Genomic DNA, 222,261 nt, shown 5'->3' on the forward strand with positions numbered 1-222,261 from the left:
CGACCACTACCAGCAGACCAAGAACCTGCTGGTGAGCTACGACATCAACCCGCTCGGTTTTTTCTAAACGCAGCACCGGGGCCGACCTTGCGTGCGTACGGCCCCGGTACAGCCACCGTGATCCTCTCCAGCGGGAGGCGGAACCTCCCCTAAAGAACACCGTGACACCGCTCAAAGCCGTTTTCGGCCTGCCTGGTGCAGCCTTCGATTGGCTTTCTGGCGCTTGGCAAAACATAACAACAGGGCAAAGCAATGGATCAGATCGGTAATTACGTTCTCTACGTCATCATGTTCTGCGCGGTCCTCGGGGCCTTCGCAGCCATACGCGACAGTGAAAAAGGCCTCGGCAAGGAATTCATGGAGGGCATACATGCCACCGGGCACATCTTCGTCCCGGCCGCCGGGATCATGGCGTCCATCCCCTACCTCACGGTATTGATCGAAAGCGTCTTCGGGCCATTCTTCAATGCATTGAATGCCGACCCGGCGCTGGCGGCGACGATGATCATCGCCTCGGACATGGGTGGCTACCACCTCGCCGCCGCCCTGGCCGCCAGCAAGGAGGCCCTGATCATGGCGCTGATCACCGGCTTCATGGGCGGCGCAACCATCGTCTTCTCGATTCCGATGGGCCTGGCCATGCTCGACAAGCGTGACCACAAGTACATGGCGCTGGGCATCATGTCCGGCATCCTCAGCATTCCGATCGGCGTGCTGATCGCCAGCGTCGTGCTGATGCTCAGCAACCCGATGGTGCGCGAAGTGGTCGCCACCAATGGCGAGGCCACCTACCAGTTGGCGATGAGCCTCGGAGGAATCTTCGCCAACCTGCTGCCGATCATCGTCTTCGTGGTGGCGCTGGCGGCCGGCCTGCGCTTCCTGCCGGACCTGATGATCAAGGGCTTCATCGGCTTCGGCCGCGGTATGGACGCGCTGATCAAGCTGGTGCTGGTGTTCTCCATCGTCGAATACTTCACTGGCGTGTTCACCATCGTGCTGGGCGGCTGGGGCTTCGACCCGATCATCGCCGATGCTGAGGACCAGACCCGCGCCCTGGAAACCGCCGGCTACATCGGCATCATGCTGGCCGGCGCCTTCCCGATGGTCTACCTGCTGCGCAAGTACCTCGGCGGCCCCCTGGAAGCCCTGGGCAGCAAGGTCGGCCTGAGCGCCGTCGGCAGCGCCGGCATGCTGGCGACCATCGCCAATATCCTCGCGATGTTCCGCCTGGTGCGCTTCATGCCACCGAAGGACAAAGTGCTCAACATCGCCTTCGGTGTGTGCGCGGCCTTCCTGCTCGGCGACCACCTGTCCTTCACCGCCAACTTCCAGCCGACCATCATCCTGCCGGTGCTGATCGGCAAGATACTCGCCGGCTTTTCCGCCGTGGGCCTCGCCTACTGGCTGTCGGTACCCAAGGCGCTGCAACTGGAACAGCAGGATCGAGCCGCCGGCATCATCGAAGACGGCGAATACCCTGGCTCCGAGCTGCACGGAGGGCCTCTGCCGATTTCGAAAGAAGTCGCCCAGGCCTGACTTCGAGCGCAACAGATGCTGCCGGGGGTGCACGGCCCCACCGGCAGCACGGCGTTCGTCCGGCACCGGCGAAAACAGCCCGTGCCCTCCCCCCGAGACAGGAAACAGATCATGGCAACCTATTCCCACAGCATCGGCGGCCAGACCTGGCGCTTCGACAGCCTGCGCGAGTTGCTGGCCAAGGCCAGCCCACTGCGCTCGGGCGACTGCCTGGCCGGCGTCGCCGCCGCCAGCGACGCCGAACGCGCCGCGGCCCAGATGACCCTGGCCGACGTGCCGCTCAAGCAGTTTCTGAGCGAGGCGGTGATTCCGTATGAAAGCGACGAAGTCACCCGGCTGATCATCGACAGCCATGATGCCGCCGCCTTCGCGCCGGTCAGCCACCTGACGGTGGGCGGCCTGCGCGACTGGCTGCTCGGCGACCAGGCCGGCGAGGCCGAACTGCGTGCCCTGGCGCCGGGCCTGACGCCGGAGATGGCCGCCGCGGTGTCGAAAATCATGCGCGTGCAGGATCTGATCCTGGTGGCGCAGAAGATCCGCGTGGTCACCCGCTTTCGCAACACCATGGGCCTGCGCGGGCACATGTCCACCCGCCTGCAACCCAACCACCCCACCGACGACCCCGCCGGCATCGCCGCCAGCACCCTCGACGGCCTGCTCTACGGCAATGGCGACGCGATGATCGGCATCAACCCGGCCACCGACAGCATGGGTTCGATCTGCACCCTGCTGGAGATGCTCGATGCCGTCATCCAGCGCTACGAGATCCCCACCCAGTCCTGCGTGCTGACCCACGTCACCAGTTCCATCGCCGCCATCGAGCGCGGCGCGCCGCTGGACCTGGTGTTCCAGTCGATCGCCGGCACCGAAGCGGCCAATTCCAGCTTCGGCATCAGCCTCAAGGTGCTTCAGGAAGGTTACGAGGCGGGCCTGAGCCTCAAGCGCGGGACGCTGGGAAACAACCTGATGTACTTCGAGACCGGCCAGGGCAGCGCTCTGTCGGCCAATGCCCATCACGACGTAGACCAGCAGACCTGCGAGGCCCGCGCCTATGCGGTGGCGCGCCATTTCAATCCCTTCCTGGTCAACACCGTGGTCGGCTTCATCGGCCCGGAGTACCTCTACAACGGCAAGCAGATCATCCGCGCCGGGCTGGAGGACCACTTCTGCGGCAAGCTGCTGGGCGTGCCCATGGGCTGTGACATCTGCTACACCAACCACGCCGAAGCCGACCAGGACGACATGGACATGCTGCTGACCCTGCTGGGCGCGGCCGGCATCAACTTCATCATGGGCATTCCCGGCTCCGACGACGTGATGCTCAACTACCAGACCACCTCCTTCCACGACGCACTCTACGCCCGCCAGGTGCTGGGCCTCAGGGTCGCGCCGGAGTTCGAGGCGTGGCTGGCGAAGATGAACATCCTGCGCCAGGACGGCAATCGCCTGCACCTGGGCGACGGACTGCCCGAGCCGTTCCGCCGGGCACTGGAGCAACTGGCGTGATGCATGCCATGAAAACGCCCCGGTTTCGCGCCGAGTGCCCGATCGGTGGAAAACGCTGCGCGGTTTTCCACCCTACGCCGACACACCCACCGCAGCCGTAGGGTGGAAAACGACCGCAGGTCTTTTCCACGCGTCTTGCCGTGATCTCAAAACGAGGTAGCCATGCCCACCCGCTCCCCGACCACGCCCAACCCCTGGCAACAGCTGCGCCAGCTGACCCCGGCGCGCATCGCCCTCGGCCGTGCCGGCACCAGCCTGCCGACCCGCGCCCAGCTGGACTTCCAGTTCGCCCACGCCCAGGCCCGCGACGCCGTGCACCTGCCGTTCGACCATGTCGGTCTGCGTGAGGAACTGCACAACCTCGGTCACCACTCGCTGCTGCTGCACAGCGCCGCCAGCGATCGCCACACCTATCTGCAACGTCCTGACCTGGGCCGGCGCCTGGACGAAGCGTCCGCCGCCCAGCTGGATGACCACGTCAAAGAACACGGCGGCGGCCATGACCTGGCTATCGTTATCGCCGACGGTTTGTCATCGCTCGCCGTCAGCCGCCACAGCCTGCCGTTTCTCGAGCGCCTGCTCGAACAGGTGACCGCCGAAGGCTGGTCGCTGGCCCCCGTGACACTGGTCGAACAGGGCCGGGTGGCGGTGGCCGACGAGGTGGGCGAGCGGCTGGGTGCGAAGATGACGGTGATATTGATCGGCGAACGGCCCGGTCTCAGCTCGCCCGACAGCCTCGGCCTGTACTTCACCTGGGCACCCCGCGTCGGCCTCAACGATGCCTATCGCAACTGCATTTCCAATGTGCGCCTGGAAGGCCTGAGCTACGGCATGGCCACCTTCCGCCTCATGTACCTGATGCGCGAAGCCTGCCGGCGGCAGCTCTCGGGGGTCGACCTCAAGGACGACGCCCAGGTGCCCACCCTGGAAAACCAGGGGCCCGGCAACTTCCTGCTACCGGAGAAGGATTGATCGCCTGAGAAGCCACCGATGCCTCCCGCGTCCCGGCAGGCGCGCCGCTTCGCCGTTACCCCGCGTTGTTCCGTTTCCACCCGCTGTCCCGGACCAGGCGGCGCCGATGTTCCTTTTTCGGCGCCCGGGCCAAACGGGTACTTCGTCGCCGACGAGTGGCATCGAGCGATGTGCGTTGAGCGGTACATCGCGGTTCGCCTGGCTCACCTCCGTGCCCCCGCCTGGTAAAGGGCGCCCGACTTCCCATGTCTCGGGCCGCTGTGGCGAGCACACCAAGCTGCTGGTCTGCAATTTGCTTGTCGAGAAGCAGAAGCAGGGCCTTCCCGACCCAGGCGCACAGGGCGCCGCTATTTCCCGCCTTACCGACAAAACGAAGAACGCCAGGGTGCGACAAATGATCCAAGAGGACATGGCACCAACAACAATAAAAGGGCGCTAGCATGTTCAGACAGAAAAAATTCAGGCAGGCGACGCTGATTCTGGTCGCCACGGCAGTCATTCTGATTCTGCCCAATCTCACCCGCCTCTTCGGCTGATCAGTCACGCAAAGGAGAATTCGATGTATCGCCTGCTCATGATCCTGCTCGCCTTCAGCGCAACGGCAATCGCGGGGGAGATAGACCAGGCCGGGGCACTGGAGGCGCTGAAGCGCCCCGACACCTTGCTGATCGACGTACGAACCGCGGAGGAATATGCCGAAGGCGCGATTCCCGGCTCGGTCCGTATCGGCTCGGAAGAGCTGCGAGCCCGCATCGCGGCCGTCGCGCCAGACAAGGATCAGCCGGTGGTGCTCTACTGCCGCTCCGGTCGCCGTTCTTCCGCCGCGCAGGACCTTCTGCAACAACTGGGCTATCGCCAGGTGATCAATGGCGGCGGCTACGAACAGCTCCGCGAAGCCATCCAGGACCAGTAGTACCGCACACCCGCAACGCTCCCCTTCCCCGCCGTTCCTTCCCCCCTCCACATGGGAACTAATGCAGTGCCTGGGCCACTGAACCATTACGTACCTATGTGGAGGAACCGAAACGATGAATTGGGATGGCCTGCTGGATGAAACGCTCTGGCTGAACATCGCCCTGGTATTGGGCGCCACTTTCGTCAGTTACCTGGTGCTGCAAACCGTCCTCAAGGTCGTCACCAATCGCCTGCGTAAACTGAGCAAGGGCTCGCCGAGCGGCTTCGCCGGCATGGTCGCGGAAATGCTCAGCCGTACCAGCCAGCTGCTGCTCATCGCGATGTCCCTGCTGATCGGCCTGAAGTTTGCGGAACTACCCGACCGCTGGGAATCGGCCATGTCCCATGGCTGGTTCATCGCGCTGGCCTTCCAGATCGCCCTCTGGCTCGATACCGCGGTCCACCTGTGGATGGAGAGCCTCACGCGCGATGGCAAGGCGCGCAATCCGGTGACCACCACCATCATCGGCATCATGCTGCGTATCGTGGTCTGGACCATGATGCTGCTGTCGATCCTCGCCAACCTCGGCGTGGACATCACCGCCATGGTGGCCAGCCTCGGCGTCGGCGGTATCGCCATCGCCCTGGCGGTACAGACATTGCTCAGCGACATCTTCGCCTCGCTCTCCATCGGCATCGACAAGCCGTTCGAGATCGGCGACTTCGTGGTCTTCGGCGATATCGCCGGCACCATCGAGCATATCGGCCTGAAGACCACCCGCATCCGCAGCCTGAGCGGCGAGCAGGTGGTGTGCTCCAACGCCGACCTGCTTTCGCAGACGATCCACAACTACAAGCGCATGAACACGCGGCGGATCGTCTTCAAGTTCGGCATCAGCTACAAGACACCGGCCAGCAAGCTGCGCGAGGTGAGCCTACTGGTTCGGCGGATCATCGAAAGCATCGAGAAGGCCAAGTTCGACCGTGCCCACTTCTTCGCCTTCGATAACAGCCAGCTGACCTACGAGGTCGTCTACATCATGCAGACTGCCGACTACAACGCCTACATGGACGTTCAGGAAGAGATCAACCTGCGTCTGCTCGAAGGCATCCACGAACTCGAGGTGGACTTCGCCTTCCCCATCCGCCAGGTGGAATTCATCGGCGGCGACCTGCCGGAAATGCTGGTTGCCCAGGCACCGCAGGAGCAGGCGGCATCGCCGGCCTCCTGATCGAACCAGGGGGCGGCGAAGACCTGTTCGCCGCCCCGCCTCGATCAGCTGCGCTGGATGGCCTTGTGCGTATCGATCAGTTGCTGCACCACGCCGGGATCGGCCAGGGTCGAAAGATCGCCCAGCGAATCGAAATCGTCCGTGGCGATCTTGCGCAGGATGCGGCGCATGATCTTGCCGGAACGTGTCTTGGGTAACCCGGTCGTCCACTGGATGGTATCCGGCACGGCGATCGGGCCGATTTCCTTGCGCACCCACTGCTGCAGTTCCTGGCGCAGCTGGTCGGTCGGCTCCTCGCCGTGGATCAGCGTGACGTAGACATAGATGCCCTGCCCCTTCACCGGATGCGGCACGCCGACCACGGCCGCCTCGGCGACCTTGCGGTGGGCGACCATGGCGCTTTCTATTTCCGCGGTCCCCATGCGGTGGCCGGAGACGTTCAGCACGTCGTCCACCCGCCCGGTGATCCAGTAGTAGCCATCTTCGTCGCGGCGCGCGCCGTCGCCGGTGAAGTACATGCCGCGGAAGGTCTTGAAGTAGGTGTCGACGAAGCGGTCATGGTCGCGGTAGATGCTGCGCATCTGCCCCGGCCAGGAATCGAGGATCACCAGATTGCCTTCGGCCGCGCCCTCAAGCAGGTTGCCGAGGTTGTCCACCAGGCCCGGCACCACGCCGAAGAAAGGCCGCGTGGCCGAGCCCGGCTTGAGTGCGGTGGCGCCCGGCAATGGGCTGATGAGGATGCCGCCGGTCTCGGTCTGCCACCAGGTGTCGACGATGGGGCAACGCGATTTGCCGACCGTCTCGTAGTACCAGTGCCACGCCTCGGGATTGATCGGCTCGCCGACCGAACCCAGCAGGCGCAGGCTCGAACCATCGGCGCCTTCGACCGCGGCGGAGCCTTCGGCCATCATCGCGCGGATGGCGGTCGGCGCGGTGTAGAGAATGTTCACCTTGTGCTTGTCGATGATCTGGGCGATACGCGTGACGTCCGGGTAGTTGGGCACCCCTTCGTACATCAGCGTGGTCGCGCCGTTGGCCAGCGGACCGTAGACGATGTAGCTGTGCCCGGTGACCCAGCCGACGTCGGCGGTACACCAGAAGACCTCGCCCGGCCGGTAGTCGAATACCCGCTCATGGGTCAGCGACACATACAGCAGGTATCCCGCGCAGGTATGCAGGACACCTTTCGGCTTGCCGGTGGAGCCCGACGTATAAAGGATGAACAAGGGCTCTTCCGCCCCCATTTCCTTCGGCGCGCAGATTTCGCCGGCGACGTGCATCAGCTCGTCGTACCAGATGTCGCGATGCTGGTTCCACTTGATATCGCCGCCAGTGCGGCGCACCACGATGATCTTCTGCACGCAGCGGGTTCGGGGGTTGGTCAGCGCCTCATCGACGTTTTCCTTGAGCGGCACCTTCTTGCCGCCACGCAGCCCTTCGTCGGCGGTGATCACCACCTTCGAGTTGCCGTCGATGATGCGCCCCGCCAGGGCTTCCGGCGAGAAACCGCCGAACACCACCGAATGCACCGCACCGATTCGTGCACAGGCCAACATGGCCACCGCCACCTCGGGAATCATCGGCATGTAGATGGTGACCACGTCGCCGCGATGCACATCCTGGCCGCGCAGGGCGTTGGCGAACTTGCTGACTTCCCGGTGCAGCTCGCGGTAGGTGATGGTCCGCTGCTCCGAAGGGTCGTCGCCTTCCCAGATGATGGCGGGCGCGTCACCGCGTTCCTCCAGGTGACGATCCAGGCAGTTGGCCGACACGTTCAGGGTGCCGTCTGCGAACCACTTGATGTCCACATGGTGATCGTCGAACGAAGTCTGCTTGACCGTGGTGAAGGCCCTGATCCAGTCGAGGCGCGCTGCCTGTTCGCGCCAGAACCCATCGGGATTGACCACCGACTGCTGATACAAGGCCTTGTAGCTGGCCTCGTCGGTCAAAGACTGGGCGGCCACCTCGGGCCGTACCGGATATAGGGACGCAGCACTCATGGCGGTTACCTCTGTCTTGTTGGTTTGCAAAACCTTGTCCAACAGGCGAACCAATCAGCAACCCAAGCGCCTGGCAGACGTTGCATTTGAGCCGATCACCCGGACTGGCGTTCCAAACCCGTGATCAGGCTACCCAGAAGCATAGACCCTGCGTTCGGCGCCGGACGCGGCGATGCCGGCGACACAAGTCCATCCCTCGCTAAGAATGATTTTGCTCGGCTTCGCTTCAGGTCATTCCCATCAGCGCGATATACGTGGTTATATTGCGCTAATCCAGAACCCTTGCGGAGAACAAGCAGATGTCATTTTCGTTGCAATCGCTAGTGGCCGGTCTCGCCCTGCTTACCGCCACCGGTATCGCCCAGGCGGGCGAGCTGACGGTATCCGCCGCCTCCAGTCTGACCAACGCCTTCAAGGAAATCGCCCAGGATTACGAAGCCCTCCACCCGGACGCCAAGGTGCAATTGAACTTCGGCGCTTCCGGAGCGCTGTTGCAGCAGATGGCCAAGGGCGCCCCGGTGGACGTGTTCGCCTCCGCCGATCAGGAAACCATGGATCAGGCCGCCCGACAGAAGCTGATCGAGCCCGGCTCACGACAGGATTTCGCCAACAACGCGCTGGTACTGATAGTGCCGAACGACAGCACGCTGAAACTCGCCCAGCTTGACGACCTCACGCAGCCAGGTGTCGAGAAGGTCGCCATCGGCAACCCGGCCAGCGTGCCGGTCGGCCGCTACAGCCAGCAGGCGCTTGAGGCCGCCGGCCTCTGGAGCGCCATGCAGGCCAAGGCGATCAGCACGCAGAACGTGCGCCAGTCCCTGGACTACGTGGCGCGCGGCGAGGTGGAGGCCGGTTTCGTCTACGCCACCGACGCCAGCGTGATGCAGGACAAGGTCAAGGTCGCCTTCGAGGTACCGCTGGAGGTGAAGATCAGCTACCCGATCGCCCAGACCGCCGACAGCGCCAATGCCGCCGAAGGTCAGCGCTTCATTGCCTACGTGCGCTCACCGGCCGGCCAGGCAGTGCTCGCCCGGTACGGCTTCAAGCAGCCCTGAGCCGCAGCAATGGACTCGGTCTGGATCGCTCTCGCCCTGTCGCTGAAGGTCGCCGGCTGGGCCACGGCCATCACTCTGGTGCTCGGCGTCGCCGTGGGCTACCTGCTGGCGCGCAAGCGCTTTCCCGGCCGCGAGCTGCTCGACACCCTGCTGACGTTGCCGATGGTCATGCCGCCGACCGTGCTCGGCTACTACCTGCTGGTGCTGATGGGCAAGCGCAGCGCTTTCGGCGCCTGGTTGCACGAAAGCTTCGGCATCAACCTGATCTTCACCTGGCAGGGCGCGGTGATCGCCGCTTCCGTCGTCGCCTTTCCGCTGGTGTTCAAGCCGGCGCGCGCGGCCTTCGAAGCGGTGGACGGCCAACTGGAACAGGCAGCGCGGGTACTGGGCATCTCCGAACTCGCAGTGTTCTTTCGCGTTACCCTGCCGCTGGCCTGGCGCGGCATCCTCGCCGGCGTGCTGTTGGCGTTCGCCCGCGCGCTGGGCGAATTCGGTGCCACGCTGATGGTCGCTGGCAGCATCCCCGGCAAGACCCAGACACTCTCCATCGCCGTATACGAAGCGGTGCAGGCCGGCCAGGACGACGTCGCCAACCTGCTGGTGCTGATCACCTCGGCGGTCTGCGTGACCGTGCTGCTGCTTGCCGGCCGCCTGGCGCCTGGGCGCATCGCCAACCGCTGACGGAACACATCCCATGCAACTCGATATCGACATAAGCAAGACCCTGAAGTCCGCCAAGCGCAGTTTCCAGTTGCAGGTGCGTTTCCAGACCGACAGCCAGCGGCTGGTGGTGCTCGGCCCCTCCGGCTCGGGCAAGAGCCTGCTGCTCAAGGCCATCGCCGGGCTGATACGCCCCGACCAAGGCCATATTCACCTCGACGGCACGCCTCTGTTCGATCACGCGGCGAAGATCGACCTGCCTCCGCAACGGCGCCAGGTGGCCTACCTGTTCCAGGACTACGCGCTGTTTCCGCACCTGAACGTGCGGCAGAACATCGGCTTCGGCCTGCGCCGCGGCCTGCTCAATCCGCGCGCCGCGCTCCAGCATGAGGCGGTCGACTACTGGCTGGACGCCTTCCAGCTGCGCCCGGTGGCCGGCCAGTTGCCCGAGGAGCTTTCCGGCGGCCAGCGCCAGCGCACCGCCCTCGCCCGGGCCCTGATCGCCCAGCCCAGGGCGCTGCTGCTCGATGAACCCTTCTCGGCCCTCGACCCGCAGTTGCGCAGCCATATGCGCCGTGAGCTGGACGAACTGCAGCGGCGCCTGCAGGTGCCCATGCTGCTGATCACCCACGACCCCGAGGACGCCGAGGTGTTCGGCGAGCAGGTGCTGCACCTGCGTGAAGGCGTCATCGAAAGTGCGGCAACCGCCCACGAAGCCCTGGCGTTAATCGACTGAAAGTTCGGGCACTTCCCGATATGCTTCGCCGATGAATCGCGAAGGGGCGACGACAGAACCATGGAATCGAACGACAAGAACGTCGAGCTGCACGGCTCGATCTGGCTGACCGTCGATGGCGAGAAGTTCGGCGGACCGGACCGCGTCACGCTGCTGGCCAAGATCGCCGAATGTGGCTCGATCACCCAGGCCGCCAAAGCCATCAAGATGAGCTACAAGGCCGCCTGGGATGCCATCGACACCATGAACAACCTGGCCGGCGAACCGCTGGTCGAGCGCCTGGCCGGGGGCAAGGGCGGCGGCGGCACGCGGCTGACCCAACGGGGCGAACAGCTGGTGGCGAACTTCCGCACCATCGAACGCGAGCACCGACGCTTCGTCGAACAGCTGGGCCGACAGGCCACGGACCTGGCCGACGACTACCTGCTTATCCGGAGAATGGGCATGAAAACCAGCGCGCGCAATCAGTTCCTCGGCACCGTAACCCGGACCAAAAGCGGCGCGGTGAACGATGAGGTCGAACTGGAAATCGCCGGCGGCCAGAAGCTGGTCGCCATCGTCACTCAGGAAAGCACCGAGAGCCTCGGCCTGAAACCCGGCGCCGAAGCCTTCGCGCTGGTCAAGTCCTCCTCGGTCATCCTGATGGACGAGGAAGACGGCACGCGAGTTTCCGCGCGCAACCGCCTGACCGGCACCATCTCGCGCATCCAGCCCGGCGCGGTGAACAGCGAGGTGGTGCTCGACCTGCCCGGCGGCGCCACCCTGGCGGCCATCGTCACCCGCGAGAGCAGCGACACGCTGGAGCTCGCCGTGGGGCGCAAGGTCACGGCGATTTTCAAGGCATCCAGCGTGATCGTCGGCGTACCGGCCTGAGGCCGCTGTCAGTTCCCCGAATTCGCCGCCTGCGCCGCTTCGATCAGGTCCTTGCCGATCTCGTCCTCGAACTTCTTCCAGGCGGGCTGCACCGCTTCACGCCACTTGGCCCGTTCCTCGTCGGTGAGCACCAGGATCTCGCTCTTGCCGGAGGCGACGATGCCCTGCCGGGCCTCCTCGTTGAGCGCTTCGGCCTGACGATTCACCTCGGCGGTGACCTCTTCGATGATCGCCTCCAGCTCGCCGCGCACCGGCGCCGGCAGGCCATTCCAGAACTTGGTGTTGGTGATCAGCAGGTAGTTGCCGATGCCGTGATTGGACTCGGTCATGTATTTCTGCACTTCGTAGTACTTCTGGCTGTAGATGTTCGACCAGGGGTTGTCCTGGGCGTTGACCACGCCGGTCTGCAGGCCTTGGTAGATCTCGGCGAAGGCCATCTTGCGCGGTACCGCGCGCAACGCGGTGTACTGGGCGGCCTGCAGATCCGAAGGCTGCACGCGGAACTTCTGCCCGCGGGCGTCGGCCGGCTCGCGCAGCGGCTTGTTGGCGGTGAACTGGCGCATGCCGTTGAGCCAGTAGGCCAGCCCGGTGATGCCCTTGTCCTCCATGGACTTGAGCATCGCGCGGCCCTTCTCCGACTGCTGGAAGCGCTGGGCGGCGGCCATGTCGTCGAACAGGAACATCAGGTCGAACAGCTGCAGCTGCTTGGTGTACTGCTCGAGCTTGGAAGGCGCCGGAGCGAGCATCTGCACCTGATTCATCAGCAGCGCTTCCATCTCCTTGCCGTCGCCGTACAACGAGGAGTTGGCGAAGACCTGCACCTCGACCTGGCCCGGCAGACGTTCATGCACAAGCTTCTGAAACATCAGGGCGCCCTGCCCCTTGGGCGTGCTGTCGGCGGTGATATGGGAGAACTTGATCAGGATTGGATCGGCCTGGGCGCCGAGAATGGTGAACAGTGCCGAAGCGGCGAGCAGACGGGTAATGCCACGGGTGAGTCGCGCCATGAGGAGCTCCGTTTTGTAGTTGTGTGAGCCATGTGTCCCGGCCGACTCTACTCCGGCAGCCGCGCCCCGCTGAATTGCTATTTGGCCAAGCTTGGCTTCGCCGTTCGCGAAGGCTGCGCCCTTCTATCGCCTTATCCCGCCGTTTCCGGGCCCCTGCCTTCGCGAGCGGTGAGGTATTCGAGCATCTGCCGCGCGGTGACCGAGAGGCTGTCCAGGTTGCGTACGCCGATCTTCAGCTCGCGGCGCGCCCAGGGATCGCTCAGCGGGACGATCGCCACGTCCAGCGCCGGCAGATAGTTGCGCACCACCTGCTCGGGCAGCACGCCGACGCCCATGCCGGTATGGATCATCCGGCAGATCGCCTCGAAGCTGCGCACCTGGATGCGCAGGCGCAGCGGCGTGCCCATCTGCTGGGCCGACTGCTGCAGCAGGGCGTGCAGCGAGGCGTCCTGCTGCAGCCCGATGAAGTCGAAGCCGATCGCATCGCCCAGGGCGATGCGATCGCGCGCCGCCAGCGGATGCTCGCGCGGGGTGACCAGCACCAGCCGGTCCTCGCGGTAATTGAAGACCTGCAGGTCCTCGGCCGGCATGTGCCCGGCGAAGATGCCGATATCCGTCAGCCCCTCGCGCAGCGCGCGCAGGGTGTCGCTGCTGACGCGTTCCTCGAGGTCGATCTTCACTTCCGGGTGCCGGCGGGCGAAGACGCTGAGGTCCTCGGGCAGGAACTCGATCACCGCCGATGTATTGGCGTGGATGCGCACATGGCCCTTCACCCCCTGGCTGAATTCGCTGAGATCGGCATCCAGCTGCTGCAGATTGTCCAGCAGGTTGCGCGCATGGTGCAGCAGCGCGTGGCCCGCCGGCGTCAGCTCGACGCCCTTGGGCTGGCGATAGAGCAGGCTGACGCCGAGCTGGCCCTCCAGATCGCTGACGCGCTTGCTCACCGCCGCCAGGGCGAGGTGCTCGCGCTCGGCGGCGCGGGTCAGGCTGCGCTCGTCGGCGATGGCGACGAACAGGCGCAGGGTGACGAAATCGATACGACGCATGAAGAGCCCTTCCGTATTCGCAGGTGGCGAAGTTTGTATCACCTCAAACCCCGTACTTCAGAGCCTGACGGACAATCCCTTCGCGAAACGCGAAGCATACCTTGGCCATCGATCAATTGTCGGCTTCGCGGGCGTCGGTCATGCTCTGCGCCATGAACCATCCCGCACAGGTGTTGCGATGAGCCAACAGACAGAGAAGAGCCTGCCGCTGCAGGGCCTCAAGGTGATCGAGATGGGCCAGCTGATCGCCGGCCCCTTCGCCAGCAAGCTGCTCGGCGAATTCGGCGCCGAGGTGATCAAGATCGAGCCGCCGAAGGTCGGCGACCCGCTGCGCAAGTGGCGCAAGCTCAAGGACGGCACCTCGCTGTGGTGGCACGTGCAGTCGCGCAACAAGCGCTCGGTGACGCTGGACCTCAAGGCCGCCGAAGGCCAGGCCATTGTCCGCCAACTGGTGGCCGAGGCCGACATCCTGATCGAGAACTTTCGCCCCGGCACGCTGGAGGAATGGGGCCTGGGCTGGAACGAGCTATCGAAGCTCAACCCACGCCTGATCATGCTGCGCATCTCCGGCTACGGCCAGACCGGCCCCTACCGCGACCTGCCGGGCTTCGGCGTGATCGGCGAGGCCATGGGCGGCCTGCGCCACCTGTCCGGCCATCCGGGCCAGCCGCCGGTGCGCGTCGGGGTCAGCATCGGCGACTCGCTGTCCTCGCTCTACGGCGTCATCGGCGTGCTGCTGGCCCTGCAGGAACGCGGTCGCAGCGGCCTGGGCCAGGAGATCGACGTGGCGCTGTACGAGTCGGTGTTCGCCATGATGGAAAGCCTGGTGCCCGAATACGACGCCTTCGGCTACGTCCGCGAGCCGGCCGGCAGCGCGCTGCCCGGCATCACGCCGTCCAACTCCTACCTGTGCCGGGACGGCGCCTACGTGCTGATCGCCGGCAATGGCGACAGCATCTACAAGCGGCTGATGACCCTGATGGGCCGCCCGGACCTGGCCGACGACCCGCGCTTCGCCCACAACGACGGCCGCGCGCAGCACGCCGAGCTGATCGACACGGCCATCGGCGAGTGGACCGCACAGCACGACCGCGACGAGGTGATCGAAGCGCTCAAGGGCGCACGCGTGCCGGCCGGCTATCCCTATACCGCCGCCGACATCGTCGAGGATCCGCACTACCTGGCGCGGCAGATGATCGAGCAGGTCGAGACCTTCGCCGGCCCGTTGAAAGTACCGGGCGTGCTGCCCAAGCTCTCGCGCACGCCGGGACGCATCGGCCATGGCGGCCCACAACTGGGCGAACACACCGACGACGTGCTGGCCGGGCTCGGCCTCACCGACGAACAACGCCAGGGCCTGCGCGAGCGCGGAATCATCTGAAAAAGCCACAAGCTTCATAGGGTGGATGACTTTTCATCCACCGTGACATTCCCGTAACGGTGGATGGGTGGAGCGTCATCCACCCTACGACGCCCAGAACCGACAGGACTCAACCATGAGCAAACGCCTGTATATCCAGGAAGTCGCCACCCGCGACGGCTTCCAGATCGAGCCGGACTTCGTGCCGACCGCGGACAAGATCGCGCTGATCGACCGCCTCTCGCAGACCGGGCTGGCGAAGATCGAGGTCACCTCCTTCACCTCGCCCAAGGCCATCCCCAACCTGCGCGACGCCGAGGAGGTGATGCGCGGCATCCGCCGCGTGCCGGGCGTCGAGTACACCGTGCTGGTGCCCAACGTGAAGGGCTGCGAACGCGCGCTGGCCTGTGCGGTGGACGAGATCAACCTGGTGATGTCGGCCAGCGACACCCACGGCCTGGCCAACCTGCGCATGACGCCCGAGCAGTCGCTGGCGCAGTTCCGCGAGATCATCGAGGTCACCCGCGGCAGCGGGGTGTTCGTCAACGCCTCGTTGTCGACCACCTTCGGCTGCCCCTTCGAGGGCGAGGTGCCGGAGCCGCGCGTGTACGAACTGGTGCAGCGCCTGCTGGAGATCGGCGTGCAGGGCATCACCCTCTGCGACACCACCGGCATGGCCGACCCGACGCAGGTCGAGCGCATCTGCCGCGAGGCGCTGAGCCGTTGGCCCGATGCCGTGTTCACCGCGCATTTCCACAACACCCGCGGCATGGGCCTGGCCAATGCGCTGGCAGCGCTGAACGCCGGCATCGACCGTTTCGACGCGTCCCTGGGCGGGCTGGGTGGGTGCCCTTATGCGCCTGGCGCCAGCGGCAATATCTGCACCGAAGACCTGGTGCACATGTTCCAGCGCATGGGGCAAGCGACCGGTGTCGATCTCGACCAGCTGCTGCAGTGCGCTGCGAGCCTTCCCGAGCTGGTGGGCCATGAAGTGCCCGGCTCGGTGCTCAAGGCCGGCAAAGCCGATCGCCGCTACCCGAAGCCGAAGTGGATGCAGGAAGCGGCGGTCTGATCGAAAGCTGGATGGCTGCCGCGCTGCGACAGCCATCCAGGGTTCTTACTGCTGGTTCGAGGCCTGCGCCGCTTCGATCAGCTCCTTGCCGATCTCGCCTTCGAACTTCTTCCACACCGGCTGCATCGCCTCGCGCCACTTGGCGCGTTGCTCGGGGGTCAGCTCGATGATTTCGCTGGTACCCGCCTTGGCGATCGCATCACGCGCTTCGCGATTCAGGTCGTCCGCCTGACGGTTCACCTCGACGGTGACCTCGTCCATGATCGTTTTCAGCTCGCCACGAACATCGTCCGGCAGGCCTTTCCAGAATTTGGTGTTGGTGATCACCATGTAGTCGATCACACCGTGTTCGGAATGGGTGAAGTACGGCTGCACTTCGTGCACCTTCTGGCTGTAGTAGTTCGACCAGGTGTTCTCGGTGCCGTTGACCACGCCGGTCTGCAGGCCCTGGTAGACCTCCGAGAAGCTCATCTTGCGCGGGTTGGCGCGGATCGCCTTGAACTGCTCGTCGAGCACGTTGGAGGCCTGCACGCGGAATTTCAGGCCGCGGGCGTCCTTGGGCTCATGCATCGCCTTGTTGGACGACAGCTGCTTCATGCCGTTGTGCCAGTAAGCCAGGCCGGTGATGCCCTTGTCTTCCATGCTGCTGAGCAACTTCTGCCCTTGAGGGCTGGCCTGGAAGCGGTCGACGGCCTCGATGTCGTCGAACAGGAAAGGCAGGTCGTATATCTGGATGCCCTTGTTGTAGTGCTCGAACTTGGCCAGCGACGGCGCCAGCATGTGCACGTCGCCGAGCAACAAGGCTTCCATTTCCTTGCCGTCGCCGTACAGCGAGGAGTTCGGATAGACCTCGACCTTCACCTTGCCCGGCAGGCGCTCCTCGGCCAGTTTCTTGAACAGCAGAGCGCCCTGCCCCTTCGGCGTGTTGTCCGCCACCACATGGGCGAACTTGATGGTGATCGGATCGGCGAAAGCGAGACCGGCGGTCAGGGACAGTGCGCACGCAAGCGCCTTGACGGTGGTTTTCAACATGGTAGTACCCCTCTTGTTCTTGTCGGTTGGTACGTGTGTGACAGCGCAGCCTCAGGGCAGCGCTTGCCCGGCACGTTGCAGCAGGCGACGGGCACGGCCGACGACAGGCGCGTCGACCATTTGCCCGTCCACCACGAAGACGCCTTCGCCGGAAGCCCCGGCCGCGAGGACGCGCTGCGCCCAGGCCAGTTCTTCCGCGTCGGGCATCAGCGTTTCATGCACCACAGCCACCTGGCTGGGGTGAATGCACAGCAGGCCGCCGAAGCCCATGTCGCGGGCGGCGGCCGTGGTCTCGGCGAGACCGTGCAGGTTCTTGATGTCGGGGAATACGCTGTCCAGCGGCGCGGCCAGCCCGGCCAGGCGCGACTGCAACAGCAATGCGTAGCGGGCCTGGTCGAGGATGCGCTCGGCGCCGGCGGTGCCGCTGGCTATACCCAGGTCCAGACCGAGATCCAGCGCGCCGAAGGACAGACGCTCGACACTCTGGGAGTGGGCGATTTCCGCCAGATGAACGAGCCCGCGCGCGCTTTCGATGATCGGCCACACCGGCTTGCCGCAGCCGGCTGCCCGCGCCACCTGTACGGCGCTTTCCACCTTCGGTAGCAGCACAGCAGATACACCGGCATGGCGTGCACACAGCGCCAGGTCGTCGGCCTGTTCCGGGTGCGTCGGCGCGTTGATACGCACCAACACCCGCGCTTGTGAGTTCTCGCTGAGGAAGGCATCGAGGTTGTCCCGCGCTTCGCGCTTCAGGTCCTCGGCCACCGCATCTTCCAGATCGACGATCACCACATCGGCTCCGGTGGCCAGCGCCTTGGGAATGCGCTCGGGGCGGGTGGCCGGGACGAACAGCGCGGTGCGGATGATGTTCGAATTCATGGTCGTTCCTTTTGTCTGTCGTTTCGGTAGGGGCCAGTTTGAGCTTGCTGGCGAAGGCGAAGCAGTGAAGTTACTGGATCGCCGGCCATCTGGCTCCTACAGGTCGCTCATACCGCTCCCTGCTGATGCAGGCGCTGGATATCGCCGGGCGCGTAGCCCAGCTCGGCGAGCAGCGCATCGGTGTGCTGGCCCAGCGCGGGGATCGGATCCATGCGCGGCGTGAAGGCGGTGTTGCGCCCTGGCGGCAGCAAGGCCGGCAAGCTGCCGGACGGGCTGTCCACCTCGCTCCAGCAACCACGCGCCTTGAGTTGCGGATGCGCCCAGACGCCAGCCATGTCGTTGACGTGGGCGTTGGCGATGGGTGCGTTGTCCAGGCGGTCAATCACCTCTTCGGCGCTCAGCCGGGAGAAGGCTTCGACGATGATGGCGCGCAGCGCGGCGCGGTTTTCCGAACGCTTGAAGTTGGCGGAGAAGCGCTCGTCCCGCGCCAGCTCCGGCTGCAACAGCACCTTCTCGCAGAACAGCAGCCATTCGCGCTCGTTCTGCAGGCCGAGCATCACGGTACCGCCGTCACCGGTGGGGAACGGCCCGTAGGGGTAGATGGTGGCGTGGGCGGCGCCGGCCCGGGGTGGCGGCGTGGCGCCCTTGTAGGCGTAGTACAGCGGGTAGCCCATCCACTCCACCAGGCTTTCCAACATGGAGACGTCCACACGGCTGCCCTTGCCGGTCTTGTCGCGCAGCATCAATGCCGAGAGCACACCGGTGTAGGCGTACATGCCGGCGGCGATGTCGGCGATGGAGCAACCGGCCTTGGCCATTTCATCTTCACCCGGACCGCCGGTGACCGAGAGGAAACCGCCTTCGGACTGGATCAGCAGGTCGTAGGCTTTCTTCTGTTCGTAGGGACCGCCTTCGCCGTAGCCGGAGATATCGCACACCACCAGCCGCGGGAAACGCTCGTGCAGTGCCTCGAAGGACAGCCCCATGCGCGCCGCAGCGCCCGGAGCAAGGTTCTGTACCAGCACGTCGGCCTTGGCCAGCAGCTGGTCGAGCACCTGGACGGCATCCTGCTGCTTGACGTCCAGGGTCAGACTTTCCTTGGAACGGTTGGTCCAGACGAAATGCGAGGCCAGGCCGTCGACGCGCTCGTCATAGCCGCGGGCGAAGTCACCGGAACCGGGCCGCTCCACCTTGATCACCCGGGCCCCGAGGTCGGCCAGCTGGCGCGTGCAGAACGGCGCGGCGATGGCGTGCTCGAGGCTGACCACGGTGATGCCGTCGAGTGGGCGGGGTTTGGCGGTTGTGTCGTTCATATCAGGTTCCTGCAAATTCGGCGTAGGGTGGAAAACGGCGAAGCCTTTTCCACGCGTTCGTTCAAGTCCTGCCGCGGTAACGTCCGCTCCGTTCCGGCTGCTGCCAGCGCTACGGAATCGTGCTCCGAACCGTCGGTGGAAAAGACCTGCGGCCGTTTTCCACCCTACGTTCCGTCAGACCAGCGCGTTCAGATCGTCGATCTCGCGCAAGCGCCAGACCTGCTCGATCAGCGCCTGGGCCTCATCCGCGCTGCGCGCACCGGAGAACTGCACAAGACGCCGGAACTTGTCCTCCAGCTCGGCACGACTGAGGGTGTTGCCCGGGTCGCCCTTGGGTTCGTCGATGGCGCCGTGCAGCGTGCGTCCGTCGTGGGTGTTCACCTCGACGCGGCCGAGCCAGCGCGCCGGATAGGCGTCGTCCACCTGGGCGTCGAGCATCATCGAGACCTTCTCGCGGAACTGGCCGACACGCGGGTCGGTAAGTGCATGGGTATGGAATTCGGTCAGTCCGGCCTTGCCGTAGAGGGCGATCAGACCCAGCACCGTGCCCATGGAGAACTTCGCCTGATGCACCGTCTGCGGCACCACCACGCGGCCCAGTACATCGATGGCGCCCTGGTGCACGCGGCTGATGACGCTGGCGATGTCGTCGGCGCCCAGCTGCTCGCGCTGCATCAGATCCAGCAGCGCATCGGCGGCCGGATGGGTATGGCGGCAGGAGGCATGGAACTTGAACGAGGTTTCCGCCAGCGCCCAGCGGCTGCCGAGGCGATCGGAAAGTGCGGCCGGATTTGCGTCCTTCGACATCCCGGCGGCCATGCCCTGCTCGCCTTCGAGGATGTTCTGCGCGCCGGTCAGGCCGTCTTTCGTCAAGTAGGCCGCAAGCAGGCCATCGGCGGCGGCCTTGGCGGTGTGCAGCTGTTTGGAGTCGGCGGCGTCGCGGAGGAACTCCCAGAGGCCGGCGGCCTGGGTGCCGGCACTGCCCAGCAGATGGGTGAACTGCTGCTGGTCAAAATCCATCAGCTTGCCCACCGCCACAGCGGCGGCCAGGGTGCCGACGGTCGCGGTGGTGTGGAAGATGCGGTAATGCGAGCGGCCGAGGAATTCGCCGATGCGAATACCCGCCTCGTAGCCGGCGACCGAAGCCACCAGCAGCTCGCGGCCGGATTTGCCCAGGTCCTGCGCGGCTGCCAGCGCCGCCGGGAACACCACCGTGGCCGGGTGCAACACCGAGCTGTTGTGCAGGTCGTCCTGCTCCACCAGGTGCGAGCTGGCGCCGTTCACCAGCGCGGCGAAATAGGCGCTGCTGCTCTTGCCGTTGACGAAGATGCGCGCCGGCCCTTCCGCCGGGCCCATCTGCTGCGCATAGCGCTCGAACAGCGGGATGGGGTGCGATTCCGCGCTGGCCAGGGCAGAGCCGAGCCAGTCAAGAAACAGGTCTTCGGTGCGGGCGAGCACCGCGTCGGGAATCTGCTCGTAAGCGAGCCCGGCGAGAAATTCAGTCAGCGCCTGGGTGTGCTGGCTCATGCGGTCGGCTCCAGTGGGTTGGATAGTTCGATCAGGTTCAGGTCCGGGTCGCGCAGGTAGACGGAGCGAATCGGTCCGATGGCGCCGGTACGCCGTACCGGGCCTTCGAGGATGGCGACGCCCTGGCGCTCGAGGTGCGCAATGACCTCTTCCAGCGGCGTGGCGACGATGAAGCAGAGATCCGCCGAGCCCGGCACCGGCCGCTCGGCCTTGGGCTCGAACTCGCGCCCGGCCTGGTGCAGGTTGATCTTTTGCCCGCCGAACGCCAGCGCCTTGCGCCCTTCGCCGAAGGTCACCGCCTGCATGCCGAGCACGCAGCTGTAGAAATCCGTCGTGACGTCGAGGTCGGCGACGGTCAGCACCAGATGGTCGAGATGACTGATCTGCATGGCGTCTCTCCTTTCGCTCCTTTGGTTGATCATTCCCACGCTCCTGCGTGGGAACGCACCGCTCGGCACTCTGCGTCGGTGGTCGGTGCCCACGCAGTCGTAGAGTGGAAAACGACCGCAGGTCTTTTCCACCAGCCGTGTCGCCTGTTCGTTACGCGTGGAAAAGGCTTCGCCGTTTTCCACCCTACGTTCGTTCGTCCTCGTTAAAACGAGCGCGGCAGCTCCAGCAGATGCTCGGCCACGTAGGAAAGAATCAGGTTGGTGGAGATTGGCGCCACCTGGTACAGCCGCGTCTCGCGGAACTTGCGCTCCACGTCGTATTCGTTGGCAAAGCCGAAGCCGCCGTGGGTCTGCAGGCAGGCGTTGGCCGCCTCCCACGAGGCTTTCGCCGCCAGGTACTTGGCCATGTTGGCGGCGGCACCGGCGTTACGCCCGGCGTCGTATTCCTCGCAGGCGCGCCAGCGCATCAGGTCGGCCGCCTCGATCTCGATGTGCGCTTCGGCGATGGGGAACTGCACGCCCTGGTTCTGCCCGATCGGACGGCCGAACACCACGCGGTCGCGGGCGTACTGCGCCGACTTCTCGATGAACCAGCGGCCATCGCCGATGCACTCGGCGGCGATCAGGGTGCGCTCGGCATTCAGGCCGTCGAGGATGTAACGGAAACCCTTGCCCTCTTCGCCGATCAGGCTGCTGGCCGGAATCTCCAGGTTGTCGAAGAACAGCTCGTTGGTCTCGTGGTTGACCATGTTGGCGATCGGCTGAACGGTCAGGCCGTTGCCGATGGCTTCACGCAGATCGACGAGGAAGATCGACATGCCATCGGCCTTGCGCTGCACTTCAGCCAGCGGGGTGGTACGGGCCAGCAGGATCATCAGGTCCGAATGCTGGATGCGCGAGATCCACACCTTCTGGCCGTTGATGATGTACTTGTCGCCCTGCTTCACCGCCGTGGTCTTGATCTTGGTGGTGTCGGTGCCGGTGGTCGGCTCGGTCACGCCCATCGATTGCAGGCGCAACTCGCCGCTGGCCAGTTTCGGCAGGTAGTAGCGCTTCTGTTCCTCGCTGCCGTTACGCAGCAGGGTGAACATGTTGTACATCTGCCCGTGCACGGTGCCGGAGTTGCCGCCGCAGCGGTTGACCTCTTCGAGGATGATCGAGGCTTCGGCCAGGCCCAGGCCCGAGCCGCCGTACTCTTCCGGGATCATCGCCGACAGCCAGCCGGCTTCGGTCAGTGCGGTGACGAAGGCTTCGGGAAAGCCCTTCTCCTCGTCGATCTTGCGCCAGTACTCGGCGGGGAACTCGGCGCAGAGGGCACGCACGCCTTCGCGGATAGCGTTGTATTCGTCGTTCAGGTACGGGTTCATATTGATTCCTCAAATTCCAGGGTAGGAGCGAGCTTGCTCGCGAAGAGTGGACTCGGTTCGCGAGCAAGCTCGCTCCTACGGATGTCCGTTTGTCCCTCACTCTGCACCTCGGAAAGAAGTCAGAGGTGAGGGGCTGGCGTCCGCCTCACTCGAACTCCACCTCGGCCTTCTGCGCGATGCCATCGGCATTGCCGGCCCAGAGTTCGGCCTTGCCCGGCGCCACGATGCGACCACCCACTTCGAACGGTTGCGGCGCGATCAGCGGGCGCAGGCCGCGGTAGGCGAAGCGGCGCAGACGCGCGTCGGGGTTGGCGCGGCAGAAAGCGCGCAGGTTCAGCGTGGCGATCAGCGGGCCGTGCACCACCAGCCCCGGGTAGCCCTCGGTCTCGGTGACGTAGGGCCAGTCGTAATGAATCCGGTGGCCGTTGAAGGTGACTGCCGAGTAACGGAACAGCAGTGTCGGCGTCGGCTCCACCGCTTCGCGCCAGTCGCCGATTGGCAAGGGCTCGCTGCCGGACAGCTTCGGCGGGCTCGGCTCGCGGTAGACGATGTCCTGCTCCTCGCGGATGGCCAGGCGGCCGTCCTGGGAATAGTCGTGGCGCAGGGTGACGAACAGCAGTGCGCCCGTGCGGCCAACCTTTTCCACGACGTCGAGAATGGTGGTGGTGCGGCTGGCTTCGCCGCCGACTTTCAGCGGCTCGTGGAACTCCAGACGTCCGCCGGCCCACATGCGGTTGCGGTCGCCGGCCGGAGGCAGAAAGCCGCCCCGCGCCGGGTGGCCATCCTGGCCGAGACCGGCCTCGGCCATCGTGTCCTGGAAGAAGCACCACTGCCACAGTGGTGGCAAGGGCTCGCCATGGCCCGGATTCGGCTCGCCGAACGTCGCGGCGATACGCTGGATCAGGTTGCGGCTCAGTTGATCGTGAACATCCTGGGTGCGCCCGATCCAGGCAGTCAAAGCAGAGTCGGTCATCGCTTGTGGTCCGCGCTGTGTTGTTTTGCCGCAGGATGCAACGAAGCCGGCGTTCCGAGAATTTGTATTTACCGACACCAGCGTTCGGCTATGCTGAACGCCGTTCCCTCAATCGGACAGCACCATGCACTTCGCCCTGGCCGACCTGCGCCTGTTCATCCATATCGCCGAATCCCCCAGCCTGACCCAGGGTGCACGGCGCGCGCATCTCTCGCCGGCCGCTGCCAGCGCGCGCATCAAGGCGCTGGAAGGCCAGCTCGACACCCGCCTGCTGTACCGCGACAGCCGCGGCGTGGAACTGACCCCGGCCGGCCACAAGCTGCTGCAACATGCCCGCCTGATCATGCGTCAGGTGGACTACCTGAAGAGCGAGTTCACCGAATACGGCACCGACCAGGCGGGGCATATCCGCATCTTCGCCAACACCACGGCGGTCACCGAGTTTCTGCCGGAGGTGCTGGCCGGCTTTCTTGCCAAGCGCCCCGGCGTCACGGTGGACCTGCAGGAGAAGCTCAGCCGCGACATCGTCCGCGGCGTGCTGGACGGTTCCACGGACATGGGCATCATCGCCGGCCCGGTGCAGGCCGAGGGCCTGCAGGTCCTGCACTTCAGCACCGACCGCCTGCTGCTGGCGCTGCCCGTAGGGCATCCGCTGGCGACGGAAAAGAAGGTAACCCTGCGCCAGACCCTGACTTACCAGCACATCGGCCTGCACGAAGGCAGCACCCTGTTGAGCTTCCTGCGCGATCAGGTCGAGCGGCTGGGTGGCAATCTGTCGTTGCGCATCCAGGTTTCCAGCTTCGAAGCCGTGTGCCGGATGATCGAGGCCGGCGTCGGCATCGGCATCATCCCTGAATCGGCGGGTCGCCGGCACAGCCGCACCATGCGCCTGGCCATGGTCGAGCTGGACGAGCCCTGGGCGGTGCGCGAACGCAGCATCCTGGTACGCGAGCTGGACGCGCTACCCGGCAGCGTGCGGGCCTTGATCGCCACGCTCAAGGGCGAAGAGACGTCTGCCTGAGGTGAACCCGGGGCAGGCTTACCGAGTCTGCTGAAAGACACCGCTTCGGTTGCCCGCGTGTCGATCACGCGACAGGCAATCCATCGATCAGGCCGATCGACGCAAATTCATCGGCTTATCCAGGCTGTTTCGAAGGCGAGCACGGCGACTGTGCCACTTGCCATTCCGGCTCACTCGTTTAAGGTTGTTTGCCATGAGGACCTTGTTAGCCCCCATCAGCTCGCTGCTCGCAGGAGTTGCGCTGCTTCTGCTCGGCCATGGCCTGCTCAATACCCTGCTGACGCTTCGCGGCGTAGCCGAGGGCTACTCCACGGGCATGGTCGGCCTGCTGATGTCAGGTTACTTCGCGGGCTTTCTCATCGGCACCTGGCTGGCCCCTTCGCTGATTCGTCGCGTCGGGCACATTCGCACCTTCGCCTTCTACGCAGGGGTGGCGACGGTGGTGGTGCTGCTGCACGTGCTGATCGTCAATCCCTGGGTCTGGCTGGCATTGCGGCTGCTCTATGGCGTCGCGCTGGTCACGCTGTACATGGTCATCGAAAGCTGGCTCAACGCCCAGGTCAGCGGCGAGAAGCGTGGCCAGGTGTTCGCCCTCTACATGGCCGTGAACCTCGGCGCGCTGGCGGCGGCGCAACAGCTGCTGAGCCTCGACAGCCCCATGGCGTTCACCCTGTTCGCCCTGTCGTCCATGCTGATCTGCGCGGCGCTGATGCCGATCACCCTCACCCGCCAGGCACAACCGGTGCAGCCGGAAATGCCGCCCACCGACCTGCTGCAGCTGGCTCGTATCGCCCCCTTGCCACTGATGGGCGCCGGCATATCTGGGTTCTCCCTCGGCGGCTTCTGGGGCCTGGCTCCGGTCTACGCCAGCCAGGTGGGCTTCGATGCGGCCGGGGTCGGCCTGCTGATGAGCGTGACGATTCTTGGCGGCGCCGTGCTGCAATGGCCCATCGGGATATTTTCCGACAAGCACGAACGGCGTGTGGTGATGCTCTGGGTGGTGGCCATCGCCGCGCTGCTCGCTCTGGTGATCGCCCCGCTGACGGCCAGCCCGCTGTTGCTGGGGCTGATGTTCATCTGGGGTGGCCTGGCCTTCTCGATCTATTCCATCGCGGTGGCGCAGATGGTCGACCAACTGCATCCCGATGAAATCCTCTCGGGATCCAGCGGTTTGCTGCTGGCCAACGGCTTCGGTGCCGCCCTCGGCCCGGTGGTGGCCGGCGGCCTGATGCATCTGGCCGGCCCCATTGCCCTGCCGCTGTTCTTCGCCGTGAGCCTGGGCGTGCTGGCGCTCTACTCGTTCTGGCGGCCACGTCGAGTCATGGATCTGGTAACGGAGCCGCCAGGGCATTTCACCCCGATGCTGCGCACCAGCCCAACAGTAATGGAACTGATGCCCGACGCTCCCGAAGGCGTCGCCCAGGAGCCGGCCAACGAAGAAGAACTGGACGACATGGCCATCCCGGAGCCGGAGCAACGCACCGGTTCCTGAGACGCCGAGCGATCAGAAATCCACCCGCCCACGCCCGGCCTTGATTGCACCCCGCTTGCTCTTGCCCTCCAGCCTGCGCTTTTTCGAGGCGAGGGTCGGGCGCGTCGGGCGCCGGGTTTTCTCGACTGTCGCTGCGCTGCGAATCAGTTCGACCAACCGCTCCAGCGCATCGGCGCGGTTCTGTTCCTGGGTTCGATACTGCTGGGCCTTGAGAATGATCACGCCATCGCCGGTGATGCGGCTGTCGCGCAATGCCAGCAGCCGCTCCTTGTAGAAGGCCGGCAGCGATGAAGCCTTGATATCGAAGCGCAGGTGCACCGCGCTGGAGACCTTGTTGACGTTCTGCCCACCGGCACCCTGAGCGCGGATCGCGTTCAGTTCGATCTCGCTGTCGGGCAGTTGCACGGCGTTGGAGATTTCCAGCATGACTTGCCTTCGTTGCAGGGATGGACAGCAGCATTGTCCTACGGCCCGGCCGCCGTCGACACGCTTTTACATGATTTCCCGCCGAAACATCATGGCGCTTCAGCTAAGGTGTTGCACCACGCGTAACCGGAACCTTTCATGGACTCGATCACCCAGGCCCTTCTGGGCGCCAGCGTACAGGCCTCCTTGCTGGGGCGCTGGCAAGGCCGCAAGTCGCTGCTCTATGGCGCCATGCTCGGCACCCTGCCCGACCTCGACGTGCTCATCGACTTCGGCGACGCGGTCGCCAATACGACCTACCACCGTGGTTTCAGCCATTCGCTGTTCGTCCTCAGCGTGCTGGCGGTAGCGCTGGCCTGGCTGATCCGGCGAATACGTCCGCACCCGGACTATTCCGGCATGCGCCTGTTCCTCACGCTCTGGCTGGTGCTGATCACCCACGTGACGCTGGACGCCTTCACCAGTTACGGCACGCAACTGCTATGGCCACTTACCTCGGCGCCCATCGCCTGGTCCAGCGTGTTCATCATCGACCCGCTGTACAGCGTGCCACTGCTACTGGCCGTACTGGCCGGTGCGATAGCCGGCTTTGGCGGCCGGGCGACCCGCTGGAAGACCGCGGCGCTGATCCTGTCCACGCTGTATCTGGGCTTTACCCTGACCGGCAAGCAGATGGCGGAACGCCGCGTCGAAGCCGTTCTGACGCGTAACGACCTGCAAGCCCAGCAGCTGTTCAGCACGCCGACGCCCTTCAACAGCCTGCTCTGGCGCGTGATCCTGGTGGACGGCGAGGATTACTACGAAACGCTGGTCGGCTGGTTCGACACGGCGCCACCCGAGCTGGTCCGCCTGCCACGCAACGAAGGGCTCGCGACGGTGCTGGCCGACTCGCCGCAGCATGAACGCCTGCAGTGGTTTACCGGCGGCGTAATGCGCTATGACGTGATCGACGACCTGCTGCTGGTCACCGATCTGCGACTGGGCATGACCGGCTTTCACCCTTTCCGTTTTGCCCTGGCCGAACGAGTGGCCGATGACTGGCGGCTGATCGACCATGTCGAACGGCTGCCCAGCGAGCGCGGCGACATGGATCGGCTCCGGCAGATCTGGCAACGCATCTGGCAGCAGCAACCAGAATTGCCGCTGGCCGAATGGGCCAGCGCTCTCGAGCATCGCTAGCCCAGGTTCCGGCGTCAGGTGCGGAACTGGCCGACCAGCCCTTGCAGTTCGGTACCCAGGCGAGCCAGTTCGGCGCTGGCGCTGGCGGTCTGTTCGCTGGCGCTAGCGCTCTGCTCGCCGATGTCGTGCACCCGCGTCACGCTCTCGGAAATGTTTTCCGCCACGGCACTCTGCTCTTCCGCCGCCGCGGCGATCTGCTGGTTCATCTGCTCGATGGTGGACACCGACTCGGTGATATGACCCAGCGCCGCGCCGGCTTCGTTGGCCAACTCGACGGTGCGCTGGGTGAGATTGCGGCTGCTCTGCATCTGCTCGACCGCCTGCTGCGCAACGCGCTGCAGATTGCCGATCAGGCCTTCGATTTCCTCGGTGGAATCATGGGTGCGCCGCGCCAGTGCCCGCACTTCATCGGCCACCACGGCGAAACCACGGCCCTGCTCGCCGGCGCGTGCCGCTTCGATGGCAGCGTTGAGCGCCAGCAGGTTGGTCTGCTCGGCGACCGCGCGGATGACTTCCAGCACGCTGCCGATGCGCCCGCTTTCGGCGTGCAGCGCCTCGATGGCATGGGCCGACTGCTCGACCTCGCCGGCGAGATTGCCGACCTGCCCCGCCGCATCCTGCACCACCAGATCACCCTGGCGCGCCTGCCGATCGGCCTCTCGCGCCGCAAGCGATGCCCGCTCGGCGTTCTGCGCCACTTCCTGCACGGTGGCTGCCATCTGGTGAATGGCGGTCACCACCTGTTCGGTTTCGACGCGCTGCTTCTGCACACCGGCACTGGTCTGCGCGGTCACCGCGGAAAGCTGCTCGGCGGCCGTGGCGATCTGCGAAACGCCGCCGCCGATACGCCCGATCAGCGTGCGCAGGCTCTGCGTCATGTCGGCCATGGCCTGTTGCAGCTGACCCAGTTCGTCCCGTCGCGTGACCGTCTGCGACTGGGTGAGATCACCACTGGCCACCCGCTGCGCCAGTTGCACGGTGTAGCGCAGCGGCACCAGGATCATCCGGGTGATGGTCGCGGCGGCCAGCAGGCCGAACAGCACCGCCAGCACCGTGATCACCACAAGCAACACGTTGGCCCGGCTGCGTTGCTCGTGCATCGCCGCGGTGGAAAGGGCCAGGGCTTCGTCGACAACCGCGATGACCACCTGCGACTGCTCGGCCATCGCCTGCTCGAGGGCAACGCGCTCGCCGCGGTTGCGGCGGAACTCGGCGAAGGTTTCCTGATAGTTCACCAGCGCACCCAGGGCGCCGTCCATGGTGGTTTTCTGGTCGTCGTTGAGCCAGATCTTCAGGCCGCCGCCGATCCGGGTGACATCCTCGTAGATTTCGTTCCAGCGCTCCACGGCCGCTTCGGAACCGTTGCTGATGAAGACATTTTCCAGGGTACGCAGGTCAAGCACGTTCTTGGTCAGCCCCGAGGTCGCCTCGGCGATGGTCAGCGGATCGCTGCCCTTGAGGCGGTCGCCCTCCAGCCGGAGCAGGCGCACGGCATCGTACATATCGAGTTCGATGAACTCGAACTCCTCGCGGCTGAGCTGCGCGGCCTGTTCCATCCGGGCGCGCATCTGGATGCCCTGGCCGATCAACTCGCGATATCGGGAAAACTGCTGCGCATAATCGGCTGCGGCCGCGCGGATCTTCTGCAGATGCGCCTGGCTTTCACCGGCCGAAGCCGCAGCCAGCTGGTCCAGTTCGCGATTGAGCTTGGCCATGGTTTCGCCCAGCGCAGTGGCCGAGGCCTCGCTGCGGGTCAGCGCATAGTCGCGCTCCAGGCCACGCGCCGCATGGATCGCCGCATCGATGCTGGCCAGCTGGTTCATCTGGCTGGCACGGGTGACGTTCGAGTCGACCACATAGAAACCGGTACCGGCCACCGCCAGGGTCAGTAGAAGCACGGTGGCGAAACCCAGCAGCAATTTCTTGCCGACGGAAAGATTGGTGAGGATAGCGAACTGCATCGTGGCGTCCTGAAAAAACGTGCTCAGTCATTGATCGGCAGCGCCGAACCAAAGTGAAGGCAAAAATCCGGCGCCATTAAAACAATCTGTACAGGCCAATGGCCAGCCTTTACTGAAAAGTCCCACCAGTGGCGCTTCAGACCTGCGTAGCGCTGCGCATTTCTCAATGCTGCAGATGTCCATACAGCCTGGCGTAGAGCCCGCCGTCTGCGATCAGCTGCTGATGCTCGCCCTGCTCGGCGATGCGCCCGCCGTCGAATACCAGGACCCTGTCGGCCTGTTTAACCGCCGACAGACGGTGGGCAATGATCAGCGTCGTGCGTCCTTGCAGAAAGCGCCCGAGCCCCTCGTGCAGGGCATATTCGGTGGCCGCGTCGAGCGCCGAGGTGGCCTCGTCGAGAATCACCACGCTCGGCTGAGCCAGGATCATGCGCGCCACCGCCAGCCGCTGGCGCTGCCCGCCGGAGAGCCGCACGCCGGCACGCCCGACGATGCTGTCCAGGCCGTTGGGCAACTGGCGGATGGTCTCGGCCAGCTGGGCGATTTCCAGCGCGTGCCAGCAATCCTCGTCACTGCGCTCGCGCCCCATGCACAGGTTCGCGCGCACGCTGTCGTTGAACAGCGCCGGATGCTGCAGCACCACGGCCACATGTTCGCGCACGGTCTCGAGGCCGATCTGCTCCAGGCTGGCGCCGCCATAACGGATCTGCCCGCCCTGGGGCTGGTACAGGCCGAGCAGCAGCTGCACCAGCGTGCTCTTGCCGCCACCGCTGGCTCCGACGATGGCGACCTTCTCGCCCGGTGCGATGCTCAGATCCAGCCCCTCGAGCACCGGTTCGTCCTGATAGGAAAACTGCAGGCCGCGCACCTCGATGCCCACCGTCCGATTGCCGGCGAACGGATTGCACCCGCCTTCGTACTGCGGCTCGTCCGCGCGCCCCAGCAGTTCGTTGATCCGCGACAGCGCGCCGCCGGCCGCGTAGAAGGCATATTGCAGGCTGAGCAACTGCTCCACCGGACCGATCATGAACCAGAGGTAGCTGAACACCGCCAGCATCTGGCCGATGGACAGGTCGGAGAACAGCACCGTGAGCATCGCCGCCGCCCGGAACACGTCGATGCCGAACTGGAACAGCAGGCCACTGGCACGGTTGGAGGCATCGGTCTTCCATTGCGAAGCCACGGCATGGTCGCGCACCTCGCGGGCGCGCAGGCCGAGACGGCCGAGAAAGTAGCCCTGACGATTGCCGGCCCTGACTTCCTGGATGGCATCCAGCGTTTCGGTGAGCGCCTGGGTGAAGCGCGAGGTGCTGTCGTTCTCCAGCTTCTTCAGGTGCTTGACGCGCTTGCCCAGCTGCACCGTAGCGTAGATCACCAGCGGGTTGAACAGCAGGATCAGCAGCGCCAGTTGCCAATGCATCCACAGCAGGATCGCCGCGGTACCGAAGATGGACAGCACGGCGACCAGCAGGCGGCTCAGGGTTTCGCCGATGAACTTGTCGATGGTCTCCAGATCGGTGACCAGGTGCGCGGCCACGGTACCGCCGCCGAGGCTTTCGTATTCGCCGAGCGCGATGCGCTTGAGACGCTCGATCAACCGCACCCGAATGCGATAGACGACATCCTTGGACAGCTGCGCGAACAGCCGCGCCTGCAACACGTTGAACAGTAGCGAACAGCCGCGCAGCAACAGCGTCAGGCAGAGCATCAGGCCGATATAGCCGAGTGCCGTCTGCCAGCCCGTCGGCAGCACGCGATCCATGATCTGCAGGGCGGTGTTGCCGTCGCCGAGCAGCACTTCGTCGACCAGCAGCGGCAACAACAGGGGAATGGGCACGCTGCACAGGGTCGCCAGCACGGCGATCAGATTGGCCAGCACCAGTGCCTTGCGGTGCTGCAGGGCAAGCCGGCGAATCTCCGCCCAGCTGAGCCGATCAGGCATGGACGTTGTGCTCCAGCCAGCGAGCCAGCAGCGGGCTCAGTGTCTCGAGAGGCTGGTAGCCGTTGGTCAGCAGCGCCAGTTGGCCGTGCCGCTTGGCGAGCAGGGTCGGAAATCCGGCGATGCCCAGGTTGCGCGCCCACTGGAAATCCGCCTCGGTGGCATCGCGAATGGCCTGTGAGTCGAAGCGATCGGCGAACTCTCCGCGCGTCAGGCCAACCGCCTCGGCCAGATCGGCCAGGCGTTGCGGCCGCGTGACGTCGCAGCGTTCGGTATAGAACGCCTGCTGGATGCGCATGGCCAGCGGCCAGGCAAGATGCTCGTCGAAACTGCGCGCCGTCACCAGCGCGCGGCACGCCGGTTCGGTGTCGTAGACCAGGCCGTCCGGCAACCCGGCTTCCAGGTCGAACGGCTGACCACTGGCCTCATGCACCGCGCGCCAGTAGCCCAGGGTGCGCTGGCGACCGGCGGCATCCATGGCCATCCGTTCGCGCCGCAGACCGCCGACCACCAGCTGCATCTCGATTCCTTTTTCCCCGGCCTGCGCCGCCAATGCGCGGGCCACCGGCGCGAAGCCCCAGCACCAGGAGCACATCGGGTCCATCACGTAGATCAGTCGAGTGGTCATCGGTGCTCCTGAACCCGGGCCGTTACGCACCCTGTTTACGGTAGTTGTAACCGATGGGATGCGGCTGGTTGCGCTTGAGTGCCAGTTCGATCTGTCTCTGCCGCTCGCGGGCGCTGGTGCGGGTCTTCTCGCTCAGTGTGTTCCAGCAATGCGGACAGCTGATGCCGGGCACGTAATGCTCCGACTGGCGGTCCTGCGCCGAAACCGGCGTGCGACAGGCATGGCACTGATCGAAGTCGCCTTCGCTGAGATCGTGCCGCACCGTCACCCGGTTGTCGAACACGAAGCAGTCGCCCTGCCAGCGACTCTCGTCCTGGGGTACCTCTTCCAGGTATTTGAGAATGCCGCCCTTGAGGTGATAGACCTCTTCGAAGCCCTCGCCCAGCATGTAGCTGGAAGCCTTTTCGCAACGGATGCCGCCGGTGCAGAACATCGCGACCTTCTTGTGTTTCGCCGGGTCGTAATGCGCCTTGATGTAGTCCGGGAACTCGCGGAAAGACTTGGTCTGCGGGTCGATCGCGCCCTCGAAGGTGCCGATGGCCACTTCGTAGTCGTTGCGGGTGTCGATCAGCAGCACCTCGGGATCGGCGATCAGCGCGTTCCAGTCCTTGGGCTCGATGTAGGTTCCGACGCGCTGGTTGGGATCGACGCCCGGCACGCCGAGGGTGACGATTTCTTTTTTCAGCTTGACCTTGGTGCGGTAGAACGGCTGTTCGTCGCAGCAGGATTCCTTGTGGTCGATATCGGCCAGGCGCGGGTCGCGGCTGAACCAGGCCAGCAGCGCATCGATACCTTCGCGGCTGCCGGACACGGTGCCATTGATGCCTTCCTCGGCCAGCAGCAGCGTGCCCTTGATGCCATTGCTTTCGAGGGTTTCGAGCAGCGGCTCACGCAACGCGACGTAGTCCGGCAGGGAGACGAACTTGTACAGCGCCGCGACGACGATCTTCTGGGTCATGCGGAAATGTCCTCCAGTGGTCGTCCTCGTAAAGGACGGACCGGGAATGCGAAAACGACAACGCCGGCGTGAGCCGGCGCGACGCGCATTCTATCAACAAACGTGCAGTTGTTTTCAGGCAACCGTCAGGTGGCTACTTGTGCCCACCTGCGCAGACCGGCGAAGCCGGCGCGACGCCCTGCTGCTGCCATTCTTCCGGCGTGTAGGTATGCAGCGCCAGGGCATGGATCTGCTGCATCAGCTCGCCCATCGCCGCATAGGCCTTCTGGTGGCGCTTCACCGAGTTCAGCCCGGCGAAGTGCGGGCTGACGATCACCGCCTTGTAGTGGGTCTCCTGCCCCCGGCTGTGCATGTGGCTCTCATCCAGCACTTGGAGGTGTTCGGGCTGCAGGGCCTGCAGGGCGTTTTCAATCGCGTTCAGCTTGGTCATGCCTGGCTAACTCCGTCAGGGCTTCTTTTGGGTATCGAGTTCGGCGGTCATGTCGGCCAGCAGCTTGTTCACCTGGGGCACTGCGCCTTCGAGCTTGGACTGCGTCAACTGGGCGGAGCGGGCGTTGAGCTCGGGCAGCTTGGCGAGCATTTTCTTGCCAAGGGCGGACTCGTAGAACTCGTTCAGCTTTTCCAGCTCGCGCTCGCTGAATTCACTGGTGTAGATCGCGACCAACTCGGGCTTGAGCTTGTCCCAGCCGATGGCCTTGTCCAGCTCGGCATCGGCCTTGGACTGGTAGCGCTCGAGCGAGGCCTTCTTGCTTTCCGGCGCCTGGGTTTCGGCAAAACGCTGGGCGAACATCTGCTGGACCTGAGCATAGACCGGCACCGTCAGGCGATCCGCCTTGGCCAGTTTCAGGAAGCGCTCGGCCTCGGCGGCATGGCTGGAGCTGTCCGCGCCGGCCTGGGCGCTGATCAGGGCAAAAAACACGGCGCTGCAAAGGCCGAACATGCGAAGCAGGGACATAAAACTTTCCTCATACGGGCAATAGATAGCCCTCAATGGACACATTCTGCGCGCGGAGTTCCCATCGCTCAAGGAACGCGGGAACCTGCTCCCGCTCATGACAGCCTAAACTCGATCGTCCATCAACGGAGCAAACGGCATGACACGTACTGAAACCGATAGCCTGGGTCCCGTCGAAGTGCCGGAGCACGCGTACTGGGGCGCACAGACGCAGCGCTCGCTGGCCAACTTCGAGATCGGCGATCAGCGCATGCCGCTTGCCGTCCTGCATGGTCTGGCGCTGATCAAGAAGGCGGCGGCGCGAGTCAATGACCGCATCGGCGACCTGCCCCCGGACATCGCCCGCCTGATCGAACAAGCCGCCGATGAGATTCTCCACGGCCAGCACGACGACCAGTTCCCGCTGGTGGTCTGGCAGACCGGGAGCGGCACCCAGAGCAACATGAACGTCAACGAAGTGATCGCCGGCCGCGCCAACGAACTGGCCGGCGGCACCCGCGGCGGCAAGAGCCCGGTGCATCCCAACGATCACGTCAATCGCGCCCAGAGCTCCAACGACTGCTTCCCCACCGCCATGCACATCGCTGCCGCCAGGGCGATCCACGATCAATTGCTGCCCGCCATCGCCGAACTGTCCGGTGGCCTGGCCGAACAGGCGGCGCGCCACGGCAAGCTGGTCAAGACCGGGCGGACCCACATGATGGACGCCACGCCGGTCACTTTCGGCCAGGAGCTGTCAGCCTTCGTCGCGCAACTGGACATTGCCGAGCGCGCCATCCGCCAGGCGCTGCCGGCGGTGCTCGAACTGGCTCAGGGCGGCACCGCAGTGGGCACGGGGCTCAATGCGCCGCAGGGGTTTGCCGATGCGGTCGCGGCGGAACTGGCGGCGCTGTCCGGCTTGCCCTTTGTCTCGGCGCCGAACAAGTTCGCCGCGCTGTCCGGGCATGAGCCGCTGGTGACCTTGTCCGGTGCGCTGAAAACCCTGGCCGTGGCTCTGATGAAGATCGCCAACGACCTGCGTCTGCTCGGCTCCGGCCCACGCGGCGGCCTTGCCGAAGTACGCCTGCCGGCCAACGAACCGGGCAGCTCGATCATGCCCGGCAAGGTCAACCCGACCCAGTGCGAAGCGCTGTCGATGCTCGCCTGCCAGGTCATGGGCAACGACGTGACCATCGGTTTCGCCGCCAGTCAGGGGCACCTGCAGCTGAACGTGTTCAAGCCGGTGATCATTCACAACCTGCTGGAATCGATCCGATTGCTGGCCGATGGCTGTCGCAACTTCAACAGCCACTGCATCGCCGGCATGGAGCCGGACACCGAGCGCATGGCTGAGCATCTGGAGCGTGGCCTGATGCTGGTGACCGCCCTGAACCCGCACATCGGCTACGACAAGGCCGCGGAAATCGCCAAGAAGGCCTATGCCGAGGGCAGCACCCTGCGCGAGGCGGCGCTGGAGCTCGGCTATCTGAGCAACGAGGAGTTCGACCAGTGGGTGCGCCCGGAAACCATGCTGGGAAACACCCACGGTTAAGCGGCGCCGAGACCTGCAGATACTCGTAGGAGCGAGCTTGCTCGCGATCCGCTGCCGCACCGAGTCAGCATGATCGCGAGCAAGCTCGCTCCTACAAGAAAGGCAAGGTGATAACTGCGGGCCCCTTACGAAAACCCGCGGCGATCAGCTGTAACTCAGCGCACTGCTTCGAACAGCCCCGACGCGCCCATGCCGCCGCCCACGCACATGGTCACCACGCCATAGCGCAGGTTGCGGCGCTGCAGTTCGCGGATGATGTGGCCCGTGGTGCGCGAGCCGGTCATGCCAAAAGGATGGCCGATGGCGATGGAGCCACCGCTGACGTTGAACTTCTCATTGTCGATTTCCAGCCGGTCGCGGCAGTACAGGCACTGCGAGGCGAAGGCTTCGTTGAGCTCCCACAGGTCGATGTCGGCCACCTGCAACCCGTTGGCCTTGAGCAGCTTCGGCACCGAGAATACCGGGCCGATGCCCATTTCATCCGGTTCGCAACCGGCCACGGTGAATCCGCGGAAGAACGCCCGTGGCTTGAGACCCAGCTCGATGGCCTTGTCCAGGCTCATCACCAGCGTCATGGAGGCGCCATCGGACAGCTGCGACGCGTTGCCGGCGGTGACCGAACCATCCTCGGCGAATACCGGCTTGAGGCCCGACAGGCTTTCAAGCGTGGTATCGGGGCGATTGCAGTCGTCGCGGTCTACCACGCCTTCGTGCTCGGTGCGCACACCGGTTTGCTTGTCCTCGGTGAAATAGCGCACGTTCATCGGCACGATCTCGTCGGCGAACAGGCCCGCCGCCTGGGCGCGGGCGGTGCGCTGCTGGCTTTGCAGGGCATAGATGTCCTGCTGCTCGCGGGTCACGTCATAGCAACGAGCGACCCGTTCGGCGGTCTGCCCCATACTGTGATAGATGCCCGGTACCTGCGCCTGGATGATGGGGTTGAACAGGTGATCGGTGTTCTTGCTGTTGAGCGTCAGGCTGATGGATTCGACCCCGCCGGCGACGATCACGTCGCTGCAGCCGGAGGCGATCTGGTTGGCGGCCATGGCGATGGCCTGCAATCCCGAGGAGCAGTAGCGGTTCAGGGTCATGCCCGGGCAGTCGATGCCCAGGCGCGACAGCACGGCCACGTTGCGGCCGATGTTGTAGCCCTGCGCGCCTTCGTTGGAAGCGGCGCCGACGATGCAGTCATCCACCAGAGCGGGGTCCAGGTCGTTGCGCGTCAGCAGCGCGTTCACGCAATGGGCCGCCATGTCGTCCGGGCGGGTCATGTTGAACTTGCCACGGAAGGACTTGGCCAGGCCGGTCCGCACGCTGTCGACGATCACTACTTCACGCATGGCATACCTCGGGAATCTTGTTGTTGACGTTGAACCGAGAATAGTTGCGACGGGCCGACCGTGGCGACGACCATTCAGCCCATATATGAACGGCCATCGCCCCTTGCCGGCTATTTGGCGATGGCCGCTTCCAGCGCCTCGTTGAGCGTCCGCAGGACCTTGACCCGGGCGAAGCGCTTGTCGTTGGCCTCCACCAGCGTCCAGGGCGCGATTTCGGTGCTGGTACGGTCCACCATGTCCGCCACGGCGTTGCCGTATTCATCCCATTTTTCGCGGTTGCGCCAGTCTTCCTCGGTGATCTTGAAGCGCTTGTGGGGCGTGTTCTCGCGCTCCTTGAAGCGCTCCAGCTGGGTCTGCTTGTCGATCGACAGCCAGAACTTGACCACCACCACGCCCGCCTCGACCAGTTGCTCCTCGAAGTCATTGATTTCGGTGTAGGCACGCAGCCACTGCTCGGGCGTGCAGAAGCCCTCGACGCGCTCGACCAGCACACGGCCGTACCAGGAGCGATCGAAAATGGCGAACTGCCCTCGTCCCGGAACGTTGCGCCAGAAACGCCAGAGCCAGGGCTGGGCCAGCTCGTCTTCGGTGGGCGCGGCAACCTGTACGGTGCGGTACAGACGCGGGTCCAGCGCAGCCGTGACGCGGCGGATGGCGCCGCCCTTGCCCGCCGCGTCATGGCCCTCGAACAATGCCAGCACGCCGCGCTTGCGCAGGCGTCGATCGCGCAGCAAGCGGGAGAGCCGCGCCTGCTCCTCCACCAGTTGCCGCTGGTATTCGGTCTTGCCCAGCCGTTGCTCAAGATCCAGGCTGCCCAGCAGGCTCAGCCGGTCGATGTTCAGTTCGGCCGGCGCCACATGGGGCTGCGCCGGTGGCTGGTCGACGCCATCCAGCGCGGCATTCAGGCCTTCGAGCAGCAGGCGGCCGGCGGTCAGGCTGCGGTAGCGCTCGTCGCTGCCTTCGATCACGTACCAGGGTGCGAAATCGCGGCTGCTGCGGCGCAGGATCAGTTCGCCGTAGCGGACGAACTTGTCGTAGGTCTTCGACTGCTGCCAGTCCAGCGGACTGATGCGCCAGCTGTGCAGCGGATCGTCCTTGAGCGAATCCAGGCGAGCGAGCATTCGGTCCTTGGACAGGTGGAACCAGAGCTTGAAGATCAGCACGCCTTCCTTGCACAGCATCTGTTCCAGGCGCTGGGCGCGGTCGATGGCCAGCGCCAGGTCGGACTTGCCGATGCGGCCATGCACGCGATCTTCCAGCATCTTGCTGTACCAGTTGCCGAAGAAGATGCCGGTGCGCCCCTTCTCCGGCAGGCGTCGCCAGTAACGCCACGCCGGCGGGTGCGCGAGTTCCTCGTCGCTGGGTACATCGAAGTGATCGACGCGGATCAGCCGCGGGTCCATCCATTCGTTGAGCAGCTTGATGGTCTCGCCCTTGCCGGCGCCCTCGATGCCATTGATCAGGATCAGCACCGACAGCCGCGCCTGTTCCTTGAGCCGGTACTGTGCCTGCAGCAGCGCCTCGCGCAGCGCGGGCAGCTCGGCGTCATAGCTGGCCTTGTCGATGGCGTGGCCGATTTCAGCGGATTCGAACATCTTCATCTCCCGTCCGGGCCAACAAATTAGCAGGCCAGCAAAAGGCTTGGCGAGCCCGACGCTGCGGCCGTCATGCTGCGACAACTGTTATGCGCCAAGACTCGGGCGCCGCTGGTAAAATCGCCGCTTTTCGCCAGGGCCCACTCGATGTCCGACCTTCCCGCTTCCGCCGGTTTCCAGCACGCCGAACTCGAATGGGACGAGAACGGCCAGCCGCAATCGCGCCAATACGGCGACGTGTATTTCTCGCGCGTCTCGGGCATCGAGGAAACCAGCCACGTGTTCCTGGCGCAGAACGACCTGGCCTCGCGCTTCGCCGCGCTCCAGCCTGGCGAGCGCCTGGTCATCGGCGAGACCGGTTTCGGCACCGGCTTGAACTTCCTCTGCGCCTGGCAGCTGTTCGAGCGGCACGCCCCGGCAGGAGCGCGCCTGCATTTCGTCAGCGTGGAGAAACATCCGCTGACCCACGACGACCTCGCCCGGGCACTGGCGCTATGGCCGCAACTGGACGAGCTGGCGCAACGGTTGCTGGCGCAGTACGTGGCGGTCAACCCCGGGTTCCAGCAGTTCCGGCTCGGCGATGGGCGCGTCTCGCTCACACTGCTGGTCGGCGACGCGCTGGAGTGCCTGGCGAAGCTGGACGCACGCATCGATGCCTGGTTTCTCGATGGCTTCGCGCCGGCGAAGAACCCGCAGATGTGGCAGCCGGAACTGTTCGCCCAGATGGCGCGGCTGTCCGCGCCAGGCACCACCTTCGGCACCTTCACCAGCGCCGGCTTCGTCCGTCGCGGGCTGGGCGCAGTCGGCTTCGAGGTGCAGCGCGTCCCCGGCTGGGGGCCGAAACGGGAGATCCTGCGCGGCCATTTCGCTGGGCAACCGACAACGACGGAGAAGCCCTGGTACGCGCGGCCCAGCCACCGCCCCGCACAGCGTCAGGCACTGGTGATCGGCGCCGGGCTGGCCGGCTGCGCCAGCGCCGCCAGCCTGGCGGCACGCGGCTGGCAGGTGACCCTGCTGGAACGTCACGCCGAGATTGCCCAGGAAGGTTCGGGCAATCCCCAGGGCGTGCTTTACCTGAAACTGTCGGCCCATGGCACGGCGCTGTCGCAGCTGGTCGCCAGCGGCTTCGGCTATACCCGCCGGCTGCTGCAGAACCTGCAACGCGGTCGTGACTGGGATGCCTGCGGCGTGTTGCAACTCGCCTACGACGACAAGGAAACCGAGCGCCAGGCCGGGCTGGCCGAGGCCTTTCCGGCAACGCTTCTGCAGCCGCTGGATCGCGCCGAGGCCGAACGGATTGCCGGCGTGGCGCTGGCAGGCGGCGGCCTGTTCTACCCCGATGCCGGCTGGGCACACCCGCCGGCACTCTGCCGCTGGATGATCGAGCGTCCCGGCATCGAACTGCGCCGCCACCAGCAACCGCTGCAGCTGCGCCGCGAGAATGAACAGTGGCTGGCCTTCGACGGCGAGCGACTGCTGGCGCAGGCGCCCGTGGTCGTCCTGGCCGGCGCGGCCGAGGCGGCGCAATTCGACCAGAGCGCCTGGTTGCCGCTCAAGCGGATCCGCGGGCAGATCACCGGCCTGCCGGCAACCGAACGAAGCACCGCGCTACAGACCGTGCTCTGTGCCAAGGGTTATGTCGCGCCACCACGCGATGGCCAGCACACCCTGGGCGCCAGCTTCAATTTCGAGCAGACGGACCCGGCACCCAGCGAAGCGGAACATCGCTCCAACCTCGAGATGCTCCAGGAGATATCGCCGGATCTGTATCAGCGGTTGCAGGCCGATACAGGCGCCACCACCGAACTGGTTGGCCGCGTCGCCATGCGCTGCACCAGCCCCGACTACCTGCCGATCATCGGCCCGCTGGCCGACGCGCCCGCATTCGCCGAGGCCTACGCGGCGCTGGCCAAGGATGCGCGTCAGGTGCCGGAAACGCCCTGCCCCTGGCTGGACGGGCTTTACGTGAATACCGCCCACGGCTCGCGCGGCATGATCACCACGCCGCTGTCCGGCGAGCTGCTGGCCGCCTGGATCGACGGCGAGCCACTGCCGCTACCCCGCGCCATCGCCGAGGCCTGTCACCCCAGCCGCTTTCTGCTGCGTAAGCTGATCCGCGGCAGCTGAGCCGCTGATCGGCACCAGCCTTGGCAGGTCGCGAAGACGTTGGCGAGGCAGGTGATTTCAACGGCGACGCAGTGGATCGTCCCAGAACGGCCTGCTCACTTCCGCCTCGACGTCGGCGCGGCTGCGACCGATGTCCTTGAGCATCTCGTCGCTGAGTGCGGCGAGCTGCTGGCGCTGGCGATGAAGCATCTGCCAGCGGACCAGGCGAGCCCAGGCAGCATGTACCACGACCGACAAGGACTGCAGGTTGAATGACGGGGTATGGACCCGTTGCACAAAAGCGCTTTGACCTTTCATCTCTAACGCCCTCCAAGTGAATGGCGCTAGTTTCCTGCTGGGCGTAGGATCAATCCAACGAATGTTTCTGATGGCACACATCTTGGAGATTGATGAATGGCCAGCTACCCCAGCATCGATGCCGAACTGCTGCGCAGCTTCGTTGCGATTGCCGATCACGGCGGCTTCACCCGCGCCGCGGAGGTGGTGAACCGCACGCAATCGGCGATCAGCATGCAGATGAAGCGCCTCGAGGAGGACGTGCTGCAGCGCGCCCTGTTCGAGCGCGACGGTCGCCAGGTGCGGCTGACGCCGGAAGGCCAGGTGCTGCTCGGCTATGCGCGGCGGATTCTCAAACTGCACGGCGAGGTGCTGACCACCCTGCGCGAGCCGCACATGGTCGGCTCGGTGCGCATCGGCACACCGGACGACTACGTGATGCGCTTTCTGCCGGGGATCCTGTCGCGTTTCGCCCAGAGCTATCCGCTGGTACAGGTCGAGGTCCATTGCGAACCCTCCTACCTGCTGCTGCAACGCCGGGACCTGGACCTGTCCATCGTCACCCGCGAACCCGGCACGGAGATCGGCCAGTTGCTGCGTCGGGAGCCTTTCGTCTGGGCCGAAGCACCGGGCTTCAATACCCACGAACAGCGTCCGATCCCCCTGGCGATGTTCAACACCGACTGTTTCTGCCGCGCCTGGGCGTGCAATGCGCTGGACGGGCTGGACATCGCCTACCGCGTCGCCTACACCAGCCCCAGCCTTTCCGCGCTGCTGGCGGTGGTCGGCGCGGGACTGGCAGTTTCCGCTCAGCTGCAAAGCGTGGTGCCGCCCGAACTGCGCCTGCTGGGCCAGGCGGAAGGCATGCCGGAACTGCCGCTGGCCAGCATCATGTTGCTGCGCAGCGAGCGCAATCGTTCGCAGGCCAGCGAAACCTTGGCCGAGCACATCATCGAAGGCTTCCGGATGTAGGCGATACGGCCACGACGAACTGCTCAGAATTTGACCTGCCGGCTCGGCTTTGTTCTTCTGTAAAAGGTCGACTGGCCTCGCATGGACCCATTCACCCCCACGGCACCACGCCGGTCTGGAAACCTGAACTTCGCATTCCGGGGGCCAGTCACACTCCCGAACGCTCGGGGTCCGTTGGCGTTTTTTTCGCGATCTGCGACGAAACGACAACGGCTCCCCAATACAAGTAAGGATTTTCATGTGTGGCATAGCTGGAGAATTTCGTTTCGATGATCGACCCGCCGACCTGGGGGCGATCGAACGCATCACTCAACACCTCACCGCACGCGGCCCCGATGCGAGCGGCTTCCATAGCGCCGGCCCGATGGCCATGGGGCACCGCCGGCTGAAGATCATGGATCTGTGCGAGGCCTCGGGCCAGCCGATGATCGATCCGACGCTGGGCCTCTCGATGGTATTCAACGGCGCCATCTACAACTACCCCGAACTGCGCGCCGAGCTCGAAGGGCTGGGCTACAGCTTCTTTTCCCAGGGCGATACCGAAGTGCTGCTCAAGGGTTACCACGCCTGGGGCGAAGCGTTGCTGCCGCGCCTGAACGGCATGTTCGCCTTCGCCATCTGGGAGCGCGACAGCCGGCAGCTGTTCATTGCCCGCGACCGCCTCGGCATCAAGCCGCTGTACCTGTCGAAGACCGCCGACCGCTTGCGCTTCGCCTCGAGCCTGCCGGCGCTGCTCAAGGGTGGCGACATCGCCGGCGTGCTGAACCCGGTGGCACTCAACCACTACATGAGTTTTCACGCCGTGGTGCCGGCGCCCGATACCCTGATCGCCGGGATCGAGAAGATGCCGCCGGGGCACTGGCTACGCGTGCAGGCCGATGGCCGGATCGAGCAGCAGCGCTGGTGGTCGTTGCCGTTCGGCGCCCGCGAGGACGAGCAGAACTACACATTCGAGGACTGGCAGGAGCGCACCCTGGCAGCACTGCGTGAATCCGTCGCGTTGCGCCAGCGAGCGGCCGTGGACGTCGGCGTACTGCTGTCCGGCGGTGTCGATTCCAGCCTGCTGGTCGGGCTGCTGCGCGAGGCCGGGGCGGCGGACAACCTGCTGACCTTTTCCATCGGCTTCGAGGATGCCGGTGGCGAGCGCGGCGATGAATTCAAGTACTCCGACCTGATCGCCAACCACTACCAGACCCGCCATCACCAACTGCGCATCCAGGAAAAGGAGATTCTCCAGCAGCTACCCGCCGCCTTCCAGGCGATGAGCGAACCGATGGTCAGCCACGATTGCATCGCCTTCTACCTGCTGTCGCGCGAGGTTTCCAAGCACTGCAAGGTGGTGCAGAGCGGCCAGGGTGCCGATGAGCTGTTCGCCGGCTATCACTGGTATCCGCAGGTCGACGGCGCCGAGGACCCGGCTGCGGCCTATCTCGCCGCCTTCCGCGACCGCAGCTACGAGGAATACGCCGAGACCATGCAAAAGCAATGGGCGCAGGGCGATTTCTCCGGCGACTTCGTGCGCCAGCACTTCGCCCAGTCCGGTGCGGACGCAGCCGTGGACAAGGCGCTGCGCATCGACAGCACGGTGATGCTGGTGGAAGACCCGGTCAAGCGCGTGGACAACATGACCATGGCCTGGGGTCTGGAAGCCCGCGTGCCCTTCCTCGATCACAACGTCGCCGAGCTTTCGGCGCGGATTCCGGCGAAATACAAGCTCCCCGGTGGCGGCAAATATGTGCTCAAGGAAGCCTCACGCAGGGTCATCCCGGCCGAAGTGATCGACCGGCCCAAGGGCTATTTCCCGGTTCCGGGCCTGAAGCACCTGGAAGGCGAAACCTTCAACTGGGTGCGCGAGCTGCTGCTCGACCCCAGCCAGGAACGCGGCCTGTACAACCCGCAGGCGCTGGACCGGCTGCTCAGCGATCCCTATGGCCAACTGACGCCGCTGCGTGGCTCCAAGCTCTGGCAACTGGCGGCCGTCAATCTCTGGCTGAGCGAACAGGGGCTGTAGACGAAGCGCCTCCGAGCGGGGGCTTCGACGATTCCGCAACCGTCACTACAACAAGGAACGCACATGCAGAAATCACAAGCCTATGGACAGCGATTGTTGCGCGGACAGACGCCGACCTATCAGCGCCTGCAGGCACGGTTCGCCGAGGACGGCCAGGAAGAGCCGGGCGCACCCGTCACCCTGCATTGCGGCTGGGGACGCATCCTGGTGGGACATACCTTTTCCGACCCCGCCGAGCTCGCCGCGGAGCTGCTCAAGGAGCAACCCGGCGAGCGCGACATCGCGCTCTACGTCGCGGCCCCGCACCAAGTCCTGGCACATGCTCCGCAGCAGTTGTTTCTCGACCCTTCGGACACCCTGCGCCTGCACTTCACCGACTATCGCGCCGCGCGGCGGCGCTTCCGCGGCTTCGCCATTCGCCGGGCGCAATCGGAGGCCGACTGGCAGGCGATCAACGGCCTGTATCAGTCGCGCGGCATGATGCCCCTCGATCACCAGCGCTGCACGCCACGGGAAAAAGGCGGCCCGGTCTATTGGATTGCCGAGGACGCGGACACCGGCCAGGTGGTCGGCAGCGTGATGGGCGTCGATCATCACAAGGCCTTCAGCGACCCGGAGAACGGCTCCAGCCTGTGGTGCCTGGCGGTATCGCCCAGTTGCACCCGCCCGGGCGTCGGCGAAGCACTGGTGCGCCACCTGATCGAACACTACATGGGCCGCGGACTGGCCTACCTCGACCTGTCCGTGCTGCACGACAATCATCAGGCCAAGGCGCTCTACGCCAAGCTCGGCTTCCGCGACCTGCCGACCTTCACCGTCAAGCGCAAGAACAGCTTCAACCAGCCGCTGTTTCTCGGCCCGGCGCCGGAGGCGGAACTCAACCCCTATGCCCGCATCATCGTCGACGAAGCGCGCCGGCGCGGCATCGAGATCGATATCGACGACGCCGAAGCCGGGCTTTTCACGCTGACCCAGGGCGGGCGCCGGGTGCGTTGCCGGGAATCGCTGTCCGACCTCACCTCGGCAGTGAGCATGACGCTCTGCCAGGACAAGCAGCTGACTCACCGCACCCTGGCGCGCGCCGGGCTGAACCTGCCGGCACAGCAGCTGGCCGGCTCGCCGCGGGAAAACGCGGCCTTCCTGAAGCGACATGGCAGCCTGGTGGTCAAGCCCGTGGACGGTGAGCAGGGTCACGGCGTTTCCGTCGACCTGCGCAATGCCGAGGACATGGAGGAAGCCATCCGCCGCGCACGCCAGTTCGATCAGCGCGTGCTGCTGGAGAGCTTCCATCAGGGGCTCGATCTGCGCGTCGTGGTGATCGGCTACGAGGTCGTCGCCGCGGCAGTGCGCCGGCCGGCCGAGGTGATCGGCGACGGTAGCCACAGCATCGGCGAGCTGATCGAAGCCCAGAGCCGGCGCCGGCAAGCGGCCACCGGCGGCGAAAGCCGTATTCCGCTGGACGAGGAGACCCAGCGTTGCCTGCGCGACGCCGGTTTCGAGCTGGACAGCGTGCTGCCCCAGGGTGAGCGCCTGGCCGTGCGGCGCACCGCCAACCTGCACACCGGTGGCACGCTGGAAGACGTGACCGATCAGTTGCATCCCGAGCTGAAAGAGGCGGCCGTGCGCGCCGCGCGGGCGCTGGACATTCCGGTGGTCGGCCTGGACCTGCTGGTGCCCGGCGCCGACCAGCCGGACCATGTGTTCATCGAAGCCAACGAGCGTGTCGGCCTGGCCAACCATCATCCCCAGCCGACCGCCGAGCGCTTCATCGACCTGCTCTTTCCCTTGAGCCAGAACGCCAGCCTGAGCAGCGCGACACACCAATCGGAACAGGAGCGAAAGTGAGCAAGAAGATTCCCGAACCCGACCTCAATTACCTGCAACGCGTGCTGCTGGAAATGCTCGCCATTCCCAGCCCCACCGGTTTCACCGACACCATAGTGCGCTATGTGGCCGAGCGTCTGAACGAACTCGGCATCCCCTTCGAACTGACGCGCCGCGGCACCATCCGTGCCACGCTCAAGGGACGGTGCGACAGCCCCGACCGCGCCATCGCCGCGCACCTGGACACCATCGGTGCCATCGTCCGCGAAATCCACGACAGCGGCCGCCTGGGCCTGTCGCCGGTAGGCTGCTGGTCCAGCCGTTTCGCCGAGGGCAGCCGGGTCAGCATCTTCACCGATACCGGCGTCATCCGCGGCAGCGTGCTGCCCCTGCTCGCGTCGGGGCACGCTTTCAATACCGCGGTGGACGAAATGCCGATCAGCTGGGACCACGTCGAGCTGCGCGTCGATGCCTATACCTACAGCCGCGCGCAAACCTGCGCGCTGGGCATCAATGTCGGCGATTTCGTGGCCTTCGACCCGATGCCCGAGTTCACCGAAAGCGGCTACATCAGCGCTCGTCACCTGGATGACAAGGCCGGCGTGGCTGCGCTGCTGACGGCACTGAAAATGGTGCTCGAAAGCGGCCAGGAACCGCCGATCGACTGCCATCCGCTGTTCACCATCACCGAGGAAACCGGTTCGGGTGCCGCTGGTGCCCTGCCCTGGGACGTCAGCGAGTTCGTCGGCATCGACATCGCACCCACCGCCAAGGGCCAGGAATCCCATGAACATGCGGTGACGGTGGCCTTGCAGGATTCCGGCGGCCCCTACGATTTCCACCTCTCGCGTCACCTGCTCAAGCTGGCCTGCAATCAGGAGATTCCGGTGCGCCGCGACCTGTTTCGCTACTACCACAGCGATGCCCAGTCGGCGATTGCCGCCGGCCATGACATTCGCACTGCGCTGTTGGCGTTCGGCTGCGACGCCACCCATGGCTACGAACGCACCCACATCGACAGCCTGGCCGCCCTGAGCCGCCTGATCAGCGCCTACCTGCTGAGCCCACCGGTGTTCGACAGCGACGCCCATGATCACAAGGGCTCGCTGGACAACTTCAGCCACCAGCTGGAACACGACACGCAAATGGAAAACGACACGCGGGTTCCAGCGGTCGATTCGCTGCTCGGGCGCCCGGCCGACGAGCAGCAGGAGTGAGCGGAAGATTAGTTCGCAAGCAGGCAGCGGAGCGAGGGGCGAGACGCGGTATGCTTGTCCGCCTCCACTCTCCTTGCGCCGGCGCCTCAGCCCGACGCACGTCCTCTTCTGACCAGATACCGCCGATGCTCATTCCCCACGACCAGCTGGAACCGGACACCCTGACCCGCCTCATCGAGGATTTCGTGACGCGCGACGGCACCGACAACGGTGACGAAACGCCCTTGCCTACCCGCGTCGAACGGGTTCGGCGGGCGCTGGACAAGGGCGAGGCGGTGATCGTCTTCGACGCCGACCACCAGCAATGCCAACTCGCCCTCAAGCGCGACGTACCCAAGGAATGGCTGCTCGACTGAACACCGGACCGCACGCTCGAGCTAGCAGGTCGTTGAAAAACGTAGGCGAGGCAGGCAAGACAAGGCAAAAATGACCGAAAAAGCGGAGTTTACAGTTGTAAATGAGCATTTTGAGGTCGTTTTTAACGCAGGATTGCCAACGCAGGTAGTTTTTCAACAACCTGTTAGCCTAGAACTCCGCTTTCGCGTTCCCAAGCACAACGCATCCGCACGTCGCGCTGGTGCGGGCTGTGGGAGCCTGTCTCGGTCTCCCAGCGAAAGGTATGAGTGCCGTTCAGCTCGGTTTCCAGATGAACCACGGCGCTGGTCCAGTACAGCTCGTCGAGCAGGGCTTCGAAGTGACGGACCCACAAGGCCCACTCGTACTCGATGGTGCGGTAACTCGCGCCGAAGTGGATCACCTGGGTCTGGTGCGGCCCTTCGTCCTCGCGCTGGCAATAGGAGAACATTTCGCGACCGATGAAGGGCCAGCCCTCCCCCTGCGGCAAAGCGTTCAGCGCCGCCAGGTTGACCCTGCGGCGCTGCCGCGACTCCTCGGGTTCTGCCGAAGGCCAGTCGCGGATACAGCCGTAAACGATGGATTCAGGCTCCAAATGAGCACTCCAGACAAAAGCCGGTTACTTCGGCGCGACCATAGGGTCTGTTGCCGTTTCGCCGCGAGCCGCGTCGCTGCGCCAAATGTCGCCAGGCAAGGCGCGGGATGCAGGCAATGGTCACTCCCTTGCCAAGTCCCGCAACGCCGCATGGCGACATTTGCCGCGCAACCCTTCGGGCCGGGCCTGTTTTTGCGCGATACGGCGTTTCTCGTCGTTTATTTGGAACCACCAAACTTCACTCCTCGTGCCTTGCCTCGCGCAAAAACAGGCGCCGTCGCGGCCGCGTACGGAACGGCAACAGACCCTATCAGCCTGCAGCGAAACGGTCATCGTTGCACGCGGCCAGAGGTGATCCAGACCACAGCTTCGCGCCGCCGGGCTCCCAGAACTCAACGCTCGGCCACGTCAGCAGGCCGCCGCGGCGCCAGTTTCAAGGCTAGCAAAGTCATGATGAACGACATGCCCGCCAGCACCAGGAACGGCCAGCGATAGTGACCTGCCAGGTCGCGCGCCAAGCCGGTGAGCACCGGCGACAAACAGGCCAGGCAGTAGCCGGTGCAGAGCATCATCGCGGTCAGGCGGCTGACCCCGAGCGGCGTGCTCGCTTCGTACATCGGCAGGATCAGCGACAGCGAGAAAGTGCCGTTCAGCGCCGTGCCCAGCAGCAGGCAGACCAGCAGCGGTTGCACCTGAGGCACATAGGCGATCAGCAGCAGGCAGCTGCTCGCCAGCAGGCCGCAGCCGGCCATCAACAGATGCCGCTTGCCGAATCGTTGCGCCAGCCAGGGCATGAGGAACGCACTCGGCAGGCCGATCAGCATGAAGCCGCTGAAGAAGGTGTTGCTCTGCAGCAGGCTGAAGCCGGCTTCGTGATAGCGCGCCACCAGCCAGGTGGCCAGGGCGTAGAACAGTCCCGCCTGCAGCGCGAAGTAGAGACTCACCAGCCAGGCGCGCGGCTCCCGCCATGGCAGGCCTTCGCGGCTCTCCACCGCGGCTTCCGGCTGGCTCGGCAGCCGCCACCAGAGCAGCAGTGCCAGCAGCGCGGGAATCGCCCAGAGCGCCAGCCCTGCGGTCCAGCGGTCATCCAGCACGGTGGTCGCCGGTGCGGTGAGCACCACGCCGATGGTTCCGCCGATCGCCATGCTCAATGAATAGAAGGCCGCCGTCTTGCCCATCCGGGACAGGAAGTAGCGCTTGATGAAGCCCGACAGCAGCGGCCCGGCGATCGCGATACCGGCACCGACCATGCCGGCGGTGAAGATCAGCAGCAGCGCGTTGTCGCCGAAGAGGCGCAGCGCCAGGGCTACGCAGATCAGGCCCATGCAGCCGGCGATGGTTCGCTCCAGACCGAAGCGAACCGCCAGGCGCGGCGCCAGCGGCGCCAACAGGCCCATCAGCAGTACTGGCAAGGCCGTGGTCAGACTGACCAGCCCTCGGCTGAGCTGCAGCTCGGCGGCAATACGTTCGATCAGCGGCGCAAATGAAGTGATGCCGGGGCGCAAGTTGATCGCCGCCAGCACCAGGGCAGCCATGAGCAGCCCGGCAGAAGGAATTTTCACCATCAAACCATAGGGTTACGAACGAGTCGGGCAGGCAACCCTACTCCCGGTCACTGCGCTGGGCAAGCCCGTTTTCGACTTGCCGGTCAGCTTGCGCCCTGTTTGTCGGCGGGGCGTCCCTCAGGCTCGGCTCTTGCTCCGTTTCTTTTCCGCCAGCGCCGCCATTTCATCGTATATGGCCTGCGGATTCTGCTGCTTGATCTTCCAGGCCATGCGCCCTTCCTCATGGGGCAGGATCATGAAGACGCCGGCGGCCACCTGTTGATAGAGGTAGTCGGCGATATCGGCCGCGGTGATCGGCGAAGCCTCCAGCAGCTTGCCGATCTGCGCCTTCATGTTGGGCGTCGGGCCGCGATAGGAGTCCATCAGGTTGGTCTGGAAGAACGAGGGGCAAAGCACGTGCACGCCCACTTCCTGGCCACGCAATTCCACCAGCAGGCTTTCGGAAAGCGCCACGACGCCCGCCTTGGCGACGTTGTAGTTGCTCATGCCCGGCGCCTGCATCAGCGCCGCCATGGAAGCGATGTTGATGATCTTGCCTTTGCTGCGCTGCACCAGCGGCAGGAAGGCCTTGCAGCCCTTGACCACGCCCATCAGGTTGATCGCGATCTGCCAGTCCCAGTCCTCCAGCGACAGTTCCTCGAAGAACCCGCCCGAGGCCACGCCGGCGTTGTTGACCACCACATCGATGCCACCGAGCTTCGTTTCGCAGGCCTGCGCCAGCGCGATCAGCTGGCTGTAGTCACGCACGTCGCAGCGCTGCACGAAGCCATCGCCACCGGCCTCGCGCACCAGCCCCAGCGTTTCGGCCAGACCGCTTTCGTTGATATCCGACAACGCCAGCTGCCAGCCTTCACGAGCCCAGCGCAGTGCGATCTCGCGACCCAGCCCGGACCCGGCACCGGTTACCATCATGCGGTTATGCATCGTCATGCTGCCTCTCGTTCGTTGAGTTGCAGCGAGTCTAGCGAAAGCGAGTGCGGGCCCAGGCCACCATCAGACTACTGAATGGCCCTCCATCCGGGGCGCGATTCGCCGCTGCCTCAGGTGCGTTGCGCACAAACAGAAAAGGCAGCCTCGCGGCTGCCTTTTGCTGTGCATCCTTCAATCACCCGTCAATGGGCAACCGCACCGGTGGCACCCAGACCGGTCTGGGAGCGTACGAACTGCGGGAAGAAGCGAGCACGCTCCGCATCAGCGGTTTTCGACTTGTCGGTAACCGAGAAGAACCAGATACCGATGAAGGCGACGATGATGGAGAACAGCGCCGGGTAGGAGTACGGGAAGATCGCCTCGGCATTGCCCAGCACCTGCACCCAGACGGTCGGGCTGAGGATGGTCAGGATCAGTGCCGTGAACAGGCCCATCGCACCACCGATCAGCGCACCGCGAGTGCTCAGGCCTTTCCAGTACATGGAGAGGAACAGCACCGGGAAGTTGCAGCTGGCCGCGACCGAGAATGCCAGGCCGACCATGAAGGCGATGTTCTGCTTCTCGAAGGCGATGCCGAGCAGGATCGCCACCACTCCCAGGGCCAGCGTGGTGATCTTGGTCACGCGCATCTCGTCCGCTTCCTTGGCCTTGCCCTTCTTGATCACGCAGGCATAGAGGTCATGGGAAACCGCCGAGGCACCGGCCAGTGTCAGGCCCGCAACCACCGCAAGGATGGTGGCGAAGGCCACGGCCGACATGAAACCGAGGAACAGGTTGCCGCCAACCGCGGTGGCCAGGTGGATGGCGACCATGTTGGTACCACCAACGATGGCGCCGGACAGATCGCGGAAGTCCGCATTGGTGCTGACCAGCAGGATCGCGCCGAAGCCGATGATGAAGGTCAGGATGTAGAAGTAGCCGATGAAACCCGTGGCGTAGAACACGCTCTTGCGCGCTTCCTTGGCGTCGGAAACGGTGAAGAAGCGCATCAGGATATGCGGCAGGCCGGCGGTGCCGAACATCAGCGCCATACCCAGGGAGATCGCCGAAACCGGATCGGTCACCAGGCCGCCCGGGCTCATGATGGCGTCGCCCTTCTCATGCAGCTTCACTGCTTCGGAGAACAGGCTGGCAAAGTCGAAGCCGACGTTCTTCATCACCATCAGCGCCATGAAGCTGGCGCCGGACAGCAGCAGAACGGCCTTGATGATCTGCACCCAGGTGGTCGCCAGCATGCCGCCGAACAGTACGTACATGACCATCAGCACGCCGACCAGCACCACCGCGACGTAGTAGTCCAGGCCGAACAGCAGCTGGATCAGCTTGCCGGCACCGACCATCTGCGCGATCAGGTAGAAGGCCACCACGGTGAGCGAACCCATTGCCGAGAGAATGCGAATCTGGGTCTGACCGAGGCGGTAGGACGCCACGTCTGAGAAGCTGAACTTGCCCAGGTTGCGCAGGCGCTCGGCCATCAGGAAGAGGATCAGCGGCCAGCCGACCAGGAAGCCGATGGAGTAGATCAGGCCGTCATAGCCGCTGGTGTAGACCAGTGCGGAAATACCCAGGAAGGACGCAGCAGACATGTAGTCGCCGGCGATCGCCAGGCCATTCTGGAAACCGGTGATGCTGCCACCGGCGGTGTAGTAATCGGAGGTCGAGGTGTTGCGCTTGGACGCCCATTTGGTGATGCCCATCGTGAAGACGATGAACACCACGAACATGATGATCGCGGTCCAGTTGGTCGGTTGCTTCTGTACTTCGCCGGTCAGCGCCTCGCCTGCCAGGAGCAGAGGCGAGGCAGCGAAAAGAGCGGCTGCCGCGAGTAGACGGGCGATCATTGCTGCACCTCGTTGAGGATTTCCTGATTCAGGCGATCGAACTCGCCGTTGGCGCGCCGCACGTAGATGCCAGTCAGTACGAAGGCCAGGACGATGATGCCCAGCCCCAAGGGAATGCCCCAGGTGATGACCGTTGCCGAGCTGAGCGGCACGCCGAGCACATGGGGATCGAAAGCGATCAGCAGGATGAAGGCCAGGTAGGCACCAAGCATGACGACCGACAGCAGCCAGGCGAAACGGCCACGCTTGGCAACCAGTTCCTGGAAGCGCGGATTGTCATAGATCTGCTGGTATAGATTTTCATTGTTCATTGAATTATCTCCACACAATCTTTCCTCTCGTGAGGAAAGGTCGGCCACTGTAAGACCCAACACGCTGAATACCACCCGACTTTCGTCTGCTGTCCAATTCCGAAAAGGCCCGTGCTAAAGCGCCTGCCGCCTTGCCAAGCGGCGAAATTACTGAGCTTGGCTCGCCTGGGCGGGGTGAAGTGGATCACAAGAAAAATCGCATTGTTTTTGGTCAAGATCGGCCGATCCGGTCCGCTGCGCATGCAAAAGGCGCGTTACCGGCTTGTGCTTTCTCTCGAAAACGGGCATGACGCGGAGCCCTTCTTTCTCTGCAACGACGCCGCTACGCTATGGTCTATTCAGCGGCAGGTTTTCCTGCTGAATCGAAATGGACTCACTTCCGGCAGCCAGCCGCGTACCCAAGGAGCACCTCGATCATTACCCCAGAATTCGGCAAACGCGCCTTGTCCGATGGACGGCGGAGCATGGCGCTCCTGCCGCAATTGCTGTGCCTGCTGGCACTGCTGGCAGTGGTCCAACCTTCGCTGCGGGCGGAAGACCTCAGCGCCGAGGACTACGGCTACCCGCTGGCCAACCCCTTCGAGGCCAGCATCGCCACCACGCCGCTGGACTTGCGCGCCGACGTGCCCGGTGACGACGACATCGACCAAGCCGACTACAGCCTGCGGCTGCGCCCCGAGCGCGAATTCACGCTGCCGGACAACTTCTGGGCAGTCAAACGCCTGACCTATCGTCTGGCGCGGCAGCCGGGACCGGCGCCGCTGATCTTCATCATCTCGGGAACGGGCGCGAACTATAGCGCCGGCAAGACCGAGTCACTCAAGCGGCTCTTCTACGGTGCCGGCTATCACGTGGTGCAGCTGTCCTCGCCGACCAGTTTCGACTTCATCGCCGCCGCCTCCCGCTTCGCGACCCCCGGCTACAGCCCCGATGATGCGGAGGACCTCTATCGCGTGATGCAGGCCGTGCGCGCGCAGCAGCACGAACTGCCCGTCACCGAGTTTCACCTCACCGGCTACAGCCTCGGCGCGCTGAACGCCGCGTTCGTCAGCAAGCTCGACGAAACCCGGCAGAGTTTCGGCTTCAAGCGCGTGCTGCTGCTCAACCCACCGGTCAACCTGTACACCTCGATCCGCAACCTGGACAGGCTGGTACAGACCCGGGTGGAGGCCATCGACGACAGCACCACCTTCTACGAACTGGTCTTCGAGAAACTGTCGCGCTACTACCAGCAACAGGGCTACATCAACCTCGACGAGGCCGTGCTGTTCGATCTTCAGCAATCGCCCCAGCGGCTGACCGACGAGCAGATGGCGATGCTGATCGGCTCCGTGTTCCGGCTTTCCGCCGCGGACATCGCCTTCACCTCGGACCTGATCAACCGCCGCGGCCTGATCGTGCCGCCGGGCTACCCCATCGACGAAGGCACCAGCCTGGAGCCCTTCTTCCGACGCGCCCTGCTGTGCGACTTCGACTGCTACATCACCGAACAGCTGATCCCCATGTGGCGGGCGCGCTACGACGGCGGCAGCCTCACGCAGCTGATCGACCAGGTGAGCCTCTACGCGCTGGAAGATTATCTGCGCCAGAGCACCAAGATCGCCGTCATGCACAACGTTGACGACATCATCCTCGGCACCGGCGACCTGGGTTTCCTGCGACGCACCTTTGGCGAGCGCCTGATCCTCTACCCGCGAGGCGGTCATTGCGGCAACCTCAACTATCGGGTCAACACGCAGGACATGCTGGAGTTCTTCCGTGGCTAGATTTTCCCTGGTGTTGCCTGCTCTGCTGCTGGTCGGCGGCCTCGCCCATGGGCAGATGCAAACCGATTCCGATGGGTTCACCAATCCACTGAGCACCCTGGAGTTCAATCCGGGACTCGATCAGCGCGAGTTCGAACGCGCCACCTTCCAGGCGCTGGATATCCATGATCCCTGGGAATCCCTGAACCGGCGCATGTACTACTTCAACTATCGCCTCGATCAATGGGTAATGCTGCCGGCCGTACGCGGCTATCGCCGTGTGACACCGAGGGTGGTCAGGACCGGGGTCAGCAATTTCTTCAGCAACCTCGGCGAGGTCTCCACGCTGTTCAACAGCCTGGCCCAGCTCAAGGGCGAGCGCGCCATGCAGACCACCGCCCGCCTGCTGTTCAATACCATCATCGGCGTCGGTGGCATCTGGGACCCGGCCACCCGCATGGGCCTGCCACGGCACTCGGAAGATTTCGGTCAGACGCTCGGCTTCTACGGCGTACCCAGCGGCCCCTACCTGATTCTGCCGGCACTAGGGCCCTCCAACCTGCGCGATACCACCGGCAAGCTCGCCGACTTCGGCGTAGAACGGCAGATCGACACGCTCGGCTATGCCGAAGCCAGCGGTGGCGAACTGGGACTGACGGCGTTGCGCCTGCTGGATATCCGCCACACCACCAACCTGCGCTACGGGCAGCTCAACTCCCCCTTCGAGTACGAGAAGGTGCGCTACGTGTACACCCGCGCGCGGGAGTTGCAGATAGAGGAATAGCGAGCGGCCGTCAGAAATACCCATAGCCCGATACGGTGATTCCCTCTCCCCGAGGGGAGAGGGCCAGGGTGGGGGCGACGCCCGGCAACAGCCCTAACGCCCCTTCCTGTAGAGGCTCGGCTCGCCCTCGGGGCGGGTCTTGAAACGTCGATGCGCCCACAGGTACTGCTCGGGGTTCAAGCTGACCACCTCTTCGACCCAGCGGTTGATCCGCAGGCAATCGGCTTCATCGCTCTCCCCGGGAAAGTCCTCCAGCGGCGGGTGGATCACCAGACGGTAACCACTGCCATCGGCCAGACGCTGCTGAGTGAAGGGCACTACCCTGGCCCTGCCCAGCCGGGCGAACTTGCTGGTGGCGGTGACCGTCGCCGCCTGGATGCCGAACAGTGGCACGAACAGGCTCTGCTTGCGTCCGTAGTCCTGGTCCGGCGCATACCAGATGGCGCGGCCGCCACGCAGCACCTTGAGCATGGCGCGCACGTCTTCGCGCTCGATCGCGGTGGCATCGCGATTGTGGCGCTCGCGACCACGGCGCTGGACGAAATCGAAGACCGGATTCTTGTGCTCACGGTACATGCCATCGATGGTGTGCCGCTGGCCCAACAGCGCCGCGCCGATTTCCAGCGTGGTGAAGTGCAATGCCATCAGAATCACACCCTGCCCTTCGGCCTGGGCCTGCCTGAGGTGCTCCAGCCCCTCGATGTGCGCCAGGCGTTGCAGGCGAGCCTGCGGCCACCACCAGCTCATGGCCATTTCGAACAGTGCGATGCCGTTGGACGCGAAGTTCTCCTTCAGCAACCGCTCACGCTCGGCATCGGACAGGTCGGGAAAGCACAATTCCAGATTGCGCCTGGCGATATGTCGACGCGACCCCGCCAGGTGATACATCGCCTTCCCCAGCATCCGCCCCAGTGCCAGCAATACCCGGTATGGCAGCTGAATCACCAGCCATAGCAAACCCAGCCCCAGCCACAACAGCCAGAAGCGTGGATGAAGGAAGCAAGCGCGAAAACGGGGACGATCCATCGGAAAGCTCGTACCGGAAAAACTGCGCATTCTAAGCCCTCACGACGAAAATTGCCGGCGTGTAGCGGCAAGCGGCGGGCTTGAGGCAGACGGTGCGGTTTGCAGGGCGGCGATGACAGGGCCGCTTTCCCCTTACCCCGGCCCTCTCCCGAGAGGAGAGGCGTATTGGGGCTTCAGCCCACCTGGACGCAAGCCTGCAACTTGCACCATCCGGTCAGCCCCGCTATAAGTCCTCGCCATTTCCCCTCGCAGGCAGACCATGAGCCAAGCCGACCTCCTCGACCAAGATCCCGTGTTCCAGCTCAAGGGCAGCATGCTCGCCATTACCGTCCTGGAGCTGACGCAGAACGACCCCGAACGTCTCGATCGGCAGCTCGCGAAAAAAGTCGAGCAGGCGCCGGACTTCTTCAACAACACACCGCTGGTGCTGGCGCTGGACAAGTTACCAGCCGATTGCGAACTCGACCTGCCGGCACTGATCGCGCTGTGCCGCAAGCATGGCCTGCGCACACTGGCGTTGCGTGCCGGCCATCCGGCAATCGTCGAGGCGGCTGGCGCCCTGGACCTGCCCGTTCTACCACCCTCGGGCGCCAAGGAGCGCAAGCTCGACCCCACCGCCCGGTCATCCGCAGCGCCCGCCAAACCAGCAGAACCGGCCTATCGCCCGAGCCGCGTCGTGACCACGCCCATCCGCGGCGGGCAACAGATCTATGCCCAGGGCGGCGACCTCATCGTGCTGGCGCCGGTCAGCCCCGGCGCGGAACTTCTCGCCGATGGAAACATCCATGTGTACGGCCCGTTACGTGGTCGCGCCCTGGCGGGCATCAAGGGCGATACCGGCGCGCGCATCTTCTGTCAGCAACTCGCCGCGGAAATGGTGTCGATCGCCGGCCAGTACAAGGTGGCCGAAGACCTCCGACGCGACCCGCTCTGGGCGGAAGCGGTACAGATCAGCCTGTCTGGCGACGTGTTGAACATAACCCGCCTTTAACGGATACTTCCGCGAATTTTCAGGACCAACGGGCAATCCGGACGCCAACTCGGCAGAAGGTCCCAGCTTCCATATTTAGGGTGAATCACCTTGGCCAAGATCCTCGTAGTCACTTCCGGCAAGGGTGGCGTCGGCAAGACCACTTCCAGCGCCGCCATCGGTACCGGCCTCGCCCTGCGCGGGCACAAGACCGCCATCGTCGACTTCGACGTCGGTCTGCGTAATCTGGACCTGATCATGGGCTGCGAGCGCCGCGTGGTGTATGACTTCGTCAACGTCATCAATGGCGACGCCACCCTGACCCAGGCGCTGATCAAGGACAAGCGCCTGGAGAACCTCTACGTGCTGGCCGCCAGCCAGACCCGCGACAAGGATGCACTGACCCTCGAAGGCGTCGGCAAGGTCATCGACGAACTGGCGCAGAACTTCGAGTACGTCATCTGCGACTCGCCGGCCGGCATCGAGAAAGGTGCGCACCTGGCCATGTATTACGCCGACGAGGCCATCGTGGTGACCAACCCGGAAGTCTCTTCGGTACGCGACTCCGACCGCATGCTCGGCCTGCTGGCCAGCAAATCGCGCCGCGCCGAAAACGGCGAGGAGCCGATCAAGGAGCACCTGCTGCTGACCCGCTACAACCCCGAGCGCGTGACCAAGGGCGAAATGCTCGGTGTCGAGGACGTCGAGGAAATCCTCTCCATCCGCCTGCTGGGTGTCATTCCCGAGTCCCAGGCCGTGCTCAAGGCCTCTAACCAGGGCGTACCGGTGATTCTCGACGACCAGAGCGATGCCGGCCAGGCCTATAGCGACGCCGTCGACCGGCTGCTCGGCAAGGAAGTGACCCACCGATTCCTCGACGCCAAGAAGCAAGGCTTCCTTGCACGCCTGTTCGGAGGTCGAGAATGAACCTGCTGGATTTCTTCCGCGAACGCAAAAAGAAGGAAACGCCTGCCGCCATCGCCAAGGAACGGTTGCAGATCATCGTCGCCCACGAGCGTGGCCAGCGCAACGAGCCGGATTACCTGCCGGCCTTGCAGAAAGAGCTGGTGGAAGTGATCCGCAAGTACGTCAACATCGACCAGGACCAGGTTCAGGTTGCGCTCGAAGACCAGGGCAGTTGCTCGATTCTGGAGCTGAACATCACTCTGCCGGATCGTTGAGCGAAGCCGGTATCCAGAAACGGCGGCCCACGGGTCGCCGTCTTCATTTGTGGAAAAGCAGATGCCCTTAAGCAATATCCAGATCGTCCACCAGGACGCCGCCCTGCTGGTGATCAACAAGCCCACCCTGCTTCTCTCCGTTCCCGGCCGTGCCGAGGATAACCGCGACTGCCTGGTGACCCGCCTGCAGGAGAACGGCTTTCCCGAAGCGCGCATCGTGCACCGACTGGACTGGGAAACCTCCGGACTGATCGTGCTTGCCCGCGATGCCGACAGCCACCGCGAACTCTCGCGGCAGTTCCACGACCGAGAGACCGAAAAGGCCTACACCGCGCTCTGCTGGGGTCAGCCGGAACAGGACAGCGGCAGTATCGATCTTCCGCTGCGCTACGATCCGCCGACCAAGCCGCGCCACGTGGTCGATCACGACCTTGGCAAGCATGCGCTGACCTTCTGGCGAGTGCTCGAGCGCTGCGGCGATTTCAGCCGTGTCGAGCTGACGCCGATCACCGGCCGCTCGCACCAGTTGCGTGTGCACATGCTTTCCATCGGTCATCCGCTGCTGGGCGATCGGCTCTACGCCCATGAGCAGGCGCTACAGGCCCATGAACGTCTGTGCCTGCACGCCAGCATGCTTGCGCTCACTCATCCGCAAAACGGCGAGCGCATGCGCTTCGAGAGCCCTGCCCCGTTCTGATGCGCAACTTCCTCGAAGCGACCCGAGGCGCCCCCGCGCAGCCTAACCTGTGCAAAGCGCTCGACCTGTGGCCAGGCAATCCCGGCCTGGCACTGGATCTGGGTTGCGGCGCCGGCCGCGACAGCCTGGCACTGCTCCGTGCCGGCTGGGTCGTTATTGCCCTCGACCGGGATCCGCATGCCCTGGATATCCTGCACGAGCAGGCGGCCGCCTACGCGCCGGATAAGCTCAGCATGGTGTGCCGAGCTTTCGAGGACAGTGCCCCTTTGCCAGCAGCGGACCTCATCAATGCCAGCTTCGCACTGCCGTTCTGCCAGCCTGGGGCTTTTCCCGACATGTGGGAACGGATAGTCCGGAGCATGCGGCGGGGTGGCCTGTTCACCGGGCATTTTTTCGGCCCCCGAGATGACTGGGCGTCCAAACGCCTCAGCATCCACACGCAGGACCAGCTGCTGCGACAGTTCGAATGCTGGACGCTCCTGGAATTCAACGAGCACGAATACGACGGCAAGACCGCAGTGGGCCACGCCAAGCACTGGCATCTGTTCGAAGTCGTGGCGCGGCGCAGCTGACCGGGCTCCCCCTGGGAAATGCAGCCACCGTAGCCGATGGGATAGACTTCAGGCCTTGTCGTCCGGAGCCTCCCATGCGCGAAGAACTCAACCAGGGTCTGATCGAATACCTCGCCGCCTCACCCTCGCCCTTCCACGCCACCGCCAGCCTGGCGCGCAGCCTGCAGGCTGCAGGCTTCAAGCCGCTGGATGAACGCGAGAGCTGGATCACCGAAGCCGGTGGTCGCTATTACGTCACCCGCAACGACTCTTCGATCATCGCCTTTCAGCTCGGCAGCAAGCCGCTGGCCGAACAGGGGCTGCGCCTGGTAGGCGCGCATACCGACAGCCCCTGCCTGCGGGTCAAGCCGCACCCGGACCTGCAACGCCAGGGCTTCTGGCAATTGGGCGTGGAAGTCTATGGCGGCGCCCTGCTGGCGCCCTGGTTCGACCGCGACCTTTCGCTGGCCGGGCGCGTCACCTACAGTCGCGACGGACGCATCGAAAGCCAGCTGATCGATTTCAAAGCCGCGATCGCGACGATCCCCAACCTGGCGATCCACCTCAACCGTGAAGCCAACCAGGGTTGGCCGATCAATGCGCAGAACGAGCTACCACCGATCATTGCGCAAATCGTCGGCCAGGATGGCCCCGATTTCCGTGCGCTGCTCGCCGACCAGCTGGGCCGCGAGCACGGCCTGGTCGCCGATGTGGTGCTGGATTTCGAACTGAGTTTCTACGATACCCAGCGGGCTGCCGTCATCGGCCTCAACGGCGAGTTCATCGCGGGTGCGCGCCTGGACAACCTGCTGTCCTGCTACGCCGGCCTGCAGGCGCTGCTCGCCACGGATGCGGACGAGAACTGCGTGCTCGTCTGCACTGACCACGAGGAGGTCGGCTCGACTTCGCTGTGCGGTGCCGACGGTCCCTTCCTCGAACAGGTGCTGCGCCGCCTGATGCCGGAAGAGGAAAACTACCAGCGCGCGATCAATCGCTCGCTGCTGATTTCCGCCGACAACGCCCACGCCGTGCATCCCAACTATGCCGACAAGCACGACGGCAACCATGGCCCCAAGCTCAACGCCGGCCCGGTGATCAAGGTCAACAGCAACCAGCGCTACGCCACCAGCAGCGAAACCGCCGGTTTCTTCCGCCACCTGTGCCTGGAGAACGAAGTGCCGGTGCAGAGCTTCGTCACCCGCAGCGACATGGGTTGCGGCTCGACCATCGGTCCGATCACGGCCGGGCAATTGGGCGTGCGCACCATCGACATCGGCGCACCGACCTTTGCCATGCATTCCATTCGCGAACTGGCCGGCAGCCAGGACCTGGCGCATCTGGTGAAGGTGCTGACAGCCTTCTATTCGAGCGCCGAACTGCCCTGAAGATTAAGGCGCTGTGCAAGCTGCACAGCGCCTTCCGTTCAGCAGGCTGTCAGACCAGGCTTTCGTCGATCACCAGCGCCAGCTTGCCGGATACGGTGTTACTGGCCAGTGCAGCGAACGCGGCCTCCACGTCACCGATTGGGAAGGTCCGCTCCAGACGCGGCGTCAACTGGCCACGGGCGAAAAGCGGCCAGACCCTTTCCTGCAGTTCCGCCATCAGCTCGGCCTTGTCATCGGCATCGCGGCTGCGCAGGGTCGAGCCGATCAGTTGGATACGCTTGGCCAGCAGCGTGCCGAAGTCCACTTCACCTTTGCGCCCTCCCATCAGGCCGATCATCACCCAGCGGGCATCCTTGCCGAGCACTTGCAGATTGAGCGCGGCGTATTTGGCGCCAACCGGATCGAGCACCAGGTCGAACGGAGCGAAATCGCGTAGCGCATCCAGCGTCTCGCCACGCAGCACGCCGCCCTGTGCGCCGAGAGATTCGCAGTACGCCAGGCGCTCCGCCGAACCGACGCTGACCCAGCAGGGATTGTCGAGCGCCTTGCACAGCTGGATCGCAGCCGATCCCACGCCGCTGGCCCCCGCGTGCAACAGAACCCGTTCGCCCGGCTGCAAGGCACCGAGCCGATACAGGTTGAGCCAGGCGGTGGCATAGACCTCGGGAATCACCGCGGCCTCCTGCAGCGAAAGCCCTTCCGGCACAGGCAAGGCGTGGCGAGCATCGACGACCACTTCTTCGGCCATGCCGCCGCCGGCGAGCAATGCACAGACCCGGTCGCCGACCTTCCAGCCGCTGCCAGCACCGACCTCGCTGATCACCCCCGCGCATTCCAGGCCAAGAATATCGGTCACACCCGGTGGGGGCGGATAATGCCCCGCGCGCTGCAACAGGTCCGCGCGATTCAGGCCCGCCGCGGCCACCCGGATACGAATCTGTCCGGGAGCACATGCCGGCGCGTCTCGTTGCGCCCACTCCAGTTGCCCCTCGATACCTTGCAATGCCTTCATGCTGCCTCCATATTGTTCAAACCTGCGACCGCCCAACCATCACTCGCTGACGTTCGCAACCGCCTGTTACCATCGGGCTATTATTTTCACCGTCGACCCCATATCGGCCGGCGCCCAACATGATGGCCTACTATGCGTTATACCCTAGCTTCACGTCGCCGACTCCCCATCAAACGCTCCCTGGCCTTCGGCATCCTCGCCATGTTCATCGGCCTCCAGGCCACGTCCGTTCTGGCCAAACCGAGCAGCCCGACGACCTGGGACTACCTGGAACCCGACCGCGACCAGGTCATCGCCAGTCTCAATGTGGTGGAACTGCTCAAGCGCCATCACTACAACAAGCCGCCGTTGAACGATGCGCGCTCGGCGAAGATCTTCGACAGCTATCTGGCCATGCTCGATCCGTCACGCAGCTATTTCACGGCGGCGGATATCGACGAATTCGGCAAGTGGCGCAACGAGTTCGACGATTTCCTCAAGAACGGCAACCTCCAGCCTGGCTTCACCATCTACAAGCGCCATCTCGAACGTTTCAAGAGCCGTCTCGAGTATGCCCTGTCGCTGCTGGACAAGGGCGTCGACAGCTTCGACTTCAGCGTCGATGAGGAACTGTTGATCGATCGCGAGAAGGCCGCCTGGCCCAAGGACGAGGCCGAACTGGACGACCTCTGGCGCAAGCGGGTCAAGGATGAAATCCTGCGTCTGAAAATCGCTGGCAAGGAGCCCAAGGCCATCGAGGAGCTGCTGACCAAGCGCTACCGGAATCAGCTCGCCCGCCTCGACCAGACCCGCGGCGAAGACGTGTTCCAGACCTACATCAACGCCTTCGCGCAATCCTACGACCCGCACACCCAGTACCTGTCGCCGGACAATGCGGAAAACTTCGACATCAACATGAGCCTGTCCCTGGAAGGCATCGGAGCGGTGCTGCAGAGCGACAACGAACACGTCAAGGTCGTGCGCCTGGTGCCGGCCGGCCCTGCGGAAAAGAGCAAGCAGATCGCGCCGGCGGACAAGATCGTCGCGGTCGGCCAGCAGGATGACGAGATGGTCGATGTGATCGGCTGGCGCCTGGACGAAGTGGTCAAGCTGATTCGCGGCCCCAAGGGTTCGGTGGTTCGCCTGGAGGTCATCCCGGCCAGCAACGCCCCCAACGACCAGACCAGCAAGGTGGTCTCCATCACCCGCGAGGCCGTGAAGCTCGAAGAACAGGCGGCCAAGAAATCCATCCTCAACCTCGAGCACGACGGCCAGGCTTACAAACTCGGCGTCATCGAGATTCCCGCGTTCTATCTGGACTTCAAGGCACTGCGCGCCGGCGACCGCGACTACAAGAGCACCACCCGGGATGTGAAGCAGCTGCTGACCGAACTCCAGAAGGAGAAGGTCGATGGCGTCGTGATCGACCTGCGCAATAACGGCGGCGGGTCGCTGCAGGAAGCCACCGAGCTGACCGGCCTGTTCATCGATCAGGGGCCGACCGTGCTGGTGCGCAACAGCGATGGCCGCATCGACGTGCTGGCCGACGAAAGTGCCGGCGCCTTCTACAAGGGCCCGCTGGCCGTACTGGTCAACCGCCTGTCGGCTTCCGCTTCGGAAATCTTCGCGGGCGCCATGCAGGACTACCACCGTGCGCTCATCCTCGGCGGCCAGACCTTCGGCAAGGGCACGGTACAGACCATCCAGCCCCTCAACCATGGCGAGCTCAAGCTCACGCTGGCCAAGTTCTACCGGGTTTCCGGACAGAGCACCCAGCATCAGGGCGTGATTCCCGACATCACCTATCCCGCCGAAGTGGATACCAAGGAGATCGGCGAGAGCGCGCTCTCCGAAGCCCTGCCCTGGGACAGCATTCGCGCGGCGATCAATCCGGAAATGAATCCCTTCATGCCCTTCCTCGCCGAACTCAAGGCCCGCCACGACACACGGACGAGCGAGCATCCCGATTTCGTCTTCACCCGCGAACGGCTGGCGCTGACCCAGGAGTTGATGCAGGAAACCTCGGTGAGCCTTAACGAAGACAAGCGCCGCAAGCAGCATGCCGACATCGAGAAGCGACAGCTGGCGCTGGAGAATGCCCTGCGCGTCGCCAAGGGCGAATCGCCGCTGGAAGCGCTGGAGAAGGAAGACGAGAGCATGCCGCACCAGGAGGACAAGAAGCTCAAACCCGAAGACGACGCCTATCTCTCGGAAAGCGGCCATATTCTGCTGGATTACCTGGGGCTCAACTCGGCCATGGCCAAACACTAGGCTCCGACGATGTCATCAAAATGACATCACCCTGCGATAGAAATACGAAGGCCGCAGCTCTGCGGCCTTCGTATTTTCAGCCTCCATCACGAGCCCACCATGACCGTCACCGAGCAGTTGAGCAATCTGGATCGCATCCTTGCTCACGGCGACATCACCACCCTGTTCCAGCCGATCGTCTCGCTCTCGCAACGACGTGCACTCGGCCACGAAGCCCTGACCCGAGGCCCGTCCAACAGCGCGTTGCACTCACCGATCAACCTGCTGGCGGCGGCACGTCACGGCGGTCGCCTGAACGACCTGGAGATGCTCTGCCGCCAGAACGCCTGTCGTCGCTACCGCCAACAGCATCTGCCGGGCAAACTGTTCCTCAACGCCTCGCCTGAAACCCTGCTGGACGCCACGCACAAGCCCGGCCGCACCCTGGAATTGCTGCAGTCGTTCGGGATTCCGGCCAGCGAGGTCGTGATCGAGCTGACCGAGCAGACGCCAACGGATGACTTCGAACTGCTGGATACGGCCCTGCATCACTACCGGACCATGGGCTTCTCGATCGCCCTGGACGACCTGGGCGCCGGTTATTCCAGCCTGCGCATGTGGTCGCAGCTACGTCCCGATTACGTGAAGATCGATCGGTACTTCATCGATGGTATCCACCTGGATCCGGTCAAGCGTGAGTTCGTCCAGTCGATCCTGAAAATCGCCGAGACGTCCCGCGCACAGGTGATCGCCGAAGGGATAGAGCTTGCCGAAGAGCTTCGCGTGCTGTCCTCGATGGGTGTGGATCTGGTCCAGGGATACCTGCTGGGGCGACCGCAGGAAGTGCCACGCCTGAACACCGAGGGCCTGTTGTCGTCATCAGGCTGGAGCCAGCCGGTACCGTTCGAGGTACCTGACGATCTCTCGACACTGCTGCTTGATCGGAACGCCGTTCTGGTCGACCGATCGGTTGCGGAGGTGCAAGAGGTGTTCAACCGGGAAGACCAGTTGAACGCAATCGCCGTTGTGCGAGCAAACGGCGAGCCGGCCGGTATCGTTCACCGCAGCCAGCTCATCGAAGCACCGCATCGCACGATCGCCAACCAACCCGTCTGTCAGCTGATGAAGCTCGATTACCTTGCGGTGGAGTTAGGCCAGCCGCTGCATCAACTCAGCCGTTTGCTGACGAGTCAGGAGCGTATCGATGAGGCATTCATCATCACCCGGAACGGCCGTTATCACGGCCTGGCACGCACCATCGACGTGTTGAAGCTGATCACCGAGATGGCGTTCCGAACGCGTCATGCCGCGTCGCCGCTACCGCCCAGCAGCCTACCGTTCCGGCATTCGCTGCAGTGATTCGCCTGCTCGGCCGTTGGCAGCGATAGCGAGAAAGATCGGCCAGCGATTCAAAGCCCCAGCCTGGCCGCAATCGCCCGGTACTGCTCCGCCTGCTGCTCGTCTGCCTTGAGCCCATGCCCTCCTCCGGCGTACAGCTGGGCCAGACGAGATGCGGCGAGCGGGTGTCCGGCAGCGGCCGCCAACGCCCACCAGCGGGCGGCTTCGTTGCCATCGGGGCCGTGCTTGGCATCCTCGCTGAGGCTCACCACGCCCATCTGGTAGGCCGCCTTGGCATCACCGGCTTCGGCCGCCAGACGCAGGAAGCGAACTCCCTCGCGCTTGGCGCCATAGCCCTGCCCCCGGAAAAGCAGGATATGCCCATAGAAGCTCTGCGCCCGGGTGTCGCCCAGCCCCGCCATTCGCGCGAACTGCCCCTCCATCCAGCGCCATAGCCGCGGTTGCCGAACGGCCCAGCGCGACTCCATCAGCTTGCGCGCAGTGAAGTAGCCCATGCGGGCACGCAGTTTCAACAGCATCAGGAGATCTCCGGATAGATGAACTCGAACACCCGCGCCACCTCACCGGCATGCCAGGAAGCCGCTGCAGGGCCGTCGGCAGGCCCCGCAAAACGCCCAAGGCGCGCGACACACTCGAAGAAACCGGTTCGGGGCAAACGGCTCGCGCTCTGGCTGATGACCAGCGCGCTACGCAACGGACGCTCGGCCTGCGCATCGAGCGCGGCCAGATGTTCGAGCGCCGCTGCCAGCGTCTGCATCGCAGGCGCTGGCAATTGCAAACGCTCCAGCAACGCCCGATAAGTCACCAGATGCCGCTGCCGCCGCGCACTCTCCAGCTCGTCGAGCAAGGCCTGCCAATGCGGCCGGCTGATGCGCATGGCGGGCGCCTGCTGGCTCAAGCGTCGTCTCCCCACCCTGAAAGCCCTAGGGCCCGTGCCAACGCACGCCGTATGGCCGCATCGGGATCACGTTCCCCAGTCTCGATCAAGCCCAGGTATGCGGGGCTGATGCCCACCGACCTGGACAGCGCTTCGAGGCTCATCCCTTGCGCTTCACGCAACACGGTCAATTCGCTGAACTTCGGTGGCGCGGCGACAGGCGTGACTGGTGGCGGAGCGGCTGCTGGGCGGCCAACTGCATTCAGCAGCGCCTGATAGTCGTCCCAAGGGAGCACCGCATATTCCGGCGCGCCATCGCGCATGATCACCTGAACATTCATCCGCTTGCCTCATTCGCCATGATTCACAGGCCGTGAATCTTAACAGGCTGGGCGCGAAGATTTAGACATAGAAGCGGATCATGAGGCGTAACGGAGGAATCAACGGTCGCCGCGAGCGTCGGTTGGCGCGGCCATCGGCTCGTCAGGTGCTGGCGCGCGTTCCAGGCTGGCCTGCACTTCTTTCGGCTGTGCTTCTTTCCAGCGGCGAAACGCCTGCAGTTCCGTCGACCATTTGCGCATCACCCAGCTGAGTACGGCCAGATCATCGATGAACCCCAGCCCGGGGATCCAATCAGGCACTGCATCCATGGGCGAAAGGAAATAGAGCAGCCCCGCTACCACAGCGACCAGAGCCGGCTTGCTGATAGCACGATACTCACCTTTCCACCAGGCCACACAGAGCGCTTGCGACAGCGAAAGATCCTCGCCCAGGCTCTTCAGCCACCCGCCGCCGGAAGACCGCTTGCGAGCCACGGCGATGAGAATGGCAGGCAGGCGCCCTCGGGAAAGAACGCGTTGCGCCAGCGGCAGATATTTCATCAGATTCCAGGGTACTTTCATGACAAATCGCTCGCTAAGGCCCGTACCCTTTGGCTTCCAGGGTTATCCACAAAAGTTGTGGATAAGTCTGTGAGCAAAGTATGGATGAGCGCCGCAAACGCCCGGCTGATGCGGGCTCCCTACAGATCGACGCCTTTTTACTCACTACAAATTAACTATTAAAAATCAATCACTTACGAAAAAAGGCAACTCACATCGCCCTGAAGGAATAAACCCGGCCTTCTCAACGTCCCGAATGTGCATAACCGAAGCATGTCAATTCCTTTTTTCGCCAGTTTGGCTATTTTCCGCCAGCCGCAAGCAGCGTTTCACTACTGTTTCAGCCAGTCATCAACCGACCGAACAGTCCGTTGAAAACCCGATGACCATGCCTAGAGGACAGCCGACGACGGCCAATCGTTCGAGCAACCATACATGCCGTCCAGTGCGCCGGAGCGAGCGACGCCTGGATACCGCTACGGATCCCAGCCTTGGAAGCGATCGGTACAGCGGCTGGTGAAACGACAAGGGCCGATCGATTGATCGGCCCTTGCATCAGAGCTGCTGGGAAGAATCAGTTGAGACTAAGCTTGCCTCGATTCTTTTCCAGGGTGGCGGCACCGATACCCTTCACTTCAAGCAGCTCGTCGACAGAAGTGAACGGGCCGTGCGCGTCACGATACTGGACGATTGCCCTGGCCTTGGTCGCACCGATACCGGTCAGTTCGCGGGTCAGGGTTTCAGCATCGGCAGTGTTGAGGTTGATCGCGCCTGTTTCGATTACGGCACCTGGGCTGGTATCGACCGGCTCGGATTGGGTGGCGGCCGCATGGCCTGAGAGGGAAACGCTGGTCAGCAGTGCGAAGGCAACTGCCGAAAGAAAGGCTTTGCTCATGAGTCATGTCCTTATGTTGAGTGTGTCTCAGCGCGGTACATCCTTGCCCCGCGCGCCGTCCAATCTAATCGGCCACACCTCCATGTCAAACCATGACGCGGCGTTTTGTGAGCCCCGCCGCGCTTTTCAGTTCATCGCATGGAATTGAACAGGTTGAGACTGCTGATCTTCACGTAGCTCTGCTGCGCCGCCTCGAGGATGATGGTCTGGAACGAGAGCCGTGACAGCGCCTCGGCGTAATCCAGCTCGCGCAAGTCGGCCTGCACCGATTTGTTCACCAGCGCCACGTCTTCGTTGTCGGTCAGGGTGGATTCGATCACGTTCAGTCGTGCGCCGATATTGCCCCGCGCGGCATCCACGCTGACCATGCCATGGTCGAGGTTGGTCAGGCTCACCGCCACCGAGTCGCGAATGTCGGCGTTGCTGGAGGACGGGTCTTCCAGGGTCTTGCGCAGGTTGGCGATGGTGCCCAGGATGCCCTGCTTCTGCGCCGACGGATCCAGGGTGACTTCTATCGACTCCCCACCGGTCGGCATGCCATCGAACTTGATCATCACGCCACGGAAAACCAGCTCGTCCGCCGTTTCCCCATCAGCGTCGACCGAGCCCGAGGCGAGCACCAGGTCGGGATCGATGGGTGGGTTGGCGAAATCCGGGGCGGCCGCCAGGTCATAGACGACGTACTCGCTCTCAGAAGTGAAATGCACACCCACCCCTGCCGCCGGAAACGCCGGGTTTCCCGCGATGGCCACCTCGTCCTGTACCAGAGGCGCGGAAACGCTCAAGGTCGAGCCAGGCGCCGCACCCGAACTGTCGACTTCGCTCCTGTAGCGCCCCGCGTTGGTGACGTTCTCGAATACCGCCTTGCCGCTGTCGCTGATGGCGATGCTCAGCGAACTGGCGATCTGCAGTTTGCGCTGGCCCTCGTCACCCTGGTAGCTGTAGCTGCCGTCGGCGGCGCGCACGAAAGGCTGCGTCTTGCCCTGGAAGCCGGAGAACAGGTACTCGCCGCGCGCATTGCGGGTATTCATCAGCGACAGCAGCTCGTCCTCGCGCTCACTCAGCTCGGCGGCGATGGACTGGCGATCCTCCGCCGAGAGAGAGCCGTTGCCGGCGCGCAAGGCCAGCTCGCGCACGCGCAGCAACACGGTATTTACCGAGTTGAGCGTCACTTCCTCCTGGGTCAGGCTGCTGTCCGCCGCCGTCAGGTTGGCGTTGTACTGGTTGAGCACGTTCTGCTGCTGTTCGAGCTGCAGCAGGCGCACCGATGCGACCGGGTCGTCGGCCGGCGTGAGGATACGGTTGCCGGTGCTGATCTGCTCCTGGGTGCGCGTAACGTTGGAGTAGTTGCGCTGCAGTCCGGTGACGCCGTTGTTGAAGGCTTGCAAGGTCGAGATGCGCATGGGCGGGCCTGTTACCTGAAGGAGCTGATCAATGTATCGAACAAGGAGCGGGCAACTTGAATGATCTGTGCCGAGGCGTTGTAGTACTGCTCGAACTTGATCAGGTTGGCCGCCTCTTCGTCGAGGTTCACCGCCGACAACGAATCTCGATTGTCGGTCGCCTGCTTGAGGATGGCGCCGGTCGCTTCGTTGTCCATCCGCGCCTGCGCCGTCAGGGTGCCGACCCGCTCGACCAGTTCGCCATAGCCGTCGGTGAAGCTGAAGCCCGAGCCGGCGACGGAACCGTCGACGCCGACGGTCTGCTTGCTCTGCAGGTCGGCCAGCTTCAGCGCATTGCGGTTATCCGATACGCCGCTCTGGTTGAAGGTGAGCGAGAAGCTGTCGCCCGTCTGCGGCCGTCCACTGACGCTGAAATCGAACTGGTAGGTCTCTCCCGAGGCCCCCGTATAGGCCAGCCGCACGGAGTTGCTGTTGCCGGACTGGAGCGTCGGAGCCGTTGTCAGCGGATTGCCGTTTTCATCCACATAAGACCAGCCGGCCGGCAAAGAGCCTGCATCGGTCAGGGTATAGCTACCGTCGGCGTTGACGGTTGCCGTCAACTCCAATCCGCTGCCGAAGGCTGCATTGAGTTCGGCAAGGTCGATGGGTGAAGGCGCGGACACCATGTCCGGCTGGCTGATCGCGCCGGTACCGGCGTTCTGCAGGTTGCTCTCGGCGCGCACCGGCGACGCGAAGGCGAGCTGGTCGGCCTGGTCGAGGATGGCGCTGATGTCGGTGGCGCCGCGACGCGTAGGTTGCAGGGTGAACTTGTCGCCGGCCGCAGGTGCCGGTGTTCCCGGGACGATTTGGAAACCCTGGTCACGACCATTCTTGTCGGTGATGCTCAGGGTGCCGTCCGCAGCGGCGGTAACCGTCATGGGCTGGTTGTCGCTCAACCGCCGGACCTTGTAGCTGGTACCGTCATACTCCATCAGGTAGTCGCTGGTGGTCAGCTGGCTGGTGTCGGTGATGTTCAGCGCCGGCTGCGCGCTGCTGCTGTTGCCGGAGAAGGCGTTGACACGGAGCTTCGCCAGCGCCGGATCGTTGTAATCTCCGAACAACGCCGAGCCCACCTGCCCCTTCAGGTCCAGACCCTGCCCCAGCTGGCTGTTGATCTGATCACTGACCGCCAGCGCCAGCCGCCCCAGCGAGTTCATGGTCGAGTCCAGCACTTCCTCGCGGTAACGGATCAGGCCACCCAGCTCGCCGCCGGTGATCTGTGAGGTGATGCCCTGCCGCGAGCCGCCACTGATGAACTGCACCTCGTGGCGATTGGGATCGCCCTGCCCTGGCACGACCTCCAGTCGCGCCACGCTGCTGCCCACCACCAGCGGCTGGCCGCTGCCGATGAAGATGTTGAAACTGCTGTCGTCCTGCGGGACCACGGTCACGCCGATGTAGGAAGAAAGCTGACGCACCGCTTCGTCGCGGGCATCGAGCAGGTCGTTCGGCTGCTTGCCGTTGGCGGCCGCGACGGCGATCGCCTCGTTCAGGCTGCCGATGCTGCCAGCCAACCGGTTGACCTGATCGGTGACCGCGGCCATCTGCTTGTTGGTGAAGCTGTTCTGCTCGGAAAGTCGGTCATACACGGTGTTGAAGCGCCGCGCCAAGCCTTCGGCCTCGGCCAGCACCAACTGGCGCGCGGGAATGTTGGCCGGGTCCTCGGCGGCGGTCTGCAGCGCGGAGAAGAAGCTCTGTAGCGAGGGCGTGATACCGGTCGTGCTGCCGGCCAGCAGCGAGTCGAGCTGGTCGATCTGGCTCTTGTAGGCCGCGACGTCGCTGTTCAAGGCGGTGCTGCTGCGCACCTGGTTGGTAAGGAATTCGCTATAGGTTCGGCGAACGTCCACCAGGGTCGTGCCGGAGCCGATATAACCGGCGCCGCTGAACTGCGGCGACGTGGTGGCCTGGCTGGCATTCTGCCGGCTGAAACCCGGCGTGTTGACGTTGGTGATGTTGTGGCCGGTAATCGACAGTTGGGTCTTGCTGGCGCTCAGGCCCGAGAGGCCGATATTCAACAGGTCAGCCATGATTAGCCTCTGGTCCGCATGGCCGGCGCCGTACTGGCGTCAGCGATGGTTTGATAGGTTTGTACCTTGCGCGCGATCTGGTTGATTTTGCGTGCATATTGCGGGTCGGTCGCATAACCGGCCCGCTGCAATTCACTGACGAAGCGCTCGGAGTCGCCGGTCGTGCTCGCCACCTGGATCGCCTTCGAATAACGGTCGTTGCTCTCCAGCAACCTCACGTAATCGTTGAAGCTCTGCTCGAACGAATCGTAGGCACGAAAGCCCGCCTTCTCGCGGGTGGCGTTGCCGTTGACGTACTCGGTCGTCATCACGGTTGCCGAGGCGCCTTTCCAGCCGGTGGCCTTGATGCCGAACAGGTTGTGGCTGTTGCTGCCATCCTGCTGACGGATCATGGATTTGCCCCAGCCGGTTTCCAGCGCGGCCTGAGCCACCAGGAAACGTGCTTCCACGCCGAGCCGCTCGGCGGCCTTTTCCGCCATGGGCAGCATGGTGGCGATGAATTCGGCCGGCGAGCTGAAATGCTTCTTGCCGGGAACGGCCGGCTCGGCGGTCGACACACCGTTGATGGTCAGCGGCTTGTCCTGCGGTGCGGCGAAGGCGGTGGCCGGCTTCCAGTCCATGTCGACCAGGGGTTGCGACTGCCCAGCCTGGCTGACCGCGGGGGCCGAAGCGGCCGCCTCGGCCATCGCCTGTACGGCAAGCTTGCCCGGCAAGGAAAGGCGACGCTGATTGAGCAAGGCAACGTCATTGCGGCTTGCCTCTGCCGGCACCGCCGCGGTATTGGGGTTGCTCGCCCATTTCGCCCCGGCGGTTTGCGCCACCTGGTCGAAGGGGTTGGGTTTGGTGCTGACCTCTTTCTGCTTGGTCAGCTGGCGAATCAGCACTTCGGCCAGGCCTACACCACCGCCCTCGCGCGACAGCGTGACCGACAGCTGCTGATCGTGCATGTCCTGGTACTGCTTGCTGGCCTGGCTGTTGAAGGGGTTGTCTTTGGACAGCACCTCGGTAGCCGAACGCATCGACTTGAGCATCTCGTTGAGAAACAGCGACTCGAACTCCTGCGCCACCTTGCGCACGTTCTCCTCGCCGTCGCGATCCTTGCCCACCTTCAGCTGGTTGAGGCGATTGAGGTCCGAGTAGCTGCCGCTGTCGAGGCTGCGCTGGCCGAGGCCCAGTCGATTTTCCATCTGCTGTCCTTAGATCACGATCAGGTCGGCTTGCAGAGCGCCGGCTTGCTTGAGCGCCTCGAGAATGGCCATCAGGTCGCCTGGCGCCGCCCCCACCTGATTGACCGCACGAACAATTTCGTCAAGCGTCGTACCGGGGCCGAACTTGAACATCGGCTTGGCTTCCTGCTCGGCACTGACCCTGGAATTGGGCACCACGACGGTCTGTCCATCCGAGAAGGGGTTGGGCTGGCTGACCTGCGGATCTTCGGAAATCGTGACGGTCAGGCTGCCGTGGGTCACCGCCGCCGGCTGTACCCGCACGTTCTGGCCGATGACGATGGTCCCGGTGCGCGAATTGATGATCACCTTGGCCACGGCCTGGCCGACCTCCACCTCCAAATTCTCCAGGATCGACAGGTAATCCACCCGCTGGCTGGGATCCAGCGGCGCGCTGATGCTCACCGAGCCACCATCGAGCGCCTGCGCCACGCCCGGCCCGAGCAGGTCGTTGATCTGGTCGACGATGTTCTTCGCCGTGGTGAAGTCCGGACGGTTGAGGTTCAGCGTCAGCGTGTTGCCTTGGTTGAAGGCGCTGGGCACCGGACGTTCGACCGTCGCACCGCCCGGGATACGGCCGGCCGAGGGGACGTTGACGGTAATGCGCGAGCCATCGGCCCCACCAGCGTCGAAGCCGCCGACCACCAGGTTGCCCTGGGCAATGGCATAGACGTTGCCGTCGATCCCTTTCAACGGCGCCATCAACAGGCTGCCGCCACGCAGGCTCTTGGCGTTGCCGATGGACGAAACCGTGATGTCGATGGTCTGGCCCGGCTTGGCGAACGGCGGCAAGTCCGCGTGAATGGAAACCGCCGCGACGTTCTTCAGCTGGACGTTGCCACCCGCCGGCACCTTGATGCCGAACTGCGCCAGCATGTTGTTGAAGGTCTGCACCGTGAACGGCGTTTGCGTGGTCTGGTCACCGCTGCCGTTGAGGCCGACCACCAGGCCGTAGCCAACCAGCTGGTTGGTCCGTACGCCGCTGATGGTGGCGATGTCCTTCAGTCGCTCGGCCTGAACCGGCGCTGCCGCCAGGGCCACGAGCATCATCACGACGAGCGCATTGAGTACTTTCATCGCCAGCACCTGCTCAGAACGGCCACAACGGGCTGATGAAGAAACGATCCAGCCAACCTGGCTGGCTTGCATCGGCGAAGGCACCCGTTCCCGAGTAGGTGATGCGAGCGTCGGCGATACGTGTGGAAGGCACCGTATTGTCGGTGGCGATGTCGTCCGAACGGACCAGGCCGGCGATGCGCACCAGCTCGTCACCGGTGTTGAGCGTCATCCATTTTTCCCCACGAACCGCCAGGATGCCGTTAGGCAGCACCTCGGAAACGGTCACCGTAATCGAACCGGAGAGGCTGTTGCTCTGCCCCGCCTGCCCCGAGCCGGAGGTATCGCGCGAGGCATCATATTCGGCACCCAGGCTCATGCTGTTGCCGGTCAGCGGATTGGCCATCGATACGGCACCGCCGAACAGCGAACCCAGGCCGATGTTGGCGCTGCTGTCCTTGGATATCTTCGAGTTCGAGTTCTTGCTCGCCTGGGTCTTCTCATTGAGCGTAATGGTGATGATGTCGCCCACCCGGTAGGCCTTGCGGTCGTCGAAGAGGTATGTCTCGAAACCCGCCTGATAGATGGCACCGTTGTTCTGCGCAGCCGGCAGTGGCGTTCGCGGCAGCACCGGCGCGTAATAGGGGTCGTCCGGCTTGGGCGCAGGCGCCACGCAGCCGCCCAGCACAGCGGCGGACATCAGCAGGAGGAAACTCGACAAGCGACGCATATTCACCTCAATCAGCAACGGCGTTCGATTACAGCTGCTGGGTCACGAAGGACAACATCTGGTCGGCGGTGGAAATGACCTTCGAGTTCATCTCGTAGGCGCGCTGCGTGGTGATCATGTTTACCAGCTCCTCGACGACGCTGACGTTGGAGTTTTCCAGGGTGTTCTGCAGCACCGTGCCCAGGCCGTTGAGGCCCGGCGTGCTGACCTGGGGCGCGCCACTGGCCGCGGTCTCCAGGAACAGGTTGTTGCCCATCGCCTGCAAACCGGCCGGGTTGACGAAGTCGGCCGTCTGCAGGTTGCCGATGATCTGCGGCGCGGGGTTGCCCAGGGTGGTGACCGAAACGGTGCCATCTTCACCGACGGTGAAGGTCTGGGTTTCCGGCGGCACGACGATGGCCGGCTCCAGCGCATAGCCGTTGGACGTGACGATCTGGCCGTCGGCATTCAGGTGGAAACTGCCGTCGCGCGAGTAGGAAAGGGTGCCGTCGGGCAACAGCACCTGGAAGAAGCCGCGCCCGTTGATAGCCATGTCCAGCGGCTGCTCGGTGGTCTGCAGGCTGCCGGCGGTGAACTGCTTCTGCGTACCGACGATACGCACCCCGGTACCCAGCTGCAGACCGGACGGCAGTTCGCTGTCCTGGGTCGACTGCCCGCCCGGCTGGCGACGAATCTGATAGAGCAGGTCCTGGAATTCGGCCCGGTCTTTCTTGAAGCCGGTGGTGGATACGTTGGCCAGGTTGTTGGAAATGGTGGTCAGGTTCATGTCCTGGGCGGACAAACCGGTCTTACTCACCCAAAGTGCTGGAAGCATGGTCTTCTCCTGGTGCGCCGCTCATCGGCGCAACGTCTTGAATTAGCTGATCTGAAGGATTCGGGCTGCCGCGGCGCCGTCTTCTTCGGCGGTGCGCATCATCTTCACGTGGAGTTCGAATTGCCGGGCCAGCGCCAGCATCGAGGTCATTTCGGCGACCGCATTGACGTTGCTCGTTTCGAGAAAGCCGGAGGTCACCCGCACTGCGGCATCCGCCTCGACCGGCTGCCCGTCCTTCATGCGAATCATGCCGTCGGTGCCCTTCTCCAATTGCTTCGGATCGGGATTGACGAGTTTGAGCCGATCGACCGTGACGACGACGTTCGGATCCTCGCCAAGGGCGCGAATGCTGATGGAGCCATCGTGGCCGACCTCGACCTTCTCTTCCGGCGGAATGGCAATCGGCCCGGCATTGCCCATCACCGGCAGACCATCGCCAGTACGCAGCATGCCGAGGGTGTCGATCTTCAGGCTCCCGGTGCGTACGTAGGCTTCGCTACCATCCGGCGCCTGCACGGCGATCCATCCTTCACCTTCGACGGCCACATCGAGATCGCGCCCGGTTTCCTGCAGGGTTCCCGAGGAAAAGTCGGTACCGGGCCGCTCGGTCATCGCGTAGACGCGCGCCGGAAAACTGTCGCCGAACACCTGCATGGAACGCGCCTGCTCGAAGTCGCGGCGAAACCCGGTGGTTGAAATATTCGCCAGGTTGTTCGCGTGCGCCTGCTGGGCGCGCGCGTTCTGGCTGGCACCGGTCATGGCCACATACAACATCTTGTCCATGAAAACCTCCGTGACTCGGGATTGACGTCGAAGCGTATTTGAGCTGAATCAAAGCAAGCGACGTGCCAGCGCCATTGATTACTAGCAACCCGTTGATCTAAAAAGAGTTCTCTGAAAAAGAAAAAGACCCGGATGGGTCTTTTTCGGCATCGACGGCGGAATACTGCCAGTAGCGGCAATCGATGATTGCCGCCGTCAGCATCAGCGCAGGTTGATGATGGTCTGGGTGATGGCGCTTTCGGTTTCGATGGTCTTGGCGTTCGCCTGGTAGTTGCGCTGAGCCACGATCAGGTTGACCAACTGATCCGACAATTCGACGTTGGAGTCTTCCAGCGCACCGGCCTGCAGCGCGCCCAGCGTGCCGGAACCCGGCGTGCCGACCACCGGCTCGCCGGATTCGAAGGATTGCACCCACTGCGTCTTACCCACCGGTGTCAGCCCCTGCACGTTGGCGAAGTTGGCGAGGATGATCTGACCCTGCACCTTGGACTGACCGTTGGTATAGCGCGCGAAGATCACGCCGGTATCGTCGATTTCCAGGCCGGCCAGCTCGCCGGTGGTGTAGCCATCCTGGGCGACGCTATTCACCGCGAAAGCACTGGCGAACTGGGACGACTTGGAGAAATCCAGAACGATGCCGTCCGGGTTGGCCAGGGCGCCATTGGGCGACCAAGTAGCCGGAGTTGCGCCATTGGAAATGGCCGGAACCCAACCACCAGAGGGTGGATTACCGGTAGCGGCATTGAGGGTCACCTTGTTTGTTCCATGATCAATGCTGAACAGCTCCGTAGCCTCGTCGCCAGTAATGCTCTGCAGTGCACCCGATGCATCGAAAGCAAGCCCCAGAACGTATGGCTGCGTCCCGGTGGGATCAGCCGGATTGCGGCCGTCGATCAGCACCTTCATATCCCAGCTGTTGGCTCCGGTCTTGACGAAATACTGCGTCATGACGTGGGCATTGCCCTGGGAGTCGTAGACGTTGAGCGATGTGGAGTTGTTGTAGGTGGTCGGATCGGTCGGGTCGAAGGTGGCGTTGGCCTCGGCGAGCGCCAGGGACGCATCGGCGGCCCAGTTATCGGCTTCCATTGCCGCGATAGCGGCTTCCCGATCTGCGGCGCCGTTGTCGATCCGTTGCTGGACTTCAGCTTCATACTGGCGATCCAACTCGGCGTCATAAGTCGTCTGCCAGGTCACCGGCGACTTCAGCGTCGAGTTCAGATTGAAGGCGGTATTGATCGTACTGGTCGCCTTCGGCTCCTGGTTGGTGGTCTGGATCTGCAGATCACCTACCACACCGTTTTGCAGGTTGCCGTTGCCGTCCACCGGAAAACCCTGCAGCTTGTAGCCGAAGTTGTCGACCAGGAAGCCTTCGCGATCGGTGCCGAAGTAACCGGCACGGGTATAGCTCACCGCACCGTTGTTGCTGACCTGGAAGAAGCCGTTGCCGTTGATCGCCAGGTCCAGCGCATTCTGCGTGTAGTTGATGTTGCCCTGGTTGAACTGCTGGGAAATGTTGGACATCAGCACGCCGCTGCCCTGCGGGTTCTTGCCGGTGCCCAGCACGGACGCCGCATAGACGTCGGAAAACTCCGCCCGCGATTGCTTGAAGCCGACCGTACCGGCGTTGGCGATGTTGTTGCCGGTTACGTTGAGATCCTTGCTGGCGGCACGCAGGCCGCTGAGACCGATATTGAACGACATGAATGCTCCTTCGCCGGAACTGCCGGCAGTTACGGACGATGGTTACTGGCCGATGACCTGTACATGGGAAAGCGGAACGCTGCCGAGCCCGGCGAGATTGAGCATCAGCTCGCTGCCTCCCAGGGTCACGCTGTCGACGTTCGCCGGCAGCAGGGTGTAGAGCGCCTTGGTCTCGCCTTCGTAGGTGGCTTGTGCCTCGAATTTATAGGTTCCAGGCGGCAAGGTATTGCCGCTGGCATCCTTGCCGTCCCACATGAAGGAGATGTTCCCCGCTTCCTGCTGGCCCATGTTGATCCGGTTGACCACCGCCCCCGTATCGTCATAGACGTTGACGTAGACGTTACTGCTGCTGACGGGCAATACCATGCTGGCCTTGAAGGTCTCGCTGGTATCCACCACCGCCTTGTCGGTCGGGACTATCACCTTGCGCCCGACCAGCGAGGACGCCTGCAGCGCCTGGGAGGACTGGTAGCCGGAAAGCAGGGTTTCCATGCTGGTGTTCAGCTTCTCGATACCCTCGACCTGGCTGAACTGCGCCAGCTGGGCAATGAATTCGCCATTCTCCTGCGGCTCCAGCGGGTTCTGGTTGTTCAGCTGGGCTACCAGCAACTCGAGGAATTCGTTCTTGCCGAGATCGTTGCCCTTGACCTCACGATCCTGCCCGAACTGATATTGATCGAGTACCGAACTGGTGCCGCCGACGCCGTTTGTAGTGCTCATGCGTGTGCTCTCGTAGGGATCACTGACCCAGGGTCAGAACTTTCTGCAGCATGGTCTTGGCCGTGTTCATCAGTTCGGCATTGGTCTGGAACGAGCGGCTGGCCGAGATCATGTCGGCCATCTCTTCCACCACGTTGACGTTCGGGTAGTACACGTAACCCTCTTCGTTCGCCGCCGGATGGTCAGGCTCGTAGCGGGCCTGCAGCTCGCTTTGATCTTCCACCACGCCGAGCACCTGAACACCCGCGCCAGCCTGGTCCTGCCCGGCGAAGAGGGATTCGCTCGGAGCACCGCTGGCCTGCTGCAGGACGGTCGCGAACACTGGATGACGGGCCCGGTAGGTCTGGTCGACGCTGGAGGAAACCGTCTCGGCGTTGGCGATGTTGCTGGAAATGGTATTCAGGCGAGTGCTCTGGGCACTCATGCCGCTACCGGCAATATTGAAGACACTGCTGAGTGACATGGGCACTGCTCCTTTTATTCGCCGCGCAGGGCGCTCATGAGCCCTTTGAACTTGCTGTTGAGCAAGGTAAAGCTCGCCTGGAAGTCGATGGCATTTTCCGCGTAGGTGGATTGCTCGATCTGCAGATCGACGGTGTTCTGATCCAGCGACGCATGATGAGGCGTGCGGAAACGCAACGAGGGATCGGCGATTTCCAGCCCTTCGGCGGCAATGTGCTTTTCGTTGGTGAGATTGACGCCGAAGCTGCCCTGCTGGCTCTTGGCAGCCTGCGCGGCCAGGACACTGCTGAACTCCAGGTCCCGCGCCTTGTAGTTGGGGGTATCGGCGTTGGCGATGTTGTTGGCCAGCACCTCGGCACGCTGGGCCCGAAAGCCCAACGCCTTCTCGTGAATCCCCAACGCCTTGTCGAAACTGATGCTCATGCTCTGGCCCCTCTGCCGGATACAGGTCTGCTTGGCAAACCTTCAGCAAGGGCCGTGCCATCCAGGCAAAGCATTGAAATACAAGGAGATTCCAGAAGCAGGAAGCTGCCAACCGTCAAAAAGCGGCAAGTTGCTTCCGATCATTTGCCGCTGTTATCGCCGCAGCCGACATTTTTCTGCCGCCCCGACGGCAACTACTTCGAGCACAGCTCGGAGGACGCCGCTACTTGGCCTTGTAGATGATTCCCGGGCTGCACTGCACCATCTGGTACAGCTCGGGTAAACCGTTGAGTGCCTCGGAGGCGCCGAGAAACAGGTATCCGCCCGGCTTCAAGGTGGCGTGAATGCGCCTGAGAATGTCCTTCTTCACGTCCGCCGAAAAGTAGATCAGCACGTTGCGGCAGAATACGATGTCGAACTTGCCCAGGACCGCGTAGCTGTCCAGCAGATTCAAGGCGCGGAATTCGACCCGGCTGCGAATGGCCGGCTTGACAGCCCATCGGCCCGGCGCCTTCACATCGAAATAACGCTGCAGGCGCTCGGTGGACAGGCCGCGCGCAATCGCCAGGCTGTCGTATTCAGCCGTCTTGCAAGCCGCGAGCATGGTGCTCGACAGCTCGGTAGCAACAATCTGCACCCCCGTCTTGCCGACGCTCGGATTGTTTCGCTCGTACTCGTCGATGGTCATCGACAACGAATAGGGCTCCTGCCCCGACGAACAGGCCGCGGACCAGATGCGCAAACGCTGGCCCGGAGCATTCTTGAGCAACTCCGGTAGGACGCGGTTCTTGAGCACCTCGAACGGATAGGCATCGCGAAACCAGAGCGTCTCGTTGGTCGTCATCGCATCGACCACCTGCTCGCGCAAGCCACTGCGCGGCTGGGCCTGGATCTTGCGCACCAGATCACCCAGGCTCTTCAGACCCTGCTGCTCCATCAGCTTGTTGAGACGGCTGGACACCAGATATTGCTTGTTGCTGCCCAACAGAATGCCGCACGACTTCTCGAGAAATACGCGGAACTGATCGAAATCCAGATCACCTGACACTAAAAATACGCCTCATCAAAGGTATTGAGAGGACAAGCCTCAGTTGCCATCCGTGCTTCGAATTCGCTCTACCACACGCTTCGCCAAATCATCGGGCTGGAATTTGGCCAGGAAATCATCCGCCCCTACCCGCCTGACCATCGTCTGGTTGAACACCCCCGAAAGCGAAGTATGCAAGAGAACGTGCATGTCCTGCATGGCCGGGTTCTGGCGGACCTCGGTGGTCAGCGTATAACCGTCCATTTCCGGCATCTCGATATCGGAGATCATCATGATGAATTCCTCCGACGGTTTCTTGCCCTCGGCCACCAGCTCTCTCAGATAAGTCAGCGCCTGACGGCCATCGTTGCGCGCGACCACTTCGATCCCCAGGTTCTGCAAGCACCGCACCACCTGCTTGCGCGCAACCGAAGAGTCATCGACCACCAGCACCTTGCAGGAAGCCGCGCGCGTTCCCGCCGCGGTGCCCAGGACCTCGATCGAGACCACCTCCGACATCGGCGCCGCCTCGGCCAGAACCTTCTCCACATCGATGATCTCGACCATCTGGTTATCGATATGGGTCACTGCGGTCAGATAATGATCCCGCCCGACGCCGCTGGGTGGCGGCAGGATATCGGCCCAGTTCATGTTGACGATCCGCTCCACGGAGCGGACCAGGAAACCCAGCACCTGAGTGTTGTATTCGGCGATGATGACGAAGCTATTGGACAGATCCTCGAGCGCCGGCTTGCCGGTGGCGAGCGAAAGATCGAGGATCGAAAGCGTGCTACCGCGAATGTTCGCGACACCGCGCACCACCGGGCTGGACTTGGGCATGTGCGTCAAGCGCGGGCATTGCAGAACTTCCTTGACCTTGAAAACGTTGATGCCATAGAGCTGCTTGTCATCCAGACGAAACAGCAGAAGTTCCAGACGGTTCTGCCCGACCAATTGCGTGCGCTGGTTAACCGAATCCAATACACCGGCCATGCCAGTTTTCCTCTTGCTTGGTGATGGGCGATACGCGTCAGACAGCGGCACGCACCTTGCTTTGAATGGAACATGAGCGAACAAACGACTTTTTTCCGACGCTTCGGCAAGCTGCTTTGCAACGCCATCTTTCTACCGGCCTTGCTCGGCCTGAGCCAGTTAGTCGATGCAGCAGCCGTAACACGGCCTCAGCAGCTTATCGACGTCACCCGCGACTTTCTTGAGCAAAGCGTCACGGACTATTTGCAGCGTAGCCAAATTCAGGGCCGTCATGAAGTCGAAGTAACCCGCCTGGATCCTCGCCTGCGCCTGGCCCAGTGTGACACGCCCCTGAGCACCAGACTGGAAAGCCCTGCCCAGCCGGTCGGCCGAACCACCGTAAGGGTCAGTTGCGAGGGCAGTTCGCCTTGGTCGATTTTCGTTCCCGCACAGGTGCATCTGTATCGGGAAGTTATCGTGGCGAGTCGACCGCTCAAACGAGACAGCGTACTCAGCGCGGCCGACGTCACCCTGGCCGAACGGGACGTGGGCCTGCTCAACCAGGGCTATCTGACGGAACTCGACCAGGCCGTGGGCAACAAGCTGACGCGCGGCAGCCAACCGCATCAGGTCATAACCCCCAATCAGATTTCTCTGGCCGAGATCGTGCGCAAGGGCGACCAGGTCGTAATCACTGCCAAAAACGCTGCGATTAATGTGAGAATGCCTGGCGAAGCAATGGACGACGGGGCACTTGGTGAGCAGATCAGGGTCAAGAATGTACGCTCCGGACGAACCGTCAAGGCCCGCGTGGTCGGTGCCGGGCATGTAGAGGTCGCCATGTAAATGGCGACTGTTGCTCATTCGCGATTAAGCCTGTCAAAAAGACTAAAGTTTTTTTCGGTACTGCCGAAAAGCAGGCAAGCGTCCTGACTTCTTCGAGGTTTCACCATGGTTATCGACTTCAATCGCCCCAATAGCGCAGCCGGCCCCACCGGCGGACGCAGCGGCAACGTACAGAACAGCGGCGGCCCCACCGCACCTCAGGCACCTTCAGCCGATAGCGCTCGAAACGTCCCGGGCAACAACGTTGCCGCTGGCGAGAACGTTCAACTGAGCCTTGAAGCACAACGCCTGCAACAGGCGGCGGAGAAGCTGAACGATCAACCATCCGTCGACCAGGAGCGTGTTGCCCGGTTGAAACAAGCCATTGCTGATGGCAGTTATCAGGTCGACAATCAACGCGTGGCGAGCAAGCTGCTGGCGTTCGAAAGCCAGCGCTGAATCGTAACGCCACACGATGGTCGGACGCCCGCCCATAGAGGCCGTAATGCAAGATACAGCGCTACTCCAACAGTTCATCGACGATATCGGCATTGCCGAGCAACTACTTGAACTGACGAATCGCGAATACCAGACGCTGAGCGAGCGCAATCTCGTCGAACTGGAAAAACTGCTCACGCAGAAACAGAGCCTGCTGGCACTTCTCGGTCAGCATGCCACCCTCCGCAGCCAGGCCCTTGCTGCACGTCAATTGAGTGCCGATCGCAGTGGTCTCGAAGCCTTCTGCGCCACATCCCCAAGCGGCACGGACATCCTCGAACAGGCAGGCAAACTGGAAAAGTTGCTGGCTGACTGCCGTACCGCCAATGAGCGCAACGGCCAACTCATTCGCACCAACCAGGCCGCCGTCGGCAGCATGCTGAACATCCTCCAGGGCAGCAATCAAGCGCCGAACCTGTATGACCGTCGTGGCGGAGCGGCGAAAACATCTCATCAGCGCCCATTAAGTCAGGCTTGATTGTCCTCGCCAGCAAATGGTGATGGCACAATGCTATGCTTTCATTGATATCAATCAAATGCCGGAGAGCATTGCAAAGTGTCTAACCCTTTTTTCGAGGAAGAAGGCCCTCAGCCGCCCAAAATACTGAGGACGCCGACCGAGGTCTTCGCCCACTTGCGGCCCCTGCAGGAATACAACACCCCGCTTCTCATTCGCTTCATCGAGCGTAATCAGCGCTACCAGAGCTTTCTCGTCGAGTTGAACCGCGAAAAAGGCTGGATCGCCCTTGACGAGCTGATTCCCAGCGACGGCGATCGCCTGATGGCGGCCGGCGAGCCCTTTCAGATCGAAGGCTTTCATGAAGGCGCCCGCATTGCCTGGAAGAGCGACGGAACGGTTCACCCGAGCGAACTGGACGGCGCACGCTGCTATTGGGTCCCGCTGCCTGCCGAAATCACCTATCACCAGCGCCGCAACGCATTTCGCGCTCAGCCCGCAGGTCAGCGTGTCGACATTTCACTGAGCGGCAGCACACTGAAGAATCCCCTTGAAGGCAACTTGCTGGACATGTCTGCCACAGGCTGCAAACTCAGCTTCAAGGGAGACGTGCAGAGCCGCCTGCACCCCGGCCAGATATACGATCAGCTCGCGATCAAGCTGCCATTCGGCACGGTGACCAGCGCAGCCGAACTGCGCCATGTTCTCTTCGATGAAAAGCAGAACCTGACCTTCTGCGGCTTGCGCTTCCATCAAATGAGCGGACTGGCGCAGCGCCAGATCGAACGGTTCGTATATCAGCTGCAACGAGAAGCCCGGCGAGATCAGACGAGCGACCGCTTCAGCTGATCGGCATTTCTCATATCACTTCGCCGGCGAGTCGCCGATGAATCAGGGCATACACCTGCTGCAAGTGATGTGCCGGTATGGCTGAGCGTCAGCCGCTCGGCGCGACAGCCATTACAGCTCCGCAGTGCAAGAGCAATCGGTGACCTTCGATACTGATGACAGCCGCGCGTCGATCAGCCCGACCATGCCATGGAGGATGTCCAAGCCCATAGGCGGGCCGGCGTGAACGCTGCTGCGGTTGAAGGAATATCAAACTGGCGTCCCAGGCGAGGTTCGAACTCACAACCTTCCCCTTAGGAGGGGGATGCTCTATCCAATTGAGCTACTGGGACGTAGGGAAATGCGGGCCAGCATGGTAGCGATCATTCACGCTTTTGTCATGCGTGATCGGAGTCCAAACCGGCTTACGGCGGCACCAGCAATGGACGAATGGAATGTCATTGCAAAATACCCGACCTCAGAACTGGCACCCTTGCAAAGCGCACGGACGTCATTTCGAGCATCTAACCTAAGACATTGATTCAAAAGGATAAATTCATACAGGACTTCTGGCATAGCGCGTGCTTAAGCATAGGAAGAACACACACGCGAAGGAGACGCTCGTGCCGCATTCGATCTATCTACTCAGCACGATGCTGCTGGCCACAGCCGCCATGGCGACCCAACTGCATCATTCAAAGCCAGGCATGGATCATCAGCCATCCACGGCGCAGCCACGCGATTTCGGAGCTTTCGCCACCAGTGGCGAAACCAGAACACCCATCTTCACCAGCGAGACCACGGTGATCATGTCAGCGCCCCAACAGAGGTGGGTCTTCTAACATCAGCTCGCCCTCAATCCAGGGCCCGCAGGAGAGATCGAGATGTCCAAATCTGCCTTGTGCTTTCTGAGTCTCACGTTGATCTGCAGCGCAGTCACATTTGCTGACGCCACGAGCATGCCATTTTGGGAAATGGCCGCCAAAGCAGGCATCGGCATTTTCGGCCTGCTGTTCGTCGCTTCGCTGTTCGTCGGAAGGCGCATCAAGTTCGATCCGGTATTGCGCTAGCACCGTCAGACCGGGCGGTAGTTCACAATGCAGGCACAATGACACTACAACGCCTTTACTATTCCTGAGGTCGACGTATCATTGGCGCCAGCAAGCCGTCTTTCAACTTTTTACACAGCCTGGGAACAGTTCCTGCTGTTTGGTTGTCAGACCGGTGACAGAACGGCAATACGCCACCATCGCTCACCTGACTAACCGGTTTAATATGCGACCTATGAAACAGGCAGTTTACTCCAGCCGAACGGCTGACAAGTTCGTGGTTCGACTTCCCGATGGCATGCGTGAACGCATCGCTGAGGTCGCACGCAACCATCATCGCAGCATGAATTCGGAGATCATCGCTCGTCTGGAGCAAAGCCTTCTGCAGGAAGGAGCACTGGGTGATGAGCTGAACATGCGCCTGGACAGCCCAGAGCTGTCACTGCATGAACGCGAACTGCTGCAGCGTTTCCGGCAGCTGGCTCATCGGCAGCAGAATGCGCTGGTAGCCCTGATCGCACAGGATGTGGAAATGGCCCGCGAGGACGATTGAAACGCGAACCGTCGCAACTGCCTGAAGCAAGACCACAAACGCCCCGATGATTCGGGGCGTTTTATTTGGTGAGAAAGAAAGCTGTGCGGCCTGCAATCCGGCGCCTCGATGGCCGAGGCCGCCAGCATCAGAGAAGGAAAACCGTCGCCAGGCCCAGGAAGATGAAAAAGCCTCCGCTGTCCGTCATCGCGGTGATCATGACACTGGAGCCCAGCGCCGGATCCCGCCCCAAGCGCGCCAATGTCATGGGAATCAACACGCCCATCAACGCAGCCAGCAACAGGTTGAGCGTCATCGCCGCAGTCATCACCAGACCGAGCGACCAGCTGTCATAGAGCCAATACACCACAAGCCCTATCACACCGCCCCAGATCAGCCCATTGAGCAAGCCGACGCCCGCCTCCTTGCGCAGCAGTCGCGTACTGTTGCCGGTGCCGATCTGGTCCAGCGCCATGGCCCGTACGATCATGGTGATCGTCTGGTTTCCGGAATTGCCACCAATACCGGCCACGATCGGCATCAGCGCGGCCAGGGCCACCAGTTTCTCGATCGAACCATCGAACAGGCCGATCACTCGCGAGGCGACGAACGCCGTGACCAGGTTGACGGCCAGCCAGGCCCAGCGGTTGCGCAGCGATTTCCAGACGGAGGCGAAGATATCCTCTTCTTCGCGCAGACCCGCCATGCTCAGGACTTCGCTCTCGCTCTCCTCACGAATCAGGTCGACCATCTCGTCGATGGTCAGACGCCCGATAAGCTTGCCGCTCTTGTCCACCACGGGGGTGGAAACCAGGTCATAACGCTCGAATGCCTGAGCCGCCTCATAGGCATCTTCATCTGGGTGGAAGGTCACCGGATCGCTGGCCATCACTTCAGCGACCTGCTTTTCAGGATCGTTGACCAGTAGGCGCTTGATCGGCAATACGCCCTTGAGCACGCCGTCGTAGTCGACGACGAACAGTTTGTCGGTATGCCCCGGTAGCTCCTTGAGCCGCCGCAGATAGCGCAACACCACTTCCAGGCTGACGTCTTCGCGGATGGTCACCATCTCGAAGTCCATCAACGCGCCGACCTGGTCCTCCTCGTAGGACAGCGCCGAGCGAACCCGCTCGCGCTGCTGCGCATCGAGGGTTTCCATAAGCTCGTGAACGACGTCGCGAGGCAGCTCTGCGGCGAGATCCGCGAGCTCGTCAGCATCCAGATCCTTGGCGGCCGCCAGGATCTCGTGATCGTCCATGTCGGCGATCAGCGTCTCGCGCACCGCATCGGAGACCTCGAGCAGGATATCGCCATCGCGCTCGGACTTGACCAGTTGCCAGACGGTCAAGCGATCGTCCAGCGGGAGCGCCTCGAGAATATGCGCGACGTCCGCCGGGTGCAGCACCTCTAGCTTGCGCTGCAGCTCGACCAGATTCTGACGATGCACCAAGTTCTCGACCCGCTCCTGGTGCTGTCCTTCCTGGCGGTGCGCCAGATCCTCGACGAGCCTGTGGCGATGCAACAGCTCGACGACCTGCGCCAGACGATCCTGGAGACTTTCTTGTGGCTTCTTTGCTTCTACTTCAGTCATGGCGCACTCCACCCCCAGCGGCGGAACACGCCAGGGGATCAATCATTGGCAAGCGAAAATATTGAGCGACTACTGGGCAAATCCATGAAGGAGGGTTCCAACGGCCCCTTTGGGCGGATAGCGCAATCATAGCATCGCCGATGCCAGGCCCGAACGCTGAAATGCAAGCAATACAATCGTTTGCGTGCAATACGAGCCTATTTTCCTCGCGCACACCGCAGCGGCTTACTGTCGACGCATTCACGCTACGACAAGGCACGGCTGCGCTACGAGAAAATTATCCGTCGGGGTCTGTTAAGGTTTCGCTACCGGTCAAGGCGACTCGACCGAGGCATCCCATCGATCGTCAAGGAGGACGACCCATGCGAACACTGCTATCCGGCGCCACCCTCTGCGCCCTGCTCCTGGCCAGCCCCACTCATGCCGCCAGCGTCTACCGCTGCGTTGACGAGACCGGGCACGTCACCTTCACTCGTCAGGGCTGCGCGCCCAGCCAGACCGCGCAGGTGCAAAACGCTTTCAACCCCACGCCGGGTTCGGGAAAAGCCACTCGAATGGCAGAGCCCTCATCGCAACAGGCCAAACGGCAACGCAAGCATGCTGATACGGGAGCCACGCTGACGGTGGTCGGCGAACAGGACGATGGCTGCGGCAACCTGTTGACACAGCAGGCTCGACGCAAGGCCATTGTCGAGCAGCAGGTCCGTGCCGGCATGACCCGCGCAGATATCGAAAGCGCTCTGGGCAGGCCCGACACCATTACCAGCAACAACGGACAGACACGGTACCGCTACAGCGCCCAGAAAGGCCGATCCAGAAGCGTGAGTTTCGATGAGAACGGATGCGTTCGTGTAAAAAACTGACTCGACCCAGAAATGAAAAAGGGCCTGCATTTCTGCAGGCCCTTTTCAATTTGGCGGACTCAGGAGGATTCGAACCTCCGACCGCTCGGTTCGTAGCCGAGTACTCTATCCAGCTGAGCTATGAGTCCATCTTGCGCTTTTAGACCAGATCACCCCTGGTTACAGCAGCCAACCGCGTTGCCGCGATTCGCTTCGTTAATGGCGCACTCAGGAGGATTCGAACCTCCGACCGCTCGGTTCGTAGCCGAGTACTCTATCCAGCTGAGCTATGAGTGCGCTGAGGGTGCGCATTATAAGTTCATGATTTTCTTGGTCAAGCACTTTGCTTTGATAGTTTCGATCAGTGCAAAGCGCCAGAAACCAAACCACTAACTCGACAATGCAATATGGCGGAGAGGGGGGGATTCGAACCCCCGACACCCTTTTGAGATGTACTCCCTTAGCAGGGGAGCGCCTTCGGCCACTCGGCCACCTCTCCGCAACACGGGGCGCATAATACCCATCTTTACCCCGCTTGCAAAGCCAAAAATCGGATAAAAATTAATGGCTTGGTTCCTGGTCCTTCTCTTTCTGGATCCGCTGGTAAATCTCCTCGCGATGCACCGCAACCTCCTTGGGAGCATTCACGCCTATACGCACTTGGTTACCCTTGACGCCCAGCACGGTGACAGTCACATCGTCACCCACCATCAGGGTCTCTCCGACCCGGCGAGTCAGAATCAGCATTCCTTTCTCCTTAAACGGATTCAGTTCAGTAAGCAGTCTGCAAAATTAAAAACGGATAATGTTCCGTGGGACATGGAGCCTTGCGCCTTCACCAACTATTGACCAGCCGGGATGAGCCTAAAGTTCCTTTGGTACCGCTCGATACGACAGAAGGCGCGTGTTAGACGCGCCTTCACCCTCTTCACTCTGCTGTGCCAGCCGGAGCGTCCAGCTCGAACGCGGTATGCAGCGCTCGCACCGCCAGCTCGAGGTACTTCTCCTCGATCACTACCGACACCTTGATTTCCGAAGTGGAAATCATCTGGATATTGATGTTCTCCTTGGCCAGCGCCTCGAACATGCGGCTGGCCACTCCCGCGTGCGAGCGCATGCCGACACCCACGATGGAAACCTTGGCGATATCGGTGTCACCGATAACTTCCCGGGCGCCGATCTCGCGCGCAGTGCTCTCCAGGATCTGGAGCCCGTTCTGGTAATCGTTGCGATGCACCGTGAAGGTGAAGTCCGTGGTGTTATCGTGCGCGACGTTCTGCACGATCATATCCACCTCGACATTGGCAGAGCTGATCGGCCCGAGAATCTTGAATGCCACGCCGGGTGTATCCGGCACACCACGGATCGTCAGCTTGGCCTCGTCACGGTTGAAGGCGATGCCGGAAATGATGGGCTGTTCCATGGAGTCCTCTTCATCAAGGGTAATGAGGGTTCCCGGACCCTCCTGAAAGCTGTGCAGCACGCGCAGGGGCACGCTGTACTTGCCGGCGAATTCGACTGCGCGGATCTGCAGCACCTTGGAGCCGAGGCTGGCCATTTCCAGCATTTCCTCGAAGGTGATGCGATCCAGGCGCTGGGCCTTGGCGACCACACGCGGATCGGTGGTGTAGACGCCATCGACGTCCGTATAGATCTGGCATTCGTCGGCCTTGAGTGCCGCCGCCAACGCCACGCCCGTGGTATCGGAACCGCCACGTCCCAGGGTGGTGATGTTGCCCTGATCGTCGACGCCCTGGAAACCGGCCACCACGACCACCCGGCCCGCTTCCAGATCGCGACGGATGTTCTGTGCGTCGATCTGCAGGATTCTCGCCTTGCCGTGGGCACTGTCGGTGTGGATACGCACCTGATTGCCCGTGTAGGAAACGGCGGGCACGTCGACCTTGATCAGGGCCATGGCCAGCAGGGCGATGGTCACCTGCTCGCCCGTTGAGACCATAACGTCCAGCTCACGCGGCACCGGCTGATCACTGATCTGCCTGGCGAGATCGATCAGGCGATTGGTCTCTCCGCTCATGGCCGAAACCACCACGACGATATCGTCACCGTTATCGCGGAATTTCTTGACCTTTGCCGCCACCTGCTCGATGCGCTCGACGGAGCCCACCGAGGTTCCTCCAAACTTCTGTACGATCAACGCCATTTCATCGCCGCCTAAGCCCTTCTAGGGCGCTCATTAAACATTCAACCCCCCGCACTGCCAAGGTCCGGTCCAGCAACGGTCGAGCCCTCATAGCCGCTCGCCCGAGCGTGCCGGTCTCTGCTCTACAGTCCCTGTTCCACGAACCCGCGGGTCAGTGCCAGCGCATCGCCGAGCTTGTGCGGCTCGCTGCCACCGCCTTGAGCCATGTCCGGACGGCCGCCACCCTTGCCACCCACCATGGCGGCGGCCTGCTTCATCAACTCACCGGCCTTGAACTTGCCGGTGAGGTCCTGGGTTACCCCGGCCACCAGCACGACCTTGTCGTCCAGTACCCCGCCCAGCAGGATCACGGCACTGCCCAGCTTGTTCTTCAACTGATCGACCAGCGCCAGCAGCGCCTTGCCATCCAGGCCATCGACCCGAGCCGCCAGCGTTCGTACGCCTCCAACCTCGATCGCGGAACCGGCCAGATCGCTGCCCGTAGCACTGGCAGCCTTGGCCTTGAGCTGTTCCAGCTCCTTCTCCAGCTGGCGGTTGCGCTCGAGCACGCCACTGAGCTTGTCCAGCAGATTCTCGCGGTTGCCCTTGATCAGCGCCGCGGCTTCTTTCAATTGCTCCTCGGCGCCGTTCAGGTAGTTCAGTGCCTGCTCGCCGGTGACCGCCTCGATACGACGCACGCCAGCCGCCACACCGCCTTCGCTGGTGATCTTGAACAAGCCGATGTCACCGGTGCGGTTGACGTGGGTCCCGCCGCACAGCTCGACGGAGAAACCACCACCCATGGTCAGCACGCGCACCTGATCGCCGTATTTCTCGCCGAACAGCGCCATGGCGCCCTTGCCCTTGGCCGTCTCGATATCGGTTTCCTCGATTTCAACGGCAGTGTTGCCGCGAATCTCGGCGTTGACCTTGTCTTCCAGCGCCTTGAGCTGCTCGGGCTTGATCGCCTCGAAATGGCTGAAGTCGAAGCGTAGACGCTGACTATCCACCAGCGAGCCTTTCTGCGTGACATGCTCGCCGAGGATCTGGCGCAACGCGGCATGCAGCAAGTGCGTGGCCGAGTGGTTGAGCGCGGTGGCCTGGCGCACCGAAGCATCGACCGTCGCCTCGACGCCGGCACCTACCCGCAGGCTGCCGCTGTCGACAATGCCATGGTGCAGGAAAGCGCCGCCGGCCTTGCTGGTGTCGCGCACATCGAAACGCAGGCCTTCGCTGGTCAGGTAGCCGCAGTCGCCGACCTGGCCGCCGGACTCGGCGTAGAACGGCGTCTGATCGAGCACCACCACACCCTCTTCACCCGCATTCAGTTGCTCGACGCTCATGCCTTCGCGGAACAGCGCAACGACTTTGCCACTGCCGGAAGTGCCGGCGTAGCCGGTGAAACGTGTCTCACCCTCGACCTTGACCAGGCTGTTGTAGTCCATGCCGAAGGCGCTGGCCGAACGCGCTCGCTCGCGCTGAGCCTGCATTTCGCGCTCGAAGCCCTCCTCGTCCAGCGTCAGCTCGCGCTCGCGGGCGATGTCGCCGGTGAGATCCACCGGGAAACCGTAGGTGTCGTACAGCTTGAAGATCACCTCGCCAGGAATGACGCTGCCCGAGAGCTCGGCCAGGTCCTGTTCGAGAATCTTCAGGCCCTGCTCCAGGGTCTTGGCGAACTGCTCTTCCTCGGTCTTCAGCACACGTTCGATATGCGCCTGCTGCTGCTTGAGCTCAGGGAAGGCGTCGCCCATCTCGGCGACCAGCGCCGCAACGATCCTGTAGAAGAAGCTGCCCTTCGCGCCCAGCTTGTTGCCATGACGGCACGCGCGACGAACGATGCGACGCAGCACGTAGCCGCGTCCTTCGTTGGAGGGCGTCACGCCGTCGGCGATGAGGAAGCCGCAGGAGCGGATATGGTCGGCGACCACCTTGAGCGAGGCCTGACCTTCGTTGGTGCAGCCGATGGCTTGCGCCGCCGCGTTCAGCAGGCTCTGGAACAGGTCGATCTCGTAGTTGGAATTGACGTGCTGCAGCACCGCGCTGATGCGCTCCAGGCCCATGCCGGTATCGACGCTCGGCGCCGGCAGCGGATGCATGACGCCGTCGGCGGTGCGGTTGAACTGCATGAAGACGTTGTTCCAGATCTCGATGTAGCGGTCGCCGTCTTCTTCCGGCGAACCGGGCGGGCCGCCCCAGATGTGCTCGCCATGGTCGAAGAATATCTCGGTGCAGGGACCGCACGGACCGGTGTCGCCCATCGCCCAGAAGTTGTCGGAGGCGTAGGGTGCGCCCTTGTTGTCACCGATGCGCACCATGCGCTCGGCCGGCACGCCGACTTCCTGGGTCCAGATGTCGTAGGCCTCGTCATCGCTGGCGTAGACGGTGACCCAGAGCTTCTCCTTGGGCAGGTTCAGCCACTTCTCCGAGGTCAGGAATTCCCAGGCGTAGGTGATGGCATCGCGCTTGAAATAGTCGCCGAAACTGAAGTTGCCCAGCATTTCGAAGAAGGTGTGATGGCGCGCGGTGTAACCGACATTTTCCAGGTCGTTGTGCTTGCCACCGGCGCGCACGCATTTCTGGCTGGTGGTGGCGCGGGTATAGGCGCGCTTTTCCAGGCCCAGGAAGCAATCCTTGAACTGATTCATCCCCGCGTTGGTGAACAGCAGGGTTGGATCGTTGGCGGGGATCAGCGAACTGGATGGCACACGGGTGTGGCCCTTTTCTTCGAAGAAGCGGAGGAAGGCTTCACGGATTTCTGCGCTTTTCATAGTTTTCTTCCAGAGGACTGCGGCCGAACGGCTGCAAAACGACACGGCGAGGCGGAGCCGGTTCGCAACTACCCAGGCGGATAGCCGGCAAAGAGCCGCATTATATCGGCCCTGCGCGCTGGGTATAGGGGATAAAGGCGATTGAATCCAGCTATTCGACGGTGATCGCGCACTGTGCATGGGCGGCAGGGGAAAACGCTGCCGCAACGAGACCTCAACGCAGCAATTTTGTATCGAGCACCTTGGAACCGGTACCCAGCAGCGTTTCGGTAATGTCGATGAAGTCCTGCGTGGTGGCCTTGTCCAGCCGCATCAGGCCACGCGCGACGTCGTCCAGCGAATGCCGGCCCTTGCTGCCCTGGCGGATTTCCTTGTCCAGCTCCTGCAACAGCAGCACCGCCCTCGCGGTAACCGGCCCGGTGGAGCTCTCCGTGCGCAGGCTGCTGACCTTGCGGCTCCACTTCGTCAGGCGCTCGCGCACCGCCTGATAGCGGTCCTCGCTCATCCCACCGGCGCGCCGGACCAGTTCGATGGCGTAGTACTCGGCCAGACCTTCGCTGATCCAGTCGCTGCGATCGGCATCGGTAATGCGGCTGAAAACGTGGACGAGCTCATGCACCAGCGAGCTGGTGCCGTTCTCGCTGACCAGGGGGCGGTCGGCATGCATGAACAGCGAATTGGGGCCGGACAGGCCGCCGCGCCACATGGGATCGCCGGCACCGACAATGAGCAATTTCTTCGGGTCACGGGGGAAGACGTGCTGCACCTCCGGCCAGACGAAGGTCAGCAGGGTAAGGATATCCATCCGCCGCATGCCCTCGCCCACCGGGGCGACAACGGCGACATCGGTCTCACCCAGCCTGGCGCGGCGACTGCCCAGCTTGCCGGCGAGCATCCAGCCGGTGGGGCGGTCGAATTGGCGTTCGGGGTTGTCCACCCGGAAGCGATTCTTGCCGATCCGCGGCCAACCGGTTTCGATGCTTTTCCAGCCTTTGGGCAGGTCGAAGCCGATGCGTGCGACCAGCACGATGCCATCGCGCTCGTCGAGCTTGGCCGCCGGCACCAGGTCGTCGCCTCGAAACAACGCCCAGTCTTCGGTCATGCGCGCATCGAAGGCGCCGTTATCGCGCTGATGGGTGATACGGACCCGGTAGCTCAGGCTGGACTTGCCCTTGCCCGGCCGCCAGATACCTCGTTCAGGCACTTCCTGCAGCCATTCACCATCGGCGCTGAAATCGCTGTAGGCGCCCTCATCGCCCAGGTTGAAGTCCAGGCTGCGCACCGCTTCGCCCTCCTCCAGCGTCAGGCGAACCTCGGCCTGATCCTGCTCCGGCAGAAAGCGCACCTGATAATCCAGGTCGATCCGCTTGGCGGCCTGGGCGTGGATACTGCTCAGAAGCAGGACAGCAAACAGCGATAACAGGCGGACAAACATGCAGGCAGCTCCGGAATCAGGGATTTTGCTAAGACGACGCCACGCGGGGTTGATTCAACCGGCGCGAAAGATCAGGTGGTCTTCCCAATCCTCATCGGCAACGCTGCCCTCGGCGATCATCCGACCGGCCTGGGAAATGCGCTCGGCGTGTACCGCATCGGGATCGCCGCAGACCAGGTGGTGCCAGAGTGGCAAGTCCTTGCCCTCGGCCACCAGGCGATAGCTGCAGGTAGGCGGCAGCCATTTGAATTGCGCGGCATCCGCGGCGGTGAGCTGGATGCAATCCGGTACGCTCGCGCGCCGATTCGGATAATCCGTGCAGCGGCAGCTTTCAAGGTCGAGCAATTTGCAGGCGATGCGCGTGTAGTAGACGCTGCCGTCCTCTTCGTCCTCGAGCTTCTGCAGGCAGCACAGGCCGCAGCCGTCACACAGCGACTCCCATTCGCTCGCATCCAGCTCGGTAAGGGGCTTGCGCCGCCAGAAGGGTTCGACTTTCGCTGCCATGGGACCGTCATCACGAATGGAAAGGCGCGAGTCTAGCCATTGCGCTGCAAGGGGCCAAGCATGCCCCGTGGATACGGCCCTCGAGCCGACATTCGGCCTGTCACGCGTCGTTCAAAGTGGATCGTTACGTCGCAGCAATTCTTCTGGAAGATGCTCGATGTATTCGTCCTCCGCAGGCGGCATCTGCAGGTGATAGCCCTGCTTTTCGAGATTCGCCAGGACTGTTGCGATGTCCTCCCGGGCCAGTTTGCGCTCGGGCGTCAGGACGAGATCGAAGGCATGCTGCGGCGGGCCGAACGCCGCCAACAGCGCTTCCGGCACACGCGTCAGCGCTTCGCTGCGCTCGACGTAGAGGTACATCTCGTTCCGACGTGGGCTTTTGTAGATTGAGCAGAGGCGTTTCATGATTTGTTTTCCAGAACATCGAGCAGGGCCTGCCCCATACGCGCCCGCCGCCAGCCGCGCAGCGAGTCGGGCAAGTGATAGGGGCCGTCGGGATAGCCGGTCTTCAGCAGGGCTTCGAGCACCTTCTTGCGCAGCATCAGCTCCGGCGCGATGCCCAGGGCGGCGCCTTCGCGCTGACCGACCGCCCGCAGTTTCTTGAGCCGCGAGGATGCCTCCAGCGGCAGCGGCTCGGGCAGCGGCTCCGGCCAGTCCTGCGCGGGCGTGGCTGCGGCTTCGCGGATCAGCGCCAGCAGGGTTTCGCCATCCTGGCGCACGGTGCGCGGATGCATGTCTTCGATACGGGCCAGCATCAGCAGATCGCCAGGCTGGGTGCGTGCCAACGGCCACAGGCTGTGTTCGCGCAGCACCCTGTTGCGTGGTTGATTGCGCGCCCGGGCCTGGCGCTCGCGCCAGGCGGCGAGCACCTTGAGCACGGCGAGCTGCTGCGGCTTCAGGCGCCAGGCCTGCTTGACGTCACGATAGGCTTCGTCCGGATCGAGCTCGCAGCGAAAGCCGGCAACCAGTTCGGCGCCATCTTCGAGAATCCAGCTGCGCTTGTTCTCATCCAGCCGCGGCAGCAAGGCTTCGTACAGCTCGGCCAGATGCTGAGCGTCCTCGGCGGCATAGCGCACCTGCATCTCGCTCAAGGGACGCTGGAGCCAGTCGGAGCGGGTCTCGCCCTTGGGCAGTTCGAGGCCCAGCACGCTCTGCACCAGGCGCGAATAACCCATGGAAAAACCGATGTTCAGATAACCGGCCGCCAACTGGGTATCGAACAGCGGCACCGGCAGGCTGCCGGTGAGGCGCAGGAACACTTCCAGGTCCTCGCTGCAGGCGTGCAAGACCTTCACTACATCCTGATCTTCCAGCAGGGCTGCGAAAGCGCTCCAGTCGGTGATGGTCAGCGGATCGATCAGATAGGCACAGCGCCCATCGCCCACCTGCAGCAGCGCGGCGATTGGGTAGAAGGTGTCGACCCGCATGAATTCGGTATCCATAGCGACATAAGGCAGCTGGCGCCACTCGGCACACAGGCGGGCCAGATGCGCATCATCGCGGACCCATTGAGTTTCGATGGCCAAAAGGCCCTCCTTGTTGTTCGCTCCGCCAGCGGACGTGTGGTCGAAGACAGCGAAGTATATATCGCGACCACGCCTCCACCGCGCAAAACATCGATGGCACGTCGTTGACGCAGCGGATCGTGTTTGCGATTTTGCCGTTTCAGAACGGAGCCTCGCCATGCCTCTCGCCCAATTGATCACCCCGCAACGCCTGTCATCACGCTTGCAGCAGCCGAACCTGCGTATTCTCGATTGTCGCTTTTCCCTGGAAGATCCCGATTACGGTCGGCGCAGCCATGCGCAAGGGCATATTCCCGGCGCCCAGTTCGCCGACCTCGAACGCGATCTGTCGGACAGGGTCGTTCCCGGCATCACTGGTCGCCACCCACTGCCACAACCGCAAGCCCTGCTGGCCCGGTTTCGCGAATGGGGCCTGAACGACGGTGATGAAGTGGTGCTCTACGACGACGGCCCCGGTGCCTTCGCGGCCCGCGCCTGGTGGCTACTGGCCTGGCTGGGCAAGCGCGACGGCGTCTATCTGCTCGACGGAGGCCTTCAGGCTTGGCGCGAAGCGGGCCTGCCGCTGGACGACGTCACACCCAGCTGCACACCCGGCAATTTTACCGGCGAGGCCGACGACACCCTGATCATCCAGGCGGCGCCACTGGCGGATCGACTCGGCAGCGACCGCCTGATCCTGCTCGACGCCCGCGCGCTGCCGCGCTTTCTAGGTGAGGTGGAGCCCATCGATCCTGTCGCGGGACACATTCCCGGTGCGCACTGCATGCCCTTCACCGAAAACCTCGATCAGAGCGGTCGCTTCCTGCACCCCGAGCAACTCCGCGCACGTTTCAGCCGATTGCTCGACGGGCAACCGAGCGAAACGCTGGTGGCCTATTGCGGCTCCGGCGTCACGGCCTGTCATAACCTCTTCGCGCTATGCCTCGCGGGCTACCCTCTGGCATCGCTGTATCCCGGCTCCTGGAGCGAATGGATCACCGACCCGGCACGCCCGGTCGCCCGAAAGGAACACCTGTAGCGCTCCGCGATCAGAATATGGCCGAACAGTCACGATCTGCCCATACGGTTTTCAACGACAATCGACCATCTTTCCGTGCGAATCGTCGTCAAGTTACGAAAAAACGCACTCTTTCGTTTGCGACGAATCAGAGAAAGTTGCTAGGGTCCGACCCGCTTTATTTCTCCGGAGTACCACAATGAAAACAACATGGTTGAAGACAGCGATCGCAATCGCAGCAGGCGCACTTTCCACTCAGGCCCTGGCTGCAGGTTTCGCCCTCAACGAACAGAGCATCAGCGGCATGGGCACCTCCTTCGCCGGCCGCTCCTCATCCGCCGATGACGCCACCACCCTGTTCGGCAACCCTGCCGGTATGTCGCGCCTCAAGCGCGAAGAAGTCAGTTTTGGCGTGGCAGCGATTCATGCCAACACCGATATCAAGAATGCCAGTGGCGCACCCGGCAGCAATGACGGCGACATGGTGCCGTTCACTGCCGTACCGATGGGCTATTACGTCAAGCCCATCGATGACAAGTGGGCAGTCGGTGTTGGCGTTTACGTCCCGTTCGGCCTGATCACCGACTATGAGGGCGGCTTCTCCGGCCGCTACCACGGTGATTACAGCGAAGTTCGCGTGATTACCGTACAGCCCACTGTCAGCTATCGTTTCAACGAAAAGCTGTCGATTGGTTTTGGCCCAACGATCAACCGAATCGATGGACAGCTGGAAAGTGCTGTGCCAACAGGACCTTTCCCGGATAGCCGGGTAAAGATCAAAGGTGACGACACCGCCCTCGGCTTCAACGTAGGCATGCTGTACGAAATAACGCCCCAGACTCGAGCCGGCCTAACTTACCACTCGAAAGTGGATTATAAGCTTGAAGGCGATACGAGCTTTTCCGGCGCTGCGTTCGGCCCGTTGGCAGGGAAGTACGATGCGTCACTCGATCTGGAAACACCGGAATCGGTCGATGTCTCCATTACTCACGAGCTGAACGATCAGTGGACGCTGTATGGCGGCGCCATGCTGACCCGCTGGAGCCGCTTGGAAGCCATCGTTGTTGAAAACGAAGGGGGAGCTCCAGTACCAGTCATTTCTGAAGAACAAGACTGGCACGACACTTGGTCCTACGCCGTCGGCGCCGCCTACAAGCTGAACAAGCAGTGGACCCTCCGTACCGGTCTGGCCTTTGATCAAAGCCCGACCAACAACACCCACCGTTCGCCGCGGATTCCTACCGGTGATCGGACGGCAGTGAGCTTCGGCCTGGCCTGGAACCCGACTGACGATGTCACCGTGGATCTGGCCTATTCGTATCTGTGGGAAGAAGACACCAAGATCCGTCAGGACTCCTACAACGCCACCTACGAAAACAGCGCCCACGGTTTCGGCGCTGCGCTCAGCTACCGCTTCTGATGCAAGAAAGCCCCGGTTCTACCGGGGCCTTTCATTTCACTGCTGCAAGGCCTTTTCCACCGCCGCGATCAGCCTCGGATCGTCCGGTTTGACCTTGCTGGAAAAGTAATCGACCACCTGCCCGTTTCGGTCGACCACGTACTTGTAGAAATTCCACAACGGCGCCCGCCCGGCCTGCTCGGCCAGTTCGCGGAACAACGGCGTCGCATCATGCCCACGCACGGGTTGCGTCTGGGTCATGGTGAAGGTCACGCCGTAGTTCACGTAGCACACCTCGGCCGTCTCGGCCTCGTCGTCGGATTCCTGGAAGAAATCATCGGACGGCACGCCCAGCACCTCCAACCCTTCATCCTTGTAACGTTGATACAGCGCCTCGAGCCCCTTGAACTGAGGGGTGAAGCCGCAATGGCTGGCGGTGTTGACCACCACCAGCGCCTTGCCCTGAAAGGCTTCGCAGAGATCGACGCGTTCGGTCGAGCGCAGTTTGGGCAATTCATGATCGAGCAACGCCGGGCATTCGGCAGCCACGGCGGGTATGACAGCAAGCGCCAGCCAGAGCGTCATGGCGCACGCAGAAGCTTTCATGGCGAATCTCCGAAGCAGAAAGGCCTCACGCTACGCCGCCGCTGCCGCATCGGCAATCCTCAGCGTCGCGGAGAGCCACCATTCCGATATGAATCAGCGCGGATTTCACTGGAACGACGGACATCAAGCGACTTCGAATGCAACAATGCAGCCATTCGCCACGAGGACAGCCGCACCCATGACGACGATCGTGCAGATCTCCGACACCCATTTCGGTACCGAACAACCTGCCGTGGTGCAGGCCATGGAAGATCATGTGCAGGAGCATGGGGCCGATCTGCTGGTGCTCTCGGGCGACATCACCCAGCGCGCACGCCATAACCAGTTCGCCGCTGCACTGGCATTCGTCAAGCGGCTACGCGGTCACGGCATCCCCGAAACCCTGGTGATTCCGGGCAACCACGATATCCCGCTGTACAACCTGTTCGCCCGCTTCCTGTCGCCCTACGGCAACTATCGTGAGCATTTCGGCGATGACCTCGAGCCCACCTTCGAGAACGATGAAGTGCTGGTGATCGGCCTCAACACCACTCATCCCAGACGCCACAAGGATGGCCTGGTCACGCCGAAGCAGGTCCGGGCCGTGGCAGAGCGGCTACGCCGCGGCGACCCTGCCAAGCTGCGCATCGTCGTCGCACACCAACCCTTCGGTGCCATGGTGCAGAGCGACCTGAGCAATCTGCAGCATGGCGCCCAGGCCGCCTTGGAGTGCTGGTCTGAGCATGGGCTGGACCTCGTGATGGGCGGGCACATCCATCTGCCCTATGTCCTGCCGCTGTCCAGGCAATATGCGGGGCTTTCACGGGAAATCTGGATGGTACAGGCCGGCACCACCTTGTCGTCCCGGGTGCGCGGCACTTCGCCGAATTCATTCAATCGCCTGCGGTTGCAGCGCAGCGAATCGAAGCAGCTGTGCGTGGAACGCTGGGACCTGCTCGACGATCGCTTCGTGCTCGGCTCGCAGTTCCACCTGCACTGGTAAGCAGCCCGATCAGGGATTGCTGGCCAGATGCTCCTGTTCGAGAACACGCTTGGCACTGAGATAGGATTGCTGCCAATAGCGATCGGAAAGCCGGTCCAGCCGGACGGTGCCGCCACTGGATGGCGCATGCACGAAACGCCCCTCACCTACGTAGATCGCCGCATGGCTCACCTTGCGACCTCCACTGGTCGCGAAGAACAGCAGATCGCCCGGCTGAAGCGCGTTGCGCGAAACACCGACGCCGAGCGTGCTCATGGCGCTCGTGGTACGTGGCAACGTCATGCCGGCCGCGCCGCGATAGACATAGCCGATCAGTCCGCTGCAATCGAAACCGCTGTCAGGCGTATTGCCGCCGTAACGGTACGGAGTGCCCACCAGCCCCAGCGCCGCGAACAGCACCTCTTCCGCGGCGGCGGATGGCTGATGGGAAGTAGGAGAGGTAATGACAGGAGCGGAAGGCCGACCGGTGCAGGCCGCCAGCAACACGCTCAGCAGAATGATCGAAAAACGAGCCGGAAAGGGCATGACAGAGCTATCCTGGCGATCGAGCTGTCACTTTGCCGCCAGGCGAGACGTGGCGCAACCCCAGGGCCCCGAATTCAGCGGCGAACGACCGTCTCGGACTCGGTCAAGGTTGCCATGGCCAGCACCCGCTTGGCCTGCATGTAGCTGGCACGCCAGTATTTGTCGTCCAGGCTGTCCACGCGGACTCCGCCGCTACGGCTGCTGGAGGAGTGAATGAACTGATCGTCGCCGATGTAGATGCCGGCATGGCTGACCCGGCCACGACCACGGTTGTTGAAGAAGACGAGGTCACCCGGCTCCAGCTCGCCGCGCTTAACCACAGGCGCATCGAGTTCGATCATTTCACGGGTGGAACGTGGTAGTTCGATGCCGGCTTCCTTGCGGAACAGGAAGCCGACGAAGCCACTGCAGTCGAAGCCGGTTCTGGTGGAAGCGCCACCATAACGGTAGGGCGTACCGACCAGCGTGAAACCGCGCTCCAGAATGCTGTCGACCAGCGCAGGGGGCTCGTTGCGCAGGTCGCCGAGCTGCTGCGCGTCAGGCACGGCCGCGTCACTTGTTCCGTCGGGTGCGCTTTCGGGAGTGGCATCCTCGAAAGAAAAAGCCAGCTCCAGACGCTGCGGTTCGGGCTGGGTGGGTTGACTGGCACAAGCCGCCAACAGGGCAATCAGTGCGAAGGGCACGAGGGGTGCGAAGCGTTGGCGCATGGGCACGGCCGTGTCGAATTCGAAAAGTGCCGCGCACTATGCCCGCTGGCGCCTCGATGTTCAAATTCAATCGAGGAAAATGTGACGAACGTGCCGCGACAAATCGTCTGACGCGCCGCTTTCGGCAGCGAGCGCAGTCCGCTCAGTGATTGACGGTAAAGGCCAGCATCGCCGACAACTGGCACAGTGGCCGGCCGCTTTCGCTGTGCCAGCGGTTGAACACTGCCTGCACCGCAGCCTGGTCACGCTGGCTGCTCGGCACCCTGTCGACGATACCCTGCGCCTGTAATGCCGCGACCACATCATTGCTGGGAATGAAGGTGTCCTTGCCGGCCATGCGCAGAAAGCGCGGAGCGGAAAGCCCGCCCAGCTGGCTGCCGTGCCGGGCGATATAGCGCCACAGGCCGACGATGTCTTCTGCAGGCCAGTCGGCGAGCAGATGACCGAAACCGCCCCGCTCCTTTGCCACGTCCAGCACGAACTGCGCGTTGCGTGGCACGCTCTTGAGCTTGCCGAGATGGCGGATCAGCTGTGCGTTCTGCATCAACCGTTCGATATGCTCGCCGCCCATCAGCACGACCTTCTCGGGGTCGAAGCCGAAGAAGGCCTGCTCGAAGGCCGGCCACTTGGCATCGACCAGGCTGTGCTTGAGGCCGGCGCGAAAGATCCGCAGGCTGACCAACGAGAGATAGCGGTCGTCGGCAACCGCTCGCAGCTGATCGGCGCTGGCCGGTTGCGGCAACAGCGCCTCCAGGGCCGCCGCCGAGCCGAAGCGGTTCAGGCAGTATTCGTACAGCCATTTGTAGTCACGCATGCTTAATCTATCCGATCCGAAAAACAGCAGCGGCACAGGGTGCCGGCGAGCGGGCCGCCTCGCAAGCCCGCCGATCAAGATTCAGCCCCGCAAACGCTGCGCCGCATCGCTCAGCAGTTGGGCGGTCGCGCTCCAGCCCAGGCAACCATCGGTGATCGACACGCCATAGCGCAGCTCGCCGGTCAGTGGTTGGCAGCCATCGAACAGATGGCTTTCCAGCATCACGCCGCGCAGGCTGGCATCTCCGGCCAGGCGTTGCTCGAGAACGCTATCGAACACGGCCGGCTGGCGCAGCGGGTTCTTGCCGCTGTTGGCGTGGCTGCAGTCGACCATTATCCGTGCGGCGATGCCCTGCTTCTGCAACGCCGTTCGAGCCGTCCGGACGCTTTCGGCATCGTAGTTCGGCGCACCATGGCCGCCGCGCAGCACCAGGTGCGTGTCGGCGTTGCCAGCGGTTTCCAGCAAGGCGGGATGGCCCAGCTCGTCGATGCCGAAGTGCTGGTGCGGATGCGCCGCCGATCGCATGGCGTCGCAGGCGACGCCCAGGCTGCCGTCGGTACCATTCTTGAAGCCCACCGGCAGCTCCAGCCCACTGACCATTTCCCGATGAATCTGCGATTCACTGGTGCGCGCACCGATGGCGGCCCAGCCCAGCAGATCGTCGAAGTAGCCGGCCGTCAGCGGCTGCAGCAGTTCGCTGGCGATCGGCAGGCCGGTTCCCAGAATGTCCAGCATCAGCTTGCGCGACAGGCGCAGCCCTTCGGCCATGTCGCCGCTGCCATCGAGGTGCGGATCGTAGAGCAGGCCTTTCCAGCCGACGGTAGTGCGCGGCTTCTCGACATAAGTGCGCATCACCAGCAACAGCTGATCGCTGACCTGTGGCGCGAGCGCAGCCAGGCGCTCGGCGTATTCCAGCGCGGCAACAGGGTCATGCAGGGAGCAGGGTCCGACCACGACCAGTAGGCGTGGATCGCGACCATCGAGCACGGCGCGAATGGCGTTGCGATCGTTGTGGATGCTTTCGGCGAGTGCGGTGCTCAGCGGCAGGCGCTGGCGCAACAGGGCGGGGCTTGGCAGCGGCTTGGCGCGGCGGCGAATGGGAGCAGCGATGGAAGACGGAACAGGCTCGGCGATGGCGAGCTGGATGGCGATGTTCTGAGCGTTGGCGGAAGCATTCATGATCTGGCGGTTCCTTCGGCCGGCGCGGGCGATCCCGCGACGGCGCTAATCGAGTGTTCGTTCGGGTGGTGTCAGGGCAGCGGTGAAGCGGCTAAATCGCCAGTCGTAACGGTAATCACGGTAGGTGCGGTAAGTGCTCATGGTGTATTCCTTGTGCTGTGGCCTTTCTTCCGGCCAGAAAACAAAAACCCCGGTCGGGTAGCCGACCGGGGTTGTGAAAACTGCTCTGGTGGCGACCCTGCTTGCTCGGGCGCCTGCGGGGTATCAGGCGCGCCAGTGGCTAAACCAATACCCGAAGTAATAGCCCGAAGCCGCCAGCTGCCCACGCGACTGCGCAGCGCGCTGGGCACTGGTATTTGCGATCGGCTGGATGGTGTGGCTGTGGAACATGCTTGAACTCCTCATTGGCGACCACCTTAATGTTTCGAGTCGCAAGCTGCAAGCCGCCGGATAACGCCTGCGACCAATCCAGCCCACAAAGCCCGATGGCCCGATGGTTCCTATGCTTCAGCGTGGGAACCGGGTTGCGAGCGCTCTCTGCACGCCTGGGACGCGAAGCGCCCGCATTGCGTTCCACGCAGAAGCGCGGGAACGATCAACGTAGGGCCGAACTCATTCGGCCAGCGAGTTCGTGCAAGCAGTCGAGCAAATGGCCGAACAAGTTCGGCCCTACAGACTCATCACATCGACGAAACGTGGCGTGGCGTCATTGTCGATGCGCAGGTTGTGGAAATCGAACAGCTTGCGGTCCGCCAGCTGCGAAGGCACCACGTTCTGCAACGCGCGGAACATGATCTCGGTACGCCCCGGCGATTTGCGCTCCCACTCCTGCAGCATCTCCTTGACCACCTGGCGCTGCAGGTTCTCCTGCGAGCCGCAGAGGTTGCACGGGATGATGGGGAATTCCTTCATCTGCGAATAGGCTTCGATATCGGCCTCGTTGCAATAGGCCAGCGGGCGGATCACCACGTTGCGGCCGTCGTCGGAGAGCAGCTTGGGCGGCATGGCCTTGAGCGTGCCGCCGTAGAACATGTTGAGGAAGAAGGTTTCCAGGATGTCGTCGCGGTGATGACCGAGCGCCATCTTGGTCGCGCCGATCTCGTCGGCGAAGGTATAGAGCGTGCCGCGGCGCAGGCGCGAGCACAGCGAGCAGGTGGTCTTGCCTTCCGGGATCTTCTCCTTGACCACCGAGTAGGTGTCCTTCTCGACGATGTGATACTCGACGCCGATGGACTGCAGGTAGTCTGGCAGCACGTGCTCGGGAAAGCCGGGCTGCTTCTGGTCCATGTTCACCGCGACGATTTCGAAGCGGATCGGCGCAACCTTCTGCAGGTAGAGCAGCACGTCGAGCATGGTGTAGCTGTCCTTGCCGCCAGACAGGCAGACCATGACCTTGTCGCCATCCTCGATCATGTTGAAATCGGTGACTGCCTCGCCGGCCAGGCGGCGCAGACGCTTCTGCAGTTTGTTCTGGTTGACCGAAAGGTTGCCCATGTCAGGAATCCGGGTGAGATGCGAAAGGCGCGCATTTTACGCGCAAAGTACGCCGCGCCCTACCCCATCCATCCAGCTCATCGTGCGTATGGCGCTGTGCTAGGCTTGAGCCGATGAACGATGAACTCGAACCCGAGATGGACCTGGCCGAGCAGATTCTCGTGCTGTTGCGCGAGCAGCCCGAAGGTTGCAGCGAATACCAGCTGATCCAGCAGCTCAAGGCTCGCCACAGCACGCACGTTCCCCATTTGCCGTTGATCGACAAGCTGGTGCTGTTTCGCACCCACTTCCTGGTTTTCAACGCGTTGTACGAATTGCGCGATCGCCTCTGGCAGGCGGCCAGCCACAGCCTGCATATCTCACCGCTGTGCATCCAGCTTCGCCCCTACGTCGCGGCAACCAGCGGGGTCGTGCAGCCGGACCCGCTGCGCGCCTACTACCTGGACATGGCCAACCTGCGCGATACCGACGAAGAAGAAGTGGAGCGCCTGCTGGCGAGCTTCTGGACCCGCATGCGCGGTGGCTATGCCGAGGGCACGAGTGAAGCCTGGGACCCCGAAAAGAAGCGCGCGGCGCTCGAACTGTTCGAGCTGGACCAGACCGGATCCTCACTGGATCTGCCGATGATCAAACGCCGCTACCGTCAGTTGGTCAGCATTCATCACCCGGATCGTGGCGGTAGCACCACGCGAATCCAGTCGATCAACCTGGCGATGGAAATATTGCAGCGCTATTACCAATAGCCGCCTAGCTTCCATTCGCTCTAATCGCACGCTTTCCAGTCCCTATACTGCGACATAAGGTCGCACGCCCGTCACGCTCTGACGGCAGCCAGGCGAAGCGACCCTCCATAACAGAGGAGACGCTGGCATGATCAATCACCTATGGGGATTGTTTGCCCACCCCGGGCAGGAATGGCAGGAGATCCGCGGCGAAGAGAAGGAAGTAGGCCATCTGCGTATTGGCGAGGTGCTGATACTCGCGGCCATCCCGGCAATCTCGGCCTATATCGGCACCACCCAGCTCGGCTGGAGCATCGGCGCCGGCGACCCGGTGAAACTCACTGAAGCAAGTGCACTGCAGCTGACGCTGCTTTCCTACCTGGCGATGCTCGCCGGCGTTGCGGTCATGGGCGGTTTCATCCACTGGATGTCGCGCACTTACGATGCCAGCCCCTCACTTACCCAGTGCATCGTGTTCGCCGCCTACACGGCAACGCCTCTGTTCATCGGCGGCCTGGCGGCGCTCTATCCGCATCTGTGGCTGGGCATGCTGGTCGGCACCGCAGCGGTCTGCTACACGGCTTATCTGCTCTATGTCGGCGTGCCGACCTTCATGAACATTCCCGCCGATGAGGGGTTCCTGTTCTCCAGTTCCATTCTCGCCGTAGGGCTGGTGGTGCTGGTGGCGATCATCGCGCTGTCCGTGATCATGTGGGGCATGGGCCTCGGCCCTGTCTATATCCGCTAGAGCCTCAAGCCTCAAGCCTCAAGCCTCAAGCCTCAAGCCTCAAGCCTCAAGCCTCGAAATCTGGGGCTTGAGGCTTGTTCGTGGGCGATTTATTCATAACGGTCCGGGTTCAAGCCTGAATCCCTGCGCCGCTGCGACGTCTATACGACAACAGCAGCATCAACGTCGGCATCAGGAGGCTTCCATGACCCCAGACTTCATCAGCCTGCTCACCCGCCCCGACCGCGCCTGGACGAGCATCCGCCAGAAGGAGGATGCCAACAGCCTGCGCTACCTGATGCATCTTCTGTTGCTGGCGCTGATCCCCAGCGTCTGTCTGTTCATCGGTATCACCTACGTCGGCTGGAGCCTGGTGGATGAGGAGCGCGTACGCCTGGCGGCCGACAGCGCATTCCAGCTGTGTCTGTTCCTCTACATCACCATGGTGCTCGGCACCGTGATCATGGGCCTGTTCGTCCACTGGATGGCACGCAGCTTCGATGTACGGCCCAGCCTCAACCTGTGCATCGGCTTCATCGCCTACACCATCACGCCCTTCTTCGTCGCGGGCATTGCCGGCCTTTACCCGAACCGCTGGTTCGCGGCCATCGTGATCCTGCTGGCGGGCCTCTACTCCACCTACCTGCTGTTCACCGGCCTGCCCGCCTTCATGCGCCAGCGCAGCTCGCAGAGCTTCCTGTATGCCAGCTCGATCTGGGGTGTGGCGCTGCTGGTAATAGTGACGGTGCTGGTTTCGATGATCCTGTTCTGGTCATTCTTCATGGAGCCGACCTACACCCGTACCGTGCAGGAGAACCAGAGTTACGGCACCCAGCAGGAGCGCCCCCAGGAGGAGCCCGGCGGTCTCTGAATGGCACTACGCTGGATTCATTGCGGCATAATGCGTGGCTTCTTCGGAGGCCACGAATGCCCGAACAGCTCCACGCCCGTGTCGAGGCCTGCTATCAGCAGGCCGAAGCCTTTTTCAAGCAGAGATTCGAGCGCCCCCAGGTCAGCTTCAAGCTGCGCGGGCAGAAAGCCGGCGTGGCGCACCTGCACGAGAATCTGTTGCGCTTCAATCCACAGCTTTACCGGGAAAACCGCGAGCATTTTCTCAAGCAGACCGTTGCCCATGAAGTGGCGCACCTGATCGCCCACCGCCTGTTCGGCAATCGAATACGCGCCCATGGCGAGGAATGGCAGCTGATCATGCGTGGCGTCTATGAACTGCCGGCCGATCGCTGCCATAACTATGAAATCGCCCGGCGCCAGGTCAGCCGCTACATCTACCGTTGCGAATGCCCCGAGCGCGATTTTCCATTCACCGCGCAACGGCATGCGCTCGTGCGCAAGGGCCGCCGCTATTTCTGTCGGAGCTGCCGTGCCACGCTGGTATTCAGCGGTCAGCAGCGGCTGGAATGAACGGCGATCAAAGACGACCCGTCCGCCAGGCCGCCACGATGAACAGCGCCGCAAGCACGGCCATGAGCGGCAACCAGCCGGCATGCTCCCAGATGTAGCCGGCGCCATAACCCACCACACTCGATCCCAGGTAATAGGCGCACAGATAAAGCGCCGAAGCCTGGGCTTTTGCAGCTTTGGCGTGCTGTCCGACCTGACCGCTGGCTACCGCATGTGCAGCGAAGAAGCCCAGCGTGAACAGCGCCAGACCGGCGATGATGCAGCCTAGCCAAGGCGTGGTGCAGAGCCCAACGCCAATCAGCATCAGCCCGATGCCGTACTGCAACACGCGCCGCGCACCGAAACGCGGAACCAGCCGGCCCGCCCAGCCAGCGCTGAAGATGCCCACCAGATAGACGGTGAACAACAGGCCGATCACCGTCGATGACAGGCCGAAAGGCGCACCCGCCAGGCGAAACCCGATGTAGTTGAACAGCGCCACGAAGCCGCCCATCAGCAGGAACGCCTGTAGGAACAACAGCCGCAGCATCGGATTGCGCAGATGCAGGCCGAAGTTGGCGAGCAATCCACTCAGCGAGAGCGGCTGCGCCTTGAAGTGGCGCGACGCGGGCAGCAACCAGACGAACAGGCTCAGCGCCAGCGCGCCAAGACCCGCGATTCCGCCCAGCGCCAATTGCCAGCCGCCGATATCGCTGAGCAGACCGGACAGCAGGCGCCCCAGCAAACCACCCAGTGCCGTACCGCCGATGTACAGCCCCATCGCTGCCGGCAGGGACTGCGGATCGAACTCTTCGCCGACATAGGCCATCGCCAGCGCGGGCAGACCGCTCAACGCAAGCCCCAGCAGCGCGCGCAGCACCAGCAACAGGTTCCAGGACTCGACCAGCGCACAGGCCAGCCCCAGCAGGCTGGCCAGGCTCAGCGCGACCACCATTACTGGTTTGCGCCCCCAGCTCTCGGCCAGCGCTCCGGCGATCAGCAAACAGAGCGCCAGGGAAAGCGTCGTCAGCGACAAGGCCAGACTGCTGCTCGCTGCCGATACGGCGAAACGCGACGCCAACAACGGTAACAATGGCTGCACACAATAGAGCAGCGCAAAGGTGGCGAAACCCGCGCAGAACAACGCCAGCGTCGCGTTGCGATAGCCTGGCGTACCCCGTTTGAGGTGAGACGAGGTGCTGCTATCGACTGTCATGGCATGGCTCCTACATGAACCGCGGAAAAAAAAGCCGCAAAGCCTAGCACAATGGTTCCAGGCCGACCGGCTCGGCGTGAGCCATTCTTGTTCCAAAACATAAACCTGTCATTTTGTATGGCTTTTGGTGACAGCTCATCGGACAATGCCGATGCAGACGATTCGGGGCTCAGCCTTGACCATGGACATGGCGGTCAGCCTGGTCTGGTGATACCCGAACGCGGCCTGGAAGCATCGTCGCCGCGAAAGGCGACGCTTTGAAACGCCAGAGCCAGGGGCAATTCACCGCATACGGAACGCGAACGCAATTGCCCAAAGCCGGTCAATGACTAGACTCCTGTGAAGGCCAGTCGGAGTAGAACAAATGAATCATAATGACGATGCCCCAGCGCACATCTCCAGCAAGAGCGAGGAAACTCGGCTCTTCGTCTTCCTGATCGTTTTCCTGTTCCCGATTCTCAGCGTCGCGCTGGTTGCCACCTATGGCTTCATCGTCTGGATATCCCAGATGACGATCTTCGGCCCACCGGGGCCCGCCGGCTAAACGACACGCTTCGCGCATAAAGCCAATCACATCGGATAACCGATGCGTCAGATGGAATTCGTCGATGGAACAGATCCACATCACCAGTTTGCTGGTGCACTGCCGTCCTGAGCAAATGACCGCCGTGAAGGCCAACCTGGCCCTGTTGCCAGGGCTCGAACTGCATCAGGAAAGCGCCGCAGGAAAGGTGGTGGTGGTGCTCGAAGCAGAGCACGAAAGCCAGATCCTGAAGACACTCGAGCAGATCCAGAACCTGCCCGGCGTTCTCAATGCCGCCATGATTTACCACGAACTCCTCAGCACCGAAGGAGAAGCCTGATGAGCCTCACCCGTCGCCAGTTCGCCAAGGCCAATGCCGCGGCCATCGCCGCCAGCGCTGCTGGCATCCCCATTGCCAGCAGCGCCGCCAACCTGATCACCGAAGCGGATGCGACCAACCTGCGCTGGAACAAGGCGCCCTGCCGTTTCTGCGGCACCGGTTGCGGCGTCATGGTGGGCACCCGCAACAACCAGGTCGTTGCCACCCATGGCGACGTCAAGGCGGAGGTCAATCGGGGCATCAACTGCGTCAAAGGCTACTTCCTGTCGAAGATCATGTACGGCAGCGACCGCCTGACCCAACCGCTGCTGCGCATGAAGAACGGCCAGTACGACAAGCAGGGCGAATTCCAGCCGGTCAGCTGGGAACAGGCCTTCGATGTCATGGAAGAAAAATACAAGGCGGCGCTCAAGGAAAGCGGCCCGAGCTCGATCGGCATGTTCGGCTCCGGCCAGTGGACCATCTGGGAAGGCTATGCAGCCAACAAGCTGATGAAGGCGGGCTTTCGCTCCAACAACATCGACCCCAACGCCCGCCACTGCATGGCCTCGGCGGCCGTGGGCTTCATGCGCACCTTCGGCATGGACGAACCCATGGGCTGCTACGACGACATCGAGGCCGCCGACGCCTTCGTGCTCTGGGGCTCGAACATGGCCGAGATGCACCCGGTGCTCTGGACCCGCGTCACCGATCGCCGGCTCAGCGCGCCACACGTCAAGGTCGCGGTGATGTCCACCTTCGAGCACCGCAGCTTCGACCTGGCCGACATTCCCATGGTGTTCAACCCCCAGACCGACCTGGTGATCCTCAACTACATCGCCAACCACATCATCCAGAGCGGTGCCGTCAATCAGGACTTCATCGAGAAACACACCCGGTTCGCCAAGGGCGCGACCAATATCGGCTATGGCCTGCGGCCGACCGACCCGCGCGAACTCAAGGCCGAGAACGCAGGCGTCGCTGGCAGCTGGACCGACATTAGCTTCGAGGACTACGCCGAGTTCCTCAAACCCTACACCCTCGAGCACGCCGCCCATGAATCGGGCGTGCCCGCCGAACGCCTGAAGGCGCTGGCCGAGCTCTATGCCGATCCCAAGACCAAGGTGATGTCGTTCTGGACCATGGGCTTCAACCAGCACACCCGCGGTGTCTGGGCGAACAACATGATCTACAACATCCACCTGCTCACCGGGAAGATCAGCGAACCGGGCAACAGCCCCTTCTCGCTTACCGGCCAACCCTCGGCCTGTGGCACCGCGCGCGAGGTGGGCACCTTCTCCCATCGCCTGCCCGCGGACCTGGTCGTCACCAACCCGAAACACCGCGCCGTCAGTGAAAAGATCTGGAAGCTGCCCGAAGGCACCATCCAGGAGAAGATCGGCTACCACGCGGTGGAGCAGAGCCGTCAGTTGAAGGACGGCGGCCTGAAGGTCTACTGGACTCAGGTCTCCAACAACATGCAGGCCGGCCCCAACCTGATGCAGGAAACCCTGCCCGGCTGGCGCAACCCGGAAACCTTCATCATCGTTTCCGACGTCTACCCCACCGTTTCGGCTCAGGCGGCCGACCTGATCCTGCCCGCCGCCATGTGGGTGGAGAAGGAAGGTGCCTACGGCAACGCCGAGCGCCGCACGCATTTCTGGCATCAACTGGTCGACGCACCCGGCGAGGCGCGCTCCGATCTGTGGCAGCTCATGGAATTCTCCAAGCGCTTCACCACCAATGAAGTGTGGCCCGAAGAGCTGCTGAGCAAGGCCCCGGAACTCAAGGGCAAGACGCTGTTCGACGTGCTGTTCCGCAACGGCAAGGTCGACCGCTTCCCCACCTCGGACATCGAGGAAGGCTATCGTAACCGCGAGTCCGAAGAGTACGGCTTCTACGTACAGAAGGGCCTGTTCGAGGAGTACGCCGAGTTCGGCCGTGGCCACGGACACGACCTGGCCGACTTCGACCGCTATCACCAGGAGCGCGGTCTGCGCTGGCCGGTAGTCGACGGTGAGGAAACCCGCTGGCGCTACCGCGAAGGCTACGACTCCTACGTGGAAAAGGGCACCGGCGTGCAGTTCTACGGCTACCCGGACAAGAAGGCGATCATCTTCGCCCTGCCCTACGAGGTTCCCGCCGAGATACCGGACGAGGAATACCCATTCTGGCTCAGCACCGGTCGCGTTCTGGAGCACTGGCACACCGGCAGCATGACCCAGCGTGTCGACGAGTTGCATCGGGCCGTGCCGGACGCACTCGTCTACATGCACCCCGAGGATGCGCGCAAGCTCAATGCGCGGCGCGGCAGCGTGGTCAAGGTGGTCAGCCGGCGCGGCGAAATGCAGGCACGGGTGGAAACCCGTGGTCGTAACAAGCCGCCGATGGGCCTGGTCTTCGTGCCTTTCTTCGACGCCAACAAGCTGATCAACAAGGTCACTCTCGACGCCACCGACCCGATCTCCAAGCAGACCGATTACAAGAAATGCGCCGTGAAGATCGAAGTGGTCAGCATCGCCTGAGGAGAGACACCATGAAATTCCAGCTTCTGCCCTTGACGCTCCTCGCGGTGTTCGGCCTGGCCATTGCCGCAGAATCCGACTACCCGCTCGACGCGCCGGCCCCAGACGGTCGGCGCCCCGGCGGCACCATCACTCAGGAGTTCACCCCGCCGCCCCTGCACGACGAGGAGAACAAGGATCTGCGCCGCGAGCGCAACTACCCCGAACAACCACCGACCATTCCGCACAGCATTCGCGGCTACCAGATCGATCGCAACAGCAACAAGTGCCTGAGCTGCCACAGCCGTGCCAACAGCGCGCGCACCCAGTCGCCCATGATCAGCTTCACCCACTACACCGACCGGGACAGCCAGACCCTGGGCGCCGTGGCGCCGCGGCGCTATTTCTGCACCCAGTGCCATGTGCCGCAGCAGGATGTGAAGCCGCTGGTGGAGAACCAGTTCGAGACGATCGACGAACTGCTCTACCGTGAAACATCGCCTGAGAGCGAGGGCAGACGATGAAAGCGATACTGTCCTTTCTCAAACGCTACTGGGGTGTACTGCGCCGCCCCAGCGTGCATTACAGCCTGGGCGTTCTGGTCCTGGGCGGTTTCCTTGCCGGCATCGTCTTCTGGGGCGGTTTCAACACCGCGCTGGAAGCCACCAACACCGAGGCCTTCTGCATTTCATGCCATGAAATGGAAGACAACGTGTACATGGAGATCAAGGAAACCATCCACTACAGCAACCGCTCCGGCGTGCGTGCCACCTGCCCCGACTGTCACGTCCCCCATGAATGGACCGACAAGATCGCCCGCAAGATGCAGGCCTCGAAGGAGGTCTGGGGCAAGATCTTCGGCACCATCAACACACGTGAGAAGTTCCTCGGCATGCGTCGTGAGCTGGCCGAACACGAGTGGGCGCGACTGAAAGCCAACGACTCGCTGGAATGCCGTAACTGCCACGACTACGATTCCATGGACTTCACCCGCCAGAGTCCGCGGGCGGCACGTTTCCACTCCTCCGCGCTGGGAAGCGGCGATGCGACCTGCATCGATTGTCACAAGGGCATCGCCCACCGCCTGCCCGACATGCGCGACGTACCCGGCTGGTAAGGGATTGGCCGAACAGTTCGGCCCTACGCAATCAGTAGGGCCGAATTTATTCGGCCTTTGCGTACCAATCCGGATAGCTACCATCCTCTATGGTTTGTCGTTGCTGTCATCAAAACAATAAAGGAGACCCCGATGCGTTACAGCCTGCTCGGCCTGCTCATGGCCACCAGCTTCATCGCCCATGCCGAAATTCAGACTCGGGAAATTCCCTACACCGCTGCCGATGGCACCCGGATGGTCGGCTACTACGCCTATGACGACGCCATCGAGGGCCAACGCCCCGGTGTGGTGGTGGTGCATGAATGGTGGGGCCTCAACGATTACGCCAAGCGTCGCGCACGTGATCTCGCGGAGTTGGGTTACAGCGCCCTGGCCATCGACATGTATGGCGAAGGCAAACACACCGAGCATCCCAAGGATGCGATGAGCTTCATGCAGGCTGCGCTGGCCGATGCGGACGCGGCGAAAGCCCGCTTCACCGCCGGCCTCGACCTGCTCAAGGAACAGGCGCAGACCGATACCGCCAGACTCGGCGCGGTGGGCTACTGCTTCGGCGGCAAGGTGGTACTGGACATGGCGCGCCAGGGCGTACCGCTGGAAGGCGTGGTCAGCTTCCATGGTGCGCTGGCCACCGAAACCCGCGCCGTGCCCGGCAGCGTCAAGGCGCGGGTGCTGGTCGAACACGGCAGCGAGGACAGCATGGTCAGCCCCAGCGACGTGGCGGAGCTGAACGCGGAAATGGTCAAGGCCGGCGCCGACTACCAGTTCGTCAGCCTGCCCGGCGCCAAGCACGGTTTCACCAACCCTGGCGCCGACGAGCATCAGAAACAGGGGCTCGATCTGGCTTACAGCAAAACCGCCGATGAGCGTTCCTGGGCCGACATGCAGCGCTTCCTCAAGGAAACCTTCGACAAGGCCGAGCGCTGAGTCGATCCGCTACGGGACACGTCGCCGCGACGAACACGGCGGTTCCATTCAACTGGCAGGGCGCAGCGCGGCGATCAGCGAATCGAGGGAATAACCCAGGCGCGGCGCCAGGCACGCCGCCCGCTGACGCAGGCCTTCCTCGTCCAGCGTCTGTTCGAGCTCAGCCGGAACCAGCAACACGACGTTGCCCTCCTTCACCGGGCACTCCCAGTAGTGGCGATGAAACAACCCGCGCAGCAGCGCTGCACCCAGCGGTTTGTCGTCATCGGTGCCCCACTGGTTGATGATGAGCCAGCCGTCGGGATTGAGCTTTTCCTGGCAGCGTTTGAGGAAGTTCCAGGCCAGGTGCGCCGCTGCCGGGCCGACGTCGGTATACAGATCGACGAAGATCAGGTCCGCCGTTTCCGCCGACTCCAGCAATTCCACCGCATCGCCGATCCGAACGTAGAGCCGTGAATCGTTCTGCAGGCCCAGGTAGCGCATCGCCAACTCCGGCACCGCGGGACGCAGCTCGATGGCTTCCACATCCTCCAGCGGCAGGAATTCCAGGCAGGCCTGCGTCAGGGTGCCGGCACCCAGGCCGAGGAACAGCGCGGTTTCCGGCGCAGGATGACAGAGCGCGCCCATCAGCATCGCCCGCGTGTAGTCGTACTCCAGCCAGCTGGGGTCGCGCATGAACACGCAGCTCTGCTCCACCGCCGCGCCAAATTCGAGGAAGCGATAATCACCGACCTGCAGGACGCGCACCAGGCCGAACTCATCGCGCACTTCGGCCAGTAATTCTTCCTGCTTGTCCATGAACGCTCTCCGATTCGGCGCGCCATCTTAGGCCTGTCACTGCTTCAAGGCGAGTCGTGCATGAAATGCAACGGACCTAGGGTCTGTTGACGTTTCGCTCGCGGCCGCGCCGGAGCCTGTTTTTTCGCGGAGCAAGGCATGAGGAGAGAAGTTTGGTCATTCCAAATGAACGACGAATAACGCAGCGCCGCGAAAAAACAGGCCCGGCCCTCCGGGTTGCGCGGCAAATATCGCCAGGCGGCGTTGCGGGACTTGGCAAGGGAATGACGCGGCCGGCCGCGGCCATTGCCTGCGTCCCGCGCCTTGCCTGGCGATATTTGGCGCAGCAACACGGCTCGCGCCGAAACGTCAACAGACCCTAACGCCCCCATCATCAGGAACTATCAGCGACAGCTCCGGTGCATCAGGTAAAATCGCCGCATTCATTTTCGAACGACGGACACTTTCGATGAACCAGACCTGGAGCCCCACGAGCTGGCGAGACAAACCCATTCAGCAGCAACCTGAATACCCCGACGCCGCACATCTGGGCCGGGTCGAAAGCACCCTCGCCAGTCTTCCACCCCTGGTGTTCGCGGGCGAAGCGCGCGAGCTGCGCAGGCAGTTCGCGGAAGTCACCCAGGGCCGTGCCTTCCTGCTGCAAGGTGGCGATTGCGCGGAAAGTTTCCTCGAATTCTCCGCCACCAAGATCCGGGACACCTTCAAGGTGTTATTGCAGATGGCGGTGGTCATGACCTTCGCCGCCGGCTGCCCTGTGGTGAAGGTCGGCCGCATGGCCGGCCAGTTTGCCAAGCCGCGCTCGGCGGGCGATGAAACCATCGATGGCGTGACGCTGCCTTCCTATCGCGGCGACATCGTCAATGGCATCGGCTTCGATCCGAAAAGCCGCACGCCCGATCCGGAGCGTCTGCTGCAGGCCTATCACCAGTCCACAGCCAGCCTCAACCTGCTGCGCGCCTTTGCCCAGGGCGGTTTCGCCGACCTGCATCAGGTCCACCAGTGGAACCTGGACTTCATCGCCAACTCGCAGATGGCGGAGAAATATCACCAGCTGGGAGCGCGAATCGACCAGGCGCTGAAGTTCATGCGTGCCTGTGGCATGGATAACATGCCGCAGTTGCGCGAAACCAGTTTCTTCACCGCACACGAAGCCCTGTTGCTGAACTACGAGCAGGCCTTCCTGCGCGAGGACAGCCTCAACGGTGGCTGGTACGACTGCTCGGCACACATGCTGTGGATCGGCGACCGCACCCGCCAGCTGGATGGTGCCCATGTGGAGTTCCTGCGTGGCGTCGGCAATCCTATCGGCGTGAAGGTCGGTCCCACCATGGACAGCGAGGAGTTGATCCGCCTGATCGACATTCTCAACCCCGAGAACGACCCGGGCCGCCTCAACCTGATCGTGCGCATGGGCGCGGACAAGGTGGAAGCCGGGCTGCCCCGGTTGATCCGTGCCGTCCAGGCCGAAGGCCGGCAGGTGTTGTGGAGCTCCGACCCGATGCACGGCAACACCATGAAGGCCTCCAGCGGCTACAAGACCCGGGCTTTCGAACGCGTGTTGGCGGAAGTGCGCCAGTTCTTCGACGTGCACCGAGCCGAAGGCAGCTATCCGGGCGGCATTCACATCGAGATGACCGGCCAGAACGTCACCGAGTGCATTGGTGGTTCGCGGCCCATCACCGAAGATGGCCTCGGCGATCGCTATCACACTCATTGCGACCCCCGCCTGAACGCCGACCAATCCCTGGAACTGGCGTTCATGATTGCCGAAACCCTAAAACAGCTGCGCCCCTCCGCATAACTTTCTGTAGGGCCGAACTCGTTCGGCCTGCATGATTTCCTGTCGAACGAGCTCGGCCCTACGAGCCCCAGACGGAAGGCCGGCACCTGCCCTGCCGGCTTCCGGTCCAATTCCGGCTTGCACGGATAAAAGCGAATAGCGCGCTAATAATTAGCAAAACTATTAATTCGCCAGCTAATCATGCACTGGTAGACTCGCGCGGCTTTTTTACGCCGACCCTTTACACGCCCTCTCGCAGCCGGGTCACTGAATAGAGGAACCATCCCCCACATGACCGACACACAGAACAAAGGCGCTGCCCAGGCAGCTTTCATCGGCCTGCTGCTCGGCCCCCTGGTCTTGCTGCTCTGCCTCGTCACCAGTCCTCCCGCCGGGCTTTCCGAAACGGCCTGGCTGACCGTCGGCCTGGCCGGTTTGATGGCTGTCTGGTGGGCTACCGAAGCGATACCGATCCCGGCGACTTCACTGCTGCCCATCCTGCTGATTCCGCTATTGGGCATCGACACGCTGAACAAGGCGACCGCGCCCTATGCCAACCCGACGATCTTTCTGTTCTTCGGTGGCTTCCTGCTCGGTCTGGCCATGCAGCGCTGGAACCTGCACAAACGTATCGCCCTGGCCACGCTACTGGCAGTCGGCAACGCACCTAGCCGGCAAATCGCGGGCTTCATGATCGCCACGGCGTTCATCAGCATGTGGGTGAGCAACACCGCCACCAGCATCATGATGTTGCCGATCGGCATTTCCGTGATCGCCCTGCTCACAGAAGGCAGCGAGGAAGAGGAAGGCACACGTTTTGCGAGTGCATTGCTGCTGGGTATCGCCTATGCCGCGAGCGTCGGCGGCATCGCCACATTGATCGGCACACCGCCCAACGCGCTGCTTGCGGCCTTCCTGCGCGACACCTATGACGTGCACATTGGCTTCGGCCAGTGGATGCTGCTGGGCGTACCCGTCAGCGTCGGCATGCTGCTGTTCACCTGGTGGTGGTTGACGCGAGGCGGCTTCAAGCTGACCGGCGGCGACAGTCGCACCATGCTGGAAAAGGAGATGGCCGAGCTCGGTCCCATGTCCAAGGCCGAGAAAATGGTCGCGGTGGTATTTGGCCTCGCAGCGGCCGCCTGGATCTTCCAACCGTTCCTGGCTCAGTACATCGATGGGGTCAACGACACCAGCATCGCCATCGCCGCCGCGCTGATCCTGTTCCTGATCCCGGTAGACCTGGACAAGCGCGTGTTCCTGATGGACTGGGAAACCGCCAACAAGGTCCCATGGGGCGTGTTGCTGCTGTTCGGCGGCGGCTTGTCGCTGGCCGGTGTGATAGGCGCTTCAGGGCTCGCCCAGTGGATCGCCGAGAGCCTGCAGGGCTTCGGAACGCTGCCCCTGATCCTGATGATCGGCCTGGTCGCTCTGGTGATTACCTTCCTTACCGAGATCACCTCCAACACGGCTACTGCCGCCGCGTTCCTGCCGCTGCTCGGCGCGCTGGCCGTCGCCCAGGGCCTGCCACCGGAAATGCTCGCCATTCCCGCTGCGATCGCCGCCAGTTGCGCCTTCATGATGCCGGTGGCAACCCCGCCGAACGCCATCGTGTTCGGCACCGGGCTGATGCGCATCCAGTCGATGATCAAGGCCGGGTTCGCCTTGAACATATTCGGAGTCTTCCTGGTGACAGGCCTGTGCTACCTCATGATCGGCTGGCTCTGGGCCAACTGATTGCGAAACGCCGTGCCGGCACTGCGGGTGCGGTACCGTGAAACACAGACATGAAAAAGCCCGGCGCATGGCCGGGCTTTTTCATGTCCTTCGAACGACGGGTCCGTCAGACCTTGGCGCGGGACTTGTACTCGCCGGTGCGGGTGTCGATCTCGATGTGCTCACCGATGTTGATGAACTCCGCGACCTTCAGCTCGTAGCCGTTGTTCAGCTTGGCGGTCTTCATGACCTTGCCGCTGGTGTCGCCGCGAACGGCCGGCTCGGTGTAGGAAACCTGGCGCACGATGGTGGTCGGCAGCTCGATGGAGATCACGCGGTCGTTGTAGAACACGGCTTCGCAGACATCCTGCATGCCGTCTTCGATGAAGTTCAGCGCGTCGCCCAGGTCTTCCTTCTCGACTTCGTACTGGTTGTATTCGGTGTCCATGAACACGTACATCGGATCGGCGAAGTAGGAGTAGGTCACTTCCTTGCGCTCAAGGATGACCGGCTCGAACTTGTCGTCGGCCTTGTAGACGCTTTCGGTCGCCTGGCCGTTGAGCAGGTTCTTCAACTTCATCTTGACCACGGCAGCGTTGCGGCCGGACTTGTTGAATTCGGCTTTCTGGATGACCCAGGGCTCGCCGTTGATCATGGCCACTTGGCCGGCACGGAACTCTTGTGCGGTTTTCATACGAATATCCGATGATTAAAAGAGACAAAAAACAGGCCGCGTATCATAGGGTCTGTTCCCGTTTCGTCGCAAGCCGCGTTGCTGCGCCAAGTGGCGCCAGGCAAGGCGCGGGACGCAGGCAATGGTGAACCCTTGCCNGTTGCTGCGCCAAGTGGCGCCCGGCAAGGCGCGGGACGCAGGCGATGGTGAACCCTTGCCAAGTCTCGCCACGCCGTCTGGCGCCACTTGCCGCGCACCCCTTCGGGCCGGGCCTGTTTTTGCGCGGTGCAGCGTTTCTCGTCGCTTATTTGGAACGACCAAACTGCACTCCTCGTGCCTTGCCTCGCGCAAAAACAGGCTACGGCGCGGCTGCGGACGAAACGGGAACAGACCCTAACCAATCTGTATAAAAAAAGACCAGCTTTCCCGCCAGATCGCCGTTGGCAACCTGCTTGTGCGTCCAGCGTTCCGCATGGAGCTGGAGCATCATCTGGTGTTGTTGCATCGCGCACCAGGCTTCACCGCTGCCAACGCCATCGTTCCAGGCGCGCCAGAACGCACGCAAGGCATCGGTTGCGGCGGGTGCGAGATCACCACTGTAGAGCTCGAAGAAGGCATCCAGCTTGTCCCAGTGGGCATCCTCTTCCTGCGGATAGATGTGCCATACCAGCGGCCGTCCAGCCCACTGCGCGCGAATGAACGACTCTTCGCCGCGTACGGCGTTGAAGTCGCAGCACCACAGCAACTGGTCGTACTGGTTCTGCGTCATGAAAGGCAGCACGGCGATGTGCAGGCTGCCACGCTGGTGCTGCGCACCGGCACCCAGTTCGCCCACGCCCAGCCAGCGTGCCACGTCGCCCAGTACCCGCCCCTCCGGTATCAGTAGTTGCGTGGTCTTGGGGCCTGCCGCCAGCACATCGAGCCAGCCGGGGATCGCGGCATTCTCGTAGGCGAACAGGGAGATGAGCTGCGCGCCGGGCTGCAGTTCGATGCCGAAGCTGCCGAGCAAAGCTTCGCGGTGCTGCGGATCATTCCGGAATGCGTCACGTCGATCCAGCAGATCACCTTCGCGCAACAGCCCACCGGTGCCCTGCTCGAAGCCCGGGAAGAAGAAATATTTATGCAACCCATCGGGCTGCATGGAAGGCAGCGCGTGGCAGCCGACTACCCAATCCTCGGCACTGAGGTATTCCAGGTTCAGCCAGAGAATGCGCCTGCCGCTGTCGGCCATCGCCGCTATGTAGGCGGGTGGCAGTTCGCAGGCGAACGCCTCGATCACCACATCCGCGGGTTCGGCCGCCTGCCAGTCCTTCGTCCAGTGACGAATCTCCACCTGCTCATGCCACTGCTGTGCGGCACTGGCGCTGGCCGTCGGACACAGCCGCACGAAGGTCTCCAGATCATCGACCCAGAGGCGGACGCGCTGATCGTGCTCTGCAACCAGCTGCCGAGCCAGGCGCCAGGTCACCCCGATATCGCCGAAGTTATCCACTACGGCGCAGAAAATATCCCAACTCGCTTTGACAGACAAAATCCCTGCTCCTGACCGGCACCGGCGATGTTCGCGACTGCGCGAAAAGTTTGCAGGATACAGTTTGCGGGTGGGGCGATGACAGGCTTTCGCAGATGACTGGGCAGACAAACCCAGCAGGCTCGTCGAGGAAATATGCAACAGAGAGTCGTCATGGAGGTGAACCCTACCAGCCACACCCCGGCACACAATGTCACCGCTGCGGCTGCTCCCTTCCGGGCCTGACCGGGTTCACGGCTGATCGTTGCGAGGGGACCGGCAGGGCCCACCATGACAAGCCCGCCTGGCGGCGAGCGGCGCCATTGTACCGGCTTATCGCCAACTTACAACCACCGACCGAGACCGGCACAGCGTCCCGACTACCTACCGCCGGTCAGCAATATCCGCAATGAGACAGCCGTTCGCCGCATTGCAACGAATCCCCCTAGTCAAAGACGTGAACCTGTTCGAGGATGAAAAGAGACCTCAGGCATCGAATGCTTGTCATAAACCTATGCTGCGCGTCGCGAAATGGACAGCGCAGTGGATGGCACCAGCACACGAGGTAATCATGAGCAACGCCCCCATCGCCATCATCGGTACCGGTATCGCCGGGCTCTCAGCGGCCCGGACCCTGCACGACGCGGGGCAGGCAGTACAGCTGTTCGACAAGAGCCGCCGCAGTGGCGGCCGCATGGCGAGTAAAACAATCGGGTCGGGAACACTCGACCTGGGCACCCAGTACTTCACCGCTCGCGACCGCCGCTTTACCGAGATTGTCCATCAGTGGCAGGCCGACGGCTGGGCGGATCAATGGTCACCCAGCCTGTTCCAGTCCCGTGACGGCCAACTGTCCCCCTCGACGGATGAACAGCTGCGCTGGGTCGGCACGCCGACCATGAGCGCGATTACGCAAGGTCTGCTCGATGACCTGCCCGTCACGTTCAGCTGCCGCATCACCGATGTATTCCGCGGCGAGGAGTTCTGGACGCTGGTGGATGCCACGGGAGCCAGCCACGGCCCCTTCAGCCAGGTCATCATCGCTGTACCGGCGCCACAAGCCGCCGCGTTGCTGGCCGCGGCGCCGAAACTGGCTGCCGTCGCCGCCAGCGTTGCCATGGAGCCGACCTGGGCGGTTGCCCTCGGTTTCGCCACGCCGCTGGAGACCAGCGTCGAGGGGTGCTTCGTGCGCGACGATGCGCTCGACTGGATCGCCCGCGATCACAGCAAGCCCGGGCGTGACGGCAGCCTCGACACCTGGGTACTGCATGCCAGCAGCCAGTGGAGCCGGCAGCACATAGACCTGTCCCGCGAAGCGGTGATCGAGCTGCTGCACGGGGCCTTTGCCGAACTGATCGATTGCGTGGTCCCGGCACCGGCATTCACCTTGGCGCATCGCTGGCTGTATGCCCGCCCCACTCAACCCCATGAATGGAGCGCACTGGCCGATCCGGGGCTGGGCCTTTATGCCTGCGGCGACTGGTGCCTGTCGGGCCGGGTCGAAGGCGCCTGGCTAAGCGGCCAGGAGGTGGCACGCAAGCTCCTGGAGAACCTCTGAGTACCGCGACGCTCGCATTGGTCTGAGGCACACCCTCAGCCCAACGCGGTATCCAGAAACATCATCACCGCGAAGCCACCCATCAGCCCCAGGGTAGCCGGCGTCTGATGGCCGTTGCGGTGGGTTTCCGGAATCACCTCGTGAGACACCACGAAGATCATCGCGCCCGCGGCGAGTCCAAGGCTGACCGGATAAGCGATGGCGAAGCCGCTGGACATGCCGATACCCACCAGCGCGCCAAGCGGCTCCATCAAGCCGGATGCCGCAGCGACCAGTGCCGAAGTCAACGCCGATAGCCCGGTGGTGCGCAGCGCCAGCGCAACCGCCAGCCCTTCCGGAATGTCCTGAATGGAAATCGCGGTGGTCAATGGCAAACCGACGTTGAGATCGCCATTGGCGAAGCTCACGCCGATGGCCATGCCTTCCGGAATGTTATGCAGGGCGATGGCCAGCACGAACAGCCACACCCGGTTGAGCCTTTCACATTCAGGGCCGCACGGGCCGGTGCTCTCGTGCTCGTGCGGAGTGAAGTAATCCAGGCCGAGCATCAGCAACACACCCAGGCCGAGCCCGACCACGACGGTCAGTGCGGCAGCCGGACCGCTGCCAAAAAGTTCACGTCCCGCTTCCAGTCCGGGCAGGATCAATGAAAACGCGCTGGCCGCCAGCATCATCCCAGCCGCGAAACCGAGCATGCTGTCCTGGGTGCGAGTGGAGATATCGCGCAAACCGATGGCCAGAAAGGCCCCGACGGCAGTGGCGACGAACCCGGCGCTGCCACCAAGCATTGCGTAACGAAGGTTGCTCGCCTCGTTGCCCTGGAAGGCATTGATGCCGCCCGCGATCAACAGGAGCACGACCGCCAGGGCCGCTCCAGCCAATCCGAGGGTAACCCATGGGCTGGCCTGCGCCTGAGCGAGCCAGGCGGAACGCAAGGTGGCTGCATGATTTGAGGTAGTGGTTGTCATGGACGCCGAATCCTGAAAGCGGACCGCCATTGTACGCCCACAAAACCTGCTCCCGACCCGCTCGGACCTGCACCTGAACCTATGGCCTTAATAGGCTCGCGCCATGAGACGCGCCACGCACGAACAGCCGACGGGCAAACGAGAAAAACGGGCACAACGAAAAACGCCGCTTCCTGAAAGGAAGCGGCGTTTCAAGTATTTGGAGCGGGAAACGAGACTCGAACTCGCGACCCCGACCTTGGCAAGGTCGTGCTCTACCAACTGAGCTATTCCCGCGCTACATCTACAGCAAAATGGCGTCCCCTAGGGGACTCGAACCCCTGTTACCGCCGTGAAAGGGCGGTGTCCTAGGCCACTAGACGAAGGGGACGCAGCCCGGAAGCTTACAGCTTTCATTCCGGCTTTCAGCGTTTGCGATGTGCTTCACGCTGCAAGTGGCGCGCATTCTATGGAGAGCCCCGAGAGCCGTCAAGCGTCATGTGAAATTTTTTTTTGTTGAATGATCTCGACGCCCTTTCGCGCTATCAGAGCGCCACCCAAGGCTCTACACTCGAACGAAAATGATCGCGAGGTATGCCATCTTGTCACCGGCTCTGATTGCAGGATTGGTCGTCGCAGGCCTGTTCGTACTGATAGTCATCGGCTATCTCAGCCAGCTCGTCGAAAAGAACAAGCTGGAAAAGGCCCGTATGCGCGCGGACCTTTCCGACCGAATCCGCCGTTGCGCCACGCTGTCGCGCAGCTTCCCGGGGCAACTGATGACGCCGCCGCTGAAACTGTTGCTGACACGCCTGGAACTGTACCTGTGCGAGCGCCTGCAACCTCTGGATCGAACGAATCCCTCTCTGCCCGCGCGTATCGATGAGCTTCGCAACGCGGCGGTGCAAGGAGAGGAGATTCGCATCGAGAATCCACCCAAACAGATTCTCAGCGAAGCGAGTGCCAAGGAGGCGCGCCTGCAGCTCGAAGACCTGCATGCGCTGATCGTCTGGGCTGCCAAGCAAGGACAGCTGGAAACCGAGGCTGCCAAACGCTGGCTGAGCAATGTCCAGCATATGCTGGTGATGCTGCATGTCGATTACTTCAACAACCAGGCCAGAGCCGCCCTGCAACAGAGCAATCCGCACAAGGCCCGGCTCGCCTACGAACGGGGTATCCAGTATCTGCGCAAGCAGAAGGAACAGGACAAGTACCAGCCACACCTCAAGCAGCTCGAAGCCGGTTACAAGCACGCCAATCAGCTTGAACAGACACAACGGCAACCCACGCTCGAGCAACCCAACGAGTTGGCCGAAGGCCTGAAGAATTTCGAAGACGATGATGATTGGAAGATCAACAACATCTACTAGTCGAACCCAGCTACTGGCGGGCTCCGTCGCCGCCACTGTGACGTGACCCGACCTTCGCAGCGATGCGATCAATCCCGAGGAGAAACTCGATGTCCTTGACCGTCTTTGGAGCCCCCCTGTCGCCGTTCGTCCGCAAGGTACGCCTGTGTCTGCTGGAAAAAGGCATGGAGTACCAGCTGGAAATGGTCATGCCCTTCACCCCGCCGGACTGGTACCTGCAGCTCAATCCGCTGGGCCGCATTCCGGCATTCAAGGATGCGGACGTCACCCTCGCCGACTCCAGCGTGATCTGCCAGTACCTCGACGAAGCCTATCCGGACCGACTGCCACTCTATGGCGACAACGCACCCCAGCGAGGTCAGGTGCGCTGGCTGGAGAAATATGCGGACTACGAGCTGGCCCCACTGACCACCTTCGGCATCTTCCGGAACCGGATCCTGAAGCCGAGCGCGGGCCATCCCTGCAACGAAGAAAGCGTCCAGGCTGCACTCAACGAGAAATTGCCCCCGCACCTGGACTATCTCGAACGACAGCTGGGCCAGCAGGATTACTTCGTCGGCGACCGGCTAACCATGGCGGATATCGCGATCGCCAGCCAGTTGCTCAACATGGAGCACGGCGGCGAACGTCTGGACCCTGCCCGCTGGCCGGCACTGGCCGCCCATTACGAACGCATGAAGGCGCGCGAATCCTTCGCCAGTATCCTGCCGGGCGAACAGCGAATGAATGCGAAGCTGGTCGAAATGGGCAAGGCCGCCAGCCATTGAGGTCTCACGGCTGCGCCAGTAGCCGTGTGCCCACCCACTGCCGGGCGTATTGATAGGCGCAGCGTCCGTTGCGGTTACCCCGTGCGGTGGCCCAGCGGATCGCATCCTTTTCCAGCGCCTCGCTCCACTCCCAATCCAGGCCGGCCTGCGCGGCAAGCGAGCCGATCCAGTGGCGCACCACGTTCAGATAGTGCTCCTGACTGAAGGGATAGAAAGACAACCAGAGACCGAAGCGATCGGACAGCGCGATCTTGTCTTCTACCGCCTCGTTGGGGTGCAGTTCGCCATCCACCATCTGCCAGTTGTCGTTGTCGCTTTGCCGCTCGGGCACCAGGTGTCGGCGATTCGAGGTGGCGTACAGCAACACGTTTTCCGGCGCACGCTCCAGCGAGCCATCCAGCACGCTCTTGAGCACCCGGTAGTCGCCCTCGCCCGCCTCGAACGACAGATCGTCGCAGAACACCACGAAGCATTGCGGCTGTTCAGCCAGTAGCTCGACGACACGAGGCAGGTCCGCCAGATGGTCACGCTCGATCTCGATCAGACGCAGCCCCGCCACCGCATGCTCGGCCAGCAGCGCACGGATCAGCGAGGATTTGCCCGTGCCACGCGAACCCCAGAGCAATACATGATTGGCCGGCAGGCCCGACACGAACTGACGGGTATTGGCTGACAGGAGATCACGCTGGCGATCGATACCGATCAGATCATCCAGGCGCAGATCCAGCTCGACCTTCAGCGGCAGCAGGTATCCCGTCCGCCCATCGCGCACCCAGCGTGCGGCGAGGCTCTGCGTCCAGTCGAGCACCGGACGTTGCGCCGGCAGCAATGGCTCGACACGCGACAGCAACGCCTCGGCACGCTGCAAGAAGGCTTTCAGTTCGGCATCCATCTGACGACTCCGAAGAAGATTTCACGCCCGCCAGGGCGCAGATATCCAGAACGACCCAGGCGATATCGCGTGGGCCTTGGTGAAAGGAAGAGTTACAGCAGCGCTTCGATACGCTCGACCAGCGCCTGCGGCGGCGTGTTGGAGGCGAAACGCTCCACCGAAGCCCCCTGCTCGGCGATCAGGAACTTGGTGAAGTTCCATTTGATCGCCTTGCTGCCGAGCAGCCCCGGGGCACGCTTCTTGAGCTCGACGAACAGCGGGTGCGCGTCGGCACCGTTGACGTCCACCTTGGAGAACAATGGAAAGCTCACCCCGAAGTTGCGCTCACAGAAGGACGCGATCTGCGCCTCGTCACCCGGCTCCTGCCTGCCGAACTGGTTGCAGGGGAAACCGAGCACGACCAGGCCCTGATCCCGATAGCGCTGCCAGAGCGCCTCCAGCCCCTTGTACTGGGGTGTGAAACCACATTCGCTGGCGGTATTGACCACCAGCCACACCTTGCCGTCGAAGTCGGCCAGGGTCTTCTCCTGACCATCCATGGTGCGGCAGGGAATCTCGAGCAAGGAATCGCGCATTGCGATGGGTCCCTTGTGTGCGTCGTCAGGCGTCGCGTGGCTGAAGGTCGAGGGAGGCGGAGTTGATGCAATAGCGTAGCCCGGTCGGAGCGGGACCGTCGGGGAATACGTGCCCCAAGTGCGAATCGCAGCGCGCGCACTTGACTTCGATACGGTGCATGCCATGGCTGAAGTCATCGACGCTGGCGATGGCGTGGTCGCTCACCGGCTGAAAATAGCTCGGCCAGCCGCAGCCGGATGAAAACTTGGCGTCCGAATCAAAAAGCGGTTCGTTGCAACAGGCGCAGTGATAGATGCCAGGCACCTTGGTGTCGTTGTACTTGCCGGTGAAGGGACGCTCGGTAGCCCCCAGCCGACAGACCTGGAACTGCTCGTCCGAGAGCTGCTCCCGCCAGGCTTCGAGCGGTTTTTCCAGCTTTTCCATCGGTACACCTCCTCTACTCAAAAAAGGCCGATCTGTACCTTTTCCGGCCGTCGGGCCGCACGTATGATGCGTTGCTCTTAGACGCCTAGTCTGGCAGCAGGTCTTCACGCTGCCAAGGCGCCCGGGTTCACGCCAAGCGCGGCCAGCCATTCCGGAGCTGGCGCCTTTTCACTTCGGGACATTCAGGATCATGCAGGTCAGTAAATCGAACAAGCTCGCCAATGTCTGCTACGACATCCGCGGGCCGGTGCTCAAGCACGCCAAGCGTCTGGAGGAGGAAGGCCACCGCATCCTCAAGCTGAATATCGGCAACCCGGCGCCGTTCGGTTTCGAAGCACCGGAAGAAATCCTTCAGGACGTGATCCGCAATCTGCCGACCGCCCAGGGCTACTGCGACTCCAAAGGCCTGTTCAGCGCGCGCAAGGCCATCATGCAGTACTACCAGCAGAAACAGGTCGAAGGCGTGACCATCGAGGACATCTACCTCGGCAATGGCGTCTCCGAGCTGATCGTGATGTCCATGCAGGCGCTGCTCAACAACGGTGACGAGGTGCTGATCCCGGCGCCCGACTACCCCTTGTGGACCGCCGCAGTCAGCCTGGCCGGCGGCAAGCCGGTGCATTACCTGTGCGACGAGCAGGCCAACTGGTGGCCTGACCTGGCCGACATCAAGGCCAAGATCACCCCCAACACCAAGGCGCTGGTGCTGATCAACCCGAACAATCCCACCGGCGCGGTTTACCCCAGAGAAGTGCTCGAGGGGATGGTCGAACTGGCGCGCCAGCATAATCTGGTGCTGTTCTCCGACGAGATCTACGACAAGATCCTCTACGACGGCGCCGTTCACGTCTGCACCGCCTCCCTCGCACCGGACGTGCTCTGCCTGACCTTCAACGGCCTGTCCAAGTCCTACCGGGTGGCGGGTTTCCGCTCCGGCTGGGTAGTGATCACCGGCCCGAAACACAAAGCGCAGAGCTATATCGAAGGCCTGGATATCCTCGCCAACATGCGTCTGTGCGCCAACGTGCCCGCGCAACACGCCATCCAGACCGCACTGGGCGGCTACCAGAGCATCAACGACCTGGTATTGCCACCGGGACGCCTGCTGGAGCAGCGCAATCGTACCTGGGAGCTGCTCAACGACATTCCCGGTGTCAGTTGCGTGAAGCCCATGGGTGCGCTGTACGCATTCCCGCGGATCGATCCGAAGGTCTGCCCGATCCATAACGACGAGAAATTCGTACTGGATCTGCTGTTGTCCGAAAAGCTGCTGATCGTCCAAGGCACCGCGTTCAACTGGCCGTGGCCTGATCACTTCCGGGTGGTGACCCTGCCACGGGTGGATGACCTCGAGCAGGCCATCGGCCGCATCGGCAGCTTCCTCAAGACCTACCGCCAATAGTCACAATGGATCTGCAGATCGAGGACTTCTACAAGGATGTCGCGGGTGGCCTGTTGATGCTCTACCAGGCCTTCCCGCGCAAGACCGCACTGTACGTCGAAGACCTGATCGGCCACGAGGAACCGGATGAGTTCGGCCTGCCCAGCAAGCGTCATCAGGGCTGCCTCGGCGCGCTGCTGTGGCTCGCCGAAGAGGGTTATGTCCGTTTCGAAAGCACCATCCAGTTCCAGGCGATCGACCAGGCGGTGCTGACCGAAAAAGCTTTCCTGCGTCTGACCGGCAGCGTCGCCGGTACAGAGATCGGCGCCGACGACCTTCCCCCGAGCGTCCTGCGCGTGCAGGCAAGCCTCGCCCAGCAGCTCCGAGAAGCCCTGCGCAATGGTCATGGCGAGCAGCTGGCACGCCTCGTCCGCGTGCTGTTCGAGAGTCAGCTGTCGACCGCTCCCGAACAAACGACATAGCTTGAAATAGTCGCTCGGTTGAATAGCGCAGAGCCGAGCCTTATATAGCCTATCGTTCCTTATTCTTTACCCCGGAGTCTGCTGCAACATGCGCATTTTCTTGTTCCTGGCGACCAACCTTGCCGTATTGGTCATCGCCAGCATTACCCTGAAGCTACTCGGGGTGGATCGCTATACGGGCCAGAACTATGGCAGCCTGCTGATTTTCTGCGCGGTGTTCGGTTTCGCCGGCTCGCTGATCTCGCTGTTCATTTCCAAGTGGATGGCGAAGATGAGCACCCGCACGGAGATCATCAGCCAGCCGCGCACCCGCCACGAGCAGTGGTTGCTGCAGACCGTCGAGCAGCTGTCGCGCGAGGCCGGCATCAAGATGCCAGAGGTAGGCATCTTCCCCGCCTACGAGGCCAACGCCTTCGCCACCGGCTGGAACAGAAACGACGCACTGGTCGCCGTCAGCCAGGGCCTGCTCGAGCGCTTCTCACCCGACGAAGTGAAAGCCGTTCTCGCCCATGAGATCGGCCACGTGGCCAATGGCGACATGGTCACCCTCGCCCTGATCCAGGGCGTGGTGAACACCTTCGTCATGTTCTTCGCGCGGATCTTCGGCAACTTCGTCGACAAGGCCATCCTCAAGAATGAGGACGGCCATGGCATCGGCTACTTCGTCGCAACCATCTTCGCCGAGCTGGTGCTGGGCATCCTCGCCAGCATCATCGTCATGTGGTTCTCGCGCAAACGCGAGTACCGCGCGGACGAGGCCGGCGCGCAACTGGCGGGCACCGGCGCCATGATCGGCGCGCTGCAGCGCCTGCAGGCCGAACAGGGCGTTCCCGTCGACATGCCCGACAGCCTCAAGGCCTTCGGCATCAACGGCGCACTGAAGAACGGCCTGGCGGGCCTGCTGATGACCCATCCCTCGCTGGACGACCGCATCGCAGCGCTGCGCCAGCGTGCTTGAGACGGATCGAAGCACCCAAGGGCGACGCAAGTCGCCCTTTTCATTTGTCTATCCTGTTCGAACATCTCCAAGCAAGGAATCACAATGCGCCGGCTCATAATCGTCTGCTGCGCCCTGCTGACCCTGGTCGGTTGCCAGAGCGCCTATTACTCGGCAATGGAAAAGGCCGGCATCCACAAGCGTGACATTCTGGTCGATCGGGTCGAAGACGCCCGCGATTCCCAACAGCATGCGAAGGAGCAGTTCAAGGACGCCCTGGAGCGCTATCGCAGCGTCGTCGAGGTAAAGGGTGGCGATCTGCAGAAACGTTACGATGCGCTCAACAGCGAGTACGAAGCCAGCGTGGTGAGCGCCCGTGACGTGCGAAGCCGCATCGAGGCCGTGGAAGACGTCGCCGATGCCTTGTTCAAGGAGTGGGAAGGCGAGCTCAAGCAGTACAGCAATGCCAGCCTGAAAAGCGCCAGCGCCAAGGAGCTCAGCCGCACCCGCGCCGAGTACCGCACCCTGATTCAACGCATGAAGGCCGCCGAGCAGCGCATCGAACCGGTGCTCAGCGTACTGCGCGACCAGGTTCTTTTTCTCAAGCACAACCTCAATGCCCGCGCCATCAGCGCGCTACACGGCGAATACCGCTCACTGCAGGGCAACGTCGACCAGTTGCTGGCCGACATGCAACGCGCCATCGACGAAGCAGACACCTTTATCCGCCGCCTTCAGACCGAAGGCTGATCGGGACAGATGAGGCGCAGGCCAGGCTGAAACCCCATCAGGACGCGGTTGGCGAGACGATCAGGCGTGTCGCTGCAACCGGTGAAAGTGCTCCTCCAGCCGCTGCAAGCCGCGCTCGCGCATCCGTGGGTTGGTGGCCAGCACCTCCTTGGCCTCGAGCCGTTCCACCTGCCACTCGGCGGCATACAGCGCCATCACCTCGGCGTCACTGACGGCAAAGGGAGGCCCGTCCATTTGCGCCTGTTCGTAATCCAGGGTGACCAGAAGTTGTTGGCAGCCGGCGGGCAGAATGGCCGACAGGTGCGCCGCGTAGCGCTGACGCATCGGCGGCGGCAAGGCGATCAGGGCGGCGCGATCGTATACGCCCTGGCAGGCGCTGACATCATCGGCACCGAGCGCGAAAATATCGCCGCAGCGAATCTCCAGCGTGCCCGAACGATAGACCTTGAAAGGCCCGACCTGAGATATCTCGGCCTCGAGCTGCTGCTCGGCGAAAAACGTCTCGACCGCCTTCTGGCTCAACTCCACGCCCAGCACGCTGAAGCCCTCACCGGCGAGCCAGGCCAGGTCCAGACTCTTGCCGCACAGTGGCACCAGCACCGTCGCACCCTCCTGGAGCTTCAGCCGCGGCCAGTGGCGGCGCAGCCCGGGGTGGACCTGGTCGAGATGAAAACCGATGTCGTTGCGGGCCCAACGGCCCTGCCAGAAGTCTGCGTGCATGCGGGATGCTCCATTGCCGTGATGACCGCAGCTTAACAGAGCGGAGAAATCACCCGACGGGTCCAAGCGACACCGAACGTCCGACGCAATGTCGCTCAGGGCTGCCCCCCCCCAGCCGTCCCGTCAGCTCGAAAAAAGCGCTGCCTCTACATCCATTCCGGCATCGCGCATCTGCGCCAGCTTGTAACGCAAGGTTCGTGCACTGATGCCCAGGCGGTCGGCGGTCTCCTTGCGACGGCCGCGTTCAGCCCGCAGGGTATCGAGGATCAGCTGGAATTCGCGCCGACGCAGGTCCTCGCCCAGCGCTCCGGCCGGCTCGACGGGAGCAGTGCCTTCCGCGCCCCGCGGCACGCAAGAAGCCGCTTCGACTTGCCCGCTCGCCGCGACCGAAGCGAAGCCGCTCGCCGCATCCAGGCAGAGATCCTCGGGCCGAATCACGCCGCCCTGCTGCAGGATCAACGCGCGCTGGATGGCGTTGTCCAGTTCGCGAACGTTACCCGGCCAGGCATGGCTGGCCAGGCAATGACGAGCCTCGGGCGAAAGCCTGGCCGCAGGCTGGCGCATCTTCTCCGCATGCTTGTCGAGCAGGCGCTCGGCCAGCGGCAGGATGTCCGCCACGCGCTCGCGCAGCGGCGCCCAGGCGAGCGGAAACACCGACAACCGGTAGAACAGATCCTCGCGGAAGCGCCCGCTTCTGACCTCATCGGCCAACTCACGGTTGGTCGTGCCGATGATACGAATATCTAATGCGATCGGCTTGCGCGCACCGACGCGCTCGACTTCCCGCTCCTGCAGCACCCGCAACAGCTTGGCCTGCAGCCCCAGCGGCATCTCGGATATCTCGTCCAGCAGCAGCGTGCCGCCTTCGGCCAGCTCGAATTTGCCCGGCTGCGCCGCTATGGCCCCGGTAAAGGCGCCCTTCTCGTGGCCGAACAGCGTCGCCTCGAGCATGTTGTCCGGAATGGCCGCACAGTTGATGGCAATGAACGGCTTGTAGGCCCTTGGTGATTGCTGATGGATGTAGCGCGCCAGCACCTCCTTGCCGGTGCCCGACTCGCCGGAAATCAGCACCGTGGAATCGCTTTGCGCGACCCGTGCCGCCAGCGCCAGCAACTGCCGACTGGCCGGCTCGACGGCAATCGGGCCCCCATCCGTCTGATCGCTCAGGCGGCCACCGGCGTGCCGTGCCACCAATTCCAGCAGCTTCTTCGGCTCGAACGGCTTGACCAGATAATCCACCGCCCCTTGACGCATGGCCTCGACGGCCCGCTCGACCGCCGCGAACGCGGTCATCAGCAATACGGGCAACTGTGGATGACGCTGACGGATCAGGCCCTGCAGCGCGTGGCCATCCATACCCGGCATGTTCACGTCGCTTATCACCAGCTCGAAGGGCTCCTCCTGCAGTGCAAGCAGCGCCGATTCGGCGCTTTCCACCGCACGGTAGGCATAACCGCCAAGCTCCAGGGTGTCGCCCAGGGCCTCGCGAAGGGCCGGGTCGTCTTCGACCAGCAGAATCCTGACCTTCATGCCTGCGCCCCGGATGCACCTGCCGCCAGCAGCGGCAACACCAGCCGCGCGCAAGTGCCGCGCCCAGGCCTGGATCTCAAGCGCAGCTCTCCGGAATGGGCTCGCGCAACGGAGTTGACCACCGCCAGGCCCAGTCCGGTTCCGGTGGCCTTGGTGGTGAAGAAAGGCTCACCGAGCCGGCTCAGAGTGACGGCGTCCATTCCCGAACCGTTGTCGCTGATGCAGATATGCAAGGCCACCCCGCGCGAATAGAAATGGATCTTCAAACGTACCGCTCCCGCAGCGGCCTGTACGGCATTTTCGACGAGATTGAGCAGCGCGCCGACCAGCGTGTCTCGGTTGCAGAGCAGCTCCGCGGAACGCACATCGCACTGCCAGCGCACCGCCATGCCCTGCAGGCGAGGCTCGGCAGCAGCACGCAGCGCCGCACACAGCTCGGCGGGCGACAGGCGATCCTGCAGCGGGAGATCGCCACGGGCGAACACCAGCATGTCCCGTACCTGGTGCTCCAGCTCGTGCAGGCGATCCTTCAGGCGGCCGGCGAAACGCTGCTGCTGTTCGCTGGTCAGGCCACCCTCCTGCAGATGACTGGCATAGAGCAAGGCGGTCGACAGAGGCGTGCGGATCTGATGCGCCAACGAGGCGACCATCCGACCCAGGGAAGACAGCCTCTCATGGCGGGCGAGCTGCGCTTGCAAGCGGCGGGTTTCGGTCAGATCGGTGAGCAGCACCAGCTGCCCCGGCTCGCCGCTCAATGAACGCGTGGCAATGGAGACGCGCCGGCCATCGCGCAGGGAGATTTCATGACCGTCGTCCTTGCGAGGCGCAAAGCTGCGCGCAATGACGTCGCGCCAGAGCTGCCCGATCAGCGGCACGCCGAACAGCTCGACCGCCACCGGATTGGCTTCGCGCACCACGCCATGCCCGTCGATGACGATCACGCCGCCGGGCAACAGATCCACGAGGCTTTGCAGGCGCTTGGCCAGGCGCTCCTTCTCGTCCAGCTCCTGCAGGCGCTGCAGGCCGGCCTCGGCCAGTTGCCCCGTCAACTCGACGACTCGACGTTCCAGCACATCGCCCGAATCGCCGGATCGCCCTTCCTGAGGCTTGAATCGCCGGAGCTCGCGCTCGAATCCGAGCACGACTTCAGGTTCGCCGAGGCCGGCGGTCTTCACGGATAGACTGGCAGGTGAATTCACTGTTCTCACTCGCGTTCGTCAAAAAATGAACGATCACGGGTGAGTCAGCAAGGATCATGCCCGGGGCGGGGAAGGAAATACCGAGACGCTGAAGCTGAACCTGAGCCCTTCCGTCTCCTCGATACTAGAACCGTGAAATCACTCTTCGCCGTCGTCGCGACGATTCATGCCGTACTTGCGCATCTTCTCGACCAGGGTGGTGCGCCGAATGCGCAGCCGCTCCGCCGCGCGCGCCACAACCCCGCCGGCATCCTCGAGCGCCTGGTGGATGAGCCCCTGCTCGAGGTTGCCCAGGTACTCCTTCAGGTCCAGTCCTTCGGCAGGCAGCATGGCATGCGCATCGGGTGCGACGATGGGCGCGTTGATGGCGGCGCGCTCTTCCATCTCGTCATGCAGTTCGATGGCGTACTGCTCGTCGTCATCGTCCACGTGGCGAAACTTCTTCGGCAGTTCCATCACGCCGATCACACCGTAGGGATGCATGATCGCCATGCGCTCTACAAGGTTGGCCAGCTCACGCACGTTGCCCGGCCAGTCATGCCGACAGAGCGACATGATCGCCGCCGAGTTGAACCGGATGGAGCCACGCTTCTCATGCTCCATGCGCGATATCAGCTCATTCATCAGCAGCGGAATGTCCTCGACCCGCTCGCGCAGCGGCGCCATTTCGATCGGGAAGACATTGAGCCGGTAATACAGGTCCTCGCGGAAGCTGCCATCCTCGATCATCTTCTCGAGATTCTTGTGGGTCGCGGCGATGATTCGCACGTCGGCGCTCTGGGTGCGATTACTGCCAACGCGCTCGAAGGTGCGTTCCTGCAACACACGCAGCAACTTGACCTGCATCGGCAGCGGCATATCACCGATCTCGTCGAGAAACAGCGTACCGCCCTCCGCCAGTTCGAAGCGGCCGGCACGCGAAGTGATGGCGCCGGTGAAGGCCCCCTTCTCGTGGCCGAACAATTCGCTTTCCAGCAACTCACCGGGGATCGCGCCGCAGTTGACCGGAACGAACGGACCACTACGGCGCTTGGAGTGATAGTGCAGATTGCGTGCAACGACTTCCTTGCCGGTGCCCGACTCACCAAGGATCAGGACGCTGGCCTCGGTGTCGGCCACCTGCTGCATCATCTGTCGAACGTGCTGCACCGCGCGACTGGTGCCCACGAGGCTGCGAAACAGGTTGGGCTCGCGCTGTCGCCCGCGAGCCCTGGCCTGGTCGTACACCTCTCGATAAACCTGGGCGCGATGCAAGGAATCGAGCAGTTTGTTGTAGCTTGGCGGCATCTCCAGACTGGTCAGGACCCGCCGACGAATATCTTCGGGCCAGTCGGCCGGCGCGGATTCACCGATCAGCATCAGCGGCAGGTTCTCGTCCCAATTGCTCAACTGTCTGAGCAACTCGACCGCCCCGCCCGCGCAACCTATCTCACCGAGCATGACGCCGAGAACGGTACGACTGGATTCGAACGAAGCCACCACATCACGCCATTCGCTGCTGGTGCACGCCAGATGATCTTCACTGAGAAAATTGAGGATGACTGTCAGATCACGGCGACGGTCAAAGTTATCGTCTATCAACAAAATCTTGGTTTCACGCCACATCTTGTTTATAGGCTCTAGAGACTGAAAAGGAAGCCTGCGTCGCATCCACGAAGAGAAGACGATCACATCACCGGCAGATAGCCACTAGTTAATTAAAAAAAAGGCGCCCAGTCAAATTTATGACGTGATTCAACGACCAAAGGATGAGCAGCGCATTCGGCCCTCAAGTCGGGATAAGTTGTCAACCGGATATCGGTAAAAAGACGGACTTTCGAGGCAAGCCGAAGAACGGCGACAGGCTTGTTCAGCTAAAGCATTTTCGGAGTTTATCGACGCTCTTAGCTGCAAAAGATGTTGTTTCGCTGGAACGTCCCGGGAGGACTATCGGCATTTGCCTGAAACGGCACAGGCCGAAGAATGTTGGATGCGGTGAACGAACGAGACCTGACTCACCTGATAGAAATCAGCCAAACAGCTGGTAGATCTTGGCGGTCCGTTGCGATTGATTGATCTGAATCAACTCACCCGAGACTCGCTGTTGCTCAGCCTGGCAGGTATCGAGCAATTCGCGATACAGACCAAGCAGCTCCTGCATCCGCTGGCGCATCACCGCTTCGTCGCGCCTGGGCTCGCTCATTGCCGCCTCGACCACCTGACGACATTCCAGATCGAGCACGCTGATAGCGGTCCAATCCTGCTGCACCATGGCTTCGCGCAGAGCACTGCCGGTTTCTTCTAGACGCTTGGCTGAGGCATTCATGATCGGACTCCGAGACTATCCAGGCCGGCCGCTGCGGCATCGGTGCCCTACCAGGCTGAAAGAAGCGTTTCGCATCGTTTCAGTCCGCAGGCGCCCTGCACTGCCAACCGGCTACTCTCTGGATATCGGCCAACTGCCTGCTGCCTTTAACGCTCCGATGCAAAAAGACCGCGCTCAACCCAAGCCTCAATGAAGGCCGCGCAGCCCCGTCGGAACGCTTGGTGCAGCCACCGGCTCCCAGGGGCCGTCGGGTCGTCCGGCGCAGTACCAGCCACCGTCCCAGCGGTAGTAAAGGCGCTCGCGATAGTAGAGGTCGCGCCCTTCGACCACGTAGACGCTCAGCCGATTATCCCAGTGAGCGGCAGCATGCGGCGGCGGCGCATAGCGCGGATGGCTGCGCTGAGTGGCCGGACGCTGGGGCGCCGGTGGCGTGCTGACCGGAGGCGGAACGACCGCGGGCTCGCGAGCATCCGGCAGCCGGGGGCTGGGCTGTGGAACTGGAGGCTGCGCCTCATAAGGATTTCCCGCACAGGCGCCGATCAGCAGCGCGGCGACCAGCAGGCCGGTGCGCCCGAAAACGCGACCCGTGCGCTGAAGCGATTCCGGTTCCATGACCCTCATGCGCGACCTCTCGCTACTGGTGGATGATCAGGGCTGGTCGGTTTGATCGATGACCAACTCAGTAGTTTCGCCGCCCTCGGTCAACTGTAGCGCCTGACTCGCGCCGACCCACTCACCTTTGGTCGCATCACCGCTGCGCGATACGCGCGCGAACAGCCTGACCTGCTCGAAATTGGACAAGCGCAGTTGCGGCGTCATCGCATCCGCATCGCCAAGACTGACGGTGGCCGGCAGGTCGGCGATGCTCAACCGCTTGACCGCCAACGGCATCGGCGGACCGGACACGGCGCGCGCGAAGACGAAGACCGCATCGGTCGGTTGCACCTTATCGGCGAGCGTGGCGTCCAGTCGAACGGCGACTTCCAGGGCGACATCCGTCTGCGCCGTTTCCGGTGCCGCTGCCGGGGCGGCTGGAGCACCCGCCTCGCCAAGCTGTTCCCGGGCACGCTGGATGCCCCCCTGGATCGGTTCACGCGAGGGATCATCCGCTGGCAGGGTTGCCACCAGCCGCCCCCAGAAGCCGATCGCATCCTGGTAGCGCTCATCCTCATAGGCGGCGATCCCCAGAAGTCCGAGGCTGGTCACTTCATGGGGATCACCCTGCAGCGCTTCGTCGGTGAGCTTCTGCAGCTGCTCGTTCCACTGCCGATCCCCTGCAAAATACAGCGCCTGAGCCCACTGCCCCAGCAACTCCGGCTCCCGGCCCGCCAGGTCGATCAGGCGCGCATAGGCGGTTGCCGCATCGGCCGGACGCTCCAGGCTCATGTAGGTTCGGGCCAGGAAATACCACGCCTCGGCGGAATCGGGCTGTGCCTGCACCGCCTTTTCCAGGCGCGCGGTCATTTCCTCCATGGTGCGCGGCTGCTCGCCGAACTCACGAGCAAGATGCAGCCGATCGCTCGCGCCCCAGTGCATGTACAAACCGAAGCCGATCAGCGGCACCAGCACCGCCGCCAGTATCGGCAGGCTCCTGCCCAGCCTGGCACTGCGCGGCGCATCGCCGTCTTCGGTATCGTCGAGCAGTTCGCGTGCCGCGTCCGCACGACCGGCCTCCAGTTGCTCGTCGGTCAAGGTGCCAGCGTCCCGCTGAGCGGTCAGCTCAGCCAGGCGCTCCTGGTAAAGCGCCACATTGAGCGCGGTTCGGTCTTCTTCAGCCTGTGCGCGACGACCGCGCAACAGAGGAAACAGGAGGAAAGCCAGGGCCACCAGCGACAACAGGCCGGCGCCGATCCATAAATCGATCATGAGTCTTCTTTATCCAGCAGCGTGGCGAGGCGTGCACGCTCGGCCTCGGAAAGGGTGTGAGTGTCTTTGCCAGGGCCATTGGCGCGTCGACGCCGTACCAGAATCGAGGCGAGCACGCCAAAACCCAGTACTAGCAGCGCAACAGGGCCATACCAGAGCACCAGTGTCTTGGCGTTGACGGGCGGGTTGTAACGTACAAAGTCGCCGTAACGATCCACCAGGAAGTCGACGATCTGATCGTTGTTCTGTCCCTCTTCCAGCATCCGGAAGATTTCCCGCCGCAGGTCCATGGCAATGGGTGCATTGGAATCGGCGATATTCTGGTTCTGGCACTTGGGGCAACGCAGCTCCTCGGTCAGGGTGCGGTAGCGTTCGCGCTCGGCCTCGTCGCGAAACTCATAGGTATCGATCGCGGCAAGAACGCTGGAGCTGATCACAAGGCCCAGCAGGGCCGCAGCCAGGAAACGCATCATTGCTCGTCCACCAGTGATTGATAGAGCGGAGCGAGGCGCTCCCGCCAGATACGCTCATCGATGGCGCCAACGAACTTGTCGCGAACGATGCCCTTCCGGTCGATGACGAAGGTCTCCGGCGCGCCGTAGACGCCCAGGTTGATGCCCAGGCTGCCTTCCGGATCCTCTACGCTGAACCGGTAGGGGTTGCCCAGCTGGGCCAGCCATTGGCGGGCCGCGTCGCTGTCGTCCTTGTAATTGACGCCGTAGACCACCACGCCCTGCGCCGCCAGCTTGTTGAGCATCGCATGCTCGGCCTTGCAGGTAGGGCACCAGGTCGCCCACACGTTGAGCAGCGCCGGCAGTTCCTGAAAATCAGCCACGGTCACCTTGCGCTCAGGCGTCTCCAGCGAAGCCAGGGAGAACTCGGGCAACGGCTTGCCGATCATCGTCGAACCTATGTCGCTGGGATTGAGAAACAGCCCCTTGTAGAGGAACACCGCGATAAGCAGGAATATCGCCAGGGGCACCAGCATCAGCATTCTTTTCATGTCAGGCTCCTTGTGGCGCCAGGCCCAGGGCTTCGCGCACGCGGGTTTTGACTTTCACTCGGTAGCGCCGGTCGCTCGCCGCCAGCACGCCACCCAGAGCCATCAGCAGAGAGCCCAGCCATATCCAGCGCACGAACGGCTTGATATGCACGCGCACGGCCCATGCGCCGTTTTCCAGCGGCTCACCCAGCGCCACATAAAGGTCGCGGGTAAAGCCCGGGTCGATGCCCGCCTCGGTCATCGGCATCTGCTGCACGGTATACAGGCGCTTCTCCGGATGCAGGGTGGCGATCCGCTTGTCGCCATCGAAGACCCGGATGGTGCCCTTGTCCGAGGTGTAGTTGGGCCCTTCGAAATGCTGGGCGCCTTCGAATACGAAGCGATAGCCGCCGAGTTCGAGCGACTCGCCCGGTGCCAGACGCAGGTCGCGCTCATCGCTCTGCTGACTCACCAGCACCACGCCCATCGCACAGACCACCAGGCCGAAATGCGCCAGGTGCATGCCCCAGTAGCTCGGCGTCAAACTGCGCGCGCCCTTCAGCAGGCCCTTGTGACGCGTCTTGTCGAGCACGTCGCGCACGCCGGCGATGACGACCCAGGCCGACAGCAGGCAGACCGCCAGCACCGCCCAGTGGAAATCACCGAAGACCATCGAACCCAGACCACCGAGGATCGCACCGACGATCAGCACCGGCGTCAGCATGCCCAGCAGCCACTGCAGCGGCGTATCCTTCCAGCGCACCAGAACGCCGACGCCCAGGGTCAGCATCAATACCCCGATCAGCGGCAGGAACATCGCGTTGAAGTACGGCGGGCCGACGGAGAGCTTGGCGCCGGACAAGGCATCGAGCAGCAATGGATAGAGCGTTCCCAGCAGTATCATCGCGGTAGCAACGACCAGCAGCAGGTTGTTGACCAGCAGCAGGGTTTCCCGCGACCACAAGCCGAAGCCCACCTGACTCTTGACCACCGGCGCGCGCAACGCGAACAGCGTCAGCGAACCGCCGACCACCAGCAACAGGAACACCAGGATGAACACGCCCCGGGCCGGATCGGTCGCGAAGGCATGTACCGAAGTGAGCACACCCGAACGTACCAGGAAGGTACCCAGCAGGCTCAAGGAGAACGCGGCGATGGCCAGCAGGACCGTCCAGCTCTTGAAGACGCCGCGCTTTTCCGTCACGGCCAGCGAATGAATCAGCGCGGTGCCGACCAGCCAGGGCATGAACGAGGCGTTCTCCACCGGATCCCAGAACCACCAGCCACCCCAGCCCAGCTCGTAATAGGCCCACCAGGAGCCCAGTGCGATACCGGTGCCGAGGAATGCCCAGGCGATCAGCGTCCAGGGCCGCGACCAGCGCGCCCAGGCCGCATCCAGGCGGCCGCCGAGCAGGGCCGCGATGGCGAACGCGAAGGCCACCGAGAAGCCTACGTAGCCCATGTACAGCATCGGCGGGTGCACCACCAGGCCGAAGTCCTGCAGCAGCGGGTTGAGGTCGCGCCCGTCCATCGGCGATTGCGGCAGCAAGCGCTCGAAGGGGTTCGAGGTGACGATCAGGAACAGCAGGAAGCCGATGCTGATCAGCCCCATCACACCCAGCACCCGGGCCAGCATGTCTTCCGGCAGCTGACGGGAGAAGATCGCCACCGCGAAGGTCCAGCCGGCCAGGATGAACGCCCAGAGCAACAGGGAGCCCTCGTGCGCGCCCCAGACAGCGCTGAACTTGTAGTACCAGGGCAAGGCGCTGTTGGAGTTCTGCGCGACATAGGCCACCGAGAAATCATCGGTCATGAAGGCGTAGGTCAGGCAAAAGAAGGAGAACGCGAGGAAACTGAACTGCCCCCAGGCGGCCGGTTGCGCCAGCCCCATCCAGACCCGGTCGCCGCGCCAGGCGCCGACCAGCGGCAAGGTGCCCTGCACCACCGCCAGACACAACGCCAGAATCATCGCCAGATGGCCAAGCTCGGGGATCATTGGACACCCTCCTCTTTGCCGCCTTCGTAATGCTTCATCATGCCGCCCTTCTCCAGCGCCTGAGCCACCTCCGGCGGCATGTAGTTCTCGTCGTGCTTGGCCAGCACTTCATCGGCTACCAGCACGCCATCGGAATTGACCCGACCCAGCGCAACGATGCCCTGGCCTTCACGGAACAGGTCCGGAAGGATGCCCTGGAAGCTGATGGTGACCGTTTCGACACCATCGGTGACGCGGAAGCTGACGCCGAGTGAGTCGCTGCTGCGCTGCACCGACCCCTCCTCGACCAACCCACCGGCACGAATGCGCGTCCCTTCGGGTGCTTCGCCGGCGGCGATCTGCGAGGGCGTGTAGAACAGGTTGATGTTCTGCTGCAGGGCTGACAATGCCAGCGCCACGGCGATACCGACACCGGCGAGGATCGCCAGGATGATGAACAGACGCTTCTTGCGCACAGGATTCACTTCATTTCCTCCCGGCGCAAACGACGCGCCTCATCTTGCAGATATCGCCGGCGCGCCAGCATCGGCAGCACCACGTTCAGGACCAGAACCGCCAGGCTGATGCCGTAGGACGTCCAGACATAGAGGCCATGGTTGCCCATGGCGATGAATTCGGAGAACGATGAGAAATTCATGATGCCTTGCCCACCAGAGCCTTGATTTCGGCCTTCACCCAGCTGCTGCGGGATTCGCGGCGCAGCACTTCCAGCCGCATGCGCATCAACAGCACCAGCGTGAAGAAACAATAGAAGCCGAGCACCATGATCAGCAGCGGCAGCCACATTTCCACCGGCATCGCCGGTTTCTCGGTCACGGTGAAGGTCGCCGGCTGATGGAGGGTGTTCCACCACTCCACCGAGTACTTGATGATCGGGATGTTCACCACGCCGACCACCGCGAGCACCGCACAGGCCTTGGCGGAGCTGTCGCGATTGGTGATCGCCTGGCCCAGCGCGATGATGCCGAAGTACAGGAACAGCAGGATCAGCATCGAGGTCAGGCGCGCGTCCCAGACCCACCAGGCACCCCAGGTTGGTTTGCCCCATACCGCGCCGGTCAGCAGCGCGATGAAAGTCATCCAGGCGCCGATGGGAGCCGCCTGCTGCAACGCGACATCGGCCAGCTTCATCTTCCAGACCAGGCCGACGACACCGGCGACGGCGAGCATCACGTAGATCGACTGCGCCAGGAACGCGGCGGGCACATGGATATAGATGATCCGGAAGCTGTTGCCCTGCTGGTAATCCTGCGGGGCGAACGCCAGTCCCCAGACCACGCCCACGCCGATCAGCAATACCGCGGCCCAGGCCAACCAGGGCATCCAGCGGGTGCTGATCTCGTAGAACCATTTGGGCGAACCCAGCTTGTGGAACCATGTCCAGTTCATAGAACCTGCCTCAACGCCACCGCGCATGTCGATACTGCCTCCGAATCCGGCATGCACCACTTGTTCGCGATCAGAAATTCTTCCATCGGTTGCGCAGCTCGTCGCACGGCAACGAGGCGCTCCATGCTTTTCGATCCATTCATCATGCAATTCATCACTCGCCGACGCTGATCTTCAGGCCGGCCGCTATGGCAAAGGGAGCCAGAGTGATGGCCAGGGCCGTCAGGCTGGACAGCCAAAGCAGGTGCCCCATCGCAGGCAAGCCCTGCAAGGCGGCCTGCAATGCACCGCTGCCCAGGATCAGAACGGGGATGTACAGCGGCAGGATCAGCAGAGCCAGCAACAGACCGCCCCGCTTGAGTCCCACCGTGAGCGCCGCGCCCACGGCACCCAGCAGGCTCAGTACCGGCGTGCCCAGCAGCAGCGAAATCAGTAGCACCGGCAGCGCGCTGAACGGCATGCCGAGCATCAGCCCCAGCAGTGGCGCCAGCAGCACCAGCGCCAACCCCGAGAAAGCCCAGTGTGCCAGCACCTTGGCCAGCACCAGAAGCGCCAACGGGTGCGGCGAAACGACCCACTGCTCGAGCGAACCATCCTCGAAATCACTGCGGAAAAGCCCGTCCAGCGAGAGCAGCACGGACAACAGGGCTGCCACCCAGAGCAGCCCAGGGGAAATCGTTTGCAACAGTTGCGTCTCCGGACCGACGGCCAGCGGAAACAGCGCGATGACGATGGCGAAGAATACCAGCGGGTTGGCCAGCTCGGCGGGCCGGCGAAACAGCAGGCGGGCTTCGCGCGCCAGTAACAGCGTAAAGACGGTACTCATGCGGCGCGCTGCCCCAGATCGAGTTCCCGGTAACCCAGCGGCTTTTCGGTCATGGAATGATGGGTGGTCAGCACCACCATGCCGCCCCGCTCGCAATGCAGTGCCAGATGATGCTCCAGCTGCGCGACACCGTGCTTGTCGAGGGCGGTGAATGGCTCATCGAGAATCCACAGCGGCGGCGGATTCAGGTACAGACGCGCCAGTGCCACGCGCCGCTGCTGGCCAGCCGACAGGGTGTGGCAGGGTACGTCCTCGAAGCCAAGCAGACCGACTTCGGCCAACGCCTGCCAGATGGCTTCGCGGCCTGCCGGTTGATGCAGCGCGCAGAGCCAGGTGAGATTTTCCTCGGCGCTCAGCAAGCCCTTGATACCCGCCGCATGGCCGATCCAGAGCAGGTTGCGCGCCAGTTCGTTACGCTGGGTTTCCAACGGCCGCCCCTTCAGCCTCACCTCGCCGGCAGTCGGTTGCATCAGGCCCGACAGCAATCGCAGCAAGCTGGTCTTGCCGCTGCCGTTGGGGCCGGATATCTGCAACATCTCGCCGCCAGCGATGCGCAGGTCTAACCTGTCGAACAACAGACGCCAATCCCGCTCGCATGAGAGCGCCACCGCTTCGAGAAAGGGACTGGACACGCTAGAGACACCTCAAGATGGATACGACTGGGCCGTTACAGTGGTGCGGCCAGCCAGGCGGGCGGAATTATACATGGCAACCCCAGGCTCCGAAGGCTCGCCAGCTTAAAGGTTGTAAGCGTATTTGAGTAAAAGATGACAGAGATCAAGAGCACCCACCCCCTTCCCGCAGCCGCTCCGCCCCGATCGGCGACGGCAGCCGCGGACCTTGCGCTGAAGCTGCTGCAGCCGATGCAGGGGCTGCTCGCCGCCGGGGAAAGCGCCGAGGCCGAAGTCATCAGCATCAAGGAAGCCCTGCAAAGCTTTCAGCTCACCCTGCGTCTGACCCTCAATAACGGTCGCCAGGCGACACTGGAAACGAGCAGCCCCCGATCCGCCACTGCCGGTGCCGCCCTGCTCGTCACCGCCACCTCCGACTCGCGATTGCTGGCGACCCTGCAACCGGCCGGCCGGCAGCCGCTCAGTCAGATCGACCTTGGCCAGCTTCCGGTCGGCACCCTGATCCAGGGCAAGGTGACCGCCAGCCAGCAGAGCCAGCAGGACGGCCAGACCAGCTTCCGGGTGGTGATCAGCTTGCTGAACTCTCCTCTGGCCGGACAAAAGCTGAGCATCGACTCGGCACTGGCGCTGACCCCGGGCAGCCTGGTCACCGCGACGGTGCAAGGCAGTCAGTCGCTGGCCCTCGTTCCCCTCAGCGGTCGCCTCGATCAGCTGATGCTGGGTCAGCAACTGGCTGCTCAGCAGAATCGCCAGGGTTCGCTTGAGGGACTTATTGGTGCCCTGCAGACAACCGGCGCGGCGCTACCGGAAGGACTGCGCGGCGCGGCCGAGCGGTTGCTGGGGCTGATCCCGCAGCTGCAGCAGATGACCGATGCCAAGGCCCTGGCAGCCGCCCTGAGCGGCAGCGGAGCCTTTCTCGAAGCACGCCTGCTGGGCGGCCAGGTCGATACGCTAGCTGGCGATCTCAAGGCCGCGCTGCTGCGCCTGGTAGCCCAGCTCCCCGGGCTGCCTGGCAGCACACCGCTGGCCACCGCCCAGGCCGGAGCCAACTTCGGCCAGGCCCTGCCCGCCTTCGCCCGCAATGCGCTCGGCGCACTCGGACAGACCAACGCAGGCCAGCAGGCGCAGGCCTTTCCCTTGCCGAGCCGGCTGCTGCAGAACATGGATGGCGAAGCAGACCTGGAAACCATCCTGAAACTGGCCGCCGCCGCGATCTCGCGCCTGCAAACCCACCAGCTGTCCAGCCTCGCACAGACGCAAACCAGCCCCGACGGCACCCAGCTCACCACCTGGCAACTCGAACTGCCGATGCGCGAGCAGCGCGATATCGTGCCGCTGCAGATCAAACTGCAACGCGAACAGGACGCCAAGCGCGAGCAGACGGAAAAACCGGAAACGCTATGGCGGGTCGAACTGGCTTTCGACATGGCACCTCTCGGCCCGCTGCAGGTGCAGGCCCAGCTGCTGCAAGGCTCGCTGTCCAGCCAGATATGGGCCGAGCGCGACGGAACCGCGCAGCTGATTCGCGCCGAGCTCGATCACCTGCGCCAGCGTCTGACAGCCGCCGGCCTCACCGTCGCCGAGTTGACCTGCCGCCAGGGCACGCCGCCGCAAGGACCACGTACCACCATCGACCAACGCTTCGTGGACGAAACCGCATGAGTAATTCCTCACCGCGCCAGGCCATCGCCCTGAGCTACGACGGCAGCAACGCGCCGAGCCTGACCGCCAAGGGCGACGACGAGCTGGCCGAAGCCATTCTGGCGATCGCCCGCGAACATGAAGTACCCATCTATGAGAATGCCGAGCTGGTCAGGTTGCTCGCGCGCCTGGAATTGGGCGATGCGATTCCCGAAGCGCTGTATCGGACCATCGCGGAGATCATCGCCTTCGCCTGGTACCTGAAGGGGAAGTACCCGCCCGGCTTCGGCGAGACGGCGCCATCCCCGCCCCTGCCGCTGCTCAGTGCGCCTGAGCGTTGAGCGTAGCGAAACCGCGAACCTCACCCTTGCTCAGCGGCAGGTCTGCGAGCATCCAGGCGAAGTAGCCCTGGCGGAAATAGAACACCTGCTGATAACCCCAGCTGACGGCCCGACGCACGGCCTCGGCCCCACTGGGGCAGACTTCGCTGTCGCAATAGACCACCAGGGGCACGGTACGCGGCCATTCGTCGAGCGCCAGCCCCGTGAAGCCGCGCTCCAGGTCCAGGTGCAGCGCACCTTCGATATGGCCCCAGGCCCATTCACGGCTGGGCCTGACGTCGACGAAGACCGCACCGAGATCGTACAGGCGCTTGGCCTGGTAGGTATTGATCGTCATCGCTCCGGGCACTTCCAGAGGCGCCTCTTCAGCCCAGGCCCCCAGCGGCCCGATCAGCAGGCAGGACAGAGCAAGCATGCGCAACATCACATCCTCCTCGGCAGGTGCCGGAGAACAAGCCGGCACCGGAGGCGGTGCAGGCCTTGTCTTCGATTGGAGGAAGCGCGGCGCCCATCGTTCCCTGATCGAGCACCGCGAAAGAAGGGGTCAGCGCGGAGGATCGCGCCGCGCCTGATGCAGCTTGCTCATCAGCTCGGCTTCGGATTGCGAAAGACCGCACGACTGCGTCAGGTCATCGACACTGGCGCCCATGCCGACCAGCTTGGCCGCCTGGGAGAAGGAGAAGTTGTTGGGATCCCGCTGTTCCAGCTGGGTGATGCGATCCGGCAACGGCGTGACCAGCCGGGACAGTTCGTGCAACTGATCGCCCATGCGCACGCTGCCGTCGAGAAAGGTGTCCAGCCGACTGTCGATTTCCTTGATGCGCCGGTCGCGAATCGCATCGCGCTTGGCCTGCTGTTCGGCCTGCTGCCGCTGCCGTCTGAGCAGCCAGAGGCAAAGCCCCAGCAGCACGAGACAGCAGAGCGCCAGCGCGACGACCGAAGCGACCAGCGAGGTAATCATGCGTCAGATGCTCTCAAGTTCCGCCCATTCCTCTTCGCTCATCATCTTCTCGAGTTCAACCAGGATCAGCAATTCGCCGTTCTTGTTGCACACGCCCTGGATGAACTTGGCCGACTCGTCGTTACCGACGTTGGGCGCGGTTTCGATCTCGGACTGACGAAGATAGACCACCTCGGCGACGCTATCGACCAGAATACCGACGACCTGGCGATCGGCCTCGATGATCACGATGCGGGTATTGTCCGAAACCGGCGCCGTGGCCAGGCCGAAACGCTGACGGGTATCGATCACCGTCACCACGTTACCGCGCAGGTTGATGATGCCCAGCACATAGCTCGGCGCACCCGGTACCGGAGCGATCTCGGTATAGCGCAGCACTTCCTGCACCTGCATCACGTTGATGCCATAGGTCTCGTTATCCAGACGAAAGGTTACCCATTGCAGGACCGGATCGTCGGACCCTTGCGCGGATGTCATTTTCATAGTCCCACACCTCTCAAAAAACCGCCGTGGCGGTCGATTCTATCGATATCGAGGCGCTCGGTGCGCCGCGTTTTTTCTTTCGCTCAGGAAGGGACACCCTTCAAATGTCGGGTGCCACCGTTGGCAATCAGTTCGGCCAGCGCACTCACATCCAGCAGCGCGCACATGTGATCGATCACCGTACCGGCCAACCACGGGCGCTGGCTGCGCTGGGAACGCCACTTGACCTCGCGCGGATCGAGGCGGATCGAGCGACTCACCTGGTGCACCGCCAAGCCCCATTCATAACCCTGCACCGAAATCACGTACTGCAATCCCTCGCGGAAGTCGTCGCGATAACGATCTCCCATGACCCAGCGTGCCGTATCCAGCACCTTCAGATTGCCGGCCTGGCAGGGCAATATGCCGAGAAACCAGTCCGGCTGACCGAACAACGGCGTCAGCTCTTCGCCGGCCAGCGAATAGATCGATCCCAGGCTCACCAGGGGAACGGCCAGCGTCAGCCCGGCAACGTCGAACAGCAGGCATTCGAAGGGTGCCTCGCCCCACTCCGGTTGCCCCTGTTCGAGCGGCGCGCGGGGCCCCGCCGGCTCGGGCGCCACTTCCAGTTCGACCACCGGCTCGGCCCGCACGGGCACGGGCATAGGCATGGGCACGACGGTCGCCGACTCGACAACGGCCGGCTGCACAGGCTCGGCCTGCGGTATCACCGCCGCCCGGGTGTCACGCAGCTGTTCTTCGAGAACGGCCGCCTGGAATTCGTCCTGGCTGACCGAGTCCACCGCCAGCTCGATAGCCGCATCCTGCAACAGGGCGTCGAGATAGGACTGCAACGCCTGCTGGGATCGGGTTTCGGTAAGAACGGTACGACTCATGCCAGCCACTCGTGATCAACGACTGACAAGGCTATCGGCCGCGAGCGGCGCGAACTTGAGCTGCATAGGCGTGCTTCGCACATCTCAGGCCACCTGCGCTGAAGCCTGCATCTGCAGGAGATGCTTGAGCAACGACCGATAGGCCAGCACCGCACGGCTCGTCGCATCATGCTGCGAAGGCGTGACGCCGGCCAGGCTCGCGTCGCGCAGGCGCGTATCGATGGGAATGAAGGCCTGCCAGAGATTGTCCTGGTAGCCGTTGCGCAGCACCTTGAGGGTATTCATCGAGGCTTGGGTACGGCGGTCGAACAGCGTCGGCACTATGACGTAGGGCAGCGCCTGCCGACGCGAACGGTTGATCATGCCCAGCGTGCCGACCATCCGCTCCAGCCCTTTCAGAGCGAGAAATTCGGTCTGCACCGGAATGATCAGTTGCTGGCTCGCCGCCAGCGCGTTGACCATCAGCACACCCAGCAGCGGCGGGCTGTCGATGATGGCGTAATCGAAATCCTGCCACAGCTGCGAAAGGCTCTTGGCGATGACCAGACCCAGGCCGTTCTGGCCGGGCGACTGGCGCTCGAGTGTGGCCAGCACGGTGCTCGAAGGCAGCAGCGAGATGCGCTCGTGGCTGGTCGGCAGCAGCAGTTGCCAGGGCAGCCCCTCGGGCACACTGCCCTGGTGCTGGAACAGATCGAATACGCTGTGCTCGAGATTGTCCGGGTCATGCCCGAAATAACTCGTCATCGACCCGTGCGGATCGAGATCCAGCACCACGACCCGCTTGCCGGAATCGGCCAGCAAGCCCGCCAGGGCGATCGACGTCGTGGTCTTGCCCACTCCGCCTTTTTGATTGGCTACAGCCCAGACTCTCATACGCGTTCCATCCGGCTTCGAACCAGACCATGAATGCCGCGCCGATTGGCGACGACAGGGATTTGACGACGCCGCATGCACGGCCTGTTGAGTGCAACCATCTGCACTTTACATGCCACGCTAACGGGGCATGCCGGCGACATCCGCCTTGCGGTCACGCACGTCCACATCGCTGCGACGGACGTCCAGATGGCGTGATATCACCAGTACCACACGACGGTTGCGCGCCCGCCCCGCTTCGGTGGCGTTGTCGGCGATCGGCTGGAATTCTCCGTACCCCACCGCCGCCAACCGTCGCGGGTCGACTCCATCGGCGGCGAGCATGCGCACCACGCTGCCCGCGCGGGCGGCGGACAACTCCCAGTTGGTGGGGTACCTGTCGGTGCTGATGGGCAGGTTGTCGGTGAAACCCTCTACCCGAATCGGGTTATCGAAGGGTGCCAGAATTCCGGCAACCTTCTCCAGCAAATCGAAGGCATTGTCGTTCGGCAGCGCGTCGCCGCTGGGGAAAAGCAGGCTCGAATTCAACTCGATTTCCACCCAGAGTTCGTTACCGCGCACGGTGAGCTGGTTGGAGCCGATCAGATCGGAAAAGGCTTCACGCATGCTCTGCATGATGCTTTCCAGCGGATCGTCAGGTTGCGGCGATGACTTGTCCCCGGGTTCGTCGACCTGCGACACCGTCGGCAGCGTGGTGCGTGGCCGCTCCTCCCCGATGGGAATCGGCTTGACGGCTCGATCGGGCTGATTGAAGACCCCCACCAGGGACTCGGACAGAATCTTGTACTTGCCCTCGTTGAGCGAGGAGATCGAATACATGACGACGAAGAAGGCGAACAGCAGCGTGATGAAGTCGGCGTAGGAAACCAGCCAACGCTCGTTGTTCTCCGGCTCTTCCGGACGCCTGCGACGACGAGACACAAGCTACTCCACGAATCCTTGCAGCTTCATTTCGATCGAGCGCGGGTTTTCGCCTTCGGCGATCGACAGCACGCCCTCGAGCAGCATTTCCCGGTAGGTCGTCTGCGTATGCACGATGTTCTTCAGCTTGTTGCCGATGGGCAACACCAGCAAGTTGGCGAAGCCGACCCCGTAGATGGTCGCGACGAACGCCACGGCGATACCGCCGCCCAGCTGGCTGGGATCGGCGAGATTACCCATCACGTGGATCAGGCCCATGACCGCGCCGATGATGCCGATCGTCGGGGAATAGCCGCCCATGCTCTCGAACACCTTGGCCGCCCGCAGATCGCGGCTCTCCTGGGTGTACAGGTCCACCTCGAGAATGCTGCGAATCACCTCTGGCTCGGCGCCATCCACGAGCAGCTGCAGACCCTTGCGGGCATAAGGATCGCGCTCGGTCTCGGCGACGGGCTCGAGGCCCAGCAAGCCTTCCTTGCGCGCCGTGCTGCTCCAGGAACTGACCTGGCTGATGCCTTGCGCCAGGTCGATACGCGGCGGGAAAAGAATCCAGCTGACGATGGACATGGCACGCATGAACACCGCGATCGGGGTCTGCAGCAGCACGGCACCAAGCGTGCCGCCCAGCACGATGAGAGCAGCAGGCCCGTTGAGCAAGGCGGAAACATGCCCACCCTCGAGAAAATTGCCACCGACGATCGCCACGAACGCCAGGACCAGCCCGATCAGGCTGAGCACATCCATCAGAGGCACGCCTCGCTCAGATGGCGGCCGATGTCATCGAGGGGGTACACGGCATCCGCGAGGTTGGCCTTGACCACCGCCATGGGCATTCCGTAGATCACGCAGCTGGCTTCGTCCTGCGCCCAGATCTGGCTACCGCTCTGCTTGAGCATGCGCGCGCCTTCCCGGCCGTCGGCGCCCATGCCGGTGAGCACCACCGCCAGCACCTTGTCCTGGAAAGCCTTGGCCGCCGAGCCGAAGGTCACGTCGACGCAAGGGCGGTAGTTCAGGCGTTCGTCGCCCGGCAGGATACGCACCTGCCCGCGTCCGTCGACCATCATCTGCTTGCCGCCGGGGGCCAGCAATGCGAGGCCCGGACGCAGCACGTCACCATCCTCGGCTTCCTTGACGCGAATCTGGCAGAGCTTGTCCAGCCGCTCGGCGAACGCCTTGGTGAACGCAGCCGGCATGTGCTGAATCAACAGGATCGGCGCCGGAAAACCGGCCGGCAGTTGCATCAGCACCCGCTGCAGCGCAACCGGCCCGCCGGTCGAGGTGCCGATGGCGACCAGTCGGTAGGCCTTGCGCTTGGGCGCGGCGCTGGGTGCCGCGACCGGCGTAGCGGCGCCGCGCGGACTCGGCGCTGGCGCGATCCGCCCACGCCCGAGGGGCGCGGTAGAACCGGTGGTTGCCGGCGCAGACGAAGTGCCGACGTGGCTGCCATACCGGCGGTTGCTGCGCGATACGGTGTGTACCTTCTCGCACAGCAGCTGCTTGACCTTGTCCGGATTGCGCGAAATATCCTCGAAGTTCTTCGGCAGATAGTCGACCGCCCCGGCATCCAGCGCATCGAGCGTGACGCGAGCGCCTTCGTGCGTCAGCGAAGAGAACATCAAGACCCGCGTCGGGCAGCGCTGCATGATCTGCCGCACGGCGGTGATGCCGTCCATCATCGGCATCTCGTAATCCATGGTGATCACGTCCGGCTTGAGCGCCAGCGCCTGATCGATCGCCTCGCGACCGTTAGTGGCGGTGCCGACCACCTGGATATTGGGGTCCGAAGACAGGATTTCCGAAACGCGGCGGCGAAAGAAGCCGGAATCGTCCACCACCAAGACCTTGACTGCCATAAACACTCCTAGCGACAGCGCTCCTCAGGGAGCGCCGTCAACTGATCAGAACCGGCGTGCGTAACGCTTGAGCATGCTGGGAACGTCCAGAATCAGGGCGATGCGACCATCGCCGGTGATGGTGGCGCCGGAGATGCCAGGAGTGCCTTGCAGTCCCTTGCCCAGGGGCTTGATGACCACTTCTTCCTGGCCAACCAGCTGGTCGACGACAAAGCCGATGCTCTGGTTGCCGACGCTGAGGATGACCACATGCCCCTCACGCTGCTCTTCCCGGGACGCGCCCTGGACCAGCCAGCGCTTGAGGTAGAACAGGGGAAGCGCCTTGTCGCGCACGATCACCACCTCCTGGCCGTCGACCACGTTGGTGCGTGACAGGTCGAGGTGGAAAATCTCGTTGACGTTGACCAGTGGGAAGGCGAACGCCTGGTTGCCGAGCATGACCATCAGGGTCGGCATGATCGCCAGCGTCAGCGGCACCTTGATCACTACGCGAGAGCCCTGGCCCTTGCTGGAGAACACGTTGACCGTGCCGTTGAGCTGGGAAATCTTGGTTTTCACCACGTCCATGCCCACCCCGCGCCCCGACACGTCGGAGATCTCGGTCTTGGTGGAGAAGCCCGGGGCGAAGATCAGGTTGTAGCACTCCAGATCGGTCAGCCGTTCGGCGGCGTCCTTTTCCAGCATGCCCTTCTCGACCGCCTTGGCACGCAACACATTGGCGTCCATCCCCTTGCCGTCGTCGCTGATCATCAGAAGGATATGATCCCCCTCCTGCTCGGCGGACAGCACCACCTTGCCGGTACGCGACTTGCCGGCCGCCTCGCGATCGGACGGCATCTCGATGCCGTGGTCGACCGCGTTGCGCACCAGGTGCACCAGCGGGTCGGCCAGCGCCTCGACAAGGTTCTTGTCCAGGTCGGTGTCTTCGCCGACCAGCTCGAGGTTGATTTCCTTCTTCAGGCTGCGCGCCAGATCGCGGACCAGCCGCGGAAAGCGACCGAATACCTTCTTGATCGGCTGCATGCGCGTCTTCATCACCGCGCTTTGCAGATCGGCCGTCACCACATCGAGGTTGGACACGGCCTTGGCCATGGCCTCGTCGCCGCTGCTGGAGCCCAGGCGAACCAGACGGTTACGCACCAGCACCAGCTCGCCGACCATATTCATGATTTCATCGAGTCGCGCCGTATCGACGCGTACCGTCGTCTCGGCTTCGCTGGCAACCTTTTCAGGTGCCGGCGCCGCAGCCTTGACGGGTGCGGCCGGCTTCGCCGGAGTGGCCTTGGCGGGCGCAGGTTTCGGCGCGACAGCCGCTACCGGTGTCGGCGCAGGCGTTTCCGGCAGCTTGGCTGCCTCGGGTTCGAACTTGCCCTTGCCATGCAACTGATCGAGCAGTGCTTCGAATTCGTCGTCGGTGATCTCGTCGCCACCGGCCGCGCTCGGCACGGCTTCGGCAGCGACCGGTTCGGGCTCAGGAGTCACCGCAGGCTCGGCGAACTGACCCTTGCCGTGCAGCTGATCGAGCAGCGCCTCGAATTCTTCGTCGGTGATCTCGTCGCTGGCAGGCGCAGCGGCGGGCTGGGCAACGGCAGCAGCGGGTGCAATCGGCTCCGCTGCGAACTGGCCCTTGCCATGCAACTGATCGAGCAGCGCTTCGAATTCGTCATCGGTGATTTCGTCGGCACCCGCATCGCCTTGCGCCACCGGCTCTTCCACCGGCTCGAACGCTTGCTCGACGACGGCAGGCGCCACGGGCTCAGCTATCGCAACCGGCTCGGGCGCCGCTTCGCCTGCAGGCTCGGCCAGACGTGCCAGTGCGGCCAGCAGCTCGGGTGACGCGGGCGTGACTTCGCTACGCTCGCGCACCTGACAGAACATGGCGTTGACGGCATCGAGTGCCTGCAGCACGACATCCATCAGCTCCGAGTCGACGCGGCGCTCACCCTTGCGCAGGATGTCGAAGACGTTCTCGGCGATGTGGCAGCATTCGACCAGCTCATGCAGCTGAAGAAAGCCAGCCCCCCCCTTTACCGTGTGAAACCCACGAAAAATCGCGTTGAGCAAGGCGGCGTCATCGGGGCTGCTTTCCAGCTCCACCAACTGCTCTGACAACAGTTCGAGAATCTCGCCGGCCTCCACCAGGAAGTCCTGGAGGATTTCCTCATCGGCGTCGAAGCTCATATGCACATCCCCTAAAAGCCCAGGCTTGAAAGCAGATCGTCGACATCGTCCTGACCGGACACGACGTCCTCACGCATATCGGCATGCATCTGCGGACCTTCACCGTTGGAAGATCCTTTTTGTTGTTTTTGCTTTTCCTGTTCGGCCCGAAGCTCGTCGCGGTCGTGCTGAATGCCGGCCACGCGATCGACCTGACCCGCCATCAGCACCAGGTTGAGCAAGTCGCCTTCCAGCTCGGTGATCAGCCGCGTGACGCGCTTGATGACCTGCCCCGTCAGGTCCTGGAAATCCTGCGCCAGCATGATTTCGCTGAGGTGCTCCGACAGCTGGGTGCCATCGTTCATGGCGCGCTGGAGAAACGCGTCGATACGCCGCACCAGCTCGCGGAACTGATCGGCATTCATCTCGCGCCGCATGAAGCGCTGCCAGTCGGCCGTCAGGCTCTGCGCCTCGTAACTGACGTAGTTGACCAGCGGTGCGGACTCTTCCACCAGGTCCATGGTGCGGTTGGCCGCCTTCTCGGTCATTTCCACGACGAAGGAAAGACGGTCGGTGGCGTCGGTGATCGGCGATGGCTCACCACCGGCATGGCAGGTGTCCATCTCCAGCTTGACGATTGCGCTGTGCAGCTCACGTGTGAGCTTGCCGACTTCCCGGTACAGGCCGCGGTCGCGGTCCTGGGTGAACTGAGTGATCAATTGCGCGGCGTCGGCGAAACGCCCCTGCTGGAGGCTTTCGATCAGTTGCGGCGCATGGTCCCGCAGAGTCGCTTCGAACTCCGAGGTAGCCTGCTCTGGTTGCGTCATAGTGCCCTCTCGGCGTCTACATCAGCCGTTGACACGCTCGAAGATCTTTTCAATCTTGTCTTTGAGCACCTGAGCCGTGAATGGCTTGACCACGTAGCCGTTCACGCCCGCCTGGGCCGCTTCGATGATCTGGTCGCGCTTGGCCTCGGCGGTGACCATCAGCACGGGCAGGTGCTTGAGGCGGTCATCGGCGCGCACATGGCGCAGCAGATCGATGCCGCTCATGCCGGGCATGTTCCAGTCGGTGACGAGAAAATCGAAACCGCCGCTTTTCAGCATCGGCAGGGCCGTGGTGCCATCGTCCGCCTCGGCGGTGTTGGTGAAGCCCAGATCGCGCAAGAGGTTCTTGATGATCCGTCTCATGGTCGAGAAGTCATCGACGATGAGGATTTTCATATTCTTGTCCAAGTACACCTCCGTAAATCTCAAAAATCCCCAGAGCCTGCTCACGGTCCATTGCGGGCTTCTTGCGTGAAGCGCGTGAAAATCGGCTTCGGATGAGCGCTGCTAATCGGTCTATCGAGCGCGCCATTCACCCAGGCGGGCACGCAGGCGCGCCGCACACTGGCTATGCAACTGGCTGACCCGCGACTCGCTGACCCCCAGTACCTGACCGATTTCCTTCAGGTTCAATTCTTCGTCGTAGTACAGCGACAACACCAGCTTCTCGCGTTCAGGCAGATTGCCGATCGCCTCGGCCAGCGCCTGCTGGAAACGTTCGTCTTCGAGATCACGGAACGGTTCGGGATGGGCACTGGCGGCGTCCTCCTGAAAATCACCGTGCTCGCCTTCCTGCAACAGGTCGTCGAAGCTGAACAGGCGGCTGCCCAGGGTGTCGCCCAGAATGCCGTAGTACTCATCGAGACTCAATTTAAGTTCGGCCGCAACCTCTTGATCTTTAGCGTCACGCCCGGTTTTCGCCTCGATGGCGCGAATCGCCTCGCTGACCATGCGCGAGTTGCGATGCACCGAGCGCGGTGCCCAGTCGCCCTTGCGCACTTCATCGAGCATGGCGCCACGGATGCGAATTCCTGCGTAGGTTTCGAAACTCGCGCCCTTGCCGGCGTCGTATTTCTTCGACGCTTCCAGCAGGCCGATCATGCCCGCCTGCATCAGGTCGTCGACCTGCACGCTGCTGGGCAAGCGCGCCAGCAGGTGATAGGCGATTCGCTTGACCAGCGGCGCATACTGATCGATGAGTTGGTACTGGGCGTCCTTAGCCTGAGCTTTGCTGTAATACATGCCTGCTCCAGCCACTGTCATTCGTGGGTGTCTGCGGCCGGCCTGACGAGGCGTTCCACAAAGAATTCAAGGTGCCCGCGCGGCGTGGCCGGCAGCGGCCAGGTGTCGATCTTCTGCGCGATGGCCTTGAAGGCCAGCGCGCATTTGGAACGCGGGTAGGCTTCGTAAACGGCCCGCTGCTTCTGCACCGCCTTGCGCACCGTTTCATCGTACGGCACGGCACCGACATACTGCAGCGCCACGTCGAGAAAACGCTCGGTCACGTTGGTGAGCTTGGCGAACAGGTTACGACCTTCCTGCGGTGCATGGGCCATGTTGGCCAGCACGCGAAACCTGTTGATACCGTAGTCGCGGTTGAGCAACTTGATCAAGGCATAGGCATCGGTGATCGAAGTGGGCTCGTCGGTCACCACCAGCAGGACTTCCTGGGCGGCCCGCACGAAGCTGATGACGCCGTCGCCGATGCCCGCGGCAGTGTCGATGACCAGCACATCGAGGTCGTCGCCGATATCGCTGAATGCCTGGATCAGCCCCGAGTGCTGCAGCGAGGACAGCTGCACCATGCTCTGTGCGCCGGAAGCGGCCGGCACGATGCGTATGCCGCCGGGCCCCTGGATGAGCACGTCGCGCAGATCGCACTCCCCGGCGATCACGTCGGCCAGGGTGCGCTTGGTATTCAGGCCCAGCAGCACGTCGACGTTGGCCAGCCCGAGGTCGGCGTCGAGCAGAACCACCCGGCGCCCCAGATCGGCCAGCGCCAAGGCCAGATTGACCGACACGTTGGTCTTGCCAACGCCACCCTTGCCGCCAGTCACCGCTATTACCTGTACGGGATGAGTACCCATTTTTAACGCCTATTCATGCTGGGGCCGCTGGCCCGTCGATGCGTTCGACCCGAACGCCTCTGTTTTGTCTGTGTCGTCGTCAACGCCGCTACCCGGCCTGCCGCGAAGCATTGCTGTACAGCCCGGCGAACATATCGGCCATGGCTTCCTCGCTCGGGGCCTCCCCGGCCTGCAGGCTCACCGCTCGGCTGACCAACTGGTGACTGCGCGGCAGATGCAGGTCATCCGGAATACGCGGACCGTCACCGAGATAGGCTATCGGCAGATGCTGGCCAATCGTTAGCCCCAGAACATCACCCAGGCTCCCGGCTTCATCCAGTTTAGTCAGAATGCAGCCCGCCAGGCCGCAACGCCGGTAGTTGTGCCACGAAGCCTTGAGCACCTGGCTCTGGCTGGTCGCCGCCAGCACCAGATAATTCTTCGACTGGATTCCCTTGTCGGACAGCGCCTCGAGCTGCATGCGCAGCATCGGATCGCTGGCCGGCAGACCGGCGGTATCGATCAACACCACGCGCTTGCGCGCAAGCGGCGCTAGCGACTTGCTCAGCGGCTGGCTCGGGTCGATCTGGACCACCGGGATATCGAGGATGCGGCCGAGGGTCTTCAGTTGTTCCTGAGCACCGATGCGGTAATTGTCCATGCTGGCCACCGCAATGTTCTGCGAGCCGTACTTGAGGACATAGCGCGCCGCCAGCTTCGCCAGCGTGGTGGTCTTGCCGACACCGGCCATGCCCACCAGCGCGATGACGCCGCCCTGCTCCAGCGGCTCAACCTTGCTGACCTTGATCGACTGCGCCAGGTGCGCCAGCAGCATCCGCCAGGCCTGGCGCGGGTCGTCGATGGTCGAGACCTTTTCCAGCAGACTGCGCGACTGCTCGGCCGGCAACCCGATACGCTGCAGTTTGCGCCAGAGGCCGGCCTGCTGCGGGCGACGGCTCTGCTCCTGACCCCAAGCAATCGAGCCCAGCTGCACTTCGATCAGCTCGCGCAAACCGTGCAGCTCGCTGTACATGGCTTCCAGGGCACGCGGGTCCAGCGCGGCAGGTGCAGGCTTCTGCTCCGGCAACGCGGTGCCGGTTGCAGGTTTCTCATCCTGCACCTGGCGATTCTTTGCCGCCTGGGCGACAACCGGCTGGCTCAGTTCGGCATGGGCACTGGCAATGCGCGCCTGAGTCTTGCGCAACTCGGCCTCCAGCGCCGGGTTGGCACGGTGAGGCGTGGCGGGTTCCATCGGATAATCGAGCACGGCGGTCAGCTCGACGCCGCCGGCAACCCGGCGATTGCCGACTATGGCGGCATCCGCGCCCAACTCGTCACGCACCATTTTCATGGCGATCCGCATGTCGGCAGCGAAGAAACGTTTGACCTGCATGGCCTGCACCCTCGATTAATTCTGACCCACCGTCGCAACGATGGTGACCTGCTTGTTATCCGGTATTTCCTGATAAGCCAGGACATGGATGTTCGGTACCGCCAGCCGCGCGAACCGCGACAGCATCGCCCGGACCGGCCCCGCCACCAGCAAGATGGCCGGCTTGCCCAGCATTTCCTGTCGCTGAGCCGCATCTACCAGAGAACGTTGCAACTTCTCGGCCATGCCAGGCTCCAGCAGGATGCCATCCTCGGAGCCTTGACCAGCCTTCTGCAGACTATTGAGCAATATCTGTTCCAATCTTGGTTCCAGAGTGATCACAGGCAGCTGCGGCTCTAGTCCCACAACGTTTTGCACGATTGCGCGCGACAGCGCCACCCGCACCGCCGCAACCATAGCGGCGGGATCTTGACTCTTGCCGGCGACGTTCGCGATGGCTTCGGCAATGGTACGGATGTCCCGCACCGGCACCTGCTCCTGCAACAACGCCTGCAATACCTTGAGCAAGGTGGACAGGGAAATCATTCCCGGCACCAGCTCCTCGGCCAGCTTCGGCGAGCTCTTGGCCAGCAACTGCATCAATTGCTGGACCTCTTCGTGGCCGAGTAATTCATGGGCGTGCTTGTGCAGCACCTGGTTCAGATGCGTGGCGATCACGGTGCTGGCATCGACCACGGTGTAGCCGAGCGACTGCGCCTGTTCGCGCTGGCTGACTTCGATCCAGACCGCCTCCAAGCCGAACGCCGGGTCCTTGGCGGCGATCCCATTCAGTGGACCGAACACCTGGCCAGGGTTGATCGCCAGCTCACGATCCGGATAGACCTCGGCTTCGGCCAGGCTCACGCCCATCAACGTCAGGCGATAGGCATTGGGCAACAGGTCGAGGTTGTCGCGAATGTGCACCGAGGGCATCAGGAAGCCCAGGTCCTGGGACAGCTTCTTGCGTACGCCCTTGATCCGCGCCAGCAATTGTCCTCCCTGGTTGCGGTCCACCAGCGGAATCAGGCGATAGCCCACTTCCAGGCCGACCATGTCCACCGGCGTCACGTCATCCCAGCCGAGCTCCTTGGTTTCCGCGGCACGCTGGGCCGGCAGCAGCTCCTGCTGCTTCTGCACTTCCTGCTCGGCCTGCTGCTTGACCTGCTTCTGCCGATGCCAGATCCAGAACGCACCCGCCGCCGCAGCCGCACCCAGGCCGAGGAACGACATGTGCGGCATGCCGGGCACCAGACCCATGGCGATCATGATGGCCGCCGACACGGCCAGCGCCTTCGGCGAGGCGAACATCTGCCGGTTGACCTGTTGCCCCATGTCTTCGGCACTGGTGACGCGGGTCACCATGATCGCCGCGGCAGTGGACAGCAGCAGCGAGGGAATCTGCGCGACCAGGCCGTCGCCGATGGTCAGCAGCGCATAGACCTTGCCCGCGTCGGCGAAGCTCAGGCCATGCTGGACCATGCCGATGCCCATGCCGCCCAGCAGGTTGATGAACAGGATCAGCAGGCCGGCGATGGCATCGCCACGCACGAATTTGCTGGCACCGTCCATCGAACCGTAGAAATCCGCTTCGGAAGCGACCTCGACGCGACGCTGCTTGGCTTCGGCCTGGTCGATCAGTCCCGAGTTGAGATCGGCGTCGATGGCCATCTGCTTGCCCGGCATGGCATCGAGGGTGAAGCGGGCGCTGACTTCGGAAATACGCCCGGCACCCTTGGTGACCACCACGAAGTTGATGATCATCAGGATCGCGAACACCACGATACCGACCACGTAGTTGCCGCCGATCACCACGTTGCCGAAGGCCTCGATCACATGCCCGGCTGCCGAGCCCCCCTCGTGCCCATGGATCAGTACCACGCGGGTGGACGCGACGTTCAGCGCCAGCCGCATCAACGTCGCGACCAGCAGGATGGTCGGGAATACCGCGAAATCCAGCGGGCGCAACGCGTAAACGCTGACCAGCAGCACGACGATGGACAACGCGATGTTGAAGGTGAACAGCACGTCCAGCAGGAACGGCGGCACCGGCAGCATCATCATGCCCAGCATCACCAACAACAACAGCGGCACACCCAGGTTGCCGCGGCCGACGCCGGTCAAGCTGTTGCGCATATTGAGAAGTTGCGTGCGATCCAACGGGGCCCCCGGCGATACAGAACGGATTCTTGACGCGAAATGCGTCCTTGCCGGGGTATAGCAAGAAGGGGTCCAACTTTTTTCAGCGCCGAAACCTGACGCCCTGGCTTGGCAGGCGAGCCAGAGCGGCTCAGCCGAACGCAGTGGCAACCCAGCAGTCAGATTAGAACCCGGCGACGCACCGCCGCCGATTTCTGCACAGGAGCTTCGATATGAAACAGTGGATCATCGCCGCGCTGGCCGGCTGCAGCGCCCTCGCCGTCCAGGCGGAAACGCTGAGTGTGGAGGTGAATGCCGTCACCGCCCAGGGCATCGGTGAATCGGTCGGCAACGTGAAGATCGAGACCAGCGACTACGGCCTGGTGTTTCGCCCCGAGCTGTCGGGCCTGCAGCCCGGCGCCCATGGTTTTCACCTCCACTCCAAGGGCAGCTGCGAGCCGGCGGAAGTCGACGGCAAGCCTACCGCTGCCGGCGCTGCGACCGGCCACTGGGACCCGAAGAACAGCGGCAAGCACGGCGAGCCCTGGGGCGACGGGCACATGGGCGACCTGCCGGCGCTGTTCGTCGATAGCGAGGGCAAGGCCAGCCAGCCGGTACTGGCTCCGCGCCTGAAGAGCCTCGGCGACATCAAGGGCCTGGCGCTGATGGTTCACCAGGGCGGCGACAACCACGCCGACCATCCGCAACCACTGGGCGGCGGCGGCGCCCGGGTGGCTTGCGGCGTGATCGAATAAAAAGCGCTCGAGGACGATCCGCGCCCCTCGGGCGAATCAGGCGTCCCTGCGCAAATCCGGCGGGATCGGCAAGTTGCCCAGCGGGTCCGGACGCTTGCCTCTGCCGGCCTGGTACTGGCGCAACTGATAGACGTAGGCCAGCACCTGCGCCACGGCCAGATAGAGACCCGCCGGAATTTCCTGCTCCAGCTCGGTCGAGTAGTACACCGCCCGGGCCAGCGCCGGCGACTCGAGTACCGTCACGCTGTGCTCCTGGGCGATCTCGCGGATCTTCAGCGCGAGGAAATCGCCGCCCTTGGCCACCAGCATCGGCGCACCGCCCTTGTCGGCGTCGTATTTCAGCGCCACGGCAAAGTGCGTCGGGTTGGTGATCACCACGTCGGCATCCGGCACCGCCTGCATCATCCGTCGCTCGGCCATCTCGCGCTGCAGCTGGCGAATCTTGGACTTGACCTCGGGCTTGCCTTCGCTGTCCTTGTACTCGTCCTTGACCTCCTGCTTGGTCATCATCAGCTTCTGCTTGTTGTCCCAGAGCTGGAACGGCACATCCACCGCCGCGATCAGGATCAGGCCGCAAGCCATCCACAGCGCGCACCAGCCGACGATCTCGACGCTATGGGCGATGGCCAGCTCCAACGGCTGCTTGGCGATCGACAGCAGGTCGTCCTGGTAGGCCGAGAGCACCAGCAATCCAACCGCCAGCACTACCAGGAACTTGCCCAGCGCCTTGAGCAGCTCGACCAGCGCCTTGGCCGAGAACATCCGCTTGAGGCCAGCGCCAGGATTCATCCGGCTGAACTTGGGCGCCATCGCCTTGCCCGAGAACAGCCAGCCGCCGAGCGAAATGGGGCCGATGATGGACACGATCAGCAGCACGACGAGTAGCGGGATGATCGCTTCCAGCGCGATCATCCCGCTGTGGGCCAACAGCGAGATCATGCTGCTCTCGCTCAGTGCGGTCTGACGGTCGAGTTCGAAGGCGCCGCGCATCATCGCCATCAGGCTCTGCGCCAGCCCCGCTCCGGAAGCCAGCAACCCGCCGATGCCGCCGAGGGTCACCGCCACCGTATTCAGCTCCCGCGAGCGCGCCAGCTGGCCTTTCTCGCGTGATTCGCGGCGGCGTTTCTCCGTGGGTTCTTCGCTTTTATCGGCGCCACTTTCGCTCTCAGCCATGGGCGACCTCCGGCAGGATGCTCATCAACGTACCCCGATCAGTTCGCGCAGCATCCCCAGCGCCTCGCTGACGAACACCTGGTACTGAGCCAGGATATCCGCCATGCCGACCCACACCACCACCAGACCCAGCACCAGCGTCAGCGGAAACCCGATGGAGAAGATGTTCAGCTGCGGCGCCGCGCGGGTCATCAGGCCGAAGCCCAGGTTCACCACCAGCAACGCGGTGATCGCCGGCAGCACCAGCAGCAGACCGGCGCCGAGCACCCAGCCCAGCTTGCCGGCGACTTCCCAGTAGTGATTGGTGCTCAAACCCCCGCCCACCGGCAGGGTGATGAAGCTTTCCGTGAGGATTTCCAGCACCACCAGGTGGCCGTTCATGGCCAGGAACAGCAGGATCACCAGCAGGTTGAAGAACTGCCCGAGCACCGGCACCGACACGCCGTTGGCCGGGTCGACCATCGAGGCGAAACCCAGGCCCATCTGCATCGCCAGCATCTGACCGGAGACGATGAACAGCTGGAAGAACAGTTGCAGCACGAAGCCCAGCATCACACCGATGAGGATCTGCTCGACGATCAGCAACAGCGCCTGCAGGCTCAAGGCCTCGACCACTGGCACCGGTGGCAGCGCCGGCACCAGCACCACAGAGATGGCCACCGCCAGGTACAGGCGCACACGCATCGGCACCAGCTGCGTTCCGATGATCGGCATGCTCATCAGCAGCGCGGCGACGCGGAACAGGGGCAGCAGGAACTGCGCGACCCAGCCGCCGATCTGCGCGTTGGTGAGCTCGAGCATCAGCCGATGATCAGGGGTATGTTCTGGATCAGGTTCTGGCTGTACTCCATCAGCTCGCGCACCAGCCAGGGCCCCGCCCAGATCAGCGTCAGCAGCATCACCAGCAGGCGCGGCAGAAAGCTCAGCGTCTGCTCGTTGATCTGCGTCGCCGCCTGGAACATCGCCACCACCAGGCCGACCAACAGGCTCGGCACCACCAGCACGCCGACGATGGTGGCTGTCAGCCACAGGCCACCGCGAAACAGATCGACCGCGACTTCCGGAGTCATGGCAAACCTCCTAGAGAGTGCCGAAGCTGCTGGCGAGGGTACCGATGATCAGCCCCCAGCCATCGATCAGCACGAACAGCATGATCTTGAACGGCAGCGAAATGATCAGTGGCGAGAGCATCATCATGCCCATCGCCATCAGCACGCTGGCCACCACCATGTCGATGATCAGGAAGGGAATGAAGATCATGAAGCCGATCTGGAACGCCGTCTTCAGCTCGGAGGTCACGAATGCCGGAACCAGGATGGTCAGCGGCACGGCCTCCGGCGTCTGCAGGTCGGTACGCTTGGACAGCCGCACGAACAGCTCCAGATCGCTTTCGCGCGTCTGCGCCAGCATGAAATTCTTCAGCGGCACCTCGGCGCGGGCGATCGCCTGCTGCGCCGGCAACTGCTGATTGAGATAGGGCTGCAGGGCATCGCGGTTAATCTGGTCGAAGACCGGCGCCATGATGAACAGCGTGAGGAAGATGGTCAGGCCGATGAGAATCTGGTTCGACGGCGTCTGCTGCAGCCCCAGTGCCTGGCGCAGGATAGAGAAGACGATGATGATCCGCGTGAAACTGGTCATCAGCATGACGAACGCCGGGATGAAACTCAGCGCCGTCATGATCAGCAGGATCTGCAGGCTGACCGAATATTCCTGCTGGCCCTCGGCGTCGGTGCTCAGGGTGATGGCCGGGATCGACAGCGGGTTGTCGCCCTGGCCGATCAGCGCGCCGGCATCCTGCCCGAGGGCGAGCGGCGCGACCAGCGCCAGCGCAACGGCCAGCAACAGTCGAAACATCAGTGCTTGTCCTTCTGGTCCTTGCCCAACAGCTCCATCAGGCGCTGGGCAAACTCCGGCGTGGCCGGTTCCGCGTCCGGCAGATGCACCGGTTCCTCGAGCACGTGCAGTGGCGTGATGCGACCGGCGCTCAGGCCGAGCAGGATCTGTTCGCCGCCTACCTGCACCAGCACCAGCCGCTCGCGCGGCCCCAGCGCCTGGGTGGAAACGATCTTGATGACCTGCGCGCCCCGCGGATGGAGCTGCTGGACGCGACGCAACAGCCAGGCCAGCAGGAAGATCAGCCCGATGACCAGCAGCAGGCCCAGCAGCAGCTTGCTCAGCTGCGCACCCATGCCGGCACTGCTCATGCTGGCCGTCGTTTCGGCAGCCATGACCGGCAGCATGGGCAACATGGCAAGGGCGGCAAGAATACGCATGTCAGCGCAGCTTCTTGATGCGTTCGCTCGGACTGATCACATCGGTCAGCCGAATGCCGAACTTCTCGTTGACCACCACCACTTCGCCGTGGGCGATCAGGGTGCCGTTGACCAGCACGTCCAGCGGCTCACCCGCCAGGCGATCGAGCTCCACCACCGAGCCCTGGTTGAGCTGCAGCAGGTTGCGGATGCTGATTTCGGTGCTGCCCACTTCCATGGAAATCGATACCGGGATATCCAGGATCACGTCCAGATTGGGACCGTCGAGCCCCACGGGCGCCGCGCTGGCCTTCGGCGCGCTGCCGAACTCCTCCAGCGGTGCCTTCGGCGCGGCCGGAGCAGCGGGCGGAACCCCCTGGCTCAACAGGGCATCGATATCGTCCTGGCTGGCATCGCCGGCTTCGGCCAGGGCCGCGGCCCATTCGTCGGCGAGCGCCTGCTCTTCCGGGGAATTGTTTTCGTGTTCGTCTGCCATCGCTAATCCTCGACGGGCTGGTAATTGGAATAGGTCTGAATCACCGTGACCGCACCACGGGTTCCATCACCTGCAAGGCCAGATTGCCCTTGTGCGCGCCGAGCTTGACCTTGAAGGCCGGCATGCCGTTAGCGCGCATGATCATGTCCTCGGGCATTTCCACCGGAATGATGTCCCCCGGCTGCATGTTGAGAATGTCGCGCAACTTCAACTGACGCCGCACCACCGTGGCACCCAGCGGCACGTTGACGTCGAGGATGTCCTCGCGCAGCGCCTTGACCCAGCGCTCGTCCTGGTCGCTGACGTCGGACTGGAAACCGGCATCGAGCATCTCGCGAATCGGCTCGATCATCGAGTAAGGCATGGCGATATGGAGATCGCCGCCGCCACTGTCCAGCTCGATGTGGAAGGTCGAGACCACCACCACCTCGCTGGGGCTGACGATATTGGCCAGCGCCGGGTTGACCTCCGAATGCACGTACTCGAAGTTGACTTCCAGGATCGCCTGCCAGGCTTCCTTGAGATCGTTGAACGCCTGGTCGAGCACCATGCGCACTACGCGCAACTCGGTGGGCGTGAATTCGCGGCCTTCGATCTTGGCATGGCGGCCGTCGCCGCCGAAGAAGTTGTCCACCAGCTTGAACACCAGCTTGGCGTCGAGAATGAACAGCGAAGTGCCGCGCAACGGCTTGATCTTCACCAGGTTCAGGCTGGTGGGCACGTACAGCGAGTGGATGTATTCGCCGAACTTCATCACCTGCACGCCGCCGACCGAGACGTCCGCAGAGCGCCGCAGCAGGTTGAACATGCTGATGCGGGTATAGCGGGCGAAACGCTCGTTGACCATCTCCAGCGTGGGCATGCGCCCGCGCACGATCCGGTCCTGACTGGTCAGGTCGTAGCTCTTGATGCTGCCCGGCTCGGAATCGCTTTCGGTATCGACCAGGCCGTCGTCGACCCCATGCAGGAGCGCGTCGATCTCGTCTTGCGAGAGCAGATCTTGAACAGCCATCCTCGGCGACCTCTATTGCAGTACGAAGTTGGTGAACAGCACTTGCTCGACGGCAAGTTTGCCGATCTCTTTATTGGCCAGCTCCTGGACGCTGGCGGTAGCCTGCTGCCGCAGCATTTCCTGGCCGACCGGTGTCGCGATGGTGGCGAAGTCCTGACTGGAAAACAGCATGACCAGTTGATTGCGCAACAAGGGCATGTGTTCCTTGAGCGCGTCGAGTGCGACCTGATCACGCGACATCAGCGCGACGCTGACCTGCATGTAACGCTGGCGCCCACCGTTATTGCTGAAATTGACCACGAAGGCCGGTGCCAGGACCTCATAGATCGCCGCGGGCTTGCCGGATGCGGTCGGCGCGGGCGCTTGCGCCTGCTCCTCACCCTTGCCGGCATCGTCCCGGTTCATGAAATACAGGGTGCTGGCGACCGACAATCCCACGGCCAGCAACAGGCCCAGCACGATGGCGACGATGAGTTTGATCTTGCCCTTGCCTGAAGTCTCGGCGCCAGGAGCTGGCACGTCCGGGGGACCCTGTTTCTTAGCCATGCCAAATATCCGTCATCACGCGTGATTTCACTCTGCTTCAAGGAGTTAGGAGCAACTGCTGTGCCAAAGTATCAATCAGCGAGCGCCAGCAGTAAATGACTGCCGGTAAGACTGGCGCGCTTTGCAGAGGCGTTACGAGGGCCAGTATGGCTGGAACGGGCTCGGCAGCCGGCGCCGAGCCCGCCGCCATCAGGCGTAGAAATCCACGAGCCCGCGGTCACCCGTGCTCCGGTTGCTGGCCACTTCCAGCACCCCGCCGCTCTCGGCCTCCGCAACGGCACTGTCGGCGCTGCCGCCCTCGCCGCGCGACTCGCCGCCACCGTCACCTTGCCAGCCGCGCGCCAGGGATTGGTCCGAAACGTTGACGTCCATGGTCATGCCTTGCTGGGCGAACATTTCGCGCAGGCGCTGCATCTGCCCTTCCAGCGCATCGCGTACGCCGGCGTGCGGACTGAGGAAGGTCACCTGGGCCTGGTCCTTGTTCATGTCGATGCGTACTTCCATGCGTCCCAACTCCGCCGGATCGAGCTGGATCTCGGCAGATTTGAGGTTCTGGCTGGAGAGCCACATCACCCGGTCCACCACCGCTTCGCTCCAGCCGGACTGCTGCATCTGCACCGGCTGCCCCGGCACCAGCGGGGTTCGCTGCAACTGCTGGGTCTGCTGGGCAATGGCCTGCGTCAGCGGATTGAGACGATTGGCCGCAAGCTCGGCATTGGACTGGCGGGTTTCGACTGGTGCATCGATCTCCTCCAGTTCGCCGGCGGCCAGCGTCAGCTCCAACTCATCACCGGTTTCCGTCGAATCGCCGGCGACCTGCAACAGGTTGGCGAAGCGTTCGTCACCCTTGGCCGCCGGCTGGATCGCATCGCGCCCCGCGGTCTGCGCCTGAGGCGAAGCCTTCTGCGCCGCCAACGCCTCTTCTTCCGGCACGGCCTCGGTTTCGGCGGCCGTCTGCTGGATCTGCAGGCTGGCCAGGAATTCGCTCCCCACGGGCTGGATTTCGCCGGATGGCACTTCGGCGACTTCGGCCTGCGCGCCCATGCCGAACATCAGCAGCGGGTCCAACTCGGCGCCGGCCACCTCTTGCGACTCGCTCGCCTCATCGACCGCCTGCGACGACTCCGGAGGCAACTCGTTGCCGCCTTCGGCAATCGTCGGCTTCTCGGCCGTCTCGGCTCCGGCGGTTTCCTGACTGTCCTTTTCGTTCACCGGCTTGTCGCGCGCCGGTTTGTTAGGCGCGTCCGAACGCTCCACCGGCTTGCCCTGACGCTCCTTGGCGTACATCTCGGCGAACCGGGAAGCCTCTTGCCGACTGGCTTGCGAGGCAGAATCGGCTTTCGCGCCCGCGGCCTTGCCACGAGGCTCGGGCGTCTTGATGTTGAGCAACAGGTCGGGGGAAACAGCCATGGTTCTTCCACTCGAAAGGGTGAGGTAGCCATGAATGAGCAAGTTTCGCGCCAGGATTCGATCAGACGGGACCGGCGTGACGTTGACGCTCCGCCCGATAGAGGATGCGGGCAATGGCAAATTCCCGTTCGATGCGTTCGATCAACGCCGGAGCACCTTCGAGCCGCTCACCGCCAGCCAGTTCTTCGAGCTGGCGACAGAGGTCCGCCAGCACCACGGCGCCCATGTTGCTGCAGCTGCCCTTGAAACTGTGCGCCGCCTGGCGCAACGGCTCGGCCTCGCCAGCAGCGCAGGTCTCCTGCAGCATGCGCAGGCGCTCCTCGGAGTCGTTCAGGAAGGCGTCCAGCAACATCGGATAGTCGCCCTCCATCACCTCCTGCAAGGTGGCCAGCATGGCGCTGTCGAGACGAGGATCGGACACCCCGGCACTCCTCCGGTCGAAAGGCAGCGGATTATGCATCAGCCGTCCAGTGGAACTCCACGCTCAGCCCACGCCCATCCGGCTGCCAGCAGAAACGATCGGCGAGCTGCTCGATCAGCCGCAGCCCGCGCCCGGCCAGGCCCGCATCGCGAGGCTGCGCGGCCAGCGCCTGCTCGACGTCGAAGCCCGCGCCGCTGTCCTGGATGTCGATACGCAGCGAGCCGCCATCGCCTTCGCTGCGTATCTGCACATCGATCAGCACGCAGCCCTCGGCCAGCGCCGCCAGTCGCTGCTCGCGGGCGCGATAGTAACCGGCGAAGCCATCGGCATCGCTCTTGAGCCGCGAATCCAGCCCCAGCACGCCATGCTCCAGCGCATTGCTGTAGAGCTCGGTCAGCACGGTGTAGATGAGGCCCGCACGCTGGCGCAACGCCGGAACCTGCAGGAACAGCGGCAACATCAGCGGCAGCGGGTCGGCACTGCGCAGGCTGTCCGGGCGCAACTCGAAGCGGGCCGACCAGTCCATCGGACGCAACGGCCGGGCGCCGAGCGGAAACCCGCCCGGCAGCCGCGCCGGCAACGCTTCTTCGGTCACCTTCACCTCGACCAGGCTCAGGTCGTCGGCCGCACTACCATGAAATGCCCGCAAGGCCTGCTCGATCTCATCGAACAGACGCGCGGGGTCGGCATTGGACTGCAAGATCGCTTGCAAGCGCGTTTCGCCAAAGGGTTCGCCGGCCTGATCGCGACGTTCCAGCACGCCATCGGACATCAGCAGCAGGCGATCGCCCTGCGCCAGCGGCAGGATCTGGAAGCGATCATCGAACCGCTTGGCTTCCAGCACGCCCAGCGGCAGGTGTTTCGAGGTCAGCGCCACGCGCTCACCGCCCAGACGCAGCTGATAGCCGTCCGGCAGGCCGCCGTTCCATACCCGCAGAACGCCTTCCCTGACGTGAATGTCCAGGAAGGTGGCGCAACAGAATATTTCCGTCGGCAGGATGAGCTTCAGCTTGGCGTTGATCTCGCGAAGGATGTGATGGCTGGCGTAACCCTTGGCCGTCATCCCGTAGAAGGTCTCGGCCAGCGGCATGGCACCGATGGCGGCCGGCAGGCCATGTCCGGTGAAGTCGCCCAGCAAGACGAACAACTGGCCGGCCGGCGCCTGGGCCGCCAGCAGCACATCGCCGTTGAACAGCGCATGCGGCGACTGTCGGTAACGGATGTTGCCGGCATCCAGGCAACCGGCGTGGGCCACCTTGTCGAAGATCGCCTTAGCGGCGCGCTGCTCGTCGAGCAGTTGCCGATTATGATCGGCGATGAGGTCGCGCTGTCCCAGGACCGTCGCCTGCAGCTGCCGCAGGCGATGCATGGCCTGGATTTTCGCCTGCAGGATGACCGGATCGTAGGGCTTGGCGATGAAGTCGTCGCCGCCGGCGTCCAGACAGCGCACCAGCTCGCGCGGCTCCGACAGCGAGGTGAGGAAGATGATGGGGACCAGCTCATCGCCTGCCCGCTGCTTGATCAGGCGCGCCGCCTCGAAGCCATCCATCACCGGCATCAGGGCATCCATCAGCACCAGCTGCGGGCGCTCCTGCTCGAACAGCGCCAGTGCTTCCAGGCCATTAGCGGCGGTGAGCACCCGGTGCCCCTGGCGGGCGACGATGGTCGCCAGCAGCATGCGATCGGCCGCGCCGTCCTCGACGATGAGAATCGACAGCGACGGAAGCATTCAGTCGATCACGAACAGTTGCTGGAAATTGGAAATCGATAAGACCTTGCGCACATCGGCGTTGCAGTTGATCAGGCGGATCTGCGCGTTGTCGCCACCGGCATGGTCGCGCAGCAAGAGCAGCATCCCGAGCGCGGAGCTGTCGAGGTAGGTCGCACCGCCCAGGTCCACCACGTAGCGACGCGCCAAACCGTTCACGCGCTGATAGGCATCGCGAAAAGCCTGGTGTGAATTGAAATCGAAGCGGCCGCGGATGTGCAGCGTCAGTTCCTGCCCATCTGCCGATAGCGTAGAAGTGATGGTCACGAAGCTCTCCCTATCCGCAAGGTCATGGCACGCTGCCAGGCGAAGAAACCTATGAAGATGTAGCAGCCAACCCCAAGGGCGGCAAGCGTCAGTCCGGTTTCGGCCGGCCGGCCAGGCGCTGCGAGAACTCGTCGAGCAGCTTCTGCTCGCGCTTGTCGGCCGCCACCCGTGCCTCCTGCAGGTAGCGCTCGACCAGCTTGGACAGCCCTTCCAGACGTGCACGACGCTGCTGCCATTGCTGACGCAGCTTGTGCAGGTTGTTGCGGTGCCAGTCGACGCTGCGCTGCTGCTGGCCGATGGCCGATTCGAGCTGGGAGAGAAAGCGCTGGTAATTCATCAGCCATTGACCACTGACGCCCTGACTGCCCTGGGTCAGCCATTGCTGCTGGTAGTCGCTGAAATACTGCTGCAGCTCACCGAGCTTGAGCTCGGCCTGATCCAGTTGTTGCTGGCCCTGCCCCAGCAGGCGCGCGGCATCGCGTTCGGCGCGCTCAGCCATTTCGATCACCGGGGTCAGGCGGGCGGCGCGGCTGGCAGGCAAGGATTAACCCCCGGGCCGGGGATTGAAGACGCTGGCCAGCAGCGCGGCGCTGTGCGCCAGGTCCTCGCTTTCATTCAGGCCCTGGCGCAGGTAGCCGACCATCTCCGCCTGACGCGCGATGGCCAGATCCGTCTCGGCGTCGCCGCCCGGCACGTAGGCGCCCACGCTGATCAGGTCGCGACTCTGCTGATAGCGCGACCAGAGCTGCTTGAAGCGTTGCGAATTGCGCACATGCTCGGCGCTGACCACCTGCGGCATGACCCGGCTGATGGACGCCTCGATGTCGATCGCCGGGTAGTGGCCTTCCTCGGCCAGGCGCCGCGACAGCACGATATGGCCATCGAGCACGCCGCGCGCCGCGTCGGCGATCGGGTCCTGCTGATCGTCGCCCTCGGACAGCACCGTGTAGAACGCCGTGATCGAACCGCCGCCCGCCTCGGCATTCCCCGCGCGCTCCACCAGGCTCGGCAGCTTGGCGAACACAGATGGCGGATAGCCCTTGGTCGCCGGCGGCTCGCCGATGGCCAGGGCGATCTCGCGCTGGGCCTGGGCGAAGCGCGTCAGCGAATCCATCAGCAGCAACACGTTCTTGCCCTTGTCGCGAAAATACTCGGCGATGCGGGTGCAATACATGGCGGCGCGCAGACGCATCAGCGGCGCATCGTCGGCGGGCGAAGCCACCACCACCGAGCGCTTAATGCTCTCCTCGCCGAGGATGTTCTCGATGAACTCCTTGACCTCGCGACCGCGCTCGCCGATCAGGCCGACGACGATGATGTCCGCCTCGGTGAAACGGGTCATCATGCCCAGCAGCACCGACTTGCCCACACCGGTGCCGGCGAACAGACCCAGACGCTGGCCGCGCCCGACGGTGAGCAGGCCGTTGATGCTGCGGATGCCGACATCCAGCGGTTCGCTGATGGGGTGCCGCTTGAGCGGGTTGATCACCGGCCCGTCCATCGGCACCCAGTCCTCGGCCTTCATGCCGCCCTTGCCGTCCAGCGCGCGACCGGCACCATCGATTACCCGGCCGAGCATCGAGGTGCCCATCGGCAGCCGACCGGTATCGGCCAGCGGCACCACGCGGGCGCCAGGCGCGATGCCGGCCAGGCTGCCGACCGGCATGAGAAAAAGCTTGCCGCCGGAAAAACCCATCACTTCGGCTTCGACCTGGGACGGGTGGTAGCGGTCGTTGTTGATCACCAGGCAGCGGCTGCCTACCGCGGCCTGCAGCCCTTCGGCTTCCAGCGTCAGACCGACCATGCGCAGCAGGCGACCTTCGAGGATCGGCTGATCGGGCAGCTTTATCGCCTCGCCGTAGGCCTCCAGGCGCTTGACGAAGCTGATGCGTTCAAGGCGCATCGCCGGTGTCCAGCTCGAGATGCAGATCGGCGGCGGGCGGATTGGTGGCGTTCTCCCGCTGCTGCTCGAACAACTGCTTGATGGCCTGACCGAGCCGCGTTTCGACGCTGGCATCGATGCGGCTGTGTTCGGTCTCGATCCGGCAGCCACCGGGCAGCAGGTCGGCATCCTCGACGATCCGCCAGGATTCCTCGTGGCGCTCGCGCAACGCCTTGACCAGTTCGAAATCCTGCGGGTTGATGTGAATCCGAACGTTGTCGGCGCCCATCGGCAGCAGCTTCAGGGCCTCGCGCAGCACCTGGCGAATCTGGCTGGAATCGATCAGCAGATCGCGCTGGATCACCTCCCGGGCAAGCTGGCCGACCAGGGTGACCATGGCGTGCTCGAGGTTGCGATCCTGTTCGGCGATGGGTTCGAGCAACTGGCTCATCAGGCGCTCGAGGCTGTCGAGCTTCGGCGCCAGGGCAGCATCGGCCTCCTGCCGGGCCTTGAGCTGGCCGGCATGGAAACCGTCCTTCTCGCCGGTGCTGAAGCCCTCGTTGTAGGCCTCCTGGCGAATCGCCTCCAGTTCGTCGAGCGTCAGCGGTTTGACGTCCTCCACCGGGACGTCTTCGCTGTGCGAGAGCGCCGGCTCTTCAACCGGCTCGTCGTCGGCCTGCGACTCTTCCGGCTCGGCGCCTTCCGGATCGAAACTCGGCAACGCCCAGCGATCGAAGGCATTGACGTCCTTCGCGCGGATCACATCGCTGGGGTTTTCCTTCGCCATCGCTCAAACCTTGCTAGATCATTTCTTCGCCGCCCTTGGCACCCAGGACGATTTCCCCGGCTTCGGCCATGCGGCGAGCAATGGTAAGGATTTCCTTCTGCGCGGTCTCGACATCGCTGACGCGCACCGGGCCCTTGGCTTCCAGATCGTCGCGCAGCAATTCGCCGGCGCGCTTGGACATGTTCTTGAAGACCTTTTCCTTGACCGTTTCGTCGGCACCCTTGAGCGCCATGACCAGCACGTCGGAAGAGACTTCGCGCAGCAGCACCTGGATGCCCCGGTCGTCGACATCGGCCAGGTTGTCGAAGACGAACATCAGGTCCTCGATCTGCGCCGACAGGTCTTCGTCCACATCGCGAATGGCGTCCATCAGCTGGCCTTCCATCGAACTGTCGAGGAAGTTCATGATGTCGGCCGCGCGCTTCACGCCACCCAGCGTGGCCCGGCTGGTGTTGGAGTTGCCGGAGAACTGCTTCTCCAGAATCTGGTTGAGCTCCTTCAGCGCCGCCGGCTGCACGGTATTGAGCGACGAGACGCGCAGGACGATGTCCAGGCGCACCTTGTGGTCGAAGTGCGACAGCACCTCGCCCGCCTGGTCCGGGTCCAGATAGGCCACGACGATCGCCTGGATCTGCGGGTGTTCGTAGCGGATCACGTCGGCGACCGCGCGCGGCTCCATCCACTTGAGGCTGTCCAGGCCGCTGGTGTTGCCGCCCAGCAGGATCCGGTCGATCAGGCCACCGGCCTTTTCTTCGCCCAGGGCCTGGGTCAGCATCTTGCGGATGTAGCCGTCGGCACCCACGCCCAGGCTGGTCTGGTCACCGACGATCTCGACGAACTCGCTCATCACCCGCTCGACCTGTTCGCGCTGCACATTGCGCATCTGCGCCATCGCGGTACCGACGCGCTGTACTTCCTTCGGGCCGAGGTGACGCAGCACCTGCGCGGCATCGGCCTCACCCAGGGACAGCAGCAGGATCGCCGCCTTGTCGACTTTGGCCAGCTTGACCTGAATTCGATTGTCACTCATCGGCATTGATCCACTCTTTGACTACCTGGGCCACACGGCCCGGATCTTCGGCCACCAGGCTCTTGATCGCGTTCAGTTGGGCGTCGTAACCCTCGCTGGGGCTCGGCAGCATGATGCTCTGCGGTCCGCTCAGGCTGACCCGGTCGTTGGACAACGCATCGTCCAGTCCGTCCATGTCACCCAGCTCGCCATCGCCGCCAGCCGCTTGCAGTTCCTTGCTCTTGCCGGCATTGGCCAGGTTGTTCAGTACCGGCCGCAGCACGCCGAAGACCAGTACCAGAATGAACAGCACGCCCAGCACCTGCTTGACCACGTCCCAGAACCAGGGTTGCGAGTAGAACGGGATGTCGATGAAGCCTTCGTCGGACGTATCGGCGGCAAACGGCGCGTTGATAACGCTGACGCTATCGCCACGGCTGGCATCGAAGCCGACGGCATCCTGAACCAGGCGGGTGAAGCGCGCCAATTCTTCGGCGCTTCGCGGTACCCGGGTGGCCTGGCCATCCTCGGCGACCACGACCTGGTCGTCGAGCACCACCGCCACCGACAGCCGACGCAGGCGGCCATGCTGCTGCTTGGTGTAGCTGATGGAACGGTCCAGCTCGTAGTTGCGGGTCGACTGCTCGCGCTTGTCCGACGGATAAGGCGCCAGCATCGGCTGACCGGTCGCCGGGTCCATGATCTGCTGACCGTTGGCATCCAGCAAAGGTTGCCCGGGCGCGACGGCACCGGCGGCGGCAGCCTGGCCGGCCAGCGCATTCTCCGGCGCGGTGGCCGGGCCGGGCGGCTGGTTGCTCAGCGCGCCGGGCACGCCCTGTGGCGGCAGACTGCTCTGGCGCTGCTCGTTGACGCTCTGCTCGCTGCGCAGCGCCGGCTGATCGGGGTTGAAGGTTTCCGAAGTGGACTCCACCGCACTGAAATCCACATCGGCGGAAACCTCGGCCTTGTAGCGACCGTTGCCCAGCACCGGCTGCAGAATGTTGTGCACGCGTTGGGTGTAGAGGCTTTCCAAGCGGCGGGTATGGTCGAACTGCTTGCCGGCCATACTCAGCTCGGACAGCTCCTGCTGGTCGGACAGCAGGTTGCCCTTCTGGTCGACGACGGTGATCTGCGACTTGTTCAACTCCGGCACGCTGGTGGCGACCAGGTTGATGATCGCCATCACCTGGCTGGGCTCCAGGCTACGACCGGGGTACAGCTCCACCAGCACCGAAGCGCTGGGCTTGCGCTCGTCACGCACGAATACCGAGCTCTTCGGAATCGCCAGGTGAACGCGAGCGGCCTTGACGTTGTTCAGGCTGGAAACGGTGCGCGCCAGCTCGCCTTCGAGGCCGCGACGATAGCGCGTGGCTTCCATGAACTGGCTCGTGCCGAGCCCCTGCTCCTTGTCGAGGATCTCGAAACCGATGTTGCTGTCGGTCGGCGCGATCCCCGCGCTGGCTAGCCGCAGGCGCGCACGCGCCAGGTCGTCGGCCTTGACCAGCAAGGCGCCAGAGTTGGGTTCGACGGTGTAGGAAATGTCCGCCGCCGCGAGGGTATCCATCACCTGGCTGGCGTCCATTCCGGCGAGGCTGCCGAGCAACGGCCGGTAGTCCGGCTGCTGCGACCAGAGCACCACACCGAAACCGATTGCGACACTGGCAGCCAGGCCGACCAACAGGCCGACCTGCCGTAGCATCGGCATTTCCGAAAGGTTTTCCAGGAAAGACAGGCCAAACAGTGGCTTTTTCGGATCGCCCGAATCGATTGTCACTGGAACCTTGCTCGCTGCTTCAGCCATGACTCAACCCTGCCTCAAACCGGCATCTGCATGATGTCTTGATACGCCTGAACCAGCTTGTTACGCACCTGGGTCAAGGCCTGAAAGGAAACGCTGGCTTTCTGGGAGGCGATCATCACCTCGGTCAGGTCGATACCGCCCTGACCCATTTCGAAGGCAGTCGCCATCTGGCTGGAGACCTGCTGGGTTTCATGCACCTTGTTCACCGCCTGCCCGAGCATCTCGGAAAAGCTCGGGGCGCCCGGCTCGGGCAAAGCCTGCACAGGCTTCGCACGCGCCATGGCATCGGTCTGCATGGCACGCATTTCCAGCATCAAGCGATTGAATTCAACACCCTGGCTCATCATTCCTCCGACAGCTGCGGTTTTATTGACGCATCGCAGCGAGCACAGTGCTCAATAGCAACATCGGTGCCAGGAAAAAAAGAAGCTGGAATATCGGTAAGCGAAACAGGCCGCTGCTCGCCGTGCGTCGGCCTCGGTCCGGCGCTCGCCCGACTGTAATGTCGATCGGGACGCCGGCTGTATCGTGACGCACAGAGCCGGGCCGCTTAGGCTAAGACCCCTCGCACGTGCTCTGACTCCATACACCGGGGCCAGGGCCAGCCAAGAACAACAAGGACAACCATGACCATCCGCACGCTATCGCGCCCCCTTGCCGAGAGCTCGCCGTCGACGATTGTCGCCGGCTTCATTGCCATGCTGACCGGCTATACCAGCTCGTTGGTGCTGATGTTCCAGGCCGGCCAGGCAGCCGGCTTGAGCGGCGCGCAGATTTCATCCTGGATCTGGGCGCTGTCCATCGGCATGGCGATCTGCAGCATCGGGCTTTCCCTGCGCTACCGCACGCCGGTGGTGATCGCCTGGTCGACACCGGGGGCGGCCCTGCTGATCACCAGCCTGCCGGGCGTTCCCTACGGCGAAGCCATCGGCGCCTTCATCTTCGCTTCGGCGCTGATCGCCCTGTGCGGCCTGACCGGCAGCTTCGAGCGCCTGATGCGCCGCGTGCCGGCCTCGTTGGCCGCCGCCCTGCTGGCCGGCGTGCTGTTCAATATCGGTATCGAGATCTTCCGCGCGGTGGAAGTGCAGCCGGTGCTGGTGCTGGGCATGTTCTTCAGCTACCTGCTGGCCAAACGGCTGCTGCCTCGCTACGCAGTGCTCTGCGCGCTGCTGGTCGGCTGCCTGATCGCCGGCCTGTCGGGTCTGCTGGATTTCCAGCGTTTCAGCCTGCAGGTGGCGGCGCCGGTATGGACCACGCCGTCATTGTCCCTTGCCGCGATCTTCAGCATCGGCATTCCGCTGTTCGTCATCGCCATGGCCTCGCAGAACATGCCGGGGCTGGCCGTGCTGCGCGCCGAAGGCTACGACGCGCCCGCTTCACCGCTGATCTCGGTGACCGGCATCGCCTCGGTGCTGCTGGCGCCCTTCGGCTCCCACGGTATCCACCTGGCGGCCATCACCATGGCCATCTGCGCCGGCCCCGAGGCTCACCCGGACCGCTCCAAACGTTACACCGCTGCTGTCTGGTGCGGGGTGTTCTACGGCATCGCCGGGATCTTCGGCGCGACCCTGGCGGCGCTGTTCGCCGCCTTTCCAGCGGCGCTGGTGCTGTCCATCGCAGCGCTGGCATTGCTCGGCTCGATCGGCTCGGGGCTGACACAGGCCATGCAGACGCCCCATGAGCGCGAGGCGGCGCTGATCACATTCATGGTGACGGCGTCGGGGTTGACGCTGTTTGGGATTGGGGCGGCGTTGTGGGGGTTGATTGCGGGGGTGGTGACGTTGGTGATCTTGGGGAGACGGGATTGAGAATTTCTCTAGCTGGAGCTGGGGTGTCGTTCTGAATCGCTGTGCCGGGATGATTTCCGAGTAGGTTGATAGTTCTGGTTTCGGCCACCCGGCCGACCTACTTTTTCCAGTCGCGGAAAAAGTAGGCAAAAACGCTTGCCCCTACATACGGCCCTGCGCTTCGCGCAGGGTTCGTTCACTCCATCACTGCTCCAGGGGTCGGCTTACAAGGGCCTTCCATGGCCCTTTAAGCGGGGACGCCTAGTCCTTTCGCGGCATCCTTGCCGCTCAACCCCTTACACAGCGACTCCGTTCACCCTCCTGAAAAGGGCGTTTGCTGTCGTCTGTTAGTTCGCGCAAGAAAAAAGCAAAGCCAACCAAGCAAACACTAGCGACCTTTCAGGCGACTCGGACTCCGTTCCCCGTCAGTAGGCTGAGTGGAGGTGTTGCGCAGGGGGCCGCGAGGCATGGACGCCGGACGAGGAACGAAGGGCGGGGCCGCCTAGGCAGGGACGCCCCTTCGTGACGGCCCCCGGAGCGGCACCGGAAGGAGGGAAGTCTGGCCGCAGGCCAGACCCGGATGTCGGGGTGGCCTTCTCTTTGGTTACTTTCTCTTGGCCAAACAAGAGCAACGAAGCGAAGCGGAGTAACAGCCGCAGGCTGGCCCGAAGGGCGAGCGTAGCGAGTCATGTGACTCGGCCGGGGGGCCGAAAAAAGAAGCGTCAGAAAACGCGGTAATCGCCTTAACCACCGGCACTTAAAAACCAAAACCTAAATCGCTGTAGCCCCACCATCCACCGTCAACGCATGCCCAGTGGTGAAAGCCGCCCCGTCACAGCACAAATACATCACCGCAGCCGCCACCTCCTCGACCTTCCCCACCCGCCCCACTGGGTGCATGGCGGCCGCAAACTCCGCCTTGCGCGGGTCCGCCTCGTAGGCGCGACGAAACATATCGGTATCGATCACCGCCGGACACACCGCATTCACACGAATGCCCTTCTTGGCATACTCGATCGCCGCCGACTTGGTCAGCCCGATCACCGCATGCTTGGAGGCCGCATAGATACTCATCTTCGGCGCCGCGCCCAGTCCCGCCACCGACGCCGTATTGACGATCGCCCCGCCACCCTGGGCGAGCATCACCGGCAACTGGTACTTCATGCACAACCAGACGCCCTTGACGTTGACGCTCATGATGGCGTCGAACTCCGCCTCGCTGCCTTCGGCCAACCGCCCCTGCTCGATTTCGATGCCGGCATTGTTGAAGGCGTAATCGAGCCGCCCGTAACAGCTCAGCACCCGCTCGATCATGCCGCGAACCTGCTCGTCACGTGTCACGTCGCAGCCGATGAACAGCGCCTCGCCACCGGCGGCGCGAATCTCCGCCACGCAGGCTTCGCCGCCGAGCTCATCGAGATCGGCAACCGCCACTTTCAACCCCTGGGCCGCAAACGCCAGCGCCGTGGCACGGCCGATGCCCGCCGCCGCGCCCGTTACCAGGGCCACTTGCCCAGAAAAAGACATGCTCATGCTGGAAATCCTGCTCGAATCGAAAAGACGCGGCACAAACGTGACCGCGAACGCAATACCGGTCATGGTTATACCGTCATCGCCCGCCTCGATTAAGCGCCATCCCGCGATATCACCCAGGCGGATGCCCCTGTATTTCGAACTTCCTTCCTTGCTTGCAGCAATGCCGTTGGCGGGCTAAACCAGACTTTTGCCCAATCGGAGGCGTCCATGAACATCAAGAACCGGCAATTCCTGCTGGCCCAGCGCCCGGTCGGCGCGCCAACACGTGAGACCTTCGACTTCACCGAGATCGAACTGGGTGAGCCCGGACCCAAGCAGATACTGGTGAAGAACGAGTACCTCTCCATCGACCCCGCCATGCGCGGCTGGATGAACGATGCCAAGTCCTACATTCCGCCGGTCGGGATAGGCGAAGTGATGCGCGCGCTGGGCGTCGGCCGGGTCGTCGCCTCGCAGCATCCGGATTTCAAGGAAGGCGATTACGTCAACGGTGCCCTGGGTGTTCAGGATTACTTCCTCGGCGAGCCGAGAGGCTTCTACAAGGTCGACCCCGACCAGGCGCCGCTGCCGCGCTACCTTTCGGCGCTGGGCATGACCGGCATGACGGCCTACTTCGCCCTGCTGGCCGTGGGCGAACCCAAGGCGGGCGAGACGGTGGTGATTTCCGGCGCAGCCGGGGCCGTCGGCAGCGTGGCCGGGCAGATCGCGAAGATAAAGGGCTGCCGCGTAGTGGGCATCGCCGGCGGTGCCGACAAATGCCGCTTTCTCACCGAAAAACTCGGCTTCGACGCCGCCATCGACTACAAGAACGAAGAGCTGGCAGCAGCCCTCAAGCGGGACTGTCCGAAAGGCGTCGACGTCTATTTCGACAACGTCGGCGGCGACATCCTCGATGCGGTGCTGAGCCGTATCAGCGTCGGTGCCCGAGTGGTGATCTGCGGCGCGATCAGCCAGTACAACAACAAGGACGCCATCAAGGGGCCGGCCAACTACCTGTCGCTGCTGGTCAACCGCGCACGCATGCAGGGCATGGTCGTCACCGACTACGTCGCCCGCTACCCCGAAGCCATGCAGGAAATGGCCGGATGGCTCCAGAGCGGTCAGCTGAAGAGCAAGGAGGACATCGTCGAGGGGCTGGAAACCTTCCCCGAGACGCTGATGAAGCTGTTCACCGGCGGAAACTTCGGCAAGCTGGTGTTGAAGGTCTGACCCGTTCCCCAGCTATTCTCGCGTTTCAGCCATAGCCTGTAGGGCTGAATTTATTCAGCCACGAAATGCGCAAAGCCGAATAAATTCGACTCTACAGTTCCTGCGGCATGAACGTTATGACCGGGAAACAGGCTCAAGCTCAGCCACCACGGCAGCCAGCGCCTGCGCCGGATCAGCCGCCTGGGCGATGGGGCGGCCGATGACCAGATAGTCGGAGCCTGCTGTCATCGCCTCGGCTGGCGTCAGGATGCGGCGCTGATCATCCGCCGTGCTACCAGCAGGCCGAATCCCCGGCGTGACCAGCGCGAGCTGCGGGTACGCCGACTTCAGCGCCGGGGCCTCCTGTGCCGAACAGACCAGACCATCGAGGCCGGCGGTCGCCGCCAGGCCGGCCAGGCGCAGTACCTGTTCCTGCGGCTGGACGTCCAGCCCGATGCCGGCCAGGTCGGCCTGCTCCATGCTGGTCAGTACCGTCACGCCGATCAGCAGCGGTTGCGGCCCGCTGCTCTTGTCGAGAATCTCCCGGCAGGCCGCCATCATCCGTGCACCACCGGAACAATGCACGTTGACCATCCAGACGCCCAGCTCCGCCGCGGCCTTGATCGCCATCGCCGTGGTATTGGGAATGTCGTGGAACTTGAGGTCGAGGAATACTTCGAAACCCTTGGCGCGCAAATCCTCGACCACCGCGGGGCCGCATCGGGTGAACAGTTCCTTGCCGACCTTGACCCGGCACAGCGCTGGATCGAGCTGCCCGGCCAGCACCAGCGCGGCATCACGGGAAGGAAAATCAAGCGCAACGATGATCGGGGTCTGGCAGGTCATGGCGGGGTCCTCGGCGAAATTCGGCGCGCATTGTCGCAGAAAATCCCCCGCTCCGACGACGGCTCAGCCACGCGGACAGCGCTGAAACCTCAGCAGCCCCTGGCCCCTCGATCACAGCTATGATTCAACCTACGGCCACGCCGCAGGCCGGCCATCACAAACCCTCAGGAGAATCCGCATGCCCTGGTACATCTGGCTGTTGCTGTTCGTGGTGCTTGGTTCGATCGTCGGCGGCCTGCTGCTGTTGCGTTCGTCGGCACGCAAGATTCCGCTGACCGAGGAGCAGAAACAGAGGATCGCCCAGCGCAATGCCGAAGCCGACGCGGAAGACGCACGAAATCGCTAGGCCGGCTTTGCGCACACACGTGTCTCCCAATACAGCGTGTCCAGCCATTCGTCTCGCAAAAAGCTGACCGACCAGTCAGTAGTGGCATTATGATGTCTCACCGGTGATCATTCTTCGATCCCGAAGGACGAATGAATGACCGCACCCTCCTCCAACCCTGGCGTGACGCGGAGCAAGGCCCAGGCCGTGTTCGCGCGTCGCATACTGCCGGCCATGATCGGCTTGCTGGCGTTCGCATTGCTGGCCGCCGCCACAGCGCTGGTGCAGATAGCGACCAGGCTCGACCGCGACGCCCTCGATCAGAGCCGCTTCCTTGCCGGCATGGCCCTGGATGCTCAGCAACGCTGGATACAGCGCGCCAACGTGGACAATGCCTTCTGGGGCGACGCCTACGCGAACCTGCACCGCCAGACGAACCTGGACTGGGCCTATCACCAGGAGAATCTCGGCCCCACGCTCTACCGTGACTTCGGCTATGAGGCCGTGCTGGTGATCGATGGCCAGGGTGAAACTCGCTATTCGGTGATTCGCGGTGAACTGCAGACGCTCGATGCCAAGCAATGGCTGGATGGCGGGCTGCAACAACTGCTCGAGCGGGCTCGTGAAGCGGTACGCAACGGCGAAGCAGCGGCCGGCCTGTTGCGAGCCGGAGGCACGCCTGCGATGGTGTCCGCCTCGGTGATGACCACCGCAGGCAGCGACGTGGAAGAAGTGCCCGGTCCGGCCTCGATCCTGCTGTTCGTCGATCTGCTCGACGCCAAGCGCTTGCTGGAGCTCGGCGCCGCTCACGCGGTCCCAGGACTACGGATCGCTTCGGACACCGAACCCGCGGCCGAGGCGCTGATCGAGCGGGCGCTGGCGGACGCCAGTCCGATACGCTTCACCTGGTCACCGGCCCACCCGGGCCGTCATCTGCTGTGGACCACACTGCCGATCCTCGCTGCCGTTGCCCTGGGTCTCGGACTGCTGGCCTGGCTGCTACTGCAGCAGGGATTGAAAACCGTGAAGATTCTGGACGCCAGCTATGCACGACTGTCATCCAGCCGCGCCGCGCTGGCCGCCAGCGAAAAGCGCTTTCGGGACGTAGCCGAGTCGGCCTCCGACTGGCTCTGGGAAATCGACCGGAACACCTGCCTGACGTACCTTTCCAGCCGCTTCGAAGAAATCACCGGGCACTCCCGGAGCAACTGGCTGGGCAGACCGATGGCCGAACTGCTGAATGCCGACGAAACGACATTGCGAGACTGGCTGGCCGCGCCGGATGCCCCCCTGCGCTGCAGCTACCACGCCGCTGATGGCGGCCAGCGGCATTATCGCCTGTCGGCGCGTGCGATCCTGCTCGACGGCGCGAACCTCGGTTTCCGGGGCACCGCCGCCGACATCACCGAAGAGACCCGCGCGCAGGCTCACATCCACTATCTTTCCCAACATGACCCATTGACCGGCCTGCCGAACCGCAGCCGCCTGCAGGAACACCTGACGGCCAAGCTGCACGCGCTGAACGGCGCCAATGCGAAGCTCACGCTGCTGTACATCGATCTCGATCGCTTCAAGCCCGTGAACGATACGATGGGCCACGCCGCTGGCGACGAGGTACTGGTGCGCGTGGCCGAACGACTCCGGCAATGCATTCGCGCCGACGATCTGGTTGCGCGCATCGGCGGCGACGAGTTCGTCATGGTGATCAGCCGCCTGCGCGATCAGGACGACATCAGACAGCTGTGTACCCGGCTGCTCGAGAGTCTCGCGAAACCCTTCGGTTATGGGCAGCAACAGGTGTTCATCGGAGCGAGCATCGGGGTCGCCATCGCCCCCCAGGATTCATCCCAGGCATCCGAGTTGCTGCGCTGCGCGGACGTCGCCCTCTATCAGGCGAAGAACAGCGGGCGCGGCAACTGGTGCCTGTATGACCGCGAGATGGGTGAACACCTGCACCAGCGAAGCAGCCCCGAAACCGAACCGCAGGATGCAAACGAAACCGGGCAGTTCGTGCTGCATTACCAGCCGCGCCAACGCAACGGCGATTCACCCGTCAGTGCCGAGGCCCTGTTGCCCTGGCAGCATCGGCCCATGTCCGCCGAGGCGATGCGCACCCTGCTTGGCGAACAGGATCGATAGCCAGACGCACCTTCAGTGCTCCGTGAGTGATCCTCGACAGAGCTCATCGGCCAGTTCGCCTAGCGTCTTCAACGCCTGCTCCGTCTCGCGCGTCCAGGGCAACCCGCAGTTGAACCGGATGCAGTGATTGAACTGTTCGGTGTTGCTGAATATCAGCCCGGGCGCGATGCTGATGCCTCGTTTCAGCGCCAGCAGATGCAGCTCCTTGGTGTTGATCCGCACCGGCAGACTGATCCAGAGGATGAAGCCGCCATTCGGCCGGGTCATCTGCGTGCCTTCGGGGAAATAGCGCTGCACCGCCAGCTGGAAGGCGCTGAGGTTCTTCCGGTATTCATGGCGGATGTAGCGCAAATGGCGATCGTAGCCGCCGTTCTCCAGATAGGCCGCGACCGCCATCTGCGTCACGCTGCAGGCCGAATGGGTGCTGAAGGTCTGCAGCCGCTGAACTTCCTCGCGGTAACGTCCCGGCAGGATCCAGCCGATGCGCACACCGGGCGAAAGCGTCTTGGAGAAGCTGGAACAGTAGATGACCCTTCCCTGCAGATCGTTGGATTTGAGCGCCTTGATCGAGCCCACGTCGAACATCAGTTCGCCGTAGATATCGTCCTCGACGATATGGATGTCGAAATCCGTGGCCAGCTTCAGCAGTTGCTTCTGACGTGCGTCCGGCATGCTGCCGCCCAGCGGATTGCTCAGCCGCGCGGTCAGCACCAGCGCCTTGATCGGCCACTGGCTCGCGGCCAGTTGCAAGGCCTCGATGCTCAGGCCGGTATCGGGATCGCAGGGTATTTCGATGACCTTCAGCCCCAGCAGATCGGCCAGTTGCAGCAGGCCGTAGTAGCTGGGCGATTCGGCGGCGATCAGATCGCCCGGACGGGTCAGGATACGCAGGGACATCTGCAACGCATCGACGCAACCATGGGTGATGATGATCTCGTCGGGGCTGACCACCACGCCGGCATCACGCATGCGAATCGCTACCTGGCGGCGCAGCGGTTCGAAGCCGGGGCTGAACATGTAACTGAAGGCCCGCGGGCTCTGGAAGCGGGTGACCTTCGCCAGCTGCTGATGCAGCGCGCGTGCCGGCAGGTAATCCACGTGGGGCACCGCCGCGCCGAAAGGCACCAGCCCCTCGCGCCGGGATTCGCTGAGTACCTGGTTGATGATGCTGCTGCGGGTAACCTGCTTGGGACGTTCGACCTGGGCGATGTCCGGGGTGGTGGCCGTGAGCGCGGGAGTATGGTGAACGTAGAAGCCCGATTGCGGGCGCGCACGAATCATCCCCTGGTCTTCGAGATTGGCGTAGGCCTGCAGCACCGTCGCATGGCTGACGCCGAGCTGCACGCTCATCTTGCGCACCGAAGGCACGCGCTCGCCCGGCCGATAGACACCGCGCCGGATGTCGTCAGCCAGCTGCTGAGCGATACGCTGGTAAAGCAACAGATTGGTCATTTTGCCGATTCCCGCCAACTGAACCGAAACAGTAGTACAACACTACCGCCCCGGACCAATACAGTTGCGGATTATCTGGGCAAAACAGTCGGCTATGTGTTTTTCAGCGAATCGGCCCCAGCTCGCCCTGCTCATCGGACAGAACGATCTCCACCCGGCGATTCAATGCGCGGCCGCGCACGGACGCGTTCTCGGCCACCGGGAAGCGCTCGCCGTAACCCACCACCTCGATGCGCGCGGTGTCGATACCGAGGTCGGTCAGCGTGCGCGAAACGGAGCGAGCTCGCGCTCGGGAGAGCAGGAGATTCTCCGTAGCATCACCACTGTTGTCGCTGTAGCCCTCGACACGCACCTTGCGCTGCGGATTCAACTGCAGGAATGCCACCAGCTTGAGCAGCGTGCGGTTGGCGGAGGCCTCCAGCTCGGCACTTTCGGTCTTGAACAGCACGTCGCCCAGGGTCACCACCAAGCCCCGATCGGTCTCGGCCGCCGCCAGGCTGAGCATCTGGTCGTCCAGCCAGCGTCCCTGTTGCGCATCGAGCAACCGGGCTTCCTGCAACAGCTGCCGCAGCCGCTCACGCTCCAGACCCAACCGGCTGGCGCGCTCCTGGTTCAGTAACTGCTCGCTGTGATGACGGGCGATCTGGCTGTAGCGCTGGCTGAGGTAGGCATAGTGGATCGCATCCTCGGCGCCGCCCAGATAGTCCGCGAAGCGTTGCGCCCGCTCCAGCGCCTCCCCGGCGCGCACCACGTCCTTGGGCGCACTGCGCTGTACCTGGGGATCGTTCACGATGCCCTGATACTCCGCATGCGCCTGGTCCAGCGCCTGTTGCGGATCTTGCGCGGCACAACCCGCCAGCGCCACGCAGATTCCCAGCGAAACGATCGAGCCGAGCATGGATTTCATCGCAGCTCTCCCAGTTGCTGCCGCAGACGCTCGATCTGCCGATTGACCTCGGCGACCTCGGTCCGGCTCTTCTCGTCGAGCGTTCGTGCTTCGGCCAGACGCGCATCCAGCTCGGCCTGCTCGGCGAGCATGCGCGCCTGGCGATAGCGCTTGTGCTTCATCGCGACATGGGCGCCAGCCAGCTTCTGCTCGGCCAGAGCCAGCTCGCCAACCTGCTCTGTCACGCCGACAGCCCGTGCCTGAACCATCATCTGCTCGGTCAGCTTCAGTTGCTCGGTGGGCACAGGATCGTGAACACAGCCGCCAAGTGCGAATAGCACGCAGAGGCCGAAAAGGCTTCTTTTCACAGAAATCTACCGTTACGGGGTTTTGGCCGGCTTCGATTGCTGATCGCGCCAGCGGAGCAGGTTTTCACTGAGCAATTGCCGGGGAACGCCGGCCGCACGCAATTCTGTCATCTTTATCGCCAGTTGTCCGCGCAGCCATGGGTCGTTGCAGGCCGAGTCGTGCGCGACCGCCAGGTGCATCTCCCGGCTGGTCACCGGCGGTTCGAGGCGCTGCACCTCGTCGAGCAGCCCCTGCCCGCCCAGCCGGGCGACCGCACTGTAGCGCTCATGCAGTACGTAATCGGCCTCCTGCTTCAGCAGGCTGCGCGTCGCCTGGGCCAGATCCGGCGCCGAACGCAGTTGCAACCCCGCATCCGTGAACGAATCGCCTTTGACGACGAGGCCGCGCAGACCGGCCAGATCGTCTCGACCGGCATACAGGAATCCCGGTTCATGACGCACCCAGGCCACCGTCTGCAACGGCGCGACCGGTGGATGGACAAAATCCAGCACCGCAAGCTTTTCCACGTCCAGGGTCGCATCGAGCAACAGGTCGACTCGCCCGCTGCGAACTTCGTCGAGCGCCTTGCTCGGGCCGCCGGTGTAGAGCACCTCCAGCTTCAGCCCAAGCGAATCGGTAATGACTTTCAGCAGGTCGGCACTGGCTCCTATCAATCGCTTGGGGTTCTCGGGGTCGCGCCAGAGAAAGGGCGGATTGTCGGCTGCGCCGGTGGCGATCACCCGATCGCACTTGCCAACCGCGAACGCAGTCAGAGGCGCGGTCAGCAACAGCGCCAGGCAAGCGAACTTCAGCGGGTGAACGCGGCGCATGGGATGTCCCTTTGGTCTGTGAAGGTGCAGATACTAACAGGCCGTTGAAAAACTACCGCGCTGGCAAGACAAAAACTGCGCCCATGAAAATCTATGGTCACCCCCGTTTCTGCAACACCGATCAGCGATGAGTGGTTGGCTTGCCTAAATCTATCCGGCGTCCATATGGGGCATGCCCCGCGCCACGATGAGAGTCGCGCCTGGCGATCCTGAAAAACCCGGCGGCTTCTGAAGCCGATTTTATGGACAGGTTCTTCGCCAGGCCGGTGGGCCGTTCACGTCATCGGATGTTCAGCATCGCAAAACCTGAAAGGGTGTTTCGTGGTACAGCGGTAGACGCGGGGTCAGGCGGCGAGCGCGCTTGGCCCTGCTTCAAATTCTGAGTGATTAGCCGCGATGGCCCAGGCGATCCGGGCGAACTTGTTGGCCAAAGCGCACACGACTACATTCGAGTGGCGCCGCTCACGCAGCGAGCGAACCCAGTCGGCCAGAGCCCCTTGCTGGAACGCCAGGCGCTGCAGGTAAACCCTGGCGCACTGCACCAGCAACCGGCGCAGGTTCTTGTCGCCGCGTTTGCTGATCCCCAGCAGATTGGCCCGGCCGCCCGTGCTGTACTGGCGTGGCACCAGCCCCACCGATGCCGCGAAATCACGACTGCCGCCATATTGTTTGCCATCGCCCATCTCGGCACACAACAGGCTGGCCGTGATCGGCCCCACGCAGGGGATGCTCAGCAGGCGGCTACCCAGATCGTCAGCGGCAAGCTGGTTGTCCATTTCCTTGTCCAGGGCCCTGATCTGCTCGTCCAGATAGCAGAAGTGCTCGTGCAAGCGCTTCAGCAGTGTGGCCAGGCGAGGTGGCAGCTCGTGCTCGCCCAGCGTGCATGGCAGCCGCCTGACCAGCGACAGCCCCTTGGGAAGGCTGATGCCAAACTCCAGCAGGAAACCATGGGCCTGATTGGCCGTCTTCGTCCGGTCACGCACCAGGGACTCGCGCATCCGGTGCAATACCGACAACGTCTGCTGGGCTTCGGTCTTCGGTGTCACGAAGCGCATGGTGGGCCGGGAAGCGGCTTCACAGATCGCCTCGGCATCGATGAAGTCGTTCTTGTTGCCCTTGACGAAGGGCCGCACGAACTGAAGCGAGATCAGCTTCACCTCATGCCCGAACGCCATCAGTTGCCGGGCCAGGAAGTGCGATCCCGCACAAGCCTCCATCACTACCGTGCAACTCGGCAGGTTGCCTAGCAATCGCATCATCTGCTGGCGTGTCGTCTTCTTGCGAAAGACTTCTCGTCCGGCCTTGTCCTGCCCATGCAGGTGGAAACTGTGCTTGCCGAGGTCGATGCCGACCAGCGTTGCAGTGCTCATGATGATGGCCTCCGAAAATAAAACACCCTGTCAAAGCCTAGCCCTGACAGGGTGTGGGGGTGACCATCTCATTAACCCGCTACGCGAGCGGGTTTTTCGTCGAGCGAGTCGATCAGACGAGCTTTTCGAGCTCCGGCACGATCTCGAACAGATCGCCTACCAGGCCGTAGTCGGCCACCTGGAAGATCGGCGCTTCTTCGTCCTTGTTGATCGCAACGATCACCTTGGAGTCCTTCATGCCCGCCAGGTGCTGGATGGCACCGGAGATGCCGACCGCGATGTACAGCTGCGGTGCGACGATCTTGCCGGTCTGGCCGACCTGCATGTCGTTGGGCACGAAGCCGGCATCGACGGCTGCGCGCGAAGCGCCCACCGCGGCGCCGAGCTTGTCGGCCAGCGAGTACAGATGCTTGAAGTTGTCACCGTTGCCCATGCCGCGACCGCCGGAAACGACGATCTTGGCAGCGGTCAGCTCGGGACGGTCGGACTTGGCCAGCTCTTCGCTCACGAACGAGGAAATACCCGCATCACCGGTGCCGGAAACCTGCTCGATGGCAGCGGAGCCGCCTTCGGCGTTGACCGGATCGAAACCGGTGGCACGCACGGTAATGACCTTGATGGCAGCCGAGGACTGTACGGTGGCAATGGCGTTGCCGGCGTAGATCGGGCGCTTGAAGGTATCGGGGCTCTCGACCGCGATGATCTCGGAGATCTGGTCGACGTCCAGTTGTGCGGCCACGCGAGGCAGGAAGTTCTTGCCGTTGGTGGTGGCGGCAGCCAGGACGTGGCTGTAATTGGATGCCAGACCAGCGATCAGCGGTGCTACGTTTTCCGGCAGCTGGTTGGCGTAGGCCGCATCGTCGGCGACCAGCACCTTGGATACGCCCTCGATCTTGGCAGCCGCTTCGCCGATGGCGCCGCAGCCACTGCCGGCTACCAGTACATGGATGTCGCCACCGATGGCTTTGGCCGCGGCGACGGTATTCAGGGTCGCTGCCGCGAGGACGGCGTTGTTGTGTTCAGCGATAACCAGGATAGTCATTTAGATTACCTTCGCCTCGTTCTTCAGTTTCTCGACCAGTTCAGCCACGGACTTGACCTTGATACCGGCACCGCGCGCAGCCGGCGCCTCGACCTTCAGGGTCTTCACGGTGGAAGCGGTGGCGACGCCCAGTGCGTCCGGGGTCAGGGTTTCCAGCGGCTTCTTCTTGGCCTTCATGATGTTCGGCAGCGAGGCGTAACGCGGCTCGTTCAGGCGCAGGTCGGTGGTGACGATCGCCGGCAGGTTCAGCGCGACGGTCTGCAGGCCGCCGTCGATTTCACGGGTGACGTTGACCTTGTCGCCGGCGACTTCCACCTGGGAGGCGAAGGTGCCCTGGGCGAAGCCGGTCAGCGCGCCGAGCATCTGCCCGGTCTGGTTGTTGTCGCTGTCAATGGCCTGCTTGCCGAGGATGACCAGTTGCGGCTGCTCCTTGTCGACCACGGCCTTGAGCAGCTTGGCCACGGCCAGGGAATTCAGCTCTTCGGTGGACTCGACCAGGATGGCACGATCTGCACCCAGCGCCAGCGCGGTGCGCAATTGCTCCTGGGCGGCGGTCGGGCCGATGGTGACCACGACGATCTCGCTCGCAACGCCCTTTTCCTTCAGGCGTACGGCTTCTTCAACGGCGATTTCGCAGAAGGGGTTCATCGACATCTTGACGTTGGCGAGGTCGACGCCGGAGTTGTCCGCCTTGACGCGGACCTTGACGTTGTAATCGACCACTCGTTTGACAGCTACGAGAATCTTCATGGATTCCTCTTACTCTCCGGTGATGGGATTTCGCCGAGGCGAACCGAGCTCGATTCGTAACCCTGGCTGCACATATCAGCCGCCGGGCCTGTTCGGCGAGCGCAAAACTGCCCGTATCTTGAACGCAGGGCATCCGGTGGGTCAACAACACATATGGCCCGCCATAAGCCACGGCTGGCCGATTCTAGCAGGCTCGGAGAAATTCAAACAAACGTTTGTATTGGACCCGTTCAGAGGGCTATATATAATGCCTGCCCGGCTGGGTCAGGGAATCGATCGCAGCCCTCCACGTCCACAGAATAATCAAGCCTGAGTAGGAGAAAGCCAATGGAACGCGAATACATGGAATTCGACGTAGTAATCGTCGGTGCCGGCCCCGCGGGCCTGTCCGCTGCCTGCCGGCTGAAACAGAAGGCCGCCGACGCCGGCCAGGAAATCAGCGTCTGCGTCGTCGAGAAAGGCTCCGAAGTCGGCGCACACATTCTATCCGGCGCGGTGTTCGAGCCGCGCGCGCTCAATGAACTGTTCCCCAACTGGAAGGAACTCGAAGCGCCGCTGAACACGGCGGTCAAGCGCGACGACATCTACCTGCTCAAGAACGCCGAATCGGCCAGCAAGCTGCCCAATGCATTCGTTCCCAAGACCATGCACAACGAGGGCAACTACATCATTTCCCTGGGCAACCTGTGTCGCTGGCTGGCGCAGCAGGCAGAGAACCTGGGCGTGGAAATCTACCCGGGCTTCGCCGCCCAGGAAGCACTCATCGATGAAGAAGGCGTGGTCAAGGGCATCCTGACCGGCGATCTCGGCGTCGATCGCGAAGGCAATCCCAAGGAAGGCATGTACACGCCGGGCATGGAATTGCGCGCCAAGTACACCCTGTTCGCCGAAGGTTGCCGCGGGCACATCGGCAAGCAGCTGATCAGCCGCTTCCAGCTCAATGCCAACGTCGACCCGCAACACTACGGCATCGGGATCAAGGAACTCTGGGACATCGATCCGGCCAAGCACGAGCAGGGCCTGGTGGTACACACCGCCGGCTGGCCGCTGGACGACGAGAACACCGGTGGTTCCTTCCTCTATCACCTGGAGAACAACCAGGTCGTGGTCGGGCTGATCGTCGACCTGTCCTACAGCAACCCGCACCTGTCGCCGTTCGACGAATTCCAGCGCTACAAGCACCATCCGGTGATCAAGCAGTACCTCGAAGGCGGCAAGCGTGTCTCCTACGGTGCCCGCGCCATCGCCAAGGGCGGCCTGAATTCGCTGCCGAAGATGGTATTCAAGGGCGGCGCACTGATCGGCTGCGATGCCGGCACCCTGAACTTCGCCAAGATCAAGGGCAGCCATACGGCCATGAAGTCCGGCATGCTGGCGGCCGAAGCCGTGGCCGATGCGCTGCTGGCCGGCCGTGAGGGCGGCGACGAGCTGACCGCCTACGAAGAAGGCTTCAAGAACAGCTGGCTGTACGACGAGCTGTACAAGAGCCGCAACTTCGGCGCGGCGATCCACAAGTGGGGCGCGGTCAAGGGCGGTGCGTTCAACTTCATCGACCAGAACATCTTCGGCGGCAAGATCCCCTTCACGCTGCACGACACCAAGCCGGATCATGCCTGCCTGAAGCTGGCCGACGAGGCGAAGAAGATCGACTATCCCAAGCCCGACGGCAAGCTCAGCTTCGACAAGCTGAGCTCGGTGTTCCTCTCCAATACCAACCATGAAGAAGAACAACCGGTTCACCTCAAGCTGACCGATCCGAGCATCCCGATCGAGAAGAACCTGCCGATGTACGACGAACCGGCCCAGCGCTACTGCCCTGCGGGCGTCTACGAAGTGGTGGCCAACGACGACGGCAGCAAGCGCTTCCAGATCAACGCGCAGAACTGCGTGCACTGCAAGACCTGCGATATCAAGGACCCGGCCCAGAACATCACCTGGGTGGCGCCGGAAGGTGCTGGTGGCCCGAACTATCCCAACATGTAAAACAGAAAAGGCTCCCTCGGGAGCCTTTCTCGTATCTGCAAGCCAGAAGCCGCTTCACGGACCACTACTGACGGCCGATCGGAAAACACTTCCCGCCACTCCAGACGCCGAGCCATTCCTGCCCGTCGACGTCGCAAGGCACCGCCAGGTCCACCAGTTGATAGAACACATTGCGATGGATCAGCGCCTCGAGGTTGGCGCGCACGTGGACGTAGGGTGCGGGTTCCTGGGTCCGCGGGTCGATCTCGAAACGCAGCGGATGCTCCGGCCCGGCTTCCACTTCATCTTCGACATGGGTAAAAAAGCGCAGCACCTGGGCCTCGCCTTCACCCTCGATTTCAAGCCGCGTCGCCACGAAAGGTACGTCCTCGACCTGGATGCCGACCTTCTCCACCGGCGTCACCAGGAAATAATCATCGCCATCGCGGCGTATCACGCTGGAAAACAGGCGCACCATGGCCGGCCGGCCGATGGGCGTGCCCATGTAGTACCAGCGCCCATCACGGGCGATGCGCATGTCCAGGTCACCACAGAACGGCGGGTTCCACAGGTGCACCGGCGGCGGGCCTTTCTTCCTGTCCTGCGGTATCTGCCCCAGCAGATTCGCAGCCTTGTCTGGATCGGTCATCGGCATACCTCAACGAGCGGTACCAAGCAGGCGCCTGGCATAGTCACGCAGCGGCGGCCCCAGCAGCTCTTCGGGTTGATTGTCGTACAGGCCGAGCACCCCACCGCGGCTGCGGATGCGGGCCGTATCCACCAGATAGCGAGTGCCCGTCTCGATCAGCATCAGCTGGATCACGCTCGAATCCACACCGAGGCGATCCAGCGCGCGCTGGTCGTTCAGCTCATCGAAGCTGCCGATGCGGTCGTCCGCCGAAGCAAAACGGGTGTACAGCAAGTAATGGGCACCGGCAGACGCCGCTTGGTTCATTGCCTCTTCCAACCCCAGGGGTTCGGGTGCCCGGCGCACCAGAGGGAAATATTCGACGAAGCCCTTGAAGGCCTCCTCGGCGACCACGTTCGGCCGCGGGTAGGCGCCGCCCGGCGGCACGAAATGGCCCTGGCCGATATAGATGAAGGAATCGGGCTGCAACCGCCAGGAGGCCGAGCGCCGGGTCTCGCTGTGGTCCAGAATCCCCGCGTCGCGCAGGTGATGGCGCGTGCCTTCGGCCATGTCGCTGACCTTCATGCAGCCACCCAGCGCCAGCATGACCAGTACAACGCTCAACAATCGCATGTCGCAGCTCCTCGAGCGACGTCGGAATTCCGACGAGAGACTTGGGCAATGCAGCAACCGAGCCATTTCCAGCTGGCCGCCGCCAGGGCCTGCTAGTCACGCTTGCGCTTGTTGCCCATGCGCACGCCGATATCCATCAGGAACTGGAAGAAGCCTTCCTGATCCTCCAGCACGTTGCTCCAGAACGGCGAGTGATACAGCGCCACGGCCCCATGCACCAGTGCCCAGGCGGCACAGTAGTGAAAGTACGGTGGTACGTCCTCCAGCTTGCCTTCGGCGATCCGCCCCTTGATCAGCTGGGTCAGGTGCTCGAAGTTCGAGGCGCGAATGCGGTGCAACTCCTCGATCATCTCCGGCTCCTGGTTACCTTTGACCACCTTCTCCTCGAGGCGGTCGAACAGACGGTAGCGCTGCGGATCGCCCATGCGGAACTCGAAATAGGCCCGCGACAGCGCCTCCTTATCCTGATCGAGATTCGGTGAATGCAGCAACTCGTTGAGGTCGCGCTCGTAATCGAGCATCAGCCGCAGGTAGATCTCGGCCTTGGACTTGAAGTGCTTGTAAATGGTGCCTTTGCCGATGCCCACCTTGTCGGCGATCATCTCGACCGTGACGCTGTCCTCGCCTTCCTCCAGGAAGAGCTGCAGAGCGATATCGAGGATTTCCTGTTCGCGACGACGAAACTCGCGGACCTTTCGGGATTCATTTTGCATAAAGGTAGTCTGCCGAGGCACTGAAAAAGCGAAGCGATATTATGCCTATCCGGTCACCAAATGCACGGAGCATCATCATGAGTACATTGAATGACGAATTTCCCCAATTCGACACCCTTCGTTACCTGAACCATGCCGCCGTCGCACCCTGGCCGCGGCGCGCGGCGCAGGCCGTGAGTGCATTCGCCGAACAGAACATGACCATCGGCGCACGTGACTATCCACAATGGCTGAAGGTGGAGCAGCGCCTGCGCGAGCGTCTGGCGCGCCTGCTGAATGCCCCGGGCAGCGCCGACGTCGCGTTGCTCAAGAACACCTCCGAGGCCCTGTCGTTCGTCGCCTTCGGCCTCGACTGGAAGCCCGGCGACCGGATCGTCATCAGCGATGAAGAGTTTCCGTCCAACCGTGTGGTATGGGAGGCGCTGCGGCCGCAGGGCGTCGAGGTAGTTCAGGTCAGCCTCGGGGGTAGCGATCCGGAAGCCGACCTGCTTGCCGCCTGCAGCCCAGGAGTACGCCTGATGTCGATCAGCGCGGTTCAGTACGCCAGCGGCCTGCGCCTCGATTTGCAGCGTCTCGGCGAAGGTTGCGAGCAACGAGGCGTGCTGTTCTGCGTCGATGCCATCCAGCAGATCGGCGCCCTGCCCTTCGACGTTCAGCAGAACCGCTGTGCCTTCGCCATGGCCGACGGCCACAAATGGATGCTCGGCCCGGAAGGGCTCGCTGTCTTCTACTGCCGCAAGGATCTGCGCGAACGGCTGAAGCTGCACGAATATGGCTGGCACATGCTCGAACATGCCGGCGACTACGAGCGCCTAACCTGGGAGCCGGCCCGTACCGCCAGGCGCTTCGAATGCGGCAGCCCGAACATGCTCGGCGCCGTCGCGCTCGAGGCCAGCCTGTCGCTGCTCGAAGACGTCGGCATGCCTGAGGTCGCCAGGGCACTGGGCGAGCGCATCGACCACCTGGATCACGAGTTGCGCGCGATGCCGGGCGTCGAGTTGCTGAGCCCGACTGAGGCATCACGGCGCGCCGGCATCCTCACCTTCCGCCTGGATGGCTGGGAGAATCAGGAACTGTTCGAACGCCTCAAGGCGGAGCAGATCGTCTGCGCCCTGCGCGGCGGCGGCATTCGTTTCTCGCCCCACTTCTACACACGCGCCGAAGTGCTGGACGAAACCCTGGCGGTGATTCGCAAGCTGGTCCCTTGAGACGGATACGGCAGCGTCTTACGGTTGTTTACCCAAGCGCGATCAATGCCGGAACCGAGTATTCCAAATCTGTTTAAAAAACAGCCGGATCCTTCGGCAGGATCCGCCATCAGGGCCAATACTTCAGACACTGACCGCGCACCTCCCCAATGCCGGTCAGCTGAGGAAACGAGGATCGTCTCCTCATTTACTCCTAATGGTCTTGGCCCGGAATCCTTTGGAAACCGGGTTTTTTTTGTCTGCCGGACGCCGTTCAGGAAAGCCGGGCCTGAGCCCTGGCGCGGCGTATGCGGTAGCAGAACCAGATGAAGAGGATCCAGAAGGGCATGGCGAATACCGACACGCGCAGCCCCGGCATGCTCAGCAGAATCACCAGGATGAGCACCACGAAGGCCAGACACAGATAATTGCTGAATGGGTACCAGAACGCCTTGAAGCCTGGCACCACGCCTTGCAGCTGCATGGCCTTGCGAAACTTGAGATGCGCCAGGCTGATCATCGCCCAGTTGATCAGCAGCGAGGCCACCACCAGCGACATCAGCAGTTCCAGCGCATTCTTCGGCGCCAGGTAGTTGACCAGCACGCAGAGCAACGTCACCAGGGCCGACACGGCGATGGCCAGCACCGGTACGCCGCGGCGATTCACCTTCATCAGCACTTTGGGTGCGTCACCCTGTTCGGCCAGGCCGTAGAGCATGCGGCTGTTGCAGTACACGCCGCTGTTGTAGACCGACAGGGCGGCACTGAGCACCACGAAGTTGAGAATATGCGCAGCGGTGTCGCTGCCGATCAGCGAGAAGATTTGCACGAAGGGGCTGCTGCTGTAGGGATCGCCTGCGGCACCGAGCGTCTGCAGCAGGCTGTCCCAGGGATAGAGCGACAACAGGACGGTCAGCGCACCGATGTAGAAGATCAGGATGCGGTAGACGACCTGGTTGATCGCCTTGGGGATCACGGCCCGGGGATTGGCGGCCTCGGCGGCGGTGATGCCCACCAGTTCCAGCCCGCCGAAGGAAAACATGATGATGGCCAGCGCCATGATCATCCCGCTGAAGCCGTTGGGGAAAAAGCCGCCGTGGCTCCACAGGTTGCTGACGCTCGCCTGCTCGCCGCCTTCGCCGCTCAACAGCAGGTACAGACCGAGCAGGATCATGCCGATGATGGCGCCGACCTTGATGATGGCGAACCAGAATTCGGTCTCGCCGAAGGTCTTCACGTTGGTCAGATTGATCAGGTTGATCAGCACGAAAAACGCCGCCGCCGTCGCCCAGGTCGGAATCTCCGGCCACCAGAACTGCACGTACTTGCCCACTGCGGTGAGCTCGGCCATACCCACCAGCACATAGAGCACCCAGTAGTTCCAGCCGGACAGGAAACCGGCGAAGCCACCCCAGTACTTGTGAGCGAAGTGGCTGAAGGAACCGGCGACCGGCTCCTCGACGATCATTTCGCCCAGCTGGCGCATGATCAGAAACGCGATGAAGCCGCCGATCGCGTAGCCGAGGATCATCGAAGGGCCAGCCGTACGGAGCACGCCGGCCGAACCGAGGAACAGCCCGGTGCCGATCGCACCACCCAGAGCGATCAGCTGGATATGCCGGTTTTTCAGGCCCCGCTGAAGCGGGCCCGCATGCAGCTTGTCGCTGGACATTGGGTCATCTGCCTTTGTCTGTGACGGAAAGAACTACCCGCATCAGAACCGATACTCGAACCAGATCGACGACGCGCAATCACCATGACATGGCAACCGGATAGCAAAACGGCGCGAATTGTACACCGTGCCGACGCATGGAAATTGACCAGCGTCGTCGCAGGCAACTGATCTGCTCAGCCTGCCACGCGCGCCAGGGGAAAGAGCCGTTTGAAGTTCGCGGTGGTCTGCTCGGCCAGCTCGTCGAAGCCGACACCGCGCAGCTCGGCCAGAAACTCCGCCACCTCGCGCACGTATTGTGGCAGGTTCGGCTTGCCACGATGGGGCATCGGCGCCAGGTAGGGCGAATCGGTTTCCACCAGCAGCCGGTCCGCCGGCACCCGCCGGGCCACTTCTCGCAAGGCATCGGCATTGCGGAAGGTCACGATGCCCGAAAGCGAGATATAGAAGCCCATGTCGAGCGCCGCTTTCGCCATGTCCCAGTCTTCGGTGAAGCAATGCAGCACACCGGCCTGCGGCAGGGCCGCCTCGCGCAGCAGCGCCAGGGTGTCGGCGCGGGCGGCGCGGGTATGCACGATGACCGGCTTGCCGCAGGTTTTCGCCGCATCCAGATGCAGACGGAAGGAGCGCAGTTGCAGCTCGGCCGCTTCCGGCTCGTAGTGATAGTCCAGCCCGGTTTCGCCGATCGCCACCACGCCGGGGTGTTCGAGTTCCTTCAGCAGCCAGTCGAGCGCAGGCTCGGCGCCGGGTTCGAGGTCCAGTGGATGCACGCCGACCGAGCAATCGACATCCGCGTAGCGCTCGGCCAGCGCCTTTACCGCAGCGGCATTGTCGGCACTGACGCCAATGCAGAGAAAATGCCCGATGCCGCGCTGGCGCGCAGCCTCCAGCGCGGCATCGAGGGAGCCTTGATGAGCGGAAAGATCGAGCCGATCGAGATGACAGTGAGAATCTACCAGCATTGAAAAGCAGCCACCCGGCACGCCATGACAGGGCGTGCATTGTAGGAAAAAGGAAACCGGGGGCCGGCAAGCCCCCGCACAATCTAGCCTGCCCGCTTGAGCAGCCAGGCGCCCGCCAGCGCACAAAGGCCCGCCGGCACCACCACCGCCAGCAACGGCGAGAAGCCGAATACCTGGCTGGCCGGGCCGAGCAGATCCTGCAGGATGCGGAAGACGAACCCGACGATGACCCCGGTAAAGATCCGTTGTCCCAGGGTGACCGAGCGCAGCGGGCCGAAAATGAAGGAGATGGCCAGCAGCACCAGCGCCACCGTCACCACCGGCTGCAGCACCTTGGTCCAGAACGCCAGCCAGTAACGGCCATTGTTCAACCCCTGCTCCCCAAGGTAATGGATGTAGCGCCACAGGCCGGTGATGGACAGGGCGTCGGGCTCCAGCACGACGGTACTCAGCAGTTGCGGTGTCAGCTGAACATCCCAACGCTCCTGCGGGGTCTTCAGAACTTCGGTGTGGTCGCCGCGGAAATGGGTCGTGGAAACATCGTTGAGCTGCCAGGAATCGTTCTGATAGCTGGCATGGCGGGCGAAGCTGGCGGAAAGCAGCTGGCGATTCTCACCGAACTGGTAACGCGTCACGCCGAGCAGCTTTCCGCCCGGCTGCACCGCGTTGATATGCACGAATTCCTCGCCCTGACGGTGCCACAGGCCACGCTTGCTGCTCTGCGCCTCGCCGGCGCCCTGCGCGGAGGCACGGCCGGCCTGGGCGATATCCTCGCTCCAGGGTGCCACGTATTCGCCAATCAGCACGCCGGCCAGCATCAGCACCAGCATGGGCTTCATCACTGCCATGACGATGCGTGCCAGGGATACGCCGGCAGCCCGCATGACAGTCAGCTCGCTGTTGCTGGCCAGCGTACCGAGCCCGATCAGGCAGCCGATCAACGCCGCCATGGGCAGCATTTCGTGAATCCGCGACGGCGTGGTGAACAGCACGTAACGGGCGGCATCCACCAGGCCATAGCTGCCCTTGACGTCGCCCAGCTCGTCGATGAAGGCGAACAGCAGCGCCAGACCGACGATGATGCCCAGCACCGACAGGATCGCCAGCAGTACATGGATGCCGATGTAGCGATCGAGCTTATGCATGGGCCACCTCCGCGCGCGCGCGACGCTTGCGTCGCTGGAGCTGCAAGGGCTCCCAGAACAGCATCAGCAAGCCGATCGCGAGGAACAGCCCATGCACGGCCCACAGCCCCACGGCCACGGGAATGCGGCCCTTGTCCATGGCGCCGCGAGCGGCAATCAGCAGCGCGAGATAGGTCATATAAAGAAGGATCGCAGGCAGCAGCTTGAGGAAGCGCCCCTGCCGCGGATTGACCTTCGACAACGGCACGGCGAGCAAAGTGACGACGAACACCAGCAGCGGCAACGACAGTCGCCACTGCAGCTCCGTTTGCAGACGAATGTCATCGCTGCCGAACAGTTCGCTGGTCGGCAGCGCCTCCCGCTCGCTCAGCTCTATGCTGACTTCGGGCTTGGGCAGCAACACGCCGTAGGTGTCGTACTGGATGGCGCGATAGTTGGCCTGGCCGGGGTTGCCGTCGTAGCGATAGCCGTTCGACAGAATCAGGTAGCGGCTGCCATCGGGCTGCACTTCCTGTCGACCGCTCTCAGCGACCAGCACCGACAGGCCACGTTCTTCTCCAGTCGCGCTCGACAGATTGGTTTCGGAAATGAACACCCCGGCCAGTTCCGTGCGGTCCTCCGATAGCTCACGGGTATAGGTCACCCGGGTGCCATTGCGCAGGCTCTGGAAGCGCCCCGGAACCAGGGTGTCGAACTCGGTCAGCGAATCCTGCTGGTTGAGCAGCCGATCCACTTCGGCGATGCCCTGCGGTGCCAGCCCGAGGCTCAGCCAGCCCACCAGCGCAGCCACCAGGGCAGCCGGCGCCAGGCTGTAGACCAGCAGCCGACGCTGACTCATGCCGGTCGCCGAGAGCACCGTCATCTCGCTATCGAGATACAGACGCCCATAGGCCAGCAGGATGCCGAGGAACAGGCCCAGCGGCAGAATCAGCTGCAGGAAGCCCGGCAGGCGAAAGCCCATGATCAGGAACAGCACGCTGGGGTCCAGCAGCCCTTGCGCCGCCTGCGCCAGGTACTTGATGAAACGACCACTCATGATGATCACCAGCAGCACCGCACTGACGGCGCTCAGGGTGACCAGCAATTCACGGGACAGGTAACGAAAGACGATCAAACCGGACACTCCAGGGTTGTCAGGCTCCGGGGGCTACGCTCAAACTAGCCGCCACGCAGCCGGCCCGCCCGTGGCAGCCGCTGGAAAAAGCCTGGTGCAGGGTTTTTCAGACGGACTGCAGACGAACCACCGGAAAACAAGCCCGGCATTATCCTGCAAACCCGACTCTTTGTCTTGGGGACTCAACGCCATGGAATTTGTTGTAAAGAATACGAAAGCGCCTGCCATCAAAGCGGCCACCCTGGTTCTGCCCGTCGGCGAAGACCTTGTCCTGGGAACCACCGCGCAGAGCGTCGATGCAGCCAGCGCGGGCGCGATTGCAACGGTACTCAAGCGCGGCGACCTGCAAGGCAAGCCGGGCCAGACTTTGCTGCTCCAGCAATTGTCCGGCATCAAGGCCGAACGCGTGCTGCTGGTCGGCACCGGCAAGGCGGACGAACTGGACAACCGCCAATGGCGCAAGGTGGTCACGGCGGTGACGGGCGCCCTGAAGAACCTCGGTGGCAGCGATGCGGCCCTCGCCCTGCAGGATGTGCAGATCAAGGGACGCGACGCCTATGCCCGCACCCGCATCCTGGTGGAAGTCCTCGCCGGTGGTCAGTACGTATTCGATCGATTCAAGAGCAAGAAGGCCGACGCCCGCCCGCTGAGCCGGATCACCCTGCTCAGCGACAAGACCGAACAGGCGCAGGTCGAGCAGGCCGCCAACCATGCGCAGGCCATCACCACCGGCATGAATTTCGCCCGTGACCTGGGCAACCTGCCGCCCAACGTCTGTCATCCGAGCTACATCGCCGAGCAGGCCAGGCAGCTGGGCAAGGACTTCAAGGGCCTGAAGGTCGAAGTGCTGGACGAGAAGAAACTGCGCGAACTGGGCGCCGGCTCTTTCCTCGCCGTGTCCCAGGGCAGCGACCAGCCGGGCTGCATCGTCGTGATGCAATACAACGGCGGCAAGAAAGGCGAGCAGCCCTACGCGCTGGTGGGCAAGGGCATCACCTTCGATACCGGCGGCATCAGCCTCAAGCCCGGCCTCGGCATGGATGAAATGAAGTACGACATGTGCGGCGCCGCCAGCGTGCTCGGCACCTTCCGCGCCGCGCTGGAACTGCAGCTGCCGATCAACCTGGTGGGCGTGCTGGCCTGCGCCGAGAACATGCCCAGCGGCGGCGCCACCCGCCCGGGCGACATCGTCACTACCCTGAGCGGCCAGACCGTTGAAATCCTCAATACCGACGCCGAAGGCCGCCTGGTGCTCTGCGACGCGCTGACCTATGTCGAACGCTTCAAGCCACGCGCGGTGATCGACGTCGCCACCCTGACCGGCGCCTGCATCGTCGCCCTGGGCAGCCAGACCTCCGGCCTGATGAGCAACGACGAGGAGCTGGCCCGGCAGCTGCTGGGGGCCGGTCAGAATGCCGACGACCGCGCCTGGCAACTGCCGCTGTTCGACGAGTACCAGGAGCAACTGGACAGCCCCTTCGCCGACATCGCCAACATCGGCGGGCCCAAGGCCGGCACCATCACCGCCGCCTGCTTCCTCTCGCGCTTCACCAAGGCCTATGCCTGGGCGCACCTGGACATCGCCGGCACCGCCTGGATCAGCGGTGGCAAGGAAAAAGGCGCGACGGGCCGCCCGGTACCGCTGCTCACCCAGTACCTGCTGGATCGGGTCGAGTGACGTGAGCGGAACGGCTGCATGACCCGCATCGAGTTCTACGTATTGCCGGACAGCACCACGGCAGGCCGCACCCGTGCAGCCTGCCAGCTGGCTGCCAAGGGCTGGCAGCACGGCCTGCCGGTGTTCATCCGTTGTCAGGATGAAAGCCAATGCGCGGAGATGGACGATTTGCTCTGGGGCTTTCGCGCCGAGCGCTTCATTCCCCATGAGCTGTTCGACGAAGACCCGCAGGCCCCGGTCGTGATCGGACTGGAGCAGGCGCCGGCCATCGGCCAGGGCCTGCTGATCAACCTGGCACCGACGCTGTCGCCGCACACCGACGGCTTCAGCCGGGTCATTGAGATCGTCAATCAGCAGCCGGAACTGCTGACCGTCTGCCGCGAAAACTTTCGCCTGTATCGCCAGCGCGGCTATGATCCGAAACGCGTCGAACTCTGAGGCCTGCCGACATTCCCATCCATGAGAAGGGCCCAGACGATACATCGACTCGAGCCCAGCCGAAGGAGCGCCCATCGATCGCCAGGATGCGCCACCGCCCGGAACCACTGTAATGACGCAAACACCACCGCGAAAACCCGCGCAACTGCTCGACGACCTGGAGTCGATCCGCGCCCTGCTCGGTGACGAGCAGGACTCGCTGAACGAAACACTGGACCCCGACAGCATCCCGCTGCTCTCGGAAGTCGTCGAATCCGCCCCGGACGAACCCCTCGAAGAGCCGCGCGAACCGGCCGTGCGCACGGCCTTCCGCACCCTTGCCGAACGCCACCTCGATCACGAGCTGCGAACCGCGGCGCAGCTGATCCTGCAGGAAGTGATCGACGATTTCGTGCCGCAGATCGAGGCCGAACTCAGGCGCCGCCTGGAAGACCGTGCCGAACGCCTGATCCGCGCGCCCCGCCGCTAGCCGCATTCCCCCCGAGGTTCGCCGCGGGCGAGCCCCGCCAGCAAGCCGGCTCCAGCTGCGAGCCGCGTTGCAGGAACCACTCTGCGACGCATCGGACAAACCAATAAGCGATGGCGATGCCGCCGCTCCGGTACTTTGCCTTTATACTCTGCGGTTTTTCCGACCAGCCGTTCTAAGGGTCCCGCCGAATGGACAAGACCTACCAGCCCCACGCCATCGAGACTTCCTGGTACCAGACCTGGGAATCGAACAACTATTTCGCGCCCCAGGGTTCGGGCGAGCCCTACACCATCATGATCCCGCCGCCGAACGTCACCGGCAGCCTGCACATGGGCCATGGCTTCAACAACGCCATCATGGACGCGCTGATCCGCTTCCGCCGCATGCAGGGCCGCAACACGCTGTGGCAGCCGGGCACCGACCATGCGGGCATCGCCACGCAGATGGTGGTCGAGCGCCAGCTGGGCGCGCAGGGCGTCAGCCGCCACGACCTGGGCCGCGCGAAGTTTCTCGAAAAGGTCTGGGAATGGAAGCATGAATCCGGCGGCAACATCACCCGCCAGATTCGCCGCCTGGGGTCCTCCGTGGACTGGTCGCGCGAGCGCTTCACCATGGACGAAGGCCTGTCCGAAGCGGTCAAGGAAGCCTTTGTGCGCCTGCACGAGGATGGCCTGATTTACCGCGGCAAGCGCCTGGTCAACTGGGACACCAAGCTGCATACCGCCATTTCCGATCTGGAAGTGGAAAACCACGACGAGAAGGGCCACCTCTGGCATCTGCGCTACCCGCTGGCTGACGGCGCGCGCACCGCCGATGGCAAGGATTACCTGGTGGTCGCCACCACGCGCCCGGAAACCGTGCTCGGCGATGCCGCCGTCGCGGTCCATCCCGAGGACGAACGCTACAAGAGCCTGATCGGCCGCCACATCATGCTGCCGCTGGTCAACCGCCTGATCCCCATCGTCGCCGACGACTACGTCGACCTGGAATTCGGCACCGGCTGCGTGAAGATCACCCCGGCCCACGACTTCAACGACTATGAAGTCGGCAAGCGCCACAAGCTGCCGCTGATCAACATCTTCGACCAGAACGCCGCGATCCTGGCTCGCGCCCAGGTGTTCAATCTCGACGGCACGCCGAATGACAAGGTCGATGCTTCCCTGCCCGACGGCTACGCGCACATGGATCGCTTCGCTGCGCGCAAGGCCATCGTCGCCGAGTTCGAAGCCATGAGCCTGCTGGAGAAGATCGACGACCACGCGCTGAAAGTCCCGCGCGGCGACCGCTCCGGCACCGTGATCGAACCCTGGTTGACCGACCAGTGGTACGTCTCCACCAAGCCGCTGGCGGAAAAAGCCATCGCTGCCGTCGAAAGCGGCGAGATCCAGTTCGTGCCCAAGCAGTACGAGAACATGTACTTCAGCTGGATGCGCGACATCCAGGACTGGTGCATCAGCCGCCAGCTGTGGTGGGGCCACCGCATCCCGGCCTGGTACGACGAAGCCGGCCACGTCTACGTCGGTCGCGACGAAATGGAAGTCCGCCGCAAGTACAACCTCGGCAATGAAGTGGAACTGCGCCAGGACGAGGACGTGCTGGACACCTGGTTCAGCTCCGGCCTGTGGACCTTCTCCACCCTCGGCTGGCCCGAGCAGACCGATTTCCTCGAGACCTTCCACCCCACCGACGTACTGGTCACCGGCTTCGACATCATCTTCTTCTGGGTCGCCCGGATGATCATGCTGTCGACCCACCTGACCGGGCAGATTCCGTTCAAGACCGTCTACGTGCACGGCCTGGTGCGCGACGGCCAGGGCCAGAAGATGTCCAAGTCCAAGGGCAACGTGCTCGACCCGCTGGACATCGTCGACGGCATCACGCTGGACCAACTGCTGGAGAAACGCACCAGCGGCATGATGCAGCCCAAGCTGGCCGAGAAGATCGCCAAGCAGACCCGCGCCGAATTCCCCGAGGGCATCGCCAGCTACGGCACCGACGCGTTGCGCTTCACCTTCTGCTCCCTCGCGTCGACGGGCCGCGATATCAAGTTCGACATGGGCCGCGTCGAGGGCTACCGCAACTTCTGCAACAAGCTGTGGAACGCCGCCAACTTCGTCTTCGAGAACACCGAGGGCAAGGACACGGGAATCAATGATGAGCCGGTCGAATTGTCCTCCGTGGACCGCTGGATCATCTCCGCGCTGCAACGCACCGAAGCCGAAGTGACCCGCCAGCTGGAAAACTTCCGCTTCGACCTGGCCGCACAAGCGCTGTACGAGTTCGTCTGGGACGAGTACTGCGCCTGGTACCTGGAACTGGTCAAGCCGCTGCTGTGGGACGAAAGCGCCTCTGCCGAACGCCAGCGCGGCACCCGCCGCACCCTGGTGCGCGTACTGGAGACCGCGCTGCGTCTGGCTCACCCGTTCATGCCCTTCATCACCGAAGAGATCTGGCAGCGCGTCGCGCCGCTGGCGGGCAAGTCCGGTCCGACCTTGATGCTGCAACCCTGGCCGGAGTACAACCCCGAGCGCCTCGATGAGGCCGCCGAAGGCGATATCGAGTGGGTCAAGGCGTTCATGCTGGGGGTTCGCCAGATCCGTGGCGAGATGAACATCTCCATGGCCAAGCGCATCGACGTGCTGCTCGGCAATGCCACGGCATCCGACCAGCGCCGCCTCGCCGAGAACGAGCCGCTACTGCGCAAGCTCGCCAAGTTGGAAAGCGTGCGTGTTCTGGCAGCCGGCGAAGAGGCCCCGCTGTGCGCCACGGCGCTGGTGGGTGACCTGCAGGTGCTGGTGCCCATGGCCGGGCTGATCGACAAGGACGCCGAACTGGCGCGCCTGGACAAGGAGATCGGCCGTCTCGACGGCGAGGTCAAGCGCGTTGGCGGCAAGCTGGCCAACGCCGGCTTCGTCGACAAGGCGCCCGCCGAGGTGATCGACAAGGAGCGCGCGAAACTGGCCGAGGCCGAGCAGGCGAAAGCCAACCTGCTGGCGCAGCGCGAGCGTATCGCCAGTCTCTGAGCGAACGCAGGCCGGCGCACCACGCCGGCCTTCGCCCAACCTCTTGATTCATGACAAGTTCATGCGGCTCATGCCGATTCAATATGCCGCACATGGAAGATCAGCACATCGACAAGGCAGACCACAGAATACCCACGTGATCGGCTCGACATCCTGAAACAAGCACGGCAGCGGAACAGGTCCGCGGGGCCTGCGCATGCGCAAACGCCCCACGGCATCTTCGCGTCGACTTGCTCCGCATTGCCCGATCTTCGCCTGCATTCAGCTGACCGCCCAGCACTGAGATCACCGGACAGATTCCGCTGACTCGACCCGGTTCAACAAGAAATGGAGCATTCCGATGTATGTCCTCATGGCTGTCGTATTTGTCATAGGCTATCTGTGCATAGCCTTCGAACACCCGTTGAAGATCGACAAGGCGGCCGCCGCGATCCTCACCGCAGTGCTCACCTGGACCGTACTGGTGTTGGGCGCCGATACCATCCTGCCGCTGTTGCAGCCGGGCAGCCATGATCCAGGCGACTCCTCGGCGGTGGTGATCGAGTCGCTGCGCCATCACCTGGGTGAAATCGCCGAAATCCTGTTCTTCCTCCTCGGCGCCATGACCATCGTCGAGCTGATCGACTCCCACGAGGGCTTCAAGGTCATCACCGATCGCATCCAGACACGCAAGCGCGTGCACCTGTTGTGGATCATCGGCCTGCTGACTTTCTTCCTGTCCGCGGCGCTGGACAACCTGACCACCACCATCGTCATGGTGTCCTTGCTGCGCAAGCTGATCCGTGGCCGCCCCGAGCGCTGGCTCTACGTCGGCATCGTGGTGATCGCCGCCAACGCCGGTGGCGCCTGGTCGCCGATTGGCGACGTGACCACCACCATGCTCTGGATCGGCGGCCAGATCACCGCCTCCGGCATCATTACCGGCCTGTTCCTGCCGAGCCTGGTGTGCCTGCTGGTACCGCTGATCATCCTCAGCTTCCGCCTGCATGGCGAGGCACCGCGGCCACGCGCCCGTGCCCACCTGGCCGAGAAGATTCCTCCTACCACCACACTATTCGAACGTAACCTGGTGCTGACACTTGGTCTCGGCGCCTTGCTGTTCGTCCCGATCTTCAAGACCGTGACGCACCTGCCACCCTACATGGGCATCCTGTTCGGCCTGGGCGTGCTCTGGGTCACCACCGAGTTCATCCACCGCAACAAACACGCCGATCACAAGCACCCGCTCTCGGTAGTCGGCGTACTGCGCAAGGTCGACACGCCCAGCGTACTGTTCTTCCTCGGCATCCTGCTGGCGGTCGCGGCACTGGCTACCGCCGGCCACCTGACCCAGGTCGCCACCGCGCTGCGTGAGTCCTTCGGCCATATCTATGCGATCAATTACGCAATCGGCCTGCTCTCGGCGATCGTCGACAACGTACCGCTGGTGGCCGGCGCGATGAAGATGTATCCGCTGGTCAGCGACAAGATGCTCGCCGCAGCCGCCGTGGACGAAACCGGCTGGCTGTCGCAGTTCGTGATCGACGGCAACTTCTGGGAAATGCTGGCCTACTGCGCCGGCACCGGCGGCAGCACGCTGATCATCGGCTCCGCTGCCGGCGTAGCCGCCATGGGCATGGAGAAAATCAGCTTCACCTGGTACGTCAGACGCGTCAGCCTGCTGGCCTTCCTCGGTTACACTGGCGGCGTAGTGACCTACATCGGCATGCTCGCCCTGCGTTGAAACGGCTCCGGGGCCGGGGCAGGCGCACCTGACCCGGCTCGAGGACCGGAACAATGACCATCAGCAAGACCAAAAGCAGTTTCTATCGGCGGCTCTACGTCGCCTGGCTGATCGATAGCGGCACGGCCAGCAGCGTCCCCGCGCTGATGGCCACGACCGGCATGCCGCGCCGCACCGCGCAGGACACCCTGGCTGCACTCGGCGACCTGGACATCGATTGCCGCTTCGTCCAGGACGACGGCGAGCGCCACAACGCCGGCCACTATCGCATCCACGACTGGGGCGCCATCGATCCCCGCTGGATCGAACGCAACCTGCCCCGACTCAAGTCCGTTCTCGACTATCCCTGACGTCACATCCCTCCATGAATGTCGATCTGCTGCTGGTTCTTTTCCTGCTCGCGAGTTGCGTTGGCCTGTTCGTGATCAACAAGCCACGCATGGACGTGGTCGCACTGCTGGCCATGGTCGCCCTGCCGCTCAGTGGCGTCATCGGCGTCAACGAAGCGCTGGCCGGTTTCAGCGACCCCAGCGTGGTGCTGATCGCCGCACTGTTCGTGATCGGCAACGGCCTGGTGCGCACCGGCATCGCCTATCGGCTGGGGGACTGGCTGATGCGCTCGGCAGGCAGCAGCGAAACTCGCCTGCTGGTCCTGCTGATGCTGGCCGTGGCGGGCCTGGGCTCGGTGATGAGCTCCACTGGCGTGGTGGCGATCTTCATTCCCGTGGTGCTGAGCATCGCCGCGCGCATGAAGGTTTCGCCGCGGCGGCTGATGATGCCGCTGGCGTTCGCCGGACTGATCAGCGGCATGCTCACCCTGGTCGCCACCCCACCGAACATGGTCGTGCACAGCGAACTGCGGCGCGCCGGCCTGGACGGCTTCGCCTTTTTCAGCTTCGCCCCGATCGGCCTGGCGATCCTCGTGCTGGGCATCGGCTACATGCTGCTGGCCCGCCGTTGGCTGGGCGGCGATACCGTGCAGGAAGTGGCCGTCGAGCAACGCGACACGCTGGACATCCTTGCCCAGCGCTATCGCCTGCCCGAACGCGAACGTCGCCTGCGGGTACTGCCCGGTTCGGTACTGGCCAACCAGGCGCTGGACGAGCTGAAGCTGCGCAGCCAGTACGGCATCAACGTGATCGCCATCGAGCGCCAGTACAAGTTCCGCAAGCAGCTGCTGATCGCCACCGGCAATACCGAGCTGTTCGTCGGTGACGTGCTGCTGGTGGACCTGGCCAGCCCGGCGATCGGCCTGCTGGGCGCCTATGAGGAGCTGGGCGTCGAGTCGCTGCAGCTGAGCGACTCCTACTACGGCGACTATTCGCGCGAGCTGGGCCTGGCCGAAGTGGCGTTGCCGCCGGACTCGCGCCTGCCTGGCAAGACCATCCAGGAGCTGGGCTTTCGCAGCACTTACAAGCTCAACGTGGTGGGTGTGCGCCGCAACCATCAGGCGCTGCAGGGGCTGCTGGTGGACGAGAAGCTGAAGCCTGCCGACACCTTGCTGGTGGCCGGCAGCTGGAAGCATATTCACCGGCTGCAGGGGTTGAGTCGCGATTTCCTGGTGCTCAGCCTGCCCGCCGAGATCGATGACGTCGCGCCGGCGGCCAACCAGGCACCTTTTGCGCTGCTGGGCCTGGCGGTGATGGTTGGCCTGATGGTCAGTGGGCTGGTGCCGAACGTACTGGCCGCGCTGATCGGCTGTCTGGTGATGGGCCTGTTCCGCTGCGTCGACATGGACAGTGCCTACAAGGCCATCCACTGGCAAAGCCTGGTATTGATCGTCGGCATGCTGCCCTTCGCTCTCGCGCTGGAGAAAACCGGCGGCATCGCGCTGGCGGTCTCCGGGCTGATCGGCCTGTTCGGCGACGCCGGGCCGCATGCGCTGCTGGCATGCCTGTTCCTGCTCACCGCGGTGATCGGCCTGTTCATCTCCAATACCGCCACCGCGGTGCTGATGGCACCGGTGGCGATATCCACCGCCACCCAGCTGGGCGCCTCGCCGTACCCCTTCGCGATGATCGTCGCACTGGCGGCATCGGCGGCGTTCATGACACCCATTTCATCACCGGTGAACACCCTGGTGCTGGGGCCGGGACAATACCGTTTCGCGGATTTCGTCCGCGTCGGCGTCCCTTTCACACTGCTGGTGATGCTGGTTTCGGTCCTTCTGGTGCCGTGGCTGTTCCCGTTGTAGCGTGCCCGGAACGCCCGTCATTCATTAGTGGCATATCGCTTCACCGCAGCCGGCGCTAAGATCGCCGCTTTTCCAGGCAAGCACCTACCATGCCCCAACGCCCCGCCCTGTTCCCGACGCTGCTGGCTGGCGCCAGCCTGCTGCTGGTCGTTCACGGTCTGGGCCGTTTCATCTATACGCCGCTGCTGCCCTGGCTGGTGCAGGATGGCCTGCTCGATATCCAGCAAGGCGCCACAGCCGCCACCTGGAACTACCTGGGCTATCTGATCGGCGCGCTGCTCGCGGTGCGCTGGCATCGCGTCGCACAGATCCGCCGCAGCCTGCCCTGGGCGCTGGCCGTGAATGTGCTCAGCACCCTCGCCCAGACCCAGGCGGAGTCGGCGGATGCGCTCTACGCCCTGCGCCTGCTCAACGGCATCAGCAATGGCCTGGTGTTCGTCCAGGCGCCCTCGCTGATTCTCGAGTGGCTGGCTCGTCATCGCCGGATCTCGTCCAGCGGGCTGGTCTACCTGGGGGTCTGCGTAGGGCTGATCCTCTCCAGCCTGCTGGTCAGCCTCAGCGATGGCCTGCTGCAGGGCGCCGATCGCTGGTGGCCGGCGGCGCTGCTGTCCATTCCCCTCGCCTGGTGGGGCTGGCGCCAGCTGGCCAGGCTGGATATGCCCGAAGACGAGCCGGCGGCGGTATCGGCCGTCGAGCCCAGCGGCCGGCTGCTGGATCGCGCCAGCACGCCGCTGTTCCTTTCTTATGCGGGCGCCGGGCTGGGCTACATCCTGCCGATGACCTTCCTGCCGATGGTGGCGCATCTGCAGATCGCGCCGGGCAGCTTCCTGATCGGCAACAGCTGGCTGGTGGTCGCCCTCGCCACGCTGCCCTCGCCGTGGCTGTGGAACCGCCTGGGCGTGCTGCTGGGCGATGCGCCTGCACTGCGCCTGAGCTACGTCACGCAACTGGTCGGCGTGCTGGCCATCCTGCTGCTGCCTGGCGCCAGTGGCATCCTGATCTGTGGGGTGTTGGTCGGCGGAACCTTCCTCGGCACCGTGCTGCTCACCCAGCGCCTGGCGCGCACGCTGCATCCCCACCAGGGCCCTCGGCTGTCGGCGGCGCTGATCGCCCTCTACAGCCTGACCCAACTGGCCGGCCCCTGGTTGACCGGCGTCTGGCTGGACATGGGCGGCACCCTGCACAGCGCCTTCTGGCTGGGCGCGGGTGCGCTGCTCTGGGGTTTGCTGTGGATGCTGCTGGTGCCGCGCCAGCGCTGAAACCATGGGAGAATAGGCGCTGATTTTCTTTCAGCGCCCATCATGCCCACTCCGAAGACTTCTCCTCGCAAACCCTCGGCCGACAACAGTGGCAAGCCGTTACTGCATCCGCGCAACCGACACAGTGGACGCTACGACTTTCCCGCGCTGGTCGCCGCGTGCCCGGAACTCGCCGCCTTCGTCATTCGCAACCCCTACGGCAAGCAGAGCATCGACTTCGCCAACCCCGATGCGGTGAGGGTGTTCAACCGCGCCCTGCTCAAGCAGTTCTACGGCATCGCCCACTGGGACATCCCGCCCGGTTATCTGTGCCCGCCGATTCCCGGGCGCGCGGATTACCTGCACGGCCTGGCCGACCTGCTGGCCTCGCAGAACGACGGAGTGATACCGCGTGGCGCGTCGATCCAGGCGCTGGACGTCGGCACCGGCGCCAACTGCATCTACCCGCTGATCGGCCAGCGCGAGTACGGCTGGCACTTCACCGGCACGGATATCGATGCCGTCGCACTGGCCTCGGCACGCACCATCGTCTCGGCCAACAAGCTGAACAAGGCGATCGGCCTGCGTCAGCAGAGCGACCCGCAGCGGATCTTCGCCGGCGTGCTTGCGCCCGATGAACGCTTCGATGTCACCCTGTGCAACCCGCCCTTCCATGCCTCCCAGGCGGAGGCCAGCAGTGGCAGCCAGCGCAAATGGCGCAACCTCGGCAAGCTCGATCCCAAGCGCAAGCTACCGGTGCTGAATTTCGGCGGTCAGGCCCGCGAGCTCTGGTGCGAAGGCGGCGAGCTGGCCTTCATTCGGCGTCTGGCAACGGAAAGCGCCGAGGTGGCGCAGCAGGTCTGCTGGTTCAGTACCCTGGTATCCAAGGGCGGCAACGTGGCGCCCTTGCAGGCGCTTCTGAACAGGCTGGGCGCCAGCCAGGTACAGCTGCAGGAAATGGCTCAGGGCCAGAAACGCAGCCGCTTCGTGGCCTGGAGCTTTCTCGACGAGGGGGAACGTGAGGCCTGGCGGTTGGCGCGCTGGGGCGAGGCCAGGCGCAGGAATGCTGCCGAATCATGAGCCAGCATCGGTCGACACTGGCTCGGGGCGGATGCTTCGCTCAGACGACCATGTCCCAGCGCTGCTTGTCCTGTAGCGACAGGGTCTGGATGTAGCGCGGTTCGCCGTTGATTTCTTCCAGCTCGGTCATGCCGGCCAACTCGCCGACCACACGGTAACGCTTGCCGGCGCACTTATCCTTGAGCGGATAAAGCTTGGCGATGTGCTGAGCGAGTTCGGTGAGGGTGGACATCTTCTTCATTGCTCCAGTAACTGCGTGCAGGCAGCTATTTACCAAGTATTGATGACGGTTGTGCGACACCAGAACGGAGGCAATACAACCGCTGCGCTTTGGAGCATCAAAACCCGGTTTGATTCCCTTCACCTTGTCGCGCCGGACGAATGGCCGCAGAACGTGCGGCGCACCCGCGGCTGCGCATCAGCAGATCCCCACACCCAGCTGCAGCAATGCCAGCCCACCCTGCTGCCAGCCCCACCAGGCCAGCAGCGCCAGGCCAACCAGTGCCGCAATCATCAGCCAGCGCAGGCCCTTCATGTCAGGCCACCGCCGAAGTGCCCGCCGGCACGCTCAGACGTTCCACCGGCTGCTCGCGAATCGGCCAGTTCAACGCCGCGGCCATCAGGCTGAGCGCGATGGAAATCTGCCAGACCAGGTCATAGCTGCCGGTTCGGTCGTAAACCCAACCGCCCAGCCAGCCGCCGCAGAACGACCCCAGCTGGTGGAACAGGAAGACGATGCCACCGAGCATCGACAGGTTGCGCACACCGAACAGCGTCGCCACGGTGCCGTTGGTCAGGGGCACCGTGGACAGCCACAAAAGCCCCATGGCGATACCGAATGCGTAGGCGCTCCAGAGCGTCAGCGGTGCGAAGAAGAAAGCGCCGATGACCACCGCGCGCATCAGGTAGAGCGACGTCAGCAACTTCGGCTTCGAATAGCAGCCGCCCAACCAGCCCGCCGTGTAGGTACCGACCACGTTGAACAGCCCGACCAGCGCCAGCACCGTCGTGCCGCTCACGGCCGGCAGGCCCTGATCCACCAGGTAGGCCGGCAGATGCACGCCGATGAACACCACCTGAAAACCACAGACGAAAAAGCCCAGCGCCAGCAGGCGGAAACCGGAGTGGCCAAAGGCCTCACGCAGCGCCTCGCCCAGCGACTGCTGGACACCGCTGGTTTCGGCGGGACGGGCGTCGCCGCGCAGCATCGCTGCCAACGGCACGATCAGCGCCACCAGCAGTCCCAGCGCCAGCAACGCCGACGACCAGCCCAGCCAGCCGATCAGGCCGAGGGTGCCCGGCAGCATGGCGAACTGTCCGAAGGAGCCGGCGGCACTGGCGATACCCATCGCCATGCTGCGCTTCTCCACCGGTGCCGCGCGCCCCACCGCACCGAGAATCACCGAGAACGAGGTGCCTGACAGACCGATGCCGATCAACAGCCCGGCACTCAGCGAAAGCGAGCCCGGCGTGTCGGCCATCGCCATCAGCACCAGCCCGACGGCATAGAGAACCCCGCCGATGACCACCGCCCGCGTCACGCCGAAACGATCGGCCAGCGCCCCGGTGAACGGCTGCGCCAGGCCCCAGATCAGGTTCTGCAAGGCAATGGCGAAGGCGAACACCTCCCGGCCCCAGCCAAACTCGGTGCTCATCGGCGACAGGAACAGGCCGAAACCATGCCGCACGCCCAGCGATATGGCGAGAATCAGCGAGGCACCCAGGAGAATCCAGGCGCTGTTTCGCCAAAGTGAGGTCATCATCGTGTCTCCGTCATTGTTGGATACATCCCAGGGGCTGCTGCCGTTTCGTCGCGAGCCGCATTGCAGCGAGAAATGGCAACAGACGCGACGCACAATCCCGTCGTCAGGAATGCCACGAATTGTCTTGCTGCAGCAACTCGTCTACAACTGATTTAATGCGCTCGATGGAATAGTTTTTCTACAGCATGAATGATTACCCACCTTTTAAATCTTTGATTTCGCTAGATGCAGCGATACGTCACAGCAGTTTTTCTCTTGCCGCGGAGGAATTGTGCGTAACGCCGGGTGCCGTTGGGCAGCAGATTCAGAAGCTGGAAGAATGGCTGGGCACCGCCTTGTTCATACGCCAGACCCGCCAGGTGCTGCCAACGGCCGAGGGCCTGGCCTACTGGCGGCACATCCAGCCGGCACTTTCGCAGATCGCCGATGCCAGCCGGGAACTGAAGAGCCGGCGCAGCAAGAGCGTCTCGCTGTCCATGCCGCCGGGCTTTGCCGCAAAATGGCTTCCTCGACGGCTGGCCGACTTCGTCACCAGGCACCCCGATGTGGAACTTCATCTCAGCGCCACGACGTCCCTCGTCAATTTCGAACGCGACGCCATCGATCTCACCATTCGCTACTTCCGGGACGACGACCCCAACCTGGACGCCACAATGCTCTATCGGTACGAAGGACGAGTGTACTGCCGTCCCGACTATGCCGCTGCGCTCGCGCTGAAGCAGGCGGACGACCTGCAACGCACCACCCTGCTCGACACCACCACGCAGCCCTACTGGCCACGATGGCTCCAAGAGTTCAGCCAGCTCGACGACAGCCAGATCGCGGCCATACCCTGCATCCACTTCGACCAGGGCCTCATCGCCATCGAAGCCGCCAAACAAGGCCAGGGCGTGGTCATGGCCAGCCCCTTCCTGGTAGAGGAAGAACTGGCAACAGGCGTGCTGATAGAGCCGTTCGAGCACTGCCTGCTGCTGCCCACCGGGTACTACATCGTCCATCACCGAAAGCTGGCAATCCGACCGGCTGCCCTGGCACTGAAAGACTGGTTGATCGAGCAGGCGCGCGCAGCACCTCGCTGAGCCATGAACTTCGCCCCAGAGGCGCTACAGAACCATCAGCCCCAGCGCCATCAGCAACGGCGTCGCCACGCTGACGGCAGCGTTCAATCCCAGCGCAGGCAATAAGCCTCGTGCCCGCAACGGTTCACGGCGCAGCAGCCAGGTGGCGCGCAGGGCCAGCGGCAAGGTCAGCAGGCCCAGGGCAGCACCACCAAGCTCGCCGTTGAAAAGCCCCCAAAGCAGCACGCCGTAAGCCAGCAGCCATTGCGCCAGCACCACCCACAGCGCTTTCTCGCAGCCCAGATGCATGGGCAAGGTACGCCGCCCGGCAGCGCGATCGGCGTCGATATCGGGGAACTGGCTGAGCAGCAGCAGATTGTTGCTCAGCAGCAAAGGCACCAGGACCAACAGCAGGTCGCGCCCCTGCAGCGGACCACCGAGCACGATGCGCGTCCCCAGCACCATCAGCGCAAAACCCAGACCGGGTACGAACAGGCACAGCCAGGGGTGCCTCGTCAGCCAGGGCGTATACAGCAGCACCAGCGCCAATCCCGTCAGCCCGAGCGGCGCCAGGCTGAGCAGCAACTGCGGTTTGCGCAGCAGGAAAAACAACCCGATCAGCGCACAGGCCAGCAGGCTGCCGAGGCCAAGCATCAGGGTGCGCCCGAGCAGCTGCGGACGCGCCACCAGGGTGCCGCTGCCCCCGCTGAAGGCGGTACGTCGAGTGCGCAGATCCAGACCGCTACGGTAGTCGCTCCACTCGTTGAGCGCATTCACTGCCACATGTGCGGCAAGGGCGCCAAACAACACCAGCAGCGCGTCACCAACTTCCATCACCCCGACCTGCGACCGCGAAGCAAGCGCCACCCCGAGCGCTACACAGCTCAGCGTCAGCAGCAGAAACCGCCCCCGCACCACGCCGAGCAAGGCCCAGATTTGGCTCACATGTCACTCCTCGCAATGAAGGGCCGTATGGCTCAGCCGGGGCAAAGCCATCGACTGCGGCACAGGATCAGGCACTTGATACTCTGCTGCACTTCGAGGTTGAACTCACGCCGTGGCCTCGAAAGATGCATGATAAGCAACCTCGCCAGCAGGGAATGTGCCGTTGAATACGATGGCTTGGAAGTACTCGGCCGGAACATCCGGCAGCACGAGCCTGGGTTCCCCCTTGAAACCAAAACGTGAGTAATAACCGGGCTCACCAAGCACGACGCAGCCGACTGCCCCCGCTGCACGTAGCTCAGCCAAGGCCTGGGTGATCAGCATCGTGCCGATACCCTTTCCTTGCCGACCTGGAACAACCGAAACCGGACCGAGCCCGTACCAGCCGGGCGAGCCGGTGCTAATTGTCACAGGGGACACAGCGACATGCCCTAGTATTCGGCCGTTCTCTTCTGCTACGAGCGACACCGCTAGCTGCCCGGAGTCGCGGAGCGCCCGCACAATGAATTGTTCAGTGCCGCTTGAATGTTCCGCGGAGCCAAATGCCTCAATGGTCACGGCCTCGATGGCGGCAAGGTCTGCGGGAAGTTCATCTCGAATGCTGATCATCTCGATTCCATGGCTGGAGTTGGGCTTTTTTCTTTCTCTACGCCTACTGACAGATTCGCCAGCTGTGGCTGAGCAATTGACAGCAGCCACTCAGAACCTGGCGCTCATTATCTCAGGTGTTCTCTGCCCAGGTGCTGCAACAACCCTTGGGCCAAGCCGGTGATGTGGTGTGCCAAAGGCTCATCAAGGAATGACCCACTACAGAACCACAGCGCAACAACCGGTAGACTAAGCCGTCTTCCCCATTACCACCGTGAAAATCTGTCATGCCCATCCGCCACTGCATCGTCCATCTGATCGAGAAGAAGCCCGACGGCACGCCTGCCGTGCTGCATGCCCGCGATAGCGAGCTGGGTGAGTCCCAGGCCATGGAGAATCTGCTGGCCGATCTCAACGAGAGCTACAACGCCAAGCAGGGCAAGGCCTGGGGCTTTTTTCACGAGGAATCGGGTGCCTATCCGTTCAGCGGCTGGCTTAGCCAGTACATGGAAGGCAATCAGGATTTCACCACCTTCAGCCGCCAGGCCGTCGAGCACCTACAGAAGCTGATGGAAGAATCCAACCTGTCCACCGGCGGCCATGTGCTGTTCGCCCATTACCAGCAAGGCATGACCGATTACCTGGCCATCGCCCTGTTGCATCACAGCGAGGGCGTCACCGTTACCGAGTCGCTGGACGTAGCGGCCGCGCGGCACCTGGATCTCGGCCAGTTGCACCTGGCCACGCGGATCAATATCTCCGAGTGGCAGAACAACAAGCAGTCCAAACAGTACATCTCGTTCATCAAGGGCAAGAACGGCAAGAAGGTCTCGGAGTATTTCCGCGACTTCATCGGCTGCCAGGAAGGAGTCGACGGACCGGGCGAGACCCGTACGCTGCTCAAGGCTTTCAGCGATTTCGTCGAGAACGAAGACCTGCCCGAGGAACAGGCCAGGGAGAAAACCAGCGCGCTGGTGGGCTATGCCAGCAGCCAGGCGAAAATCGGCGAGCCGGTCTCGCTGGAAGAGCTTTCGGGGCTGATCGACGAAGAACGGCCCAAAGCCTTCTACGATCACATCCGCAACAAGGATTACGGCATGGCCCCGGAATTTCCGGCCGACAAGCGCACGCTCAACCAGTTTCGTCGCTTCACTGGCCGCGCCGAGGGGCTGTCGATCAGTTTCGAGTCGCACCTGCTGGGTTCGAAGATCGAATATGACGAAGCCCGCGACATGCTGATCATCCGTCAGTTGCCAACCCAGCTGGTCGACCAGTTGAAGCGCCGCAAGGACTGACCGCCACGGCGGAGCCGCGAGGAACTCCGCCGCCAGCCGGGCTCAGCGCGCCTCGATGCGATACCCGAGGCGGGGAAAATGCACGTGCACCACTCCGGCGCGCTCATCCTCACGACGCAGGATCAGCTCTTCGGCCCCCGCGAACACCAATTCGCCAATCACCGGATCGGCGCCGTAATCCGCTGCGCAGATCGCCACCTGTTGTCCCGCCTCGAATCCGTTCGGGTCCGTGAAGACTTCGCCGGGCAACTGCGCAGGCTCCGAATCACGGGCCAGCGCCACGGCATCTACGGCATCGAGCGCCTTGTGCGAGCCATGGCCAACGCCGAGCACCTTGCCGAGCCAGGCTGCCACTTCCGGATAGTCATCGACCAGCGGCGCCGTCACCGGCGTGCCCTTGAGAAACCACAGGCAGTGGGCCACCGAGAAATCGGCGATACAGGGCGCCGCACCGAACAGGAATTCCCCTTCGTCACGCGACAGTTGCTGCCGCAGACGCGCCATCAGTACCGGCCAATGGCTCTTCGCCTGTTCCAGCGGAACCCGCGAGATCGAACCGTTGGCGAACAGCTGCGCGCGATCCTTGCTGAAGATCTCGACGAACTCCTTCGGCACCTGGGCGAAGCGCACCGCCATGGATTCGGGCTGGAATACCAGGCTCACCGCATGCAGGAACAGCACCGAGTCGGCCCACTGGGCGAGTGCCGCCGCGTTGAATTCTTGCCCCTCGGGAAACAGTGCCGGCGTGGCCTTCTCGGCCTCCAGGCGGCGCGCGATCAGTGCCGTGTCGCAATAGATGTCCGCGCCGACCTGCAACACCGGCGTGCGCCGATAGCCCCCGGTCAGGGCGGTCAGGTCCGGCTTGGGCATGACCGGCGGAATCGTCACCGAGCGCCAGGAGAGTTGCTTGAACCCCAGCAGCAGACGTGCCTTTTCGGCAAATGGCGAGGTGGGGTAATGGTGCAGGATCAGCTCATGCATGGCAGGCTCCGCCAGTTCTTGTTAGAAGAATCGGCAGCTTACTCGGCGCTGCGAGGTCAGCCTAGGCCCCGATTGTCGAGACATTCAGCGGATCGTGGTCGCTCACCAGGCGCTCCTTGGCCGGCTTCTTCAGCTGCTTGATCGCACGCTCGCGGCGCAGGGCGTCGCCCTTGCTCGGGCAACTTTCGACGTACACCAGCGCCACCGCCGGGCTGGAATGGAAGAAGCGAGCGCCACGCCCGCTCCGATGGGCGACGAAGCGACGCTGGGCATCGTCGCTGATGCCGCAATACAGGGCACCGTTGGCGGCGCGAACCAAGTAGACGAACCAGGGTTTGGGCGAATCGGCATTCATGCTGCTACTACTGCTGCTGGTGGATCCGAGGCGCCCATTCTCGCCGTCGGCGCCTCGTTCGCAAAGGGCTATGGCAGCTCCGCCACTGCATGCTCGGCGGCGCCTGTACGGCCTGCCTGCCGCCGTTGCGCTAGCAAAGTCGATCGTACTTGTCCAGATATGGTGGCGGTTCGCCTTTGCGTATACTGCGCCGATGTTTGCTCAAACCCTGTTCCGCAAGCGCTGCACCTCCTGGTTGCTGGCGACCGGAATCTTCCTGATGCTCAGCAGCTGTGCCGAACCGCCCAGCGAACTCGAGCGCATTCAGGAGGAAGGCGTACTGCGCGTGATCACCCGCAACAGCCCCTCGACCTATTTCCAGGATCGCAACGGCAAGACCGGCTTCGAGTACGAACTGGTCAAGCGCTTCGCGGGGCATCTCGGTGTCGAGCTGCAGATCGAGACCGCCGACAGCATCGAGGATATTTTCAGCCGCCTGAATCGTCCCGGCGGCCCGGCCCTGGCCGCCGCCGGCCTGGTGGCCAGCGAGAGCCGCAATCAGCTGGCGCGTTTCACCCGTCCCTATCTGGAAACCACCACCCAGGTCGTCTATCGCCTGGGGCAGCGCCGCCCGACGCGCATCGAAGACCTGGTCGGCAAGCGCATTCTGGTGCTCAGGGGCAGCAGCCAGGCGGAGAAGCTGCAGGCGTTGCAGGCCGAATATCCCGAACTGCGCTATGAAGAGTCCGACGCCGTGGAAGCCGTCGACCTGCTGCGCATGGTCGACGAAGGCCAGATCGACCTGACCCTGGTCGAGTCCAACGAGCTGGCGATGAACCAGGTCTACTTCACCAATGCGCGGGCCGCGTTCGATCTGGAGGACGAGAACAGCCTGTCCTGGATCCTGCCCAAGGGCGAAGACGAGAGCCTGCTCAACGCCGCCAACGAATTTCTCGACGAGGCCCGCCGCAACGGCACCCTGCAGCGGCTGCACGAGCGTTATTACGGGCACGTGGACGTGCTGGGCTACGTCGGCGCCTATTCCTTCGCCAAACATCTGCAGCAACGCCTGCCCCGCTATGAAAAAGCCTTTCGGGAAACCGCCAAGGCCCATGGCATCGACTGGCGCCTGCTGGCGGCGATCGGTTATCAGGAATCGCACTGGCTGCCCGATGCGACCTCGAAAACCGGCGTTCGCGGCCTGATGATGCTGACCCTGCGCACCGCCAAGGCCATGGGTGTTTCCAATCGGCTCGACCCGGTACAAAGCATCCAGGGCGGTGGCAAGTACTTGGTCAAGGTGCATGCCAGCCTGCCGGACAGCGTGCTCGAACCGGACCGCACCTGGTTCGCGCTGGCGGCCTATAACGTGGGCGGCGGCCACCTGGAAGACGCCCGCAAGCTGGCCGAAGCGGAAGGCCTTGACCCGAACAAGTGGCTGGACGTGAAGCAGATGCTGCCGCGCCTGGCACAGAAGCAGTGGTACAGCAAAACCCGCTACGGTTATGCCCGCGGTGGCGAGCCGGTGCATTTCGTCGCGAACATTCGCCGCTACTACGACATTCTCACCTGGGTGACCCAGCCGCAGATGGAAGGCCAGCAACTGGTGCAAAGCGACATCCATATTCCCGGCATCCAGGCCGAGGACCTCAGCGAGAACCTGCCGCCGCTATAACTTCACGCACGCCCGATGGCCGCGAAACGGGCACCGGTCTGCTCGGCCAATACCTGCGCCGCCAGCTCGACTTCCAGTCCGCGCCGACCGGCACTGACATGAATGGTCGGATACGCCTGCGCCGACTGATCGATGAAGGTGCGCAAGCGCTTCTTCTGCCCCAGCGGGCTGATCCCGCCGACCAGATAGCCGGTGGTCCGTTGCGCGACCATGGGATCGGCCATGTCCACCTTCTTCACCTGGGCGGCCTGGGCCAGCGCCTTAAGGTCGAGGCTGCCACCCACCGGAACCACCGCCACCAGCAGTTCATTCCTTTCACTGCAGGCGAGCAGCGTCTTGAACACCCGCGCCGGGTCGAGACCGAGCTTCTCCGCCGCCTCCAGACCGTAGGAAGCGGATTTGGGATCGTGCTCATAGCTGTGGATACGGTGTTCGGCCTTGGCCTTCTTCAACAGATCGATGGCGGGAGTCATGCAGGTTCAGGTGCGCTGGCTGGAGGACAAGCGGCTACTGTAGCCGAAAACCGGGGCAATCGACGCCAGACCTGCGTCGATTGCCC

Annotated in this window: 221 protein-coding genes, 6 tRNA genes, 1 other RNA gene and 1 pseudogene; 83 read left to right on the top strand and 146 right to left on the bottom strand. The window is 63.3% G+C overall.

The window, feature by feature from the left end; genetic code table 11:
• From EA795_RS21620 to EA795_RS07305, 6 genes are all read left to right on the top strand, one after another.
• Window positions 1-67, top strand: a 67-nt coding sequence (locus EA795_RS21620) for a hypothetical protein (RefSeq protein ID WP_009877847.1), incomplete at its 5' end; no start/stop codon positions are given.
• A 185-nt stretch (window positions 68-252) separates the two neighbouring features.
• Window positions 253-1,536, top strand: a complete 1,284-nt coding sequence (gene eutH, locus EA795_RS07280) for an ethanolamine utilization protein EutH (protein WP_065984354.1) — start codon at window positions 253-255, stop codon at window positions 1,534-1,536.
• 111 nt (window positions 1,537-1,647) lie between these two features.
• Entirely contained in the window at window positions 1,648-3,042 is a 1,395-nt protein-coding gene (locus EA795_RS07285; protein ID WP_122076366.1) for an ethanolamine ammonia-lyase subunit EutB, read from the top strand.
• Between the two features lie 162 nt (window positions 3,043-3,204).
• Entirely contained in the window at window positions 3,205-4,014 is an 810-nt protein-coding gene (gene eutC / locus EA795_RS07290; protein WP_122076368.1) for an ethanolamine ammonia-lyase subunit EutC, read from the top strand.
• 559 nt (window positions 4,015-4,573) lie between these two features.
• On the top strand, window positions 4,574-4,927 hold the full coding sequence (locus EA795_RS07300) for a rhodanese-like domain-containing protein (protein ID WP_014852221.1): 354 nt from the start codon (window positions 4,574-4,576) through the stop codon (window positions 4,925-4,927).
• Window positions 4,928-5,042: 115 nt separating this feature from the next.
• Entirely contained in the window at window positions 5,043-6,140 is a 1,098-nt protein-coding gene (locus tag EA795_RS07305) for a mechanosensitive ion channel family protein (RefSeq protein WP_122076372.1), read from the top strand.
• Between the two features lie 44 nt (window positions 6,141-6,184).
• Here EA795_RS07305 and acs read toward each other — a convergent pair whose 3' ends face one another.
• Window positions 6,185-8,140 (bottom strand): acetate--CoA ligase, encoded by a 1,956-nt coding sequence (acs, locus tag EA795_RS07310; protein WP_058073685.1) that lies wholly within the window; start codon window positions 8,138-8,140, stop codon window positions 6,185-6,187.
• Window positions 8,141-8,439: 299 nt separating this feature from the next.
• Here acs and modA point away from each other — a divergent pair, with 299 nt between their 5' ends.
• The 4 genes from modA to EA795_RS07330 are packed head-to-tail and all read left to right on the top strand — an operon-like array spanning window position 8,440 to window position 11,464.
• A complete protein-coding gene (modA, locus tag EA795_RS07315; protein WP_122076374.1) occupies window positions 8,440-9,195 on the top strand; it encodes a molybdate ABC transporter substrate-binding protein in 756 nt (251 codons plus the stop codon).
• A gap of 9 nt (window positions 9,196-9,204) precedes the next feature.
• Entirely contained in the window at window positions 9,205-9,876 is a 672-nt protein-coding gene (gene modB, locus EA795_RS07320; protein ID WP_014852217.1) for a molybdate ABC transporter permease subunit, read from the top strand.
• A gap of 13 nt (window positions 9,877-9,889) precedes the next feature.
• The gene (locus EA795_RS07325; protein WP_122076376.1) at window positions 9,890-10,591 is read left to right on the top strand and encodes an ABC transporter ATP-binding protein; all 702 of its coding nucleotides are present in this window, start codon (window positions 9,890-9,892) and stop codon (window positions 10,589-10,591) included.
• Window positions 10,592-10,651: 60 nt separating this feature from the next.
• On the top strand, window positions 10,652-11,464 hold the full coding sequence (locus tag EA795_RS07330; RefSeq protein WP_014852215.1) for a TOBE domain-containing protein: 813 nt from the start codon (window positions 10,652-10,654) through the stop codon (window positions 11,462-11,464).
• 8 nt (window positions 11,465-11,472) lie between these two features.
• Here EA795_RS07330 and EA795_RS07335 read toward each other — a convergent pair whose 3' ends face one another.
• Both EA795_RS07335 and EA795_RS07340 read right to left on the bottom strand, forming a co-directional pair.
• Window positions 11,473-12,471 (bottom strand): DctP family TRAP transporter solute-binding subunit, encoded by a 999-nt coding sequence (locus EA795_RS07335; RefSeq protein ID WP_014852214.1) that lies wholly within the window; start codon window positions 12,469-12,471, stop codon window positions 11,473-11,475.
• A gap of 131 nt (window positions 12,472-12,602) precedes the next feature.
• Complete coding sequence (locus EA795_RS07340; protein WP_014852213.1) at window positions 12,603-13,517, bottom strand: LysR family transcriptional regulator; 915 nt, start codon at window positions 13,515-13,517, stop codon at window positions 12,603-12,605.
• Window positions 13,518-13,695: 178 nt separating this feature from the next.
• Between EA795_RS07340 and EA795_RS07345 the strand changes: the two genes are divergently transcribed.
• Complete coding sequence (locus EA795_RS07345; RefSeq protein ID WP_122076378.1) at window positions 13,696-14,898, top strand: CaiB/BaiF CoA transferase family protein; 1,203 nt, start codon at window positions 13,696-13,698, stop codon at window positions 14,896-14,898.
• 115 nt (window positions 14,899-15,013) lie between these two features.
• On the top strand, window positions 15,014-15,949 hold the full coding sequence (locus tag EA795_RS07350) for a hydroxymethylglutaryl-CoA lyase (protein ID WP_122076380.1): 936 nt from the start codon (window positions 15,014-15,016) through the stop codon (window positions 15,947-15,949).
• A 45-nt stretch (window positions 15,950-15,994) separates the two neighbouring features.
• Here the strand turns inward: EA795_RS07350 and EA795_RS07355 are convergent, their stop codons facing one another.
• The 7 genes from EA795_RS07355 to EA795_RS07385 all read right to left on the bottom strand — a co-directional run bounded on the left by EA795_RS07355 (window position 15,995) and on the right by EA795_RS07385 (window position 23,429).
• Complete coding sequence (locus EA795_RS07355) at window positions 15,995-16,981, bottom strand: TRAP transporter substrate-binding protein (RefSeq protein WP_122076382.1); 987 nt, start codon at window positions 16,979-16,981, stop codon at window positions 15,995-15,997.
• 51 nt (window positions 16,982-17,032) lie between these two features.
• A complete protein-coding gene (locus EA795_RS07360; protein WP_122076385.1) occupies window positions 17,033-17,860 on the bottom strand; it encodes an HpcH/HpaI aldolase/citrate lyase family protein in 828 nt (275 codons plus the stop codon).
• A gap of 107 nt (window positions 17,861-17,967) precedes the next feature.
• Window positions 17,968-19,173: a CaiB/BaiF CoA transferase family protein gene (locus tag EA795_RS07365; protein WP_122076387.1), complete on the bottom strand. Its 1,206-nt coding sequence runs from the start codon at window positions 19,171-19,173 to the stop codon at window positions 17,968-17,970.
• Window positions 19,174-19,347: 174 nt separating this feature from the next.
• On the bottom strand, window positions 19,348-20,700 hold the full coding sequence (locus EA795_RS07370; RefSeq protein WP_122076389.1) for an MmgE/PrpD family protein: 1,353 nt from the start codon (window positions 20,698-20,700) through the stop codon (window positions 19,348-19,350).
• Complete coding sequence (locus tag EA795_RS07375; RefSeq protein WP_122076391.1) at window positions 20,697-21,089, bottom strand: VOC family protein; 393 nt, start codon at window positions 21,087-21,089, stop codon at window positions 20,697-20,699. The genes EA795_RS07370 and EA795_RS07375 overlap by 4 nt, the downstream gene beginning before the upstream one ends.
• Before the next feature lie 203 nt (window positions 21,090-21,292).
• Complete coding sequence (locus EA795_RS07380; RefSeq protein WP_014852205.1) at window positions 21,293-22,456, bottom strand: acyl-CoA dehydrogenase family protein; 1,164 nt, start codon at window positions 22,454-22,456, stop codon at window positions 21,293-21,295.
• Between the two features lie 145 nt (window positions 22,457-22,601).
• On the bottom strand, window positions 22,602-23,429 hold the full coding sequence (locus EA795_RS07385) for an HTD2 family dehydratase (protein ID WP_122076393.1): 828 nt from the start codon (window positions 23,427-23,429) through the stop codon (window positions 22,602-22,604).
• Between the two features lie 124 nt (window positions 23,430-23,553).
• Here EA795_RS07385 and EA795_RS07390 point away from each other — a divergent pair, with 124 nt between their 5' ends.
• Together EA795_RS07390 and EA795_RS07395 are read left to right on the top strand one after the other, a co-directional pair.
• Window positions 23,554-24,450, top strand: coding sequence for a LysR family transcriptional regulator (locus EA795_RS07390; RefSeq protein WP_122076396.1), 897 nt, complete (start codon window positions 23,554-23,556; stop codon window positions 24,448-24,450).
• Window positions 24,451-24,643: 193 nt separating this feature from the next.
• Window positions 24,644-25,942, top strand: coding sequence for an MFS transporter (locus EA795_RS07395; RefSeq protein ID WP_122076399.1), 1,299 nt, complete (start codon window positions 24,644-24,646; stop codon window positions 25,940-25,942).
• A gap of 12 nt (window positions 25,943-25,954) precedes the next feature.
• Here the strand turns inward: EA795_RS07395 and arfB are convergent, their stop codons facing one another.
• Entirely contained in the window at window positions 25,955-26,368 is a 414-nt protein-coding gene (gene arfB, locus EA795_RS07400) for an alternative ribosome rescue aminoacyl-tRNA hydrolase ArfB (RefSeq protein WP_058076580.1), read from the bottom strand.
• A gap of 138 nt (window positions 26,369-26,506) precedes the next feature.
• Here arfB and EA795_RS07405 point away from each other — a divergent pair, with 138 nt between their 5' ends.
• Window positions 26,507-27,547 carry a metal-dependent hydrolase gene (locus EA795_RS07405; RefSeq protein WP_122076401.1) on the top strand — a complete coding sequence of 347 codons (1,041 nt, stop codon included), beginning with the start codon at window positions 26,507-26,509 and terminating at the stop codon, window positions 27,545-27,547.
• 14 nt (window positions 27,548-27,561) lie between these two features.
• Here EA795_RS07405 and EA795_RS07410 read toward each other — a convergent pair whose 3' ends face one another.
• The 6 genes from EA795_RS07410 to EA795_RS07435 all read right to left on the bottom strand — a co-directional run bounded on the left by EA795_RS07410 (window position 27,562) and on the right by EA795_RS07435 (window position 33,988).
• Window positions 27,562-29,508: a HAMP domain-containing methyl-accepting chemotaxis protein gene (locus EA795_RS07410; protein WP_122076403.1), complete on the bottom strand. Its 1,947-nt coding sequence runs from the start codon at window positions 29,506-29,508 to the stop codon at window positions 27,562-27,564.
• A 163-nt stretch (window positions 29,509-29,671) separates the two neighbouring features.
• Entirely contained in the window at window positions 29,672-31,450 is a 1,779-nt protein-coding gene (locus EA795_RS07415) for an ABC transporter ATP-binding protein (protein WP_014852198.1), read from the bottom strand.
• The gene (locus tag EA795_RS07420) at window positions 31,443-32,075 is read right to left on the bottom strand and encodes a DsbA family protein (protein ID WP_014852197.1); all 633 of its coding nucleotides are present in this window, start codon (window positions 32,073-32,075) and stop codon (window positions 31,443-31,445) included. Before EA795_RS07420 ends, EA795_RS07415 begins: the two co-directional genes overlap by 8 nt.
• 22 nt (window positions 32,076-32,097) lie before the next feature.
• Window positions 32,098-33,033, bottom strand: a complete 936-nt coding sequence (gene trhO, locus EA795_RS07425) for an oxygen-dependent tRNA uridine(34) hydroxylase TrhO (protein ID WP_122076405.1) — start codon at window positions 33,031-33,033, stop codon at window positions 32,098-32,100.
• A 133-nt stretch (window positions 33,034-33,166) separates the two neighbouring features.
• Complete coding sequence (locus EA795_RS07430) at window positions 33,167-33,463, bottom strand: BolA family protein (protein WP_014852195.1); 297 nt, start codon at window positions 33,461-33,463, stop codon at window positions 33,167-33,169.
• 15 nt (window positions 33,464-33,478) lie between these two features.
• Window positions 33,479-33,988 (bottom strand): DUF2059 domain-containing protein, encoded by a 510-nt coding sequence (locus EA795_RS07435; RefSeq protein ID WP_122076406.1) that lies wholly within the window; start codon window positions 33,986-33,988, stop codon window positions 33,479-33,481.
• Between the two features lie 139 nt (window positions 33,989-34,127).
• Between EA795_RS07435 and EA795_RS07440 the strand changes: the two genes are divergently transcribed.
• Window positions 34,128-35,519, top strand: a complete 1,392-nt coding sequence (locus tag EA795_RS07440; RefSeq protein ID WP_014852193.1) for a class II fumarate hydratase — start codon at window positions 34,128-34,130, stop codon at window positions 35,517-35,519.
• 155 nt (window positions 35,520-35,674) lie between these two features.
• Here EA795_RS07440 and EA795_RS07445 read toward each other — a convergent pair whose 3' ends face one another.
• Window positions 35,675-36,859 carry a thiolase family protein gene (locus tag EA795_RS07445; protein WP_122076408.1) on the bottom strand — a complete coding sequence of 395 codons (1,185 nt, stop codon included), beginning with the start codon at window positions 36,857-36,859 and terminating at the stop codon, window positions 35,675-35,677.
• A 110-nt stretch (window positions 36,860-36,969) separates the two neighbouring features.
• Window positions 36,970-38,454 carry a polyphosphate:AMP phosphotransferase gene (gene pap, locus EA795_RS07450; RefSeq protein ID WP_122076410.1) on the bottom strand — a complete coding sequence of 495 codons (1,485 nt, stop codon included), beginning with the start codon at window positions 38,452-38,454 and terminating at the stop codon, window positions 36,970-36,972.
• A gap of 147 nt (window positions 38,455-38,601) precedes the next feature.
• Here pap and mnmC point away from each other — a divergent pair, with 147 nt between their 5' ends.
• Entirely contained in the window at window positions 38,602-40,581 is a 1,980-nt protein-coding gene (mnmC, locus tag EA795_RS07455) for a bifunctional tRNA (5-methylaminomethyl-2-thiouridine)(34)-methyltransferase MnmC2/FAD-dependent 5-carboxymethylaminomethyl-2-thiouridine(34) oxidoreductase MnmC1 (RefSeq protein WP_122076680.1), read from the top strand.
• 57 nt (window positions 40,582-40,638) lie between these two features.
• Here mnmC and EA795_RS07460 read toward each other — a convergent pair whose 3' ends face one another.
• Window positions 40,639-40,878 carry a DUF1127 domain-containing protein gene (locus EA795_RS07460; protein WP_122076412.1) on the bottom strand — a complete coding sequence of 80 codons (240 nt, stop codon included), beginning with the start codon at window positions 40,876-40,878 and terminating at the stop codon, window positions 40,639-40,641.
• Window positions 40,879-40,974: 96 nt separating this feature from the next.
• Between EA795_RS07460 and EA795_RS07465 the strand changes: the two genes are divergently transcribed.
• From EA795_RS07465 to EA795_RS07485, 5 genes are all read left to right on the top strand, one after another.
• Window positions 40,975-41,829: a LysR substrate-binding domain-containing protein gene (locus EA795_RS07465; protein WP_014852188.1), complete on the top strand. Its 855-nt coding sequence runs from the start codon at window positions 40,975-40,977 to the stop codon at window positions 41,827-41,829.
• Between the two features lie 238 nt (window positions 41,830-42,067).
• Entirely contained in the window at window positions 42,068-43,840 is a 1,773-nt protein-coding gene (locus EA795_RS07470; RefSeq protein WP_122076414.1) for an N-acetylglutaminylglutamine amidotransferase, read from the top strand.
• Between the two features lie 63 nt (window positions 43,841-43,903).
• Entirely contained in the window at window positions 43,904-45,685 is a 1,782-nt protein-coding gene (gene ngg / locus EA795_RS07475; protein WP_122076416.1) for an N-acetylglutaminylglutamine synthetase, read from the top strand.
• A complete protein-coding gene (locus EA795_RS07480; RefSeq protein ID WP_122076418.1) occupies window positions 45,682-46,881 on the top strand; it encodes an osmoprotectant NAGGN system M42 family peptidase in 1,200 nt (399 codons plus the stop codon). Before ngg ends, EA795_RS07480 begins: the two co-directional genes overlap by 4 nt.
• A 125-nt stretch (window positions 46,882-47,006) precedes the next feature.
• A complete protein-coding gene (locus EA795_RS07485) occupies window positions 47,007-47,237 on the top strand; it encodes a YheU family protein (RefSeq protein WP_014852184.1) in 231 nt (76 codons plus the stop codon).
• A 164-nt stretch (window positions 47,238-47,401) separates the two neighbouring features.
• Here the strand turns inward: EA795_RS07485 and EA795_RS07490 are convergent, their stop codons facing one another.
• The 5 genes from EA795_RS07490 to EA795_RS07515 form a co-directional block, all read right to left on the bottom strand.
• A complete protein-coding gene (locus EA795_RS07490) occupies window positions 47,402-47,830 on the bottom strand; it encodes a hypothetical protein (RefSeq protein WP_014852183.1) in 429 nt (142 codons plus the stop codon).
• Window positions 47,831-48,222: 392 nt separating this feature from the next.
• Window positions 48,223-49,365, bottom strand: coding sequence for an MFS transporter (locus EA795_RS07500; RefSeq protein WP_122076683.1), 1,143 nt, complete (start codon window positions 49,363-49,365; stop codon window positions 48,223-48,225).
• A 147-nt stretch (window positions 49,366-49,512) separates the two neighbouring features.
• Entirely contained in the window at window positions 49,513-50,319 is an 807-nt protein-coding gene (locus tag EA795_RS07505; RefSeq protein ID WP_115028530.1) for an SDR family oxidoreductase, read from the bottom strand.
• 188 nt (window positions 50,320-50,507) lie between these two features.
• Window positions 50,508-52,166 carry a cation acetate symporter gene (locus tag EA795_RS07510; protein WP_014852180.1) on the bottom strand — a complete coding sequence of 553 codons (1,659 nt, stop codon included), beginning with the start codon at window positions 52,164-52,166 and terminating at the stop codon, window positions 50,508-50,510.
• Window positions 52,163-52,477, bottom strand: a complete 315-nt coding sequence (locus EA795_RS07515) for a DUF485 domain-containing protein (protein ID WP_014852179.1) — start codon at window positions 52,475-52,477, stop codon at window positions 52,163-52,165. Before EA795_RS07515 ends, EA795_RS07510 begins: the two co-directional genes overlap by 4 nt.
• Window positions 52,478-52,950: 473 nt before the next feature.
• On the opposite strand from EA795_RS07515, the gene EA795_RS07520 reads away from it, so the two are divergent.
• Together EA795_RS07520 and EA795_RS07525 are read left to right on the top strand one after the other, a co-directional pair.
• Window positions 52,951-54,243 carry an alpha/beta fold hydrolase family protein gene (locus EA795_RS07520; RefSeq protein WP_170910136.1) on the top strand — a complete coding sequence of 431 codons (1,293 nt, stop codon included), beginning with the start codon at window positions 52,951-52,953 and terminating at the stop codon, window positions 54,241-54,243.
• A 7-nt stretch (window positions 54,244-54,250) separates the two neighbouring features.
• Window positions 54,251-55,006 carry an MlaA family lipoprotein gene (locus EA795_RS07525; RefSeq protein ID WP_122076686.1) on the top strand — a complete coding sequence of 252 codons (756 nt, stop codon included), beginning with the start codon at window positions 54,251-54,253 and terminating at the stop codon, window positions 55,004-55,006.
• 93 nt (window positions 55,007-55,099) lie between these two features.
• Here the strand turns inward: EA795_RS07525 and EA795_RS07530 are convergent, their stop codons facing one another.
• Complete coding sequence (locus tag EA795_RS07530) at window positions 55,100-56,032, bottom strand: lipid A biosynthesis lauroyl acyltransferase (RefSeq protein WP_122076422.1); 933 nt, start codon at window positions 56,030-56,032, stop codon at window positions 55,100-55,102.
• 259 nt (window positions 56,033-56,291) lie between these two features.
• Here EA795_RS07530 and minC point away from each other — a divergent pair, with 259 nt between their 5' ends.
• From minC to EA795_RS07560, 6 genes are all read left to right on the top strand, one after another.
• Window positions 56,292-57,023 (top strand): septum site-determining protein MinC, encoded by a 732-nt coding sequence (gene minC, locus EA795_RS07535; RefSeq protein ID WP_122076424.1) that lies wholly within the window; start codon window positions 56,292-56,294, stop codon window positions 57,021-57,023.
• 90 nt (window positions 57,024-57,113) lie between these two features.
• A complete protein-coding gene (minD, locus tag EA795_RS07540; RefSeq protein ID WP_014852174.1) occupies window positions 57,114-57,929 on the top strand; it encodes a septum site-determining protein MinD in 816 nt (271 codons plus the stop codon).
• Complete coding sequence (gene minE / locus EA795_RS07545) at window positions 57,926-58,183, top strand: cell division topological specificity factor MinE (RefSeq protein WP_014852173.1); 258 nt, start codon at window positions 57,926-57,928, stop codon at window positions 58,181-58,183. The genes minD and minE overlap by 4 nt, the downstream gene beginning before the upstream one ends.
• A 61-nt stretch (window positions 58,184-58,244) precedes the next feature.
• The gene (locus tag EA795_RS07550; RefSeq protein WP_058073468.1) at window positions 58,245-58,880 is read left to right on the top strand and encodes an RluA family pseudouridine synthase; all 636 of its coding nucleotides are present in this window, start codon (window positions 58,245-58,247) and stop codon (window positions 58,878-58,880) included.
• The gene (locus tag EA795_RS07555) at window positions 58,880-59,452 is read left to right on the top strand and encodes a class I SAM-dependent methyltransferase (RefSeq protein WP_122076426.1); all 573 of its coding nucleotides are present in this window, start codon (window positions 58,880-58,882) and stop codon (window positions 59,450-59,452) included. Before EA795_RS07550 ends, EA795_RS07555 begins: the two co-directional genes overlap by 1 nt.
• A 74-nt stretch (window positions 59,453-59,526) precedes the next feature.
• On the top strand, window positions 59,527-60,816 hold the full coding sequence (locus tag EA795_RS07560; protein ID WP_014852170.1) for a M18 family aminopeptidase: 1,290 nt from the start codon (window positions 59,527-59,529) through the stop codon (window positions 60,814-60,816).
• Between the two features lie 49 nt (window positions 60,817-60,865).
• Here EA795_RS07560 and EA795_RS07565 read toward each other — a convergent pair whose 3' ends face one another.
• Complete coding sequence (locus EA795_RS07565) at window positions 60,866-61,828, bottom strand: NAD(P)H-quinone oxidoreductase (RefSeq protein ID WP_122076428.1); 963 nt, start codon at window positions 61,826-61,828, stop codon at window positions 60,866-60,868.
• A gap of 201 nt (window positions 61,829-62,029) precedes the next feature.
• Here EA795_RS07565 and EA795_RS07570 point away from each other — a divergent pair, with 201 nt between their 5' ends.
• A complete protein-coding gene (locus EA795_RS07570) occupies window positions 62,030-64,078 on the top strand; it encodes a carboxy terminal-processing peptidase (protein WP_240645000.1) in 2,049 nt (682 codons plus the stop codon).
• A 99-nt stretch (window positions 64,079-64,177) separates the two neighbouring features.
• Window positions 64,178-65,410, top strand: a pseudogene (locus EA795_RS07575) (EAL domain-containing protein); the annotation flags it as partial.
• 56 nt (window positions 65,411-65,466) lie between these two features.
• Here EA795_RS07575 and EA795_RS07580 read toward each other — a convergent pair.
• From EA795_RS07580 to EA795_RS07665, 18 genes are all read right to left on the bottom strand, one after another.
• Complete coding sequence (locus EA795_RS07580) at window positions 65,467-65,934, bottom strand: hypothetical protein (protein WP_014852166.1); 468 nt, start codon at window positions 65,932-65,934, stop codon at window positions 65,467-65,469.
• Window positions 65,934-66,293 (bottom strand): hypothetical protein, encoded by a 360-nt coding sequence (locus tag EA795_RS07585; RefSeq protein WP_170910137.1) that lies wholly within the window; start codon window positions 66,291-66,293, stop codon window positions 65,934-65,936. Before EA795_RS07585 ends, EA795_RS07580 begins: the two co-directional genes overlap by 1 nt.
• A 17-nt stretch (window positions 66,294-66,310) precedes the next feature.
• Window positions 66,311-66,634 (bottom strand): helix-turn-helix domain-containing protein, encoded by a 324-nt coding sequence (locus EA795_RS07590; protein WP_014852164.1) that lies wholly within the window; start codon window positions 66,632-66,634, stop codon window positions 66,311-66,313.
• Between the two features lie 99 nt (window positions 66,635-66,733).
• A complete protein-coding gene (locus EA795_RS07595) occupies window positions 66,734-67,195 on the bottom strand; it encodes a YkvA family protein (RefSeq protein ID WP_122076434.1) in 462 nt (153 codons plus the stop codon).
• Window positions 67,196-67,748: 553 nt separating this feature from the next.
• The gene (locus EA795_RS07600) at window positions 67,749-68,069 is read right to left on the bottom strand and encodes a ComEA family DNA-binding protein (RefSeq protein ID WP_122076436.1); all 321 of its coding nucleotides are present in this window, start codon (window positions 68,067-68,069) and stop codon (window positions 67,749-67,751) included.
• A 131-nt stretch (window positions 68,070-68,200) separates the two neighbouring features.
• Window positions 68,201-69,472 (bottom strand): flagellar hook-associated protein FlgL, encoded by a 1,272-nt coding sequence (gene flgL / locus EA795_RS07605; RefSeq protein WP_122076438.1) that lies wholly within the window; start codon window positions 69,470-69,472, stop codon window positions 68,201-68,203.
• A gap of 11 nt (window positions 69,473-69,483) precedes the next feature.
• On the bottom strand, window positions 69,484-71,538 hold the full coding sequence (flgK, locus tag EA795_RS07610; protein WP_122076439.1) for a flagellar hook-associated protein FlgK: 2,055 nt from the start codon (window positions 71,536-71,538) through the stop codon (window positions 69,484-69,486).
• Between the two features lie 2 nt (window positions 71,539-71,540).
• Window positions 71,541-72,725 (bottom strand): flagellar assembly peptidoglycan hydrolase FlgJ, encoded by a 1,185-nt coding sequence (gene flgJ / locus EA795_RS07615; protein WP_122076441.1) that lies wholly within the window; start codon window positions 72,723-72,725, stop codon window positions 71,541-71,543.
• Window positions 72,726-72,734: 9 nt separating this feature from the next.
• Entirely contained in the window at window positions 72,735-73,841 is a 1,107-nt protein-coding gene (locus EA795_RS07620) for a flagellar basal body P-ring protein FlgI (RefSeq protein WP_014852158.1), read from the bottom strand.
• 13 nt (window positions 73,842-73,854) lie between these two features.
• Window positions 73,855-74,550 carry a flagellar basal body L-ring protein FlgH gene (flgH, locus tag EA795_RS07625; RefSeq protein ID WP_014852157.1) on the bottom strand — a complete coding sequence of 232 codons (696 nt, stop codon included), beginning with the start codon at window positions 74,548-74,550 and terminating at the stop codon, window positions 73,855-73,857.
• Between the two features lie 28 nt (window positions 74,551-74,578).
• The gene (gene flgG, locus EA795_RS07630) at window positions 74,579-75,364 is read right to left on the bottom strand and encodes a flagellar basal-body rod protein FlgG (RefSeq protein WP_014852156.1); all 786 of its coding nucleotides are present in this window, start codon (window positions 75,362-75,364) and stop codon (window positions 74,579-74,581) included.
• A gap of 42 nt (window positions 75,365-75,406) precedes the next feature.
• On the bottom strand, window positions 75,407-76,147 hold the full coding sequence (gene flgF / locus EA795_RS07635; protein ID WP_014852155.1) for a flagellar basal-body rod protein FlgF: 741 nt from the start codon (window positions 76,145-76,147) through the stop codon (window positions 75,407-75,409).
• Window positions 76,148-76,348: 201 nt separating this feature from the next.
• Window positions 76,349-77,848 (bottom strand): flagellar hook protein FlgE, encoded by a 1,500-nt coding sequence (locus tag EA795_RS07640; RefSeq protein WP_122076443.1) that lies wholly within the window; start codon window positions 77,846-77,848, stop codon window positions 76,349-76,351.
• Window positions 77,849-77,890: 42 nt separating this feature from the next.
• Window positions 77,891-78,568 carry a flagellar hook assembly protein FlgD gene (gene flgD / locus EA795_RS07645; RefSeq protein WP_014852153.1) on the bottom strand — a complete coding sequence of 226 codons (678 nt, stop codon included), beginning with the start codon at window positions 78,566-78,568 and terminating at the stop codon, window positions 77,891-77,893.
• A gap of 19 nt (window positions 78,569-78,587) precedes the next feature.
• The gene (gene flgC, locus EA795_RS07650) at window positions 78,588-79,031 is read right to left on the bottom strand and encodes a flagellar basal body rod protein FlgC (RefSeq protein ID WP_014852152.1); all 444 of its coding nucleotides are present in this window, start codon (window positions 79,029-79,031) and stop codon (window positions 78,588-78,590) included.
• Window positions 79,032-79,045: 14 nt separating this feature from the next.
• Window positions 79,046-79,453, bottom strand: a complete 408-nt coding sequence (flgB, locus tag EA795_RS07655) for a flagellar basal body rod protein FlgB (RefSeq protein ID WP_058073483.1) — start codon at window positions 79,451-79,453, stop codon at window positions 79,046-79,048.
• Between the two features lie 223 nt (window positions 79,454-79,676).
• Window positions 79,677-80,501, bottom strand: a complete 825-nt coding sequence (cheR, locus tag EA795_RS07660; RefSeq protein WP_014852150.1) for a protein-glutamate O-methyltransferase CheR — start codon at window positions 80,499-80,501, stop codon at window positions 79,677-79,679.
• 39 nt (window positions 80,502-80,540) lie between these two features.
• Window positions 80,541-81,473 carry a chemotaxis protein CheV gene (locus EA795_RS07665; protein ID WP_014852149.1) on the bottom strand — a complete coding sequence of 311 codons (933 nt, stop codon included), beginning with the start codon at window positions 81,471-81,473 and terminating at the stop codon, window positions 80,541-80,543.
• 72 nt (window positions 81,474-81,545) lie between these two features.
• On the opposite strand from EA795_RS07665, the gene flgA reads away from it, so the two are divergent.
• The 4 genes from flgA (at window position 81,546) to EA795_RS07685 (ending at window position 84,081) form a co-directional block, all read left to right on the top strand.
• Window positions 81,546-82,298 carry a flagellar basal body P-ring formation chaperone FlgA gene (gene flgA, locus EA795_RS07670; RefSeq protein ID WP_122076445.1) on the top strand — a complete coding sequence of 251 codons (753 nt, stop codon included), beginning with the start codon at window positions 81,546-81,548 and terminating at the stop codon, window positions 82,296-82,298.
• Between the two features lie 105 nt (window positions 82,299-82,403).
• Window positions 82,404-82,736, top strand: a complete 333-nt coding sequence (flgM, locus tag EA795_RS07675; RefSeq protein WP_014852147.1) for a flagellar biosynthesis anti-sigma factor FlgM — start codon at window positions 82,404-82,406, stop codon at window positions 82,734-82,736.
• A 46-nt stretch (window positions 82,737-82,782) separates the two neighbouring features.
• Entirely contained in the window at window positions 82,783-83,253 is a 471-nt protein-coding gene (locus EA795_RS07680; RefSeq protein ID WP_014852146.1) for a flagella synthesis protein FlgN, read from the top strand.
• Between the two features lie 78 nt (window positions 83,254-83,331).
• On the top strand, window positions 83,332-84,081 hold the full coding sequence (locus EA795_RS07685) for a flagellar brake protein (RefSeq protein WP_043942539.1): 750 nt from the start codon (window positions 83,332-83,334) through the stop codon (window positions 84,079-84,081).
• A gap of 255 nt (window positions 84,082-84,336) precedes the next feature.
• Here EA795_RS07685 and EA795_RS07690 read toward each other — a convergent pair.
• Window positions 84,337-84,413 (bottom strand) — tRNA-Arg (locus EA795_RS07690).
• A 270-nt stretch (window positions 84,414-84,683) separates the two neighbouring features.
• Here EA795_RS07690 and EA795_RS07695 point away from each other — a divergent pair.
• From EA795_RS07695 to EA795_RS07705, 3 genes are all read left to right on the top strand, one after another.
• Window positions 84,684-84,902 (top strand): hypothetical protein, encoded by a 219-nt coding sequence (locus tag EA795_RS07695; protein WP_065984298.1) that lies wholly within the window; start codon window positions 84,684-84,686, stop codon window positions 84,900-84,902.
• Between the two features lie 42 nt (window positions 84,903-84,944).
• Window positions 84,945-85,130, top strand: coding sequence for a PA3371 family protein (locus EA795_RS07700; protein ID WP_014852143.1), 186 nt, complete (start codon window positions 84,945-84,947; stop codon window positions 85,128-85,130).
• Window positions 85,131-85,335: 205 nt separating this feature from the next.
• Window positions 85,336-85,662, top strand: coding sequence for an Arc family DNA-binding protein (locus tag EA795_RS07705; protein ID WP_014852142.1), 327 nt, complete (start codon window positions 85,336-85,338; stop codon window positions 85,660-85,662).
• A 127-nt stretch (window positions 85,663-85,789) separates the two neighbouring features.
• On the opposite strand, the gene mgtE is transcribed toward EA795_RS07705, so the two are convergent.
• Entirely contained in the window at window positions 85,790-87,232 is a 1,443-nt protein-coding gene (mgtE, locus tag EA795_RS07710; RefSeq protein ID WP_014852141.1) for a magnesium transporter, read from the bottom strand.
• Window positions 87,233-87,594: 362 nt separating this feature from the next.
• On the opposite strand from mgtE, the gene EA795_RS07715 reads away from it, so the two are divergent.
• Window positions 87,595-88,095, top strand: coding sequence for a DUF4124 domain-containing protein (locus tag EA795_RS07715; protein ID WP_014852140.1), 501 nt, complete (start codon window positions 87,595-87,597; stop codon window positions 88,093-88,095).
• A gap of 51 nt (window positions 88,096-88,146) precedes the next feature.
• Here the strand turns inward: EA795_RS07715 and EA795_RS07720 are convergent.
• The 10 genes from EA795_RS07720 to rnd all read right to left on the bottom strand — a co-directional run bounded on the left by EA795_RS07720 (window position 88,147) and on the right by rnd (window position 96,450).
• Window positions 88,147-88,223, bottom strand: a tRNA-Arg gene (locus EA795_RS07720).
• Window positions 88,224-88,294: 71 nt separating this feature from the next.
• Window positions 88,295-88,371: transfer RNA gene (locus EA795_RS07725), tRNA-Arg, on the bottom strand.
• A gap of 111 nt (window positions 88,372-88,482) precedes the next feature.
• Window positions 88,483-88,573 (bottom strand) — tRNA-Ser (locus EA795_RS07730).
• A gap of 62 nt (window positions 88,574-88,635) precedes the next feature.
• The gene (gene csrA, locus EA795_RS07735) at window positions 88,636-88,821 is read right to left on the bottom strand and encodes a carbon storage regulator CsrA (RefSeq protein WP_003283978.1); all 186 of its coding nucleotides are present in this window, start codon (window positions 88,819-88,821) and stop codon (window positions 88,636-88,638) included.
• Between the two features lie 181 nt (window positions 88,822-89,002).
• On the bottom strand, window positions 89,003-90,238 hold the full coding sequence (locus EA795_RS07740) for an aspartate kinase (RefSeq protein WP_014852139.1): 1,236 nt from the start codon (window positions 90,236-90,238) through the stop codon (window positions 89,003-89,005).
• Window positions 90,239-90,360: 122 nt separating this feature from the next.
• Window positions 90,361-92,985 carry an alanine--tRNA ligase gene (gene alaS / locus EA795_RS07745; protein WP_122076447.1) on the bottom strand — a complete coding sequence of 875 codons (2,625 nt, stop codon included), beginning with the start codon at window positions 92,983-92,985 and terminating at the stop codon, window positions 90,361-90,363.
• Between the two features lie 214 nt (window positions 92,986-93,199).
• A complete protein-coding gene (locus tag EA795_RS07750; protein ID WP_014852137.1) occupies window positions 93,200-94,420 on the bottom strand; it encodes a hypothetical protein in 1,221 nt (406 codons plus the stop codon).
• Window positions 94,421-94,474: 54 nt separating this feature from the next.
• Complete coding sequence (locus EA795_RS07755) at window positions 94,475-94,924, bottom strand: YcgN family cysteine cluster protein (protein WP_014852136.1); 450 nt, start codon at window positions 94,922-94,924, stop codon at window positions 94,475-94,477.
• 111 nt (window positions 94,925-95,035) lie between these two features.
• A complete protein-coding gene (locus EA795_RS07760) occupies window positions 95,036-95,329 on the bottom strand; it encodes a YcgL domain-containing protein (RefSeq protein WP_014852135.1) in 294 nt (97 codons plus the stop codon).
• Window positions 95,326-96,450 carry a ribonuclease D gene (rnd, locus tag EA795_RS07765; protein ID WP_122076449.1) on the bottom strand — a complete coding sequence of 375 codons (1,125 nt, stop codon included), beginning with the start codon at window positions 96,448-96,450 and terminating at the stop codon, window positions 95,326-95,328. The genes EA795_RS07760 and rnd overlap by 4 nt, the downstream gene beginning before the upstream one ends.
• Window positions 96,451-96,607: 157 nt before the next feature.
• On the opposite strand from rnd, the gene EA795_RS07770 reads away from it, so the two are divergent.
• Both EA795_RS07770 and EA795_RS07775 read left to right on the top strand, forming a co-directional pair.
• Window positions 96,608-97,468, top strand: coding sequence for a sulfurtransferase (locus tag EA795_RS07770; RefSeq protein ID WP_122076451.1), 861 nt, complete (start codon window positions 96,608-96,610; stop codon window positions 97,466-97,468).
• Between the two features lie 178 nt (window positions 97,469-97,646).
• Window positions 97,647-98,867: an OmpP1/FadL family transporter gene (locus tag EA795_RS07775; protein WP_122076453.1), complete on the top strand. Its 1,221-nt coding sequence runs from the start codon at window positions 97,647-97,649 to the stop codon at window positions 98,865-98,867.
• A 36-nt stretch (window positions 98,868-98,903) separates the two neighbouring features.
• Here EA795_RS07775 and EA795_RS07780 read toward each other — a convergent pair whose 3' ends face one another.
• On the bottom strand, window positions 98,904-99,452 hold the full coding sequence (locus EA795_RS07780; protein ID WP_122076455.1) for a glutathione peroxidase: 549 nt from the start codon (window positions 99,450-99,452) through the stop codon (window positions 98,904-98,906).
• A 178-nt stretch (window positions 99,453-99,630) separates the two neighbouring features.
• Between EA795_RS07780 and EA795_RS07785 the strand changes: the two genes are divergently transcribed.
• Window positions 99,631-100,434, top strand: a complete 804-nt coding sequence (locus tag EA795_RS07785; RefSeq protein ID WP_122076457.1) for a metallophosphoesterase family protein — start codon at window positions 99,631-99,633, stop codon at window positions 100,432-100,434.
• Window positions 100,435-100,443: 9 nt separating this feature from the next.
• Here EA795_RS07785 and EA795_RS07790 read toward each other — a convergent pair whose 3' ends face one another.
• The 6 genes from EA795_RS07790 to ttcA form a co-directional block, all read right to left on the bottom strand.
• A complete protein-coding gene (locus tag EA795_RS07790) occupies window positions 100,444-100,959 on the bottom strand; it encodes a C40 family peptidase (RefSeq protein ID WP_122076459.1) in 516 nt (171 codons plus the stop codon).
• Between the two features lie 74 nt (window positions 100,960-101,033).
• A complete protein-coding gene (locus EA795_RS07795) occupies window positions 101,034-101,666 on the bottom strand; it encodes a C40 family peptidase (RefSeq protein WP_122076461.1) in 633 nt (210 codons plus the stop codon).
• A gap of 142 nt (window positions 101,667-101,808) precedes the next feature.
• Window positions 101,809-102,480 carry a DNA-3-methyladenine glycosylase I gene (locus tag EA795_RS07800; protein ID WP_122076463.1) on the bottom strand — a complete coding sequence of 224 codons (672 nt, stop codon included), beginning with the start codon at window positions 102,478-102,480 and terminating at the stop codon, window positions 101,809-101,811.
• A gap of 81 nt (window positions 102,481-102,561) precedes the next feature.
• Complete coding sequence (locus EA795_RS07805) at window positions 102,562-103,659, bottom strand: 3-deoxy-7-phosphoheptulonate synthase (protein ID WP_122076465.1); 1,098 nt, start codon at window positions 103,657-103,659, stop codon at window positions 102,562-102,564.
• A gap of 264 nt (window positions 103,660-103,923) precedes the next feature.
• On the bottom strand, window positions 103,924-104,049 hold the full coding sequence (locus EA795_RS21500; protein ID WP_276310933.1) for a hypothetical protein: 126 nt from the start codon (window positions 104,047-104,049) through the stop codon (window positions 103,924-103,926).
• A gap of 279 nt (window positions 104,050-104,328) precedes the next feature.
• Window positions 104,329-105,153, bottom strand: a complete 825-nt coding sequence (gene ttcA, locus EA795_RS07815; protein WP_014852125.1) for a tRNA 2-thiocytidine(32) synthetase TtcA — start codon at window positions 105,151-105,153, stop codon at window positions 104,329-104,331.
• Between the two features lie 113 nt (window positions 105,154-105,266).
• Between ttcA and EA795_RS07820 the strand changes: the two genes are divergently transcribed.
• The 4 genes from EA795_RS07820 to EA795_RS07835 all read left to right on the top strand — a co-directional run bounded on the left by EA795_RS07820 (window position 105,267) and on the right by EA795_RS07835 (window position 108,024).
• Complete coding sequence (locus EA795_RS07820) at window positions 105,267-105,896, top strand: DNA-J related domain-containing protein (protein WP_014852124.1); 630 nt, start codon at window positions 105,267-105,269, stop codon at window positions 105,894-105,896.
• A gap of 127 nt (window positions 105,897-106,023) precedes the next feature.
• Entirely contained in the window at window positions 106,024-106,623 is a 600-nt protein-coding gene (locus EA795_RS07825) for a Yip1 family protein (RefSeq protein WP_014852123.1), read from the top strand.
• A gap of 184 nt (window positions 106,624-106,807) precedes the next feature.
• Window positions 106,808-107,473 carry a Yip1 family protein gene (locus tag EA795_RS07830; protein WP_122076467.1) on the top strand — a complete coding sequence of 222 codons (666 nt, stop codon included), beginning with the start codon at window positions 106,808-106,810 and terminating at the stop codon, window positions 107,471-107,473.
• A 56-nt stretch (window positions 107,474-107,529) separates the two neighbouring features.
• Window positions 107,530-108,024, top strand: a complete 495-nt coding sequence (locus EA795_RS07835) for a SprT family zinc-dependent metalloprotease (RefSeq protein WP_122076469.1) — start codon at window positions 107,530-107,532, stop codon at window positions 108,022-108,024.
• A 7-nt stretch (window positions 108,025-108,031) separates the two neighbouring features.
• Here EA795_RS07835 and EA795_RS07840 read toward each other — a convergent pair whose 3' ends face one another.
• Entirely contained in the window at window positions 108,032-109,219 is a 1,188-nt protein-coding gene (locus EA795_RS07840) for an MFS transporter (RefSeq protein ID WP_122076471.1), read from the bottom strand.
• A gap of 364 nt (window positions 109,220-109,583) precedes the next feature.
• Between EA795_RS07840 and EA795_RS07845 the strand changes: the two genes are divergently transcribed.
• From EA795_RS07845 to EA795_RS07870, 6 genes are all read left to right on the top strand, one after another.
• Window positions 109,584-109,763 (top strand): periplasmic nitrate reductase, NapE protein, encoded by a 180-nt coding sequence (locus EA795_RS07845; protein WP_014852119.1) that lies wholly within the window; start codon window positions 109,584-109,586, stop codon window positions 109,761-109,763.
• Between the two features lie 64 nt (window positions 109,764-109,827).
• Window positions 109,828-110,082: a chaperone NapD gene (locus EA795_RS07850; RefSeq protein WP_014852118.1), complete on the top strand. Its 255-nt coding sequence runs from the start codon at window positions 109,828-109,830 to the stop codon at window positions 110,080-110,082.
• Window positions 110,082-112,586, top strand: a complete 2,505-nt coding sequence (gene napA, locus EA795_RS07855; RefSeq protein ID WP_014852117.1) for a nitrate reductase catalytic subunit NapA — start codon at window positions 110,082-110,084, stop codon at window positions 112,584-112,586. The genes EA795_RS07850 and napA overlap by 1 nt, the downstream gene beginning before the upstream one ends.
• A gap of 11 nt (window positions 112,587-112,597) precedes the next feature.
• Entirely contained in the window at window positions 112,598-113,089 is a 492-nt protein-coding gene (locus EA795_RS07860) for a nitrate reductase cytochrome c-type subunit (RefSeq protein ID WP_058076538.1), read from the top strand.
• Window positions 113,086-113,682: a cytochrome c3 family protein gene (locus EA795_RS07865; protein ID WP_014852115.1), complete on the top strand. Its 597-nt coding sequence runs from the start codon at window positions 113,086-113,088 to the stop codon at window positions 113,680-113,682. Before EA795_RS07860 ends, EA795_RS07865 begins: the two co-directional genes overlap by 4 nt.
• A gap of 132 nt (window positions 113,683-113,814) precedes the next feature.
• Window positions 113,815-114,609: a dienelactone hydrolase family protein gene (locus tag EA795_RS07870; protein WP_115027594.1), complete on the top strand. Its 795-nt coding sequence runs from the start codon at window positions 113,815-113,817 to the stop codon at window positions 114,607-114,609.
• A gap of 48 nt (window positions 114,610-114,657) precedes the next feature.
• On the opposite strand, the gene EA795_RS07875 is transcribed toward EA795_RS07870, so the two are convergent.
• Complete coding sequence (locus EA795_RS07875; RefSeq protein ID WP_014852113.1) at window positions 114,658-115,407, bottom strand: spermidine synthase; 750 nt, start codon at window positions 115,405-115,407, stop codon at window positions 114,658-114,660.
• Window positions 115,408-115,855: 448 nt separating this feature from the next.
• Between EA795_RS07875 and EA795_RS07880 the strand changes: the two genes are divergently transcribed.
• Window positions 115,856-117,208 carry a class II 3-deoxy-7-phosphoheptulonate synthase gene (locus EA795_RS07880; RefSeq protein ID WP_122076473.1) on the top strand — a complete coding sequence of 451 codons (1,353 nt, stop codon included), beginning with the start codon at window positions 115,856-115,858 and terminating at the stop codon, window positions 117,206-117,208.
• Window positions 117,209-117,478: 270 nt separating this feature from the next.
• Complete coding sequence (locus tag EA795_RS07885) at window positions 117,479-118,924, top strand: SLC13 family permease (RefSeq protein WP_058076533.1); 1,446 nt, start codon at window positions 117,479-117,481, stop codon at window positions 118,922-118,924.
• Window positions 118,925-119,030: 106 nt separating this feature from the next.
• Here EA795_RS07885 and efp read toward each other — a convergent pair whose 3' ends face one another.
• The 3 genes from efp to ffs form a co-directional block, all read right to left on the bottom strand.
• Complete coding sequence (gene efp / locus EA795_RS07890; protein ID WP_014852110.1) at window positions 119,031-119,597, bottom strand: elongation factor P; 567 nt, start codon at window positions 119,595-119,597, stop codon at window positions 119,031-119,033.
• A 337-nt stretch (window positions 119,598-119,934) separates the two neighbouring features.
• The gene (gene earP / locus EA795_RS07900; RefSeq protein WP_122076477.1) at window positions 119,935-121,107 is read right to left on the bottom strand and encodes an elongation factor P maturation arginine rhamnosyltransferase EarP; all 1,173 of its coding nucleotides are present in this window, start codon (window positions 121,105-121,107) and stop codon (window positions 119,935-119,937) included.
• A gap of 164 nt (window positions 121,108-121,271) precedes the next feature.
• An RNA gene (gene ffs / locus EA795_RS07905) (signal recognition particle sRNA small type) lies at window positions 121,272-121,368 on the bottom strand.
• 289 nt (window positions 121,369-121,657) lie between these two features.
• On the opposite strand from ffs, the gene EA795_RS07910 reads away from it, so the two are divergent.
• Window positions 121,658-122,644 carry an NAD(P)/FAD-dependent oxidoreductase gene (locus tag EA795_RS07910; protein WP_122076479.1) on the top strand — a complete coding sequence of 329 codons (987 nt, stop codon included), beginning with the start codon at window positions 121,658-121,660 and terminating at the stop codon, window positions 122,642-122,644.
• A 35-nt stretch (window positions 122,645-122,679) separates the two neighbouring features.
• Here the strand turns inward: EA795_RS07910 and EA795_RS07915 are convergent, their stop codons facing one another.
• The 3 genes from EA795_RS07915 to EA795_RS07925 all read right to left on the bottom strand — a co-directional run bounded on the left by EA795_RS07915 (window position 122,680) and on the right by EA795_RS07925 (window position 123,982).
• Window positions 122,680-123,612, bottom strand: coding sequence for a ZIP family metal transporter (locus tag EA795_RS07915; protein WP_115027592.1), 933 nt, complete (start codon window positions 123,610-123,612; stop codon window positions 122,680-122,682).
• A 200-nt stretch (window positions 123,613-123,812) separates the two neighbouring features.
• Window positions 123,813-123,888: transfer RNA gene (locus tag EA795_RS07920), tRNA-Gly, on the bottom strand.
• 18 nt (window positions 123,889-123,906) lie between these two features.
• Window positions 123,907-123,982 (bottom strand) — tRNA-Glu (locus tag EA795_RS07925).
• A 190-nt stretch (window positions 123,983-124,172) separates the two neighbouring features.
• On the opposite strand from EA795_RS07925, the gene EA795_RS07930 reads away from it, so the two are divergent.
• Both EA795_RS07930 and EA795_RS07935 read left to right on the top strand, forming a co-directional pair.
• Window positions 124,173-124,961, top strand: a complete 789-nt coding sequence (locus tag EA795_RS07930) for a hypothetical protein (RefSeq protein ID WP_122076481.1) — start codon at window positions 124,173-124,175, stop codon at window positions 124,959-124,961.
• Between the two features lie 89 nt (window positions 124,962-125,050).
• Window positions 125,051-125,728: a glutathione S-transferase family protein gene (locus EA795_RS07935; RefSeq protein ID WP_058073515.1), complete on the top strand. Its 678-nt coding sequence runs from the start codon at window positions 125,051-125,053 to the stop codon at window positions 125,726-125,728.
• Between the two features lie 4 nt (window positions 125,729-125,732).
• Here EA795_RS07935 and EA795_RS07940 read toward each other — a convergent pair whose 3' ends face one another.
• From EA795_RS07940 to msrB, 3 genes are all read right to left on the bottom strand, one after another.
• Complete coding sequence (locus tag EA795_RS07940; RefSeq protein ID WP_122076483.1) at window positions 125,733-126,620, bottom strand: ATP-binding protein; 888 nt, start codon at window positions 126,618-126,620, stop codon at window positions 125,733-125,735.
• 92 nt (window positions 126,621-126,712) lie between these two features.
• On the bottom strand, window positions 126,713-127,195 hold the full coding sequence (locus EA795_RS07945) for a glutathione peroxidase (RefSeq protein ID WP_058076529.1): 483 nt from the start codon (window positions 127,193-127,195) through the stop codon (window positions 126,713-126,715).
• Window positions 127,196-127,220: 25 nt separating this feature from the next.
• On the bottom strand, window positions 127,221-127,619 hold the full coding sequence (gene msrB, locus EA795_RS07950) for a peptide-methionine (R)-S-oxide reductase MsrB (protein WP_014852102.1): 399 nt from the start codon (window positions 127,617-127,619) through the stop codon (window positions 127,221-127,223).
• 190 nt (window positions 127,620-127,809) lie between these two features.
• Between msrB and EA795_RS07955 the strand changes: the two genes are divergently transcribed.
• The 4 genes from EA795_RS07955 to EA795_RS07970 all read left to right on the top strand — a co-directional run bounded on the left by EA795_RS07955 (window position 127,810) and on the right by EA795_RS07970 (window position 131,169).
• Entirely contained in the window at window positions 127,810-129,021 is a 1,212-nt protein-coding gene (locus tag EA795_RS07955; protein ID WP_014852101.1) for a pyridoxal phosphate-dependent aminotransferase, read from the top strand.
• 5 nt (window positions 129,022-129,026) lie between these two features.
• The gene (locus tag EA795_RS07960; RefSeq protein WP_014852100.1) at window positions 129,027-129,482 is read left to right on the top strand and encodes a hypothetical protein; all 456 of its coding nucleotides are present in this window, start codon (window positions 129,027-129,029) and stop codon (window positions 129,480-129,482) included.
• Window positions 129,483-129,570: 88 nt separating this feature from the next.
• Window positions 129,571-130,440 (top strand): protease HtpX, encoded by an 870-nt coding sequence (gene htpX / locus EA795_RS07965; RefSeq protein ID WP_014852099.1) that lies wholly within the window; start codon window positions 129,571-129,573, stop codon window positions 130,438-130,440.
• A gap of 84 nt (window positions 130,441-130,524) precedes the next feature.
• Complete coding sequence (locus tag EA795_RS07970) at window positions 130,525-131,169, top strand: DUF2959 domain-containing protein (protein WP_122076485.1); 645 nt, start codon at window positions 130,525-130,527, stop codon at window positions 131,167-131,169.
• A 60-nt stretch (window positions 131,170-131,229) separates the two neighbouring features.
• Here EA795_RS07970 and EA795_RS07975 read toward each other — a convergent pair whose 3' ends face one another.
• The 15 genes from EA795_RS07975 to ccmA form a co-directional block, all read right to left on the bottom strand.
• Window positions 131,230-131,889, bottom strand: coding sequence for a thiopurine S-methyltransferase (locus EA795_RS07975; protein ID WP_122076487.1), 660 nt, complete (start codon window positions 131,887-131,889; stop codon window positions 131,230-131,232).
• Window positions 131,890-132,012: 123 nt separating this feature from the next.
• Window positions 132,013-133,419 carry a sigma-54-dependent transcriptional regulator gene (locus tag EA795_RS07980; protein WP_122076489.1) on the bottom strand — a complete coding sequence of 469 codons (1,407 nt, stop codon included), beginning with the start codon at window positions 133,417-133,419 and terminating at the stop codon, window positions 132,013-132,015.
• The gene (locus EA795_RS07985; RefSeq protein WP_376750276.1) at window positions 133,416-134,618 is read right to left on the bottom strand and encodes a sensor histidine kinase; all 1,203 of its coding nucleotides are present in this window, start codon (window positions 134,616-134,618) and stop codon (window positions 133,416-133,418) included. Before EA795_RS07985 ends, EA795_RS07980 begins: the two co-directional genes overlap by 4 nt.
• A gap of 138 nt (window positions 134,619-134,756) precedes the next feature.
• Window positions 134,757-136,223 carry a sigma-54 dependent transcriptional regulator gene (locus tag EA795_RS07990; RefSeq protein ID WP_122076493.1) on the bottom strand — a complete coding sequence of 489 codons (1,467 nt, stop codon included), beginning with the start codon at window positions 136,221-136,223 and terminating at the stop codon, window positions 134,757-134,759.
• Between the two features lie 403 nt (window positions 136,224-136,626).
• Window positions 136,627-136,923 (bottom strand): flagellar protein FliT, encoded by a 297-nt coding sequence (fliT, locus tag EA795_RS07995; protein WP_014852093.1) that lies wholly within the window; start codon window positions 136,921-136,923, stop codon window positions 136,627-136,629.
• A gap of 186 nt (window positions 136,924-137,109) precedes the next feature.
• Window positions 137,110-137,535 carry a hypothetical protein gene (locus tag EA795_RS08000; RefSeq protein ID WP_014852092.1) on the bottom strand — a complete coding sequence of 142 codons (426 nt, stop codon included), beginning with the start codon at window positions 137,533-137,535 and terminating at the stop codon, window positions 137,110-137,112.
• Window positions 137,536-137,571: 36 nt separating this feature from the next.
• Window positions 137,572-138,789 carry a c-type cytochrome biogenesis protein CcmI gene (gene ccmI / locus EA795_RS08005; protein WP_122076495.1) on the bottom strand — a complete coding sequence of 406 codons (1,218 nt, stop codon included), beginning with the start codon at window positions 138,787-138,789 and terminating at the stop codon, window positions 137,572-137,574.
• Window positions 138,786-139,262, bottom strand: a complete 477-nt coding sequence (locus EA795_RS08010) for a cytochrome c-type biogenesis protein (protein ID WP_043942536.1) — start codon at window positions 139,260-139,262, stop codon at window positions 138,786-138,788. Before EA795_RS08010 ends, ccmI begins: the two co-directional genes overlap by 4 nt.
• On the bottom strand, window positions 139,259-139,792 hold the full coding sequence (locus EA795_RS08015; protein WP_058073527.1) for a DsbE family thiol:disulfide interchange protein: 534 nt from the start codon (window positions 139,790-139,792) through the stop codon (window positions 139,259-139,261). Before EA795_RS08015 ends, EA795_RS08010 begins: the two co-directional genes overlap by 4 nt.
• A gap of 1 nt (window position 139,793) precedes the next feature.
• Complete coding sequence (locus EA795_RS08020; protein ID WP_014852088.1) at window positions 139,794-141,767, bottom strand: heme lyase CcmF/NrfE family subunit; 1,974 nt, start codon at window positions 141,765-141,767, stop codon at window positions 139,794-139,796.
• Entirely contained in the window at window positions 141,764-142,231 is a 468-nt protein-coding gene (gene ccmE / locus EA795_RS08025; protein WP_058073528.1) for a cytochrome c maturation protein CcmE, read from the bottom strand. Before ccmE ends, EA795_RS08020 begins: the two co-directional genes overlap by 4 nt.
• Window positions 142,228-142,404: a heme exporter protein CcmD gene (gene ccmD, locus EA795_RS08030; protein WP_014852086.1), complete on the bottom strand. Its 177-nt coding sequence runs from the start codon at window positions 142,402-142,404 to the stop codon at window positions 142,228-142,230. The genes ccmE and ccmD overlap by 4 nt, the downstream gene beginning before the upstream one ends.
• Entirely contained in the window at window positions 142,401-143,156 is a 756-nt protein-coding gene (locus tag EA795_RS08035) for a heme ABC transporter permease (RefSeq protein ID WP_014852085.1), read from the bottom strand. Before EA795_RS08035 ends, ccmD begins: the two co-directional genes overlap by 4 nt.
• Before the next feature lie 154 nt (window positions 143,157-143,310).
• Window positions 143,311-143,982: a heme exporter protein CcmB gene (gene ccmB / locus EA795_RS08040; protein WP_122076497.1), complete on the bottom strand. Its 672-nt coding sequence runs from the start codon at window positions 143,980-143,982 to the stop codon at window positions 143,311-143,313.
• Window positions 143,979-144,614, bottom strand: coding sequence for a cytochrome c biogenesis heme-transporting ATPase CcmA (ccmA, locus tag EA795_RS08045; RefSeq protein WP_058076522.1), 636 nt, complete (start codon window positions 144,612-144,614; stop codon window positions 143,979-143,981). The genes ccmB and ccmA overlap by 4 nt, the downstream gene beginning before the upstream one ends.
• Before the next feature lie 135 nt (window positions 144,615-144,749).
• On the opposite strand from ccmA, the gene fliK reads away from it, so the two are divergent.
• Together fliK and EA795_RS08055 are read left to right on the top strand one after the other, a co-directional pair.
• Complete coding sequence (gene fliK, locus EA795_RS08050; protein ID WP_122076499.1) at window positions 144,750-146,276, top strand: flagellar hook-length control protein FliK; 1,527 nt, start codon at window positions 144,750-144,752, stop codon at window positions 146,274-146,276.
• Window positions 146,273-146,596 carry an EscU/YscU/HrcU family type III secretion system export apparatus switch protein gene (locus EA795_RS08055; RefSeq protein ID WP_014852081.1) on the top strand — a complete coding sequence of 108 codons (324 nt, stop codon included), beginning with the start codon at window positions 146,273-146,275 and terminating at the stop codon, window positions 146,594-146,596. The genes fliK and EA795_RS08055 overlap by 4 nt, the downstream gene beginning before the upstream one ends.
• Here the strand turns inward: EA795_RS08055 and EA795_RS08060 are convergent.
• From EA795_RS08060 to flhA, 15 genes are all read right to left on the bottom strand, one after another.
• Window positions 146,577-147,020 carry a rhodanese-like domain-containing protein gene (locus tag EA795_RS08060; protein WP_115027590.1) on the bottom strand — a complete coding sequence of 148 codons (444 nt, stop codon included), beginning with the start codon at window positions 147,018-147,020 and terminating at the stop codon, window positions 146,577-146,579. The two genes, EA795_RS08055 and EA795_RS08060, sit on opposite strands and share 20 nt — an antisense overlap.
• A gap of 120 nt (window positions 147,021-147,140) precedes the next feature.
• Window positions 147,141-147,557: a DUF2802 domain-containing protein gene (locus EA795_RS08065; protein WP_058073531.1), complete on the bottom strand. Its 417-nt coding sequence runs from the start codon at window positions 147,555-147,557 to the stop codon at window positions 147,141-147,143.
• Between the two features lie 3 nt (window positions 147,558-147,560).
• Window positions 147,561-148,040: a chemotaxis protein CheW gene (locus EA795_RS08070; protein WP_014852078.1), complete on the bottom strand. Its 480-nt coding sequence runs from the start codon at window positions 148,038-148,040 to the stop codon at window positions 147,561-147,563.
• 83 nt (window positions 148,041-148,123) lie between these two features.
• Window positions 148,124-148,915, bottom strand: a complete 792-nt coding sequence (locus tag EA795_RS08075) for a CheW domain-containing protein (RefSeq protein ID WP_122076501.1) — start codon at window positions 148,913-148,915, stop codon at window positions 148,124-148,126.
• Window positions 148,916-148,999: 84 nt separating this feature from the next.
• A complete protein-coding gene (locus EA795_RS08080; protein WP_014852076.1) occupies window positions 149,000-149,788 on the bottom strand; it encodes a ParA family protein in 789 nt (262 codons plus the stop codon).
• A gap of 120 nt (window positions 149,789-149,908) precedes the next feature.
• A complete protein-coding gene (motD, locus tag EA795_RS08085; RefSeq protein WP_115027587.1) occupies window positions 149,909-150,709 on the bottom strand; it encodes a flagellar motor protein MotD in 801 nt (266 codons plus the stop codon).
• A gap of 3 nt (window positions 150,710-150,712) precedes the next feature.
• The gene (locus tag EA795_RS08090) at window positions 150,713-151,453 is read right to left on the bottom strand and encodes a flagellar motor protein (RefSeq protein ID WP_014852074.1); all 741 of its coding nucleotides are present in this window, start codon (window positions 151,451-151,453) and stop codon (window positions 150,713-150,715) included.
• The gene (locus EA795_RS08095) at window positions 151,453-152,562 is read right to left on the bottom strand and encodes a protein-glutamate methylesterase/protein-glutamine glutaminase (protein WP_122076503.1); all 1,110 of its coding nucleotides are present in this window, start codon (window positions 152,560-152,562) and stop codon (window positions 151,453-151,455) included. The genes EA795_RS08090 and EA795_RS08095 overlap by 1 nt, the downstream gene beginning before the upstream one ends.
• A 45-nt stretch (window positions 152,563-152,607) precedes the next feature.
• Window positions 152,608-154,743, bottom strand: coding sequence for a chemotaxis protein CheA (locus EA795_RS08100; RefSeq protein ID WP_122076505.1), 2,136 nt, complete (start codon window positions 154,741-154,743; stop codon window positions 152,608-152,610).
• An 11-nt stretch (window positions 154,744-154,754) separates the two neighbouring features.
• Entirely contained in the window at window positions 154,755-155,549 is a 795-nt protein-coding gene (locus tag EA795_RS08105) for a protein phosphatase CheZ (protein ID WP_014852071.1), read from the bottom strand.
• 21 nt (window positions 155,550-155,570) lie between these two features.
• Complete coding sequence (locus EA795_RS08110) at window positions 155,571-155,945, bottom strand: chemotaxis response regulator CheY (RefSeq protein ID WP_170910140.1); 375 nt, start codon at window positions 155,943-155,945, stop codon at window positions 155,571-155,573.
• A gap of 120 nt (window positions 155,946-156,065) precedes the next feature.
• The gene (fliA, locus tag EA795_RS08115; protein WP_014852069.1) at window positions 156,066-156,791 is read right to left on the bottom strand and encodes an RNA polymerase sigma factor FliA; all 726 of its coding nucleotides are present in this window, start codon (window positions 156,789-156,791) and stop codon (window positions 156,066-156,068) included.
• 17 nt (window positions 156,792-156,808) lie between these two features.
• Complete coding sequence (gene fleN / locus EA795_RS08120) at window positions 156,809-157,636, bottom strand: flagellar synthesis regulator FleN (protein ID WP_043942534.1); 828 nt, start codon at window positions 157,634-157,636, stop codon at window positions 156,809-156,811.
• 88 nt (window positions 157,637-157,724) lie between these two features.
• Window positions 157,725-159,008: a flagellar biosynthesis GTPase FlhF gene (gene flhF / locus EA795_RS08125; protein ID WP_014852067.1), complete on the bottom strand. Its 1,284-nt coding sequence runs from the start codon at window positions 159,006-159,008 to the stop codon at window positions 157,725-157,727.
• Between the two features lie 15 nt (window positions 159,009-159,023).
• Window positions 159,024-161,144 (bottom strand): flagellar biosynthesis protein FlhA, encoded by a 2,121-nt coding sequence (gene flhA / locus EA795_RS08130; RefSeq protein WP_058076517.1) that lies wholly within the window; start codon window positions 161,142-161,144, stop codon window positions 159,024-159,026.
• Between the two features lie 212 nt (window positions 161,145-161,356).
• On the opposite strand from flhA, the gene sodC reads away from it, so the two are divergent.
• A complete protein-coding gene (gene sodC, locus EA795_RS08135; protein ID WP_122076507.1) occupies window positions 161,357-161,878 on the top strand; it encodes a superoxide dismutase family protein in 522 nt (173 codons plus the stop codon).
• A 36-nt stretch (window positions 161,879-161,914) separates the two neighbouring features.
• On the opposite strand, the gene flhB is transcribed toward sodC, so the two are convergent.
• The 18 genes from flhB to fliE all read right to left on the bottom strand — a co-directional run bounded on the left by flhB (window position 161,915) and on the right by fliE (window position 177,049).
• Window positions 161,915-163,051 carry a flagellar biosynthesis protein FlhB gene (flhB, locus tag EA795_RS08140; RefSeq protein ID WP_058073538.1) on the bottom strand — a complete coding sequence of 379 codons (1,137 nt, stop codon included), beginning with the start codon at window positions 163,049-163,051 and terminating at the stop codon, window positions 161,915-161,917.
• A 24-nt stretch (window positions 163,052-163,075) separates the two neighbouring features.
• A complete protein-coding gene (fliR, locus tag EA795_RS08145; protein ID WP_014852062.1) occupies window positions 163,076-163,852 on the bottom strand; it encodes a flagellar biosynthetic protein FliR in 777 nt (258 codons plus the stop codon).
• Window positions 163,852-164,121, bottom strand: a complete 270-nt coding sequence (gene fliQ, locus EA795_RS08150) for a flagellar biosynthesis protein FliQ (protein WP_014852061.1) — start codon at window positions 164,119-164,121, stop codon at window positions 163,852-163,854. The genes fliR and fliQ overlap by 1 nt, the downstream gene beginning before the upstream one ends.
• A gap of 10 nt (window positions 164,122-164,131) precedes the next feature.
• The gene (gene fliP, locus EA795_RS08155) at window positions 164,132-164,908 is read right to left on the bottom strand and encodes a flagellar type III secretion system pore protein FliP (protein WP_058073539.1); all 777 of its coding nucleotides are present in this window, start codon (window positions 164,906-164,908) and stop codon (window positions 164,132-164,134) included.
• Window positions 164,908-165,327, bottom strand: coding sequence for a flagellar biosynthetic protein FliO (gene fliO / locus EA795_RS08160; protein WP_058076515.1), 420 nt, complete (start codon window positions 165,325-165,327; stop codon window positions 164,908-164,910). The genes fliP and fliO overlap by 1 nt, the downstream gene beginning before the upstream one ends.
• A gap of 1 nt (window position 165,328) precedes the next feature.
• Complete coding sequence (fliN, locus tag EA795_RS08165; protein WP_014852058.1) at window positions 165,329-165,802, bottom strand: flagellar motor switch protein FliN; 474 nt, start codon at window positions 165,800-165,802, stop codon at window positions 165,329-165,331.
• A gap of 40 nt (window positions 165,803-165,842) precedes the next feature.
• On the bottom strand, window positions 165,843-166,814 hold the full coding sequence (fliM, locus tag EA795_RS08170; RefSeq protein WP_014852057.1) for a flagellar motor switch protein FliM: 972 nt from the start codon (window positions 166,812-166,814) through the stop codon (window positions 165,843-165,845).
• A gap of 12 nt (window positions 166,815-166,826) precedes the next feature.
• Window positions 166,827-167,360, bottom strand: coding sequence for a flagellar basal body-associated FliL family protein (locus tag EA795_RS08175; RefSeq protein ID WP_058073541.1), 534 nt, complete (start codon window positions 167,358-167,360; stop codon window positions 166,827-166,829).
• Window positions 167,361-167,549: 189 nt separating this feature from the next.
• The gene (locus EA795_RS08180; RefSeq protein ID WP_115027584.1) at window positions 167,550-168,770 is read right to left on the bottom strand and encodes a flagellar hook-length control protein FliK; all 1,221 of its coding nucleotides are present in this window, start codon (window positions 168,768-168,770) and stop codon (window positions 167,550-167,552) included.
• A gap of 61 nt (window positions 168,771-168,831) precedes the next feature.
• Complete coding sequence (locus tag EA795_RS08185) at window positions 168,832-169,191, bottom strand: Hpt domain-containing protein (protein ID WP_014852054.1); 360 nt, start codon at window positions 169,189-169,191, stop codon at window positions 168,832-168,834.
• Window positions 169,192-169,222: 31 nt separating this feature from the next.
• Window positions 169,223-170,920 carry an ATP-binding SpoIIE family protein phosphatase gene (locus EA795_RS08190; protein WP_115027583.1) on the bottom strand — a complete coding sequence of 566 codons (1,698 nt, stop codon included), beginning with the start codon at window positions 170,918-170,920 and terminating at the stop codon, window positions 169,223-169,225.
• Window positions 170,921-171,226 (bottom strand): STAS domain-containing protein, encoded by a 306-nt coding sequence (locus EA795_RS08195; protein WP_014852052.1) that lies wholly within the window; start codon window positions 171,224-171,226, stop codon window positions 170,921-170,923.
• An 88-nt stretch (window positions 171,227-171,314) separates the two neighbouring features.
• On the bottom strand, window positions 171,315-171,767 hold the full coding sequence (gene fliJ, locus EA795_RS08200) for a flagellar export protein FliJ (protein WP_115027582.1): 453 nt from the start codon (window positions 171,765-171,767) through the stop codon (window positions 171,315-171,317).
• A gap of 3 nt (window positions 171,768-171,770) precedes the next feature.
• On the bottom strand, window positions 171,771-173,129 hold the full coding sequence (gene fliI, locus EA795_RS08205) for a flagellar protein export ATPase FliI (protein WP_122076509.1): 1,359 nt from the start codon (window positions 173,127-173,129) through the stop codon (window positions 171,771-171,773).
• Entirely contained in the window at window positions 173,119-173,895 is a 777-nt protein-coding gene (gene fliH / locus EA795_RS08210) for a flagellar assembly protein FliH (RefSeq protein WP_122076511.1), read from the bottom strand. Before fliH ends, fliI begins: the two co-directional genes overlap by 11 nt.
• 13 nt (window positions 173,896-173,908) lie before the next feature.
• Window positions 173,909-174,925, bottom strand: a complete 1,017-nt coding sequence (gene fliG / locus EA795_RS08215; protein ID WP_014852048.1) for a flagellar motor switch protein FliG — start codon at window positions 174,923-174,925, stop codon at window positions 173,909-173,911.
• Window positions 174,918-176,705, bottom strand: a complete 1,788-nt coding sequence (gene fliF, locus EA795_RS08220) for a flagellar basal-body MS-ring/collar protein FliF (protein ID WP_014852047.1) — start codon at window positions 176,703-176,705, stop codon at window positions 174,918-174,920. The genes fliG and fliF overlap by 8 nt, the downstream gene beginning before the upstream one ends.
• Before the next feature lie 14 nt (window positions 176,706-176,719).
• Window positions 176,720-177,049 carry a flagellar hook-basal body complex protein FliE gene (gene fliE, locus EA795_RS08225; RefSeq protein ID WP_014852046.1) on the bottom strand — a complete coding sequence of 110 codons (330 nt, stop codon included), beginning with the start codon at window positions 177,047-177,049 and terminating at the stop codon, window positions 176,720-176,722.
• A 282-nt stretch (window positions 177,050-177,331) separates the two neighbouring features.
• Here fliE and EA795_RS08230 point away from each other — a divergent pair, with 282 nt between their 5' ends.
• Window positions 177,332-178,513, top strand: coding sequence for a benzoate/H(+) symporter BenE family transporter (locus EA795_RS08230; protein WP_122076513.1), 1,182 nt, complete (start codon window positions 177,332-177,334; stop codon window positions 178,511-178,513).
• A gap of 750 nt (window positions 178,514-179,263) precedes the next feature.
• Here the strand turns inward: EA795_RS08230 and EA795_RS08235 are convergent.
• A complete protein-coding gene (locus tag EA795_RS08235; protein WP_122076515.1) occupies window positions 179,264-180,025 on the bottom strand; it encodes an SDR family oxidoreductase in 762 nt (253 codons plus the stop codon).
• Window positions 180,026-180,235: 210 nt separating this feature from the next.
• Here EA795_RS08235 and EA795_RS08240 point away from each other — a divergent pair, with 210 nt between their 5' ends.
• The gene (locus EA795_RS08240) at window positions 180,236-181,237 is read left to right on the top strand and encodes an NADP-dependent oxidoreductase (protein WP_122076517.1); all 1,002 of its coding nucleotides are present in this window, start codon (window positions 180,236-180,238) and stop codon (window positions 181,235-181,237) included.
• 114 nt (window positions 181,238-181,351) lie between these two features.
• Here EA795_RS08240 and pyrF read toward each other — a convergent pair whose 3' ends face one another.
• Window positions 181,352-182,062, bottom strand: coding sequence for an orotidine-5'-phosphate decarboxylase (gene pyrF / locus EA795_RS08245; protein WP_122076519.1), 711 nt, complete (start codon window positions 182,060-182,062; stop codon window positions 181,352-181,354).
• Between the two features lie 178 nt (window positions 182,063-182,240).
• Between pyrF and EA795_RS08250 the strand changes: the two genes are divergently transcribed.
• Together EA795_RS08250 and EA795_RS08255 are read left to right on the top strand one after the other, a co-directional pair.
• Window positions 182,241-182,408 carry a DUF2897 family protein gene (locus EA795_RS08250; RefSeq protein WP_014852041.1) on the top strand — a complete coding sequence of 56 codons (168 nt, stop codon included), beginning with the start codon at window positions 182,241-182,243 and terminating at the stop codon, window positions 182,406-182,408.
• A 135-nt stretch (window positions 182,409-182,543) separates the two neighbouring features.
• Window positions 182,544-184,526 carry a sensor domain-containing diguanylate cyclase gene (locus tag EA795_RS08255; RefSeq protein WP_122076521.1) on the top strand — a complete coding sequence of 661 codons (1,983 nt, stop codon included), beginning with the start codon at window positions 182,544-182,546 and terminating at the stop codon, window positions 184,524-184,526.
• A gap of 12 nt (window positions 184,527-184,538) precedes the next feature.
• On the opposite strand, the gene EA795_RS08260 is transcribed toward EA795_RS08255, so the two are convergent.
• The 7 genes from EA795_RS08260 to EA795_RS08290 all read right to left on the bottom strand — a co-directional run bounded on the left by EA795_RS08260 (window position 184,539) and on the right by EA795_RS08290 (window position 191,204).
• A complete protein-coding gene (locus tag EA795_RS08260; protein ID WP_122076533.1) occupies window positions 184,539-185,978 on the bottom strand; it encodes an aminotransferase-like domain-containing protein in 1,440 nt (479 codons plus the stop codon).
• A 103-nt stretch (window positions 185,979-186,081) separates the two neighbouring features.
• Window positions 186,082-186,885: an OmpA family protein gene (locus EA795_RS08265; protein ID WP_122076536.1), complete on the bottom strand. Its 804-nt coding sequence runs from the start codon at window positions 186,883-186,885 to the stop codon at window positions 186,082-186,084.
• The gene (locus EA795_RS08270) at window positions 186,882-187,232 is read right to left on the bottom strand and encodes a DUF4398 domain-containing protein (RefSeq protein WP_043942532.1); all 351 of its coding nucleotides are present in this window, start codon (window positions 187,230-187,232) and stop codon (window positions 186,882-186,884) included. The genes EA795_RS08265 and EA795_RS08270 overlap by 4 nt, the downstream gene beginning before the upstream one ends.
• A gap of 12 nt (window positions 187,233-187,244) precedes the next feature.
• Window positions 187,245-188,042, bottom strand: a complete 798-nt coding sequence (locus EA795_RS08275) for a substrate-binding periplasmic protein (protein WP_122076539.1) — start codon at window positions 188,040-188,042, stop codon at window positions 187,245-187,247.
• Between the two features lie 344 nt (window positions 188,043-188,386).
• A complete protein-coding gene (locus EA795_RS08280) occupies window positions 188,387-189,412 on the bottom strand; it encodes an IS110 family RNA-guided transposase (protein ID WP_122076542.1) in 1,026 nt (341 codons plus the stop codon).
• 112 nt (window positions 189,413-189,524) lie between these two features.
• Window positions 189,525-190,454 (bottom strand): electron transfer flavoprotein subunit alpha/FixB family protein, encoded by a 930-nt coding sequence (locus tag EA795_RS08285; protein WP_122076546.1) that lies wholly within the window; start codon window positions 190,452-190,454, stop codon window positions 189,525-189,527.
• Window positions 190,455-191,204: an electron transfer flavoprotein subunit beta/FixA family protein gene (locus EA795_RS08290; RefSeq protein ID WP_014852034.1), complete on the bottom strand. Its 750-nt coding sequence runs from the start codon at window positions 191,202-191,204 to the stop codon at window positions 190,455-190,457.
• Between the two features lie 327 nt (window positions 191,205-191,531).
• On the opposite strand from EA795_RS08290, the gene EA795_RS08295 reads away from it, so the two are divergent.
• The gene (locus tag EA795_RS08295) at window positions 191,532-193,187 is read left to right on the top strand and encodes an electron transfer flavoprotein-ubiquinone oxidoreductase (RefSeq protein ID WP_058076502.1); all 1,656 of its coding nucleotides are present in this window, start codon (window positions 191,532-191,534) and stop codon (window positions 193,185-193,187) included.
• A gap of 64 nt (window positions 193,188-193,251) precedes the next feature.
• On the opposite strand, the gene EA795_RS08300 is transcribed toward EA795_RS08295, so the two are convergent.
• From EA795_RS08300 to EA795_RS08310, 3 genes are all read right to left on the bottom strand, one after another.
• Complete coding sequence (locus EA795_RS08300; RefSeq protein ID WP_058073557.1) at window positions 193,252-193,815, bottom strand: DUF1285 domain-containing protein; 564 nt, start codon at window positions 193,813-193,815, stop codon at window positions 193,252-193,254.
• Between the two features lie 9 nt (window positions 193,816-193,824).
• Window positions 193,825-194,427 (bottom strand): DUF4823 domain-containing protein, encoded by a 603-nt coding sequence (locus tag EA795_RS08305; protein WP_014852031.1) that lies wholly within the window; start codon window positions 194,425-194,427, stop codon window positions 193,825-193,827.
• Between the two features lie 92 nt (window positions 194,428-194,519).
• Window positions 194,520-195,140, bottom strand: a complete 621-nt coding sequence (locus EA795_RS08310; protein WP_014852030.1) for a TetR/AcrR family transcriptional regulator — start codon at window positions 195,138-195,140, stop codon at window positions 194,520-194,522.
• 77 nt (window positions 195,141-195,217) lie between these two features.
• Here EA795_RS08310 and EA795_RS08315 point away from each other — a divergent pair, with 77 nt between their 5' ends.
• A complete protein-coding gene (locus EA795_RS08315) occupies window positions 195,218-196,348 on the top strand; it encodes an aminotransferase class V-fold PLP-dependent enzyme (protein ID WP_122076549.1) in 1,131 nt (376 codons plus the stop codon).
• Window positions 196,349-196,601: 253 nt separating this feature from the next.
• Here EA795_RS08315 and EA795_RS08320 read toward each other — a convergent pair whose 3' ends face one another.
• The 4 genes from EA795_RS08320 to lptF form a co-directional block, all read right to left on the bottom strand.
• Window positions 196,602-197,999 (bottom strand): amino acid permease, encoded by a 1,398-nt coding sequence (locus EA795_RS08320; RefSeq protein WP_115027571.1) that lies wholly within the window; start codon window positions 197,997-197,999, stop codon window positions 196,602-196,604.
• A gap of 176 nt (window positions 198,000-198,175) precedes the next feature.
• A complete protein-coding gene (locus tag EA795_RS08325; RefSeq protein ID WP_122076552.1) occupies window positions 198,176-198,961 on the bottom strand; it encodes a TatD family hydrolase in 786 nt (261 codons plus the stop codon).
• An 83-nt stretch (window positions 198,962-199,044) separates the two neighbouring features.
• Entirely contained in the window at window positions 199,045-200,106 is a 1,062-nt protein-coding gene (gene lptG, locus EA795_RS08330; protein ID WP_014852026.1) for an LPS export ABC transporter permease LptG, read from the bottom strand.
• Window positions 200,099-201,220 carry an LPS export ABC transporter permease LptF gene (lptF, locus tag EA795_RS08335; protein WP_014852025.1) on the bottom strand — a complete coding sequence of 374 codons (1,122 nt, stop codon included), beginning with the start codon at window positions 201,218-201,220 and terminating at the stop codon, window positions 200,099-200,101. Before lptF ends, lptG begins: the two co-directional genes overlap by 8 nt.
• 190 nt (window positions 201,221-201,410) lie before the next feature.
• On the opposite strand from lptF, the gene EA795_RS08340 reads away from it, so the two are divergent.
• The 9 genes from EA795_RS08340 to rlmF all read left to right on the top strand — a co-directional run bounded on the left by EA795_RS08340 (window position 201,411) and on the right by rlmF (window position 213,063).
• Window positions 201,411-202,898: a leucyl aminopeptidase gene (locus EA795_RS08340; protein WP_122076555.1), complete on the top strand. Its 1,488-nt coding sequence runs from the start codon at window positions 201,411-201,413 to the stop codon at window positions 202,896-202,898.
• An 18-nt stretch (window positions 202,899-202,916) separates the two neighbouring features.
• Entirely contained in the window at window positions 202,917-203,336 is a 420-nt protein-coding gene (locus EA795_RS08345) for a DNA polymerase III subunit chi (RefSeq protein WP_014852023.1), read from the top strand.
• Between the two features lie 112 nt (window positions 203,337-203,448).
• Window positions 203,449-203,805 (top strand): DNA polymerase III subunit chi, encoded by a 357-nt coding sequence (locus EA795_RS08350; RefSeq protein ID WP_122076558.1) that lies wholly within the window; start codon window positions 203,449-203,451, stop codon window positions 203,803-203,805.
• A 188-nt stretch (window positions 203,806-203,993) separates the two neighbouring features.
• A complete protein-coding gene (locus tag EA795_RS08355; RefSeq protein WP_122076561.1) occupies window positions 203,994-206,828 on the top strand; it encodes a valine--tRNA ligase in 2,835 nt (944 codons plus the stop codon).
• A gap of 340 nt (window positions 206,829-207,168) precedes the next feature.
• Complete coding sequence (gene nhaD, locus EA795_RS08360; RefSeq protein ID WP_122076563.1) at window positions 207,169-208,551, top strand: sodium:proton antiporter NhaD; 1,383 nt, start codon at window positions 207,169-207,171, stop codon at window positions 208,549-208,551.
• Between the two features lie 53 nt (window positions 208,552-208,604).
• Window positions 208,605-208,901, top strand: coding sequence for a winged helix-turn-helix domain-containing protein (locus EA795_RS08365; RefSeq protein WP_058073565.1), 297 nt, complete (start codon window positions 208,605-208,607; stop codon window positions 208,899-208,901).
• 14 nt (window positions 208,902-208,915) lie between these two features.
• The gene (locus tag EA795_RS08370; RefSeq protein WP_122076565.1) at window positions 208,916-210,745 is read left to right on the top strand and encodes an SLC13 family permease; all 1,830 of its coding nucleotides are present in this window, start codon (window positions 208,916-208,918) and stop codon (window positions 210,743-210,745) included.
• 89 nt (window positions 210,746-210,834) lie between these two features.
• Entirely contained in the window at window positions 210,835-212,004 is a 1,170-nt protein-coding gene (locus EA795_RS08375; protein WP_058076490.1) for a YbfB/YjiJ family MFS transporter, read from the top strand.
• Window positions 212,005-212,046: 42 nt separating this feature from the next.
• The gene (rlmF, locus tag EA795_RS08380; protein ID WP_122076568.1) at window positions 212,047-213,063 is read left to right on the top strand and encodes a 23S rRNA (adenine(1618)-N(6))-methyltransferase RlmF; all 1,017 of its coding nucleotides are present in this window, start codon (window positions 212,047-212,049) and stop codon (window positions 213,061-213,063) included.
• A 40-nt stretch (window positions 213,064-213,103) separates the two neighbouring features.
• Here the strand turns inward: rlmF and EA795_RS08385 are convergent, their stop codons facing one another.
• Both EA795_RS08385 and EA795_RS08390 read right to left on the bottom strand, forming a co-directional pair.
• Window positions 213,104-213,295 (bottom strand): hypothetical protein, encoded by a 192-nt coding sequence (locus EA795_RS08385; RefSeq protein ID WP_058073693.1) that lies wholly within the window; start codon window positions 213,293-213,295, stop codon window positions 213,104-213,106.
• A 304-nt stretch (window positions 213,296-213,599) separates the two neighbouring features.
• Window positions 213,600-214,823: an MFS transporter gene (locus tag EA795_RS08390; protein WP_122076689.1), complete on the bottom strand. Its 1,224-nt coding sequence runs from the start codon at window positions 214,821-214,823 to the stop codon at window positions 213,600-213,602.
• A 188-nt stretch (window positions 214,824-215,011) separates the two neighbouring features.
• Between EA795_RS08390 and EA795_RS08395 the strand changes: the two genes are divergently transcribed.
• Window positions 215,012-215,905 carry a LysR substrate-binding domain-containing protein gene (locus tag EA795_RS08395; protein ID WP_043942531.1) on the top strand — a complete coding sequence of 298 codons (894 nt, stop codon included), beginning with the start codon at window positions 215,012-215,014 and terminating at the stop codon, window positions 215,903-215,905.
• 24 nt (window positions 215,906-215,929) lie between these two features.
• Here EA795_RS08395 and EA795_RS08400 read toward each other — a convergent pair whose 3' ends face one another.
• Both EA795_RS08400 and EA795_RS08405 read right to left on the bottom strand, forming a co-directional pair.
• Window positions 215,930-216,829, bottom strand: a complete 900-nt coding sequence (locus EA795_RS08400) for a prenyltransferase (RefSeq protein ID WP_122076571.1) — start codon at window positions 216,827-216,829, stop codon at window positions 215,930-215,932.
• A 105-nt stretch (window positions 216,830-216,934) separates the two neighbouring features.
• On the bottom strand, window positions 216,935-217,438 hold the full coding sequence (locus EA795_RS08405) for a GNAT family N-acetyltransferase (protein WP_122076574.1): 504 nt from the start codon (window positions 217,436-217,438) through the stop codon (window positions 216,935-216,937).
• Window positions 217,439-217,704: 266 nt separating this feature from the next.
• On the opposite strand from EA795_RS08405, the gene yejK reads away from it, so the two are divergent.
• A complete protein-coding gene (yejK, locus tag EA795_RS08410) occupies window positions 217,705-218,712 on the top strand; it encodes a nucleoid-associated protein YejK (RefSeq protein ID WP_058073571.1) in 1,008 nt (335 codons plus the stop codon).
• Window positions 218,713-218,754: 42 nt separating this feature from the next.
• Here the strand turns inward: yejK and EA795_RS08415 are convergent, their stop codons facing one another.
• Window positions 218,755-219,693 (bottom strand): glutathione S-transferase family protein, encoded by a 939-nt coding sequence (locus EA795_RS08415; RefSeq protein ID WP_122076577.1) that lies wholly within the window; start codon window positions 219,691-219,693, stop codon window positions 218,755-218,757.
• A gap of 61 nt (window positions 219,694-219,754) precedes the next feature.
• Window positions 219,755-220,048: a GIY-YIG nuclease family protein gene (locus EA795_RS08420; protein ID WP_014852009.1), complete on the bottom strand. Its 294-nt coding sequence runs from the start codon at window positions 220,046-220,048 to the stop codon at window positions 219,755-219,757.
• A 193-nt stretch (window positions 220,049-220,241) separates the two neighbouring features.
• On the opposite strand from EA795_RS08420, the gene mltF reads away from it, so the two are divergent.
• Window positions 220,242-221,702: a membrane-bound lytic murein transglycosylase MltF gene (gene mltF / locus EA795_RS08425; RefSeq protein ID WP_058073574.1), complete on the top strand. Its 1,461-nt coding sequence runs from the start codon at window positions 220,242-220,244 to the stop codon at window positions 221,700-221,702.
• Between the two features lie 2 nt (window positions 221,703-221,704).
• Here the strand turns inward: mltF and ybaK are convergent, their stop codons facing one another.
• The gene (ybaK, locus tag EA795_RS08430; RefSeq protein ID WP_058076485.1) at window positions 221,705-222,175 is read right to left on the bottom strand and encodes a Cys-tRNA(Pro) deacylase; all 471 of its coding nucleotides are present in this window, start codon (window positions 222,173-222,175) and stop codon (window positions 221,705-221,707) included.
• Window positions 222,176-222,261: the final 86 nt, after the last annotated feature.

The organism is Stutzerimonas nitrititolerans (genome assembly GCF_003696285.1).
GTDB lineage: Bacteria > Pseudomonadota > Gammaproteobacteria > Pseudomonadales > Pseudomonadaceae > Stutzerimonas > Stutzerimonas nitrititolerans.

What these genes read in the sequence shown, in the direction of transcription:
- eutH (WP_065984354.1), top strand. Translation starts at nt 253, where the DNA reads ATGGATCAGATCGGTAATTACGTTCTCTACGTCATCATGTTCTGCGCG.
- EA795_RS07285 (WP_122076366.1), top strand. Translation starts at nt 1,648, where the DNA reads ATGGCAACCTATTCCCACAGCATCGGCGGCCAGACCTGGCGCTTCGAC.
- eutC (WP_122076368.1), top strand. Translation starts at nt 3,205, where the DNA reads ATGCCCACCCGCTCCCCGACCACGCCCAACCCCTGGCAACAGCTGCGC.
- EA795_RS07300 (WP_014852221.1), top strand. Translation starts at nt 4,574, where the DNA reads ATGTATCGCCTGCTCATGATCCTGCTCGCCTTCAGCGCAACGGCAATC.
- EA795_RS07305 (WP_122076372.1), top strand. Translation starts at nt 5,043, where the DNA reads ATGAATTGGGATGGCCTGCTGGATGAAACGCTCTGGCTGAACATCGCC.
- acs (WP_058073685.1), bottom strand. Translation starts at nt 8,140, where the DNA reads ATGAGTGCTGCGTCCCTATATCCGGTACGGCCCGAGGTGGCCGCCCAG.
- modA (WP_122076374.1), top strand. Translation starts at nt 8,440, where the DNA reads ATGTCATTTTCGTTGCAATCGCTAGTGGCCGGTCTCGCCCTGCTTACC.
- modB (WP_014852217.1), top strand. Translation starts at nt 9,205, where the DNA reads ATGGACTCGGTCTGGATCGCTCTCGCCCTGTCGCTGAAGGTCGCCGGC.
- EA795_RS07325 (WP_122076376.1), top strand. Translation starts at nt 9,890, where the DNA reads ATGCAACTCGATATCGACATAAGCAAGACCCTGAAGTCCGCCAAGCGC.
- EA795_RS07330 (WP_014852215.1), top strand. Translation starts at nt 10,652, where the DNA reads ATGGAATCGAACGACAAGAACGTCGAGCTGCACGGCTCGATCTGGCTG.
- EA795_RS07335 (WP_014852214.1), bottom strand. Translation starts at nt 12,471, where the DNA reads ATGGCGCGACTCACCCGTGGCATTACCCGTCTGCTCGCCGCTTCGGCA.
- EA795_RS07340 (WP_014852213.1), bottom strand. Translation starts at nt 13,517, where the DNA reads ATGCGTCGTATCGATTTCGTCACCCTGCGCCTGTTCGTCGCCATCGCC.
- EA795_RS07345 (WP_122076378.1), top strand. Translation starts at nt 13,696, where the DNA reads ATGAGCCAACAGACAGAGAAGAGCCTGCCGCTGCAGGGCCTCAAGGTG.
- EA795_RS07350 (WP_122076380.1), top strand. Translation starts at nt 15,014, where the DNA reads ATGAGCAAACGCCTGTATATCCAGGAAGTCGCCACCCGCGACGGCTTC.
- EA795_RS07355 (WP_122076382.1), bottom strand. Translation starts at nt 16,981, where the DNA reads ATGTTGAAAACCACCGTCAAGGCGCTTGCGTGCGCACTGTCCCTGACC.
- EA795_RS07360 (WP_122076385.1), bottom strand. Translation starts at nt 17,860, where the DNA reads ATGAATTCGAACATCATCCGCACCGCGCTGTTCGTCCCGGCCACCCGC.
- EA795_RS07365 (WP_122076387.1), bottom strand. Translation starts at nt 19,173, where the DNA reads ATGAACGACACAACCGCCAAACCCCGCCCACTCGACGGCATCACCGTG.
- EA795_RS07370 (WP_122076389.1), bottom strand. Translation starts at nt 20,700, where the DNA reads ATGAGCCAGCACACCCAGGCGCTGACTGAATTTCTCGCCGGGCTCGCT.
- EA795_RS07375 (WP_122076391.1), bottom strand. Translation starts at nt 21,089, where the DNA reads ATGCAGATCAGTCATCTCGACCATCTGGTGCTGACCGTCGCCGACCTC.
- EA795_RS07380 (WP_014852205.1), bottom strand. Translation starts at nt 22,456, where the DNA reads ATGAACCCGTACCTGAACGACGAATACAACGCTATCCGCGAAGGCGTG.
- EA795_RS07385 (WP_122076393.1), bottom strand. Translation starts at nt 23,429, where the DNA reads ATGACCGACTCTGCTTTGACTGCCTGGATCGGGCGCACCCAGGATGTT.
- EA795_RS07390 (WP_122076396.1), top strand. Translation starts at nt 23,554, where the DNA reads ATGCACTTCGCCCTGGCCGACCTGCGCCTGTTCATCCATATCGCCGAA.
- EA795_RS07395 (WP_122076399.1), top strand. Translation starts at nt 24,644, where the DNA reads ATGAGGACCTTGTTAGCCCCCATCAGCTCGCTGCTCGCAGGAGTTGCG.
- arfB (WP_058076580.1), bottom strand. Translation starts at nt 26,368, where the DNA reads ATGCTGGAAATCTCCAACGCCGTGCAACTGCCCGACAGCGAGATCGAA.
- EA795_RS07405 (WP_122076401.1), top strand. Translation starts at nt 26,507, where the DNA reads ATGGACTCGATCACCCAGGCCCTTCTGGGCGCCAGCGTACAGGCCTCC.
- EA795_RS07410 (WP_122076403.1), bottom strand. Translation starts at nt 29,508, where the DNA reads ATGCAGTTCGCTATCCTCACCAATCTTTCCGTCGGCAAGAAATTGCTG.
- EA795_RS07415 (WP_014852198.1), bottom strand. Translation starts at nt 31,450, where the DNA reads ATGCCTGATCGGCTCAGCTGGGCGGAGATTCGCCGGCTTGCCCTGCAG.
- EA795_RS07420 (WP_014852197.1), bottom strand. Translation starts at nt 32,075, where the DNA reads ATGACCACTCGACTGATCTACGTGATGGACCCGATGTGCTCCTGGTGC.
- trhO (WP_122076405.1), bottom strand. Translation starts at nt 33,033, where the DNA reads ATGACCCAGAAGATCGTCGTCGCGGCGCTGTACAAGTTCGTCTCCCTG.
- EA795_RS07430 (WP_014852195.1), bottom strand. Translation starts at nt 33,463, where the DNA reads ATGACCAAGCTGAACGCGATTGAAAACGCCCTGCAGGCCCTGCAGCCC.
- EA795_RS07435 (WP_122076406.1), bottom strand. Translation starts at nt 33,988, where the DNA reads ATGTCCCTGCTTCGCATGTTCGGCCTTTGCAGCGCCGTGTTTTTTGCC.
- EA795_RS07440 (WP_014852193.1), top strand. Translation starts at nt 34,128, where the DNA reads ATGACACGTACTGAAACCGATAGCCTGGGTCCCGTCGAAGTGCCGGAG.
- EA795_RS07445 (WP_122076408.1), bottom strand. Translation starts at nt 36,859, where the DNA reads ATGCGTGAAGTAGTGATCGTCGACAGCGTGCGGACCGGCCTGGCCAAG.
- pap (WP_122076410.1), bottom strand. Translation starts at nt 38,454, where the DNA reads ATGTTCGAATCCGCTGAAATCGGCCACGCCATCGACAAGGCCAGCTAT.
- mnmC (WP_122076680.1), top strand. Translation starts at nt 38,602, where the DNA reads ATGTCCGACCTTCCCGCTTCCGCCGGTTTCCAGCACGCCGAACTCGAA.
- EA795_RS07460 (WP_122076412.1), bottom strand. Translation starts at nt 40,878, where the DNA reads ATGAAAGGTCAAAGCGCTTTTGTGCAACGGGTCCATACCCCGTCATTC.
- EA795_RS07465 (WP_014852188.1), top strand. Translation starts at nt 40,975, where the DNA reads ATGGCCAGCTACCCCAGCATCGATGCCGAACTGCTGCGCAGCTTCGTT.
- EA795_RS07470 (WP_122076414.1), top strand. Translation starts at nt 42,068, where the DNA reads ATGTGTGGCATAGCTGGAGAATTTCGTTTCGATGATCGACCCGCCGAC.
- ngg (WP_122076416.1), top strand. Translation starts at nt 43,904, where the DNA reads ATGCAGAAATCACAAGCCTATGGACAGCGATTGTTGCGCGGACAGACG.
- EA795_RS07485 (WP_014852184.1), top strand. Translation starts at nt 47,007, where the DNA reads ATGCTCATTCCCCACGACCAGCTGGAACCGGACACCCTGACCCGCCTC.
- EA795_RS07500 (WP_122076683.1), bottom strand. Translation starts at nt 49,365, where the DNA reads ATGGCTGCCCTGGTGCTGGCGGCGATCAACTTGCGCCCCGGCATCACT.
- EA795_RS07505 (WP_115028530.1), bottom strand. Translation starts at nt 50,319, where the DNA reads ATGCATAACCGCATGATGGTAACCGGTGCCGGGTCCGGGCTGGGTCGC.
- EA795_RS07510 (WP_014852180.1), bottom strand. Translation starts at nt 52,166, where the DNA reads ATGATCGCCCGTCTACTCGCGGCAGCCGCTCTTTTCGCTGCCTCGCCT.
- EA795_RS07515 (WP_014852179.1), bottom strand. Translation starts at nt 52,477, where the DNA reads ATGAACAATGAAAATCTATACCAGCAGATCTATGACAATCCGCGCTTC.
- EA795_RS07530 (WP_122076422.1), bottom strand. Translation starts at nt 56,032, where the DNA reads ATGGATCGTCCCCGTTTTCGCGCTTGCTTCCTTCATCCACGCTTCTGG.
- minC (WP_122076424.1), top strand. Translation starts at nt 56,292, where the DNA reads ATGAGCCAAGCCGACCTCCTCGACCAAGATCCCGTGTTCCAGCTCAAG.
- minE (WP_014852173.1), top strand. Translation starts at nt 57,926, where the DNA reads ATGAACCTGCTGGATTTCTTCCGCGAACGCAAAAAGAAGGAAACGCCT.
- EA795_RS07550 (WP_058073468.1), top strand. Translation starts at nt 58,245, where the DNA reads ATGCCCTTAAGCAATATCCAGATCGTCCACCAGGACGCCGCCCTGCTG.
- EA795_RS07555 (WP_122076426.1), top strand. Translation starts at nt 58,880, where the DNA reads ATGCGCAACTTCCTCGAAGCGACCCGAGGCGCCCCCGCGCAGCCTAAC.
- EA795_RS07560 (WP_014852170.1), top strand. Translation starts at nt 59,527, where the DNA reads ATGCGCGAAGAACTCAACCAGGGTCTGATCGAATACCTCGCCGCCTCA.
- EA795_RS07565 (WP_122076428.1), bottom strand. Translation starts at nt 61,828, where the DNA reads ATGAAGGCATTGCAAGGTATCGAGGGGCAACTGGAGTGGGCGCAACGA.
- EA795_RS07570 (WP_240645000.1), top strand. Translation starts at nt 62,030, where the DNA reads ATGTTCATCGGCCTCCAGGCCACGTCCGTTCTGGCCAAACCGAGCAGC.
- EA795_RS07580 (WP_014852166.1), bottom strand. Translation starts at nt 65,934, where the DNA reads ATGCTGTTGAAACTGCGTGCCCGCATGGGCTACTTCACTGCGCGCAAG.
- EA795_RS07585 (WP_170910137.1), bottom strand. Translation starts at nt 66,293, where the DNA reads ATGCGCATCAGCCGGCCGCATTGGCAGGCCTTGCTCGACGAGCTGGAG.
- EA795_RS07590 (WP_014852164.1), bottom strand. Translation starts at nt 66,634, where the DNA reads ATGAATGTTCAGGTGATCATGCGCGATGGCGCGCCGGAATATGCGGTG.
- EA795_RS07595 (WP_122076434.1), bottom strand. Translation starts at nt 67,195, where the DNA reads ATGAAAGTACCCTGGAATCTGATGAAATATCTGCCGCTGGCGCAACGC.
- EA795_RS07600 (WP_122076436.1), bottom strand. Translation starts at nt 68,069, where the DNA reads ATGAGCAAAGCCTTTCTTTCGGCAGTTGCCTTCGCACTGCTGACCAGC.
- flgL (WP_122076438.1), bottom strand. Translation starts at nt 69,472, where the DNA reads ATGCGCATCTCGACCTTGCAAGCCTTCAACAACGGCGTCACCGGACTG.
- flgK (WP_122076439.1), bottom strand. Translation starts at nt 71,538, where the DNA reads ATGGCTGACCTGTTGAATATCGGCCTCTCGGGCCTGAGCGCCAGCAAG.
- flgJ (WP_122076441.1), bottom strand. Translation starts at nt 72,725, where the DNA reads ATGGAAAATCGACTGGGCCTCGGCCAGCGCAGCCTCGACAGCGGCAGC.
- EA795_RS07620 (WP_014852158.1), bottom strand. Translation starts at nt 73,841, where the DNA reads ATGAAAGTACTCAATGCGCTCGTCGTGATGATGCTCGTGGCCCTGGCG.
- flgH (WP_014852157.1), bottom strand. Translation starts at nt 74,550, where the DNA reads ATGCGTCGCTTGTCGAGTTTCCTCCTGCTGATGTCCGCCGCTGTGCTG.
- flgG (WP_014852156.1), bottom strand. Translation starts at nt 75,364, where the DNA reads ATGCTTCCAGCACTTTGGGTGAGTAAGACCGGTTTGTCCGCCCAGGAC.
- flgF (WP_014852155.1), bottom strand. Translation starts at nt 76,147, where the DNA reads ATGGACAAGATGTTGTATGTGGCCATGACCGGTGCCAGCCAGAACGCG.
- EA795_RS07640 (WP_122076443.1), bottom strand. Translation starts at nt 77,848, where the DNA reads ATGTCGTTCAATATCGGTCTCAGCGGCCTGCGTGCCGCCAGCAAGGAT.
- flgD (WP_014852153.1), bottom strand. Translation starts at nt 78,568, where the DNA reads ATGAGCACTACAAACGGCGTCGGCGGCACCAGTTCGGTACTCGATCAA.
- flgC (WP_014852152.1), bottom strand. Translation starts at nt 79,031, where the DNA reads ATGTCACTCAGCAGTGTCTTCAATATTGCCGGTAGCGGCATGAGTGCC.
- flgB (WP_058073483.1), bottom strand. Translation starts at nt 79,453, where the DNA reads ATGAGCATCAGTTTCGACAAGGCGTTGGGGATTCACGAGAAGGCGTTG.
- EA795_RS07665 (WP_014852149.1), bottom strand. Translation starts at nt 81,473, where the DNA reads ATGGCCGGTGTATTGGATTCGGTTAACCAGCGCACGCAATTGGTCGGG.
- flgA (WP_122076445.1), top strand. Translation starts at nt 81,546, where the DNA reads ATGAGCGAACAAACGACTTTTTTCCGACGCTTCGGCAAGCTGCTTTGC.
- flgM (WP_014852147.1), top strand. Translation starts at nt 82,404, where the DNA reads ATGGTTATCGACTTCAATCGCCCCAATAGCGCAGCCGGCCCCACCGGC.
- EA795_RS07680 (WP_014852146.1), top strand. Translation starts at nt 82,783, where the DNA reads ATGCAAGATACAGCGCTACTCCAACAGTTCATCGACGATATCGGCATT.
- EA795_RS07700 (WP_014852143.1), top strand. Translation starts at nt 84,945, where the DNA reads ATGTCCAAATCTGCCTTGTGCTTTCTGAGTCTCACGTTGATCTGCAGC.
- EA795_RS07705 (WP_014852142.1), top strand. Translation starts at nt 85,336, where the DNA reads ATGCGACCTATGAAACAGGCAGTTTACTCCAGCCGAACGGCTGACAAG.
- mgtE (WP_014852141.1), bottom strand. Translation starts at nt 87,232, where the DNA reads ATGACTGAAGTAGAAGCAAAGAAGCCACAAGAAAGTCTCCAGGATCGT.
- EA795_RS07715 (WP_014852140.1), top strand. Translation starts at nt 87,595, where the DNA reads ATGCGAACACTGCTATCCGGCGCCACCCTCTGCGCCCTGCTCCTGGCC.
- csrA (WP_003283978.1), bottom strand. Translation starts at nt 88,821, where the DNA reads ATGCTGATTCTGACTCGCCGGGTCGGAGAGACCCTGATGGTGGGTGAC.
- EA795_RS07740 (WP_014852139.1), bottom strand. Translation starts at nt 90,238, where the DNA reads ATGGCGTTGATCGTACAGAAGTTTGGAGGAACCTCGGTGGGCTCCGTC.
- alaS (WP_122076447.1), bottom strand. Translation starts at nt 92,985, where the DNA reads ATGAAAAGCGCAGAAATCCGTGAAGCCTTCCTCCGCTTCTTCGAAGAA.
- EA795_RS07750 (WP_014852137.1), bottom strand. Translation starts at nt 94,420, where the DNA reads ATGTTTGTCCGCCTGTTATCGCTGTTTGCTGTCCTGCTTCTGAGCAGT.
- EA795_RS07755 (WP_014852136.1), bottom strand. Translation starts at nt 94,924, where the DNA reads ATGGCAGCGAAAGTCGAACCCTTCTGGCGGCGCAAGCCCCTTACCGAG.
- EA795_RS07760 (WP_014852135.1), bottom strand. Translation starts at nt 95,329, where the DNA reads ATGAAACGCCTCTGCTCAATCTACAAAAGCCCACGTCGGAACGAGATG.
- EA795_RS07770 (WP_122076451.1), top strand. Translation starts at nt 96,608, where the DNA reads ATGCCTCTCGCCCAATTGATCACCCCGCAACGCCTGTCATCACGCTTG.
- EA795_RS07775 (WP_122076453.1), top strand. Translation starts at nt 97,647, where the DNA reads ATGAAAACAACATGGTTGAAGACAGCGATCGCAATCGCAGCAGGCGCA.
- EA795_RS07780 (WP_122076455.1), bottom strand. Translation starts at nt 99,452, where the DNA reads ATGAAAGCTTCTGCGTGCGCCATGACGCTCTGGCTGGCGCTTGCTGTC.
- EA795_RS07785 (WP_122076457.1), top strand. Translation starts at nt 99,631, where the DNA reads ATGACGACGATCGTGCAGATCTCCGACACCCATTTCGGTACCGAACAA.
- EA795_RS07790 (WP_122076459.1), bottom strand. Translation starts at nt 100,959, where the DNA reads ATGCCCTTTCCGGCTCGTTTTTCGATCATTCTGCTGAGCGTGTTGCTG.
- EA795_RS07795 (WP_122076461.1), bottom strand. Translation starts at nt 101,666, where the DNA reads ATGCGCCAACGCTTCGCACCCCTCGTGCCCTTCGCACTGATTGCCCTG.
- EA795_RS07800 (WP_122076463.1), bottom strand. Translation starts at nt 102,480, where the DNA reads ATGCGTGACTACAAATGGCTGTACGAATACTGCCTGAACCGCTTCGGC.
- EA795_RS07805 (WP_122076465.1), bottom strand. Translation starts at nt 103,659, where the DNA reads ATGAATGCTTCCGCCAACGCTCAGAACATCGCCATCCAGCTCGCCATC.
- EA795_RS21500 (WP_276310933.1), bottom strand. Translation starts at nt 104,049, where the DNA reads ATGTTCCACAGCCACACCATCCAGCCGATCGCAAATACCAGTGCCCAG.
- ttcA (WP_014852125.1), bottom strand. Translation starts at nt 105,153, where the DNA reads ATGGGCAACCTTTCGGTCAACCAGAACAAACTGCAGAAGCGTCTGCGC.
- EA795_RS07820 (WP_014852124.1), top strand. Translation starts at nt 105,267, where the DNA reads ATGAACGATGAACTCGAACCCGAGATGGACCTGGCCGAGCAGATTCTC.
- EA795_RS07825 (WP_014852123.1), top strand. Translation starts at nt 106,024, where the DNA reads ATGATCAATCACCTATGGGGATTGTTTGCCCACCCCGGGCAGGAATGG.
- EA795_RS07830 (WP_122076467.1), top strand. Translation starts at nt 106,808, where the DNA reads ATGACCCCAGACTTCATCAGCCTGCTCACCCGCCCCGACCGCGCCTGG.
- EA795_RS07835 (WP_122076469.1), top strand. Translation starts at nt 107,530, where the DNA reads ATGCCCGAACAGCTCCACGCCCGTGTCGAGGCCTGCTATCAGCAGGCC.
- EA795_RS07840 (WP_122076471.1), bottom strand. Translation starts at nt 109,219, where the DNA reads ATGACAGTCGATAGCAGCACCTCGTCTCACCTCAAACGGGGTACGCCA.
- EA795_RS07845 (WP_014852119.1), top strand. Translation starts at nt 109,584, where the DNA reads ATGAATCATAATGACGATGCCCCAGCGCACATCTCCAGCAAGAGCGAG.
- EA795_RS07850 (WP_014852118.1), top strand. Translation starts at nt 109,828, where the DNA reads ATGGAACAGATCCACATCACCAGTTTGCTGGTGCACTGCCGTCCTGAG.
- napA (WP_014852117.1), top strand. Translation starts at nt 110,082, where the DNA reads ATGAGCCTCACCCGTCGCCAGTTCGCCAAGGCCAATGCCGCGGCCATC.
- EA795_RS07860 (WP_058076538.1), top strand. Translation starts at nt 112,598, where the DNA reads ATGAAATTCCAGCTTCTGCCCTTGACGCTCCTCGCGGTGTTCGGCCTG.
- EA795_RS07865 (WP_014852115.1), top strand. Translation starts at nt 113,086, where the DNA reads ATGAAAGCGATACTGTCCTTTCTCAAACGCTACTGGGGTGTACTGCGC.
- EA795_RS07870 (WP_115027594.1), top strand. Translation starts at nt 113,815, where the DNA reads ATGCGTTACAGCCTGCTCGGCCTGCTCATGGCCACCAGCTTCATCGCC.
- EA795_RS07875 (WP_014852113.1), bottom strand. Translation starts at nt 115,407, where the DNA reads ATGGACAAGCAGGAAGAATTACTGGCCGAAGTGCGCGATGAGTTCGGC.
- EA795_RS07880 (WP_122076473.1), top strand. Translation starts at nt 115,856, where the DNA reads ATGAACCAGACCTGGAGCCCCACGAGCTGGCGAGACAAACCCATTCAG.
- EA795_RS07885 (WP_058076533.1), top strand. Translation starts at nt 117,479, where the DNA reads ATGACCGACACACAGAACAAAGGCGCTGCCCAGGCAGCTTTCATCGGC.
- efp (WP_014852110.1), bottom strand. Translation starts at nt 119,597, where the DNA reads ATGAAAACCGCACAAGAGTTCCGTGCCGGCCAAGTGGCCATGATCAAC.
- EA795_RS07910 (WP_122076479.1), top strand. Translation starts at nt 121,658, where the DNA reads ATGAGCAACGCCCCCATCGCCATCATCGGTACCGGTATCGCCGGGCTC.
- EA795_RS07915 (WP_115027592.1), bottom strand. Translation starts at nt 123,612, where the DNA reads ATGACAACCACTACCTCAAATCATGCAGCCACCTTGCGTTCCGCCTGG.
- EA795_RS07930 (WP_122076481.1), top strand. Translation starts at nt 124,173, where the DNA reads ATGATCGCGAGGTATGCCATCTTGTCACCGGCTCTGATTGCAGGATTG.
- EA795_RS07935 (WP_058073515.1), top strand. Translation starts at nt 125,051, where the DNA reads ATGTCCTTGACCGTCTTTGGAGCCCCCCTGTCGCCGTTCGTCCGCAAG.
- EA795_RS07940 (WP_122076483.1), bottom strand. Translation starts at nt 126,620, where the DNA reads ATGGATGCCGAACTGAAAGCCTTCTTGCAGCGTGCCGAGGCGTTGCTG.
- EA795_RS07945 (WP_058076529.1), bottom strand. Translation starts at nt 127,195, where the DNA reads ATGCGCGATTCCTTGCTCGAGATTCCCTGCCGCACCATGGATGGTCAG.
- msrB (WP_014852102.1), bottom strand. Translation starts at nt 127,619, where the DNA reads ATGGAAAAGCTGGAAAAACCGCTCGAAGCCTGGCGGGAGCAGCTCTCG.
- EA795_RS07955 (WP_014852101.1), top strand. Translation starts at nt 127,810, where the DNA reads ATGCAGGTCAGTAAATCGAACAAGCTCGCCAATGTCTGCTACGACATC.
- EA795_RS07960 (WP_014852100.1), top strand. Translation starts at nt 129,027, where the DNA reads ATGGATCTGCAGATCGAGGACTTCTACAAGGATGTCGCGGGTGGCCTG.
- htpX (WP_014852099.1), top strand. Translation starts at nt 129,571, where the DNA reads ATGCGCATTTTCTTGTTCCTGGCGACCAACCTTGCCGTATTGGTCATC.
- EA795_RS07970 (WP_122076485.1), top strand. Translation starts at nt 130,525, where the DNA reads ATGCGCCGGCTCATAATCGTCTGCTGCGCCCTGCTGACCCTGGTCGGT.
- EA795_RS07975 (WP_122076487.1), bottom strand. Translation starts at nt 131,889, where the DNA reads ATGCACGCAGACTTCTGGCAGGGCCGTTGGGCCCGCAACGACATCGGT.
- EA795_RS07980 (WP_122076489.1), bottom strand. Translation starts at nt 133,419, where the DNA reads ATGAAGGTCAGGATTCTGCTGGTCGAAGACGACCCGGCCCTTCGCGAG.
- EA795_RS07990 (WP_122076493.1), bottom strand. Translation starts at nt 136,223, where the DNA reads ATGTGGCGTGAAACCAAGATTTTGTTGATAGACGATAACTTTGACCGT.
- fliT (WP_014852093.1), bottom strand. Translation starts at nt 136,923, where the DNA reads ATGAATGCCTCAGCCAAGCGTCTAGAAGAAACCGGCAGTGCTCTGCGC.
- EA795_RS08000 (WP_014852092.1), bottom strand. Translation starts at nt 137,535, where the DNA reads ATGGAACCGGAATCGCTTCAGCGCACGGGTCGCGTTTTCGGGCGCACC.
- ccmI (WP_122076495.1), bottom strand. Translation starts at nt 138,789, where the DNA reads ATGATCGATTTATGGATCGGCGCCGGCCTGTTGTCGCTGGTGGCCCTG.
- EA795_RS08010 (WP_043942536.1), bottom strand. Translation starts at nt 139,262, where the DNA reads ATGATGCGTTTCCTGGCTGCGGCCCTGCTGGGCCTTGTGATCAGCTCC.
- EA795_RS08015 (WP_058073527.1), bottom strand. Translation starts at nt 139,792, where the DNA reads ATGAAAAGAATGCTGATGCTGGTGCCCCTGGCGATATTCCTGCTTATC.
- EA795_RS08020 (WP_014852088.1), bottom strand. Translation starts at nt 141,767, where the DNA reads ATGATCCCCGAGCTTGGCCATCTGGCGATGATTCTGGCGTTGTGTCTG.
- ccmD (WP_014852086.1), bottom strand. Translation starts at nt 142,404, where the DNA reads ATGAATTTCTCATCGTTCTCCGAATTCATCGCCATGGGCAACCATGGC.
- EA795_RS08035 (WP_014852085.1), bottom strand. Translation starts at nt 143,156, where the DNA reads ATGAACTGGACATGGTTCCACAAGCTGGGTTCGCCCAAATGGTTCTAC.
- ccmB (WP_122076497.1), bottom strand. Translation starts at nt 143,982, where the DNA reads ATGAGTACCGTCTTTACGCTGTTACTGGCGCGCGAAGCCCGCCTGCTG.
- fliK (WP_122076499.1), top strand. Translation starts at nt 144,750, where the DNA reads ATGACAGAGATCAAGAGCACCCACCCCCTTCCCGCAGCCGCTCCGCCC.
- EA795_RS08055 (WP_014852081.1), top strand. Translation starts at nt 146,273, where the DNA reads ATGAGTAATTCCTCACCGCGCCAGGCCATCGCCCTGAGCTACGACGGC.
- EA795_RS08060 (WP_115027590.1), bottom strand. Translation starts at nt 147,020, where the DNA reads ATGTTGCGCATGCTTGCTCTGTCCTGCCTGCTGATCGGGCCGCTGGGG.
- EA795_RS08065 (WP_058073531.1), bottom strand. Translation starts at nt 147,557, where the DNA reads ATGATTACCTCGCTGGTCGCTTCGGTCGTCGCGCTGGCGCTCTGCTGT.
- EA795_RS08070 (WP_014852078.1), bottom strand. Translation starts at nt 148,040, where the DNA reads ATGAAAATGACATCCGCGCAAGGGTCCGACGATCCGGTCCTGCAATGG.
- EA795_RS08075 (WP_122076501.1), bottom strand. Translation starts at nt 148,915, where the DNA reads ATGAGTCGTACCGTTCTTACCGAAACCCGATCCCAGCAGGCGTTGCAG.
- EA795_RS08080 (WP_014852076.1), bottom strand. Translation starts at nt 149,788, where the DNA reads ATGAGAGTCTGGGCTGTAGCCAATCAAAAAGGCGGAGTGGGCAAGACC.
- EA795_RS08090 (WP_014852074.1), bottom strand. Translation starts at nt 151,453, where the DNA reads ATGGATGTGCTCAGCCTGATCGGGCTGGTCCTGGCGTTCGTGGCGATC.
- EA795_RS08095 (WP_122076503.1), bottom strand. Translation starts at nt 152,562, where the DNA reads ATGGCAGTCAAGGTCTTGGTGGTGGACGATTCCGGCTTCTTTCGCCGC.
- EA795_RS08100 (WP_122076505.1), bottom strand. Translation starts at nt 154,743, where the DNA reads ATGAGCTTCGACGCCGATGAGGAAATCCTCCAGGACTTCCTGGTGGAG.
- EA795_RS08105 (WP_014852071.1), bottom strand. Translation starts at nt 155,549, where the DNA reads ATGACGCAACCAGAGCAGGCTACCTCGGAGTTCGAAGCGACTCTGCGG.
- EA795_RS08110 (WP_170910140.1), bottom strand. Translation starts at nt 155,945, where the DNA reads ATGAAAATCCTCATCGTCGATGACTTCTCGACCATGAGACGGATCATC.
- fliA (WP_014852069.1), bottom strand. Translation starts at nt 156,791, where the DNA reads ATGTATTACAGCAAAGCTCAGGCTAAGGACGCCCAGTACCAACTCATC.
- fleN (WP_043942534.1), bottom strand. Translation starts at nt 157,636, where the DNA reads ATGGGTACTCATCCCGTACAGGTAATAGCGGTGACTGGCGGCAAGGGT.
- flhF (WP_014852067.1), bottom strand. Translation starts at nt 159,008, where the DNA reads ATGCAGGTCAAACGTTTCTTCGCTGCCGACATGCGGATCGCCATGAAA.
- sodC (WP_122076507.1), top strand. Translation starts at nt 161,357, where the DNA reads ATGAAACAGTGGATCATCGCCGCGCTGGCCGGCTGCAGCGCCCTCGCC.
- flhB (WP_058073538.1), bottom strand. Translation starts at nt 163,051, where the DNA reads ATGGCTGAGAGCGAAAGTGGCGCCGATAAAAGCGAAGAACCCACGGAG.
- fliR (WP_014852062.1), bottom strand. Translation starts at nt 163,852, where the DNA reads ATGCTCGAGCTCACCAACGCGCAGATCGGCGGCTGGGTCGCGCAGTTC.
- fliQ (WP_014852061.1), bottom strand. Translation starts at nt 164,121, where the DNA reads ATGACTCCGGAAGTCGCGGTCGATCTGTTTCGCGGTGGCCTGTGGCTG.
- fliP (WP_058073539.1), bottom strand. Translation starts at nt 164,908, where the DNA reads ATGTTTCGACTGTTGCTGGCCGTTGCGCTGGCGCTGGTCGCGCCGCTC.
- fliO (WP_058076515.1), bottom strand. Translation starts at nt 165,327, where the DNA reads ATGCGTATTCTTGCCGCCCTTGCCATGTTGCCCATGCTGCCGGTCATG.
- fliN (WP_014852058.1), bottom strand. Translation starts at nt 165,802, where the DNA reads ATGGCAGACGAACACGAAAACAATTCCCCGGAAGAGCAGGCGCTCGCC.
- fliM (WP_014852057.1), bottom strand. Translation starts at nt 166,814, where the DNA reads ATGGCTGTTCAAGATCTGCTCTCGCAAGACGAGATCGACGCGCTCCTG.
- EA795_RS08175 (WP_058073541.1), bottom strand. Translation starts at nt 167,360, where the DNA reads ATGGCTAAGAAACAGGGTCCCCCGGACGTGCCAGCTCCTGGCGCCGAG.
- EA795_RS08180 (WP_115027584.1), bottom strand. Translation starts at nt 168,770, where the DNA reads ATGGCTGTTTCCCCCGACCTGTTGCTCAACATCAAGACGCCCGAGCCT.
- EA795_RS08190 (WP_115027583.1), bottom strand. Translation starts at nt 170,920, where the DNA reads ATGCTTCCGTCGCTGTCGATTCTCATCGTCGAGGACGGCGCGGCCGAT.
- fliI (WP_122076509.1), bottom strand. Translation starts at nt 173,129, where the DNA reads ATGCGCCTTGAACGCATCAGCTTCGTCAAGCGCCTGGAGGCCTACGGC.
- fliH (WP_122076511.1), bottom strand. Translation starts at nt 173,895, where the DNA reads ATGGCGAAGGAAAACCCCAGCGATGTGATCCGCGCGAAGGACGTCAAT.
- fliG (WP_014852048.1), bottom strand. Translation starts at nt 174,925, where the DNA reads ATGAGTGACAATCGAATTCAGGTCAAGCTGGCCAAAGTCGACAAGGCG.
- fliF (WP_014852047.1), bottom strand. Translation starts at nt 176,705, where the DNA reads ATGGCTGAAGCAGCGAGCAAGGTTCCAGTGACAATCGATTCGGGCGAT.
- fliE (WP_014852046.1), bottom strand. Translation starts at nt 177,049, where the DNA reads ATGAGCCAGGGTGTTGAATTCAATCGCTTGATGCTGGAAATGCGTGCC.
- EA795_RS08230 (WP_122076513.1), top strand. Translation starts at nt 177,332, where the DNA reads ATGACCATCCGCACGCTATCGCGCCCCCTTGCCGAGAGCTCGCCGTCG.
- EA795_RS08235 (WP_122076515.1), bottom strand. Translation starts at nt 180,025, where the DNA reads ATGAGCATGTCTTTTTCTGGGCAAGTGGCCCTGGTAACGGGCGCGGCG.
- EA795_RS08240 (WP_122076517.1), top strand. Translation starts at nt 180,236, where the DNA reads ATGAACATCAAGAACCGGCAATTCCTGCTGGCCCAGCGCCCGGTCGGC.
- pyrF (WP_122076519.1), bottom strand. Translation starts at nt 182,062, where the DNA reads ATGACCTGCCAGACCCCGATCATCGTTGCGCTTGATTTTCCTTCCCGT.
- EA795_RS08250 (WP_014852041.1), top strand. Translation starts at nt 182,241, where the DNA reads ATGCCCTGGTACATCTGGCTGTTGCTGTTCGTGGTGCTTGGTTCGATC.
- EA795_RS08255 (WP_122076521.1), top strand. Translation starts at nt 182,544, where the DNA reads ATGACCGCACCCTCCTCCAACCCTGGCGTGACGCGGAGCAAGGCCCAG.
- EA795_RS08260 (WP_122076533.1), bottom strand. Translation starts at nt 185,978, where the DNA reads ATGACCAATCTGTTGCTTTACCAGCGTATCGCTCAGCAGCTGGCTGAC.
- EA795_RS08265 (WP_122076536.1), bottom strand. Translation starts at nt 186,885, where the DNA reads ATGAAATCCATGCTCGGCTCGATCGTTTCGCTGGGAATCTGCGTGGCG.
- EA795_RS08275 (WP_122076539.1), bottom strand. Translation starts at nt 188,042, where the DNA reads ATGCGCCGCGTTCACCCGCTGAAGTTCGCTTGCCTGGCGCTGTTGCTG.
- EA795_RS08280 (WP_122076542.1), bottom strand. Translation starts at nt 189,412, where the DNA reads ATGAGCACTGCAACGCTGGTCGGCATCGACCTCGGCAAGCACAGTTTC.
- EA795_RS08285 (WP_122076546.1), bottom strand. Translation starts at nt 190,454, where the DNA reads ATGACTATCCTGGTTATCGCTGAACACAACAACGCCGTCCTCGCGGCA.
- EA795_RS08290 (WP_014852034.1), bottom strand. Translation starts at nt 191,204, where the DNA reads ATGAAGATTCTCGTAGCTGTCAAACGAGTGGTCGATTACAACGTCAAG.
- EA795_RS08295 (WP_058076502.1), top strand. Translation starts at nt 191,532, where the DNA reads ATGGAACGCGAATACATGGAATTCGACGTAGTAATCGTCGGTGCCGGC.
- EA795_RS08300 (WP_058073557.1), bottom strand. Translation starts at nt 193,815, where the DNA reads ATGACCGATCCAGACAAGGCTGCGAATCTGCTGGGGCAGATACCGCAG.
- EA795_RS08305 (WP_014852031.1), bottom strand. Translation starts at nt 194,427, where the DNA reads ATGCGATTGTTGAGCGTTGTACTGGTCATGCTGGCGCTGGGTGGCTGC.
- EA795_RS08310 (WP_014852030.1), bottom strand. Translation starts at nt 195,140, where the DNA reads ATGCAAAATGAATCCCGAAAGGTCCGCGAGTTTCGTCGTCGCGAACAG.
- EA795_RS08315 (WP_122076549.1), top strand. Translation starts at nt 195,218, where the DNA reads ATGAGTACATTGAATGACGAATTTCCCCAATTCGACACCCTTCGTTAC.
- EA795_RS08320 (WP_115027571.1), bottom strand. Translation starts at nt 197,999, where the DNA reads ATGTCCAGCGACAAGCTGCATGCGGGCCCGCTTCAGCGGGGCCTGAAA.
- EA795_RS08325 (WP_122076552.1), bottom strand. Translation starts at nt 198,961, where the DNA reads ATGCTGGTAGATTCTCACTGTCATCTCGATCGGCTCGATCTTTCCGCT.
- lptG (WP_014852026.1), bottom strand. Translation starts at nt 200,106, where the DNA reads ATGCATAAGCTCGATCGCTACATCGGCATCCATGTACTGCTGGCGATC.
- EA795_RS08340 (WP_122076555.1), top strand. Translation starts at nt 201,411, where the DNA reads ATGGAATTTGTTGTAAAGAATACGAAAGCGCCTGCCATCAAAGCGGCC.
- EA795_RS08345 (WP_014852023.1), top strand. Translation starts at nt 202,917, where the DNA reads ATGACCCGCATCGAGTTCTACGTATTGCCGGACAGCACCACGGCAGGC.
- EA795_RS08350 (WP_122076558.1), top strand. Translation starts at nt 203,449, where the DNA reads ATGACGCAAACACCACCGCGAAAACCCGCGCAACTGCTCGACGACCTG.
- EA795_RS08355 (WP_122076561.1), top strand. Translation starts at nt 203,994, where the DNA reads ATGGACAAGACCTACCAGCCCCACGCCATCGAGACTTCCTGGTACCAG.
- nhaD (WP_122076563.1), top strand. Translation starts at nt 207,169, where the DNA reads ATGTATGTCCTCATGGCTGTCGTATTTGTCATAGGCTATCTGTGCATA.
- EA795_RS08365 (WP_058073565.1), top strand. Translation starts at nt 208,605, where the DNA reads ATGACCATCAGCAAGACCAAAAGCAGTTTCTATCGGCGGCTCTACGTC.
- EA795_RS08370 (WP_122076565.1), top strand. Translation starts at nt 208,916, where the DNA reads ATGAATGTCGATCTGCTGCTGGTTCTTTTCCTGCTCGCGAGTTGCGTT.
- EA795_RS08375 (WP_058076490.1), top strand. Translation starts at nt 210,835, where the DNA reads ATGCCCCAACGCCCCGCCCTGTTCCCGACGCTGCTGGCTGGCGCCAGC.
- rlmF (WP_122076568.1), top strand. Translation starts at nt 212,047, where the DNA reads ATGCCCACTCCGAAGACTTCTCCTCGCAAACCCTCGGCCGACAACAGT.
- EA795_RS08385 (WP_058073693.1), bottom strand. Translation starts at nt 213,295, where the DNA reads ATGTCCACCCTCACCGAACTCGCTCAGCACATCGCCAAGCTTTATCCG.
- EA795_RS08390 (WP_122076689.1), bottom strand. Translation starts at nt 214,823, where the DNA reads ATGACCTCACTTTGGCGAAACAGCGCCTGGATTCTCCTGGGTGCCTCG.
- EA795_RS08395 (WP_043942531.1), top strand. Translation starts at nt 215,012, where the DNA reads ATGAATGATTACCCACCTTTTAAATCTTTGATTTCGCTAGATGCAGCG.
- EA795_RS08405 (WP_122076574.1), bottom strand. Translation starts at nt 217,438, where the DNA reads ATGATCAGCATTCGAGATGAACTTCCCGCAGACCTTGCCGCCATCGAG.
- yejK (WP_058073571.1), top strand. Translation starts at nt 217,705, where the DNA reads ATGCCCATCCGCCACTGCATCGTCCATCTGATCGAGAAGAAGCCCGAC.
- EA795_RS08415 (WP_122076577.1), bottom strand. Translation starts at nt 219,693, where the DNA reads ATGCATGAGCTGATCCTGCACCATTACCCCACCTCGCCATTTGCCGAA.
- EA795_RS08420 (WP_014852009.1), bottom strand. Translation starts at nt 220,048, where the DNA reads ATGAATGCCGATTCGCCCAAACCCTGGTTCGTCTACTTGGTTCGCGCC.
- mltF (WP_058073574.1), top strand. Translation starts at nt 220,242, where the DNA reads ATGTTTGCTCAAACCCTGTTCCGCAAGCGCTGCACCTCCTGGTTGCTG.
- ybaK (WP_058076485.1), bottom strand. Translation starts at nt 222,175, where the DNA reads ATGACTCCCGCCATCGATCTGTTGAAGAAGGCCAAGGCCGAACACCGT.